The following is a 230686-nucleotide window of genomic DNA, read 5'->3' on the forward strand; positions in this document are numbered from 1 at the left end:
CGCTCGCCGGGCGTGTTTCAGGGCAAAACGCACGCTCTGATCGGTGAACAGGATGGTGGTGGTGTGGCTCAGGTCGTCGATCAGCTCGCCGATCTGCTGCACGATCACCGGTGCCAGTCCCTCGTTGGGCTCGTCCAGCAGGAGCAGCCTGGGCTGAGTCATCAGCGAGCGGGCCACTGCGAGCATCTGCTGCTGACCGCCGGACAGGGTGGCGCCGTCCTGGTCCGCCCGTTCCCCCAGCATCTCGTATTTCTGCAGGATGCCGTCTACGGTCCAGTGGGCAGCGGCACCGCTGCGTTGTCGAGACGCCACCTCCAGGTTTTCCCGAACCGTCAGCCCCGGGAAGATGCGCCGATCTTCCGGCACATAGCCAATCCCCGCCCGGGCAATCCGGTGGGTGGGCCAGCCTTGGATGGGCTGCCCTTCAAAGCGGATTTCGCCGGCACGGGGCGGGGTCAGCCCGATGATGCTCTTGAGCGTCGTGCTCTTGCCGGCGCCGTTGCGGCCCAGCAGGCACACCGTCTCGCCGGCGTCGAGGGTCAGGCTGACCCGCTGCAACGCCTGGCTCTCGCCGTAGAAGGTCTGGATGTTCGACACGTCCAGCATCATGCGCCGGCCTCCTGATGTTTGTCCTGGTCCTGGTCTTGTTCATCGTCGTCTTCGCCCAAGTAGGCCCGCCGGACATCCGGGTCCTGTTTCACCTCTTCCGGCGTGCCGGCGAAGAGCCGCTCGCCCCGGTGCATCACCAGAATGCGGTCGGCCAGGTTGAACACCACGTCCATGTCATGTTCGGTGATCAGGAAGGTGTAGTCGCCGCTGTCCGCCAGCTTGCGGATCAACGCGGTGGTCCGCCGGGTTTCTTCCGGCGTCATGCCGGCGGTGGGCTCGTCCAGCAGCACCAGCTTGGGCTCGGTGGCCAGCACCATGGCGATTTCCAGCAGGCGTTTGTCGCCGTAGCTGATCACTTCCGCCCGGTGGTGTTTCAGGGAATCGATGCCGAGGCGCTCCAGCAGCGCTTCCGCCTGTTCCTGCACGGGCCGGTTGCGGGACGCCAGGTTAAACAGCCGACGGCTGTGGCCGAGGAACGCCGAGCGCACCACTTCCACGTTCTCCTGCACCGTCATTTCCGGGAAAATGTTGTTGATCTGGAACGAACGGGAGACGCCGAGCCGGCTGATTTTATGGGGCGGAAGTCCGGTGATGTCCCGGCCATCCAGAGTAATCCGGCCGTCGCTCGGCTTCATGCGACCGGAGACCATGTTGTAGAAGGTGGTCTTGCCGGCGCCGTTGGGCCCGATGATGGCGATGGTCTCCCGGGGCTGAACCGAGAGGTCAATACCGTTGACGGCGGTGTTGCCGCCGAAGCGCTTGGTCAGGTTCTCGATCGTCAGAATCGGTTGGCTCATTGGTTTCTCTCCTGCCACCAGTCCAGCACGGTGCCCAGCAGGCCCTTGCGGAAGAAGATGACCATCAGCGCCAGGATGATGCCCAGCACCAGCATCCAGGATTCGGTAACGCTGGTGATGGCCGTTTCCAGCAACACAAAGACCGCCGCGCCGGCAAACGGCCCCAAGAAATAGCCGGTACCACCCAGGATGGACATCAGCACCGGCTCGGCGGACATGGACCAGTGCACCAGCTCCGGGCTGGCCACCCGCAGGAACGGGGCCATCAGCCCGCCCGCCAGGCCCGCGAAAGCACCGCCGATCACAAACGCCGCCAGCCGGTAGCTGCGCACGTTCAGCCCGGCAAAGGACACCCGCTCCGGGTTCTGCCGGATGGCCTTGAGGATCAGCCCGAACGAGCTGCGGCAAATCAGGTACAGCACCATCGCGGCCACGGCCACGATCGCCAGCACCACGTGGTAGTAGACCGACGGGTTGCCAAGGGTGAGCTTCAGCCCCAGGCCAAAGTCTCCCAGGGTGAAGCCGGCCAGGCCATCGCTGCCGTGAGTCACCGAGCGCCACTGGTAGGCAATGGCAAACACCATCATGCCGAAGGCCAGTGTGAGCATGGCGAAGTACACCTCGTTCAGCCGCACGCTCAGAAAGCCGATGCCCACCGCCAGCACCGCGCCGGCGGCGGTGGACACCAGCAGGCACGCCAGGAACGGCCACTGCAGGTGGATCAGCACCAGCGCGGTGGCGTAGGCGCCCACCCCGAAGAAGGCGGCGTGGCCAAAGCTCAGCATGCCGGTGTAGCCGAACACCAGGTTGAAGCTGGCGGCAAACAGGCCGAGGATCAGGATCTCGGTGAAGATAAAGATGTAGAAATACGACGCCAGCCAGGGCACGGCAATCAGCCCCGCCAGCACCAGCGCCATAATGATCAGCAGTACGCGGGATTTCATGCGCTTGCCCCCTTGCCCATCAGGCCGTGGGGTTTGAACAGCAGCACCAGGGCCATGCCCAGGAACGGCAGCAGCATGTTCACTTCCGGTACGTAGCGGCCGCCAAAGCTGTGGATCAGCCCGAGAATCAGGGCGCCCAGTAGCGCGCCGGGGAAACTGCCCAGGCCGCCAATCACCACCACAATGAACGACTCGATGATGATCTTGTCCCCCATGCCGGGGTCCAGCGCCCGCATGGGCGCGGCCACCGCGCCGCCGACCGCCGCCAGCCAGGCACCGAAGGCAAACACACCGGTCACCACCAGGCGGGTGTTGATGCCCACCGCCTCGGCCATGTCCCGGTCCAGTGCCGCGGCCCGCATGATCCGGCCGACCCGGGTGCGGTTGAACAGGTACCAGAGGCCAGCCAGCAACAGCAGGCCGACGGCGATAACGAACAGGCTGTAGGTGGGCAGTGGGCTGCCCAGAAGGTCCACGGAGCCGGCCAGCGGTTCCGGGGGTCTGACCACGTGAATGCCGCTGCCCCACACCAGCCGCACGCTCTCGTTGATGATCAGCAGCAGGGCGAAGGTCAGCAGCAGGCTGTCCGCCACGTCCCGCTGGTAGATAAATCTCAGCATCGCCCGATCCATGATCACGGCCAGCGCGGCCACCGCCAGCGGCGCCAGTAACAGGGCCGCCCAGAACGGCAGGCCGGCCAGGTTTACAAAGGTGTACGTCAGGTAGGCGCCGAGCATGTAGAGCGCGCCGTGGGCAAAATTGATGATATTGAGCACGCCGAACACGATGTTGAGCCCGACGGCGATAATGAACAGCAACAGGCCGATGTCCAGGCTGTTGAGCAGCGCCGATCCGATGCCAGACATGGATTACCTCGTTCAGTTGGGCCCGTGTGCCGCCACCGGAAACGGCCGGCGACACACGGGAAACGGTGGTGCTTCCAGCAAATCCAGCCTCAGAGCTGGCAGCCGGTTTCCTCAACCGACGGCGTCACGGCTTCGCCGTCGAATACCTGGAGGTTGGTCAGCGTGCGGATACCCAGCTTCGCGTCCATCGGGCCGGACACGCCCCAGTTCGGGCTCACCAGGGCCTGGTGGTCACCGGCACGGAAGGTCACCTTGCCGTTGGGGGCATCAAAGCTCATGCCGCTCAGGGCCTTGGCCACGGCCGGGCCGTCGGTGGTGCCGGCGGTTTCCACCGCCTTCTTGTAAGCGTAGATGGCCGCATAGGCGCCCTCGGCGTTGTAGCTCGGCGCATTGCCGTAGGCGTCCACGTAGGCTTTTACGAAGTGCTTGTTGACGTCGTTGTCGTAGGCATCGAACCAGTAGCGGGTGGACAGGTGCACGCCTTCGGGCATTTCCTCACCCAGGGCGGACAGCACCTCGGTGGCCGCGCCCACGGTGAACATCAGATCCAGGCCCTTGTCGAAGAAGCCACGGTCGTTGGCCTGGCGCACAAAGTTCACCAGATCGCCGCCCCAGACGGAAATCAGCACGCCGTCGGCGTCGGAGTTCATCACCCGGTCAATGAACGGGGTGAAGTCCTCGGCGCCAAAGCGCGGGAAGTTGGTTTCCGACATCAGGTTCACGTCCGGCTTCATGGCCTTCAGGTAGTTACCGAAGTACTCCCAGGACTGATGGCCAAAGGCGTAGTCCGGGCCGATGGTGGTCCAGTTCTTGGCATCGCTCTTGGACGCCACCATGGCCGCCGCCTTCATGTTCTGGGACACGTTGACGCTGACCCGGTAGGTAAAGGCGTTGCAGAGTTTGCCGGTGACATCGGGTGTAGCCGCGTGGGTGATGATCAGGGGCTTTTGCAGCTCGGTCATGGTGGGCACCATGCCCTGGGCCACGCCGGAACTGTCGAGGCCGACAATCGCATCGGCGCCGTCCGAGTACACCAACTTGCGGGCCGCCTGGATGGCGGTGGCGGCTTTGGCCTGGCTGTCTTCGTACATCATTTCAACCTGACGGCCGAGGATGCCGCCGCTGGCATTCACTTCTTTTACCGCCAGATCAAAGCCTTTCTGGGCAAATTCGCCGTAGGTGGCGGCGCTGCCGGAGCGAATGTTAATGGCACCGATCTTGATGGGATCGGCGGCATGGCTGAGGCTGGCCGTGCCGAGGGTGGCGGCGGCGGTCATGCCCACCAGGAGGTGCTTGATGAGACTTCTGTTCATGGTGTAGCTCCTGTGTCTTTGTCTTTGTTGTCACTGGAACGATCAGGCCTGCGATGGCCCGGTTGTCAGAACTGTCGGTGATGCTTTGGGTTGTTCAACCTCCCGCCGGTGACTACCGGCTATCGGGGGACAGGCGCCACGGCTCAGCGTGGCAGCGTGTCCCGAAGTACGTTTTTGCGGATCTTGCCGGTAGCGGTCTTGGGCAGTGCCCCCAGGATCACCTTTCGCGGCGCTTTGAAGTGCGCCATCTGCTCCCGGCAGAACGCGATCAGTTCCGCCTCCGTGGGCGGTTCGCCATCGGCAACCGGGTCCACGAAGGCGCATGGCACCTCGCCCCACTTTTCGTCGGCCAGTGCCACCACGGCGGCCTCGGACACTTTTGGATGCCGGTACAACACCTCTTCGACTTCCAGGCTGGAGATGTTCTCTCCGCCGGAGATAATCACGTCCTTGGCCCGGTCCCTGATTTCCAGGTAGCGGTCCGGGTGCATCACCGCCAGGTCGCCGGTGTGAAACCAGCCGTCCTTAAAGGCGCTGGCCGTGGCCTCGGGGTTTTTCAGGTAGCCCTTCATCACGGTGTTGCCACGCACGCAGATTTCACCCAGGGTCTTGCCATCCGTCGGCACCGGCTCGCCCGTGGCTATGTCGAGGATATCCACGTCCACCAGCCCGTGGGTGGGCACGCCCTGCCGGGCCATTTTCAGCGCCCGCTCGTCCACCGGGAGCGATTGCCACTCCGGCTGGGGCACACAGATGGTGGCCGGCCCATAGGTCTCCGTCAGGCCGTACAGGTGGGTGATGCGAAATCCGATGGCTTCGGCCTTGCGGATCACGCTGCTGGGGGGTGCGGCGCCACCCAGAGCAAACTGGGCGTGCTGGGACAGGGTGAGTCCGTCCCGGCCTAGCTCTTGCAGCAGCATGTTCATAACGACCGGTGCGCCGCACATATGGGTGACCCCGTGGGCTTCAATGCGCCGGTAAATCTCCCGGGCATCCACCTCCCGCAGGCAGACGTGGGTGCCGCCCACGGCGGTAATCGCCCAGGTATAGCCCCAGCCGTTGCAGTGGAACATGGGGAGGGTCCACAGGTAGACGGTACTGGCGTTCATGTCGAACACCCCGGCGTTGGTCATGGCCGCAAGATAGGCCCCCCGGTGGTGGTAGACCACGCCCTTGGGATTGCCGGTGGTGCCGGAGGTGTAGTTCAGGGAAATCGCGTCCCATTCATCCGGCGGCAGTGGCCAGCCGGCGTCCGGGTCGCCCTCGGCCAGCAGCCCCTCGTAGGACAGCGCCGCCAGACCGTCGGTGGCCCCGGCCTTGCGCTCGATGGCCACCAGCAGCGGCGGCGACTCCAGGCCGACCAGAGCAGCGCGTACGGTTTCTTCCCACTGGGTGTCGTACATCAGCACCCGGGCTTCCCCGTGACCGAGGATAAACTCGAGGGTGCGGGCATCCAGTCGGATGTTGATGGCATTCATCACGCCGCCGGCCATGGCCACGGAGTAATGGGATTCGAGCATTTCATGGCTGTTCGGGCACAGGATGGCGACGGTATCCCCACGCCCGATGCCGCGCCGGCGGAGCGCGTCGCCCATGCGCCGGCAGCGCTGTCCAAAGGCCTCGTAGGTCAGCGAGCCGTCGTCGTCGATCACTGCGGTTTTGGTGGGATACACCCGGGCGGCCCGTTGCAGCAGCGTCAGCGGCGTCAGGGGCGCGTGGTTGGCCGGGGTACGCTCCAGGGTATTGTTGTGGCTGCTCATGGTCACTCGCTCCGGGCGTCGGTCGGGTTGAGATCGCGGGGTGGCTGATCCCGATCATGCAGGTAGCCGGGGTTATTGATGTGCAGCCGGGCCACCGTCAGCGACCGCAAGGTGGCCCGGAGCGCGCGGTCATCAGGCGCCTTGCGGCGGCGAATGGCCTCGGCCAGGGCGGCTTCGTCGACGGGCTCCACGCCAGCCTCCGTTGGCGGCTGCGAGGCCTGTTGGAGTTCCCGGACCGCCATGCCCAGAGCGTTGGCAACCATCAGCGCCTGATAGCGCTCGGCACCACGGAGCGCCGGTAGCACCGAATCCACCAACACAGAGCGGGCCTCGGCGAGCAGATCATCGGTGGCCGGTGCGTGGTTGGCCACCGTGCGGCTTGACGGAGCGCCGGACTCCCGGGGCGTGCTCCCAGGGCGGCGCTGTTGATCCTGGTGATCGTGGGAGTGCGTCATACCAAAGCCTCCAGGGCGTCGATCTGGTTGAGCAGGTCGTACTCCATCTGCACCACCATGCGCCCGGTCAGGGCCAGTTCCAGGGAGCGCTGCTCGCCGGAACAATGGCGCCGGGCCTGCTGTAGAGCAATCACCGCCCAGCGCACCAGCGCCATGGCCTGCCAGTACGCCAGTTCCTGGGGGCTGACCGTCTGGCCGCTGGCGGCGAAGTAGGTGTCCAGCAGGTCGTTGATGTGGCCGATTCCCCCAACCTCATACTCGCTTGCGCCGAAGCGCCAGCTGGGCGAGCAGAGCCAGCCCAGGTCCTCTAAGGGATCGCTCCAGGCGGCGAATTCCCAGTCGAGCACGGCGGTCAGCTCGCCCTCATCCACAAGGTAATTGCCGGTGCGGAAATCCCCGTGGCAGAGCACCAACGGTCGGGGAGCCGGCGCGTGGTCTTCCAGCCAGTTCAGACCCCATTCGAGCACTGGATGAGGCTCATTAATGGCCGCCAGATATCGACGATACAGCGCCACCCTCGCCTGCGCCGCGTTGCCGTCCTCCGGTGCCGGCAGAAACCCGAGCACGCCGGACGACGGTTGCACCCGGTGCAGGGCCGCCAGCTCCGTCGCCAGCCGCGCTACCAAGGCCCGGCGCCGGACCTCGGACCAGCCGGCTTTCGCCAGTGCCCGCCCCGAGGCATTGCCCCGGGCCCGGGTCATCACGTAGAAGCGGCGGCCAGTGACGGCGGTGTCCTCGCACAGCCACAGGGGCTCCGGCACGGTCACGCCGGCATCGAAGGCCGCGCGCAGGACGGCAAACTCCTCCGGGCGCCCCAGGCTCTCGGCCACGCCGGAGGGCGCATCCTGGCGGACCACAAAGGCGCGCTCGCCGGGGTGGCTGCCGCCACTGAGGTCCAGCGTCAGCCCGAAGTTGTCCTGGATGGCGCCTCCGGAGAGCCGGTCAAAGGCCAGCACCTGGCCGTGCCAGGCGCCGGTCTTCTGCACCAGGTAATCACACAGGGCCTCGGCCAGCTCCGCCATGGCGTTACACTCCCCAGCGCCAGAAGTCGGTGCCCTCTTTGAGCAGCGTGCGGGAGAACACCATCTTGTGCACTTCCGAGGCGCCGTCCACCAGGCGGGCCTGGCGGGCGTAGCGGTAAATCCATTCCAGGGGCGTGTCCTTGGAGTAACCCCGGGCACCGCAGAGCTGAATGGCGGTGTCCACCGCCTTGTGCAGGGTGTCTGCCACCGCCACCTTGGCCATGGAGACTTCCTTGCGGGCAAAGTCCCCCTGGTCCAGTTTCCAGGCCGCGTGCATGGTCAGCAGCCGGCCGATCTGGATATCCATGGCGGCTTCGCCCAGAAGCCACTGAACCCCTTCCCGCTCGGACAGTGCCTGCCCGAAGGATTCCCGTTTGGCCACATAATCGGTGGCAATTTCCAGGGAACGGCGCGCCAGCCCGAGCCAGCGCATGCAGTGGGTCAGACGTGCCGTGCCCAGGCGAATCTGGGTCACCTTGAGGCCATCACCGATCTCCATCAGCCGGTTCTCGTCCGGGATTTCCAGGCCGTCAAAACGCAGCTCGCAGTGGCCGCCGTGCTCTTCCGGGCCCATGATCGGGATACGGCGCACCAGTTCCCAGCCCGGATCGTCCCGGTGGAACAGAAACGCGGTGAGGCCCTTGCGGGCGTCGTCCGAGGTGCGGGCAATCAAAATGAAGTGGGCGGCCTCACCGGCACCGGTGATGTAATGTTTGTGCCCGTGAATCACCCAACGGTCCCCTTTGCGGGTGGCGGTGGTCTGCATCATCCCGGGATCGGAACCGCAGCCGGGGGGCGGCTCGGTCATGGCGAAAGACGAACGCACCCGGCCATCAGCAATGGGCGCCAGCCAGCGGGCCTGCTGTTCCGGGGTGCCCACCTTGGCCAGCACCATCATGTTGCCGTCGTCGGGCGCGGCCGAGTTGAACACCACCGGCCCGAACAGGGAGCGGTTCATTTCCTCGTAGCAGGCGGCCATGCCGACAATATCCAGCCCCTGCCCACCGTGGGCTTCCGGCAGCTGCAGGCACCAGAGCCCTTCTTTGCGGGCTTTCTCCCGCATCCGTTCCAGCGGCTCCGGAGCGATATTCTCATGCGCATCGTAGGCGGAAGGGTCCTGCTCCAGGGGCAGCAGTTCCCGTTCGACAAACGCCCGGATGCGCTCTCGGAAGTCTTCGTTTCGGGCACTCAGGGTAAAGTCCACGGCACACTCCTTTCAGCGGCGTCAGAGTGAAGATTGAAGGTGGCCACCGTCCACCACCACGGTACTGCCGGTCATGTAACCGGACAGCCCGGACGCGAGCAGCAGCAAGGGGCCGCACAGCTCCTCGGCCTGGCCCAGGCGACGTTGGGGAATACGGCGGATCATCTGCCGGCCCGGCTCGGTCTGGAAAAAGTCCCGGTTCAGATCGGTCTCGATGTAGCCCGGCGCCAGGGCGTTCACGCGAATGCCATAGCGGGCCCACTCCAGCGCCAGCACCCGGGTCAGCTGTTCCACACCCGCCTTGGCGGCGGCGTAGGGCGCCACGTTGCCGGCCACCCGATGGCCAAGAATGGAGGAAATCATGATGATGCTGCCGCCCCGGCTGGCGGCGGAGAGCCGGCGCGCGGCTTCGTTGGCCACCAGCCAGCAGCCCTTGAGGTTGGTATCCAGCACCCGGTCCCAGTCGTCGGTGCGGGTATCGAGCGCCTTGTGGCTGGTGGCAATGCCGGCGTTGGACACGACGATGTCAGGCAGGCCCACGTTGTCGGCCATGGCGTCAAAAGCCGCGTTCACGCTGGCCTCGTAGGAGACGTCCATGGTGATGACGTGAACCCTTTTTCCGCCATCGGGCATGGCCGCTTTGAGAGTGTCGAGGGCCTCACGGCGGCGGCCACTGACGACCACCGTGGCGCCGGCCTCCAGCAGGCACCGGGTAAACGCGGCGCCCAGGCCTCCGGCAGCGCCGGTGACGAGAGCCACTTTGCCGTCCACCCGGAGGGACCAGGCAGACATTTCGGTTGGGTTCGGATGGTTTGTATTGTTCATGTTGTAACCTCCTGAACCCAAAAATAGAGCGAGCGCTCGAAATATTCAAGAGGTCAGACGTGCTTTTTTGCAACACGCCCGTGGAGGCCGGCCACTTTTGCAACACACACAATACGGCAACGCCTGCAAAGACTGGGCTGACGACAACAATCGGGGGATTCGTGCGGAACCGGAGAGGAAAACTGGAGCTGCAGGGCGGAATCGAACCGCCGACCTACTGATTACGAATCAGTTGCTCTACCGACTGAGCTACTGCAGCCAAGGCCCGCAATTAAACCGATTCAACGCGCAAGAATCAAGGGGCTGGAGACTGATCAACCACAATCAGCTCACCCAGGTCGAAGCCCTCAGCGCGGGCCTTGGCCTTGAAGCGCTCAAGGGCCTCAGGGCTGACGGTCGGCGTGCGGGACAGGAACCAGAGGTAGTCCCGGTTGAAGCCGGTGACGTAGGCCTGATCGTAGTCGGCCTGGTCGAGCCAGAACACCACGTAGGAGGCGTAAAACGGGCCGAAGAAGGAGACCTTCAGATGGGCGACGTCCGGGCTGCCGACAAAGACCGCACGGCCCTCGGCCTGCTCCCACTCGCCACTCTCCGGGTTGTAGCCCCGGTTGATCACCGAGAGGCTGCCGTCGTCGTTGCGGGAGTATTCGGCGGTCACCCGGGTCAAACCCTCCTCGAAAGAGTGGTCCAGGCGGGCGATCTCGTACCAGGTGCCCAGGTAGCGGTCGGTGTCGAATCCGGTGACCGGCTCAATGTTCTTGGGCAAGCCGGTGCAACCGGCGAGCAGCAGTGAGGATGTCAGCGCGGCAATCCAGCGAATCATGGTCCGTCTCCTTCGGGTATGCACGGGATTGTACGACGGAAACCGCCGACGGTTTGCCTTATAATGCGGCCCCTGCCGAACCCATCGCCCGGACCGTACCATGAGATTGACCGTCGACATCACCCCGGAACACACCCGGCTCGCCGTGGACGCGCTGAGCGAGGCCAGCGGCTTGCCCAAGCAACGCATCAAGGACGCCATGACCAAAGGCGCCTGCTGGTGGATCCGCAAGGGCAAACAGGTCCGGCTGCGGCGGGCCAAGCAGGAGGTAGCCCCGGGCACCCGGCTGATGCTGTATTACGACGATGCGGTGCTGGCCCGGACGGCGGAACCGGCGGTCATGCTGGCTAATACCGGGCGCTATTCGGTGTGGTTCAAACCCCACGGGCTGCTGTCCCAGGGGTCCCAGTGGGGTGATCACTGCAGCCTGCTGCGGCTGGCCGAACTGGCCCTGAAGAAACCGGTGTTTCTGGTACACCGGCTGGACGCCGACGCCGCCGGCCTGATGCTGATCGCCCACGACGGCAAAGCGGCCGCGGCCCTGTCAGAGTGCTTTGCCGGGCGAACCATGGAGAAGGTCTATCTGGCGACGGTGGTGGGGCCGCTTGAGACCACCGACCGGCAGATCACCGACCCGGTCGATGGCAAGTCGGCGACCAGCCGGGTCACCACGGTGCCTTCCGGCTCCGGCGCGCCGGGCGCCCATTCACCAGAGGGCGCGAACGAAACCCGGGTGCAGGTGGTGATCGAGACGGGGCGGAAACACCAGATCCGGCGCCATCTGGCGGGGATTGGCCATCCCATCGTCGGGGACCGGCTGTACGGCACGGCCGAACGGCGCCCTCTCCAGCTGTTGGCCTACTCGCTGCGGTTTGATTGCCCGCTGACCCGTCGCCCCCAGGCGTTCACACTCCCGGATGAGCGGATCACCCTGACGGCGCCAGGGCCGGCTCAGACGCCGTAGAAATCCCGATACCACTCGACAAAGCGGGCAACGCCCTCCTCCACCGAGGTTTCCGGGCGGTAGCCGGTATCGGCGGTGAGGTCGTCGATGTCCGCATAGGTGGCGGGCACATCCCCCGGCTGCATCGGCAGATAGTTGCGGATGGCCTCGCGGCCGGTAACCTGTTCGATGATTTCAATGAACCTGGCCAGTGCCACCGGGTTGTTGCTGCCGATGTTGTACAGCCGGTACGGGGCCCGGCTGGAACTCGGGTCCGGTGCTTCCCCGCGCCAGTCCGGGTTCGGTGCGGCTACCCGGTCGAGGGTTCGGACCACGCCTTCGACAATATCGTCGATGTAGGTGAAATCCCGCTTGTGGTGGCCGTGGTTGTAGACGTCAATCGGCTCGCCCGCAAGGATGTTGCGGGTGAACTTGAACATGGCCATGTCCGGACGGCCCCAGGGGCCGTAAACGGTGAAGAACCGCAATCCGGTGGTGGGCAGCTGGTAAAGATGGCTGTAGGTGTGGGCCATCAGCTCGTTGGCTTTCTTGGACGCCGCGTACAGGCTCAGCGGGTGGTCCACGTTATCGTGCACGGAGAAGGGCATGGACTCATTGGCGCCGTACACCGAACTGCTGGACGCGTAGACCAGATGCTGGACACGGTGATGCCGGCAGCCTTCGAGCACGTTCAGAAAGCCCACCAGGTTACTGTCCGCGTAGGCGTGGGGGTTCTCCAGGGAATACCGCACGCCGGCCTGCGCCGCCAGGTGCACCACCCGCTCGGGCTCGTACTGGCGAAACAGCGCCGCCATGGCGTCACGATTGGCGATGTCTTCGCGCACTTCAACAAAGCCCGGGTGGCGCCGGAGGCGATCCAGGCGGGCTTCCTTGAGGGCGACATCGTAGTAATCGTTGACGTTGTCCACGCCAATCACCCGGTCACCGCGGGCCAGCAGGCGCTCGGCAAGATGGTAGCCGATGAAGCCGGCGGTGCCGGTGACCAGGATGTTCATGGATACGTCTCCGAAAACAGGATCAGAACGCCACGCCGGCGCTGACGAAGGGGCCGTCGAGGGTCACGTCCAGGCGGTCGTCGCCGTCCTCGTAGTCAACGGCCATTTGCCGATAACCCGCGCGGAACTGGAGCGCTGACACCTCATATTGGCCGTATACGTTGAAATCCCGGAGGGAATCGCCGTCGTACGCAACGAAATTGCCCTCACCGCCGACGGAAACGCCGGTCAGAGGCAGATCGAAGCGAACAGCCAGGTACCCCATCGGAATCACCGCATCCACGCTGGACTGGGTCACGCTGTTGGCACCGCCAATCTGGCGCACCGTCAAATCCCCGTTGAGCTTGCGGGCGGTAAGACCCAGGTCGAGGTTGACCCAGTTGTCCAGCACTTCGTAATAGAGCGTCAGGTCCAGTTGCTCCAGATCCAGATCGGACCGGACCGAGGCGCCGGTATTGACAAAAATGTCGCCAAAATTGGCACCAAGCTGTCCGCGACCACTCTGTTGGACCAGGGTGTAATTCAACCGCACATTGGGCAGAACCGGGACCGGATGCTCGAAGTACAGGGAGGCGTTGGCCGTGGAGTCCGACTCCAGGTTCAAATCGTTGTCCACATCAACCACATCGGTTTTACGGGCCGCATCGCCGGACAGGCTTGAATCCCAGTAACTGACCGTGGCGCCGAGGCCAACCACATCGGCCTGCGCCGCCACGGGCAGCGCGATCATCAGAGTACTGCCGGCAAGAAGGACTGCGTTACGCATACATCACCTTTTGTTGGGTCGTTGTCGGTTTCAGTCGAAGTTGATACCCAGGCGGCGACCGACTTCCTCGTAGGTCTCGATAACCTCACCCAGCCCCTGACGGAAGCGGTCCTTGTCCATTTTCTTGCGGGTTTCCTTGTCCCAGATCCGGCAGCCGTCCGGGCTGAACTCGTCGCCCAGCACGATGGTACCGTGGCTTCGACCGAACTCCAGTTTGTAATCGACCAGCAGCATGCCCGCCTTATCAAACAGGGCCTTCAGGACACCGTTAACCTTGTAGGTCAACGCCTTCATCTGCGCGAGCTCATCGGCGGTGGCCCAACCGAAGCTTTCTGCCAGAGATTCGTTGACCATCGGATCGTGCAGCGCGTCGTTCTTCAGGAACAGCTCGAAGGTCGGCGGATTCAGAGTCAGCCCCTCCTCCACCCCAAGGCGACGGCACAGGCTGCCAGCGGACACGTTGCGAACCACACACTCGACGGGAATCATGTCCAGCTTCTTGACCAGGGATTCGGTGTCCGACAGCAGGCCCTCAAAGTGGGTGGGCACGCCGGCGGCCTCCAGCTTCTCCATGATGAAGGCGTTGAACTTGTTGTTCACCATGCCTTTGCGGTTCAGCTTTTCCACCTTCTGGCCGTCAAAGGCGGAGGTGTCGTCCCGAAACATCATCACGAACCGCTCGGGATCGTCGGTGCGGTAGACGGATTTGGCCTTGCCGGCGTAGAGCTCTTCGCGCTTTTCCATTGGGTTCTCCGAGGGGGCGGCTCCGCCCCATCAATACAGGGATTCAAACAGGGTGGTCAAAAGGTCTTCGGCCGAATGCGGGCCGGTGTACCGATCCTTTTGGGTGGCTTTGACCAGTATGGCATCGCCGTCGCGAGTGACGGTTACCGTGTGGGTGTGTACCGGCTTCTCGGCGTCCGAGAACCAGGAGAACCAGCCCGGGTCCCGCTCGTCTTCCGTGCGGAAGTCCACGTAGAACCAGCCCTCGGCCCGGTTCAGATCCACCACCTGCATACCGGCCTCACCCAGTGCCCTGTCCAGTTCAGCCCAGGCCCGGCCGTAGTCGAGGTCCATGCGAATCGCGATGGGGGTATCGTTTTCGGTCAGCAGGCGGACCTTCGGTTCGCTGGCGATACCGGAGGCCGCGCGGGAGACGGATTTGCTCTCTTCCCGGCCTTTCAGGTAATCGCCCAGGTCTGACAGGATTTTCTTCTGGAAGGCTTTGCGATCGTCGGACAGCGCGACTTTGCCGGGCCAGCTCTGCAGACCCTCCGGCGCGTCGTTTAGCTCGAGCTTGCGCACCTGGATTTCCGTGGTCTTGCGGCGGATGCCCGGCGCCATCTTCAGCTGCAGCACCACTTTCGGCTCGCTTACGGAGGGATCGTTGCCCAGACCCACCAGCGCCCGGGCCTGCTTGCTGAAGTTGGCCAGCTCGCTCTGCATGATGCCCAGTTGCGGATTATCCTCGGCCACGCCCAGGCCGCGATCGTTCATGTAGGCCAGGGCCTGCGGCCACAGACGGCCAGGCACGTCGTTCACCAGCAGCCAGATCTGCCCGTCCAGCTCCTGAATCACGTAGTTTTCGTCGAGGATTTCTGAGGTCATGTCCGGGGGGCTTGGGATGTCGGACGGGTAGAGTTTGCCGGAATCGGCGGTGTTGATGTCCCGGATCGGCATGGCCTGTTTCAGACGGGAGCCGTCAGCGCCGGCGGGCAGTTGAATCGGCTCGCCCTCTTTGGCGTTGACGTAACGTTCGGATCTGTCTTCAAGAAGGCTGCAGCCAGCCAGGGTGGCGAGCAGCAGCGCGCCGGTCGCCAGCGCCAGCGGCCGGTGAGCGCGGCGAAAACGGGTTCGTGGCAGAACCTGCATGAATGGTCTCCGGTTCAGTAACGGGCGGTGGCCCGGGCGCTCATCAGAGAACGCCCGAGGCCTTCAGGGCATCTTCCACTTCGGCGTGGAACTTCTCGCTCAACGGGGTCAGCGGCAGGCGGATGCCTTCGCTGATCAGGCCCATGCGGTGCAGGGCCCATTTGACCGGAATCGGGTTGGCTTCCAGGAACAGCTTGCGGTTCAGGGGCATCAGCAGCTCGTTTAGCCGCTCGGTTTCCTCGCGGTCGCCTGCTACGGCCGCCTCGCACAGCTGGGCCATGGCCTTGGGCGCCACGTTGGCAGTGACGGACACGTTGCCCTTGGCGCCAGCCAGCATCAGCTCGGCGGCGGTGGCGTCGTCACCCGAATACACGGCCAGCCGGCCATCCAGGGCTTCAATCAGTTCGGCGCCCCGGGGGATATTGCCGGTCGCGTCCTTGATGCCGATGATGTTTGGGATGTCTGCCAGGCGCAGGACCGTCTCGTTCAGCATGTCGCAGGCGGTCCGCCCCGGCACGTTGTACAGCATCTGTTTCATGCCGGGCACCGCCTCGGCAATGGCCTTGAAGTGACGGTAAAGGCCTTCCTGGGTCGGCTTGTTGTAGTAAGGCACCACCAACAGACAGGCATCAGCGCCGAGCTTCTCCGCCTCGCTGGTCAGCTCGATGGCTTCCCGGGTGCTGTTGCCGCCGGTGCCGGCGATCACCGGAATGCGGCCGTTCACGCGTTTTATGATGTGCCCGATGGTCCGGACATGCTCTTCCGGATCCAGGGTTGCGGACTCGCCGGTGGTGCCCACGGCCACGATGCCATGGGTGCCGTTTTCAATGTGAAAGTCCACCAGCCGGTCCAGCTCTTCCCAATGGATGTCTCCGTCGGGGTGCATGGGCGTGACCAGTGCGACAAGGCTACCCGTAATCATAAAAGCTCCGTCCGAATAAAACCGATATGGTAATGTTGGGTTTTCACTGACACAAGGGAATTAAAGGAGATGTCATGTCCTCCGTTGCGCTGAACCAACCCGTCCCCGAGTTCGAGGCACCGGCCACTGGCGACACCGTGATCCGGTTGAGCGAGCTGCGCGGGAAAAACGTGGTGCTGTACTTCTACCCGAAAGACAACACACCCGGCTGCACCACCGAAGGCCAGGACTTCCGCGACCGCATGGAGGCGTTCTCCGCCCTCGACACGGTGGTGCTCGGGGTATCCCGTGACGGCCTGAAGGCCCATGAAAACTTTCGGGCCAAGCACAGCTTCCCGTTTCACCTGATCTCGGACAAGGACGAAACCCTGTGCAAGCTGTTTGACGTGATCAAACTCAAGAAGCTGTATGGCAAGGAATACCTGGGCATTGACCGCAGCACGTTCCTGATCGACCAGGACGGTGTGCTCCGCCGGGAGTGGCGCACCGTGAAAGTGGCCGGCCACGCCGACGAGGTGCTGGAAGCGGTCAAGGCGCTGTAAGCGCCCTGCCCGTCAACCGATTCGGGCGTCGCTGACCGGCGGCGCCATGCCCTTGACAGGCCAGGCCCAGAACACGGCCTTCAGCAATGTGGCCAGCGGAATGGCAAAGAACACGCCCCACAATCCCCAGATACCCCCAAAGAACAGCACCGCCACGATAATGGCCACCGGGTGCAGGTTGTTGACCTCGGAGAACAGCAGCGGTACCAGCACGTTGCCGTCCAGCCCCTGGATGATGCCGTAGACCACCATGATCCAGATGAACTGTGGCCCCCAGCCGAAGGCGAATAAGCCAATCACCACCACAGGGATGGTCACCACCGCCGCGCCGATGTACGGAATCACCACGCTCAATCCCACCAGCAAGGACAGCAGCGCCGCATAAGGCATACCCATGACCTTGAAACCAATGTAGGTCGCACCGCCAACAATCAGGATTTCCAGAGCCTTGCCCCGCACATAATTGGCGCACTGCATGTTGACTTCGTGCCAGATCTTCACCATCAGCGGGCGCTGGGGCGGCAGCAGACGGGCAATCGAACCCAGCAGTACCGATTTGTCCTTGAGGAAAAAGAACACCATGATCGGTACCAGCACCAGGTAAATCAGCAGCGCTACCAGGTCAGGGATACTGGACAGGGAAAACGAGACCAGCCACTGGGTCATATTGCCCACTTCTGTGGAGAGCTGGCTGTAGAGCGTATCGACCGCCTCCTTGGAGACCAGCTGCGGGTATTGCTGGGGCAGCAGCTCCAGGTAGGACTGGAACTCCCGGATGATGCGAGGGGTTTCTCCGGCGAGGCGGGTCACCTGGGTCCAGACCAGCGGAAGCAGGCCAAACAGGAAGGCGAACAGAACGCCCAGAAACACCAGGAAAACGCCGTAAATGGCCGGGGTTTCCGGCACCCCCAGCTTCACCAGTTTGGTGACCAGGCCCTGGAGAATGAAGGCCACGATCAGGGCGGCAATGGCGGGCGCCAGCATTGCCCCGAACAGAACCACAAACAGTGTCCCGGCAACCAGGATCAGGAAAAGAATGACAGCTTCGTCATCTGAAAAGTATTTGTGGGCAAGTCCGCGTAGAATTCTGACCATCAACGTCTCCAGTGGATTAGCCGCCGCACTCTATCACAAACCGGAAAGCGCCATCGGATTCGTCCTGCGAGACCAGGCGGTGGGGGCTGAGGTCCAGCCAGGCGGGAATGTCCCGTCGGGAGCCGGCGTCGGTGGCGATCACCTCGAGCCGATCGCCTGCGGAGAGCTCGCTCAGCGCCAGCTTGGTTTTCAGAAGCGGCATCGGGCAGCGGAGCCCGGATGCGTCCAGCGTGCGGTCTGTCATGGGTAACAAATCCGTGAATGAGATGGCGGGTACAGCAGGTACAAACGCACCCGAATGCCACCGGCATTATGCCGTCCGGCCTGTTTTATTGCATCATGGCCTGGCCGGTTCCTACGAACTTTTCAGGTGTGGGACAGGTCTAAGCCACCGTTCGGGGAGTGCCCCGGCTATCGACAGAGAGGCCCGCTTCAGGCAATGACACAGGCAAACGTGCGCTCTTCACTGGCCCGCTGCTGGCAGCGGGGATTGGCCCTGGCCCTAACGGTCAGCCTCGCGCTGACGCCGTCACTCGCCGCCGCCCAGAGCAACGCCCTGCCCTCCATCGGCGGCGCTGGAGGCGGGCTGCTGTCGGCGCAGCAGGAAGACGACATCGGTCAGCAGGTACTGATGTCCATTCGCCGGTCAGTGCCGGAAATCGGCGACCCCCTGGTCTACGACTACCTCGATAGCATTACCCACAAGCTGGTGCCATCGGTTCCGCTACAGGACCGGCATCTCACCCTGACCGTCATTGACAGCCCTGAGATCAACGCGTTCGCCGTGCCGGGCGGCATCGTGGGCGTAAACGGCGGCCTGTTTCTCCACGCGGAAACGGAACAGGAGTTTGCCTCGGTGCTGGCACACGAACTGGCGCACCTGAGCCAGCGCCACTTTGCCCGCCGCATGGAGCAGCAGGAACGCAGCACGCCACTGACCATTGCCGGCATGCTTGCCGGCATCGTGCTCTCGGCGGTCACCCAGTCGGACCTCGGCATTGCCGCCATCGCCGGCACCCAGGCGCTGTCGGTACAGAACATGCTGGCGTACAGCCGGGCCAACGAGCAGGAAGCGGACCGGGTCGGCATGGATATTCTGGCGTCGTCCGGCATGGACCCGGAAGGCATGCCCAACATGTTTGAGAACATGCTCCGGGAGAGCCGTCTTCAGGGCAACAAGGTGCCGGAGTATCTCTCCACCCACCCGCTGACCCAGAACCGGGTGGCCGACAGCCGCAACCGGGCGGATCAGTATCCGCCCCGGTCGGTGGAGGACAGCTGGGAATATCACCTGATGCGCCGCTGGATGCAGGTGCACTACGCGCCCACTCCCGAAATGGCGGTCAAACGCTTTGAAGCGGAAACCGCCAGCGGCGAGCCTGACCCTTACCACGCCCGTCCCTACGGACTGGCCGTGGCCTATCTGGAAAACCACCAGCCGGACAAAGCCGAGACCCAGCTGCGGGCCATGCTTGCGGACCATCCGGGCCGCATCACCCTGGAGGTGACCCTGGCGCGGGCCCTGATAGACCAGAAAAAACTGGACCAGGCCCAGGCACTGCTCAAGGAAGCCCTCTATCGGAACCCGGGAAATTACCCGATCACGTTCACCCTGGCGAACGCCGAGATGGCCGATAACGACGGCGAGGCGGCCGCGGAACTGCTGAAATCACTGACCCGCACGATGCCCGAGCAGGCCTACCTGTGGCTGAAGCTGGCGGATGCGGAAGGTATGGCGAGAAACATTGTGGGCGTTCACCGGGCCCGGGGAGAATACCAGGCCCTGATGGGAGATCTGGAAGCGGCGGAGCGCCAGCTGCGCCAGGCCCAGGAAAAGCTGCCACAGGGCTCACCCCAGCGGCAGGCGGTGACCGAACGGTTGGCCGAGCTGGCCCGCCAGCGTCACCTCCAGCAACAGAGCTGAAGCGCGCCGGCTCGCTGGATCAGGCGTTGCCCGCGGCCTTGAGATTCATGCTCGCGGTGAACGCCAGCATCCGCTCCAGCGGCTGAAGCGCGCGCTCGCGGGTGGCGGGGTCCACAGTCACTTCCTGATGCCCCTGCTCCAACACCGCCAACAGGTTCTCCAGGCCGTTCATGGCCATCCACGGGCAATGGGCGCAGCTGCGACAGGTGGCACCGTTACCCGCCGTCGGCGCTTCGATCAGGGTCTTGTTCGGAGCCAGTTGCTGCATCTTGTAAAAAATGCCGTTATCCGTGGCGACAATAAACGCCTCGTTCGGCAGGGTCTGCACGGCATGAATCAGCTGCGAGGTGGAGCCCACCACGTCGGCCATCTCAACCACGGCATCCGGGGACTCGGGATGCACCAGCACCGCTGCGTCCGGATACACCGCCTTCAGATCCTCGAGCCCGCGGAACTTGAACTCCTCGTGGACGATGCACGAGCCGTTCCACAGCAGCATGTCCGCCCCCGTGGTTTTCTGGACGTAATGCCCCAGGTGCTGGTCCGGTGCCCACAGAATCTTCTCGCCCCGGGCGTCCAGATGCTCAACGATCGCCTGAGCGCAGCTGGAGGTCACCACCCAGTCCGCCCGCGCCTTCACCGCCGCGGAGGTATTGGCGTAGACCACCACGGTGCGGTCGGGGTGCTGGTCGCAAAAAGCGGCAAATTCGTCTGCCGGGCAGCCAATATCCAGGGAACAGGTCGCTTCCAGGGTCGGCATCAGCACCCGCTTTTCGGGATTCAGGATTTTCGCGGTTTCGCCCATGAAACGAACTCCCGCCACCACCACGGTGGACGCCGGGTGCTGGTGACCAAACCGGGCCATTTCCAGGGAATCCGCCACGCAGCCACCGGTCTCTTCAGCCAGCCGCTGGATGTCCGGATCGGTGTAGTAATGGGCCACCAGGACGGCATCCTTCGCCTTCAGCTCGGCTTTGATGCGGGCCTCAAGCGCCGCTTTTTCGTCGGCACTCAACGGTTTAGGCTCCGCCTCGTGAGCCAGGTGTTCCTGAACGAGAATGCGGTCTTCAGCTCGTGTCATTGCGATGTCTCTAGCGTGGAACGATGCGCGCAGTATACCACTTCATCCTGCGATTTCATGGATTTGCCATGGGAGTGTGATACGTGGCAGGGCGGGAATCGGCTCGCCCATGACGTTAAAAATGAGGGTTTGATGCGCAAAAAAAAAGAGCCCGAAGGCTCTTTTTTTGGACCCGATGCATGACGTCACCGTGTCCGGTTTGGTGGGTCGTGTAGGATTCGAACCTACGACCAATTGGTTAAAAGCCAACTGCTCTACCAACTGAGCTAACGACCCTGAACGGGTGTGGCCGTCTCCGGCCGGCGCAATGCCAGACGGGCAATGCACCTGAATAATGGTGGGTCGTGTAGGATTCGAACCTACGACCAATTGGTTAAAAGCCAACTGCTCTACCAACTGAGCTAACGACCCAAGCGAGGCGCATATAGTACTGAATTTTTTTTCCGGTTCAACCCTTTTCAAACGGTTTTACCGCTCTTTTTTACAGGCTGGTTACTCTTTACCCGACGCCAGAAACTGGCTGGCCAGCTCGGCTGCGTGGGTGTCCGGATAATTCCGGGTCACCTGCGTCATATACCGGCGAGCGTCCTCGGGTTTGCCCATCCGGCTCAGGGTCACCCCAAGCTTGTAAACGGCATCCGCGGCCTTGCGATGGTCAGGGTAACGGGTCGCCACAATGGTGAAAGCCTGGCGGGCCTGCTCGTAACCTTTCTGAGCCAGGTAAGTCTCACCCAACCAGTAATAGGCGTTCACCGTCAGGTCCCCTTCCGGGTACTTGTCGATGAAATCGTACAGCTTGCCGATTGCCTCGTCGTACTTCTTCTGGTTACGGATCAGGTCAATGATCGCGTTGTACGCCTTCTGCTCCTCGTCACCGGGCTTACGGTATTCCCGGGTCTTGATGGCCTCCCCGTCGGACGCGTCCTTGCCGCCGTCGGCCGCTACCGGGCCCTGGGCAGGCGCCGATGAGGCTGGCTGCTCTACTTTCTTCGTCAGCGCCAGGATCCGCTGGTCGAGGTCGACGTAGCGGTCCCGGCCCTGGTTCTGCAGACGGTCGATCAGGTGCTGCTGCTCCTCGACGCGGCCCCGCAGCTCACGAACTTCCTCCTGCAGCTGCTGGATCATGTAGAACAGCTCCGCCGTCCCCTGATTGGTGGACGCCTTGCGCTGCGCCTCCGAGGCGTTGGTTTGGAACGCCGGTGTCGACGATTGCGCCATCAGCGGCTGCGCCTGGCCCAGGGCCAGAGGCAGCAGCCAGGACGCCATGAGCCATTTTCTCATGGACACACCCGATCTCCCGATTGGCAAACGTTACTTGTAGATCAGTTCCACACGACGGTTCTGGGCCCAAGCACTCTCGTTGGAACCCATAACCGCCGGCTTCTCTTCACCGTAGCTTACGGTTTCAATCTGGCCACGGGAAGCACCGTTGACGATCAGGAACTGCTTGACCGCGTTGGCACGGCGCTCGCCCAGGGCGAGGTTGTATTCCTTGGTGCCGCGCTCATCGGAGTGGCCTTCCAGACGCACGTTCTGGTTCGGGTGATCGGCCAGGTAACGGGCGTGAGCGACCAGTACTTCACGGGCTTCCGGCTTGATTTCGGAGGTATCAAAATCAAAGTAGAAGGTGGTGACGTCGCGCAGCGCTGCCTGCTTGGCCTTCTCGGCGGCTGCCTGTTTCTCTTCGTCCGTCATTTCGGTGGCGGACACGCCGCCCTGGCTGTCGCCGCCGTAAACGGTGGAACCACCGTTCTGGTCAATCGCCTGGACGTCGGAGCCGCCGCCCATGCCATCGTCGGTGTTTTCACCGGTGGTGCTACAGCCGGCCACCAGGCCAACGCTCAGCATCAGGGCAAACGCTTTGGTATAAGAAGACAGGTTCATCATGATCATTCCTCTTTCAGTGCTGGACTCCGAAGAGTCGTTGAGTGAGTTCGGTTATCGTTCTTTTGGTGCCTGACCCCATCACTGGGTGATGGGCCCCCAGGCGGGTTCACGGACTTCGCCCTCGGACGCCGGCAGGCTGAAGGCCGCGCCGCCATCCACGGAAATCACGGTCAGCACACCCTTGCCATCCTGTTTGGTGGCGTAGATGAGCATCCGGCCGTTGGGCGAAAGACTGGGTGATTCGTCCGACCCGGTGCGGGTCAGAATGGTTTCCTGGCCGGACTTCAGGTCCGTCCGGGCAATGTGAAACGCGCCGTCCCGCTGATGCACGTAGTACACGTAGCGGCCGTCCGGGCCGGGCCGCGGGCGGGCGTTGTATCGGCTACCGAAGGTGATCCGGCGAGGTTCTGCGCCCAGGCTGTCCATCCGGTAGATCTGGGGCCCACCGGAACGGTCGGAAGTGAAAAAGAGCCCGTCGCCGGTGTTGTCGTACATGGCTTCGGTGTCGATGGCCCAGTGGTTGGTCACCCGGCGCAGATCTCCGGTCTGGAGGTCTTTGCGGTAAATTTCCGCATTGCCGTCACGGGACAGGGTCATCAGCAGGTAACGCCCATCCGGCGACCAGGCGGGAGCGGAGTTGAGACCGGGGTAATCCGCCACCTTGGTACGCTTGCCGGTCGCCAGTTCGTGCACGAAGATCACCGGCTTGCCGGTCTCAAACGACACGTAAGCCAGTTTCTTGCCATCCGGCGACCAGGCGGGTGACAGGATCGGTTCACCGCTTTCCAGGCGAATACTGGCCCGCTGGCCATCCACGTCGCTGACCTGTAACCGGTAGCGGGATTTGCCGTTGACCGTTTCCAGAGTAACGTAAGCCAGGCGAGTGGAAAACGCGCCCTTCACCCCGGTAATGGCTTCGTAGACTTTGTCACTGATGTGGTGGGCCAGGCTGCGAACGCTGTTGACCGAGGCACTGGCGGTCTCGCCAAGAATCCGCTCCTGGCGGTTAACGTCGAACAGCTCGTAACGGGCGACCACCCGGTCCGCGTTCTTTTTGAGTTCGCCCACCAGCACGTAACGCTGCCCGAGAATCTTCCAGTCCCGGAAATACACGTCCTCCCGCCGGGACGGCAGGCTGAGCATTTTCTCCGGCGCGAGGGTGCGGAACTCGCCGCTCATGGTGAGGTCGTCCCGGACAATCCGGCTGACGTTGTTGTCCGCCGGCAGGTTGCCCGTCTCGGCAAACGGCACCACCGCCACCGGGATGGCGGAATCCGCGCCCTCGGTGATCCGGATGAGCAGCTCTGCTTTCGCGGCGCTGGCGATGGTCATCAGCACCAGCAGCGCGGACCAGGCAAGGCGGCGATTTCCCGTTCGATTACGATCTGTCATGACCCTTTCGGACTCCTGTCTGTGCCCTCGCCTACTTCAGGCGGCGGGGGTTGAACTCGATGGTGAACTGCCGGAAATACCGGTCAAACGTCTGGCGGTCGTCAGGCACCGGGTAGCGCTCCAGCGATCGGACCGCGCTCAACGCGGAGTTGTCGAACGCTGAGTTGCCGCTGCTGCTGACCAGCTCGACGCTGGCCAGCTCTCCTGTTGGCAGCAGGGAAATGCGCAACCTTGCCGTCATTTCCTCGGTCGCCGAGGACGGCGGATACCACGCACGGCTCAGCCTCTCCCGAATCAATCCCTGGTACTTCTCGCTCTCCGACAGCATGCGCGCCTCCTGCGCCTTGGCCGCAGCCGCCTGCCGCTGCCGCTCGGCTTCCGCCTGCTCAGCGGCCCGGGCTTTCTCTGCCAAGGCCTGCAACTGCTGTTCCCGCAGCTTGCGCTCCTGCTCCTGTCGTTTGCGCTCGGCGGCCTCCTGGGCCTTTTTGGCTTCGGCCGCCTTACGCGCTGCTTCCTCGCGCTTTTGCTTTTCCAGTTCGGCCTGCTTCCGGGCCGCTTCTTCCCGCTTCTTGGCGGCTTCAGCAGCGGCTTTTGCCTTGGCTTCCGCCTCCGCCTTTTGTTTGGCCGCTTCTTCTGCCTTGGCCTTTGCCTTGGCTTCCTCGGCCTTGCGGGCCTGCTCCTGCTGGCGCTGCTGTTCCTGTTCCCGCTGCTTCTGCTGCTCCCGGGCCTTCTGTTCCGCCTCCGCCTTACGGGCTTTTTCCGCCGCGATCTCCCGGGCTTTTTCCTGGTTGCGCTGTTCTTCCTCGGCGGCCTGCTTGCGGGCTTCCTCGGCCTGGCGCTCACGATCCTGGTCGGGCTGGTCGGTCTCGCTCACCACCGGGCTCGGCTCCGGCTGCGGGGCGATCAGGCGGGCGGAAATGCTCCGGGGCGGCGCCTCAGGCGTATCGTCCATCCACGACCACCCGACCACGGCGATCACCACAATCACCAGGTGCAACACCACCGACATCGCCACCGGGGATGCCCAGGGCGGCTGGACGCCGGCGTCCTGTGTTCGTTCGGTCTGCCTCACCTACGCCTCGCCTTTCCGGTTCACGGCTTGTCCGAAGACGGTGTTTCGGTAATCAGGCCAATGCTGCTCGCGCCAGCATTCTGCAGCTCCGCCATCAGCTTGACGACCCGCCCATACTCCACGTTCTCATCGCCACGCACCAGCACCTCGGTGTTGCTCCGCTGAGCAAGCACCTTGGACACGCGCTGTCGCAAGTCCGACAGGGGCATCGGGTCACTGGTCTTGTCGCCGATGTCCAGGTAATAGGCGCCATTGCTGTCGATCGACACGACGATGGACTCCGCGTTCTTATCGGCCTGGATCGGGTGAGACACGGTCTCCGGCAAATCCACCTTGACCCCCTGGGTCATCATGGGTGCGGTCACCATAAAGATCACCAGGAGCACAAGCATCACGTCGATGTACGGTACGACGTTGATCTCCGACATTGGTTTTCGCCGCTGCTGCGGCATCATGCCCATGCCTTTCATCGCAATGGCCTCCCCTCAGTCCGTTCGCCGGCACGCACGCTCAGGCGTGCCCCTGGTCGCTGCTGTGCACCCGACGGTGCAAGATGCTGGAGAACTCCTCGGCAAAGGTCTCGTAGTTCTTCAGCTGCGCATCGGACTTGGTGGCAAACCGGTTGTAGGCGACCACCGCCGGAATCGCGGCAAAAAGGCCCATGGCGGTCGCGATTAGCGCTTCGGATATCCCAGGGGCGACGGTCGCCAGGGTGGCCTGCTGCACCTGGGCCAGCCCCATAAACGAATTCATGATGCCCCAGACGGTGCCAAACAGCCCCACGTAGGGGCTGATCGAACCCACCGTCGCCAGGAACGGCAGGTGCAGCTCCAGCCGCTCCTGCTCCCGGGAGAAGGCCACGCGCATGGCGCGCTGGGTGCCTTCCATGACCGCATCCGCGTCGCGGCTCTGCTGGCGCAGGCGTGAAAACTCCTTGAAGCCCGCCCGGAACAGCGACTCCAGGCCGGAGTTCGGCGTTGGCTCGGCGCTGACCTCCCGGTACAGCTGGCCCAGGTCCATACCGGACCAAAACCGTTCCTCAAACGACAGCTGCGCCTGACGGGCCTGACGGAACACTTTCAGGCGCTGGAAAATCAGGGCCCAGGACACCACCGAGGCCGCCAGCAACAGCAGCATTACCAGCTGCACCAGCGCGCCGGCATTGGCGACGAGACTCCAGACAGTCACTTCAGATTCCACCGTTCACTCCTGAGGGCTTGCTTGTTGGGTTTTCAGGGCCTGCACATGATGGTCCAGCAGGTCCCGCAAGTTGTCCGGCAGGCGCCGCGGCCGCCCGGAGTCCAGGGCCACGCAGGCGACACGGACGTCCGCTTCGCACAGGCGCTTGCGGTCAGACGCCCGATAAACCACTTGGCGAAAGTCCATCCACACGCGCCCGAAGGCCATCGGGTTCGCCGACACCCGCAATTCGTCGTCCAGCCGCGCCGGCGCTGCGTAGTGCAGGTTCATCCGCTGAACCACATAGCTGATGTTGTCCGCGAGGCCTGCCCGCAGGGCCACGCCGCACTGGCGAACCCACTCGGTGCGGGCCCGCTCCATGTAGTGCAGGTAGCGGGCATGGAACACGATGCCGCCGGCGTCGGTGTCCTCGATGTACACCCGTACCGGCCATTCGAATCCGTCGATAGCGGCGTTACTCAAACAGGTCTCCCTCTTTCGGCACCGGCGGTTCGTTCGCGGACGGTGCCGCCACGCCAAAATGCCGATAGGCGTGGGACGTCACCATACGGCCCCGTGGCGTCCGGATCATGAAGCCCTGCTGGATCAGGAAGGGTTCGAGCACATCCTCAATGGTGCCGCGCTCTTCGCTGATCGCAGCGGCCAGGCTCTCGACCCCCACCGGTCCGCCATCGAATTTTTCGATCATGGCCAATAGCAGGCGCCGGTCCATGTGGTCAAAGCCCTGGTGATCCACCTTCAGCATGTTCAGCGCCTGGTCCGCGACCTCAGCGCTGATATGACCGTCCGAGCGCACCTCCGCATAATCACGGACCCGCCGCAACAGTCGATTGGCAATGCGCGGTGTGCCCCGCGACCGCCGGGCGATTTCCAGGGCGCCGGCCTCGTCGATATGGACCGACGACAGCCTTGCCGAGCGGAGAATGATGTTGGTCAGGTCCGCCGTGTTATAGAACTCAAGGCGCTGGACAATACCAAACCGGTCTCGCAGCGGAGAAGTCAGAAGACCCGCCCGAGTGGTGGCGCCCACTAGGGTGAAGGGCGGCAGGTCCAGCTTGATGGAGCGGGCCGCCGGCCCCTCGCCAATCATGATGTCGAGCTGGTAATCCTCCATCGCCGGATACAGCACCTCTTCCACGGCGGCACTGAGACGGTGGATCTCGTCAATAAAGAGGACATCACCCTCTTCCAGATTCGTGAGCATGGCGGCCAGATCGCCCGCCTTTTCCAGCACCGGACCGGACGTGGTCTTGATAGCCACGCCCATCTCGTTGGCGATAATGTTGGCGAGGGTGGTTTTGCCGAGGCCGGGCGGGCCAAAGATCAGCACATGGTCCAGCGCTTCCTGGCGGCGGCGGGCGGCGGAAATGAAGATATCCATCTGCTCGCGCACCGCCGGCTGGCCGACGTATTCGGCCAGAAGGGTTGGCCGGATGGCCCGATCCTGCACCTCTTCGTATTCTCCGGCCCTGGCAGAAATCAGTCGGTCGGATTCAATCATGGTGTTACCCGCGCTCTGGGAATCAACATCCAGCTTTTACCCATGGCCCCGTTTGTACCCCGCGATCCCGGTTTGTTCAGAGATCCTTAAGGATTGGGGCCATTGTACAAACCGGGTATGGCGTGTCACGTTACGCTCTTTACAGGTTCGGCCGTCTGACCACCGGGAGAAACGGTCAACCAGCAGGAATCATGTTGCGCAGCGCAAGCCGGATGAGCGCCTCGCTGTTCATGCCTTCCTCGGCAACCCGACTGATGGCCCGGGCCGCTTCCTGGGGCTTGTAACCGAGGGCAATCAGCGCCGCTTCGGCCTCATCCCTCGGGTCCGGACCCGTCTCGGGCGCCGGCCCGGCTCCGGTCCCGGTCACCCCGTTTCCGGCGGCCAGTGGCGGGAACTGACCTTCAAGTTGCCCGATACGGTCAGCCATTTCAATAAGCAGCCGTTCTGCGGTCTTTTTGCCAACCCCTGGCAGCTTGACCAGGGCGTTGGCGTCCCGGTTTTCAACACAGCGGATGAACTGCGCCGCATCCAGCCCGGAAAGGATAGCCACCGCCAGCTTCGGCCCCACGCCGCTGACCCGGATCAGCAGGCGAAACAGGTCCCGATCCAGCCGCGAGGCGAAGCCATAGAGACTTTGGGCGTCTTCCCGCACCGCAAAGTGGGTGTGCAGGATCACTTCCTGGCCTTTTTCCGGAAGATGAAAAAACGTGGTGTAGGGAATGTCGATTTCGTAACCCAGCCCGTGGCACTCTACCAGCGCGTGGCCCGGGGTTTTCTCGATCAGGTTGCCTCGAATGCGGCCAATCACGGGAGTCTCCTGGAGGCTCGGACGAGCCAGTTAGGTGTGGCGAAGCCGACCGCTGCGAACCCGGCCGCCGGGACCGGCTACGCGCAGCACGCTCTGATTCATGTGGGCGTGGCACAGGGCAATGGCCAGGGCGTCGGCGGCATCCGCCTGGGGTTTGCGGGACAGGGACAGCAGCGCCTGCACCATGTGCTGGACCTGGGCTTTGTCGGCGCCGCCGGTACCGACCACCGCCTGCTTGACCTGCCGGGCGGAGTATTCATGGACCGCCAGGCCGCTGTTGGCGGCGCTGACGATGGCCGCACCCCGGGCCTGCCCCAGCTTGAGGGCGGAATCCGGGTTCCGGGCCATGAACACCTGCTCGATGGCGAACTCCTCGGGCCGGTATTCGCCGATCAGCGTGGCGATGGACTGGAAAATCGTCTGCAGCCGCTCCGCCAGGGGTTTGTCACCGAGCCGGACGCAGCCGCTGTCGAGATACTCCAGCGTCCGCCCCTCGGCCCGGATAACACCGTAGCCGGTGATTCGCGATCCGGGATCAACCCCCAGTATGATCGGCACCGTCTTTCCCGTTTTCTTTCCCGCCCTCGGCCGCGCGCGCGGACCGGCGCAGACGGATATGCAGCTCGCGCAGCTGCTTTTCGTCCACTTCGCCGGGCGCCTGGGTCATCAGGCAGGTGGCGCTCTGGGTTTTCGGGAACGCGATCACATCACGGATGGAGCTGGCGCCGGTCATCAGCATGACCAGACGGTCCAGACCGAAGGCCAGGCCGCCGTGGGGCGGGCAGCCAAACTTCAGCGCGTCCAGCAGGAAGCCGAATTTGGCCCGGGCTTCCTCTTCGCCAATGCCCAGAATGCGGAACACCGCCTGCTGCATCTGCTCGTTGTGGATACGGATGGACCCGCCCCCCAGCTCGGTGCCGTTCAGGACCATGTCATAGGCGCGGGACAGCGCGTTGGCCGGGTCTGCCGCCAGTTCTTCCGGGGAGCAGGAAGGCGCGGTGAACGGATGGTGAATGGCCGTCAGGTTGCCGTCCGGCAGTTCCTCGAACATCGGGAAATCCACCACCCACATCGGCGCCCACTCGCAGGTGAGCATATCCAGGTCATGGCCGATGCGGATACGCAAGGCACCCAAGGCCTCGCTGACCACGGTGGCTTTGTCTGCGCCAAAGAAGACGATGTCGCCGTCTTCGGCCGCCACGCGCTCCATGATGGCCATGGCCACCTCGTCGCCGAGGAACTTGACGATCGGAGACTGGAGGCCTTCGGCGCCCTTGGCCAGCTCGTTCACTTTGATGTAGGCCAGGCCCTTGGCGCCGTAGATGCCCACGTATTTGGTGTAGTCGTCGATCTGCTTGCGGGTCAGCTCGGCACCGCCGGGAACGCGCAGTGCCGCGACGCGGCCTTTCGGATCTTTCGCCGGGCCGGAGAACACCTTGAAGTCGACGGCCTCGACCAGATCGTTCACGTCCACCAGTTCCAGCGGGATCCGCAGGTCCGGCTTGTCGCTGCCGTAACGGCGCATGGCCTCGGAATACGGCATGCGGGGGAACTCAGGCAGATCCACCTCGAGCACGTCCTTGAACAGCGAACGAATCATCTGCTCGTTCCAGGACATCAGGTCCTCTTCGTCAACGAAGGACGCCTCGATGTCCACCTGGGTGAACTCCGGCTGGCGATCCGCCCGCAGGTCCTCATCCCGAAAGCACTTGGCGATCTGGTAGTAACGGTCCACCCCGGACACCATCAGCAACTGCTTGAACAGCTGCGGGGACTGGGGCAGCGCAAAGAACGAGCCTTCGTGGGTCCGGCTCGGCACCAGGTAGTCCCGCGCCCCTTCCGGTGTGGCCCGGGTCAGGATGGGGGTTTCCACATCCATGAAGCCCTTGGAATCCAGGAAGTTGCGGATGTAGCTGGTGACCCGCGAGCGGAACCGCAGCCGGTTCAGCATTTCCGGGCGACGCAGGTCCACAAACCGGTAGCGCAGGCGCACGTCCTCGCCCACGTCCACGTGCTCGTCCAGAGGGAACGGCGGGGTGGCGGCGGCGTTCAGGATCACCAGTTGCTTGCCCAACAGCTCCACCTGACCGGTGGGCATGTTGTTGTTCTCGGTACCGGCGGGACGGCGGCGTACGCGGCCGGTCACCTGAACCACGAATTCGCTCCGCACCTTCTCGGCCAGGGCAAAGCTGTCGGGGGTGTCCGGATCGACCACCACCTGGGACATGCCATCCCGGTCCCGCAGGTCCAGGAAGATAACCCCACCGTGGTCACGGCGGCGATGTACCCATCCGCAGAGTGTGACTTCCTGATCAATGTGGGATTCGTTGATCCCACCGCAATAATGGCTGCGCATACCGGTTCCCGTTATTTCCGAGTGTCTGAATGAGTTCGCGTTCTGTGCCAACGGACCGGCAAGCTGGTGGGGCGGGGTTTCCGAAACACGCTGTGAATACGTCCCTGTACGCTCGGCTCCGCCATCCATGGCTCCGCACGGTTTCGGAAACCCCGCCCCACCAGCTCGCCTGCCGCCAGTTAACGGCTGTCAAAAAAAGAGACGGCGACCATAGCCGAAAAGCCGCCCATTATAAACACACTTGCCCGGAAAATCAGGCGTGCCCGCGCACATTGAGCGACCACGGATGACTCAGGATAGGGGCGTCGTTAGAATGCGACGTTTAATCGGCAAAGGGAGGGGCGAGGTGTCGACCCGAGCGGAACAGAAACTGAAAACCCGGCGCGCGCTGATGGATGCCGCCCTGGCCCAGCTCAGCGCGGATCGGGGCTTTGGCAGCCTGAGCCTGAGGGAAGTGGCCCGGGAGGCCGGCATCGCCCCAACGTCCTTTTACCGCCATTTTGCCGAACTGGACGAACTGGGTCTGGCGCTGGTGGACGAAGGCGGCGTTGCCCTTCGCCAACTGATGCGCCAGGCCCGCAAACGCATCGCCCGGGACGGCAGCGCTATCTCCACCTCAGTGGACACGTTTATGGAGTACCTGGGCAACAACGCCAACCTGTTCCGGCTGATGTTGCGGGAACGGACCGGGGTATCCAAGACCTTTCGGACGGCGGTAAAAGCGGAGATTGATCACTTTGTGACCGAACTGGCGGACGACCTGCGCCGGTTTGCCGCTGAACAGGGCAAACCTCTGTCAGACGCCCGGCTGGTGGCCGAAGCCATGGTGACGCTGGTGTTCAATCAGGGCGCCGAAGCCCTCGATGCCACGCCAAAGGAGCGCGACGAGCTCAAGGTCAAACTGAAAACCGAACTGCGGATGATCCTGGTGGGTTCCCAGGCGCTGGCGAAAGCCGGAGCGCCCGGACGCTAACGCCGCGTCAGTCGGCCAGCGAGGCCACCAGGGGCGCCAGGGTGTCTCTGACCGCCGCCAGCGCCTCCGGACCATAGGGCACGGGCGGCTGAACGCCCCACACCGGGCCCGGCCAGGCCGGGTCGTCCTGGAAGCGGACGATGTGGTGCAGGTGAAGCTGCGGCACCATATTACCGAGCGCCGCCAGATTCAGCTTGTCGCCGCCGAAAAGGGCCATCATGCCCTCCCCCAGCCGGGACGACTCCAGCAGCAGCCGCTGCTGCTGCACCGGCGACAGCTCGTAGATTTCCCGAATGCCGGGCACGGACGGCACCAGCAACACCCACGGCCAGGTGCAGTCGTTCATCAACCGCACCTCGCACAGCTGGCTTCGCCCCAGCAGGTGGGTGTCCCGCGCCAACCGCTCGTGGATCACGAAGTCGCTCATGGCTTCAGCCCGCCGCGTGGAACTGGTTCCGGCCGCGGCCGATGGCGTAGTACACCAGTCCGTGACGCTCCACCATCTCCGGCTCGTACAGATTACGGCCGTCAAACACCGCCGGCTCCCGCAAGGACGCGCGAATACCCTCAAAATCCGGTGAGCGGAACTCTTTCCACTCGGTGCAGATGGCCAGCACGTCCGCGCCCTTCAGCGCCTGCTCCTTGGTGCCGCACAGGGTCAGCCCCGGCTGGTTCTCGTACAGGCGCTGGGCTTCTTCCATGGCTTCCGGGTCGAACGCCTGAACCGTGGCGCCGGCCTTCCAGAGGTCTTCCATCAGGGTACGGGCGGAGGCTTCGCGCATGTCGTCGGTATTGGGCTTGAACGCCAGGCCCCAGAGCGCCACCACCTTGCCCTGCAGGTTGCCGCCGAAGAAGTGGCTGATCTTGTCGAACAGCACGTGCTTCTGGGCGTAGTTGACGGCTTCCACCGCGTTCAGCAGCCGGGCCTCGTAGTCGCAGCCCCGGGCGGTGCGGGCCAGCGCCTGCACGTCCTTCGGGAAACACGAGCCACCATAGCCGCAGCCCGGGTAGATGAAGTGATAGCCAATGCGCGGGTCGGAACCGATACCCCGGCGGACCGCCTCGATGTCCGCGCCCAGGCGCTCCGCCAGGTTGGCGATTTCGTTCATGAAGCTGATCTTGGTGGCCAGCAGGGAGTTGGCGGCGTACTTGGTCAGCTCGGCGGACCGGATGTCCATGAAGATCATCCGGTCGTGGTTCCGGTTGAACGGGTAGTACACCTCCCGCAGAACCTCGGCCGCCCGCTCGCTGTCGGTGCCCACCACGATGCGGTCCGGCTTCATGAAGTCGTTGATGGCGGCGCCTTCCTTGAGGAATTCGGGGTTGGAGACCACATCAAATTCCAGGGACTCGCCGCGCTGGTCCAGCTGGGCCTGGACCATGGACCGAACCTTGTCGCCGGTGCCCACGGGAACGGTGGATTTGTCCACGATGACCTTGTAATCCGCCATGTGCTGGCCGATGGCCTTGGCCACCGCCAGCACGTACTGCAGGTCGGCGGAGCCGTCTTCGTCCGGCGGTGTGCCAACAGCGATGAATTGCAGTGTACCGTGGGCAACGGCTTCAGCGGTGTCCGTCGTGAAAGACAGGCGGCCGGCGTCCACCGTGTGCTTGACGATGCTGTCCAGGCCCGGCTCGTAGATGGGGATCTGGCCGTTGCGGAGCTTGTCGATTTTGGCCTGGTCCACGTCCATGCACAGCACGTGATGGCCGACGTCCGCCAGGCATGCGCCCGTGACCAGCCCCACATACCCTGTTCCAAAAATCGTGATTTTCATAGGTGCATCTTCCGTCCTGAGTCTGTCAATGAAAGTCGGTATCGGCGCTGGCTGGATCAGCCCTCGCCCTGCGCTTTACGCCGCTGCCAGGTCTTCTCCCAGGCCAGCGCCGTGCGCACAATCGTGGTCAGATCGTCGTAGTCCGGTGTCCAACCCAGCACCCGCTGGATCTTCCGGTTATCGGCCATCAGTGCCGCCGGATCGCCCGCACGGCGGCCGACTTCGGTGACGGACAACGGCTGGCCGGACACCTCGCGCACCACGTCAATTACCTCCCGCACCGTGAACCCGCGGCCGTAGCCGCAGTTCATCACCTGGGACTCGCCGCCCTGGGCCATGTAATCGAGAGCCATCACGTGGGCCTTGGCCAGGTCTTCCACGTGGATGTAATCCCGGATGCAGGTGCCGTCCCGGGTATCGTAGTCCGTGCCGAACAGGCTCATGCCCTCACGCTGGCCGGTGACGCATTCGCAGGCCACCTTGATCAGGTGGGTGGCCTCCGGCGTGGCCTGGCCCAGCCGCCCTTCCGGATTGGCGCCGGCGACGTTGAAATAGCGCAGAATCACGTGCCGCAGAGGTGAGGCGGCGCTCAGGTCCATGATCATCCGTTCGCTCATCATCTTGGACGCGCCGTAGGGATTGATCGGGGCCAGCGGCAGGTCCTCGGTCAGCACCTGCTGTTCGGGCATACCGTACACCGCCGCCGTGGACGAAAACACCAGGTAAGGAACGCCGTGACGCTCGATGGCACGCAAGAGGTTGAGGGTGTTGCGAGTGTTGTTACCGTAATATTTGAGCGGGTTGGTCACCGATTCGGGTACGACGATGTTGGCGGCAAAATGCAGCACCGCGTCGAACCGATGGGCCGCAAAAACCGCTTCCAGAGCGGCGTCGTCCGCCAGATCCCCAACCACAAGTTCGCCGGCGGTGACCGCCCAGCGATAGCCGGTGGACAGATTATCGAACACCACCACGGTGTGGCCGGCTTCGCCGAGCTGGCGTACCACATGGCTGCCGATGTAGCCGGCGCCGCCGGTGACAAGTACGTTCATCAGTGAGAGGACTCCTTCCCTGAAGCAGATTGACGTTGGCGGCGGATATCAGCCCGGCGCCGGCGAAAAAACGCACTCAACAGCTCGCTGCACGACGCCTCCAACACCCCACCCTCGGTCTCGACGGTCCAGTTGAAATGACGGGCGCCCAGCAGACCCAGATTGGACACGACGGCACCGGCTTTCGGCTCCGTCGCGCCATACACGAGCCGCCCTATCCGGCTGTGTACAATCGCGCCCACGCACATGGTGCAGGGCTCCAGGGTCACGTACAGGCGGGCCCCGGACAAACGGTAGTTACCCACGCGGGCGGCTGCGTCACGCAACGCGCGGATTTCCGCGTGGGCCGTCGGATCGCAGCCGGAGATGGGCGCGTTGTAACCGGCACCAATCTCCCGGCCATCAAGCACCACAACGGCCCCCACGGGTACTTCGTTCAGGCGTTCCGCCTGCCGGGCCAACTCAATGGCCCGGGCCATCCAGTATTCGTCGTCGGTCATTCCCACTCAATGGTCGCGGGCGGCTTGGAGGACACGTCGTAGGTCACCCGGGACACACCGCTGATCTCGTTGATGATCCGGTTGGAGACCTTCTCGAGCAGATCGTACGGCAGATGTGCCCAGCGGGCGGTCATGAAATCGATGGTCTCGACGGCGCGCAGCGCGATCACGTACTCATAGCGGCGGGCATCGCCCACCACGCCAACGGACTTCACCGGCAGGAACACGGCAAAGGCCTGGCTGGTCTTGTGGTACAGGTCCGCCCGGTGCAGCTCTTCCAGGAAGATGGCGTCCGCCCGACGCAGGATATCGGCGTATTCCTTCTTGACCTCACCGAGAATACGCACGCCCAGACCCGGTCCCGGGAACGGGTGACGGAACACCATGTCATACGGCAGACCCAGTTCCAGGCCAATGCGACGCACCTCATCCTTGAACAGCTCCCGCAGGGGCTCCACCAGCTTCAGCTTCATGGTTTCCGGCAGGCCACCCACGTTGTGGTGGGATTTGATGACGTGGGCCTTGCCGGTCTTGGACGCGGCGGATTCGATCACGTCCGGGTAGATGGTGCCCTGGGCCAGCCAGTTCACATCCCGAATGGTGGCCGCTTCGTCGTCAAACACTTCAATAAAGGTGTTGCCGATTATCTTCCGCTTCTGCTCCGGATCGCTGACGCCTTTGAGTCGGGACAGGAACTTGTCCTCCGCGTCCGACCGGATCACTTTTACGCCCATGTTCCGGGAGAACATGTCCATCACCTGGTCGCCTTCATGCAGGCGCAGCAGGCCGTTGTCCACGAACACGCAGGTGAGCTGGTCTCCGATGGCCTTGTGCAGCAGCGCAGCGGTCACGGAGGAATCGACACCGCCTGACAGGCCAAGCAGGACCTTATCGCCACCGACCTGGGCGCGAATCTGCTGGACCGCGTCGTCGACGATTTTCGCCGGGGTCCAGAGGGCCTCACAACCACAGATCGTCAGCACAAAATGCTCGAGGATGCGCTTGCCCTGAAGGGTGTGGGTGACTTCCGGATGGAACTGCACGCCGTACAGGTGGCGGCTGACATCCTGCATGGCGGCGATGGGCGCGCTCTCGGTGGACGCCAGCAGCTCGAAGCCCTCGGGCATGCTCACCACCTTGTCACCGTGACTCATCCAGACGTCCAGCAGGGAGTCGCCGGTGGCGGTCAGATGGTCGGTGATATCGCGAAGCAGAGGGCTGGGCGCCCGCACCTTGACCTGCGCGTAGCCGAATTCCCGCTTTTCGGAGCTGGCCACGCGGCCGCCGAGCTGCTCAGCCATGGTCTGCATTCCGTAGCAGATACCCAGAACCGGAATGCCCCGGTCAAACAGCCCGTCCGGCGCCCGAGGGCCGCCCAGCTGCGTCACGGATTCCGGACCACCGGCCAGAATGATGCCCTTCGGCGCGAACGCATCCAGCTCGTCGCTGGTGACGTCGAACGCGCGGATTTCGCAGTAGACCCCGATTTCCCGGACGCGGCGGGCAATAAGCTGGGTGTACTGGGAGCCGAAATCAAGAATCAGGATGCGGTGGTCGTGAATGTTCTGGGCCATGAAATCCTCGGTCGGAAATGAACAACGCGGCCCGGTGCGGGCCGCGTTCGGTCAGGTGCGTAGCTTAGCCGATTCGGTAGTTGGGCGCTTCCTTGGTGATGGTAACGTCGTGCACGTGGCTCTCCCGCATGCCCGCGTTGGTGATGCGGACAAACTCCGGCTTGGTCCGCATTTCATCCATGGTGGCGCTGCCGGTGTAGCCCATGGACGCCCGCAGGCCGCCAACGAGCTGATGGACAATGTTGCGCATCGGGCCCTTGCAGGCCACGCGGCCCTCAATGCCCTCCGGCACCAGCTTCTCAATGCCCTTGCTGGCATCCTGGAAATACCGGTCGCTGGAACCCTGGCCCATGGCGCCAATGGAGCCCATGCCACGGTACGCCTTGTAGCTCCGGCCCTGGTACAGCTCCACCTCACCCGGCGCTTCGTCGGTACCGGCCAGCAGGCTGCCGATCATGACGCTGTGGGCGCCGGCGGCAATGGCCTTCGCGATATCACCGGAGAACCGGATACCGCCGTCGGCAATCACCGGCACACCCCGGTCCCGCAGTGCGGCGGCGACGTTGGACACGGCAGAGATCTGCGGGACGCCAATGCCGGCAACAATCCGGGTGGTGCAAATAGACCCGGGACCAATGCCCACCTTGACCGCGTCTGCACCGGCATCTGCCAGGGCCAGCGCGGCGTGGGAGGTGGCAATGTTGCCGCCGATCACCTGCACTTCCGGGAAGTTCTGTTTCACCCAGCGCACGCGCTCGATCACGCCGCGGGAATGGCCGTGGGCGGTGTCCACCACGATCACGTCAACGCCGGCTTCCGCCAGGGCAGCAACCCGGGCTTCGGTATCACCGCCGGTGCTGACGGCGGCACCCACCCGCAGGCGGCCGAATTCATCCTTGCAGGCCAACGGGTAATCCTTGGCTTTCTGGATGTCCTTGACAGTGATCAGGCCGCGCAGCTGGAACTGGTCGTTCACCACCAGTACCTTCTCGATGCGATTACGGTGCAGCAGTTCTTTCACTTCGTCCAGGCTGGCACCTTCTTTCACGGTGACCAGCTTTTCCTTGGGCGTCATGATCTCACGCACCGGGGTGTCCATGCGGCTCTCAAAACGGATGTCCCGGCCGGTAACGATGCCCACCAGCTCGTTGCCATCCACCACCGGCAGGCCGGAGATGTTGTTGGCGGTGGTGATGTCCACCAGCTCGTGTACGGTGGTTTCCGGCGTGACGGTGATCGGATCCTTGACCACGCCGCTTTCGAATTTCTTGACCTTGCGAACGGCAGCCGCCTGCTTCTCCACGGACATGTTCTTGTGCATGATGCCGATGCCGCCTTCCTGGGCCATGGCGATGGCCAGCTCGGCTTCCGTCACCGTGTCCATGGCGGCGGACAGCAGCGGAATGTTCAGCGTGATACCCCGGGTCAGCTGGGTCCTGAGGTCCACCTGGTGCGGCAGGACTTCGGAGTAACCGGGGACCAGGAGAACATCGTCAAACGTGAGGGCCTCTTCGGCAATTCGCAGCATTGGGATCCGCCTTCTGAACGTGCTAAGTTTAGGTGTTGCCCGGGCGCCCCGACTGGCGCGCCGCCGCCGGGAACCCTGGCTGTGGCGCTCCCGACGCCTTAATCGGACTATTATAAAGGGCGGCCCCGGCCCAGTAAACCGCAGCGTTTTCAAGGGTCGCTTGCATGTTTTTGAAATTCCGGTAATTTTGCGGACTTGTTTTCGGCTATTGCGTACAGCAAACCGGATAAGTCCGGAACCGCGCTACGGCCCGTAACCGGAAACCGCCCGATCAGCCCATCACCCAAACGATCACCAGACACAGGAAGCCGGTTTTGCTCCCCAGGGCACTCAGCGTCAGCGAATTGAATCACCAGGCCCGCCACCTGCTGGAATCCAGCTTTATGCAGGTCTGGGTGGAGGGCGAACTGTCCGGGTTTTCGCGGCCATCCTCCGGCCACTGGTACTTCTCCCTCAAGGACGCCCGCTGCCAGGTGCGCTGCGCCATGTTTCGGGGTTTCAACCAGCGGGTTCGCGCCCTTCCCCGGGAGGGTGATCAGGTGCGCATCCGGGGCAAAGTCACCCTGTACGAGAATCGGGGTGATTTCCAGATTGTGGTGGAGCACCTGGAGCCCGCCGGCGAAGGCGCACTTCAGCAGGCGTTCGAGGCCCTGAAACAGCGCCTGCAGGCCGAGGGCCTGTTTGATCCGGCCCACAAGCGACCGCTGCCAACGCTGCCCCGACACATCGGCGTGGTGACCTCCCCTACCGGCGCCGCCATCCACGACATCCTGACCGTCCTAGCCCGGCGTTGCCCTGGCATTCCGGTCACACTGTATCCAACGGCGGTGCAGGGTAAGGCCGCCACCCAGGAGATTGTGGACGCCATCGGCCTGGCCCAGGCCCACGGCGTGGCAGACGTGCTGATCATCGGGCGCGGCGGCGGGTCCCTGGAAGACCTGTGGTGTTTTAACGAGGAAGCCGTGGCCCGTGCCATCGCCACCTGTACGATTCCCACGGTCAGCGCCGTCGGCCATGAAGTGGATGTGACCATCGCCGATTTCGTGGCCGATCTGCGAGCGCCCACACCGTCGGCCGCGGCCGAGAAAGTCTCGCCGGACGTGCGCCACTGGCTGAACCAGCTGGACGCTCAGGGCGCCCGGCTGGCGCGTTCCATGGCGGCGTCCGTGCAGCGCAGCCGGGTCCGGATGGAACATCTGCGAGCGCGCCTTAAAGACCCCCGTCGGAACCTTCAGGAGACCGCCCAACGCCTGGACGACCTGGACCTGCGCCTGAATCGCGCTCTGGCCGCCCGGATGGGCCAGGCCCGCACCCGGGCTGAACACCTATCCGCGCGGCTGGCCACCCAATCCCCCGGGCGCATCCTGCCCGCCCGCCGGGAACAGGTTGCCACTGCCCTGCAGCGACTGGAGCGATCCACCCGGCAGCACCTGCGGCGCCAGCACGAACGCTGGAACCATCTTGCGCAGAGCTTGCACCTGGTCAGCCCGCTGGCCACCCTGGGCCGGGGCTACGCCATCGTGCGTGGCCCTTCGGGCCAAATTGTCCGGGACGCGGCCAGCCTGGCTCCCGGCGACACCATCACCGCACGGGTTGCCCACGGCGATATCGAAGCCACCGTGGCCGGTGTAACCCCCACAGAAGCCGCCACTGGCAAGGCTGGCGACTAAGCCAATGGTCTACTAGTTCATACCCGCAAAGCGCCTACAGTGTCTGGCATACCGATCCAAAAATAACAACAGACACAACGAGGTGGCACCCATGAACTACGTTTCTGAATTCCGCCGCTCGATAGACCACCGGGACGATTTCTGGCGTGAGCAGGCGGCCAATATTGACTGGATTACGCCGCCCAAGACCATCTGGCGCGCCCGGGACAACGGCCATGGCGACTGGTTTCCAGACGGCACGCTGAATTCCTGCGACATCGCCCTGGACGCCAACATCCGCGCTGGCCGGGGCGACCAGGCCGCCCTCATTTACGATTCCCCCGTCACCGGCACACAGCGGCGTTACACCTTCAACCAACTGACCGACGAAGTGGCCCGGTTTGCTGGCGGCCTGTCTGCCCGGGGCGTCACCAAAGGCGACCGGGTGATTATCTACATGCCGATGATTCCCGAAGCCGTCATTGCCATGCTGGCCTGCGCGCGCCTCGGGGCCATTCACTCGGTGGTGTTCGGCGGCTTTGCCGCCAACGAACTGGCCGTGCGGATTGAAGACGCCACGCCCAAGGCGCTGATCACCGCCTCCTGCGGTATCGAAGTCAGTCGGGTCATTGAATACAAACCCCTGGTGGATAAGGCACTGGACCAGTGCAAGCACCAGCCGGACCTGTGCGTCGTGTTCCAGCGCCCACAGGTGGCTGCGTCTTTGAAAGCCGGACGTGACGAAGACTGGGTCTCCGTGATGGCCGATGCCCAGCCGGTTGATCCGGTTCCCGTCAATGCCACCGATCCGCTGTACATTCTTTACACCTCCGGCACCACCGGCAAACCCAAGGGCGTGGTCCGGGATAACGGCGGCCATGCCGTTGCCCTGCGCTACAGCATGAAGCTGGTGTACGACGCCAACCCGGGCGACGTTTACTGGGCCGCATCGGACGTCGGCTGGGTGGTGGGCCACAGCTACATCGTTTATGGCCCGCTGTTCGCCGGCTGCACTACCGTGCTGTACGAAGGCAAGCCGGTGAAAACGCCGGATGCCGGCGCGTTCTGGCGGGTGGTACAGGACCACAAGGTCAACCTTCTGTTTACCGCGCCCACGGCATTCCGGGCCGTGCGCAAGGAAGACCCGGAGGCAGACGAGTTGGCCAAATACGACATCCACTCCCTCAAACGCATTTTCCTGGCCGGAGAGCGCCTTGACCCGCCCACCTATGAATGGTTGCGGGAGCGTACCGGCCTGCCCATTCTCGATCACTGGTGGCAAACCGAGACCGGCTGGGCCATCTGCTGCAACCCGGTGGGCATCGAGATGATGGAAACCCGCCCGGGCTCGGCCACCGTTCCCTCTCCCGGCTATGATGTGCAGGTGCTCAGCCCCATGGGCCAGCCGCTGCCTGCCGGCGAACAGGGCGACATTGTGGTGCGCCTGCCACTGCCACCGGGCTGTATGGTGACGGTCTGGGGCGACGACGAGCGCTTTCGTCGCACCTATCTGGAGCCCGCGCCGGGCTATTACAGCTCCGGGGACGGTGGCTACATCGACGAAGACGGCTATGTGTTCATTATGGGGCGTACCGACGACGTGATTAACGTGGCGGGCCACCGGCTTTCCACCGGGGAAATGGAAGAGGTCGTTGCCTCCCACCCAGCGGTAGCGGAATGTTGCGTGGTGGGTGCCCAGGACGAGCTGCGGGGCCAGGTACCGATTGGCCTGGTACTGGTCAAAGACGGCGCCACCATCGACCACGACGAGTTGGAAGAAGAGCTGGTGGAGATGGTGCGGGAGAAAATCGGTGCGGTCGCCTGCTTCCGGCGGGCCATGGTGGTCGAGCGGCTGCCGAAAACCCGTTCCGGCAAGATTCTCCGCCGCATCATCCGGCAGATTGCCGATGGCGAGCAGTACGCCGTTCCCAGCACCATTGACGACCCGGCCATCCTTGAGGAAATCAGCGATCGATTCCGCCATTAATAGGCCGGCCAATCAGGCCACAGCCCTTGCGCCACAGGCCTTCAAGGGCATTGAGCGCAAGTGGCTGAAAAACCATTGACGGTCCGGAAAGTCGGTCTATACTGAATTTGCTGTGAAAATGCAGCGGTATTTGGTGAAAGAGTGTCAAACGTCCTGCCCCCGTGCGAATCGTTGCCCCTTCCTCCGTTACGCTCTGGATTTCTCAGCGGAATTCCCAAAAGGAATAGAAGGTCCCGTGAGGGCAAATTCTTGAAAGACAGGAAAGATCCATGTCCGATACAAAAACCGGCCACGTGAAGTGGTTTAACGAGTCCAAGGGTTTCGGCTTTATCGCCCAGGACGGTGGCAGTGACGTTTTCGTTCACTACAGCGCAATCAACGCCAGCGGTTTCCGTACCCTGACCGAAGGTCAGCAGGTGCAGTTCACCGTGACCCAGGGCCCGAAAGGTCCCCAAGCGGAAAACGTAACCCCGGTCTAAGGGCGTTACGCGGACCGCGCCCTTGCCCCTCACGGGCAGTGGTTGCTGTTCAGGCACAAACAAAGAGGCCGGCATTTGCCGGCCTCTTTGCGTCTGGGGGTAGCGTCCGGTCAGGCGTCGGCCGCTTCCGCCTCCGGCATGGTGACCCCCACGGCCTGGGCCACGGCCGAGAACAGCGCTTGCAGGGTGGCTGACGTGGTGTCTTCTGCCAGCGCGGCGGCGCTGCAGGGCTTACCGTTCACCGTCAGGCGGATGCACGCCAGCGCGTTGGCGTTGGTGCCTTCACTCAAGGCAAACTCATCGTAGGCCTCTACGGCCAGGGCGATGCCAAATCGCCGCTCCAGCGCATCGGACACTGCCTCGACGGCGCCCAATCCGCGGCCGGTCAGCGATACCGGATCTGCCGATTCGCCCACACTGACTTCCGCCTGAACCCCTTCTTCGTTGCGGTGCAGGTCATAGGCGCGCAGCGCCCAGTCCGGATGCACCTTCAGATAGCGCTCCTCGAACAGCCGATGAATGGTGTGGGAATCCACCTCACCGCCGTCGGTCTCGGCCTCCCGCTGCACCACCTTACTGAACTCAATCTGCAGCCAGCGCGGCAGGCTGATGTTGTAGTCCCGCTCCAGCACATAGGCCACGCCGCCCTTGCCGGACTGGCTGTTGATGCGCACCACTTCCTCGTAGCGGCGGCCCAGGTCGGACGGATCGATTGGCAGATAGGCCACGTGCCAGGCATCGCCTTCCCTGCGCTTGGACAGGCATTTGCGGATGGCGTCCTGATGGCTGCCGGAAAACGCGGTAAACACCAGCTCGCCGGCGTACGGGTGCCGGGGATGGGTGGAAATCTCGGTGCAGGCCTCTACCACTTCGGTGATTTCCGCCATGCCGGACAGGTCCAGCATGGGGTCAATGCCCTGGGAGTAGAGGTTCATGGCCATGGTGACCAGGTCCATGTTACCGGTGCGCTCGCCGTTGCCCATCAGGGTGCCTTCCACCCGGTCGGCACCGCCCATCACCGCCAGCTCGGCGGCCGCCACGGCACAGCCGCGGTCGTTGTGGGTGTGCACGCTGATGCTCAGGTGCTCACGGTAGCGGATGGTGTCGCAGATCCACTCGATCTGGTCCGCAAACACGTTCGGGGTGGCCATTTCCACCGTAGCCGGCAGGTTGATGATCACCGGCTGGCCCTGGTCGGGGCGCCAGACCTCGGTGACCGCATCAATCACTTCGGCCGCAAAATCCAGCTCCGTGCCGGTGAAGCTCTCGGGGGAATACTGGAACGTCCACTCGGTGTCCGGGAAGCCGGCCGCCAGCTCTTTTACCAGCCGGGCGCCGTTGACGGCGATGTCCCGGATGCCAGCCCGGTCCAGGCCGAATACCTGCTCCCGCTGCACCGTGGAGGTGGAGTTGTACACGTGCACAATCGCCCGGCGGGCGCCCTTGAGGGCCTCATAGGTGCGCTCGATCAGCTCCGGCCGCGCCTGGGTCAGCACCTGGATTTTCACGTCCTCCGGAATGCGTTTTTCTTCAATCAGTTTCCGGCAGAAATCGAAATCCGGCTGGCTGGCGGACGGGAAACCGATCTCGATTTCCTTGAAGCCCAGCTTCACCAGCAGATCAAACATCCGCTGCTTCTGGGCCACGGACATGGGTTTAACCAGCGCCTGATTCCCGTCCCGGAGGTCCACCGCACACCAGGTCGGTGCTTTCTCGATGACGCGGCTCGGCCAGCGGCGATCGGCTTTCGCGATGGGTTTGAACGGCACGTATTTGCGATGATCAAAAGCCATGGTGATGTTCCTTGTAACAGCCAGGGACAGACGTTGATTTACAACACATGATAACGCAGCCGCGCCGATATTTGATTGCGAATTTCTGACTAAACCGGTTATTTTGAACAGATAACACTCACATATTTCATTTGAGCGCAATTTCATGCCAATAAAAGACAAAGAGCTGGTAACGTTGGACCGCACCGACCGGCGCATTCTGGAGGAGCTGCAAAAAGACGGCGCCGCCTCCAACCAGGAACTGGCCGAGCGGGTGGGATTGTCTCCCTCCCCCTGCCTGCGCCGTGTACGCGCCCTGGAAGACGCCGGGGTGATCCTGCGCCGGGAGATCATCCTGGACCACAAGCGGCTCGGGCTTTCCCTGACCGCCATCATCCTGATCGGCATGGACCGGCACACCCCAGAGCGGTTTGCCGCGTTCGAGGACAAGGTCCGGGGTTATCCGGAGGTACAGGAGTGCTACCTGGTGACCGGCCAGGACGCGGACTACATGTTGAAAGTGGTGGTACCGGATATGGACCATTACCACCATTTCCTGCTCAACCACATCACCCGCATTCAGGGCGTCAGCGGAGTACATTCCAGCTTTGTGCTGCGCCGGGTCATCGACACCAACGCCCTGCCCCTGGGCTACCTGGCCTGAGCGGCCGCCGATCTGTACCTGAACCGGCGGGCTCCGTACAATAGCGCGCAAACCTGCGATAGCCAGCAACCACGAATCACGCCAGACGGAAGACACCATGCGAGCAAGCCGCTACCTGATTGCCACCCAGAAAGAGACGCCCGCCGACGCCGAGATCGTCAGCCACCAGATGATGCTGCGTGCCGGTATGATCCGCAAACTCGCGGCCGGCTTGTACACCTGGCTGCCGATGGGTCTGCGCACGCTGCGCAAGGTCGAGCGCATTGTCCGCGAGGAGATGGACAAAAGCGGCGCCCAGGAAGTACTGATGCCGGCGGTACAGCCGGCGGAGCTGTGGCAGGAATCCGGTCGCTGGACCAAATACGGCGGTGAGCTACTGCGCATGAACGACCGCCACGGCCGTGAATTTTGCTTCGGCCCGACCCACGAGGAAGTCATCACCGACCTGATCCGCAACGAGCTCAAGAGCTACAAGGAACTGCCGGCCAACTTCTACCAGGTCCAGACCAAGTTCCGGGACGAGCGCCGTCCGCGCTTCGGGGTGATGCGTGCCCGGGAATTCATCATGAAGGACGCCTACTCCTTCCACGTGAACGCCGAGTCCCTGGATGAGACCTACCAGGTAATGCACCGCACCTATTGCAGCATCTTCGACCGTCTCGGGCTGGACTACCGCCCGGTGCAGGCGGATTCCGGCGCCATCGGCGGCAGCGCGTCCCACGAATTCCATGTGCTGGCCTCGTCCGGCGAGGACGCCATCGTGTTCAGCAATGGCAGCGATTACGCCGCCAACATCGAGAAAGCGGAAGCGGTCGCCCCCGCGGGTGAGCGCCCGGCCCCCTCCGAAACCATGGCCGAAGTGGCCACGCCGGGCCAGCGCACCATTGACGACATCTGCATGTTCCTGAAGGTGGACGCCAGCCGCACCGTGAAAACCCTGCTGGTGCACGGCGAAGCGGTCGACGATGGCGAAGCCGGCCTGGTGGCCCTGGTGCTGCGGGGCGATCACACCCTGAACGATATCAAGGCCGAGAACCTGCCCGGTGTCGCCGAACCGCTGACCCTGGCCAGCGACGAAGAAATCCAGAAAGCTACGGGCTGCGAGCCCGGCTCCCTCGGCCCGGTCAACCTGTCGATTCCGGTGATCGTGGACCGAGCGGCCGCTCACCTGGCGGACTTTGTCTGTGGCGCCAACCGCGCCGGCCACCACCTGACCGGTGTGAACTGGGAGCGGGATCTGCCCCTGGGCCGGGTGGAGGACATCCGCAACGTGGTGGAGGGCGACCCCAGCCCAGACGGCCAGGGCACCCTGGAGATCCGCCGCGGCATCGAGGTGGGCCACATTTTCAAGCTCGGCAACAAATACAGCCAGGCCATGAACGCCACCGTGCTGGACGAGAACGGCAAGCAGGTGATTCTGGAGATGGGGTGCTACGGCATTGGCGTGTCGCGGATTGTGGCGGCGTCCATCGAGCAGAACCACGATGATCGCGGCATCATCTGGCCGGATGCCATCGCCCCGTTTGATGTGGCCATCGTCACCCTGAACGCCCACAAATCACCGGCGGTGGCCGAGGCGGGCGACGCGCTCTACGAGCAGCTCCGCCAGGCCGGATTCGACGTGCTGCTGGACGACCGCAACGAGCGGCCGGGCGTTAAGTTTGCGGACATGGAACTGATCGGCATTCCCCACCGGATCGTGGTGTCCGAGCGGGGCCTGACGGCCGGCACGCTGGAATACAAAGGCCGGCGCGACGCCGACAAGCAGGACATTCCCGTCGCGGACGCGCTCAGTTTCCTGATCAACGCCTCACCGCGTGGGGGGCTCTGAGCCCCCGACCACCCCGGGCTCCATCTCCAGCGCCACGCCGAACCGCTCTTCAACCGACGCACGGATGCGTCGGGCCAGGTCCAGCAAGTCGGCGCCGGAGCCACCGGCATGGTTGATCAGCACCAGCGCCTGCCGGCTGTGCACGCCAACACGGGCGTCCCGATGGCCTTTCCAGCCGCACTGGTCAATTAGCCAGCCCGCCGCCAGCTTCACGCCCTCACCCTGATCGTATGAAGGCATGTCCGGGTAGCGGGCCTTCAAACCCTCAAACACGGCGCGATCCACCACCGGATTCTTGAAGAAACTGCCGGCGTTGGGCAGGGTCGAGGGATCCGGCAGCTTGTCACGACGAATCGCCATGACCGTCTCTGCCACCGCCCGGGGCGTTAGCCGGCCACCCCCATCCGACGACCCCAGCCGCTGTTCCAGGCAGTGACGAAGGTCGCCATAGTCCAGGCTGAAGGGCCGGCTTCGGGACAGGCGGAGCCGGATGCCGGTGATGATGTAGCGGCCCGGTTCGTGCTTGAACACGCTGTCCCGATAGCCAAACCGGCACTCCTCGGCACTCAGGTGGCACTCAGCGCCAAGCGCGGTATCCCAGGCGCTCACCGACACCAGGGTGTCACGCAGCTCAACCCCGTAGGCGCCAATGTTCTGAACCGGCGCCGCACCGGCGGTGCCGGGAATCAGCGCCAGGTTTTCAATGCCCCGATAACCCGCGCCGGCGGCGTAAAGTACCGCCTCATGCCAGGGCTCACCAGCCCCCAGCGCCAGAATGGCGGTGTCGTCCTCAACCTGCTCCCAGCGACGGCCACGGATGGCCATGTGGATCACCAGGGCGTCGACATCACCAGCGAACAACAGGTTGCTGCCGCCCCCAAGGATCAGCGCCGGCAGCCCCAGGTCATCGGCTCGGGCCAGCAGGCCGGGCAGTTCCCTGGATTGGCCCAGGGCCGCAAAGTATCGGGCCCGGGCGTCGAGACCCAAGGTATTGAACGGCCGGAGGCTCACGCCTTCCCGCAACGCCGGTGCGGTCATGGCCGCCCTACCGTCGGCAACGATGGACGCAGTTCGTCCAGCAGCGCTCGGCCCGCGTCCTCGATCAGATCCAGAACCTGTTCAAAGCCCGCCTCACCGCCGAAATACGGGTCCGGCACCTCCGCGAGCCCGCTGCTGCCATGGTTCAGGAACAGCCTGGGGCGGGTTCCACCGTGGCTCTGCCACAGACGCTCGACGTCCTGCAGGTTCTGGCGATCCATGACCAACACGTGGTCGAAACGCTGCAAATCACCGGCATTGATCTGTCTGGCCCGCAGCCCGCTGATATCAATACCCCGACGGAGCGCCGCCGCAATGGCACGGGTGTCCGGCGCCTTGCCGATGTGCCAGTCGCCGGTGCCGCAGGAATCAATATGGACCTGTTCTGCCAGCCCCTCGTTCTCGACCAGAGCCCGGAAGACGCCTTCGGCGCTCGGGGAGCGGCAGATGTTACCCAGGCAGACAAACAGGATTCGGGTGGGTTCAGCCATGCTCGCCCTCCTGCCCCTGCCGGCCCGCGCGCGCTTCCAACCAGGCCCGGACCCGGACCAGGTCCGCCTCGGTATCAACCCCCCCCGGCGGGCTCTCCAAAGCCACGTCCACATGAATGCGGGCGCCGTGGTAAAGCGCCCTCAACTGCTCAAGGCTCTCGGTGCGCTCCGTCGGTGCCGGCGGCCACTGGACGAACTCCCCCAGCACCCTCGCCCGATAGCCGTAAATTCCGATATGCCGGAAATACCCGATGGTCTCGGGCAGCGACGCGGTCTCCGGTGTCGGCCGGTTGCCCCAGAGGTCCCGGGCCCAGGGAATGGGGGCACGGCTGAAGTAGTGGGCCATGCCCTCGGCGTCGAACACCACCTTGACGACGTTCGGGTTAAACACCGACGCCATGTCGTGGATGCGCTCGCACAGGGTGGCAATGGCCGCGTCCGGATAGCGCTCCAGGTTGTCGGCAACCTGGTTGATCAAGGTGGCCGGCAGCAGGGGCTCATCTCCCTGCACGTTGACGATACGGTGCTCACCCTCAAGGCCGAGCCGCCGGGCAACCTCTTCCAGCCGGTCGGTGCCGCTGGGGTGGGTTGGCTCGGTCAGGACCACCTCGGCACCGAACCCTTCGCAGGCCTCCCGAATCCGGTCGTCGTCGGTGGCGATCACCACACGGTCCGCGTCGCTCTCCCACGCCCGCTCCCAGACGTGCCGCACCATCGGCTTACCGGCAATGTCCGCCAGCGGCTTGCCGGGCAGACGGGTGGAGGCGTAACGGGCTGGGATCACAACGGTAAAGGACATGGCTGGTTCCGTTCAGACTCAATGGGTGGACTCGGTGCTGGACTCAATGGCGGACCCGGTAAACTGATCCGCGCGACTCAGCGCTCAAGTGCGTAAGGCGTTACGGCCCGGCCGTTCAGTGCTTGTCCAGGCGCTCATCGGTGGACAGGGTCCGGGCCTCACCGGCCAGCATCACCGGGATGCCCTCGCGAATCGGAAACGCCATGGCGTCCGGATAGCAGATCAGCTCGGTCTTCTCCGGATTAAGGGTCAGTTCTCCTTTGCACACCGGGCAGGCCAGCAGGGCAATGAGCTTTTTATCCATGGTCAATCTCCGGGAACGGGCGTAATAGCATCAATAGACTGACGACCGGCAGTGGGCCAGCCGATCCAGAAAGGCATTCAAGGCAGCCGCGGGCAACTGAGCCTCAACCGCCAGGTACCAGGCATTGTCGGGCGCGATATCCCGGCATTTTACGGCGTCTTTGGCGGTCATCACCAGCCACTCCTCAGGCTCTGTCGTGAGCTCGCTGGCCCGGAAGGCATGGTGATCGGCAAACGGCGTGGCCCGCACGTTGGCACCCAGGGCGTCCAGGGTGGCGAAAAACCGGGCGGGGTTGCCAATACCGGCAATGGCGTGCACCGACTGCCCGTCCAGGTCTGACAGCGGCCGCCGCTGACCGGAACGAACGTGAATCAGGGCTGACGGCGTGAGGGTCATCGGATACATGTCCGGGTGCTCAATGTCGCCAAAGCCGGTCAGCCGACCACCCTCGCCAAGCGGCTGGGCCGCGGCTGCACCGTTGACCACCACAAAGTCCACACCGGAAAGGCGTGATATCGGCTCCCTGAGCGGCCCCACCGGAATAAGCGCGCCGTTGCCAACGCCGCGGGCACCATCAAACACCGCCAGCTCAATGTCTCTGGGCAACGGGTAATGCTGCAGGCCGTCGTCGCAGATCAGCACATCACCCAGCTGCCGCGCCACCACCCATTCGGCGGCCCGCCGGCGCTTGGGGTCTACCACCACCGGAACGCCGGTTTCCCGGGCCAGCATCACGGGCTCGTCGCCGGCGTCGGTCGCCGGCGTATCGGCGGTGACCAGCAGCGGGTAATGACCCGCCTTACCACCGTAGCCGCGGCTGAGGATGACCGGCTGCCAGCCCCTGTCCGCCATGGCTTTGACCAAACGTGCGGTCAGCGGGGATTTTCCGGTGCCACCGGCGGTAAGGTTACCGACCACCACCACTGGCAGCGGCAGGGGCTCGTTACGGGCTCGCCAGGCGGCACGGCGACGGCGCTCACTGACGGCACGGTAAAGCCAGGCCAGCGGCGCCAGAAACCCGAGCGGCCGGCCTCGGCCATACCACAGGCGATCGACCAGGCCGCTCATGCTGGTTCGGTGAACTGCATCCGGTGGAGCTGAGCGTAGGCGCCACCGGCAGCCAGAAGCTCGTCGTGACGGCCGGATTCCACGATTCTGCCCTGCTCCATCACCAGGATACGGTCGGCGTTTTCGATGGTGGACAGCCGGTGCGCGATGACCAGAGTCGTGCGGCCCTTCATCACCGTCTCCAGAGCTTCCTGGATGTGACGCTCCGATTCGGTGTCCAGGGCCGAGGTGGCCTCGTCCAGAATCAGGATGGGGGCGTCCTTCAGCAGCGCCCGGGCAATGGCCAGCCGCTGGCGCTGGCCGCCGGACAGCATGACGCCGTTGTCTCCGATCATCGTGTCGAGACCTTCGGGCATGCGGTCAATGAACTCCAGGGCATGGGCCTTGGCGGCAGCTTCCCGGATCTGCTCCCGGGTAGCGTTACGCAGGGCACCGTAAGCGATATTCGCCGCGACGGTATCATTGAACAGCACCACGTTCTGGGTCACCAGGGCGATCTGGCCCCGAAGCGCCTTGAGCGCGTACTCCGGTAGCGGGTGGCCGTCCAGCCGGATGTCACCGCCCGTGTAATCGTAAAACCGGGGCAGCAGGCTGACCAGGGTGGACTTGCCGCTGCCGGATCGGCCCACCAGCGCCACGCTCTGTCCCGCGGGAATCTGCATGGTGATGTCTTCCAGCACGTTTGGAAGTTCGCGGCGGTAGCGGAACGACACGTGATCGAACTCCAGATCTCCCCGCACCCGCGTTGGCGCGTGCTCACCGCGGTCTTCTTCCGGCGGTTCGTCGATGGCCGCAAACACGTCGCCGGCGGCAGCCACGCCTCTCTGGATTTTGGAATGAATGCTGGTGATCTGGCGAATCGGCTTGGCCATGGTGGTAGCGGCGGTCAGGAAGGCCACCAACTGGCCGGTGGTCATTGCCCCCCGAATCTCCGGAGACAGCATCATCCATACGAGGGCGGCAATGGCCAACGCCACCAGCACCTGAATGACCGGCACACTGGTGGCCTGGGTGGCGGCCATCTTCATGCTCTGTTTCATGTTGCGGTCGTTGACCTGACGAAACCGCTGACGCTCGAAATCCTCACCGCCGAACGTTCGAACCACCCGGTAACCGCTGATGCTTTCGGAGGCAACGTGGGTCAGATCGCCCATGGAGCCCTGAATGCGACGGCTGATACGACGGAAGCGACGGCTCGCGTAGGTCACCACGGCGCCAATGATCGGCCCCACCGTCAGGAAAAGCAGTGTCAGCTTCCAGTTGGTGTAAATCATGAAGCCCAGCAGACCCACCACCGTCAGCCCTTCCCGCAGGGAGGTGGTGACCGCGTTGGTGGTGGCCTCGGAGACCTGTTCGACGTTGTAGGTGAGCTTGGAGACCAGGCGCCCGGAGGCGTTATCGTCAAAATAGCGGGACGGCAGGTCCATCATCCGGTCGAACAGCTGCTCCCGTAGGGCGTTGATCACGTGGCGGCCAACGTAGCTGATGAAATACCCGCTCAGAAAGGTGCCCAGCCCCCGGGACGCAAAGACACCGACGATCAGCAAGGTCAGTACCAGACGGTTTTGGTCCGTCGGATTCTCGATCGCCTTGATCACGTATTCCATCGCCGCCGCCATGCCGGTCGAGGCACTGGCGTAGATGATGTTGCCAATCACCGCGAGAGAGAACGGCAGCCACAGGGGGCGGACATAGCTCAGGAGGCGACGGTAGGTCTCCCAGTTGCCCGGTTCGTTGGCGTCGGATGCTGCGTGGTCACTCACCGTCGCCGGCCTCCCGCTGGGTGGTGATACTGAGCTTGGTGAAGCCCAGGCGACCGGCGACGTCCATGGCGCGCACCACGTATTCATGGGGGGTGCGGGCATCGGCGGTGATCACAAACGGCAGGCTCTGGTTGCCGTTGGCCAGCTCGCGAACACCCCGCTCGAGAGTTTCACGGCGGTTGTTCACCAGCTCCTTGTCGTTCAGCCGGTACTGGCCCTCGGCGTTGATCACCACGTCAATCTGCCGGGCTTTCTCGGTAACCGGCGCATCGGCACTGGCCTCAGGCAGTTGCACCTCTAGGTGACTTTCCCGCGTAAAGGTGGTGGAGACCATGAAAAAAATCAGGAGGAGGAACACCACGTCAATCAGCGGCGTCAGGTCGACGCCCACTTCCTGGCTCCTCTGGCGCTTGAACTTCACGGCGTTCAGGCTCCTTCCACGTCAATTTCCCGGTCGCCGTGGACCACTTCCACCAGCTTGACCGCTTCCTGTTCCATGTTCACCACCAGCTCATCCACCCGTCGGATGAAATAGCGGTGACAGATCAGGGCCGGAATGGCGATGCTCAGGCCCGCAGCGGTGGTGATGAGGGCCTGGGAAATGCCGCCGGCCAGGTTGCCCGCCTTACCGACGCCGGCGGTCTGAATGTCCGCGAACACTTCGATCATCCCGATCACAGTGCCCAGCAGGCCCAGCAGCGGAGAAATGGTGGCCACCGTGCCCAGAGGATTCAGGAATCGCTCCAGCTCGTGGATGACCTGGCTGGCCTCATGCTCGATGCTTTCTTTCATGATGTCGCGGCCGTGCTTGGCGTTCAGCAGGCCACTGGCCAGTACCCGCCCCATCGGCGAGGACGCCTGCAGCGCCTTGAGCTTGCGGCCATTCAGATCCTTGTTCTTGATCCAGCGCCAGAGTTCGTTGATGGTCTGGGGCGGCGCCACGCGGGACACCCGCAGGGACCAGAAGCGTTCCAGAACGATGGCAAGGGCCAGAATGGAACAGGCCACAATGGGCACCATCATGATACCGCCGGCTTTGAGCAACTCGAACACGCGTGGGTCTCCCTGATCAGTTTCAAGCCGCGCTACTTTAGCATAGCTGCCCCCGGTGACCACAGCGGCAAACGCCGCTTGCCCGGCCAACGACCGCCGGAACTCAGGGCGTGTGACATCGCCGCCGTGCCAGACCCTTGCCGCCGATCCAGAACGGAGCCCGGTCAACGGACCGGGCGATGCGCAACCGGCCCGCGGGCGCTGACAGCACCAGGCCGCCGGTGCAGGCGGTATTGAGGGCCCGGGCACCCGCGGCCCTGTACCGGTCCGCCACCGCGGGGCTGGGATGGCCAAACCGGTGTCGATAACCGGCGCTGTAGATCACCCATTCCGGTGCGAGTTCCTTCACCCAGGCGGAAGATGACGACGTGTTGCTGCCGTGGTGGGGCGCAATCACAACTCGGTGCCAGGCCCTGCGGCCGCCTCTGCCAGACACCGCCATAGGGGTGTCACGGAGAAACGCCGCCTCGCCCGTCGCAGTCAGATCCCCCGGAAGCAGCCACTGGACGCGGCTTTGCGGCTCCTCCAGAACCAAAACGCAGGACGCATCGTTGCCCTCGGGCACCGTGCCGGGTGCCCCTGCCCATTGCCAGTAACGCGCCGAGAGGGCGCCCAGGTGCGTCTGCTGCGAACGACAGGGCCGGATCGCCGGGTGTGGCAGTCCGGCCAGTCGCTTGCCAATGGGGCCGGGCTCGCCGGTGATGACCTGGCCCACGGGAACCGCCGCCAGCAACTCGGCCAGCCCGCCGGAGTGATCCCGGTCGGCGTGGCTCAGCACCAGGGTATCAATCCGTTGAACCCCCAGCGTCTTCAATTCTGGCAACACGGTGGATTCCACCGCCGAAAAAACGCCCGGCACACCGGGGCCGGTATCGTACAAGAGCACCTGCCGCCCGCTCCGCACAAGTACCGACAGCCCCTGCCCCACATCCAACACAAGGACCTCCGGTGTCATAACCGGTGGGTTGCGCGGCGGATTCGCAGGTACGTTGCCAGCGCCCGGCATCGACGTCAGCCCGACCGCCATCAGCAGCATGCCCACCAGCCCACGCCCCGGCGCCACCGGCAGACGCAGCGCCAGCAAACCGGTGGCGGCGGCCGGCCAGAGCACGCCCGCGGACACCGCCAGAATCGGCCACTCCTGCCCGGCCAGCCACTCCAGCGTCCGCCACAGCGGCGCAATGACAACATCCATGGCCCACCCGGCCGTGTCCGCGACGCCCGGCAACACCGCCGCAAGCAGACCGCCAAGAATGACCACCGGCATCACCACAAACGACACCCAGGGAATAGCCACCAGATTGGCAAACGCACCGGCGAGCGGTTGACCAAGACCAAACGCCATGAGCACCGGCCAGAGTCCCAGGAAGATGCCCGCCTGAGCGAGAAACAGGCTGCCCAGGCCGCCGGCGCTGCGCCATCGTCCGGCAAACACCCACATCAGCACCGCAACCGCCGCGAACGACAGCCAGAATCCCTGGTCCAGAGGTGCAAACGGATCGAGCAACAGCACGATGGCCAGGGCGTAGCCGTAGCCGTGCCACGCCGGGCGCTGCCTGGCGGCAATCCAGGTGGCCCCGGCGACCAGCACCATCACCAGCGCTCGCCGGGTGGGCACGGTGAAACCGGCGGCCAGGGCATAGACCACGCAAACCATCGCCACCACGGCAAAGACGCCCCGTCGACGCCCAACCTCTGTCAAGCCGACGGGGGCCAGCCAGAGCATCGCCCACCGGGCCAGAGCACCGGCGGCTATCGCCACCAGTCCCAGGTGAAGGCCGGAGATGGCCACCAGGTGCACGGTGCCGGTTTGTCGCAGCACCTTCCACTGGGCGTCCGTCACCGCGCGTCGATCGCCCAGCATCAGGGAGGCAATCAGGGCAGTGTATCGAGTGCTGCCAAAGCGCTCGGTGGCCCAATCGGTGAGCGCGCGGTGCCAGCGGGCATACCGGCAGACGATGGGGCACGGAAGCCCGGGTGCCGCCTCCGCTGACTTCACCGAGCCGGTGGCCCGGTACCCATGCCGGAACAGCCAGGTTTCATAGCGAAAGCCGGCCTCGTTGAGGGTGCCGTGGGGGCGTTTGAGCACCACCATCAACCGCAGCCGGTGACCGGCGAGCACCTGTGGGTCGCCCCCATACCAACTGAGGCGGAGTTTGCTCGGAAGGCCACTGGCCATTTGGCCGGGCCAGCGGATGACGCACAGGCCGAACCGCAGGCTGTCGAAACTGCCGGGGGTGACCGCGTCACAGACGTAGCCCTCGACCGGGACGCGGGCTCCCTCCAGCGCCTCGGGCAGACGCTCATCAAGCCGGCTACCGGCAATGACCGCGGCCCATAACATCCCGGTGAGAAAAGCGCACAGAGCGATCACGACCAAAGGAGGGGTAGTCCGGCGCGTCCAGCCAACGTAAAACAGCGAAAGAATCGCAGAGGCAATCAGCCACGGTGGTGGCACGATCGGCAGCGGGTACAGTAAAATAACGCCCAGCGAGAACGCCAGTGCGCCAATGGGCAGAGCGGACATTCCCTGTCCTCCTGTCACGTCCTTGAGTTGGGCGCGCTCCCTGCACCCGGTTTAGCTGGCCGCCCCAGGGCAGCCTTCAGGCAGAATCCTCAATGCCAAAGAAGTTCATAAAACGCTACCTGCCAACGCCCGAGAAAATGCAGTCCATCGAGTCGCTGCAATTTCTGGGCGATGTGCTGCACGAGCCCAACCTGTGGCACATCAACCGGCACTGCGTGGCACGGGCCTTCCTGATTGGCGTCTGGTTCTGTTTTATTCCGATGCCCTTCCAGATGGTGGCGGCCGCGTTCTTCGCCATCTGGTTCAACGCCAACCTGCCGTTATCCGTGGTGCTGGTGTGGATCAGCAACCCGATCACCATGCCGCCGCTATTCTATTTCAACTACAAGGTGGGCGCCTGGGTACTGCATCGACCGGTGTTGCCGTTTGACTTCGAGCTGTCCTGGAGCTGGATCAGCGAGCGCCTGGTGGAGATCGGTATCCCGCTGTACGTAGGCTCGGTGATCGTTGCCACGTTTTTTGCGGGACTGTCCTACGTGATCATCCAGTATCTCTGGCGCCGAAAAATCCGGGCCGACTGGCGCGAACGCCGGCAGCGTAACGCCGCCAGCCGTCACTCATCCTGAACCAGGCGACCGTGCTCCAGCCTCAGGACGCGCCCCAGGCTCCTGGCCATGGACATATCGTGAGTCACCATCACGAACGCAATCCCGAACTCATCCCGCAGTTGCTCGATCAGGGCGCGCACGCCCTCCCCGGTCTGCTCGTCCAGGTTACCCGTCGGCTCATCCATTAACACACACTGGGGCGCGTTCACCAACGCCCGGGCAATGGCCACCCGCTGGCGCTCACCGCCGGACAGCTCACCGGGTTTGTGGCCCAGGCGCTCGCTCAGGCCCACCTTTTCAAGCATGGCGGTGGCCCGCGACTTTGCCTCCGGTACCTTCTGACGGCCCAGCACACCGGGCATCATCACGTTTTCCAATGCGGTGAACTCGGGTAGCAAGTGGTGAAACTGGTAGACAAAACCCAGGTGGCCGTTGCGGAACCGGGCCCGTGCCCGCTCGGACAGCTTCTTCAGATCCTGGCCACAGATGCGGACCTCACCGGTCGTCGGCCGGTCGAGGCCGCCGAGCAAGTTCAGCAGCGTGGTTTTACCGGCGCCGCTGCTGCCCACGATGGCAACCGTCTCCCCGGCCTGAACGGTGAGAGAGATGCCGCTGAAGATGGTCAGTTTGCCCGGACCCTCGCTGTAGGTGCGGGTGATGTCCCGGCAGTCAATGACCGGCGTGGTGTCGTTCATGGGCGTATTGTCCTTACTCATAACGCAGCGCCTCCGCCGGGTCGATCCGCGAGGCCCGCCAGGCCGGGTAGATAGTGGCCAGCAGGCTCATGGCCAGGCCGGCGCCACTGATGATCGCCACGTCTTCCCACTGAAGCTGAGACGGCAGATAGCTGATAAAGTACACATCCGCGCTGAGGAAGTGGTGCCCGGTGACCTGCTCCAGCCAAGCAATGGCGGCGCTCACGTTGAGCGCACCGAGAATCCCCAGGGTGGTGCCCACCACCGTGCCCACCAGGCCGATAACCGCTCCCTGCACAATGAAGATCCGCAGGATACGGCCCGGCGTCGCCCCCATGGTACGAAGAATGGCAATGTCGGCGGTCTTGTCCGTCACCACCATCACCAGGGTGGACACGATGTTAAACGCGGCAACGGCCACGATGAACATCAACAGCAGGCCAATCATGGTCTTCTCCATGCGGATCGCCTGGAACAGGTTGCCGTGGGTGCGGGTCCAGTCGGAAATGTAATAACGGCCCTTGAGCATTTGCGCCGCTTCCCGGGCCACTTTGGGCGCGGCAAACAGATCATCCACCAGCAGCCGCACGCCCTGGGCCTTACCGTTGGTTCGCATCAGCTTGGATGCGTCGTCCATGTGTACCAGGGTGTAGTTGCCGTCGAGCTCCGCCCCAACGCTGAAAATCCCTTTGACGGTGAACCGCTTGAGACGCGGCAGTACGCCGGCCGGAGTTAACGACGCCTCTGGCAGCACCACCGTGATGCGGTCGCCAAGTTCCAGCCCCAGGCTGTTGGCGGCAATGCGGCCGATGATAATGCCGAACTCGCCGGATTTCAGATCGTCCAGGGAGCCTTCCACCATGTGGTCTTCGATGATGGACACGGTCCGCTCCTGATCGGGCAGGATGCCGTTGAGCAGAATGCCTCGAACGTTGCCGCCCTTGGCGATCATGCCCTGGGCCTGAATGAACGGCGCTGCGGCCTTCACATGGGGGTTGGTCTCGACAATGCGGTCGACCTCCTGCCAATCGTCCAGGGGGCCGTCACCTTCGATGACCGCGTGGGGTACCATGCCCAGGATGCGCTGCTTGAGCTCACGGTCAAACCCGTTCATGACGGAGAGCACAATGATCAGCACCGCCACACCCAGCATCAGCCCGATCATGGACGTCAGCGAAATGAACGAAATAAAGTGGTTCCGGCGTTTGGCCGCGGTGTACCGCAAACCGACGTACAACGAAAGGGGCTTGAACATGAACGGGATGCCTGTTGAGGGTGCCTATAAAGGATGCCTGTGAAAGGTGCCTGTTAAGGATGCCTGTCTCGGGGTATCTGCCAGGATGCCGCTGGCGGCGACCCGGTTGTGAGCCTCACCGCTGACCGGCGCCGTTCCCCGAAGTAGCTGCTAAACTGTTCTGTAAACACTGTTTTTGCTGACCGGCCCGAGCGCCGGAACGCCATCGGAGCCACCATGTCCAACCCATCAGCAGACCCGCACGGCGAGCAATCCGGCGCACCTCTGGCGGACGACCGGCGCGAGTACTTCCGGATTGACGACCGCATTGGCCTGGAGATCCGACCGCTGCCGACGGGGCAGGTTCCCGAGAACCCGACCTTCGACAGCGACATCGGGGCAACCCTGAAAGCGGAACTGCGACGCCATGACCTCGAATTCCGGCAGCACCTTGCGGTGCTGGCCGAGCGGGACCGAACGCTGACCGCGCTGCTCAAGGCTCTGGACAGCAAGCTCGACGCGTTGGCGCGCATTATGGCCCTTGAGCAAAATCCGTTGCAACCGGAGGACTGGCGAGAGGTCACCCTCAGTGAGGGCGGCCTGTCCTTCGAGTGCCTTACCGGCCAGCATGGGATTGGCGACTGCCTGGCCGTCCGGCTGACCCTGCCGCCGGACTTCCTGCAGGCTGAGGGCGTCGTCAGGGTGGTGTCCACCGAACCCGGAGACGCCGCCGGCACAGCCGGTTTCGAACGCCTTCACACCGAGTTCGTCCGCCTGGCCGACGCCGATCGCCAGTCCATCGCCCGGCATGTGATGCGCTGGCAGATTCGCCAACGGCAAACGCGGTAATCTTGCCGATGTCGTGACTTTTCTCAGCAAATTTCAGATATTACGATTTAGACACCCGCGTCATCTGGCGCATTTTGACCCGGATCCAAACGGAGATTTTCCGATGCCCGCACCCAAGACCCTCACCTCGCTGACCCGCGCAGCGCTCCTGGTCCTGTTGTCCACCGCCCCTGTGGCCATGGCTCAGGCCGAAGACCTGGCGCTACCGGTTGGCAGCCAGGCGGAACGGTCCGCCACCAACATGCCCGAGCACGGCCTCAGCCAGGCCTCCGTCCGGGCCCGTTGGGGTGAGCCGCAGGCGGTCCGGGGCCCGGTCGGCCAACCGCCGATCACCCGCTGGGTATACGCCACCTTTACCGTCTATTTCGAGGGCGACCGGGTCATTCATTCGGTACTGAATCCCAAATAAACAGGCCGGTGGCCCTAACCGCCGGGCCACCGGATGTTTTCGCCTGACGTTGCCGATATCGTCCGTTAGAATGGCGCCTTTGCAACTCAAGATGGTTGGTGATTGTGACCTCTACCCGCACCCTGCCCGCCGAATGGGCGCCCCAAAGCGCCGTCATGCTGACCTGGCCGCACCCCGGCACTGACTGGGCCTCCCGCCTGGACGAGGTTGACCCGGTTTTCGACGCCATCGCCCGGGCCGTGCTCCGCCACGAGCACCTGGTGATCAGCTGCGAACACGTCTTTCGGGCCCAGGCCCTGGGGGATGACCTCAACCGGTACGCTCAGGAACACGGCCTTCCGGGACGGGTGATTTCCGTGCCGGCACCGGCCAACGACACTTGGGCCCGGGACCACGGCCCGATCACCGTGATCACGCCGGACGGCCCCGAGCTGCTCGATTTCCGCTTTAACGCCTGGGGCGGCAAGTTCCCTTGGGAAAAGGACGACGCCCTGAACCGTCATCTGGCCAACGCCGGCGCCTTTGGCAAGACCCCGCTGCGGCCGGTCGACCTGGTGCTTGAAGGTGGTTCCATCGAATCCGACGGCCAGGGCACGGTGCTGGCCACCAGCGAATGCCTGCTGACCCCGACCCGCAACCCGGATCTGGACCGGGCGGGCATTGAGGCGGCGCTGTCCGAGCTCCTCGGCGCCAAACGGGTGCTGTGGCTTAACCACGGCTACCTGGCCGGCGATGACACCGACAGCCACATCGACACCCTGGCCCGTTTCTGCGCCCCGGACCACCTCTGCTACGTGCGCTGCACGGACACCAATGACGAGCACTACCAGGCCCTGGCGGCCATGGAAGAAGAACTGCGGGAGTTCCGCCAGGCCAACGGTGAGCCTTACCGGCTGACCGCCCTGCCCTGGCCCGACGCCATCCACGACGAGGACGGCGAGCGGCTGCCCGCCACTTACGCCAATTTCCTGATCATCAACGGGGCAGTTCTGGTGCCAGTTTACGACGTGCCGCAGGACGCCGACGCGCTGACGGTGTTCCGGGAAATCTTTGCCGACCGGGAAATCGTGCCGGTGCCCTGCCGCCCCCTGATCGCCCAGCATGGCAGCCTGCACTGCGTGACCATGCAAATTCCGGAAGGAGTCGTCCAGCCGTGAGCCGATCCCTACGCATTGCCGCCGTCCAGCAGACCTGCAGCCCCAACAAGGCCGACAGCCTCGCCATCACTGAACGCCTGGTCCGCGACGCCGCCGCTGGTGGCGCCGAACTGGTGGTACTGCAGGAATTGCACGCCACCCTGTATTTCTGCCAGACCGAAGATACCGACGTGTTTGATCTGGCGGAGCCGATTCCCGGGCCCACCAGCGGGCGCCTGTCTGCCCTGGCCAGAGAGCTGGACATTGTGCTGGTCGGCTCCATCTTCGAGCGGCGCATGAACGGGGTCTACCACAACACCGCCGTGGTGTTCGAACGGGACGGTTCGCTCGCCGGGCTGTATCGGAAAATGCACATTCCGGACGATCCGGGGTTCTACGAGAAGTTCTATTTCACCCCGGGGGACGCCACGTTCAACGACGGCCGCAGCGGCTTCACCCCCATCGACACCTCCGTGGGTCGGCTGGGCGTGCTGGTCTGCTGGGACCAATGGTACCCGGAGGCGGCCCGGCTGATGGCCCTGGCAGGCGCGGACCTGCTGATCTACCCGACCGCGATTGGCTGGGACGTAACCGACGATCCGGACGAACAGGCCCGCCAGCTGGACGCCTGGGTGACGGTTCAGCGGGGCCACGCGGTGGCCAATAATCTGCCGGTTGTCGCACCCAACCGGGTCGGCGTGGAGCCGGACCCATCCGGCCAGAGCGACGGCATCCGCTTCTGGGGCAACAGCTTTATCTGCGGCCCCCAGGGCGAATTCCTGGCTCGGGCGGACGAACACCAGGAAACCTTGCTGTTTGCCACGCTGGACCGTGATCGAACGGAATCGGTTCGCCGCATCTGGCCGTATCTGAGAGACCGGCGTATCGACGCCTACGGCGACATTCTCAAACGGGTCCGGGACTGATCCGGCCCGACCCCACGCACTGGAGCGGGCATGACGGCATTCTCGGACGATCTGGTTGACGCCCTTAACGGCATTCTTCTTGGCAAGGATCGGCAGGTCCGGCTGGCGCTGTGTGGCCTGCTGGCCCGGGGCCATCTGTTGATTGAAGACATTCCCGGCATGGGCAAAACCACCCTGGCCCATGCCCTGGCCCGCATTCTGGGGCTCAGCTACCGGCGCATCCAGTTTACCAATGACATGCTTCCGGCGGACGTGCTGGGGTATTCCCTGTTCGATCGACAGGCCGGGGGCCTGGTATTCCACCCCGGCCCCATCTTTGCCCAGGTGGTTCTGGCGGACGAAATCAACCGGGCTTCTCCCCGCACGCAGAGTGCGCTGCTGGAGGCCATGGAAGAACGTCAGGTGTCCATCGAGGGCGAAACCCGCCCCCTGCCCAGGCCGTTTTTCGTGATCGCCACCCAGAACCCGGTGGAACAGGGCGGCACATTTCCCCTGCCGGAATCCCAGCTGGACCGGTTCCTGATGCGCATCAGCCTGGGCTACCCGGACCCGGCCGCCGAGCGGGCCCTGCTGGAGGGTGAGGACCGCCGGGCCATGAGCGACCGGCTTGGTCCGATGATGGATGCGGATCGCCTGGCGGCCCTTCAGGAACAGGTAGACGCAGTGACCGCGAGCCCCGCGTTGCTCGACTACCTGCAACGGCTGCTGACCCAGAGCCGGCAGATGCCCGGCGTGCTCTACGGCCTGTCGCCCCGGGCGGGGCTGGGGCTGCTGCGGGCCGCTCGGGCCTGGGCGTTGATGGCGGGGCGCCAGCACGTTCTGCCCGACGACGTCCAGGCGGTGTTCCCGTCCATTGCCGGCCATCGCCTGGAACAGGGCGAATCCGGCAAGAGCGAGGTTCGGGTCCGCGAGCTGCTGACCCGGGTGCCGGTTTTGCCTTAGGGCCTGCCCTGGCCGCCCGGGCTGAAACGCCTAAGGACATAGCAAGGTTTTATAACCGGAATTGGCTGAAACGAATGGTTCAGGCCCGGTTTCATGGTAGCCTTGCGGCATTCGAATTCGCGCGCCCGGCCCCGGGGCAGGCACCCGTTCATGCCATCGGTGGGCACGCCTAACCCTATCAGTGAGAGACGTTCATGAGCGACACCCAGCATTCCCGACTGATCATTCTCGGCTCCGGCCCTGCTGGCTACACCGCGGCCGTTTACGCGGCCCGAGCCAACCTGAACCCGACCCTGATCACCGGCATTGAAGTGGGTGGCCAGTTGACCACCACCACGGATGTCGATAACTGGCCGGGGGACAACGACGGCGTGCAGGGCCCGGAGTTGATGCAGCGCATGCAGAAGCACGCCGAGCGCTTTGATACGAAGATCGTCTACGACACCATCAACGAGGCTGACCTGCGCAATCGTCCGTTCCGCCTGAAAGGCGACAGCGGCGAGTACACCTGCGACGCACTGATCATCGCCACCGGCGCTTCCGCGATGTACCTGGGGCTGGAATCCGAAGAGAAATTCAAGGGCCAGGGCGTCTCCGCCTGTGCTACCTGCGACGGTTTCTTCTATCGCAAGAAGAAAGTCGCGGTGATCGGCGGCGGCAACACCGCCGTGGAAGAAGCCCTGTACCTGTCCAACCTGGCCGAAGAGGTCATCCTGGTGCACCGCCGGGACAGCCTGCGGGCCGAGAAAATCCTGCAGGACAAGCTGTTCGAGAAAGCCCGCAACGGCAACGTCACCCTGGTGTGGGACCACACCCTCGATGAAGTCCTGGGCGACAACACCGGCGTCACCGGCATGCGCATCCGCAGTACCAAAGATGACAGCACCCGGGACATCGACCTGGCCGGCGTGTTCATTGCCATCGGCCATAAGCCGAACACCTCGCTGTTCGAGGGCCAGTTGGAGATGACCAACGGCTACCTGAACATCCGCTCTGGCCTCGACGGCATGGCAACGGAAACCAGCGTGCCGGGTGTGTTTGCCGCTGGCGACGTGGCAGACCACGTCTACCGCCAGGCGATCACCTCCGCCGGCTTCGGCTGCATGGCGGCCTTGGACGCGGAAAAGTTTCTGGACCAGCCGGCGTAACGCCGGCCACCCTGAAGGCATCGGATGGCCTCACTGCCCTGGCTTGACCCGGAGTATCTCTGGTTTCCGCCCGCCGACGAGGCGTTGGACGACCCCGACGGACTGCTGGCCCTCGGGGGCGACCTGAGCCCGGAACGTCTGATACTGGCGTACCGAAGCGGGATTTTCCCCTGGTACAGCGACGACCAGCCCATCCTCTGGTGGTCTCCAGACCCCCGGTGCGTGCTGTTTCCCGATGAGATCCACGTGTCCCGCAGCCTGAGGCGCACGCTGAACCAACGCCGCTTCCGGGTCACCTTTGATCGCCAGTTCGGCCGAATCATCCGCCTGTGTGGCAGTACCCGCCCGGAGGGCACCTGGATTACCGACGAGATGGTTGCCGCCTACACCGAACTGCACCGGCGCGGCGTCGCCCACTCCATTGAAGTCTGGACGCCCCGGGGCGAACTGGCCGGCGGCATGTACGGTGTGGCCATTGGCCGCTGCTTTTTCGGCGAATCCATGTTCTCGCTGCAGACCAACGCCTCCAAGGTGCTGATGGTACACCTGGCGAATCAGCTCCGGCTCTGGGGTTACCGGGTGATGGACTGCCAGGTGGAGAGCAGTCACCTGCTCACCATGGGCGCCCGCAGCATCCCAAGAACCGAGTTTTTATCTATACTCAGCGCAGGCGTGGACGAGGTACCGGCACAGACCGACTGGCGTCTGCGCTGGACATGGACCGGGACGGAGGTGTGAATGAGCAGCCTCAGAACGCTGGTGTTCTTCGCAACGCCACCGCACCACTGCAGCTACCTGCCCGACCGCCAGGCCACCACCATGTTTGTGGACCCGCGGGCGACCATCGACAAACGACTTTATAGCCAGCTCACCGCGCTGGGCTTTCGTCGCAGCGGCTCCCACTATTACCGGCCGCACTGCGAAAACTGCAACGCCTGTATCCCCGTGCGCCTGAAGGTGGAGCCGTTCGAGCCGGACAGAGGCCAGCGTCGCGTCATGGTCCGTAACGAGGATCTGACCTGCACGCTGACCCCGGCGGCGTTCACCGAGGACGGCTACCGGCTTTACGCCCGGTACATTGAGCAGCGGCACCGGGACGGCGATATGTATCCGCCCTCCCGGGAACAGTTCCTGTCGTTCCTGGTGGAAGGCGCAACCGACTCCTGGTTTCTGGAAATGCGCCTGGACGATCGCCTTGTCGGCCTGGCGGCGGTGGACGTGCTCGACGACGGCCTGTCCGCCATCTACACCGTGTTCGATCCGGACCTGGAAAAACGCAGCCTCGGCACCTTCGCCGTGCTCTGGCAGATTGAGGAAGCCCGTCGTCGTGGATTGCCCCACCTATACCTCGGTTACTGGATTCGCGAGTGCCGGAAAATGAACTACAAAACCCGCTTCCGCCCCATCGAAGCGCTCAAGGATGGCCACTGGCGGCCGTTGAAAGAGGCGTGATTTTTGCCATATGGCGATAATTCAGGCAGAATTGCGCCATTTAAAATCACCAGAAAGCTTAGTCAAAACGAGGTTCCTACTGAATGGCGAAATCAGATGTCATTGAAATGGAAGGCGTCATCATCGACACCCTTCCCAACACCATGTTCCGGGTAGAGCTCAGCAATGGCCACGTGGTCACCGCCCACATTTCCGGCAAGATGCGCAAGAACTACATCCGCATCCTGACCGGCGACAAGGTCAAGGTGGAGCTGACCCCGTACGACCTGAGCAAGGGCCGCATCGTGTACCGCGCCCGCTGACCCAGCGCCAGTGACATCTGAAAAACCCCGCCGAAGCGGGGTTTTTTGGTTTTGGAGGATGGGCGCGCCGGCGGTCGTCAGACCGCTTCCGCCGGCTCATCCTCGTAATCGAACTCCAGTTCGTCGCCTTTGAGGTGCACGTACACGTCGCCGCCGTGGTCGGAAAGCCGGCCAAACAGGATCTGCTCGGCCAGAGGCCGCTTGATCTTGTCCTGGATCAGGCGGGACATGGGCCGGGCGCCCATGGTCACGTCGTAACCTTTCTCCGCCAGCCAGGCTTTGGCCTCGTCGTCCACGTGCAACACCACATGCTTCTCGTCCAGCTGGGCCTGCAGTTCGGTGAGGAACTTGTCCACCACGTGGGTAATGGTGGTCTTCTGCAGATCCGCGAACTGGATGATCGCATCCAGGCGGTTGCGGAACTCCGGCGTAAAGGTCTTGGTGATCACCTCCATGCCGTCCGTGCTGTGGTCCTGTTCGCTGAAGCCGATGGAACGACGGGCCATACTCTCAGCACCGGCGTTGGTGGTCATCACCAGGATCACGTGACGGAAATCCGCCTTGCGGCCGTTGTTATCGGTGAGCGTGCCGTGGTCCATGACCTGCAGCAGCAGGTTGAACACCTCCGGGTGCGCCTTCTCGATTTCATCCAGCAGCAGCACGCAGTGCGGGTGCTTGTTGACCGCCTCGGTCAGCAGGCCGCCCTGGTCATAGCCGACGTAGCCCGGGGGCGCACCGATCAGCCGTGACACGGTGTGCCGCTCCATGTACTCGGACATGTCAAAGCGTACCAGCTCAATGCCCAGCACTTTCGCCAGCTGACGGGTCACCTCCGTTTTACCAACCCCGGTGGGGCCGGCAAACAGGAAGGCCCCTTCCGGTTTCTCAGGCGCCTTGAGCCCGGCCCTGGCCAGCTTGATGGCCGTGGACAGGGATTCGATGGCCGGGTCCTGGCCGAACACCACCATCTTCAGGTCCCGCTCGATGTTGCGCAGCAGTTCCTTGTCGCTGGTGGAGACGTTTTTCGGCGGAATCCGCGCGATGTTGGCCACCACGTCTTCGATTTCCGGCACGTCCACGGTCAGGGTGCGCTTGTCTTCCGGCAGCATGCGCTGGCGGGCGCCGGCCTCGTCGATCACATCAATCGCTTTGTCCGGCAGGTGCCGGTCGGTGATGTACCGGTCCGCCAGTTCGGCGGCGACCCGCAAGGCCCGATCCGTGTACTTCAGCTCGTGGTGTTTCTCGAAGTTCGGCTTCAGACCCTTGAGAATCTGGTAAGTATCCTCAACGCTCGGCTCGTTCACATCAATCTTCTGGAAGCGACGGGCCAGGGCGTTGTCCTTCTCGAAAATACCCCGGAATTCCTGGAACGTGGTGGAGCCAATGCAGCGGATCTCACCGGAACCGAGCATGGGCTTGAGCAGGTTGGACGCGTCCATCACCCCACCGGACGCCGATCCGGCACCGATAATGGTGTGAATCTCGTCGATGAACAGGATGGCGTGCTTCTGTTTCTTCAGGTCGCTCAGCAGGCCCTTAAGCCGCTTTTCGAAGTCACCACGGTATTTGGTGCCCGCCAGCAACGCGCCCATGTCCAGGGAGTAGACCACTGCGTCAGAAATAATGTCCGGCACCTGGCCGTCCACGATGCGCTTGGCCAGGCCCTCGGCAATGGCGGTCTTGCCGACGCCGGCTTCCCCCACCAGTAGCGGGTTGTTCTTGCGGCGCCGAGCGAGGATCTGAACGACCCGCTCAACCTCGTGCTCACGACCAATCAGCGGATCGATACGGCCTTTACGGGCCTGCTCGTTCAGGTTGGTGGCGTAGGTTTCCAGCGGCTTGGACTGACCGCCCTCCTCGCCCATTTCCTCCTGGGCCGCCTGTTCGTTGCCCTCATCGTCCTCGGCCCCTTGCACGCGGGAAATGCCGTGGGAGACAAAGTTGACCACGTCAATGCGGGCGATGCTCTGCTTCTTCAGCACGTACACCGCCTGGCTTTCCTGCTCGCTGAAAATGGCCACCAGCACGTTGGCGCCGGTCACCTCCTTCTTGCCGGAAGACTGCACGTGAAATACCGCGCGCTGCAGCACGCGCTGGAAGCCCAGGGTCGGCTGGGTTTCACGCTCGCTGTCGTTGCTGGGGATCAGTGGTGTGGTGGAATCGACGAACTCGATCAGTTCCTCTTCAAGGCGCCGCAGGTCCGCGCCACAGGCTTTGAGTACGCCCACCGCCGATTCGTTGTCGAGAAGGGCCAGCAGCAAATGCTCCACCGTCATGAACTCATGACGCTTGTCCCGGGCATTTTTGAAGGCCGTATTCAGCGTAATTTCAAGATCTTTGCTCAGCATGGGCCACCCCGCCGTCTGTCAGTCCGCACGTTCAATCTCGCAAAGGAGCGGATGTTCGCATTCCGAGGAATACTGGTTCACCTGTGCTGCCTTTGTTTCCGCGATGTCCCGGGTATATACCCCGCATACGGCTTTTCCCTGCGTATGGACGAGCAGCATCACCTGCGTCGCCTTCTCTTCGTTCATGCCGAAGAACGTCATCAATACGTCCACCACGAAATCCATGGGGGTGTAATCGTCATTCAGAAGCACCACCCGGTAGCGGGCTGGCCGCTTGAGCGCAGGCTTCTCCGGAGCGACGCTGACGTCGCCTTGACGACCCGGCTGACCGTCCTCCCCTTGATTCAATATTAGTCCAGATTGTTCGATCGTCCGCATGTCCTGTTACCGGTTACTCGGTTTCCACCGTTAAATGTGGTTGTCCGGCGGCCCGTTTTCAAGCACGGCGGGCGCCGGGGCGTGAGATATTTATCATTCCCGGCATGATACCGTTTCCAGACCGCGTGAAACCACACATCCACCCTATCGAAACTATTGACTGGCAGCCACGATTGGTCGAAAGTGACCGTGTATTGTTAAATAATGTAAACGTAAGCGCTCTTTTCGTAACGGAAGGCAGCGGGTCCAGGTCCGGAACCTGGCGCGTTGCCGGTGCCAGCCGGCACCCGGAGCGGCAAACGTGGACAGGACGTGCGCGTTAAGGCCAGCGTTCACGGCCACCGGGCGGACAGGCCGCCGGATAATAACAACTGACAGCGAAGGAACAGGGGAGTTCATCATGCCTACAGGCAAAGTGAAGTGGTTCAATAATGCCAAGGGTTACGGCTTTATCATTGAGGATGGCTGCAGCGACGATCTGTTTGCCCACTTCTCGTCCGTCCAGATGGACGGCTACAAAACGCTGAAAGCCGGCCAAGCCGTCACCTTCGACAAGAAGCCCAGCGACAAGGGCGTTCATGCCGTCAACATTGTTCCCGCCGAGGCGCCGGTCTCTGGCAGCAATACCGGCCGTGATGCCGACGCCCAGCACCAGAACTCCGACGGGTACGAGTCGCGGGCCGTGAACGCCTGACTCGTACGCCCTGCCACACACCGGGCCTTGGCGCCCCGGCCCGGTTATCGTAGGCTGTCGCCCCATGGATGGCAGCCATTACGGCTTTTTTTTTGCTCCACCCTGTCACCGCGGCATCGCACCCTGAGCCGCTCCTATCGTATGATCTCGCGACCGATTCACCGCAAACCAGGGTCCGATGCGTGTCCGAACTCCTGCTGTTCAATAAGCCGTTCCACGTGCTCAGTCAGTTCACCGATGACCGTTCAACCGGCACGCCACGGCGTACCCTGTCTGATTTTGTCACCCGCCCCGGCGTATACCCTGCCGGTCGGTTGGACTACGATTCTGAGGGCCTGCTCCTGCTGACCGCCGACGGCGCTCTCCAGCACCGCATTGCCGCCCCCGACAACAAAATGCCGAAGACCTACTGGGTGCAGGTTGAGGGCGCCATCACCGATGACGCCCTACGCCAGTTGGCTCACGGTGTGAACCTGAAAGACGGCCCGACGCGGCCGGCCCAGGCCGAGGCCCTGTCTGAACCGGACCTGTGGCCCAGGGTGCCACCGGTCCGCTACCGGGCCTCGGTGCCCACCAGCTGGCTGGCCCTTACCCTGACCGAGGGCCGTAACCGCCAAGTCCGCCGGATGACCGCAGCGGTCGGCTTTCCGACCCTGCGCCTGGTGCGCTTCCGCATTGGCCCCTGGGCACTCGACGGACTTCAGCCCGGCCAGTGGCGAGCCGAAACTGTGCATCTTCCGGGTCCATCAACGGCGCCCCGGCCACGGCGCTCGGGTGGCACCCCCCCAACCCACTCGCGACGGAGGCGAACGACACACCGATGACCGGGACACCTGAAGTCTGGACACCCCATGCCACCGTGGCCGTTATTGTGGAAGACCCCGACGGCCGGTTCCTGATGGTGGAGGAACACAGCGACGGCCGGATCGTTTTTAACCAACCCGCCGGCCACATTGAGGAAAACGAAGCGGTCCTGGATGCCGTCCGACGGGAAACCCTGGAAGAGACCGGCTGGGCGGTCGAGCCGAGGCACTTCCTGGGCCTGTACACCTATGTCGCACCCGCCAACGGCGTCACCTACTACCGTTTCTGCTACGCCGCCGACGCCCTCGAACGGGTCACGGAACAACTGGACGACGGCATTATCGCCGCCCACTGGCTTACCCTGGACGAACTGCGCGCGCAGCCCGACCGGTTGCGCAGCCCCCTCGTGCTGCGCTGCATAGAGGATTACCGCAACGGGCGCCGGTATCCCCTGGACGTGGTGGTGGACGAAAAGACGTAACCGGCGGCGAATGGTATGATGCGCCTTTTGTCCATCGCAGGGCTGATATGACGTCTGAACCCCCCATCAAAGCCCCGGAAGAGACCCGGGTAATCGTCGGCATGTCCGGCGGCGTTGACTCGTCGGTGGCCGCCTGGCTCCTGAAGGATCAGGGCTACCAGGTGGAAGGCCTGTTCATGAAGAACTGGGACGAGGACGACGGCACCGAATACTGCACCGCCATGACCGACCTTGCGGACGCCCGGGCGGTCGCCGATGCCATGGGCATTCACCTGCACACCGCCAGCTTTGCCGCCGAATACTGGGACCGGGTGTTCGAGCACTTCCTCACCGAGTACCGGGCCGGACGTACGCCCAACCCGGACATTCTGTGCAATAAAGAAGTGAAATTCCGCGCGTTTCTGGACTACGCCATTACCCTGGGCGCTGATTTCATCGCCACCGGCCATTACGCGCGCCAGCAACCCCTCGCGGACGGCACTGGCAAGGCCCAGTTGCTCAAGGGCCTGGACCCGAATAAGGACCAGAGCTACTTCCTGCACGCCGTCGCCGGCGACCGCATCGCCCGCACCCTGTTCCCCGTGGGCGAACTGGAAAAGCCAGAGGTTCGCCGCATCGCCGAACAGCAGGGGTTTGTCACCCACGACAAAAAAGACTCCACCGGCATCTGCTTCATCGGCGAACGCAAATTCCGGGATTTTCTCAAGCAGTACCTGCCGGCACAGCCCGGCCGTATTGAAACCCCGGACGGCCAGGACATCGGCGAGCATCAGGGCCTGATGTACCACACCATCGGCCAGCGCCAAGGCCTCGGCATTGGTGGCCTGTCCGAGTTCGGGGACGAGCCCTGGTATGTGGCGGGCAAGGACCTGGCGCGAAACGTCCTGATCGCCGTCCAGGGCAAGAACCACCCGATGCTGTTTTCCGGCGGACTGGTATCCGGCCCGGTGGACTGGATTCTGGGGGAAGCGCCGGCAACACGCTTCCGTTGCCGCGCCAAGACCCGCTATCGCCAGCCCGACCAGGACTGCGAAGTCACCGTCACCCAGACCGGGACACGGGTGGTCTTTGACCAGCCGCAGCGGGCGGTTACCCCGGGTCAGTCGGTGGTCTTCTATGACGGGGAGATCTGCCTGGGCGGCGCGGTCATCGAGGAAACCCTGTCATGAGCCAGACCCTTGAAGACCAGGCCCTGGCGCTGGCGGGGTTATTCCAGGCCGCGGCTCTTGTACGACAGATAGCCCACGAAGGCCAGTGCGACGACGCCAGCTTCGAGACCAGCATTCGCTCGCTGTTCGAAACCGACCCAGACACCACCCTCGATGTGTTCGGCGGCCAGCTCGGCAATCTGCAACTGGGGCTCGACACCCTCTCGGCCATCATGGCCCAGCGGAATCGCCCGGAAGACGCGGAGATCCTGCGGTACACCCTCGGGCTGGTCCAGCTGGAAGGCCAGCTTCGCAAGCGCACGGACATGCTTGAGGTCATCGGCAGCCGCATCGATCAGGCCCGCCACACCGCCAACCACTTTGGCTACCACCACGGCAACCTGATGGCGAATCTGGCGTCGGTCTACAGCGACACCCTGAGCACCTTCCGCCAGCGCATTCAGGTCACCGGCAACCCGGCCGTTCTGCAGCGGGAGGAGAACGCCGCCCGAATCCGCGCCCTGCTTCTGGCCGGCATCCGCTCTGCTGTGCTCTGGCGACAGTGTGGCGGCCGCCGCTGGCGCTTGCTATTCCAGCGCCGCAAGCTGATAGACCTGGCCAGCAACCTGGCCAAACAGGCCCGGTAATCCCGCCATCCGCCCGGTGCCGGAATCACCGCCCGGGCGCTGATTCACGGGGCCTGCTGGTGTATCATGTGCGCCCCACGCCCGTTTGATCCGATTCTTTGATGATTTGAGAGGTTTTCGATGGAACTCACCGCCCTGACCGCCGTTTCTCCGGTGGATGGCCGATACGGCAACAAGGTAGACGTCTTCCGCGGCATATTCAGCGAGTACGGCCTGATCCGCAATCGGGTGACCGTCGAAATCCGCTGGCTCCAGCAGCTGTCCCGGCACGCCGGCGTGCCGGAAGTACCCGCGTTCTCCGACGAGGCCAACCGTTTCCTCGACGCCATGGTCAGCGAGTTCAGCCTGGCGGACGCCGAGCGCATCAAGGGCATCGAGCGGACCACCAACCACGACGTCAAAGCCGTGGAGTACTTTATCAAGGAAAAAATCGCCGGCGTGCCCGAGCTGCACGCCGTCACCGAGTTCGTGCATTTTGCCTGCACCTCCGAGGACATCAACAACCTGTCACACGCCCTGATGCTGCGGGAAGGCCTGGACGAGGGCCTGCTGCCGGCCATGGAGCGGGTGGTGGCCCTGGTGGCCGATCTGGCCCACGCCCACGCTGACCAGCCAATGCTGTCCCGGACCCACGGCCAGACGGCTTCCCCCACCACCGTCGGCAAGGAACTGGCCAACGTGGTGTACCGGCTGCGCCGCCAGCTCGGCCAGATCCGGCAGGTGGAGCTGCTGGGCAAGATCAACGGCGCGGTGGGCAACTACAACGCGCACCTCTCGGCGTATCCGTCCGTGGACTGGGCCGCCAACGCCCGGGACTTCATCGAAGGCCTGGGCCTCGCCTGGAACCCTTACACCACCCAGATCGAGCCCCACGATTACATCGCCGAGCTGTTCGACGCCGTCGCCCGATTCAACACCATCCTGATCGACCTGGACCGGGACATCTGGGGCTACATTTCCCTGGGTTATTTCAAGCAGAAAACCGTGGAAGGCGAAGTGGGTTCCTCCACCATGCCTCACAAGGTCAACCCCATTGATTTCGAGAACTCCGAGGGCAACCTTGGCATCGCCAACGCGCTGTTTGACCACCTGGCGGCCAAGCTGCCCATCTCCCGCTGGCAGCGTGACCTGACCGACTCCACCGTGCTGCGCAATCTGGGCGTCGGTTTTGCCCACAGCCTGATCGCGTACGAAGCCACGCTCAAAGGCCTGGGCAAGCTGGAAATCAACCCGGCCCGGCTGAACGAGGACCTGGACCACGCCTGGGAAGTGCTGGCGGAGCCGATCCAGACCGTTATGCGCCGCTACAACGTCGAAAAGCCCTATGAAAAGCTCAAGGCGTTGACGCGGGGCAAGGCCATGACCCCGGAACTGATCCAGAATTTCGTCAATGGCCTGGACATTCCGGAGGCCGGAAAGGCCGAGCTGCTGGCGCTGACCCCGGCCCTGTACGTCGGCAACGCGGCCGCACAGGCCAAGGCGATCTGACCCAAGCCATTTGACCCAAGCCATCTGACCGGAGACGAGCCCATGAACCTGTTGGGCGGGCTGACCCCCGAGGCGTTCCTCAGGGACTACTGGCAAAAGAAACCGCTGGTGATTGAACAGGCGTTTCCGGGCTTCGAGTGCCCGGTCAGCCCGGACGAGCTGGCCGGGCTTGCCTGCGAAGAGGCGGTGGAATCCCGCATCGTGATCGAGAACGATGCGGGTAAGCCCTGGCAACTGCACAATGGTCCCTTCGACCCGGAGCGGTTCGAGCGCCTGCCGGAACAGGACTGGACCCTGCTGATCCAGGGGCTGGACCACTGGGTGCCGGAGATCGCCGACCTGCTGGACGCCTTCCGGTTCATTCCCAACTGGCGGCTGGACGACATCATGGCCAGCTACGCGCCCCGTGGCGGCAGCGTCGGCCCCCACTACGACCAATACGATGTGTTCCTGCTGCAGGCCCAGGGCCACCGGCGCTGGCATTTCGGCGGCCAGTGCGACCACACCTCAGGGCGGGTGCAGGGCACACCCCTGCGCATCCTGAGCGACTGGCGGCCGGAGCAGACCGACGTGGTGCTCGCCCCCGGAGACATGCTCTATCTGCCTCCCGGCGTTGGCCACCACGGCGTGGCAGAGGACGACTGCATCACCCTGTCCATTGGCTTCCGGGCGCCCACGGTGGACGACGTGCTCACCGGCTTTACCGATTTCCTGTGCAGCCGCAACGACGTGTCCCGACACCTGGCCGACCCGGACCTGACCGTTCAGGCCAACCCCGGGCTGATCGCTCCGCCGGTGATTGAGCGCCTTGACGGCCTGATCCGAGAGCAGCTGTCGGACCCGCGCCAACTGGCCCTGTGGTTCGGCCAGTACGCCACCGCTCCGAAAAACGCGGATATCGTGGTGCCCGCGGAGACCCCGGCCGCCGACGCCGACCTGGCCGAAGCCATCCGCGCCGGTGAGGCCCTGCGCTGGAACGAAGGCTCCCGGTTTGCGTACCATGACTTTGCGGACCAGACCGCCCTGTTCGTGGACGGCGAGCAGTACCTGCTCAACGGCGACGCCCGGGCGCTGGCGCCCCTGCTGTGCGCCGGTGCCCGGATCGACATGGCCGCCCTGGCGCCGCTGATGGACGACCCCGCCCTGGTGGGGCTGATGACCCGCCTCTACAATCAGGGCTCCGTGTACATCGATTCGCCGTAACGCTTCCGCATTGCGCTTCAAACGCCCCGAGGTGACATGACCCTTCGAATCCGACGCTACAGCTGGCAACTGGCCCCCGCCGCGGTCCGCGAGATTCGCCAGCGGGTGTTCATTGACGAACAGCGGGTACCGCCGGAACTGGAATGGGACAATACCGACGACATCGCCGATCACTATCTGGCGGTGCTACCGGACAACACCCCCGTCGCCGTCGCCCGGGTGTTCCCCGCGCTGGACGAAACCGGTCACATCGGCCGGATGGCCGTATTGCCAGAACATCGGGGACGGGGCGCGGGACTGGCCATGCTGCAGCACCTGATCCGGGAAACCGCGCCGCATTACGGCGAGCTGCGCCTGTCCGCCCAGGAGCACGCCATCCGCTTCTACCAAAGCTGCGGTTTTCACGTCTGCTCCGACGTCTACGACGACGCCGGCATTCCCCACGTGGACATGCGCTGCCTGGCTCCAGCAAGGATCAGCGAGGCGCTGGACACCCGCACCCGCCCGGCCCTGCTTGGGGAAGACGATGCGCCCTGGCTGTTCGATGCCGAGGACGACGGCCTGGCCCTGCTGGACAACCTGGTCGGCCAGGCTCGCCAACGGCTCTGGCTGTATGATCGCTGGCTGGGCCATGAAGCCTACGACCGGGGACGCTTCCGGGATTTGCTGTCCACCCTCGCCCGGCGCCATCGGCAGAGCGAGGTGCGGCTGTTGATCCACGATGACAAACCGCTGGTCAAGCGGCGGCACCAGCTGGTGGAGCTGATGCGGCGTCTGCCCAGCCACATCAGCCTGCGTCTGGTGAACACGGATTTGCCCTCGGAGGACCAGCCTTTCGCCCTGGTGGATCGCGACGGACTGTATTATCGCCATGGCTTTGACCGGCCGGACGGCTTTGCCAACTTCCATCACCCGGGCCGGGTCAAAGTGCTGGCCGAGAGCTTTCAGAGAATGTGGGATTCGGCGCGCCCGTCGGTGGAGCTTCGGGAGCTGCCCATCTGAACGACACGGCGGGCAATCAGCGCTCCGACTGATGCGCAGGCGGCCGTTCGGCAGCCTCGAACAGAGCGCCGAACGGCGCAAACTCCTGGTCCACTTCTTCCGCCACTTCCACAATCAGCCGCCGCAGCCACTGGTGATCGGTGTTGTGCTGCAGCAGCGGGCTCCAGGCCATCTTCAGCTCAAACGGCGGGATGTCGAACGGTGGCACCTTGACCAGCAGGTTTGAATTGTCCCGCTGAAGCCAGGCCGCCCGGGCCGGCAGGGTGGCAATCAGATCGTGCTGCTCCGCCAGCAGCATGGCCACCTGGTAGTGGCGCGTGAACACGGAGATCCGCCGCTTGCGCCCCATCCGGGCCAGCGCCTCGTCCACCCAGCCCAGGCGCTGCACGTCTTTCGGGTTAACCCCCACACCCACACCGAAGCCCGTTTTGCTCACCCAGATATGACTGGCGTCCAGGTAGGAGTCCAGCGTGAATGGCTCCCGCAGGATCGGGTTGCGCACGTTCATGAGGCAGGCGAAGGTTTCGGTCCACAGGGTTTTCTGGTGGAACGACTGGGGAATCTTGTCGAACCGGTTAATGGCCATGTCCAGCCGCCCCTGCTCCACGTCCAGAAAACTCACGTCGGACGGGGTCAGCACGTCCAGGGTGACGTTGGGCGCCTCCTGTCGGATGCGCCGAAGCACCCGGGGCATCAGGCAGGATTCGGCGTAGTCACTGGCCATGATGCGAAACACCCGCTGGCTCTCCAGGGCGGAGAACGGGGTTTTCTCCTGCACCGCCTGTTCGATGTCCGCGAGAATGGCCCGCACCAGGGGCTGCAGTTCCCGCGCACGCTCGGTGGCCGTCATGCCCTCACTGGTGCGCACCAGCAGAGGGTCGGCGAACAGATCCCGCAAGCGGCGCAGGCCATTGCTCATGGCGGGCTGGGTGATGCCCAAATGGTTGGCGGCCTTGGTGACGTTCCGCTCCCGCAGCAGAACATCCAGGTAAACAAGCAGGTTAAGATCCACACGGGACAGGTCCACAGGCGCCTCCGGGTTGCGGAATATGCATTCATCCTCGCAATATAGCGCAACCGATCAATTCATGAAATGAATGGAGCACCCGTTCACATTTCATCACGGACTCAATCCTGGCTTTCTGCTACGCTTATACGCACTTAATGAACAATATCGGCGGGTTGTGGCGTTTTTTTCACACGGCCCCGCAACCATTCCCTCCGGCGGAGTGTGAACCGAACCCATGGAAACCACATCGATCGTCCTGATTCTGGCGGTACTGGTCGCGATATCGATTGCGGTCATTGTCCTCAGCCAGATGCGCGAGAAAGCCCGAATTGCCCGGGCACGGAAGATCACGGCACTGGAAGACGCCTATAACCGGGCCAACCGCCTGTTGTCCGAAATTCCCGGCCAGTACCTGACCGCCGACATCAAACTGATCATACTCAAACGAATGGAAGATGCCTGCCAGCAACTGGCCGGCCTGAAGTCGGACCTGCCCATCCAGCAGTGGCGTGACAGCGCGCTCCAAACCAAGAAGGCGGTCCTTGAGAACCGGGACATCCGTCAACCTGTCAAGATCGATTCCCCCGACAAGTCCAACTACGTCAAAGAGCTACTGCAAACCCTGTTCCGCATGATCGAAGGCATGCATAAGGCCGGGGAACTCAGCACGGACACCGCCCGTAAGAACCTCAAGTACGTGCTGTTCCTGGTGCACAAAACCCACGCCGACCTGCACGTATTCCAGGCCCGGGATTACGTACGCCAGAACCAGATTCGCAAGGCCATTCACGCCTATCACCTGGCCAGTACCGAGATGGGCAAGTCCCGGGATAATCCCCTGGCGGTCAAGGCCGTCAAGAGCTTCCGGACCCGCATCAAGGAACTGGAAGCCATGAGCGCAGACGGCGTCGACAGCAGCACCGCCTCTCCATCCCGTCTGGACAAGGAATGGGACAGTTTCCTCCACGACGCCGAGTGGAAGAAAAAGGCGGACTACGACGACTGACCCTGTTACGCGCCCCGCCGGCGCAGGGAACCCGCCCGTTCGGCAACAAGGACCGTAACACCCCGTGCAAAACTGGTTTCGCAAGCGACTGTCGTACCGACTGACCCGGGACACCATCCTGGTGGCGATGGCCGTGGGCCTGGTGCTGAACCTGGTGCAGATTACCCTGGACTACTTCAGCGCCCGGGACGCCATGACGTCTGAGGTCCGGGCGCTGATGGACATCAGCCGGAGCCCGGCGGCGCAGATCGCCTATAACATCGACGTCCGGCTGGCCAACGAACTGCTCAGCGGCCTGCTACAGCATCCGGCCACCATAGACGCCCGCATCATCGACAATGACGGGCAGGTGATGGCCTCGGCGGCACGGCCAGCCAGTGACGCCGGTTACCGCTGGATCAGTGACGCCCTGTTCGGCGAGCGCCTGACGTTCAGCACGCCACTCAAGGTCCGACAGCTCAAGGACCTGCCCCTGGGCCAGTTGCGCATTACCATCGACACGTTCCACTACGGCCTGCAATTCCTGCAGCGAGCCCTGTACACCCTCGCCGGCGGGCTGCTCAAAAGCCTGGCGCTCGGCGGCGCCCTGCTCGCCATTTTCTATGTGGTGTTGACCCGGCCGATGCTGAACGTGATCCACGGCCTGAGCCAGGTCTCGCCCCGATCACCGGAATCGGTACGCCTGCCGGTGCCCCGTCAACACGAAGCCGACGAAATTGGCACCCTGGTGGGCATCGTCAATCATCACCTGGAAACCATTGAGTCCACCCTCGCCCAGCTCCGGAGCGCCGAAAGCGCCCTGAAAAACTACTCCACCCAGCTGGAACAGGAAGTGGCCGACCGGACCCGGGAAATCTCAGAGAAGAACGACGCGCTGCAGCGAGGCAACCGGGCCCTGGTTCGGGCCAAGGAGGACGCAGTCCGGCGGGCCCGGGCCCGGGCCAACTTCCTGGCCAGCATGAGCCACGAAATCCGCACCCCGCTGAACGGTCTGCTGGGCATGCTCGGGCTGGCCCTGGATGACGAGCTGGATGCAGCCCAGCGTAACCGCGTGGAGATTGCGCTGAAAGCCGGCGAGAGCCTGCTGGCGCTGCTGAACGACATTCTCGATATTTCCAAGGTGGAAGCCGGCAAGCTGGGGCTGGAAAACATCCCCTTCAGCATGCGCCAACTGATTGAAGAGTGCGCCACGCTCCACGCCCAGCAGGCCCGCCGCAAAGGCATTGAGCTGGTCACGGAAATCGACCCCGAGCTACCGGACCTGTTCCTGGGCGACCCCACCCGCAACCGACAGATTCTCAACAACCTGATCAGCAACGCGATCAAGTTTACCGAGCGGGGCCTGGTCCGGCTTCGGGCCGCTTACTCCGGGGGAAGCCTGCGCCTGGAAGTCATCGACACGGGCATTGGCATGTCCAGGGAGGGCCTGCACCGAATTTTCTCACCCTTCAGCCAGGCCGACGCCGACACCACTCGCCGATACGGCGGCACCGGGCTGGGGCTGACCCTCTGCCGCCAGTTGGTCGAACGCATGCACGGGCAGATTCTGGTGGACTCCCAGGAAGGCGCCGGTACCCACTTTACCGTGACGCTGCCCCTGCCGATTCATCAGGCCCGGGCGACCGTGTACAACGCCGCACACCTGGAGCACCTGCGGGAGACCGGCGTGGCCATGGCTATGCCGGAACAGCATCCCCACCGGATGGCCATTGAAACGCAACTGAGGGCCTGGCGCATTCCGGTCAGGGGCGCCAGCCGACACCCGGACGGGCTGTTGCTGATTGCTGCCGACGCTTCGGAGGAAACCGGAGCGTTCATCGGACAGTGGCGCGGCCGGGGCGTGGTGGTGGCGCAAGGCCTGACGGACCGGTCTACGGACGGCAGAGCGAACCCTGTGCTGAGCCTGCCGCTGCGCCGGGATGATCTGTTCCAGCGCCTGTGCGCCGGTGCCGGGCTGATGGCCCCGACACTGGCCGGGTCCCGGGCACTGCCACGCCCTGACGCGGCGTTGGCCAGCAGCAAACCGGGGTTGTCGATCCTGCTGGTGGAAGACAATCAGGTGAACCAGTTGGTGGCCAGCAGCCTGCTAAAAAAGCTGGGGCATCGGGTCGGCCACGCTGAGAATGGCGCCCGGGCTCTCGAAGTGCTCAGGCACCGTGCCTACGACCTGGTACTGATGGACTGCCAGATGCCGGTGATGGACGGCTACGAGGCGACCCGACAGATTCGCCGGACCCCCGGCCTCGAGCGGCTGCCCGTCATTGCGGTCACCGCCAACGTCATGCAGGGCGACCGGGAGAACTGCCTGGCCGCCGGCATGAACGATTATGTGACGAAACCCTACAATCGCGACGCCCTCGCCTCGGTGATCCGGCGTTGGGCGCCGGCCGAGCCATCAGGCACCCAGTAGTGCTTCGATATCCTTGCGGATGGCGGACGGCTTGGTGGTGGGGGGATAGCGCTTGGTAACCCGACCCTGACGGTCCACCAGAAACTTGGTGAAGTTCCACTTCACCTGCTCCGAGCCCATCAGGCCCCGCGCCTCTTTCTTGAGAAACCGGTACAGTGGGTGGGCCCCGTCGCCGTTGACCTCAATCTTGCCAAACATCGGGAAGCTGACCCCGTAATTAAGGCTGCAGAACTGGCTGATGGCGTCGTCGGTGCCCGGGTCCTGGTTCATGAACTGGTTGCAGGGAAAGCCCAGCACCTCAAGGCCCTGGCCGTGCAGCTCGTCGTAGAGCGCCTGCAGGCCTTCAAACTGGGGCGTGAAGCCACACTTGCTGGCGGTGTTTACAATCAGCAGCACCTTGCCGCGATAGTCCGCCATGCTGTGCTCCTGGCCCTTGATGTCCCTGACCGAAAAGTCGTAGATGGTCGCGTCTGCCACGTCCTGTTCTCCTGTATCGTCCGCTGGTACGGGGGGTGTTTGGGGAAAGCGCGTTCGCACGGGATTATTGTCCGGGATTGGCGAGGCAAATGCACCGCAGCGCGGGACAAAACAGGCCATTGGATGACAACCTCAACAAAATACGTGAACGGCACCCCCTAACACCGCCGTTTTTCGCCACAATTGATCATCTTTCCCCTGTTGAAGGGCCCGGCCGCTCCGCTAGAATAGGAAGTCATTGCCCCCGTGTCCGGGGCCAGTCAATCACACCATGCCGCCGGTCGCGGCGGACCCAAACGCACCCAAGGATCATCAGGCCCCATGCAGAACTACACCAAGTCCGCCAAGCTCGATAACGTCTGTTACGAAATCCGGGGCGTGGTGCTGCGGGAGGCCCGTCGCCTGGAGGAAGAAGGCCACAGGGTGCTGAAGCTGAACATCGGCAATCCGGCCGCCTTCGAGCTGGACGTCCCGGAAGAAATCCAGCAGGACGTTATCTACAACATGCACCAGGCCCAGGGTTACGTGGAGTCCAAGGGCCTGTTTTCCGCCCGGAAGGCGGTGATGCATTACTGCCAGCAGCGTGGCATCGACAAGGTCGATATCGATGACATCTATCTGGGCAACGGCGTCAGCGAGCTGATCGTGATGTCCATGCAGGCGCTGCTGAACACTGGGGACGAGGTGCTGATTCCGGCTCCCGACTACCCGCTGTGGACGGCCGCGGTGACCCTGTCCAGCGGCAAGCCGGTGCATTATCGCTGTGACGAGGCCCAGGACTGGTTTCCGGACGTCGATGACATCCGCAAGAAGATCACCCGCCGCACCAAGGCGATCGTGCTGATCAACCCGAACAATCCGACGGGCGCGGTCTACTCGCCGGACCTGCTTGAGCAGATTCTGCAGTTGGCCCGCGAGCATAACCTGATTGTGCTGTCGGACGAGATCTACGACAAGATCCTGTACGACGGCACCGAACACGTGTCCATTGCCTCCATGGCGGACGACCTGCTGTTCCTGACCTACAACGGCCTGTCGAAGAACTACCGCGCCGCCGGCTACCGCTCCGGGTGGATGATCATCAGCGGCGCCAAGCACCGGGCCACGGACTTTATCGAGGGCATCGAGATGCTCTCCAACATGCGCTTGTGCGCGAACGTGCCGGCCCAGCTCGCGATCCAGACGGCGCTGGGCGGTTACCAGTCCATCGACGACCTGGTGGCTCCGGGCGGACGGCTCTATGAACAGCGGGAAACCGCCTGGCGCATGCTCAATGACATCCCCGGCGTCAGCTGCGTGAAGCCCAAGGGGGCGCTTTACCTGTTCCCGAAACTGGACCCCAAGAAGTTCCCCATCGTCAACGATGAGAAGCTGGTGCTGGACCTGCTGCTGCAGGAGAAAATCCTGCTGGTTCAGGGCTCGGCCTTCAACATCGACGACAAGCAGCACTTGCGGGTGGTCTTCCTGCCCCGCTCGGACACCCTGGGCGATGCCATGGGCCGCCTGGGGCGGTTCCTCGGCAAATACCAGCAGTAACCGGGCCACCGTCGGACACAGGCGTGCCTGGCGGTATCCGGTTGGAAAAGGACATCGGGTTTATGGCAGACCTGCACATCGAAGAATTCTACCGGGACGCGGCCATCGGCCTGGCCCAGCTTTACAGCGCCTTTCCCCGGCCGGTTAACCTGTTCATCGAGGACATCGCCGGCCCGGACCAACCCGATGAATTTGGCCTGCACAGCAAGCGCCACATGGCCTGCTTTGGCGCCCTGCTTTGGCTGGCCGACGAAGGCCTGCTGCGGTATGTCGATACCATCCGACAGGACGCCCTCGACCAGGCGGTCCTGACCCGAACCGCGTTCATCCGCCTGAGCACACCCGCCTCGCCGGCGCTGGCCGCGGAAGCCGGGGTGCCGGCGCCGGACAGCGCCCTGCCCGTGTCCGTTCAGCAGGACCGTTGCACCTACATCCACCTGATCCGGGAGGCTCTGCGCAGCGGTCACTCCGAGCGTATCAGCCGCGTGGTTCAGGCCGCCTTTTTCAGCGATACGCGCCAACATTAAATCCCTGTAATATTATTGAACCGGCGAACCCCGGACGCATTATCCGGTCATAGGATCGCTGTGTTCCATTACTGGGAAATCAAGGAATTACCATGCGCATACTGCTCTTCCTGGCCACCAACCTGGCGGTCATTCTGGTGGCGAGTTTCACCCTGAGATTACTGGGTGTCGACTCTTACCTGGCGCAAAACGGTATCGATTACAGCTCCCTGCTGATCTTCGCCGCCGTGTTCGGCTTTGCCGGCGCACTCATCTCCCTGTTCCTGTCCAAGCCGATGGCCAAATGGAGCACCCGGGCTCAAGTCATCGAGTCGCCGCGCACCCCTGCCGAGCGCTGGCTGATGGAAACCGTGGCCGAGCTGGCTCGTAACGCCGGCATCAAGATGCCCGAAGTGGCGATTTTCCCGGCCACCCAGTCCAACGCGTTCGCCACCGGCTGGAACAAGAACGACGCGCTGGTGGCGGTCAGTGAAGGGCTGCTGCATCGATTCAACAAAGATGAGATCAAGGCCGTGCTTGGCCATGAGATCGGCCATGTGGCCAACGGCGACATGGTGACCCTGGCGCTGATCCAGGGGGTGGTCAACACCTTCGTGATCTTCGCCTCGCGGGTGATCGGTTCGTTTGTGGATCGGGTGGTGTTCCGCAACGAGGAAGGTCACGGCATTGGGTTCTTTGTGGTGAGCATGGTGGCCGAACTGGTCTTGGGTATCCTGGCCAGCACCATCGTGTTCTGGTTCTCCCGCCGACGGGAATTCCGGGCCGATATTGCCGGCGCCCGGCTGGCAGGCCGAGGTGCCATGATCAGCGCCCTGGCCCGCCTCAAGCAGGAGAGCGAAGCGCCGGACCAAATGCCGGACACTCTGCAGGCGTTTGCCATCAGCCGTGGCGCTCGCGGCGGTCTGAGCGCCCTGTTCATGACGCATCCCCCGCTGGAAGCGCGCATTCAGGCGTTGCAGAACGCCCAGCTCTGACGCCAGCTCATCCGCAGGTGCCGGGCTTCGCAAGGACGGCACCTGCGCTCAGGCCAGATCAACGTCGCCCGGCACCGCCCGGGCGACCTTCGTTCGGGCTATCAGGTTTTCAGCTTGAATCCAAGGGCCCGAAAATCGTCCTGAAGGGCGCGGCTGCTGCCTTTCAGCTGGATCTTCACACTCGACCATTCCCGACGAACCGGGTAATGCTTGCGCAGCCGGTCAAAGGCCAGGCCACGGGCATCCGGCGTATCGCCGGCCATGGCCCGGCGCAGACGGGCATCGTCCTGGCGCGGATCGTAGCAGGCCCGGAGGGCCGTCCAGAGCGCGCCCGGCGCGTCTGCCGAGCCGGTGAAACACAGCTTGCTCAGGGCGGGTTCCGGCAGGAACTGTCCGGCCTGCTTGCGCACGGGCAGCCCCAGGAAACGGCAAGCCGCCTGGTAGATCATCTCCGTGCCCTGCACTTTGCCTTCCAGGCTGTACCCCGCGATGTGAGGCGTTGCCTGCCACACCTGCTCCACCAGCGCCGGGCAGATTCGGGGTTCCTGTTCCCACACATCGAGCGCCACAAGGGGCGGGTTAGGCGCCGCCAGTCGCTGGCCAAGGGCCTCGCCGTCAATGACTTCGCCCCGGCCCGCGTTGATCAGCAACTGACCACCGTGCAGTCCGTCCAGCGCCTTGGCATCGAGCAGCTTCAGGGTGGGATGATCGCCGTCGCGGACCAGTGGCGTATGCAGGGTGACCACATCACAGGCGAGCACGTCCTCGAGGGCCACAAACGACGCCGCGCGGTCCGGTTCCCGGGCGGCCCGGGGCGGATCACACAGGCGCACCGTGAAGCCCAGCCGGGTCAGGGTATCGCCCAGACGGCCGCCCACGTTACCGGCGCCGACAATGCCCACCGAGAGGTCGGTCCAGTCTGTCAGGCCCCGCCGTTCCGCATAGAGCGACAGCGTTGAGACAACGTATTCCACCACGCTGTTGGCGTTGCAGCCGGGGGCCGCCGAAAACCGGATGCCAGCGCCGTCCAGCCAGACGCGGTCAATGTGATCGGTGCCAATGGTGGCGGTGCCAACAAACCGGACCCGGCTGCCAGCCAGCAGCGCCTCGTTCACCGGCGTCACCGAGCGGACCAGCAGCAGGTCCGCGTCCCGCACGTCGTCTGCGGTCATCTGACGGCCGTTGACCCGCCGGATCTCGCCGATGTCGGCAAAGAACGGCTCCAGCAACGGAATGTTTTCGTCGGCAACAATACGCATGGCAGCTCCGTTACCGGCCGATCAATGGCGCCGCGGGCGACCGCCGCCCCGGTTTCCCTGGGGCCGGCCGCCACCGCCACTGCTGCGGCGGCGCCCACGCTTGCGGGTGATGGGCGGGTTGTCCATGGTGGTCCGCAGGTCTTCCCCGGGGACTTCGGTTTTCAGCTTCTGCTGGATGTAGGATTCGATCGCCGGCAGCGCGAAAGCATCGTCCTCGTCCGCCAGGCTGATGGCCACCCCGGTGCTGCCGGCGCGGCCGGTGCGGCCGATACGGTGCACGTAGTCCTCGGCGTTCTCCGGGAGGTTGTAGTTGAACACGTGGGTCACACCGGTCACATGGATGCCCCGGCCGGCGACGTCCGTCGCCACCAGCACCTGGATGCTGCCCTTCTTGAATTGGTCGAGGGTTTTCAAGCGTTTGTTCTGGGCGATCTCACCCGACATCAACGCCACTTTCACACCCTGGTTCTTCAAATCCTCTTCCAGGTCACGGCACTGGTCCCGGCGGTTGGCGAACACGATGGCCTTCTCCACCTCCGGCCGCTTCAGGTAATTCACCAGGGCCGGCAGTTTCTCTTCCTCGCCCACAAGATAAACGGTCTGCTGGACTCGCTCCGCGGTCTTCTGCTCGGGCTCAATTTCCACGAACTCGGCGTTCTGGGTCCACATGGACGCGAGGTTGAGCACGTCCTGGTTAAAGGTGGCGCTGAACAGCAGGGTCTGGCGATGCTCTTTGGGCGTGCACTTGCGGATGATCCGCTTGACGTCGGGAATGAAGCCCATGTCCAGCATCCGGTCCGCTTCATCCAGAATCAGGATGTCGAGCTGGTCCAGGAACACGTCCTGGGAGCCGAGGAAATCAATCAACCGGCCGGGGGTGGCCACCAGGATATCCACGACGCCGTTCTGCAACTGGTCCCGCTGCTTGTCGTAGTTCATACCGCCGACCACGCTGACCACCGTGTGGCCGGTGTGCTGGCACAGCTGCTCGGCGTCCTTGGCAATCTGCAGCGCCAGTTCGCGGGTGGGGGCCAGGGCCAGTACCCGAGGCTCAGACGCGAACCGATCCTCGGCCGGTATCGGCGCTTCCAGCAGGGCCTGAATGGCGGTAATCAGGAACGCGGCGGTTTTACCGGTACCGGTCTGGGCCTGGCCAATGAGGTCTTCGCAGGCCAGGGTCCAGGGCAGGCTCTCGGCCTGAATGGGCGTGCAGTATTCAAAGCCGATGGCGGAAATCGCGTCCAGCAGACGCTTGTCCAGGTTCAGATCGCTGAACCGCAGATCACTGGTGTGTTTTGGGTCAGAGCTCATACCGCGTTGCAGGTCCTTGTTCGGTCAGACATCACATGGAACGGCCGCAGGCGGTTTACGTCGTCTTGCCAGGCACTGGCGAACGCCCGCCCGGTCCCGTAAAACGCCTGGAGCGTCTCGAAAAATTGTTGCCCGCGCTCGGGCAGGCCCTCGGCCAGGTAGGTCTCTGCCTGGCGTATCACGTTTCGCAGAAACCCGTCGGCGTCGGCGGCCCCCTGGCCGGACAGGTTATCCACGCTCAGGTGAAACCGGATACCGGCGGCCACGGAAAACAGCCACTCCTGGGCCTGGGGCTTGATTTCCGCCTGTTCGAAGGCCTGCTGCTGGGCCGGCGTGCGGCCGTCCGGGCAGTACCAGTAACCATAGTCCGGGAGCTGCCGGCGCCGGTGGCCGGCGATGCACCAGTGGCTGATTTCATGCAGCGCGCTGGTGAAATAACCGTGGGCAAAGACCACCTTCGCCAGCCCGTCAGGGCCGTCCGCAGGCAGGTATTCCGGTTCGCTGCCGCCTCTGACCAGAATGGTCCGGTGGGATTCCCGGAACAGGTCATTGAACAGCATGATAAGATCGTTTGGACTGTGGCTCATTGGTTGGCTATTGTGCGACTTTACCCGACGCAATACCAGACCAAGCCAAAGACTGGAGCCCATGACCGCACGACCCGCTAATGCCCGCCGCCTCTGGCCGGCGCTTGCCCTGACGCTTGTCGGCGTTTTCACGGCCCTGCCCGCGTACGCGCTCTCCCTGGGATCCTCATCGCCCTTTGGCGGCGCAGGTAATTTCCTGCCGGTGGATGAGGCCCTGGCGTTCAGCGATGCCAGCGACGGCAACCGGTTGACCCTCACCTGGACAGTGGCAGACGGCTACTACCTCTACAAAGACCGGATCCGCGTGACCCCGGCCACCGACGGCGTGACCTTGGGCACACCAACCTTCTCTGCGCCGGGCGAAGTCACCGAAGACGACTATTTCGGCACCGTGACCGTGTTTCGCCAGCCAGTGACCGCTTCGGTGCCGGTGACCCTGCCCGAGGGCGCGTCCGAGGCCACCGTGCGCGTGACCTATCAAGGCTGCGCGGAAGCCGGCCTGTGCTACCCGCCCCAGACCCGGGAGGTGTTGTTCTACCCCGGTGACGGCGCGGCCACCGCGGCCGCCGAAACCGCCTCCGGGAGCGGCTCGGGCTCGGCGCTGCCGGAGAACACCGAGAGCGCCACCGGCCTGGCCGGCCTGCTCAGCCGTCAGTCCCTGTGGGTGGTGGCGGGCCTGTTCTTTCTACTTGGGCTTGGACTGACCTTCACCCCCTGCGTGCTGCCCATGGTGCCGATCATCGCCTCCCTGGTGTCGGGCCATAACACCCGCAGTACCGCCCACGCCCTCGCCCTGGCCCTGGCCTATGTGTTCGGCATGTCGTTGACCTACGCGGCGGCCGGGGTGATCACCGGACTCCTCGGCGCCAGCTTCAACCTGCAGGCCCAGCTTCAGTCCCCCTGGGTACTGATTACCTTTGCCGTGGCGTTCGTCGCGTTTGCCCTGGCGATGTTTGACGTCTATGAGCTGCAGTTGCCGCGCTGGCTGCAGGACCCGCTGAACGCCGCCAGCCATCGACTGAGCGCCTCACGCCTGGCCGGGTTGTTCGGCATTGGCGCGCTCTCGGCGCTGGTGGTTTCCCCTTGCGTATCGGCGCCCCTGGCCGGCGCCCTGCTGTACATCTCGACCAGCCAGGATGCGCTGGGCGGCGGCCTGGCCCTGCTGGCCCTGGGCCTCGGCATGGGGGTTCCGCTGATTCTGGTGGCGGTTGGCGGGCGCCGGTTCCTGCCGTCCACGGGCCACTGGATGGCGGCGGTCAAACGGTTTTATGGCGTGCTGTTGATGGCCGTGGCGATCTGGCTGCTGGAACGCCTGATACCGGCCTGGGCGACGCTCGCCCTGTGGGCACTGCTGGCGACGGTGACCGGGGTCCAATTGGGCGCCTTTGAGGCCGCCCATCCTGGCTGGCCTCGCACCCGCAAAGCCCTGGGCCTGGTGCTGTTTGCGTACGGCCTGGCGCTGCTCGCCGGTGCGGTGACCGGCGCCCGCGATCCGCTGCGACCACTGGCACCGTTTACCAGCGCTGCTGCCGTGGCTCTACCGGCCGGGTCCACGAAGGCGGCCGGCCGTTCAGAATCCGGTTTCGAGCGATTCCAGTCGGTGGCGTCACTGGATCAGCGCCTGGCACAAGCCCGGGAGGAAGGCCAACCGGTGATGCTCGATTTCTACGCCGACTGGTGCATTTCCTGCAAGGTCATGGAGCGGACCGTGTTCCAGACGCCGGAGGTGCGCCAAGCCTTGGCGCCCTTTGCCACCCTGCAGATCGACATCACCGATAACACCCCCGAGCAGCAGGCGCTGCTGAACCGATTTTCGCTGTTCGGGCCGCCGGCGATCCTGTTCTACAACGGTGACGGCGACGAGTTGCCAGCCCAGCGGGTGCTGGGGGAAATGGACCAGCCGGCCTTCCTGGCCCACCTCAGGCAGGTATCCGCCGCGCTGTGACCCGGCCCGATTCGCCGGGCGCTTGCCTGCGGCTTACTCGCCCCGGCGAATGCGGAACACAAATCGCTCCCGTCCGTTGTCGTCCTCGACAGTCTGGCTCAGCAGCTCGTGGCCAAGAAACTGGCAGAAGCGGGGAATATCCCGGTTGGTGGACGGGTCCGTGGCCAGTACCCGCAGCACGGCACCGGGCGCCAGATCCGCGATGCGGTTGTGCAGCAGCATCACGGGCTCCGGGCAAAACAGCCCCTGGGCATCCAGCTCCTGCTCGTTCGTCGGATGGTTGTTCTCAGTCACTCGCGTGCTCCTCTGGGCAGCGGAATGGAGAGGCAGCGCCCGTCAGCGCTACGAATCCCGTCGCTCAATAAAACAGGTAATTTCTTCTCTGTCGTGGTAGAGGTGGCGTGCCTGCAGACGGAACGGGATGCCGGCGTCCAGCAGGCCCTGCTCCAACCGCTCCCGGCAAACCAGCCATTCCTCGTAGCGCTTTTTCATGGGCAGTTTCAGGTTGAACACGCAGTACCGGCATAGCCCGGCGGCGAACCACTCAGTCACCAGGCTGACGGTCCGACGGGGCTGGTCCACGATGTCACACACCATCCAGTCAATGGCACGGCGCGGCCGCCAGGTGTAGCCATCCGCCCGAACATGCTCCACCTGCCCGCTGGCCATCAGCGCTTCGTTCATCGGGCCATTGTCCACCGCATACACGGTCATGCCCTGGCGCACCAACTGCCACGTCCAGCCGCCTGGTGCCGCACCAAGGTCCGCCGCGTGCTTGCCCCCGCCCAGGTAATCCAGGGACTGCTCCGGTGGCAGGAAGACCTTCCACGCCTCCTCCAGTTTCATGGCTGACCGGCTCGGGGCGGACGATGATAGCCGAAGCCGGGGAATCCCGTTCACGTCCCGGGACCGGTTTGCGGCCAGACTGTATCCCAGCCAGCCGCCCTCAAAGCCGGTCAGGACAACCTCAAGGCGGCCGTCGGCATCCGCGTCCACCGGCGCCAGCAGGCCGTTATCCCGCAACGCCCGGGACAGGGGCGCCACCCACTTGCGGGCGAAATTGCCCAGGTCCCGATCGGTGTTGTTTTCCGGCAGGCGCACCTCCACCCGGGCGCAGCGGGGAAGCGCCGCTGACACGTCTCGCACGGTGGCCATCGCCGCCCCCACCCGATCCTGCGCCGGCAACGCCAGGGGTGCGACAACCACCAGCCAGTCCCGGACAAACACCAGTTGATGGACAGACACACGGGCCAGCAGCACCGACGCCGTCTCTGGCCCCGGCAAGCTGAACATCACCAGCCCCCGATCCCTCACTGGCTCAAAATACCCGAACACGCCCGCCTCGCCGGCGACGTCCATCAGTTCGCGCCCGGCCTCGGTTTCAAACCCCGGGCGGCAGAACGCCAGTAGCTGCTCCAATCCACCGTCGCTCATACCTGGCGTTCCACGATCATGCTTGTACCTTCCATCGTCGATTCGGTCCTCACCGGGCCGGTGTTAACGGCACCGCAAATTTCAAACTGTTTAACAGCCGGGCCTGGCACCTTGCGCTACACTCGGGGCTCCTGTCATCAACGGATGCCCCGCATGTTGCCACTGCCCCGGCTGTTCTGCGCGCTCGTGCTGCTGTTGCTTGCCGGTCAGGCGCTGGGCGCCGTGGCTCCCTGCCCCGAGCTGAACGTGGCCAGTGCTTCGGGCCGCAGCGAGCTGATGTACTATGTCTGCTACGGCATCGCCGATCCGGGCCAGCCTGGCTATCAAGCCAGGACCCCGGCGCAGTTGCCGGCGCAGTTCGGCTGGACGCCGGCCCGCGGCCACGAGCTGGTGTTCAGCCATACCGAGTCCGTTTACTGGCTCCGGCTGCATCTGGACAACCCAACCAGCCGGGATGGCCTGTGGTTCCTGAAACTGGAGTATCCGCTGCTGGATCAGGTGACCTTCTGGCAGAGTGAACCCGATGGCACTGTCCGGAGCATTGATACCGGCGACCGTTCCCCCTTCCTGTCGCGGGGCATAGATTATCGGCATTTCCTGTTCCCCGTCACCCTGAGGGCGGGTGAAACGTCCGAAATCACCATCCGGGTCCACAGCAGCGGGGCGTTGAACATTCCCCTCAGCCTGGAAACGCCCCAGAGCGTGATTGAGTCCAGCAACCACCTGAGCCTGAGCCACGGGATCTTCTATGGCGCCGTCGCCATTTTTGCGGCGTTCAACCTGTTGCTGTTTTTCAGTTCTGGCACGTTCTATTATTTTTACAACGCCTTCTACATGGCCAGCATGGGGCTGTTCCTGTTCGCCATGGGCGGCTTTGCCAACCAGTATTTCTGGCCCGGCTCACCGGACTTTGCCAACACCGCCATTCCCCTGCTGCTGGGCTGTTGCGCGCTGGCAATGACCCTGTTCGGCCGGGCGTTCCTGGAAGTGGCGCCCGGCACGGTGGCGGACCGCACCCTGAAAGCCCAGGCCTGGGCCTGCGCCGGCTTTTTGCTGCTCACCCTGGTGCTGCCCTACGACCGTACCATTGTGCTCAATACCGTGCTGGCGCTGGCGGTCATTGCCAGCCTGCTGGTGTGTGCCGCCGTGCGCTGGCGCCAGGGGTATCAGCCGGCAATCTGGTACCTGCTGGCCTGGATGGTCATGCTCACCGGCGCGCTGATCTACGCGGTCGCGGCCTTTGGCTACATGCCCGATTTCGTGGCCACCGAAACCCTGATGCAGATGACCATTGGTGGCCAGGTCATTCTGCTCAACTACGCCATGGTCCAGCGCTGGCGCCTGCTGAACCAGAAACTGCTGGACGTGGAGCACAACGCCCGCACCGAGCTGGAATACCAGGTGCATGAACGCACCGCCCAGTTGCGTACCGCCATGCTGGACCTGGAGCGAGCCAACCGGACCCTGGCCCGGCTCTCGGTCAACGACGCCCTGACCGGACTGTACAATCGGCGGCACATGGACAACTGCCTGCCGGAACTGTGCGCCGAAGCCCGACGCAGCGGCAGCCCGCTGACACTGGCGTTGATTGATGCGGACCGGTTCAAGACCATCAACGATACCTGGGGCCACGGCTTCGGGGATGTCTGCCTGCAGCGGATTGCCGACGTGCTGGCCCGCCATGCCCGCCGGCCACGGGACATTGCGATCCGTTTTGGCGGGGAGGAATTCGCGCTGCTGCTTCCGGTCACCGACCAGGCCGGTGCCGCCCGGGTCTGTAACGCCATTCTGGACGACATGCGCCGGATTCGCCTGGAGGCACCGGACGGCGCTGAGGTCATGGTCACCCTGAGCGCCGGCGTGGCCGAACTGATTCCGGACGAGGAACCCCAGGCGCTGTTCCAGCGTGCCGACGACGCGCTCTACCGCGCCAAGGCCGAAGGCCGGGACCGGGTGGTGATCACGGATACCGCCCTGATCGAGTGACGATCGCCCCGGGAAGGGGTTTGCCGGCCTCCGGTCCTTTCGCTAACCGGCCATAAAACGGGCGGCTACGCCGGCCGCCGTCTCAATCAGTGTTTGCTGGTTCCGGTTGCTGCGGGCCAGGGGTTTGAAATCGTGGTTGCCGCCCTCCAGCCAGAACAGGTCGAGACGGCCCAGATCCGGCGCCGCCGCCTGCAGCTCGTCGGGTTTGCCGAACGGGTCCCGGGTGCCCTGGACGATCAGCCCCGGGCACGTAACCGCCGGAAAATGATCCACCCGCCAGCGATCCAGTCGGCCCGGGGGATGAAACGGGTACCCAAAACACACCAGGCCGTCGACCCCGGGCTCAGCCTCGCTCGCCAGCAGGCTGGCCATCCGCCCGCCCATGGATTTCCCGCCAACCCAGATCCGGGCACGGGGCCCGCACTCGGCCCGGACGGCCTCGATCATTGCCCGGAAATGGGCCAGCAATACGGGCGCCCGGTCCGGCGGCCGCTTACGGCCGTCCTCCCGGCGTTTTTGCATGTAGGGGAATTCAAAGCGGGCGGTGTCTACGCCCTGGGCGGCCAGCGCGGCGGCCAGGGACGCCATGAACGGGGAGTCCGCCGGGGCACCGGCCCCGTGGGCCAGCAGCAGTATCTGGCCGGCGTTGTTTGCCGCCGGGGCGGCCGGGTTCCAGAGCAGATTCGTCATGGTCATTCAGAGGTTGAGCACATCCAGGCGGCCATACTGTTCCGGTGCCGCGTCGGCCGGCTCGGCCGTGGTGACGGCCTCAGGCTCGCCGCCTCGCCGGCGCCCTTCCCTGAAATCGTACAGGGAGGGATCCGCCAGATGGGACGGCTCCACGTTGCACAGGGCCCGGAACATGGTTTCAAGGCGGCCCGGGTGCTGTTTGTCCCAGCCCTGGAACATCTCCTTGATCACCTGCCGCTGAAGGTTTTCCTGCGAGCCGCACAGGTTGCAGGGAATGATCGGAAAGGCCCGCAACTCGGCGTAGCGGGCGATGTCCTTTTCCCGGCTGTAGGCCAGCGGCCGAATCACGGTGTTGCGGCCGTCGTCGCTGTGCAGCACCGGCGGCATGGACTTGAGTTTGCCGCCATAGAACATGTTCAGGAACAGCGTTTCGAGCAGGTCGTCACGGTGATGACCCAGGGCAATCTTGGTAACGCCGTGAGCCTCGGCAAAGTTGTACAGAATGCCCCGCCGCAGCCGGGAGCACAGGCCGCAGGTGGTCTTGCCTTCAGGCACTTTGTCCTTGACGATGCTGTAGGTGTCCTTCTCGACAATGTGATATTCGATGCCCAGCTGCCCCAGGTACTCCGGCAACACATGCTCCGGAAAACCCGGCTGCTTCTGATCCAGGTTGACGGCGATCAGCTCAAACCGGACCGGCGCGCTCTTCTGCAGGGCCATCAGGATGTCCAGCATGGCGTAGGAGTCCTTGCCGCCGGACAGACAGCACATCACCTTGTCCCCCGCCTCAATCATCGAGAAATCGGCAATCGCCTGGCCCATTTCCCGACGCAGACGTTTCTGGAGCTTGGCCAGCTCCTGCGACGCCGAAGGCGCCTGTGGCTCGTGTTCCTGGAAGGTAGCGATGCTCTGGGACATGATTATCCGGTTGTCGACTGCGTTGAGCCGGGCATTATACGCGGGGTACTCCGCCCTGCACAGACCGCCCCCAGATTGGCCCGCTCCATCGGGCATGGCAGGACGGTGATGATGGAAACCGGCGGCGTGGTTACCTACTATAGGGCGATGAACCAACCTCTGAACCCAACTCCTGACGCCGTTCCACCGGAGCCGACAACAGCGGCCGACCGTTCCGGAGCGCTGGAAGAACAGATCCGTCACCTGATGGTCGCCGCCGAGCATGAGCTGTCACTGGCGCCGGAGGGCCTGGATGAACTGGGTCTGATCCGGGCGCTTCAGCGGCCACCCTGGGAGTTGCTGGGGGAAGTCAGGTTTGATTCCCCGGAAGCCCTCTACCCCGTCCATTTCCTGCTGTTTCACGCGCTCTACCGGCTGCGGGACGAGCTGGCCCGGGATGGCCGACTGATGCACATCTCACCGCTGCGCATTACCTTGAAGGCGTCCACGGTGATCGCCGGCGAGGGCGTACCGGACCGGGCCGATGCCCTGCGAGCATTTTACCTGGATCTCAGCCACTACCGCTTGCCGGACGACGCCATTCACCGGATGATGGACGACTTCTGGGCCGGACGGCAGCGACCAGCCCAGCCGGCACCGGAGGCGCTGACGGAAGCGGCTGGCGAGCTCGGCTTTGATGCGGTTCCGGCGCACTTTGAGACCGTAAGGCACCGATTCCGCCGGGCGGTGATGCAGGCCCACCCGGACCGGGGCGGCACCACCGAGCAGGTGCAGCGGCTGAACCACGCGTTCTCGATTCTCAAAACCCATTATCTGGCCAATGCCTGAGGCACCCTGCCTTCGCACCTGGCCCCTGAACCCTGACCCTGGAAAGCGGACCATGCCCAGACTTGCCCACATGCCCCCCGTGACGGCCCTGGCCCTCGGAGCCACCCTGGCCGCGGCCAGCCTCCCTGCCCAGGCGGACCTGGTGATTCTCCAGTATCACCACATCAGCGACCGCACGCCGCCGTCCACCAGCACCAGCGTCTCCCTGTTCAAGGCCCAGCTGGCCATGATTGATCGCCAGGGCCTGCCGGTTGTGCCTCTTGAGTCGGGAACCCGCCAGGCCCTCGGCCAGACCGACGGCAAAGACCCGGAGCGCCAGGCGGTTGCCATCACGTTCGACGACGCCTACGACTCCATCGTTACCACCGCGGCTCCGCTGCTGGCCGACCGGGGGTACCCGTTCACCGTGTTCGTCAACCCGGAGATGGTGGGGCACCACGGTTTCATGACCTGGGAGCAGTTGGGCCGTCTGGCGGACACGCCGGGGGTGACCATTGCTAACCACAGCGCGGACCATGGCCATCTTGCGCGGGGGCTGGATGAGACAGAAACGCACTGGCGGGAACGGGTAGCCCAAAGCCTGGACCAGGCGCAGCACGAACTGACCGAGCGGCTTGGCAGCGCGCCGCCGCTGTTTGCCTATCCCTACGGGGAGTTTGATGAGGGCCTTGAGGCACTGATCCGGGAGCGGGGCTGGCTGGCGTATGGCCAGCAGTCCGGACCCGTCGGCCGCCAGACCGACCCGAACCGCCTGCCCCGCTTCCCCATGGCCAACGCCTATGGGCAACTGGACAGCCTGCGGGACAAGCTCAACACGCTGGCGTTTCCGGTGGACACTGGCGCCCTGCCCGACGGCATTGTCTCGGACAATCCGCCGTCCCTGAACCTGACGCTGCCTGAGGGCTGGTCCACGGACCGGCTCACCTGTTTCGGCTCCGGGGTCGGTCGCATCCCCGTGGAGCCCGGCGCGAACGGCTCGGTCACCGTGTCGGCAACCGAGCCGTTCAAAAGCCGGCGCTTCCGGTATAACTGCACGTACCCGGCCGGTGGCGGCCAGTTCTACTGGCTGTCCCAGCCCTGGCTGGACCTGAGCCGCCCGGAAGACTGACGTAAACGACGGATCAGGGGGCAATCACCCGCTCCAGCCCGAGGTTGCCGGTGCCGACGTAGGGAATGGCCACCGGGCCGCGCCGGGTTTCGGTGACGGTCTGCCCCTGCCGATCGGCGTCGCGGGTGAACAGCACCAGATAGCGTTCACCGCGGGCCGGGAACACCGGCACCCAGGCCTCCAGGTAGGCTTCGGTCCGCCAGGTTTCCGGCGAGAACCCGAACGCAATGTCGGTCACCAGGCGCACCGGATGGAACCGGCTGTCAAGGAACACCAGAGACGGCACGAACAGCCCGCCGGATCCGCTGCCGGCAAACGAGCGCAGGTGCAGGACAAAGTCCGGGCGTTGGTTGGCCGGCGGCAGGGAGACCACCCGGAAGTGGCTCGACCCGGTGGAGAAATCGTGCCGGGGCGCATCTTCGGTGATCGCCACCTCAAACTCCCGGTCGTCGGTCCAGTCTTCACGATCCGCCGCAGACAGCGATTCGCAGCAGCGTTTGGTGAAAGCGCCAAAGACATCCCCGGTGTTCTCCGCCCCCAGAATGGCCAGCGCCTGCGGGTCATACCCTTCCACTGGTTGCGGCGGGGCCCCGCCCTCCCCGGGACGGTGAACGATGGCCGGGCTCAGGGTGATCGGAGGTGCCTTGCGCCCTTTTTCGACCTCTGACCGGGTATCCGGTGTGTAGGTCTGAACCCGCACCTGGCCCTGGGCGTCAATCCAGGTGAAGTACGGTTTTCGGGTCTCTCCCTTGCGCACATAGCCGTCTCGGGCAAGCTGCTCGGCATCCGGGTAGTTTTCAAGGGTGTATTCGTCGTTGGGCTCGCCGCTTTGGGCGGCCGCAGGGGCGGTTCCGGGAGCGTTTTCGATGGCAGTTACCGGAGCAGGCGCTTTTTCCGCCAGCGGACGGGATGGCTTGGGGTTGATCAGCGGCTCGGCGTCCGGCTTCCTGGGAATCCGGCTGGTATGCACCTGGCCTTTCTCATCCACCCAGGTGTAGTAGCCATCGTCCCGCTCCACCGCAGAGCCGCCTACCTGGCAGCCGGCCAGCAGCGTCGCCGCCAAAAGCGCTATCGTTGGCAGGGCCATCCCTGCCGACGGGCCGGACCGGCGGGGCCATCGGGGTAACAAGGGGCGAGGCATCAACATCAGCACACAGTCCTGTTGGGTTGGCCGGTGATCAGAACTTGGTCCGGAAACTCAGGCCTGCCATCACCACCCGCAGGGACGTTTTCACATCCAGGCCCGCGTACGGATTGTAGATGATGTTGGTGATGTTATCGCAGTTCAGGTTACAGCTGCCGTTGGCCGGAATGGATTCGATGGACTGCAGGTAGCTCAGGTTCATGTCGATCTGTGTGTCCTTGTCCCACTGGTAGCCCATGCCCACGCTGTACAGGTTGGCGCCGCCAAACGGCGCCATGACCTGGCGCTGATTGTCCGGAATCACCGAGTCCCGGATTTCCACCCCGGCCCGAAGATCCAGACGTGACGACGCGTGGAACTCCGCGCCAAACGCCCAGTTCCACTGGCTCTTGAAGCCCAGGGGCAGGCGTAGCGTGTTGGGTGTCGCGTTGTCCGGGGACAGAATGCGGGCGGCGTTCAGGAATTCCAGATTCCGATCAAACCGGAAAAGGAAAGCATCCCACTGGGCGTAATCGGTCCAGCCGATGTCCGCGTTCAGGGTCAGCTTGGGGTGGACGTCCACGCTGATGCCCGTCTGGAAGTGCTGCGGGTAGGTCAGGTCCATGCTGACATTGCCCGCTTCCCGGGGCGCGCCAGAGGGGAGGCTCAGGATGGCCGAGGTGATAGCGCCGAGCACCGAGCTGTTCACGCTTTGCCAGAAGCCGGACCAGTCGTCGGTGTACTGGATCTCGAACTTGCCCTTCATGTTCATGTCGGCGGCGGACGTGTAGCTCGCGCCCCAGGTAAACCAATCCGTGGGCTCCCACATCACACCCAGGCTGTAGGTGGGTGAGAGGCTTTCCTCCACCTGGATGCTCAGGGCGCCGATGTCGTCCCAGGGGCCGACGTTACCCCCACACAGGGCCAACCAGGGTTGGAGCGGCTCGTCCCCGCTTTCACAGTTGAAGGCATCCTGAAGGATTTCCGCCACCCCCAGCAGCAGGTTGGGCGCCCGCATGTACTGGTCGGCAGCAATGCCCATGTGGGACAGCTGGATGCCGGCCCCCACAGACCACTCGTCATTGATCTTGTACCCGACGGTGGGGGACAGATAGGTGGTACGCTGGAGCGCCGCCGCTTGCGGCTGGTAGCGGCCAGGGTCGTCTTCCTTCCGATAGAAGCCCGCCGCCATGGGCAGGTAGAACGCGTTGGCGAACGTCAGCTTGGACCCGGGCGGGTTGATTGAAACCCCCGCGGAGGGGGCGATGGCCGGCCCCGGCGGCATCCGCAGTATGCCGTAGCCGGGCACGTACAGGGCGACGTTGTTGGTATGGCTGTGCTTGTTGGCGACCGGGTCTTTCTGCTTGCCGGTCAACGGGTCCGTAGCCAGGCCGTCAATGCCGAAAATTTCATAGCCTTCCGGTGCATTGAAGTTGGCGTCGCTGTCCAGATAGACGCTGAGCAGGTTCACTTCCACTTGCCGCCCTTCAAGCCTGGTCAGGCCCGCCGGGTTATAGTGTATGGCCATGATCCCGGGCGGGTCCGCCGTTACCGCGTTGCCCAGTGCCAGCGCTTTCGGGTGAATGGTCAGGTTCTGGGTCAGCTGCGCGTGGGCCCCGCCGGACAGGAGCGAGCCCATCAGTCCCGCCAGCCCCGCCAGGACCATGCGCTGTGTTCTGGTGGTATGTGCCATGCCGTGCCTTCCTTGCCGAACGTTCCGGGCGCCTCCGATCACTCTTTCAGACCGGAGAAATTGATGGGGAAGGACACCCCGAGGGAGAAGTCCGGTGCGTCTTCGGTCAGGCCAATACCCAGGCTGGTGTTGACGATGGTGGTATCACTGACCCGGGTGCCCAGAGACAGGCTCAGAAAGCCGGTCATCTGGTCCTGTGCGACCGCCTTGTCGCCGTTGGAGAAGGTCAGGATGGTCTGGTCGCTGTAGCTGAACTGGCTGGAAATGCTCAGGGACACGTCGTAGGAAAGCGAGTAAGCAAAACCGGCGGAACCGGACAGGGCGACACCCGGGTCCACTTCTTCCAGAAGCCGGGCACCCCGGACCTGCTGCAGGCCGGTGGCCGGCATGTTGTAGGTGGCGCTGACGGAGCCAAACACCACCACCGGGTCCAGCACCTTGGAGACGCTGACACCACCACCGAGGGAGTAGTACCCGCTGCCCGTGGAGAGCTGCTCCTTGATGTCAATTTCGTAGGGGCTGACGCCGGTCTTGGTGCTCAGGGTGCCAAACAGGGTGGTGGACATCTTGCCGGGCACGTAGGGAAACGGCTGCCAACGGCCGGTGAACGAAATGTCGCCCACGTCATAGACGTTCAGCTCATCCTCGGTGTCGTACTTGACCACCAAGGGCAGGCGGGCGCCGAGGGTCAGGTTATCGAGCAGACCGTAGTCATAGGAAAAGGCGTTGGTGAATTCGTGGGTGGCCGAGGGCACCACGTCAATGTTGCGCACCGAGCCGTTGGTGATAGCCAGGTCCAGGCGCTGGTCACCGGTGTAGGTGTAGTCGAACGAATAGGTCAGCGCGTGGGTGCCCTTCTTCTGAAGGGAATAGTTCTTCTCCGCCGCCTGGAACACTTCTTCGAGTTGCTTGGAGGAGTCTTCGTCCCCCTCTTTTTTAGCCAGCGCTTCCCGCGCCTTGTCTACGTTTGTGTCCTGGGCCAGGGCATGCCCCGGCACCAGCGCAGCGGTGGCCACAAGGAGAAAACCTCGCACAAACCAACGATTCATCCTGACTCCCCAGTTTTGTCATTGTCGCGTCCGCACCGGGTGGGTTCCCGGACCTCAGATCAGTTGCGACGGTAGTAAAGTTGTTTTCGGGTGTTTTCCACACTGCCGTCCGGATTGTTCTTTTGCCGTTCCAGCAGGTTTTGTATGCGCCGTTCCGTGGCCTCATGGAATTCGGGAATCTTGTCCAGGGCGAGCAGGGTCATCGTCTGGTCGTCGACGTAGCGCAGGTCTTCCTCCTTCAGCTCCAGGTTATCGAGCGGCTTGTCGCTGCCCGGGAAGATGATAAACAGGACGTTGCCGTCCCATTTCTCGGCAAACTGCGCCAGAGTGAACGAAATGTTGCCCACGGAGGGGTCGGCGATGAAGATCCGGTTGTCCCGGATGGTCCGCAGCACGACGAAGTGCTTGAAGCCGGCGTGGTGGATCGGAACGATGGCCGGATGGTCCAGGTCCTTGAGATCGTCGATGGTGGCCCGGAAACCGCCAGAGGGATAGCCCAGCGCCGTCACCAGCCGCTTCATATCGAGCATGGAGAACGCCCGGCGCTGCACAATGCGTTCGCTCTCGCCATACTGCAGCAGCCCTTCCATCACCTGCCGCTCGTTCAGGTTGCGCCCCAGGTAGAAATTCAGCAGCGTGGTCAGCGCCGCGCTGCCGCAGCTGTAGTCGTAGGCCTGGTGCACGATGTTCCGGTACTTCTGCGCCACCAGCGGCTCCACCTTGATGCTGGTACGCAGGTTGACCGGGCTGGCGTCCACGTTCTGGTCGACAATGATCTCGTTGCGGTCAAATGGCTCAACCTTGGTCGCTTCCTGCACCATGGCGAATGTTAGGATGGATCCGGCGAGCACCAGCAGCATGTCAGACGAAGTCCCTGTTCCTGTTGAGCACGAATTCCGGTTGACTGACCACGAATTCCTGTTGACCCCGACCGGCGCCGGGTTACATGTTGTTACGGTAAGATACCGAAATACCGGTACCCTGAAAGATAACTGTGCCTCAAATCTGTCCCGGCAGAAGAGGCCCCCCGAAAACGTTTTGAGAACTGGTTCATGCCAACAACAACACTGAACCCCGGAACCACCGCGTTTATTGAGGCCAAGACCCACAGCCCCCTGGCCCCGGCGGATCTGCTGCCCCGCGACCGGTTCACGGACCTGCTCGCCGGTGCCGGCGCCGTCGGGCTCCTGCTGATTCACGCGCCGGCCGGTTATGGCAAGACCACCACCACCGCCGAGCGTCTCGCCAACCTGGGCGTGCGCCAGGCCTGGTATCGGCTTGAGGAATCGGACAATGATCCGGGCCGCTTTGCCCGTTACCTGGCCCGCACCCTGGACCAGGCCACCGACGGCGGCGCCAGAGACACCCTGGAACGGGTTCTGGACGGCGTGTTTGACGACCTCGACAGTTTCCTGACCGACCTGCTGGCCAGTCTCGCCGGGCAAGAAGAGCCGCTCTACCTGGTGCTGGACGACGTGCACCTGATCACCGATCCGGGCATCCACCAGGCCCTGCGCTTCCTGATTCGGCATCGCCCGCCGTTTTTGGTGCTGGTGCTGATTACCCGCACCCTGCCGCCCCTGGGCATTGCCCAGCTGCGCATGAAGGGCCTGATGCGGGAGATCACCAGCCGGGAACTCGCGTTTGATGCGGACGAAGCCCAGCGTTACCTGGAGCAGCGCCTGCCGTTCGAGGTGTCCCGTGAGCACATCGAGAGGGCCGTTCGGCGGGTCGAGGGCTGGGTATCCGCCCTGCAACTGATGTCCGCCTCGGCCCAGACCAGCGTTGAGTTCACCGAATTTGTCGATCAGTTGGATCAGGGCAGCCAGCACATTTTCGACTACTTCGATGAACTGCTGGACCAGGCGGTGACCGACGAGCAGCGCCAGTTCCTGCTGCGCACCAGTATCCTCGACCGGTTCAATGCCGGCATGGTGATGCGGGTGATGGACGATACCGACGGCCAGGCATTGCTGGGCAGTTTGCTGGGCATGGGGCTGTTCATCGAACCGGTGGACAACAGCGCCCTGTGGTTCCGCTACCACCCGCTGTTCTCGGTTTACCTGCGCCACCTGCTCGGCTCCACCCGCCAGGAAAATCAGCGCACCCTGCACCAGCGGGCGGCGGACGCCTGGCTGGACCTCGGCCACGCCGAGGAAGCGGCCCGCCACGCCATCGCCGCGGACGACCCGGACCGCATCATGACGGTTCTGACCGAGCACGGCCGCAAGTTCTTTACCGAGGGCCAGTTCAGCCTGCTGCAACGCTGCCTCGATGCCTTGCCCCAGGCTGCCATTGCAGAGGCGCCAACGCTCACACTGCTACGGGCCTGGGTGGCCCAGGGCCTGTACCGGTTTGACGAGGTGGAAAACTGGCTGTCCGCGGCGGAGACCCGGCTGAGCACCTTGATGAATGAGGAATCCCAGCGGGCGGTGCACGGCGAATTCAGCGCCATACGCGCCCAGGTCGCGATGAACTACGGTGACAGCGAAAAAGCCCTGGTGCTGGCCCGGGAAGCGGTGGAGCAGGAAGCACGCTACCTGCCCACCTCCCGGGTGGCGGCCGCCTCGGTGCTCGGCGAGGCCCTGTTCGTGCGGGGCGAGCTGACCGAGGCGTTGTCCCGGATGCAGGATACCGAGCACATGGCCCGGGCCCATCAGGCCCACCAGAACGTGATCTGGGCTTTGTGCCAGCAGAGCGAAATCAGCGTGGCCATGGGGCTACTGCAAAAGGCCTACAACATTCAGGAACGGGCGTTCCAGTACGCCGAAGAAAACCACCTGACGCACCTGCCGATCCTGGAGTTCCTGTACCGCATCCGCAGCCAGATCATGTGGGAGTGGCACCATCTGGAGAGCGCCGAGCGTTGCGCCCTTCAAGGCATCGAAATCCTCGAAGCCCAGGGCGAGCGCTGGTACGTGCAGAGTTACACGACGCTGGCGAAAATTGCCCACGCCCGAGGGCGCCAGAGCCTGTGTGCGGATTACATCGCCAAGGTCCAGAAGATGCTGGCCGCCGGCGACTACCACCTGGACTGGGCCGCCAACGCCCACGCCACCATGCTCAGTTACTGGGACGCGGTTCGGGACCGGGAGGCCATCCAGCGCTGGCTCACCATCGCCCCACCCTGCGACCCACAGCAGGCCACCAACCACTTCCACCAGTGCAATGGCCGTAACCACGCCCGCGCCCTGGTCAGCCTGGGCCAGTGTGAGCAAGCCCTGCCGCTGCTGAATACCCTGTCCGAGGTCGCTGGCCGCCTGGGCCTGAACACGGATCTGAACCGCAACGCCATTGCCCTGGCCAACCTGCACTGGCAGTCCGAGCAGCGGGACCTGGCCCTGGAGCAATTACGCCATGCCCTGGAACTGGCCAGCACCACGGGGGCCGTCGGCAGTTTCCTGCGCCTGGGCAAGGTGCTGATTGTCATGCTCAAGGCGCTGATCAACGATGAGCGCATCAGCGGCATGGAGCTGCAGCGGGCCGAACGGCTGATCCAGCTGGCCCAGCAGCAGCGGGACTTCAGCCGCGCCATCCGGATTTCGCTGGACGAGGCGATTATTCAGGATATTATCGACCGGCCCGACGTACCCGAGCTGATCCGCACCTCCCCGCTCACCCGGCGGGAGTGGCAGATTCTCAGCCTGATCCACGCCGGATTATCGAATGACCAGATTGCAGAGCACCTGAAAGTGGCCTCCACCACGGTGAAGACCCACATTCGGAGCCTGTACCAGAAACAGAACATCAGCCATCGGTCCGAAGCCATCGAACTGGCGCGGGATCTGCTGAGTAAAATCCAGGGGGAGTGATGCTCTACACAACGCTGGCCGCGGTTGTCGCCGCCATGATTCTGTTTGCCTGGCTGGGGCTGCGTGCCCGGCTTGCCGACGGTGGCCTTGATGACTACGTCACCGCCCGCAATAGCCAGGGCGCCCGGGCCCTCGGGCTATCGTTTCTGGCCTCCGGCATGGGCGGCTGGATTCTGTTCGCGCCCCCGGAGGTCGGTGCCACGGTCGGGCCGCTGGCGCTGGCCGGCTACGCCGTGGGCGCGGCGCTGCCGTTTCTCGTGTTCGCCTTCTGTGGCCCGGCCATTCGCCGGTTCCTGCCGGAAGGAAGGAGCATCGGCGAGTTCGCCAGCGCCTGCTACGGCAACGGCGTGCGCCGCTACGTCGCGCTCATCTCCGTGCTTTACATGCTGTGCTTCCTCACCGCCGAACTGACGGCCATCGGCGGCATTACCGCGCTGCTTTCAGACCTGAACGGTGGGCTGGTGATACTGGGCGTCGCCATCACCACGCTGGTCTACACCGCGGTCGGTGGCCTGCGAGCCAGCATCATCACCGACCAGTGGCAGGCGCTGCTGTTGATTGGCCTGCTGGCGATCGTCGGCCTGGTGGCCGTGGGCAAACTGCCCGATGCCCAGCCGGCCGCGCTGCCGGACATTCCGACCTCCGTGGCCCTGAGCGTGGCGCTGACGCTGGTCATTGCGGTGACCGCCGCCAATCTGTTCCACCAGGGCTACTGGCAGCGCCTGTGGTCCGCCCGGGACACCAGCGCCCTGAGCCGCGGTGCCGTGCTTGGCGGTGTCGTGACGATCCTGGTGGTGCTGGTGGTCGGCGGCCTCGGTATTCTCGCCGCCATGAACGGCACCGATCTGGGCAACCCGCCCATCCCGTTCTTCGCCCTACTGGCGGATGCGCCGGCCTGGCTGGCCCTGCCGGCGCTGATTCTGGCCATCACCCTGGTGGCGTCGTCAGTGGATACCCTTCAGAACGCTCTGGCGTCGCTGGCGGTCACGGAAAAGGCCGGCTTGTCGATTGCCAGTGCCCGCTGGTTCACGGTGCTGATGATGATTCCCGTGGTGCTGGTGGCACTGCAGGGCATTTCCGTTCTGCGGCTGTTCCTGATTGCCGACCTGCTGTGCGCCACCGCCGTTCTGCCGGTGCTGATGGGGCTTTGGCGCCGGATGAGCAACCGGGCCGCTATTCTCGGTTGTCTCGCCGGGCTGATCGGCGCCGTGCTGCCTGGCTGGACCAGCGGCGGCACCGTGATGGCGGGCCTGCAGGCCGCCAGCTTCCCCGGCGGCATTCCTACGCTGATGCCCTTTGTCGGGGCCCTGGCCGGCTCCGGACTGGTCAGCCTGCTGGTCGCGCTGCTTCGACCACGCCGCTGACCGCGCCCCATCCTCCTCCTACGCCCCCTCTCATCCCCCCGGGTACGCCAACAAATAGTTGCCCGGGAGGATGAAGCGGGGTATCGCCCGCCGCACTATGGGAAGGTCTGAATACAATAACCTTCACCACCTGAGTGTAAGCGAGGCAAGATGAACAGGAATCCGGACTGGTGGCGTGGCGCCGTCATCTATCAGGTGTATCCACGCAGTTTCTTTGACTCCAACGGCGATGGCATTGGTGACCTGCCCGGAGTCACGGCCAAGCTGGATTACATCGCCGGCCTGAATGTGGATGCCGTCTGGCTGTCTCCGTTCTTCACGTCGCCCATGAAAGATTTCGGCTACGACGTCTCCGACTACCGCAACGTCGACCCCATCTTCGGCACCCTGTCCGACTTTGACGAGCTGATCCGCCAGGCCCACAAGCGTGGCCTGAAGATCATGATCGACCAGGTGCTCAGCCACTCGTCGGACCAGCACCCCTGGTTTGCCGAAAGCCGCCAGTCCCGGGATAACCCGAAAGCCGACTGGTACGTCTGGGCCGACGCCCGGGACGACGGCACGCCCCCCAACAACTGGCTGTCCGTGTTCGGCGGCTCCGCCTGGGCCTGGGACAGCCGCCGGCGCCAGTACTACCTGCACAACTTCCTGACCAGCCAGCCGGACCTGAACTTCCACAACCCGGCGGTTCAGGAACAGGTACTGTCAGACGTGAAATTCTGGCTTGACCGGGGCGTGGACGGCTTCCGGCTGGACGCCATCAACTTCTGCTTCCACGATCCGAAGCTGCGCAATAACCCGCCGAGCGCCGCCATCCAGGAAGGCTCCATCGGGGTGCGCAAGGAAAACCCCTACGCCTACCAGCACCACAAGTACGACAAGACACGGCCGGAGAACCTGGCGTTCCTGAAGCGGCTGCGGGCACTGCTGGACCAGTATCCGGGCACCACCACGGTCGGCGAGATTGGCGACGACGACGCCCTGCAGACCATGGCCGATTACACCGGCGGCGGCGACAAACTGCACATGGCCTACTCCTTCGACCTGCTCACCGAGCAGCACGGCGCGGCGTTTTTCCGCAAGACCGTCAGCACCATCGAGAAAAAGATGACGGACGGCTGGCCCTGCTGGGCCATTGGTAACCACGACGTGGCCCGGGTGGCCACCCGCTGGAAGGCCCGCACACCTGAAGCCCTGCGCGCCTATATGATGATGCTGCTGACGCTCCGCGGCAGCGCCTGCATCTACCAGGGCGAGGAGCTGGGCCTGACCGAAGCCGAACTGCGCTTTGAGGATCTGGTGGACCCCTATGGCATCACCTTCTGGCCGGAGTTCAAGGGCCGGGACGGTTGCCGTACGCCGATGGTATGGCACCATGAGAAGACCCACGCCGGCTTTTCCGACGCACGCCCGTGGCTACCGGTGCATCAGGACCACTACGGCGCTGCCGTGGCGGTGCAACAGGCCGAGGACACCTCCCTGCTGAGCGCCTACCGGACATTCCTGGGCTGGCGGCGGCAGCAGCCGGTGCTACTCAAGGGCGACATCGCCTTTCACAAGAGCCCGGCGAACACCCTGGTGTTCACCCGCAGCCTGGACGGCGAACGGCTGACCGTGGCCCTGAACCTGAGCGACAAGCCCGTGAGCATCACCATGCCGGGCATCGGCCAGCCCCTGGCGGACACCCCCGCTTTCGCGATCGGCCACTGGCAGGACAAAACGCTGAAACTGGAGCCCTGGGGCGCGGACATCGCCCGGCTCTGAGCACGGACAAACCAACAAGAAGACAATCGTTATGGCCAGCGTCACCTTACGCAACATCTGCAAACGCTACGACGACACCCCGGTCACCCGGAACGTGAACCTCGACATCCAGGACGGCGAATTCGTGGTGTTCGTCGGGCCCTCCGGCTGCGGCAAATCCACCCTGCTGCGGATGATCGCCGGGCTGGAGGACATCACCTCCGGGGACCTGTACATCGGCAACGACCGGGTCAACGACCTGCCCCCCAAGGCCCGGGAAGTGGGCATGGTGTTCCAGTCCTACGCCCTCTACCCGCACATGAACGTGGCCGAGAATATGGCCTTCGGCCTGAAGCTCGCCCACACGCCCAAGCCGGAGATTGAGCGCCGGGTCAAGGATGCTGCGCACCTGCTGCAACTGGACAGCCTGCTGGAGCGAAAGCCCAAGGACCTCTCGGGCGGCCAGCGCCAGCGGGTCGCCATTGGCCGTACCATCGTGCGGGAGCCGGCGGTCTTCCTGTTTGACGAGCCGCTGTCCAACCTCGACGCGTCCCTGCGGGTGCAGATGCGTATCGAGATCTCCAAGCTGCACAAGCGCCTGGACGCCACCATGATCTACGTGACCCACGATCAGGTGGAAGCCATGACCATGGCCGACAAGATCGTCGCCCTGGACAACGGCGCCATCGCCCAGGTCGGCAAGCCCCTGGAGCTGTACCACTACCCCGCGACGCGTTTTGTGGCCGGCTTTATCGGCTCACCGAAGATGAACTTCATCGACTGCACGGTCACCGCCGCGAGCAGCCAGTCGGTGTCGGTTCGGCTGCCGGGGGATCTCAACCTCACGCTGCCGGTGAACGGCGGCGCCCTCACCGACGGCGAGACCGTTACCCTGGGTATCCGCCCGGAGCATCTCACGGAGAACGAAGAATCCGACCTGTACCTGCAGGGGGAAGTGACCGTGGTCGAACGCCTGGGCTACCAGACCCTGGTGCACCTGGACGTAGCGAACGTCGACGGCGTGCTCACCATGCGCACGGACGGTGGCAATCCGGTCCAGGAAGGCGGCCAGATGACCCTGGGACTGAGCGCCACCCGCTGCCACCTGTTCCAGCAGGACGGCACCGCCTGTCCGCGTTTGCATCTGGAGCCGTGCGTGGATCTGTAACAGAGGTTCGGCGCCGGCCGGAGATGACCGGTCGGCGCGGATCATGGTGACGCGATTCAATCGCCCCGATCGGCGATGTAATCGGTGATGGCAGCGTAGAATTCCATTTCATCAAAGGTGTCAGGGCCAACGCCAACAACGTCGAGGTGGTCCTGATTAATGACGTAGCTCGATGACGTCATCTGGGTGGCGTTCGGGTGGTTCAGATCGCTGACAAACCCGAGTTCTGGCCGCTCCCATACGTAGTCGAGACAGCCCCAGCATTCGTAATATTCAAGGCGATAGCCCTGCTGCTGGCTGTTAATGCCCACCAGACCGTCGTCGTCCCGGTCACTGGCATTGCCATCGCCCTGTCCGGCCGCGCCATCGCCGTTGCAGTCATCCAGGCAGTAGCCATCGCCGTCAATGTTGTAGATAAATTCGGACAACAACCAAAGCGCCGGATTCACATCGCCGCCCTGTTGTGCCGTCATGAGGGACACCGGATTGGCAACATCGTTCGGCCCTGATGGGTACTTTTGATTGAACGCCTTCATACCCGTAACCACACCGTCGTTCGGGTCATAATCGTTGTACACCAACTGCTTGGCACCGGCGATGGCATCGTTACCACTCCCGTAAACCACGTTGCCGTAATAGTTAGCGAGGGTTTCGGTCACCGAATTGGCGTAATGATCAAGAATGTACTTGGCGACTGGGGATCCGCGGTGCGGCGTGGATATACTGACGTGCGTCTTGACCACCCGGTAGCCCATGCGTTCCCTGAGCAGCCGGGCGGCTTTACGGGCATCAATGCCACCCTGGGAATGGGAGACAATGTTGACGTAGGAAACGCCAGACGTCGCCATGTAACTCTCAATGTTATTGGCCAGCTCGTAACCGCGAACCTCCGAGCTCTGGAACGGGGTCACCGACGACACAAAACTGCGCTGGCCGTTGTTGATGTCCCCGTTGCAGGCAGACTCGAAGAGCTTGTCACAGGGGTCAAGAACGAACGTGCCGTAGTCGTCGCCCCAGTAGTCGTAACCGAGGATGTCATCAAAACCGGCCATGCCGTGTGCGAAGACAATCGGGTATTGCGTCCGGCCGGCGTCCCGCGCCAGCGCCGACATGCTGAGGGTGGCGCCTGCCAGCAGCGCAGCCGCCGCAGCCACCCGGAAACCGGGAGATCGGTGTGTCATGGTATTCTGCCTCTTGTTGTTTTTGTCACAGCGCCACCGCCGGTACGGCCGTTGTTGACCGTAGCCAGACGTATAGATACCAACGCTTCTCACGTTCTAGACCATCCTCCCAGGTCGGGGTGAGACACCGCTCACAAAGCCGATAAAAACCTCACGTTTGCCGCCGGGATTCGGTTCTGTGCCGCGCCGGACGCTGCTAGCGTAAGACCAACAACAACAAACAGCGGACCCTGCCCGTGAACATTCGTCTCCGTCTCACTTCTGTGGGCGTCGTCGCCGTCACACTGGCCGCATGGTACGGCCTGGCGAACACCCGCGCCTCAACCGATCAACCCGTCGACGTCCCCATGACTGTCGCAACGCCGGATTCCGCGCACCGTTCCGAGCCGCCTGCGGCGGGGCAAACGCCCCCCTCGCCCCAGGCGTCAACCGACCTGGATCAACTTCGGGATCAATTAGTGGCTCGCTACGAATCCCGTCTAAACACACCCCGTGGCCAGGTGCGCTTCCTGGAAGAGCTTATGCGTTACCTCGCCGAGATCGACCCGGATCATTGGCAGGATAACCTCCTTGCCTTGCTTACCGACTGGTTCCCGGGCGACCCGAATGGTTTACAGGAGCGGGCGCAGGCAATGATTGACTACCAGGCCTTTGTAAAGGGAGAGCAATACAGCCTTCGGGAAATGGCCCCTCAAGAACGCCGGGACTTTTTATGGGCAAAACGGCGGGAACTGTTCGGGGACGACGCCGAGCAAATCTGGCAGTCCGAACTGCGCCACGAGGCGCTCGCAACATCGCTGGCAGCTCTGGACCACAAGAGCGGGAGCGCCCGACAGAAGGCGACAGACTTCATTGAGGCAGTGCGGGTCACCTATGGCAATGAGGCGGAGCAACTGCTGGAAACGCGCCGCCAGGAATTGACGGACCGGCTGTTGAGCCTGCCGTCCGTCCAGGCAACACTTCACGACCAGGACCCCGGTGAGCGCCGGTCCACGCTCCGGGACGTTCGCAAGACATTAGGTATGCCGGCAGACGCGCTGGCGCGCTGGGACCGCCTGGACAGCCTCCGCGACCAGCGTTGGGCCACAGGACAACACTACGAGGCGCGCCGCCGTGAGATCGTCGCTCAGCTCCCGGACGCCGACGCTCGGGCTAAAGCACTGTCAGACCTGAGGCAGGATCTCTTCGACAGTGACCAGGCCAGCATCATCGCTGGCGAAGAGGCAGCGGGCTACTATCGGTACCAGCAACAGCGGGTCTACGGTCAGAACTGAAACGCCAAAAAAATCCCGGCCAGTGGGGGGAATGCTCTGGCCGGGTCGCGAAGGGTACGCTGGAAGACGCAGGACTCGCGCAAGGGCCGGGGGACAGACGACCCCGGCCAGGTTAGGAGAACGATCAGACCACCATGAGGCCTCAGCCTTTGACACCGCCGGCGGTCAGGCCGCCGACGATCCATTTCTGGCAGTACAGGAACACCAGGGTGATGGGCAGGCCGGACAGCACCGCGGCGGCGGCGAAATCGCCCCACAGGTAATTCTGTTCGTACAGGTATTGCTGGGCGCCCACCGCCAGGGTGAGCTTGTCCGTGTCCACCAGCAGCACCGAGGCCATCGGGTATTCCATGATGGTCATGATGAACGCCAGGATGAACACCACCACCAGGATCGGCACCGACAGCGGCAGCAGGATGTGCCGGAACGCCTGCCAGGTGCTGGCACCGTCCACAATGGCGGCTTCCTCCAGGGAGCGGTCCACGGAATCGAAGTAGCCCTTGATAGTCCAGATGTGCAGGGCCATGCCACCCAATGACGCCACAATCACCGCCCCGTGGGTATTCAGGCCCAGCCAGCTCACCTGCTTGCCGATCTGGTCAAACAACGCGTACAGCGCCACCAATGACAGCACCGGCGGGAACATCTGGAAGATCAACATGCCCTTCAGGATCGTGCTCTTGCCCGCAAAACGCATGCGGGCGAAGGCGTAGGCACTGGTGGTGGACAGCGCCAGGATCAGCACCGAGGAGATCACCGCGATCTTGACCGAGTTCCACAGCCACAGCAGCACCGGGAACGGCGGCTGGGTGGTCACGCCGGCGGCGTCGGTGTAGGGAATGCCGAACGCCAGGAACCAGTGCTCCAGGGAGGGGTTCTCCGGCAGCAGGCTGCCGGCGGCGAAGTTGCCGCTGCGGAAGGAGATGGACACCACCATCAGCAGCGGAAACAGGATCAGCGCGATGAACGCCAGCAGGCCGGCGTGGGACGCCAGTACCCGGTAGCGGGTTGAACGGGGTTGAACCATGGCCATGGGACGCTCCTTACACCTTGACCTTGGACAGCTTCAGGTTCACCAGCGACAGCGCACCCACCACCAGGAAGATCACGGTGGCGATGGCGGCGGCAAGCCCGAAGTTCTGCCCGGAATCCTGGAACGCGATGCGGTAGGTGTAGCTCACCAACAGATCGGTGGTGCCCGCCGGCGTGCTCGCGCCGATGATGTCGGGTGCCCCACCGGTCAGCAACGCAATCAGGACGAAGTTGTTGAAGTTGAACGCAAAGCTGGCAATCAACAGCGGCATCAGCGGCTTGATGATCAGCGGCAGCGTAATGCGAAACAGATTGTGGAACGGGCCGGCTCCGTCCATGGCGGAGGCCTCATACAGATCCCGGGGGATGGCCTGCAGCAGGCCCATGCACAGCAGCATCATGTAGGGGTAGCCGAGCCAGGTGTTGACGATCAGGATCATGGTGCGGGCCAGGGCCGGATCGCTGAACCAGTCCGGCCGCAGGCCGAACAGCCCTTCCAGCACCAGGTTGATCTCCCCGAAGTTCTGATTGAACAGGCCCTTGAACACCAGGATGGAAATAAATGCCGGCACCGCGTACGGCAGGATCAGCATGGTCCGGTAGAAGCCCTTGGCGCGGATCTGGTCCCACTGCAGCAGGTTGGCCAGCAGCAGGCCCAGCCCCAGGGTCAGGACGACCGTAGCCAGGGCAAAACACAGGGTCCAGACAAAAATCTGCAGGAACGGCCCGCGGATGCTGGGGTCGCTGACCACTTTCACGTAGTTGTCCCAGCCGGCGTTCACGGTCCAGCCCGGAGCCAGCTTTTCGCCCTGGCCGTCCACGTAAAAGCCGGTGTCCTGGTTCGGGAAATAGGTCTCGCCGGTCTGGTTGTTGGTCAGGGTGCCATTCTCGTGGAGGGTAAACTGGGGCTGGATGGCCGCAAACGACCGCAGGGAGGCCTGACTCAGTTCCCGGTTGTCATCGGTCACCAGGGTGAGCGCCGCGAGCTTGTCCCGCAGCTTGATGATGTCCCGGATGCCCAGCGGCTCGCCCGTGGGCGGCGTCTCGGCAATGAACACCGGTGCCCGGGTCTCACCGCCGTCCAGGTCCACCGGCGCGGTCACCAGATTCTGGTGTTGGCCCTTGAGGTAGAACACGACGCCCTGGTCGGTCCGGTAGGCGTCAAAATCGTAGCGTACCGCGTCGGACTGGTAGGTCCGGGACAGCAGATTGTCCTGCACCTGGGCAAAGCTCAGCAGGTTGCTGGCGCTGTAGTTGGTGAAGCCGATGCCAATGGTGTACATCAGCGGGAAAATCACAAACAGCCCCATGCCCGCCAGCGCGGGGAAGATGTAGCGATGGGCGTACAGGCGCTTGCTGACAAACACCGCCACCGCGGAGGCCGTGAGAACCAGGAACAGCAGCGCGAACACAAACGCCTGCTGCACGTACAGGGCCAGGATCAGATAGAGCGCCGACGCCACCAAAGCCGCCAGGGCACCCCATTTGAGAAAGGATCGAATCATGGGAGGTCTGCTTTCGATGCCGGGGGAGGACAGGGATTCCGTTATCATTGTAGTCAGCCCGATCGGTACCGTCGCCCGCAGGCGACGGCAGGTTTTCAGGAACACCGGGCACCCGGCCGCCGCCCTGCGGCCACCGGGTGCGGCACCACCGGCTTAGCGGGTGATGCGCTGGGCCGCGGAGTTCAGGGCATCTTCGACGGACTGGCGTCCGGACGTGATGTTCTGAAGCGCCGGTGCCATGGAGGACCAGAACGCGCCCATGGCGGGCACGTTCGGCATCGGCTCACCCAGTTGGGCGTTGTCGAAGGTGGCCTTGATCAGCGGATCGGAGGACAGCTCATCCATATACGCCTTGTTGGCGACCGCGCCCAGGGGCACGTCAGCGTTAACCATTTTCAGGCCTTTCACGGAGAGCGCGTAGTTCTCCAGGAACTCCACCGCCAGGTCCTTGTTCGGGCTGGCCGAGTTCAGCGTTGCCGCCATCACGCCCACCATCGGCTTGCTGGCGTGGCCATCCACCGTCGGCAGCGTGGTCACGCCGAAGTTGATGCCGCTCTTGCGGGCGTTGGCCCAGGCCCACGGGCCGTTGATCATCATCGCCGTTTCGCCCTTGTTGAAGCTGGACTCCATGGCGCCGTAGTCTGCCCCGCGGGGCATCACGCCCTTGTCGATCAACATGGACAGGGCTTTGGCACCCTTGATGGCGCCCTCGTTGTTCACGCCGGTGTCCTTCACGTTGACGGTGCCATCGGCGTTCTCACCGAAGATGTAGCCACCGGCGGCGGCCAGCATCGGCCAGGTGAAGTAGGTGTTGTTGTAGTCCCACAGGATGGCCCGCTTGCCATCTTTGGCCAGGGTCTCGTTGAGGGCGGGAATGTCCTCGAACGCCTTGGGCGGGTTAGGCACCAGATCCTTGTTGTAGATCAGGCCGATGGATTCCACCGCCATGGGGTAGCCGTATTTCTTGCCGTCGACGGTCACGGCGTCCCAGGTGAAATCGTAGTTGGCATCAATGACTTTTTGGGACGGCTTGACCTCAGAGATGATGCCGCTCTGCGCCCACTCCCCGAAGCGGTCGTGTGCCCAGATGAAGATATCCGGACCGTTGCCGGTGGCCGCGGATTGCTGGAACTTGTCAGTGGCGTTGTCCGGGTGTGCCACTTCCACCGGAATGCCGGTTTCCTTGGTGAACCAGTCACCCACTTCCTGAAGGCCGTTGTAGCCCTTGTCACCATTGATCCAGACCACCAGCTTGCCTTCTGCGATGTCCGCGTGGGCAGGAGCGGCCAGGCCGGCGGTGGCTGCGATGATGGAGGCGGCCAGGGTGCTACGGATAAACGTACGACGATTCATCAGGTCAATCCTCTTTTGGTTCTTCCCTTATTCTTGTTTTCCGGCCGGTAGCAGGCGCTCCGTCGCCGGGCGAGTCGCAAAGGTTCTTTTGCGGGTACGAAAACTGTGTGACAAAACGAGGGGCGAAGCATCCCCCCCGATTTCATTCCCCGAGGCGTAGCGCGGGGGAGTAGACCGGCGTAGAAAATTCCGTCTACCCTCCCCCCGGCAAACCTGCTTTGATGGCCGGCACAATAAAACGAACCCGTTCGGAGTGCACGCCATGACCGACCGATTTGCGCCCTATACCTTGTCTGCCCCCACGGCCTGGCCCGTGCTGATGGCTACCGCCCTGCTGGCCGGCTGCGCCAGCGGCCCGGCGCCGGAATCGCCGGTTGGCCTGCTACCTGCCGGCCCGCCCCAGGCCGGGGCCGCGGCAAACGCCTGCGCGGTCGCCAGCGGACCCCTCACCGTTTCCGTGGGGGACACCTTTGCCGACGGCGACACCGTACGGGACTTTCTCACCGGCCAGACCGCCACGGTACGCCACAGCCAGATCACCCTGACCCCGGGGCCTAACGCCGAGGGCCTGATGCTTTTGGAAGCCGCCGACGCCCAACCGGGCCAGTTTCGCTGGGGCAACGCGACCGTCTACTTTGCCCTCACCGACCGCTTTGCCAACGGACGCACCGACAACGATCATGCCTATGGCCGCATGCCCGACGAGCCGGACAACATTGGCACCTTCCACGGTGGCGATTTCGCCGGGCTGACGGACAAACTCGATTACCTGAGCCGACTGGGGGTCAACGCCCTGTGGGTATCGCCGCCGTTTGAGCAGATGCACGGCTGGGTGGGCGGCGGTGACCAGGGTGACTTCCGCCATTATGGCTACCACGGCTATTACGCCCTCGACTTTACCGTACCGGACGCCAACTTCGGCACCCGGGCGGAATTTCGGACCCTGGTGCAGGAAGCCCACAAGCGGTGCATCCGGGTGCTGATGGACGTGGTCATGAACCACCCCGGCTACAGCACGCTGCAGGACATGCAGACCTTTGACTTTGGCGCCCTGCGCCCGGGCTTCGAAAAGTACCTGCCGGCCCGCTGGGGCGACTGGCAGCCCGAGTCCTGGGAGAACCTGCACGCCTACCATGCGCTGATCGACTACGACGCGCCGGCCTGGGATCGCTGGTGGGGCAAAGACTGGGTTCGGGCCGGCATCGCCGACTACGACACGCCCCCAAGCGTGACCCTGGACGAAAAACGCGGCTCGCTGTCGTTCCTGCCGGACTTCAAGACCGAGGCCACCCAGACCGTCACCCTGCCGACGTTCCTGGCCAACAAGCCCGATACCCGCGCCACCGAGCTTCCCAACGCCACCGTGCGGGACTACCTGATCACCTGGCTGACCCAGTGGGTGCGGGACTTTGGCGTAGACGGCTTCCGGGTGGACACCGCAAAGCACGTCGAACTGGACGCCTGGGCGGAGCTCAAGCAGCGGGCGCAGCAGGCGCTGGATGACTACCGGGCCGACCACCCGAAGGCCGCGCTGCCCGGCGACCGGTTCTGGATGGTGGGCGAGGTGTTCCCGCACTCGGTCACCAGCTCGGCCTATTTTGACAACGGTTTTGACGCCGTGATCAACTTCGACCTGCAGGAGCAGGCCCTGGACGGCGCCCGATGCCTGCCCGCCATGGAGCCAGTCTACGAGGCCTACGCGGGCGCCCTGCGCGGGGAGCAGCCGTTCAACGTGCTGAGTTATCTCTCGTCCCACGACACCAACCTGTTCAGCCGAATGGCCAACGGAGACCCGGTTCTGGAAAAACGGGCCGCCGCGGCCCTGATGCTCACCCCCGGCGCGGTTCAGGTGTTCTACGGCGACGAGACCGGCCGCCACTTCGGGCCGACCGGCTCCGACCCGCTGCAGGGCACCCGGTCGGACATGAACTGGCCCGACATCGCCTCCGGCAAGGCCCAACCCGTGCTCAGCTACTGGCAGGCCCTCGGGCGGTTCCGGGAACGCCATCCAGCCATTGGCGCCGGCCAGCACACCCTGATCAGCCGGTCGCCTTACGTGTTCGCCCGTACCACCAGCCGCGACCGCGCCCTGATCGTTTTTGGGAGACAACAGCCATGACCACCCAACCGCTTGCTGACCCGTTTGCGGACGTCTCGCTCATTCCCGGGCTGATGCGCCTGTTGGACTATCCTGAACTGCAGCGGCCCAAGGCCCTGGCCCGTTGGATCGAGCGCCGGCTTGAGCAGGGCCTGAGCCTGTTCGATCACGCCGACATTTATGGCAACGGTGAGTGCGAGCGGTTGTTTGGCGCCGCGCTCGCGGCAGCACCGGCGCTGCGCGACCGGGTACGGCTGATCACCAAGGCCGACATTGTGCCCGCCGGCCAGGACGACTCCCTATGGGGCGTGAAGCACTACCGGGCCTGCGCCCGATACCTGACCGACGCCCTTGAACGCTCTCTGGACCGCCTGCAGGTCAGCCAGGTGGACACCTTCCTGATCCACCGCCCCGACCCCCTGATGGAAGCGGACGACGTCGCCAGGGCCCTGGAACGGCTGGTCCGGGACGGCAAGGTGCGCCATATTGGCGTGTCCAACTTCCTGCCCGAACAGTGGCGCTGGCTGCAGCGTCACACGTCACTGCCGCTGGTGTGCAACCAGGCGGAACTGTCCCTCGCCCACACGGCGCCGCTGCTGGACGGTCGGCACGAGGCCATGCAGCAGGACGGCCTGCGCTGGCTGGCCTGGTCGCCCCTCGGCGGGGGCCAACTGGCTGATCGGCTTCCGAAGGATCTGCTGGCCCGGGCCCGGGAGGAAACCGGGCTATGCCTGACCGGCCTGGCCACCGCCTGGATCCGGCGGCTTCCGGGCGCTCCGGTGCCGGTACTCGGGAGCCTTCGGGACGAGCGCATCGACGCGGCCCTGGCCGGCTGTCACGTCCGGCTGTCCCGAACTCTGTGGTTCCGGCTGCTGGAAGCGTCCCGGGGCCAGCCCGTCGCCTGAAGGGCGCGCAGCCCCGGCACCGTCGGCTCCATCAAAAAGGCCCCCTGGATCACAGGACTACATTCGGTTACCGAAACTTCGACTTTCGTCCCATTGGCGGGTGCAAACACCGACAAGACACTGGCAGGCGATCCATAACAACCATAAGCCCGCACGCCGACCCGACGGCGCTGTGTCAGGAGACCCACGACAATGACGTTGAGAACCACCCTGCTGTGCGCAGCCTTCGCGCTGTTTGCCAGTTTGCCGGCCTATGCCCAACCCCTGAAAATTGGCCTCAATTATCCCCAGACCGGTCGCTACAAGGACCAGGGCCTGCAACAGCGCCTCGGCGCCTACCTGGCGGTGGATGAAATCAACCAGGCCGGGGGCGTCAACGGCCGCCCCCTGGAACTGGTGATCCGAAACACCCGGGGCGAGCCCGAGCGGGGTGCCCGCAACACCGCCGAGTTGATCGATAAGGAAGGTGTCGGCATGGTGTTCGGCGGCGTCTCCAGTGCGGTGGCCATTGCCTCCGGCAACGCCGCCCGGGACCGAAACACCCTGTATTTCGGCACCCTCACCTACTCCAACGCCACTACCGGCGAGGCCGGTCACCGGTACATGTTCCGCGAGCCCTACAACGCCTGGATGACGGCCAAGGCACTGAGCAAATACCTCACCGCCAACCACGCCAACCAGAAGTACTTCTACATCACCTCGGATTACACCTGGGGTTGGTCCGTCGAGGCGTCCGTCCGCAAGTTTTCCGGCACCGAGGACACCGACGCCAACCCGGGCGTGAAGACGCCCTTCCCCCGGGCGCTGATCAGCGATTTCCGCAAAGCCCTGGAGCAGGCCGCCGCCAGCGATGCCAAGGTGCTGATGCTGGTGCTGTTCGGCGACGACATGGTGCGGGCGATGAACATCGCGTATGAGATGGGGCTCACCAAGAAAATGCAGATTGTGGTACCGAACCTGACGCTGGGCATGGTCCGGCAGGTTGGCCCAACCATGATGTCCGGTATCGTTGGCGGGGCTCCCTGGGTGTGGAACCTGCCCTACGAGCAAAACTACGCCCGGGGCAAGAAGTTCGTGGATGCCTTTTCCAAGCGCTACGAGATGCGCCCCTCATCATCCGCTGCATCGGCCTACAGCATCGTCTACCAGTACAAGGACGCCGTGGAACGGGCCGGCACCACCAACACCGACGCCCTGATCAAGGCGCTGGAAGGCTATCACTACAGCTTCCTGAAGGACGAGCAGTACTGGCGGGCGTTTGATCACCAGAACGTACAGACGGTTTACGTGGTGAAGATCAAGGACCGCAACACGGTGGTGGCGGACCCGTACAGCTCCGACTACTTCGAGATCATCGATTCCCTGGCCGGGGACGAGGCGGTTCAGACCCGGGACGAGTGGAACGCCCGCCGCAAGGCCGCCGGAAAACCCACCACGCTCTGACGGCTCCGGCGCCACTCCCACCGTTCGGGGGCGGCCGCCTGCAACTGGCCGGCGTCAATCGCCGGCCAGTACCTCCGCTACCCGGGACCGAAGCCTTGGTACCACGGTGTCCTCAAACCAGGGATGGCGCTTGATCCAGAGCTGGTTGCGGGGGCTGGGGTGCGGCAGCGGCACCTGATCCGGCCAGTAGGCCTCCCAACCCTCGACCGTTTGCGTTACAGATCGGTGGCGCTCGCCCAGGTGCCAGGCGTGGGCGTACTGGCCAATCAGCAGGGTCAGACGCACGTTGGTCAGTCGGGCAAGCAGCGCCTGGCGCCAGGCCGGCGCGCATTCGGGCCGGGGCGGCAGGTCTCCGGAACGCCCTTTGCCCGGGTAGCAAAAGCCCATGGGCAGGATGGCCAGGGCCTGGTCGTCGTAGAAGGTGTCCCGGTCAATGCCCATCCAGGATCGCAGCCGGTCGCCGCTGGGGTCGTTGAACGGCAGACCGGTTTCGTGCACTTTCCGGCCGGGCGCCTGCCCCACCACCAGGATGCGGGACTCCGCGCTCATCTGCACCACCGGCCGGGGCTCGTGGGGCAAGGCGGACGCGCACAGGCTACAGGCTCGCACCCGGGCCAGCAGATCCGGCAATGGCAGGGCCGCCAGCCCGTTGTCGCGAGTCACGGGCCGGCCCCTCACACTTCCGGGTTGCTCAGCGCCTCGGCGGCGCCCAGCAGGCCGGTGTAGGGATCGGTCACCACGTGCACCGGGGTGTATTCCAGCAGTGGCCGCATGCGCCCCTTGTCCTCGAAGCCGTTGCGGAACGGGCTTTCCAGGAAAAACGGCAGAATGCGCGGCAGAATGCCCCCGCACAAGTACACCCCGCCCAGGCTGCCCAGGGTGAGCACCCCGTTGCCGGCGGTGCGGCCGAGCAACTCGCAGAAATGCCGCAGGCTGTCCCGGGCCAGGGCATCGTCGCCGTCCACGGCGGCCGCCGTGATTTTCTCCGGGGCGTCCAGTGGCGCGGACACGCCGCGGATCTCCGCGTGCGCCTGATACAGGTTCACCAGCCCCTGGCCACACAGGACCCGCTCCACGGAGACCCGGCCAAACCGAGCCTTGAGAATGCGCAGCACCTGCATTTCCAGATCGTCCGTGGGGGCGAAATCCACGTGCCCGCCCTCGGTCATCAGTGGCACCCAGCCGCTGCGGGTGGGCACCAGGCCAGACACGCCAAGACCGGTGCCCGGGCCGATCACCAGCCGGGGCCGGCGCGGATCGCCCGGGCCACCGCAGACGTGCACCAGGTGCGCCTCGTCCACGTGGGGCACGCCCAGGGCCATGGCGGTGAAGTCGTTGATCACCTTGAAGGCGGACCAGCCGAACTGCTGGCGTACATCCTCGGTGTCGAACCGCCAATGGTTGTTGGTCATGCGCACCTGGGTGCCGCGCACCGGTGACGCCACCGCCAGGCAGGCCTGACCCACCGAGCCGGCGCCGGCGCGCTGGAGGTAGTCCACCACGGCCTGGTCCAGGTTGTCGTAGTCGCCACAGGCCAGGACCTCGATGTGGCGGGGCCGGACATCGCCGGGATCGACCAGCGCAAAACGCGCGTTGGTGCCGCCGATGTCGCCGACCAGGGAAAGGTTCTTTGCCGTCATGCCTCGTGATTCCAGAAAGCGCTGGCGCCCTGCTCGGGGTTGCTGGCCGACTGCCGCATCCAGCCGAACAGTTCGCGGCCAAAGCCGTGATGATACGCGCTCAAATCCGGTTTTGCAGGAGTGCGGGCGGCAAACTCGGCCTCGCCCACATGAACGGACAAGGTGCCGTTTACCGCGTCCAGCAGCACGCGATCACCGTCCTGAACACGAGCCAGCGGGCCGCCATCGAGGGCTTCCGGGTACACGTGAATCGCTGCCGGCACCTTGCCAGAGGCGCCAGACATGCGCCCATCCGTCACCAGTCCGACCCGATAGCCCCGGTCCTGCAACACGCCCAGGTATGGGGTGAGCTTATGCAGTTCCGGCATGCCGTTGGCTTTTGGGCCCTGGAAGCGCACCACCACGATGCAGTCCCGGTTCAGTTCACCGGCCTCGAATGCGGCCTTCAACTCGTTCTGATCGTCGAACACCACGGCCGGGGCATCAATGGTGTGGTACTCCGGCGCGACCGCGGACACCTTGATCACACCACGCCCGAGATTGCCGTCCAGCACTTTTAGCCCGCCATTCGGGGCAAACGGCTCGGAGGCGCTGCTAAGCACGTCTGCCGCGCCACTTTGGGCAACGGCCGGCTCCCAGGTCAGCGCATCGCCGTCCAGCGTCGGCATCTGTGCGTATCGCTCGAGCCCGAAGCCCACCACGGTCTGCACGTCGTTGTGCAGGTAACCGGCCGCCAGCAGCTCCCGGATCAGGAAAGGCGTACCGCCCGCCTCATGGAAGGCGTTCACGTCTTCGGTGCCGTTCGGGTAGATGCGGGTCATGGAGGGCACGACGGAGGACAGCTCGGCGTAATCGTTCCAGTCGATCAGGATGCCCGCGGCCCGTGCAATGGCGATCCAGTGGATGGTGTGGTTGGTGGAGCCGCCGGTGACCAGCAGGGCCACCAGGGCGTTGACGATGGATTTTTCATCCACCATGTCCCCCAGCCCCAGCTCGCCGCCGTGGGGTTTGGACAACTTGATGACCTGTTCGGTGGCAGCCCGTGTCAGCGCGTCCCGGAGCGGTGTGTTGGGGTGCACAAACGCGGCCCCTGGCAGATGCAGGCCCATCACCTCCACCAGCAACTGGTTGCTGTTGGCGGTGCCGTAAAAGGTGCAGGTGCCCGGGCTGTGGTAGGACTTGCTCTCGGCTTCCAGCAGCTCGTCCCGGCCAATCTTGCCTTCCGCGTAGAGCTGGCGAATGCGCTGCTTTTCCTTGTTGGGGAGCCCCGAGGGCATGGGCCCGGCCGGAACCAGAATCGTGGGCAGGTGTCCAAAGCTCAGCGCGCCGATCAGCAGGCCGGGCACGATTTTGTCGCAGATACCCAGCAGCAGGGTGGCGTCGAACATGTTGTGGCTGAGGGCCACCGCGGTGCTCATGGCGATGGTGTCCCGGGAAAACAGGCTCAGCTCCATGCCAGGCTGGCCCTGGGTGACGCCGTCGCACATCGCGGGCGTACCGCCGGCCACCTGGGCCACCGACCCCATCCCGTGGGCGGCTTCCCGGATCACGTCCGGGAAGCCCTCGTAAGGCTGGTGCGCCGAGAGCATGTCGTTGTAGGCGGTCACGATGGCCACGTTGGCCTTGTTCATGAACTTGAGGGTGTCTTTATCGGCCTGGCTGCAGGCGGCGAAACCGTGGGCCAGATTACCGCAGGACAGGGTGCTCCGGTGGGGAGACTGGGCTTTCAGCGCCTGCATGCGGGCGAGGTAGTCAGCGCGGGTCGCGCGGCTGCGATCGATGATGCGTTGGGTGACCCGATCAACGGTCGGATTCAGGGTGTCATTGCCGGTGGGGTGCATGGCGAACTCCGTTGCTTCGCTTATGGTTGTGTCGTTTTATGAACGTAATTTTACCAACTTAACCTGAGAAATGAAGCGACGAGGCGTTCATTTCTGGGTTTTTTGTTGATATATTTACTACATTATTCGCGGTTATCGAACAAAAAATCGGCAAAAACAGGAGTCGCAGCATGACCATTCGTATCGCAATCAATGGCTTTGGCCGCATTGGCCGCAACGTCCTTCGGGCCCTTTACGAAAATAACTACCGCAAGCAGCTCCAGGTGGTCGCTATCAACGACCTGGGCGACGCGGAAACCAATGCCCACCTGCTGAAGTATGACAGCGTGCACGGGCGCTTTGACGGCATCGTCAGCCACGATGCCGAATCCCTGACCGTCAACGGCGACCGCATCGCCATCACCGCCCTGCGCAACCCCGAAGAGCTTCCCTGGAAGGACTACCACGTGGATGTGGTATTCGAATGCACCGGCCTGTTCACCAAGCGCGAAAAAGCCGCCGCGCACCTGAAAGCCGGCGCCCGCAAGGTCATCATCTCCGCGCCGTCCCCGGACGCTGACGCCATGGTGGTCTACGGCGTGAACCACGACACCCTGACCGCCGACCACCAGATCATTTCCAACGCCTCCTGCACCACCAACTGCCTGGCGCCGGTGGTAGAGGCGCTGCACAACGCCGTGGGCATCGAAAGCGGCCTGATGACCACCATACACTCGTACACTAACGACCAGAAACTGAGCGACGTGTACCACAGCGACCTTTACCGGGCCCGCTCCGCGACCCAGTCCATGATTCCCACCAAGACCGGTGCCGCCGCCGCCATCGGCAAGGTAATTCCGGCGCTCAACGGCAAGCTCGACGGCCTGGCGGTGCGGGTGCCCACCATCAACGTGTCCCTGGTGGACTTTGGCTTCATCGCCGGCAAGGACACCACGGTGGAGGAGATCAACGCAGCGGTGCATGCCGCGGCTGAAACGAATCCGGTTCTGGGTTATAACACGGAGAAACTGGTCAGCGTGGATTTCAACCACAACGCCCTGTCCAGCGTGTTCGACGCCAACCACACCCGGGTGATTGGCCGGCACGTAAAAGTCATGGCCTGGTACGATAACGAGTGGGGCTTCTCCAACCGGATGCTCGACAACGCCATCGCCCTGATGAAAGCCAGCCAGTAAACCGACCGAAGGACACAACAGCATGCTCAGGCGTACCAAGATTGTCGCCACCCTCGGGCCCGCCACCGACTCGCCCGAGTCCCTCGCCGCCATCATCAAAGCCGGGGTCGATGTGACCCGGCTGAACTTCTCCCACGGCAGCGCCGAGGAACACATTGCCCGGGCCAAACGGGTGCGGGAAGCCGCCGCCGCACAGGGGCGGTTCGTGGCACTGCTGGCTGACCTGCAGGGCCCAAAACTGCGCATTGCGCGGTTTGCCGAGAACAAGGTCACCCTGGAGGCCGGCCAGACCTTTGTGCTGGACGCGGCCATGGATAAGGAAGCCGGCAACAGCGAGCGGGTGGGCATCGACTACGAACAGCTCATCGCCGACGTAGAGCCAGGGGATATCCTCGTGCTGGACGATGGCCGCATCGAGATGCGGGTGGATTCGGTGAACGAGCACAGCATCACCTCCACCGTGCTGATCGGCGGCCCCCTGTCCAACAACAAGGGTCTGAACAAGCGCGGCGGCGGCTTGTCCGCCGAGGCGCTGACGGAAAAGGACAAGGAAGACATCGTGACGGCGGCCAAGCTGGGCGCCGACTACGTCGCGGTCTCTTTCGTGCGCACCGCCGAGGACATGCACGTTGCTCGCCGCCTGCTGGCGGAAGCCGGCTCCGATGCCGGCCTGGTGGCGAAGATCGAGCGGGCCGAACTGGCCCACGATGAAGCCGCCCTGGACGCGGTGATCGAAGCGTCCGACGCGGTCATGGTGGCAAGGGGTGACCTGGCGGTGGAGATCGGTGACGCCGAGCTGGTGGGCGTGCAGAAGCACATCATTGCCCGCGCGCGGGTACTGAACCGTGCGGTGATAACCGCCACCCAGATGATGGAATCGATGATCACCAACCCGATGCCCACCCGGGCCGAAGTGTCGGACGTGGCTAACGCCGTGATGGATTACACCGACGCGGTCATGCTGTCGGCGGAAACCGCGGTCGGCGACTACCCGTGCGAGGCGGTGGAGGCGATGGTCCGCATCTGCCTGGGCGCCGAACGCCACCCGTCCATGCACCAGTCCAAGCACCGCATCCACGAGCGCATGGAAAAGGTGGACGAGGCCATTGCCCTCTCGGCCATGTACGCGGCCAACCATCTGACCGGCGTATCCGCGATCATCTGCATGACCGAGACCGGTGCCACCCCCCGGTTGATGTCACGCATCAAATCGGGCCTGCCGATCTTCGCCCTCTCCCGGCACCACTCCACCCAGCACCGGGTGGTCCTGTTCCGGGGTGTTCAGACGATACCGTTCGATTCCATCAAGGTGCCGAACGAACAGACCAACGCCGAGGCCGTGGCAGAGCTGGAGCGCCGGGGCGTGGTCAGCGACGGCGACCTGGTGGTGATTACCAAGGGCGACTACGTGAACGCCCAGGGCGGCACCAACACCATGAAGATCGTCCGGGTGGGCGCCGACATCCGCTGATTCGCCCGTTTTCCAGCCGCCTGACAGCCAAAAGCCCACCGATTGGTGGGCTTTTTTTTGGCGTCACGGGTCCGGCGCCCGCCGGCGCGCTACAGCGCGGCCAAGCTGCTACGGGCGATCTCGGTAATCCGGGACCAGTCACGGGCCGCCACCGCGTCCGCCGGCGTCAGCCAGGAACCGCCAACGGCGCGCACATTGCTCAGCCCCAGATACTGGCCGGCGTTGGCGGGATTGATGCCGCCCGTCGGGCAGAAAGTCACATCCGGGAAGGGGCCGTTGAACGCCTTGAGTGCCGGCACGCCACCGGAGACTTCCGCCGGAAAGAACTTGAACTCCCGGTAGCCGAAGGCGTAGCCCATCATCAGCTCCGACACGGTGGCAATGCCCGGCAGCAGCGGGGCTTCGGAGGTCACCCCAAAATCCAGAATCGCCTCCGTCACGCCCGGCGTGATGACAAACTGAGCACCTGCGGATTCAACCTGTCGGTACTGGGCGATGCTGGTCACCGTGCCGGCGCCAACCCAGGCGTCCGGAATGGCTTTGCGCACCTGCTCGATGGCACGAACGCCGTGTTCGGTCCGCAGGGTAATCTCCAGCACCCGGATGCCGCCGTCCACCAGCGCCTGACACAGGGGCACGGCGTCCTCGGCGTTCTGAATGGCAATCACCGGCACCAGCGGGCAGGCCTGAAGGACCGCCTGAACGCGGCTGCGATGAAAATCGGACAGTTGGGTCATGGCTTATTCACTCCAGTAAATCGTTAGCCCGGGCCGGAGAAAGGCCCGGATCGGCATATCGCTTTCGTCTGCCGGCGCCGCCAGGGCCCGGCCCAGGGTCTCAAGCTTGTCTCGCCCCTTCAGGTGCAGAGCGGTGAAACCCGCTGCCGCCAGTACCGGGCGGGTGAGGGTTATGCGCGCCTCGGCCTGGGATCGCGGGTTCATGGCCGCCACCCGTTCCGCGCCCTTCGGATCTAGAGCCGGCGCCAGCTCGGGCGCGTCCGGGAACAGGGACGCGGTGTGGCCGTCGTTGCCCATGCCCAGCACCAGCACATCCAGCGGCCAGCTCGCCTGCGACAGCTCGGCGTTGACCGCGGCCAGGCCTTCGGCCGGCGTCTGGCCCGGCTGTTTGAGGTTGAGGTATCGGGCGGCTGAGGCTGGCCCCTGCAACAGATGGCGCCGCACCAGCGCGGTGTTGCTGGCCGGATTGTCCTCCGGCACCCAGCGTTCATCCGCCAGCATTACGTCGACTCTCGACCAGTCCAGGCCAGCCCGGGCCAGCGTTTCAAAAAACGGTAACGGCGTTGAGCCGCCGGACACCGCCAGGGAGGCCCGGCCCGGCCGCTCAAGCCGAGCCCTCAGTACACCGGCCACCGTATCCGCCAGGTCGTGGGCCACCGCTTGCGGGGATTCGCCGGTGTGCCAACGGACGCCTTCGGGCAGGGCCAGATCAGGCATCTTCATACCAGCTCCTTCCGTCCCGGGTGATCATGGCGATGGACGCCACCGGGCCCCAGCTGCCGGCCGCATAGCGCTTGGGCGGGTTGCCCGCGTCCTGCCAGTTGCCAATCACCTGATCGACCCAGCGCCAGGCGTATTCCACCTCGTCCCGGCGCACGAACAGATACTGGTTGCCTTTCATCACCTCCCACAGCAGACGCTCGTAGGCGTCCGGGATGCGCTCCGCTTCGAAGGTTTCGGAGAACGTCAGCTCCAGAGGGCCCTGGCGCAGGCGCATGCCTTTATCCAGGCCCTGGTCCTTGGTGAGGATGTTCAGGGACATGCCCTCGTCCGGCTGAAGCCGGATGATGAGTTTGTTGTTGGCCAGGTGCTTCTGATCCGGATCGAAAATGTAATGCGGCGCTGGCTTGAAGTGAATGATGATCTGGGAGAGTTTCTCCGGCAGGCGCTTGCCGGTGCGGATGTAGAACGGCACGCCGGACCAGCGCCAGTTTTCGATTTCCGCCTTCAGGGCCACGAAGGTTTCCGTGCGGCTGCTTCGGTTGGCGTCCTCTTCTTCCAGGTAGCCAGGAACCGGCTTGCCCTGGATGGTGCCCGCCGTGTACTGGCCGCGCACCACATGGGTTTCCATCAGCTCCGGGGTGATCTTGCGGAGGGCTTTGAGCACCTTCACCTTCTCGTCCCGGATGCTGTCGGCGGAGAGATCCGCCGGGGGGTCCATGGCAATCAGGCAGAGCAACTGCAATAGGTGGTTCTGCACCATGTCGCGAATCTGACCGGCCTTGTCGAAATAGCCCCAGCGCCCTTCAATGCCCACGCTTTCCGCCACGGTAATCTCCACGTGGGAGATGTGGTCCTGATTCCACTGGGAGGCAAAGAGGTTATTGGCAAAGCGCAGGGCGATCAGGTTCTGGACCGTCTCTTTACCCAGGTAATGGTCGATGCGGAACAGCTGGTTCTCGTTGTAGACCTCGCCCAGTTCGTCGTTGATCACCTTGGAGGTGTCCAGGTCGTGGCCGATCGGCTTCTCCACCACCACACGGGTCTGCTCGTCGCAGCAACTGGCCGCTTTCAGGTTGCGGGCAATCACGCCATACAGGGACGGCGGCGTGGCCATGTAGACGATCAGCTGGCTCCGGGCGCGATCGTGCCATTCCCGCAGGGCGTCGTAGCCGGCCGGATCACCGAAATCCAGGCAGTAGTAGTCCACCCGCTCCAGAAACCGGGTGGCGGCGGATTCGTCAAACTCGTGGGGCTTTACATGCTCCCGTAGCTTGCCCAGCAGTTGGTCCCGCACCGCCGGCGCGTCCATCGGGTTGCGGGCCACCGCCAGAATGCGGCTGTCCGCATCCAGCAGACCGGCCTGGTCCAACTGATACAGGGCCGGAAACAGTTTGCGCTGGGCCAGGTCGCCGAGGGCGCCAAACAGCATCAGGTCACAGCGGGTGTGGGTGTTGTTGACCATCGGTTCCTTCTCTCTCCATTCCACCAGGGCCCGTCATGTCGGCGGGACTGTCACCGGGACATGGGCCAATGTAGTAATTTTAAACAAATAATGACAGGCAATCTCAAATATTCCAAGGGCGCTTTCGCAAAATTGACATTTTTACTACGCCAAAACGGGGCGAAACGCGGTATAATCGCCCCGCGTCTGCGTTCGCAACGGTAACGGCAGGCGCGGATCCATCCATAAAACGCTGTATAACGATGGCACCAGACGCAGGGAGACACCATTCATGGCCTCAAACCAGGCGCATCGTGACGACAATCTGCTGGAAGACATCCAGCTCCGGCTCGACACGCTGAACAAATCCGAGCGCAAGGTGGCTGAAGCCATCCTTCGGGACCCCACCGCGGCCACCCGCTACAGCATCGCCGCCCTGGCCCGGGCCGCCGATGTGAGCGAACCGACCGTCAACCGGTTCTGCCGGGGTTTCTCCGCGACCGGCTTCCCGGACTTCAAGATTCGCCTGGCCCAGAGCATCGCGACCGGCACCCCCTACGTCGGCCAGAACGTCGAGGCGGACGACACCGTGGCCGAGTTCGCCGACAAGATCATGCTGAGCACCATTGCCAGCCTCGACAAGGCCCGCCAGTCCCTGGACCCCAAAGCGCTGGCCACCGCCATCGATTACCTGATCCAGGCCAAGCAGATCAATTTCTTCGGCATGGGCGGCTCCGCCTCCGTGGCCCTGGACGCCCAGCACAAGTTTTTCCGCTTCAACATTCCGGTGATGTCCTACGACGACGCGCTGATGCAGCGCATGGTGGCCGCCGGCGCCCAGGTGGGCGACGTCATCGTGCTGATTTCCTACACCGGCCGCACCAAGGAAACCGTCGACATCGCCCGGATTGCCCGCCAGAACGGCGCCACGGTCATCGGCATCACCAACCCGGAGTCGCCGCTGGCTGAATGCTGCACCACGGTACTGGGCGTCACCGCCCCGGAGGACACCGAGGTGTACATGCCGATGTCGTCCCGCATCATTCACCTGACGGTGATCGACATTCTCGCCACCGGCGTGACGCTGAAGCGAGGCGTGGACTTCCTCGGCCACCTGAAGAAAATCAAAGAGAGCCTCAAGGCCACCCGCCTGCCCAAGGCCGGCCACTGACCGCCGGGCGGGCCGTGCGATCGGATCAGAGTGTGGCACAGGGGCCCGGCGTTGTGCCCCTCCTGCCCTATCCGATCTTCTACGCCCCTCCTCCCCCCTGAATCTACCCCCCCATTTTCTTCCCGACGGAGGATGTGTTTGACGGGCCGCTGCCGGACGATGAAAGCCGGTTTCCCAATGTCGATTGGCAGAAGCTGCAATCCCGGGAATCGGACGCCTGGCAAGACCTGAATGGGATAGACGTCCGGTTTCCCTGACATTTCAAGAACGACAAAAAGCACAGGATAATAGACGATGCAAAACAACAAGCGCTTCTTGGCAAACAAGCTCCCGCTGGCCGCCGCCATTGCTGCCGCGGTCATGGCCACTCCGGCCCTGGCGGTCGATTTCCACGGCTACGCCCGCGCCGGCTCCTCCACCAACCTGGGCAGCGGCGGTGAGCAAACCTGCCTGGGTAATGGCGCCAGCGGTCACTTCGTCGGTCGCCTTGCCGACGAGTGCGACACCTACGCGGAGATTGGTCTGGGTGACGAGCTCTATAACAAAGACGGTAAGACCTTCCGTTTTGATTCCATGGTCGCCTACAGCGCCAACAACCAGGGCAATGACTACCAGGCCCTGAACGGCGGCAACAACATCAACGGGGTGGATTTCGCCAACGACTCCGTCAGCCGCAACAGCTCCGACCCGTACGGCGGCGGCGACATCGCCCTGCGTCAGCTTTACGTTTCTGCCAACAACGTCATCGAATCACTCCCCGGCGCGACGCTCTGGGCCGGCAAGCGCTACTACCAGCGCCTCGATGTCCATCACCTGGACTTCTACTACCTGAACGATTCCGGTTACGGCACCGGCGTGGAGAATATCAGCGCGGGCCCCGGCAAGCTGTCCGTTGCGTTCATCAACCACGATAACCCGGTTGGCGACAACGTCGTCCAGAACAACAAGCTGGACCTCCGCTACGCTTTCCCCGTTGGCAGCAGCACCCTGACCCTGGCCGGCATCTACGGCATGGCCGATCTCACCGACCAACAGAAAGACGCCGGTATTGAAGACAAGAACGGCTATCACCTGATGGCGGAACTCGCCACTGGCTTCATGGGCGGCTTCAACAAGCTGGTGCTCCAGTACGGCGCCGACTCCATGGGCTTCTCCGCGTTTGAAGCCGGCGGTGGCGGCCGGGTGGACAACAATAACGTCGCCGGTTACCTTGAAAGCAGCTATCGCGTACTCGACCACGGGGTGGTGAATCTGGCCGGCAACTGGGACCTGGGCTACTCGGCGCTGTATCAGGTGGGCAAACCCCACAACAGCGCGGCCGATGATTCCGAGCGCTTCAGCGTGGTGGTCCGCCCGGTTTACAACTGGACACCGGTGTCCAGCACCGCCATCGAAATCGGCTACGACGATGTGACCTACTCCGCCGTCAACGCCGAATCCAACGATCTGCAAAAGGTCGCCATTGCCCAGCAATGGCAGGCCGGCGATGGTTACTGGGCCCGCCCGGTGATCCGCCTGTACGCGGCCTCGTTCTTCGGCGATCAGGCCGAGGCAGCCCGTTCCGGCGAAGGCATCGACGGTGATATCCAGGTCGGCGCGCAGTTCGAAGCCTGGTGGTAAGTCTGTAACACACTCTCTCGTTGGACCTCTTGGGCCGGCCTTTGCCGGCCCTTTTTTTTGGGCCGGGGATCCTCCCCATTCGCCCCACCCCGCTCCTGCCACGAACGCCCGGGCCGCTTCGCTACCACCCTCGCTTATGGCGTCATACGCCCCGCTCCAGACACTGACTACGCCCAAAAAAACCTCACCAGGAAGGATGTTCGCGGCCGCCGCCACGGGGACCATGAACCTGCCCCCGAGGCACAAACAACAACAACCCGAGGAAAGAAAGGATGTTTCCCATGCCTGAACGACATCGCGTTCCGGGCGGCTGGGCCCTGGCCCTCCCGCTCGCCCTGACCATCTCGCTCACCCTGGCCGGCTGCAATTCCGGCGGCGGCACTGCGACCACGGACACCCGCGCCAGCCCACCAGATACCCCCCAGGCCGAATCCCTGCTGGAACCCGGCCCGGACGAAGCCCTGCTTTACTACAAACGCCCTGACGGCCAATACGACGGCTGGGGACTGCACCTTTGGAACGATACCGCCGGTGGCTGCGACGGCCTGGCCGACAATGTCCCCACTGACTGGGGCGCACCCCGGCAACCGGACGGCATCAGCGCCACCTACGGCGCCTACTACCGCATTCCCATGCGCGAGGCTGGCGACTGCTTGAACTTCATCGTCCACCAGGGCGACACCAAGGACATCGGTGGTACCGATCACCGCTGGTCGTTCGATGCCCTCGGCCAGCGGCTGTTCACCCTGAGCGGCAGCGCCGACCTGTCCACGACCCCACTGCAGGCGGAGGCCGTCACCATTACCGGTGCCAGCGCCCACTGGCTGGACGCCACCACGCTGGTATTCAAGGACACCGGCAACCTCAGCCGTGTGGAGCTGCGCTATGACCCGGGTGCCAATATCCGCATCGACGTTACAGGCCAGGTGTCCGGCGGCCAGACGCTCGCCCTGAGCCGGACCACGCTGCCCACAGAGCTGGCCAGCCGATTCCCCCACCTGGCCGGCTGGGACGCCTACACCGTGGAGGCGGATACGGCCACCATAAAACAGGCGCTGAAGGGCCAGCTGGTGGCCCTGGCGTTTAATGGCGCCGGCGAACTGGTCACCGCCACCCAGGTTCAGATTCCCGGCGTACTGGACGACCTCTACGCCTACAGCGGCGATCTCGGCGCCACCGTCGACGGCGCCGACGTGCGTTTTGCGGTCTGGGCGCCTACCGCCCAGCGGGTGCGGCTGCACGCGTTTGACCAGGCCACCCACGCGCCCCTGCCCGGCTTCCCGGTCACCATGACCCAGGATCAGGGCGTCTGGCGCTACACCGGCAGCCGCGCGGAGCTTGACCGCCAGTACTATCAGTACGAGGTTACCGCCTATCACCCGGAAACCGGCCGGGTGGAAACCGCCATGGCGTCGGACCCGTATGCCCTCAGCCTGTCCACCAACGGCCAGTATGTTCAGGTGGTCAACCTGGACGACAACGACCTGAAGCCGTCTGGCTGGGACACCCTGACGCCCCCAAGCGTTGCGGCGTCGGAAGACGTGGTGGTGTATGAAACCCACATCCGGGATTTCAGCGCCGGCGACACGACGGTGCCGGCAGAACAGCGAGGCAAGTACGAAGCCTTCACACTGCCCGCCGACGGCTCGGTGAACAGCGTTGCCCACTTGAAGGCCCTGGCCGACGCCGGCGTTACCCACCTGCACCTGCTACCCGCCTTTGACATAGCCACTATCAATGAAGATCCGGCCCAGCGGGTGGACCTGGACGACCCGTTCTCAAGGCTGTGCGCCCTGTCGGACGCCGCCGCCGAAGCCTATGCGGACCAGTGCAGCAGCAGTGACACGATACGCAGCGTACTGACCAGCTACGATCCCCTGAGCGGCGATGCCCAGGCCCTGTACAGCACCTTCCGAAGCCTGGACAGCTTCAACTGGGGCTACGACCCGGTGCACTACACCGTGCCCGAAGGCAGCTACGCCAGTGACGCGGACGGCGCCGCCCGCATCCTGGAATTCCGGGACATGGTCAAAGGCCTGACCGGGCTCGGCCTGAACGTCGTGATGGACGTGGTCTACAACCACACCAACGCGTCCGGGCTGGCGGACCGGTCCGTGCTCGACAAGATCGTGCCGGGCTACTACCACCGTCTGAATCCGGAAACCGGGGCGGTGGAGCAATCCACCTGCTGCGAGAACACCGCCTCGGAGCACGCCATGATGGAAAAGCTGATGATCGATTCCCTGGTGACCTGGGCCCGCGCCTACAAGATCTCCGGATTCCGCTTTGACCTGATGGGCCACCACATGCTGGGCAACATGGAGAAGGCCCTGGCCGCTGTACAGGCGATTGACCCGGACACGTATTTCTATGGGGAGGGCTGGAACTTCGGCGAAGTCGCAGACAATGCTCGGGGCGTGAACGCCGTCCAGGCCAACCTGGCAGGGACCGGCATCGGCTCGTTCAACGACCGACTCCGGGACGCTGTCCGCGGGGGCAGCCCCTTCGACAGTGAAGACACCATCCGCCGCACCCAGGGTTTTGCCAGCGGCCTTTACACCGCGCCGAACGATCTGAACAGCGGCTCCGCCGACGAACTCAACACCCTGCTGACCCAGGCCGACTGGATTCGCGTGGGTATCGCCGGCGGTCTGAAAGACTACACGTTCACCACGGCCGACGGCACGGTGACGCGGGCGTCCGATATTGATTACAACGGCCAGGCGGCTGGCTACACGGCGGATCCCCAGGAACTGATCAATTACGTGTCCAAGCACGACAACCAGACCCTGTGGGACAACAACCAGTACAAGGCGCCCTACACGGATACGGTCATGGTGCGTGCCCAGCGGCAGGTGGTCGCGCTGGCCATTCCGCTGCTGAGTCAAGGTGTGCCGTTCCTGCAGATGGGATCCGAACTCCTGCGCTCCAAATCCATGGAGCGGGACAGCTACGATTCCGGAGACTGGTTCAACGCCGTTGATTTCAGCGCCCAGGGCAGCGCCTGGAACCGCGGCCTGCCCCGGCAGGATAAGGACGGCGCCAACTGGCCGCTGATCGAATCGGTGATTACGTCCAGTGCCGGCAGCGCCGATCCGACGCCGGCTGCCATTGCCTACACCGTTGACCAGGTCTCCGCCCTTCTCGCGTTGCGCCACGAAAGCCCGCTGTTCCGGCTACAGACCGCCCAGGCGGTGGAAGATCGCCTGACGTTCCTGAACACCGGGCCCGGGCAGATTCCCGGCGTAATCGCCTTCCACCTCCAGGACGGTGACGGCGTATCGCTCGCGGATCTGGATGGCGCCCGAAGCGATCTGGTGGTGGTCATCAATGGCTCGCCTGCGCCCCAGACACTGTCCCACGGTCTGGCCGGCACACCCACCGTCGCCCTGGACACCTCACCGGGCTCAAGCGCCGGGGCAACCGGTACCGAGGTGACGGTACCGGGCCTATCCGTCGCCGTATTCAGCCTCTGAGGCGCACCACAGGGACCCGACGTCATAAAACCCGACGTCAAAAAAAAGGAGCCATCACTGGCTCCCTTTCTTCTCCTGCGCGGTGTGCCCCGTTTGGGCAGCGCCCTCTCAGTTCCGCTCGACCTGGGCCTGGTCACGGAGGTACTGCTGGTACGCGGTATACTCCCGCTGGCCTTCCAGGCGCGCCAGGAAATCATACAGCCGCTTGTAATCCTCGCTGTCCTTGTCGACCTTGCCCGGGGTGACCTTGGTCAGCTCGACCACACGGGCCTCGTCATCGGCAACGGCCTTGCCATACACCGGCTGACCCGCCTCCGGGCGGCCGAGGGAAAACACGGTCTGGACCACCGGTGTCGGGATGTCCGCGCCATTGCGGCCTTGATCGCTGTAGCTGGCCCAGTCTCCCTCGACAGATTTTCCATCTTTCAGGGAGGCAATAACGCTATCTGCCCGGCTGGCCAGGGCCTCACGGGTCTTCTCGAGGGTCAGGCGGTCACGGATGTCGGCGCTGACTTCATCCAGAGAGCGCTGACGCTCTTCCCGGTGATCCCGCACCCGGGCGACCACCGCGAGGTTGTCACCCACGTCCACCAGCTCAGTGTTGTAGCCGCCATTGAGCACGTCGTCGGAGAACAGCTGGCGCACCAGCCCCGGATGATCAAACGGCGCGGGGCCGCCGTCCCGAGTGATGTTCTTGACCTCTCGAACTTCCAGGCCCATCTCCTTGGCTGGCGTGGCGAGATCGTCCGCCGCGTAGGCGGAATCCGCGAGCTTGGAGCGGACTTCGGCAAACTTCTCGGCCGCTTTTTTGCCGGCAATCTCGGCCCGCAGCTGGTCCTTCATTTCGTCAAGGGACGGCGCATCTTTGCGGCGAATGTCTTCCAGCTTGATCAGGTGCACACCAAACTGGGTTTTGACCGGCCCGGACACCTCGCCTTCCTTCAGCCCGAACAGGGCGTTCTCGAAGTCCTGGTCGTACACGCCGCGGCCAGCGTAACCCAGCTCCCCGCCCTTGTCGGCGGTGGCGGTATCAATGGAGTATTCCTTCGCCAGATCGCCAAAGGACTCGCCGTCCGCAAGGCGCTTCTGAATGGTCTTTATGGTGTCCTCAGCGTCCGGGCCATCGTTGATCAGGATGTGAGCGGCGCGACGCTCCTCCTGGACCAGGCTGCTTTTCTTCTGCTCATAGGCGGCTTTCACCTCGTCGTCCGATACGTCCACCGTGTCCGCCAGAGCGCCGACAGAGAGGGCAATGTAAGCGGCATCCACCTGCTCGGGCTGCATGAACTGATCGGTGTGGTCCTGGTAGTACGCCTTGATGTCCTCGTCCGTCACCGACACGTTATCCACCACCGCAGACGCCGGGATAGTCAGCACCCGGAAGTCCCGGGTCTGGTTCTGGATCTGCAACAGCTCGGTGGCGTTAGCCTCGGTGGCCATGCCACTCTGGCCGATGCCGGCCCGAATCTGGTTGACGACGTACTGCTTGCGCAGCATGCCTCGAAATTCGCCCACGCCCATGCCCATGTTGCGGACCGTGGCGACAAACCGGTCGGCGTTAAACTTGCCGTCGTCCTGGAACTGGGGCATCTGGGTGATCAGGGCGTCGATATCGGCATCGGACAGTTGCAGGCCCTGGGCCTCGGCGTCCTGCTTCAGGGTGGCCTCTCGGACCATCTGCTCCAGCACGTCCTTGCGGATCTGGTCTTCGTTCAGCATGGAGGGATCCGCGTTCTCCATCTGGGCGAGGCGCCGCTGTTTCTCCAGCTGAACCGCCCGGAGGTAGTCCTGCTCGGTAATGGGCTGGTCGTTGACGGTAGCCACTTCCGGCTCACTGGAAAAGCCGCCGATGATCGCGTCGATTCCCCAGACGGCAAAGACAATAACCAGCAGGCCGATGATGATCTTGCCGATGGTCCCCTGGGCGTTTTCCCGAATATCTTGAAGCATGGTTCGTCCGAATCCCTGTCAAGGTCGTGCGGTGTTGCGTGGACTGGTAATGGTGCTGGAGCGAAGGTGCTTTACGTCACCGGCGCCGTGCGCCCCGCGTAACGTAAAAAGGCGCACCCTGCCGGAATGCGCCTTCAATTCTTCTCGGCGGCCTGCGTTCGGGCAGTCCGCCTCAGAAAGAACCGTTACTTGACGGCGTCTTTCAGGGCCTTGCCTGCTTTGAAACCAGGCACTTTGGAGGCCGGAATCTTGATTTCCGCGCCAGTCTGCGGGTTACGGCCGGTGCGGGCGGCACGCTCTTTGACCGCGAAAGTGCCAAAGCCGATCAGGGTGACTTGATCGCCTTTTTTCAGGGCGCCGGTAATGGAGTTCGTCATGGCATCCAGAGCGCGGCCAGCGGCGGCTTTGGAGATATCAGCAGACTCTGCAATTGCATCGATAAGTTCGGACTTGTTCACACTAAACCCCTTCGATTTCAGGTTGAAGATGTTATAGGTTGGTTTTTCGCGGACGTTCTCGACTATCGCATAAGCGTTCCGAGAATTCCATTCTTCTGTCTTCTTATTCCTTTCCGCTGTTAACGGGTGATCCAGCGGCTGTTAACCGGCGATCGGAATAGGTTCGTACGGCGCGGGAGCCCTTGGTACAGGCTGCTTCACGGCGAAACAGTTATACCAACGGGCTCTCCGGCGTGTCAACAACTCAACGGGTCATTAGTGGGTATTTATGCGTTCTGCCCCATCGGCGTCCTCATCCCGGGTCTTCCCCGGTCCGGGTTCGCCGGAGGACACATCGGCCAGGGGCTCCGGCTGATACGCCAGGGCCAGGTCCAGAACCTCATCAATCCACTTGACCGGGCGGATCTCCAGTGATGCCTTGATGTTCTCCGGTATCTCTTTGAGATCACGGACGTTTTCATCAGGAATCAGCACGGTTTTGATGCCCCCACGGTGGGCCGCCAGCAGCTTCTCCTTGAGACCACCAATGGCGAGCACCCGGCCCCGAAGGGTGATTTCCCCGGTCATGGCAACGTCCGCCCGGACCGGAACCCGGGTCAGCGCCGACACCAGCGCCGTGCACATACCAATGCCCGCGCTCGGGCCATCCTTGGGGGTGGCCCCTTCCGGCACGTGGATGTGCAGGTCGTGCTTTTCGTGGAAATCGTTGGGAATGCCCAGCCCCGCTGCGCGGCTGCGAACCACCGTCAGCGCCGTCTGGATGGACTCCTGCATGACATCGCCGAGGGAGCCGGTCTTGACGACGCGGCCCTTGCCCGGGGTCAGCGCGCACTCGATGGTCAGCAGCTCGCCCCCCACCTGGGTCCACGCCAGCCCGGTCACCTGGCCGATCTGGTCGCTCTCCTCCGCCAGGCCGTATTTGAACTTCTTGACCCCGGAGTAGTCCTCGAGCATGTCCGGGGTCAGGGTAACGGACGCCTTCTCACCCGCCTCAACGTGCTCGCGGACCACCTTACGGCAGATCTTGGCAATTTCCCGCTCGAGACCACGCACGCCCGCTTCCCGGGTATAGTAGCGGATCAGATCGCGAACCGTTTCTTCGGGGATCTTCAGCTCGCCCTTGCGCAGGCCGTTGGCCTTGAGCTGCTTCGGCAGCAGGTAGCGCAGGGCGATGTTGACCTTCTCCTCCTCGGTGTAGCCCGGAATGCGGATGATTTCCATCCGGTCCAGCAGCGCCTGGGGAATGTCCATGGAGTTGGACGTGCACACGAACATCACATCGGACAGGTCGTAGTCGACCTCCAGGTAATGGTCGTTGAAGGTGTGGTTCTGTTCTGGATCCAACACCTCCAGCAAGGCCGACGCCGGATCACCGCGATGGTCCATGCCCATCTTGTCGATTTCGTCGAACAGGAACAGCGGGTTCTTAACCCCCACCTTTGACAGCTTCTGCAGAAGCTTGCCCGGCAGCGCGCCAATGTAGGTCTTGCGATGACCGCGAATCTCCGCTTCGTCCCGTACGCCGCCGAGGGCCATGCGGGTGTACTTGCGGTTGGTGGCCTTGGCGATGGACTGCCCCAGGGACGTCTTGCCCACACCCGGCGGTCCTACCAGACACAGCACCGGGCCTTTCACCTTCTTGACCCGGCTCTGGACCGCGAGGTATTCCAGAATGCGCTTTTTTACCTCGTCCAGCCCGTAGTGGTCCTGGTCCAGGATTTCCCGGGCTTTCTCGATGTCGTGGCGGACACGGCTGCGCTTCTTCCAGGGCACCGCCAGCATCCAGTCGATGTAGCCACGGACCACGGTGGCTTCCGCAGACATCGGCGACATCATCTTCAGTTTGTTCAGCTCCGCCTCGGTCTTCTTGCGGGCTTCTTCCGGCAGGCCGGCTTCCTCAAGCTTTTTCTCGAGCTCTTCGAAATCACCGCCGCCCTCCCCGAGCTGGCCCATTTCCTTCTGGATGGCCTTCATCTGCTCGTTGAGGTAGTACTCGCGCTGGCTGCGCTCCATCTGCTTCTTGACCCGGCCGCGGATGCGCTTTTCCACCTCGATCAGATCAATCTCACTGTCCAGCTTGCCCAGCAACAGCTCCACGCGCTGGCGAACGTCCAGCGCTTCCAGCAGTTCCTGCTTCTCCGGCACCTGCATGTCGAGATGGGCGGCCATGGTGTCCGCCAGCCGGTCCAGCTGTTCGATGCCGGTCAGCGCATTGGAGACTTCCGACGGCACTTTCTTGGACAGCTTGACGAACTTCTCGAATTCGTCCATCAGCGTCTTCACCAGAACGGTCTCTTCACGTTCTGGCAGCGCATCCTCGTCAAGAACCACCGCGTGACCGGACAGGTAATCCCCCTCCGCCATACCGGTGATGGACGCTCGCGCATTGCCCTCCACCAGCACCTTCACGGTGCCGTCCGGAAGGCGGAGCATCTGCAGAACGGTGGCCAGGGTGCCCATGTCGAACAGGTCGTCGGGCTGGGGCTCGTCGGTGGAGGCATCCCGTTGCGCCACCAGGAGGATTTCCTTGCTGCCCTCCATGGCGGCCTCGAGTGCCTGGATCGACTTCTCACGGCCAACGAACAGCGGAACCACCATGTGCGGAAACACCACGACATCCCGCAGCGGGAGCATCGGGTATTCGTGCGTGGTTTCTTCGGGTTTAAGGGTCATAGGAATTCCTCTGACGATGTTTCTTTGAGCATAACACCCTTCATTGGGGCGCCCAGCATAATTGCAATTGCCCAGCGGCGAATGACCCGCCCGGCCCTGGAAAAACATCCGGGCAAGAAAAAGGGGCGTTGCCGCCCCTCGTTCACCTTCACGCTCCGGGCTGGCCGGCACCGGGGACGGTCAGTCCTCGGGCACCGCCTTGGCGTGGTCGGAACTGGCGTAGATCTTGAACGGCTCGGAGTCGCCCTTGATCACGCTTTCATCAATAACCACCTTGGAGATGTCGTGCTCGGACGGGATCTGATACATGGTGTCGAGCAGGGTCGCCTCCATGATCGACCGCAGCCCCCGGGCACCGGTCTTCCGCTCCATCGCCTTGCGCGCAACCGCTCGCAGAGCGTCTTCCCGGAAGTCCAGCTCGACGCCTTCCATATCAAACAGCTTCTGGTACTGCTTGGTCAGGGCGTTCTTGGGCTGGGTCAGGATCTGGATCAGCGCTTCCTCGTCCAGCTCGGTGAGGGTCGCGATCACGGGCAGCCGGCCGACGAACTCGGGAATCAGGCCAAACTTGACCAGATCCTCGGTTTCCACGTCCTTGATGATGTCGCCGGTACGCTTGCTGTCGTCCTGGCTCTTGACCGTCGCCGAGAAGCCAATGGAACTGCGCTCGGACCGGTGTTGAATCACCTTCTCCAGACCGGCAAAAGCGCCACCACAGATAAACAGCATGTTGGTGGTGTCCACCTGCAGGAATTCCTGCTGCGGGTGTTTACGACCACCCTGGGGCGGAACCGACGCCACCGTGCCTTCAATCAGTTTGAGCAGCGCCTGCTGCACGCCCTCGCCCGACACGTCCCGGGTGATGGAGGGGTTGTCCGACTTTCGGGAGATCTTATCGATCTCGTCGATGTAAACAATGCCGCGCTGGGCCTTGTCGACGTCGTAGTCGCACTTCTGCAGCAGTTTCTGGATGATGTTCTCAACGTCCTCACCCACGTAACCGGCTTCGGTCAGGGTGGTGGCATCGGCGATGGTGAATGGCACGTTCAGCATCCGCGCCAGGGTCTCGGCCAGCAGCGTCTTGCCGCTGCCGGTGGGACCAATCAGCAGGATGTTGCTCTTGCCCAGCTCCACGTCGCTCTTGCCTTCGCCGTAGCGAAGACGCTTGTAATGGTTGTAGACCGCCACCGACAGCACCACTTTGGCACGATCCTGGCCGATGACGTACTCGTCCAAGGTATGGCGAATCTCGGCAGGGGTCGGCAGGCGGTCACCAGCATCTTCCTGTGCGCTTTCCTGAATCTCTTCCCGGATGATGTCGTTGCACAGGTCCACGCACTCGTCGCAGATGAACACCGAGGGCCCTGCAATGAGCTTACGGACTTCATGCTGGCTCTTTCCACAAAACGAGCAGTAGAGCAACTTGCCGTTATCGTCGCTCCTGCCGTTTCTTTCATCTGCCATTGAATTACCTCTGTTCGATAGCCGCCGACGTTACTGCCAGTCATACGTCGGCAAAGAATGATGCGATGACTTCAGTATTATGTATTCGCCGCGCGCTTATCAAGTACGGTATCGATCAGGCCATAGGCCTTGGCCTGCTCCGGATCCATGAAATTGTCGCGATCGGTATCCCGGGCGATGGTTTCGATATCCTGGCCGGTATGATGGGCCAGCAGCGAGTTCAGGGTGTTCCGGATCTTCAGAATCTCACGGGTATGAATTTCGATATCCGCAGCCTGGCCCTGGTAGCCACCCAGCGGTTGGTGAATCATCACCCGCGAGTGCGGCAGGCAGGCCCGCTTGCCCTCGGCGCCGCCGGCCAGCAGGAACGCGCCCATGCTTGCCGCCTGGCCCACGCACAGAGTCGCCACATCGGGCTTGATGAACTGCATGGTGTCGTAGATGGACATACCCGCGGACACGGAGCCACCCGGACTGTTGATGTACAGGTGGATGTCCTTGTCCGGGTTCTCGGACTCGAGGAACAGAAGCTGGGCCACAATCAGGTTTGCCATGTGGTCCTCAACCGGACCCACCATGAAAATCACCCGCTCTTTCAGCAGACGGGAATAGATATCAAAGGAACGCTCACCACGAGCGGTCTGCTCGATCACCATCGGCACCAGGCCGGAATTGGTTACCATCGCGGGGCCATCAATGGGTTTGTGCGTCATCGGCGCCTGAACTCCTTATGGACAATGGGTGTGGCGTGTGCGGCCACGGTTATCGGGCATTTACGCCTTCGTATGCTGCCCATACTGTGCCACCAGTCTGCCCAGATGAAAACAGCCGGACGTGCCGGCTGTTGTTCAGGCCGGCCCTGGGGGCCGGCGTACCGGGCGAGCTACCGGACTCAGCGCTGGGGCTGGCCGGCGGCTACCGCCTCTTCGTACTTCATTTTCTTCTCGGTGACCTTGGCCTGGGCCAGCACGTGGTCAACCACGGCGTCTTCCAGGACCGAGGACTCCACCTGGGCCTTCTGGTCCGGGTTGCTGCTGAAGTGGGCAATGACCTCATCCGGTTGCTCGTAGGTAGACGCGATCTCCTGGATCTTCTCATCCACCTTGGCAGGCTCGGCCTTCAGATCGTTCTGCTTGACCACTTCCTGGAACAGCAGGCCGGTCTTCACACGGCGGCTGGCCTGCTCTTCGAAGATTTCCTTGGGCAGCTGCTTGAAGTCGACCTGGCCACCAAAGCGCTGAACGGCGTCCTGACGGAGACGATCAATCTCCTGGTCCACCAGGGAGGCCGGAACGTCCAGCTCGGTGTTGGCCAGCAGGCCATCAACCACGTCGTTCTTGAGCTTGTTGGACACCGCCTGCTTGAGCTCACGCTCCATGTTCTTCTTCACTTCCTCGCGGAAGCCGGCTTCGTCTTCGGCCTCAATGCCAAACTTCTGGAAGAACTCGGCGTCGAGCTCCGGCAGCTGGGGCTCTTCCACTTTGTGGATGGTGATCTTGAAGGTGGCGGGTTTACCGGCCAGCTCTTCGTTGTGGTAGTCCTCGGGGAACGTGACCTCGATCTCCAGCTCTTCACCGGCCTTGCCGCCAACAATGCCCTTCTCGAAGCCCGGGATCATCTGCCCGGAACCCAGGGTCAGGCGCTGCTCTTTGGCAGAACCGCCCTCGAACGCTTCGCCGTCGACAAAGCCGTCGAAATCGATGGTGACGACGTCCTTGTTCTTGGACTTGCGCTTGACTTCCTTCATGGTCGCCTGCTGGCGGCGAAGGTTGTCAATCATGGTGTCGATGTCTTTGTCGGTGACGTCGGACACCGGCTTTTCAATGGTGATCTTGCTCAGGTCGCCCAGCTCGATCTCCGGCAGCACTTCGAAGGTGGCCACGAACTCCAGGTCCTTGCCCTCTTCCATGGTCTTCGGCTCAAAGCTCGGCCAGCCGGCCGGATTGATGTCCTGCTCCTGCAATGCCTTGATGTAGTGGTCACGCATGACCTCACCCACGATTTCCTGACGGATGCTGTCACCGAAACGACGCTTGACCACGCTCAGCGGCACCTTGCCAGGACGGAAGCCGTTCAGCCGGATGGTCCGGGCGGTTTCCTGCAGGCGTTTCTGGACCGCCTGGTCGATTTCCTGGGCGGGCACACCAATCGTCATGCGACGCTCGATGTTGGAGGTCGTTTCAACGGACACTTGCATGGATGATCCTCAAATTACAGGTTCGGTATGTGGATGAAATCGTTACCAGTCTCCGGCCCGCTCGGCCACGCGAGGCGAGGGCGGAAAATTAAAAGCCGGTAGTTTATCACGCTTTGTGGGGTCGAGAGAATCATCTTCAGGACTGGCGAGGGAGGAAATGGTGCGAGAGGAGAGACTCGAACTCTCACGGGTTGCCCCACTGGAACCTAAATCCAGCGCGTCTACCAGTTCCGCCACTCTCGCGGGCAATCAGATAACGTTCTGCAGCACCTGATGAACAGGCCGGCCAACGCTGGAAGGGAAAAATGGGGTGGACGAAGGGGTTCGAACCCTCGACCGCAGGAGTCACAATCCTGAGCTCTACCAACTGAGCTACGTCCACCATATCTGGCTCGCACCGGTCGGTGCGCGGCCTCGTACCGCCGCGATGCGACGACTGGCCGGTACTGCGTTCACTTTGCCAAGAGCGGTGGCCCGACATGCCCTGACCGGCGATTTGGCGCGCCCGGCAGGACTCGAACCTGCGACCCACGGCTTAGAAGGCCGTTGCTCTATCCAGCTGAGCTACGGGCGCCCGACAGATCGCCCAGCTGCTATCCAGAGAGATGGTCGGGGTAGAGAGATTCGAACTCCCGACATCCTGCTCCCAAAGCAGGCGCGCTACCAGACTGCGCTATACCCCGCTCACTGAACAACAAGTGCCTCAGCAAAGTTGGCGCGCATATTACCGGCGCCGGCCGTGCCCGTCAACACGGATTTGGAAAAACCGGCCGGCCGCCCAATTGGCGCCACGGCCCAACCATGAGACAATCCGTGCCCTTCATTTTCTACCCCGAACCGACAAGACACAACTATGAGTGCCAAACTGATCAACGGAAAAGAGATTGCCGCCCAGGTCAAGCAACAGGTCGCCGCCGGTGTCGAGGCCCGTCGGCAAAACGGCCTGCGGGCGCCGGGCTTGGCCGTGGTCCTGGTGGGCAACGACCCCGCCTCTCAGGTGTACGTGGGCAACAAGATCAAGGCCTGCGAACAGGCCGGCATCCTGTCCCTGTCCTATGACCTGCCGGCGGACACCTCCCAGGACGCCCTCGAGGCGCTGGTCGAAGAGTTGAACAACAATCCCGCCGTTGACGGCATTCTGGTGCAGCTTCCCCTGCCCGATCCTCTGGATGCCGATCCGATCCTGCTGAAGATCCGCCCCGACAAGGACGTGGATGGCTTTCATCCCTACAACATTGGCCGCCTGATGCAGCGCATGCCGACCCTTCGCCCGTGCACCCCGGCCGGGGTGATCACCCTGCTGGACAGCATCGGCACCGATTACAAAGGGGCTCACGCCGTCATTGTCGGCGCCTCCAACATTGTCGGCCGCCCCATGGCCATGGAACTGCTGCTCAAGGGCGCAACCACCACCGTGTGCCACCGATTCACCCACGACCTCGCCCGTTTCGTCGGTGACGCCGACATTCTCATTGCCGCCGCGGGCAAACCAGGGCTGATCAAGGGCGAGTGGGTCAAGCCCGGCGCCACGGTGATTGATGTGGGCATCAACCGCACCGAGGACGGCAAGCTCAAGGGTGACGTGGCGTTCGACGCGGCCGCCGAGCGCGCCGCCTACATCACGCCTGTGCCCGGCGGGGTTGGCCCGATGACCATCGCCACGCTGCTGCAGAACACGCTGTATGCGGCGGACGTGTTGCACGCGGACGAGTGAGGTAGCGGGCCTGCATCTGGCCCCGGCTTGACCGGGGACCAGGTGGAGCCCGGGAGCCAGATAAAAAAACGGGGTCAGATGAAAAAGCTCATCTGACCCCGTTTTTTTTATCCGATCCCTCACCCCCAGGTGACCGGGAGTGAGGTTCAGGCTGACGCCTTACTGGCCGTACTTGGCTTTCGCCTTCTGACGGTAGGCGTGCAGGAGCGGCTCGGTGTAGCCATTCGGCTGCTCGCGGCCCTTCAGCACCAGATCACAGGCGGCCTGGAAGGCAACGCTGTCATCAAAGTTGGGCGCCATGTTGCGGTAATCGGCGTCGCCAGCGTTCTGCTGATCCACGATGGCCGCCATGCGCTTCATGGTCTCCATGATCTGCGCCTCGGAGCAGATGCCGTGGTGCAGCCAGTTGGTCAGCAGTTGGGAGGAAATCCGCAGGGTGGCGCGGTCTTCCATCAGGCCGACGTTGTTGATATCCGGAACCTTGGAGCAGCCCACACCCTGGTCGACCCAGCGCACCACGTAACCGAGGATACCCTGGGCATTGTTATCCAGCTCCTGCTGGATGTCGTCGGCGCTCAGGGCGGACGGGTCTGCCATCACCGGCACGGTCAGGATGTCGTCCAGGGACGCCCGCTGGCGGCTGGCCAGTTGCTTCTGCACGTCAAACACGTTGACCTGATGGTAATGGGTGGCGTGCAGGGTGGCGGCGGTCGGGGACGGAACCCACGCGGTGTTGGCGCCGGACTTCGGATGGCCAATCTTGGCCTCGAGCATGGCGGCCATCAGATCCGGCATGGCCCACATGCCTTTGCCGATCTGGGCAACGCCGGAGAACCCTACTTCCAGGCCGATGTCCACGTTCCACTGCTCGTAGGCGTTGATCCACGCGGCCTGCTTCATTTCGCCCTTGCGGATGAACGGGCCCATTTCCATGGAGGTGTGCATTTCGTCGCCGGTGCGGTCGAGGAAGCCGGTGTTGATGAACACCGCGCGCTCTTTGGCGGCGTGGATACAGGCCTTCAGGTTGACGGTGGTGCGACGTTCCTCGTCCATGATGCCCACCTTCAGGGTGTAGCGCGGCAGGCCCAGGGCGTCTTCAACCCGACCAAAGAACTCGTTGGTGAACGCCACTTCCTCCGGGCCGTGCTGCTTGGGCTTCACGATGTACACGGAGCCGCGGGTGCTGTTCTGGAACGGACCGTCGCCTTTCAGATCGTGAATCGCGATCAGTGAGGACACCAGTCCGTCCAGCAGCCCTTCGGGCACTTCGCTGCCGTCCTTGAGCAGGATGGCCGGGTTGGTCATCAGGTGGCCAACGTTACGGATGAACATCAGGCTGCGGCCCTTCAGGCTAAGTTCGCCGCCGTCCGGTGCGGTGTACTGGCGATCCCCGTGCATTTTACGGGTCATCGGCTTGCCGCCCTTCTCGAAGGTTTCCTGCAGGTCGCCTTTCATCAGGCCCAGCCAGTTGCGGTAGGCCAGGGTCTTGTCGTCCGCGTCCACGGCGGCGACGGAGTCTTCGCAGTCCATGATGGTGGTCAGGGCGGATTCCAGCAGCACGTCCTTGACGTGGGCGCCGTCGTCCTTGCCAATCGGATGGGACGCATCGATCTGGATTTCAAAGTGCATGCCGTTCTTGACCAGCAGCACGCCATTGGGGGCATCGGCGGCGCCGGTGTAACCAACAAAGCCGCTCGGATCCTTCAGGCCGGTGACGTCGCCGTTCTGCAGCCTCACCGCCAGCTTGCCGTTATCCACGTAGTACAGGGCGGCATCTTTGTGGCTGCCGCTGGCCAGGGGCGCAGAGCGGTCCAGCAGGTTGCGGGCCCACTCGATGACCTTGGCGCCGCGCACAGGATTGTAGCCCGGCCCCTTATCTGCGCCGTCCGCTTCGGAGATCGCGTCGGTGCCGTACAGGGCGTCGTACAGGCTGCCCCAGCGGGCATTAACAGCGTTCAGGGCGAAGCGGGCGTTCATGATCGGCACCACCAGCTGGGGGCCGGCCATGGTGGCCACTTCCGGGTCCACATTGGCGGTGGAGATTTTGAAGTCCGCCGGCTCGTCGACCAGGTAGCCGATGTCCTTCAGGAACGCCTTGTATTCGGCCATGTCCAGCTTCTGGCCCTTATGGTCACGGTACCAGCCGTCCAGTTTTTCCTGGATGGCATCACGCTTGGCCAGCAGTTCCCGGTTGCGGGGGGCCAGCTCGTTCACGATCTTGTCGAACTCTGCCCAGAAAGCCTGCGGGTCGACGCCGGTGCCCGGAATCGCCTCGTTGTTGATGAAATCGTAGAGGTTCTTCGCGACCTGAATGCCGCCAATGTGTACGCGTTCTGTCATCGTTGTCTGCCTCAAGTGGGTTGTACCCGGTTCTAATTTTGAGCGCTGCAGTATACGGGAATTTACCTATCAGGTCATTCCCACAAGCCGCAAGTCGCGGTTGGTCGGAGTCTCCGCCCCGTTACGCCCGGCGCCAGGTTGTGCCGTCCCGGGTATCGTCCAATACGATGCCCTGGTCCAGCAGCGCGTCCCGAATCCGGTCCGCCTCCGCAAAGTCCCGGGCCTTGCGGGCATCGGCCCGCGCCTGAATCTGTTGTTCAATGTCATCGGCGGTCAGTTCACCGCCGGTGTCCGCCTGGAAATAGGCTTCCGGGTCCTGCTGCAGCAGGCCCAAAACGCCGCCGAGGCGGATCAGGACGGCGGCGGTCTGCCGGGCCGCCCGATCATCGCCGTCCCGGCGCTGCTGGTTGATCTCGTTGGCCACCGCGTGCAGCACGGCTATGGCCCCGGCGGTGTTGAAATCGTCGTCCATCCGCTCCTGAAACAGGCGATCAAAGTCCGTTTCGGCCACGTCACTGCTGGCCGCGGCCTCCACCCCCCTCAGTGCCTGATAAAGCCGGTTCAGGGTGCGGCCCGCTTCGGCCAGGTTTTCCTCTGAGTAATCCACCTGACTGCGGTAGTGGCTGGACACCAGGAAATAGCGAACGACTTCGGCCGGATAGCGTTCCAGGATCTCCCGGATGGTAAAGAAATTGCCCAGGGACTTGGACATTTTCTCCTTGTTGACGCGAATGGCACCCGCGTGCATCCAGGTGTTCACAAACCGGTGACCGGTGGCACACTCGGACTGAGCAATTTCGTTCTCGTGATGGGGAAACAGCAGGTCCGGGCCGCCGCCGTGGATGTCGAAGGTGTCGCCCAGGCAGCGGGTGGCCATGGCCGAACATTCGATGTGCCAGCCGGGCCGACCGTCACCCCAGGGCGACGGCCAGCTGACCTCACCGGGCTTGGCCGCTTTCCACAGGGCGAAATCCGCCGGGCTCTGCTTGGCTTCCTGGACATCCACCCGGGCACCCGCCAGCAGATCCTCCAGCTTCTTATTGCTGAGTTTGCCGTAATCGGCGAACGAGGACACGGAAAAGTACACATCGCCGTTGTCCGCCGCGTAGGCGTGGCCACCCTCGATCAGCGTACTGATCATCTCGAGGATCTCGGCGATGTAGCCGGTGGCCCTCGGCTCTTCGGTGGGTGATGCCACCCCCAGGCGGGCCTCGTCCTCGTGCATGGCATCGATCATGCGATCCGTCAGCGCCGTGTACACTTCGCCGTTTTCGTCGGCCCGCCGCAGGATCTTGTCGTCGATGTCGGTGATGTTGCGCACGTAGTGCACGTCGTAACCCCGGTGGCGAAGGTAGCGGGATACCACATCAAACGCCACCAGCACCCGGGCGTGGCCCAGGTGGCAGTAGTCGTACACCGTCATGCCGCACACGTACATCCGGACCTTGCCCGGCTCGATGGGCCGGAAGTCCTCCTTCTGTCGGGTCAGCGAGTTGTGGATGCGGATCATTTGCCCCCCTTGCCGCCGTTACCCCAGGAGTCCCGGAGCGTCACAGTGCGGTTGAACACCGGCCGTCCGGCGGCCTCGGTGCGCGCCGGGTCGCAGAAGAAATAGCCTTCCCGCTCGAACTGGTAGGGCAAGTCCTGCCGCGGCTTGGCGAGGCTGGGTTCCACGCGGGCGCCGGACAGCACGACCAGGGAATCCGGGTTCAGGTGGTCCACAAAATCCCCGTCTTTGTCGCTGTCCGGAGATTCGTGGTTGAACAGGCGGTCGTACAGGTGAATGTCGGCCTCCACGCTGTCGCTGGCGGAAACCCAGTGGATCACGCCGTTGGGCTTGTAGCCTTCCGGGTTCACACCCAGGGTGGCCGGATCGTATTCGCAGCGCAGCTCGACCACCCCGCCCGCGGCATCGCGGATTACCTCGCGGCAGGTCATCACGTAACCGCCCCGCAGGCGTACCGCCTGATCCGGCGCCAGCCGCTTCCACTTCTTCGGCGGCTCGTCCGCAAAGTCTTCCCGGTCAATGTACAGCTCCCGGCTCCAGGTGACCTGCCGTTCGCCCATGGACGGGTCCTGCGGGTGCACCGGCAGGGTCAGGGTCTCGCTCTCGCCCTCGGGGTAGTTCACCAGGGTGACCTTGATGGGCCGCATCACGCACATCGCCCGGGGCGCCCGGGTGTTCAGGTCTTCCCGGATGGCGTGCTCCAGCATGCCCACGTCCACGGTGCCGCCGGCCTTGTTGACGCCGATCATGTCGCAGAACTGGCGAATGGATTCCGGCGTGTAGCCCCGGCGGCGCATGCCGGAGATGGTGGGCATGCGCGGGTCGTCCCAGCCGTCAACGTGGCCTTCATCCACCAGGCGCTTGAGCTTGCGCTTTGAGGTAATCGTATAGTTCAGGTTCAGCCGGGCAAACTCGATCTGCCGCGGGTGGCAGGGCACCGAGAGGTTGTCCAGCACCCAGTCGTACAACGGGCGGTGGTCCTCAAATTCCAGGGTGCACAGGGAGTGGGTGATGCCCTCAAGCGCGTCCGAGACCGGATGGGTAAAATCGTACATCGGGTAGATGCACCACTTGTTGCCGGTCTGGTGGTGCTCGGCGTATCGGATGCGGTAGAGAATCGGGTCCCGCAGGTTGATGTTGGGCGAGGCCATGTCAATCTTGGCCCGCAGCACCAGTTCACCGTTCTGGTACTTGCCCGCCCGCATGTCCCGGAACAGTTGCAGGTTCTCCTCCACCGGGCGGTCCCGGTAGGGGCTGTTCCGGCCCGGATCCTTCAGGGAGCCCCGGTACTCGGCCATCTGCTCGGCGTTCAGCGCACACACATAGGCCTTGCCCTTCTGGATCAGCTCCTCGGCGAAGGCGTACAGCTGGTCGAAGTAATCCGAGGCGTAGCGTACCTCACCGGCCCACTCGCCCCCGAGCCAGCGCACATCGGCCTGAATGGCGTCGATGTACTCCTGATTCTCTTTCTCGGGATTGGTGTCGTCGAAGCGCAGGTTGCACTCGCCGCCGAAGGTTTGCGCAATGCCGAAGTTCAGGCAGATCGACTTGGCGTGGCCGATGTGCAGGTACCCGTTCGGCTCCGGCGGAAAGCGGGTCACCACCTTGCCGGTGTGCTCACCCTTGGCGATGGCGTCTTCAATCAGGCTCTGGATAAAATTGTGGGCTTTCTTGGACTCGGCGCTCATACGTTCTCTGTTGGACAGGGGGTGGCTCAGAAACCGCGTATTATACTCACAAATCCCGGCCGGGCTCATGCACCCGGGAAAACTCTTGAGTACAATAACGGCCAGCAAACCGAACTCTCAATCTTACGACACAGGAAGCCTCGATGATTCTGCTGCAGACCAACTTCGGTGACATCAAACTGGAACTGGACCATGACAAGGCGCCGGAGACCGCCCGCAACTTTGAACAGTACGTGCGCGACGGCTTCTACGACGGCCTGATCTTTCACCGGGTAATCAGCAACTTCATGATTCAGGGCGGCGGCTTCGAGCCGGGCATGACGCCCCGCAAGACCCGCGAGGCGATCCAGAACGAAGCCGATAACGGCCTGAGCAACATGACCGGCACCATCGCCATGGCCCGCACCATGGACCCGCACTCCGCTACCGCCCAGTTCTTTATCAATGTGCAGGACAACGGCTTCCTGGACCACACCGCCAAGAACGCGGAAGGCTGGGGCTACTGCGTGTTCGGCAAGGTGGTTGATGGCATGGAGACGGTCAACAAGATCCGTGCCGTGCGCACCACCCTGCGCGCCGGCCATCAGGACGTGCCCGCCGAGGACGTGGTGATCGAGAAGGCCGAGGTTCTGGAGGACGCGTGACCACGCTGTTTATCTCCGATCTGCACCTGGAGGAATCCCGGCCGGACATCACCGCCGCGTTTTTCCGGTTTCTTGATCAGACCGCGCCGGGCGCTGAACGCCTGTACATCCTCGGGGATTTCTTCGAGGCCTGGATTGGTGATGACGAACGCACCCCGCTGCAGGAGCGGGTGGCCGAGGCCCTCCGCCGCCTGAACGCCGCGGGTACGGACATTGTGCTGATGCACGGCAACCGGGATTTCCTGATCGGCGAGGATTTCTGCCAGCGGGCCGGCGCCCGGCTGATGGACGATCCCACCGTGGTCGACCTGTACGGCACCCCTACCCTACTGATGCACGGCGATAGCCTGTGCACGGCGGACGTGGAGTATCAGAAGTTCCGGGCCAACATGCGCAACCCCCAGTGGCAGCAGATGATCCTGGCCCGGCCCTTGAAAGACCGGCAGCAGATGGCCCGCCAGCTTCGGGACCTGTCCATGGCGAAAAACCAGGGCAAGGCGGAGGCGATTATGGACGTGACTCCGGAGGAAGTGGTTCGGGTGATGGAAGCCCACGGCGTCCAGCGGTTGATCCACGGCCACACCCACCGGCCAGCGGTTCATGCGCTTACCGCCAACGGGGAAAGCGCCCGCCGCATTGTGCTGGGTGACTGGGACCAGAACCTGTGGTGGCTGGTGGTTCGCCCGGGTGAAACGCCGGATCTCCGGCACGCCCCGCTGGCGCCAGCCGAAAGCTGACGCGTCAGCCCGGCGTCGGCGGCTCCCGGTAGGTGTCTATTCGGTGCAGCCAGCCGGGCAGCCAGCGCTCCCGCTCAATGGCCCGCTCGGCGTTCTGCGCCCGGCGGGTCAGCACTGTCTCGGCGGCTTGCCGGAAGGCCGCAAGCGCGCTTCCCTCCTCTGCCACCCCGCTTTCTCCAGCATTTTCAGGCATGGCCAGCAACACCTGCAGCAGGCCCCAGCCTTCCCCCTGATAACGCTCTGACTCAGCCAGCCCCTCGCCCTTGAAATTCACGTAATCGAGCAACGCGTAGGCGCCGCCGGGAGTCGCTGCCAGCGCGCTCAGGTGTCGACGCATCTGGTCCCGACGGTCCGCCGGCGCCGCCGCCAGCACCCGTGCCAAGGCCTCCCGGGTGCGTTGGAAGATGTACGCCACCTGCAGCCCTCGGGTCTCGGACAGGAACGCCCGTAACGCCTCGGTGCGGGGTGACGGGTCCTCCGCCAGAAACGCGGCCCGGTCGGGCCAGGGGGCATCGAACGGCGACAGCCCGTTGAGCCAGGCCGGCGGCGTAACGTTGCGCTGCCGGAGAAAGTGCATCAGCGGCGGAAAGCTCTCGACGAACCGCCCCTCCACCCCCGCCGGATACCAGATAAAATGGCCAATACCGAGGGACGGAAACGCCTCACCGACGTTCCAGTGCACCAGGCAAGAGCGCTGTCCTGCGCACTCGTTCTGGAAGATGCGATCGCCAATCCAGGCCAACTCAGCGGCGTCCAGATCAAGTTTTGGAGCGGCGGCGGCCGAACTGGCGGTGTCGTCGCCGCCCTCACAGCCGGTGAGGAGGAGCGTCAGCACCATAAGCACAGCGGCCAGATGCGGGCGAACGAGGGCACGCAACGGCCCCGCAACGCCGCAGGCGATGGGCACCGGGGGGAGTCTGCTCAGCGGAAAAGCATCATTCATGTCGCAGGGCATCAATCGGGTTTAATCGGGCCGCCTTTCGGGCGGGCACAAACCCGAACACGATACCGATGGCCACGGAAAAACCAAACCCCAGCGCCATGATGGCCGGAGAAAGCACCAGCGGCATATCCAGCTTCCAGGTGGCGCCGACCGTGGCCAGGAGCCCCACCAACAGCCCCACCAATCCACCCAGGGTGGACAGCACCACCGCTTCCACCAGGAACTGCATCAGCACATCCCGGGCCCGGGCGCCGATGGCCAGCCGTATGCCAATTTCCCGGGTACGCTCGGTGACCGACACCAGCATGATGTTCACGATGCCGATGCCACCCACCAGCAGGCTGACGGTGGCAATGGCCCCCAGCAGCAGGGTCAGGGTCCGGGTGGTACCTTCCAGGGCGTCGGCGATGTCCTGGGTGTCCCGGACATAGAAATCATCCGGCGCCCCGGCTGAGATGTGCCGCCGCTGTCGAAGCAGCGACTCAATCTGCCCCTGCACCTGCCCGGTGGTGCCATCCACCAGCGCCGAGACGTAGATAGCGTCGACATCCAGCTGGCCCACCAGACGCCGCTGTACCGCCTTGATTGGCATCAGGACGATTTTGTCCCGGTCCTGCCCCATGGACTCGCCTTTTTCAGACAGCACGCCGATCACCTGGCACGCCGACGGCCGGACCCGCAGGGTGGCTCCCAAGGGCTCCCGACCGCTGAACAGGTCCTCCACCAGGGTCTGGCCGATCACGCACACCGCCGCCCCCGAGGCCAGCTCGCCGGGCTGAAATTCCCGGCCGTAGGCCAACGGGTGGTTACGTACCGGAAAGTAGCCGTTGGTGGTGCCCACCACCGGCACGCTGTCGTTGACGTTGCCGGCCACCACCGTGACCGTGGTGTTCAGCGCCGGCGCCACCCGGACGTCGGCGATGTCACGGGCCAGGGCCTGGGCATCGGCCAGATCAAACGGTTCGGCGGTGGCGCGCACGTTGCCCGGCCCTCGCTGGGCGGTGCCGGGAATCACGAACAGAAGGTTCGAGCCGATGCTGGCAATGCGCTCGGTCACGCTCTGGGTAGCGGACTGCCCCAGTTGAACCATGGTCACCACACTGGCCACGCCAATCACAATCCCAAGGGTGGTCAGGAACGACCGGAGAGTGTTGCGCCGGATCGCCTGGCCAGCCAGCGTCAAAACATCGGCCGCCCTCATCCCATCACCTGATCAGGAGGGCCGTCGCCCACCAGCCGGCCATCCCGGAACAGCAGCACCCGGTCCGCGTAACGGGCGATGTCCGGCTCGTGGGTCACCATGATGATGGTCAATTGCCGCTCCGTGCGCAGCTGCACGAGGCGATTCATGATGTCCGTGGACATCACCGTGTCCAGGTTGCCGGTAGGCTCGTCGGCCAACAGCACCGGAGGTTCCGAGACCAGAGCACGGGCAATGGCCACCCGCTGCTGCTGGCCGCCAGAAAGCTCCGAGGGCGCCGCGCCGGCGCGGCCCTCCAGGCCGACGGTGGCCAGTGCCGCCAGCGCCCGCCGGCGCCGCTCGGCCGGCGCCACTCCCTGATACACCAGCGGCAGTTCCACGTTCTGAAGCGCGCTCACCCGGGGCAACAGGTTAAAGCTCTGGAACACAAACCCGAGAAAATGGCGGCGCAGCAGTGCCAATTCATCGGCGGTCAGTTGCCCGACGTCCACGTCCCGGAACCAGTACTGGCCGTCCGTTGGCGTGTCCAGGCACCCCAACAGGTTCATACAGGTGGATTTGCCGGAGCCGGACGGCCCCATAATGGCCACGAACTCCCCTTCATCAATGCCAAGGCTGACATCATCCAGAGCCCGAACCAGCGTATCGCCCCGGCCGTAACGGCGGGCAATGCCCTGCAACCGGATCAGCGCCGTCATTTGGCGGCCGACCCCATCACGCCGGTAATCACGGCATCGCCTTCCTTGAGCGCTCCGCCGGTCACCTCCGTGTACTCGCCATCGGTGGCTCCGGTGATGACAGCAGCCCGTCCGTGTTGTCCACGGACAGCACCGTGTTGTAGGTCACCACGTTGTTCTCCACCGTGGGATACAGGTGCACTTTCAATACCTTGGCGGGAAAGGCCCGGCCGGGCCAGGCGTCCACCGTAAAGCTCGCACTCTGATCCGGATGCACGAGCCCCACATCGGCCTCGTCCATGGACACGTGCAGCTCCATGGCCGAGAGATCTTCCGCCAGCAGGAACAGCTCCGGGGTCTGGAAACTGGCGGCCACGGTGGTGCCCGGCCCAATGGCGCGCTTCAGAACCACGCCGTTGATAGGCGAGGTAATGACCGCTTTCTCCAGGCGCGTCCGGGCCTGGGATACCGTCGCCCGGGCCTGGCGGACGGACGCCCGGGACAGCGCCAGTTGCGCCTGCGCCCGTTTGCGGGCCGCCACCGCCGCGTCCAGGTCCGCCTGGGCCGCTGTGCCCCGCTGCCGCAGGAGGGTCTGGCGCCGCTCGTCCGCCGCGGCCTCGTCCACCGTGGCCGCCGCTTCATCCACCGACGCCTCGGCCACCGCCAGCTGGGCCTCCGCCTGCTCCAGCGCTACCTCAAGCTCATCCGTATCAAAGCGGGCCAGCACCTGCCCGATGGAGACCGGGTCGTTTTCGTCCACCAGCACCTGCTGGACCAGCCCGGAAATCTCCGCGCCCACGGACACCTCGCTTTTGGGCTCCAGGCTGCCGGTGGCGGTTGCCGTCAGTTGCATGTCGCCCCGACCCACCGTCTCCGTCCGCCATCGGGTGGGCGCGGATTCCGGCCAGACCATCCAGCCGATGATGGCGGCCACCAGCAGAACCAGACCAGCAGCCAGGGCCCGCCTGGCACCCCGACCCCGTGCCTGCTGGGCCCGAATGGTGGCCATCACGCTTTCGCTGTCGGCGCGGCGGGACCCGGCGTTGTCGGCATGGGAAGGCTCGGAGGAAGAAGTCGGCATCGGCGCGTCCTGAATGCGTTGGTGAGGGTTCCATGAAACCGCCACAAAAAAACCCGCGGACAGGCCGCGGGTTTTTTGGGTGGCCGGTTCGGTTCCCCGGCCAGGCTAGGCCCGGACTACTGCTCCACAAAAGCGCGCTCGATCACGTAGTGGCCCATGTCGCCACCGCGGGCTTCGCGGAATCCCATGTTGTCCAGTATGGCACAGGTGTCCTTGAGCATACTCGGGCTGCCGCAGATCATGAACCGGTCCTGATCCACGTCAAACCGAGGCAGACCCAGGTCTTTGTTGATTTTGCCGGTTTCCATGGCGTCGGTCAGCCGGCCCTGGTTGCGGAACGGCTCGCGGGTCACGGTCGGGTAGTACATCAGCTTGCCCTGGACCATCTCCCCGAAGAACTCGTTCTCCGGCAGGGACTCAATGTCCTGCTGGTAGGCCAGTTCGGACACGTAGCGGACGCCGTGGGTCAGGATCACCCGGTCGAACGCTTCGTACACTTCCGGATCCTTGATAATACTCATGAACGGCGCCAGGCCGGTGCCGGTGCTGATCAGCCACAGGTTGCGACCCGGCAGCAGGTTATCCAGAACCAGGGTCCCCGTGGGCTTTTTGCTGAGCAGGATCTGATCGCCTGGCTGGATTTTCTGTAGGCGGGAAGTCAGAGGGCCGTCGGGCACCTTGATGGAGAAGAACTCGAGCTCTTCCTCATAGTTGGCGCTGGCAATGCTGTAGGCCCGCATCAGCGGCTTGCCTTCGGTCTCCAGTCCGATCATCACGAAGTGACCGTTCTTAAAGCGGAAACCCGGATCACGGCTGGTCTTGAAGCTGAACAGGGTGTCGTTCCAGTGGTGGACACTGGTGACGGTTTCCTTCATCAGGTTGCTCATGGACTACGGTCTCCTGCAAGACGGAAAAACGAATCGGAAGTCTAATTGCGTAAAGTGTATCCCATCACTAACCTATCGATGAAATGGGATATTCTCATAACCTTATTCGGAACAATCGATTTAAGACGGCCCGTTATGAAATACAGTTTCCGACAGCTCGAAGTGTTCCTTGCCGCCGCCCACTTCCAGAACATCACCCGGGCGGCGGAATCTTTGGCCATGTCCCAGTCCGCCGCCAGCAGCGCACTCAAGGAACTGGAAAGCCAGTTCGATATCCAGTTGTTCGATCGGGTCGGCAAGCGGCTGCAACTGAACGAACTCGGGCGGCTATACCGGCCCAAGGCCGAATCGCTGCTGGCCCAGGCGAAGGAACTTGAACAGGCCTTCAGCCGGCACACGGAAGTGGGCGCCCTGAAGGTGGGTGCCACCCTGACCATCGGCAACTATCTGGCCGTGGGTGTGATGGCCCAATACATGGATACCCCTACCCGGCCCCGGGTGTCCCTCGAAGTCGCCAACACCCAGACCATTGCCGAGCGGGTCCGGGAATTTGAACTCGACATCGGCCTGATCGAGGGCGAATTGCAGTCGACGGACCTGGAAGTCATCCCCTGGCGCGAGGACCGGCTCCAGGTGTTCTGCGCACCCCATCACCCGCTTGCCGCGAAAGGCAGCCTGACCGACGACGACCTCCGGGCCGCCACCTGGATCATGCGGGAGCCGGGTTCAGGCACGCGGCAGAGCTTCGAACGGGGCATGCACGGGCTGCTGCCGGACCTGAACGTCCTGCTCGAGCTGGAGCACACCGAAGCCATCAAACGGGCCGTGGAAGCTGGCCTCGGCATCGGCTGCCTGTCCCAGGTGGTGCTCGCGGACGCGTTCCGCCGGGGCAGCCTGGTGCCTCTGGCCGCCCCGTCCCACCGATCGTTCGACCGGCAGTTCTACTTTATTCTCCACAAACAGAAATACCGGAGCGCCGGTATCGACCGCTGGATGGCCCTATGCCAGGCGCTGTAGGTCCTCGGGCGGGCCACTGTGAAAGCGGAACTCGGCGTCAGGCTGCTCGATCAGTGCACGCTCGGCCGCGAGAAAGGCGTCCAGCCGATCCGTCACCGGGCCACCGTTGGCCTGCTCGGCCAGGGTCACGTAGTCCTTGTAGTGGCGGGCCTCGGATTTCAGCAGACCGTTGTAAAAGCCAGACAGCTCATCGTCCAGATGGGGCGCCAGGGCGGCGAACCGCTCGCAGGAGCGGGCCTCGATGATGGCGCCAACAACCAGCACATCCACCAGCCTACCCGGGTCTTCGGGCCGCACCAGGGCCCGCAGGCCGGCGGCATAACGGGACGGTGAGAGGTGCCCGTAGCGCACCCCACGCCGGGCCATAATCGCCAGCACCTGCTCGAAATGCCTCAGCTCTTCCCGGGCCAGGCGGGACATCCGATTCAGCAGATCGGGGTTGTCCACGTACCGGTACATCAGGCTCAGGGCCGTGGAGGCCGCTTTCTTCTCGCAGTGGGCATGATCGATCAACATCAGCGCCGGGTTTGCCAGCGCTGCGTCAATCCACGCCTGAGGCGTTGCGCACGGCAAAAAGGCCTGAATGTCACGGACGGCACTGGCGATGGCGGGCGGCAGTGCCGGGTCCTGATCACTCACGGTCTTTTGCACAGTCACTCCCATACGAATTTCCGGGGCTGTCGGTTCGGGGGCGCAGTATACCCAAGCCAGACGCGCCCTAACAGATGACGAGCGCCACTGTCCAACTTAACTTTATAAGGGCTTTCCTATAGAATGCAGCGCCAGTTCAAGGAGTCTCTGAATAAATCCTGAAACCTCGTCAGTGATTTGAGGCGTTATTCAGAGGCTCCTTCGGCCTTTTCGCCAAAAAAGCTCCCGCCGGGCCAGCGCCCAATCCGCGGGGCATTCCAACTGATGAGGGTCCATACCGTGTTAGAAGCCTACCGTGAGCACGTTGCCGAACGTGAAGCCCTGGGTATTCCCCCCAAGCCCCTGACCGCCGAACAGACCGCCGAACTGGTCGAACTGCTGAAGAACCCGCCGGCGGGTGAAGAAGAAACGCTGGTGTACCTGCTGGAAAATCGCATTCCGCCGGGCGTGGACGAAGCCGCCTACGTAAAGGCCGCGTTCCTGAGCGCCGTTGTCAAAGGCGAAGCAGCGTCCCCGCTGGTCAGCAAGGAGCGGGCGGTGAAGCTGCTGGGCATGATGCAGGGCGGCTATAACATCGAGACCCTGGTGTCCCTGCTGGACGACAGCAACCTGGCCGAGCTGGCCGGTGAACAGCTGAAGAAAACCCTGCTGATGTTTGACGCCTTCAACGACGTCAAGGAAAAGATGGACGCGGGCAATGCCGTGGCCAAGTCCGTGGTGGAATCCTGGGCCAACGGTGAGTGGTTCACCAGCCGCAAGAAAGTGCCTGAGAGCACCAAGATGGTGGTGTTCAAGGTCACCGGTGAAACCAACACCGACGACCTGTCCCCGGCCCCGGACGCCTGGTCCCGCCCGGACATCCCCCTGCACGCCCGCGCCGCCTATAAAATGGAGCGTGACGGCCTGAAGCCAGAAGAGCCCGGCGTGACTGGCCCGATGAGCCAGATCGACGAGATCAAGAGCAAGGGTCTTCCTGTTGCCTTCGTGGGCGACGTTGTGGGTACCGGCTCTTCCCGGAAATCCGCCACCAACTCCGTGCTGTGGTTCTTCGGTGAAGACATCCCGGGCGTGCCCAACAAGCGCGCCGGCGGTGTGTGCATCGGCAACAAAGTGGCCCCGATCTTCTTCAACACCATGGAAGACGCTGGTGCCCTGGTGTTCGAAGCCCCGGTCGACAACATGAACATGGGCGACGTGATCGAGATCCGTCCCTACGAGGGCAAGATCCTCAACGAAGCCGGCGACGTGATCTCCGAGTTCAAGTTCAAGTCCGACGTGATCCTGGACGAAGTGCAGGCCGGCGGCCGCATTCCGCTGATCATCGGCCGCGGCCTCACCAACAAGGCCCGCAAGGCCCTGGGCCTGGGCGCCACCGACCTGTTCCGTCTGCCCAAGGATCCGGAAGCCGGCACCAAGGGCTTCTCCCTGGCCCAGAAGATGGTGGGCAAGGCGTGTGGCCTGGACGAAGGCAAAGGCGTTCGCCCGGGCACCTACTGCGAGCCGCACATGACCACCGTGGGTTCCCAGGACACCACCGGCCCGATGACCCGGGACGAGCTGAAAGACCTGGCGTGTCTGGGCTTCCAGGCCGACCTGGTGATGCAGTCCTTCTGCCACACCGCGGCGTATCCCAAGCCGGTTGACGTGGAAATGCAGCACACCCTGCCGGACTTCATCCGTACCCGTGGCGGTGTCTCCCTGCGCCCGGGCGACGGCATCATTCACTCCTGGCTGAACCGCATGCTGCTTCCGGACACCGTGGGTACCGGTGGTGACTCCCACACCCGTTTCCCCATGGGCATCTCCTTCCCGGCCGGTTCCGGCCTGGTTGCGTTTGCCGCCGCCACCGGCGTAATGCCGCTGGACATGCCGGAATCCGTGCTGGTTCGCTTCAAAGGCGACATGCAGCCGGGCATCACCCTGCGCGATCTGGTCCACGCGATCCCGCTGTACGGCATCAAGCAAGGCATGCTGACCGTTGAGAAGAAAGGCAAGATCAATGAATTCTCCGGCCGCATCCTGGAAATCGAAGGCCTCGAGCACCTGACCGTCGAGCAGGCGTTTGAGCTGTCTGACGCTTCCGCTGAGCGGTCCGCCGCCGGTTGCACCATCAACCTGTCTGAAGAGTCCGTGGCCGAGTACCTGCGCTCCAACATCGTGATGCTGCGCTGGATGATCGCCGAGGGTTACGGCGACGCCCGTACCCTGGAGCGTCGTGCCCAGCAGATGGAAGCCTGGCTGAAGGATCCGAAGCTGATGCGCGCCGACAAGGACGCCGAGTACGCCCACGTGATCGAGATCGATCTGGCGGACATCAAGGAGCCGATCGTCTGCTGCCCGAACGATCCGGACGACGCCAAGTTCCTGTCCGAAGTGGCCGGCGACAAGGTGGACGAAGTGTTCATCGGCTCCTGCATGACCAACATCGGCCATTTCCGCGCCGCCGGCAAACTGCTGGAGCAACACAAGGGCGCCCTGAGCACCCGTCTGTGGATGTCCCCGCCCACCAAGATGGACCAGGCGCAGCTGATGGAGGAAGGCTACTTCAACACCTACGGCACCGCCGGTGTGCGCACCGAGATGCCGGGCTGCTCCCTGTGCATGGGTAACCAGGCGCGGGTCGCTCCGAAGAGCACGGTGCTGTCCACCTCAACCCGTAACTTCCCGAACCGTCTGGGCGACGGCGCCAACGTGTACCTGACCTCAGCCGAACTCGCAGCGGTGGGTGCGGTGCTCGGTAAGCTGCCGACCCCGGCCGAGTACATGGAGTACGCCAAGGACCTCAACAGCATGTCGAAAGAGATCTACAAGTATCTCAACTTCGATCAAATGGAGGAGTACACCAAGAAGGCCGCAGAGGCGAGCGTCGCCTGACGCCGCCCTGCCCTTTCGGGTGCCCCCGGCCTTTGGGCCGGGGAAACAAAAACGCCGGCCCCAGGGCCGGCGTTTTTGTTTGGGTGAGCGATACCCTCAGTGAAGCACCAGCCGCAACAGGATGGCGGCCACCATGGTCAGCGTCAGCCACTTCACCCACTGGGCGCCCCGGGGGCTCAGGTTCACCCGCACCGCCAGGAATGCCCCGGTGATGTTGCCCAGGGCCAGCGTTAACCCCATGCCCCAACGCACCTGATCGTTCAGGGCAAACACCAGCAGCGCCGGCAGGGTATACAGCAGCACGATAGCCACCTTGAACACGTTCACCTGGGGCAGATCAATCTTCAGGATCCGGTACAGCACCACAATGAACAGGGCGCCCACCCCCACCTGGATGAACCCGCCGTACAGGCCGATCAGAAACATGGCGAAATAGACCACCGGGCCCAGTCGTTCCGGCGTCAGTGGCCGGGTGTCCAGCCTTGGCTGAGGCAGAAGCATGAACACCGAGGCGCCCACCATCGCCAGCACCAGCACCACCTCGAACACCGCGTCCGGCACATCGGTGGCCAGCCAGGCGCCCAGCAGGGAGCCCAGAATCGCCGGTACCGCCAACAGCAAGCTGACCTTGAGGTTGCCGTGCCCCATGCGGCGGAAGCCGCCCACCGCGGTAACGCTCTGCAGGGTAATGGCCACCCGGTTGGTACCGTTGGCCACCTGGGGCGGCAACCCGAGGAACATCAGCAGCGGCAGGGTCAGCATGGAACCGCCGGCGGACAGCACGTTGATGAAACCCGCTACGCCCCCCAGGGCCAGCAGCGCCAGAACATCCGTCAACGACATGCTCAGGTCCATCAGGCCGCCGCTCCGCCCACGGTGGGCGACTGCCGCCCCTGCCGGCTGCTCCAGAGGAACAGGAGGATAAACAGCACCAGGCCAGCGGAATCAAACAGCACCTGGCCGTGGGGCCACAGCATCAGCAGGCCCACGGCCAGGGACAGCAGCCGGAACAGCGGATTGAGCGGGTGCTCCAGATAGCCTTCCAGCCCAGCGACGATGGCGTAGATGCCGAACAAGGCAAAGAAAAACACCCTGAGCATCTCAGGAATATCGCCGGTGATCAGCGGCGAGTAGGCAAACAGCAATGGCACGATGTACAGCCCCTTGGCCAGCTTCCAGGCAGTAAAGCCCGTGCGCATCTGCGGCGTGCCGGCAATGGCGGCGGCGGCGAAGGCGGTCAGGCAGACCGGTGGCGTTACGTTGGAGTCCTGGGACAGCCAGAAGATGATCATGTGAGCCGCCACCAGCGCCATGGACAGGGTTGCCGGAGACAGCGCCTGCTCCAGGAGCTGGTTGCTGAAGGTATCCGGGACCGCCGCCAGCATGGCCACCGCCGTGGCATGGTCCACCGGGCCGTTGAGCAGGCCCACCTTGTCGGGCGTGGCCAGCATGAAGATGGCCTTGGCCTGTTCCGGAAGGTTGCCGGACATGATCAGATCCACCAGTTGGCCGTGGGCAATCAATTGATAGATCGCCGGGGCCGACAGGGTCGCCAGCACGATGTAGGCCGCGGTCACCGGCAGGCCCATGCCCAGAATCAGGGACGCCAGTGCCACCAATACAATGGTGACCAGCAGGCTGCCGCCGGCCCAGTTGGTAATCATGATGGAGAAGGTATTACCAATGCCTGTCGTGGACACCACCATGACGATCAGGCCAACGGTAATCAGCAGGATCGCCGTGGTCACGATGTTCCGGGCGCCCATGGCGAGGGCGTCCAGAATGTCCCGCAGGCCCATCGGGTTGCCGGACAGCCAGGAGGCAACAATCACCGACGCAATGGCGATGCCCGCCGCGTAGGTGGGCGTGTAGCCGTAGATCAGCGCCGCCACCAGCACCACCAGCGGCAGCAGGAAATGCCATCCGCCCTTGAGCACCTCCGCCAGCTTGGGCGTCGCCTCTTCGTTGAGGGACACCGCGTTGCTGCGCTTGGCCTCCACCCGCACGAACATAGCCACCGAAAGGAAGTACAGCAGAGCCGGCAGCGTTGCCACGCCGATAATGGTGACGTAGGACACCTGTGTGTAGGACGCCATGATGAACGCCCCGGCGCCCATCACCGGCGGCATCAGCTGCCCCCCGGTGGAGGCGGCGGCTTCCACGCCGGCCGCGAACCGGGCCGGAAAGCCGGACTTGCGCATCAGCGGGATCGTAATCACCCCGGTCGATACGGTGTTGGCCACGCTGGAACCGGATACGGAGCCCATAAGGCCGGAGGCAAACACGGCCACCAGGCCGGGCCCGCCAACAAAGCGCCCCGCCGCACAGCGGGCCAGCTCGATGATGAATTCCCCGGCCCCGGACTTGACCAGAAAGGCGCCGAAGAGAATGAACATGAACACGTAGGTCCAGGAAATCCGGGCGATGGAGCCAAGCATCCCCTGCCCGCCGATGTAGGCGCGATAAAGAACCGTTTCCCAGCTCAGGCCCGGGAAATTGAAGATGCCGTCCACGTACTGGCCCCACCAGGCCACGTAGGTCAGTGCAATGACACACAGCACCGGGATAAACCAGCCCACGGTCCGGCGGGCGAACTCCAGCACCAGCACCACCGCCAGGATGGAGACAATCCAGTCGGGCGTGTTGAACGTGTACCCGCGCTGGTAGAGCGCGTCTTCAAACAGCATCAGATAGAACGCACACCCCAGGGCCAGCAGGCCGAGCACCACATCCACACCAAGCACCCATCGCTGGGCGCCGGGGGACGCGGTTTTGACCATCGGCGTCGTGAGGGTGCAGATCAGGCCGAACAGGCCGACGTGCAGCGCGGACGTCCACAGCTCCGACAGGGTCGATAAGGTGTTGAAGTAGAGATGGACCAGCGAGGTGGCCACCGCCAGCCAGAAGATCACCGGCCCCAGGAGCCGGTGATCCAGGCGCTCGCTCGCCTCGCTGTTGCTTTCGTCACGAATCTTGTCCAGGGATTCGCTGTGGGTTCCGGATTCCGCCACGGTTACTTCGCAATCAACCGGTCAGGAATGCTGATGCCCTGTTCCTTGTAGAACCGCGCTGCGCCCGGATGCAACGGCATCGGCAGGCCGGCGATGGCCTTTTCCAGCGCCATGGCCTTGGTGGCCGGGTGGATGTTGTTCAGGAACGGCAGGTTTTCGTAAATGGTCTTGGTGATCTGGTAGACGTCCTCTTCGGACACATCGTCCCGCACCGCCAGGATGTTGGGCTGGGCAATGGTGTGGATGACCTTGTCCTGGCTCGGGTAGGTGCCCGCCGGAATGTCGTACGGCGTCCACAGCTCGAAATCGCTATTGACCTTGGCCAGTTGCTCCGGGGTGAAATCCAGCGTGGTGATGTCATCACCCATGTTGGCGTAGGCCCGGGTCACCGCTGACGCTGGTACGCCCGCCGGAATGTTCATGCCCACAATGTTGCCGTTCTGCAGGGCGTCGGCGCTGGGGCCATAGCCGAGGTAGGCCATGTCAAGCTTGTCCAGATCAATGCCCGCGTGGCTCAGGATAAACCGCCCGGAGCCCTCGGTGCCGGAGTTACGGGCGCCGATGGAGAAGCTCTTACCGTAAAGATCGGTCATGTCGCTGATGGTGCCGGTCTTGGCCAGGTCCTTGCGGATCACGAAGTGCTCCACGTTCTGCCACAGCATGGACACCGAACGCAGGTTCTTGTACGCCTTCGGAACCGGGCCGGTACCGTTCCAGGCGTAAGCGCCGTAGAGCCCCTGGAGAATACCGAACTGGATCTGCCCCTCATCCATCAGTTTGAGGTTCTCACCGGACCCGGCGGAACTGATGGCAGAGAGGGAAATGTTCTGGGTCGGCTCCAGCTTCACTTTGATCAGTGTGGAAATCGCCACGCCGACCGGATAGTAGGTGCCGCCGGTGGTGGCGGTGCCCATCACGTACTTGCCTTCCGCCTGGGCCGTCATCGGCGCCAATGAGACCGCTGCGGCAGCGGCCAGCCCCAGGGCCGCGCGAGAAAACCGATTCTTGTTCATGATCCGTTGTCTCCTGATTTTATTGTCTGTTCTTGAAGGGATTTTAACCTTGAAACCTTAGCGTGCGAACGGCCCCGCCGCCAGCCCGCAGGCCGGCCAACTAGACCATGGTCGAACACCGGGCGCCTCAGGCCCGACACAAAAAAGGGGTGCCCGAAGGCACCCCCTGATCCGGTCGTTGTCCGGAGACAACAGCGAGGATCACTCCACCGGCTGATACTCGCCCTGGGTCTCGGTCATCATGCTCACCACGTAGATGGCGATGGCTGAGACAATGAAGCCCGGGATGATCTCGTAGATGCCTTCGCCACCCATGAAGCTGCTGCCCCAGCCCATGGAGATCCAGACAATGACGGTGACAGCGCCGGCCACCAGGCCCGCGACCGCACCGGAGCCGGTCATCCGAGGCCAGGTCAGGCTCAGGATGATCAGCGGGCCAAACGCGGCACCAAAGCCCGCCCAGGCGTTACTGACCAGGCCGAGCACCTGGGACGTCGGATCCCGTGCGATGAACGCCGCGATGATCCCTACCAGCAGCACGCAGATACGGCCGACGGTCACCAGCTCCTTGCCGGTCGCTTCCTTGCGCAGGAACAGCCGGTAGAAGTCTTCCGTCAGGGAGGACGAGGACACCAGCAACTGGCTGGAGATGGTGCTCATGACCGCCGCCAGCAGCGCCGCGTACAGGAAGCCGGTGATCAGCGGGTGGAACAGCATATCGGCCAGAACGATGAAGATGGTCTCGGGATCGGAGATGTCCAGGCCGTTACGGACCGCGTACGCACGGCCGAACACGCCCACACAGATAGCACCAATCAGAGAGATGGCCATCCAGGACATGCCGATGTTACGGGCCGCCCCCACTTCCTTGACGGAACGCACCGCCATAAACCGCACGATGATGTGGGGCTGGCCGAAGTAACCCAGGCCCCAGGTGACCGCCGACAGGAAGCCAAGGAAGGTGACCCCCTGGGTCCAGGACAGCAGGTTCGGATCCACTTGGTTAAGGGTCTCAGACGCCTGGGCGAAACCACCGCCACCCGGGCCCCAGAGGACCACGGCCGGCATGATGACCAGAGCCAGCATCATGATCACACCCTGGCAGAAGTCGGTCAGACTGACCGCCAGGAAGCCACCCACCACGGTGTAAGCCAGAACCACGATGAGGGTCAGCCAGATGCCTACGGAATAGTCGCTCAGGCCGCCAAAGTTGAAGATACCGGCGAAGGCGCTCTCGAACAGCTTGCCGCCCGCCACCAGGCCGGAGGCGGTGTACACCGCAAAGAACACCACGATAATGATCGCCGATACCATGCGCAGGGCCATGGCCTTACTGGGGAATCGGTTCGCGAGGAACGCGGGGATGGTGAGACTGTTGCCATAGCGTTCGGTCTGCTCGCGCAGGCGCGGGGCCACGACAATCCAGTTCACAAACGCGCCCACAAACAGGCCGATACCAATCCAGGCCGACGCCAGGCCGGTCACAAACAGCGCGCCGGGCAGACCCAGCAGCAGCCAACCACTCATGTCGGAGGCACCGGCAGACAGTGCCGCTACCTTCGGGCTCAGGTTACGCCCGCCAAGAACATAGTCTTCCGAGGAAGACGTGGACTTGCGCATCGCGTAAATCCCGATGCCAATCATGAGTGCAAAGTAGAGAAATAGACTGATCCAAACACCTATAGCCATGAGGCTCCTCCGGTTAGTTGAGTCGGGATAGATTCCGCTCTTCTTGTTCAGGCTCTGCCGTCCAGGCCTGTCGCACGCGCGTGCCAGTCATCAGCACTTCTGCGTTGTTGGTCTTCGTCGTCCCGTTGTTGTTATCTCGTTCTCCTGTTTTCCGGTGAGGTCAGACGCCGTGAAAGGCGGCATCGCTCTGGATGCGTTCAACCCCCAGCGACAGCAGGGAGGCGTTGCCGCCCATCGCCGTGGTGTTGACGGTTCTGGCCCGTTCCTGAACAAAACCCTGCAGGTAGTGGGGCCCGCCACTCTTGGCGCCCGCGCCGCAGCCAAATGGCTGAACGCCGGCGACCGCACCAATCTGGTGCCGGTTGATATAGCAGTTCCCGACCCGAACGCTCTGTTCAATATAGCTGGCGGTCGCCTCACTGCGAGTATGAATGCTCAGCGTCTGCACTCGCGGCGCCTGGTGAATGCGCTCAATGAGCTGCTCCAGCCGGTTGCCCGGGTAGCGAACCACCTGCAGGATCGGGCCGGGGCCCGCATCCACCAGGGGCATGCCGTCGGCAACCGCGTAGGCCGCCGGCGCCACAAAATACCCGCTCTGCTGGCCGCTATGCAGGGGCGCCCGGGCAATGCAGCGGGCGTTATGGTCCAGGCGGTCGACCGCCGCCCGGACCTGGGCACAGCGGCGGCCGTCCACCAACGGGCCCACATCGGTGGCCGGGGCGAGCGGGTCACCCACCGTCAGTTCGCGGATGGCGCCGGCGAGCATCGTTTCCACCCGGTCCGCCACGTCCGCCTGAACGTAGAGCACCCGCAGCGACGACTGGCGCTGCCCGGCGCTGGTAAACGCCCCGGCCACCGCATCCCGAACCACCTGCTCCGGCAGCGCGCTGCTGTCGGCCACCATGGCGTTCCAGCCGCCCGTACGGGCCAGCAGCGGGATGATCGGGCCCTGCCGCTGGGCGAGCGCCAGGTTGATCGCCTGGGCCTCGTCGTTAAAACCGGTGAAGGCAATGCCGGCAAGCCTGGGGTCCAAAAACAGATTGCCGTCAATCGAGTCGCCCTCACCGGGTAACAGATGAACCACCTCGCCCGGCACGCCGGCGTCCCGCATCAACTCGCACGCGCGAAAGGCCGTCAGGGACGCCTGCAGCGCCGGCCGCACCAGTACGGTGTTGCCCGCCACCAGCGCGGCGGTGATCTGGCCGATCAGCACCGATAACGGCGGATGGGCCGGGCTGAAGCAGGCAAACACGCCGCGCCCGGACAAGGTCAGTTCGTTGGTTTCTCCGGTTGGCCCGGGCAGCGCAATCGGGCTGCTCAGGCGCGCCCGGCCCTGGGCCGCGTAATATCGGCAGTAGTCCACGGCCTTGCGCACCTCTTCCACCGACTCCGGCAGGGCCTTACCGGCCTCGAGGCCGCACAGGGCGACCAGCTCATCGCGATGGGCTTCCAGCCGATCCGCCAGCGCTTCAACGTAGGCCGCCCGTTCGGCCACGGGCCGGCGGCTCCATGCGGGGAAGGCATCGGACGCGGCGTGCAACGCCGCCATCACATCCCCGGGCTCGGCCAGGTTAACGGTGCCGACGATGCGCTTTTCATCCTGGGGCGCATGCAGCGCCCGCTGGCCACCTCCGGCCCGGGGTCTGCCCTCGATAACCGGGCTGGCCTGCCAGCTGGCCTCCCGCCAGGCGTGCTGCGCCCGCAACAGAGCCGACCGCTGCACGTCCACACGGAGGTTCAAACCCGCCGCGTTCCGGCGCTCAGCGCCGTACAAATCGACCGGCCGCGGAATACGGTCGTTACGCAGGCTGGGGTATTTTTGCAGCTCCCAGACCGGGTGGCGCACCAGCGCCTCCACCGGTGTCGCCGCATCCACCAGGCGGTGCACGAACGATGAATTGGCGCCGTTCTCGAGGAGCCGCCGCATCAGATAAGGCAGCAGCTCCTTGTGAGCCCCCACCGGCGCGTAGATCCGAACCGGCACGTCTTCGCCGTCCCGCACCTGCTCGTACAGGGGCTCACCCATGCCGTGCAGGCGCTGCAGCTCAAAGGGCCGACGCCGATCCCGGGCCAGAACCAGCACCGACGCCACGGTCTGGGCATTATGACTGGCCAGTTGGGGGTACAGACGGCCCCGGGTGTGATCGCTGAACAGGTAGCGGAGGCACGCCTGGAACGACGTGTCGGTGCCCTCCTTGCGGGTAAACACCGGGTACTCTTCCAGACCCAACTGCTGGCTGCGCTTGATTTCGCTGTCCCAGTAGGCACCTTTGACCAGGCGGACCGGAATCTCATCGCCCTGGTCCCGGGCCAGCCGGTTTAACCAGCACAGGGCCGGCAACGCCCGCTTGGAATAGGCCTGAACCGCCAGCCCAAAACCGCTCCAGCCCCGGCAGATATCGTCATCGTAGACCTGCTCAAACAACTTCAGGGCCAGCTCCAGGCTGTCCATGTCCTCCGCATCCAGGGTGATGGCCACGTTGCGCTCTCGGCCCCGGGCCACCAGCCGTCGTAAGGTCTCCCCGAGTTCCTCCAGAACCCGCGACTCCTGGGTGCTGTCAAACCGGGGATGCAGGGCCGACAGCTTTACCGACACGGACGGGCGAGGCACCGTGCGGCCACAGTGTGGGTCCGCGCCCACGATATCGATGGCGTTCAGGTACTGGTGGAAGTAGCCTTCGGCGTCGTCCCGCGTCAGCGCCGCTTCGCCGAGCATGTCAAAGGAATAGGTGAATCCGCGGCGGCAGAGGCTACGCCCGTTCTCGATTGCCTCGCCGATGGTGGGCCCGAGCACGAACTGCTCACCAAGAATGCCCATGGCCCGGTACAGGGCGCTCCGGATCACCGGCTCGCCGCTGCGTTTGATCAGCCGTTTCCAAATGCCGGACGGGGAGCCATCCAGTCGCCGGTCCATGCGGATAACCCGGCCGGTGAGCAGCAACCCCCAGGTCGAGGCATTCACCAGCGTGGACTCGCTACGGCCAACGTAGCGCTGCCAGTCCGCCATGGACAGCTTGTCTTCGATGAACGCGTCGGCAGTGGCTTTGTCCGGGATGCGCATCAGCGCCTCCGCCAGACACATCAGCAGGACGCCTTCTTCGGTGTCCAGGCTGTATTGTTGCAGCAGGGCGTCGATGGTGTGAACGGTATCGGTGCGGGCCCGCACACGGGAAATCAGGCCGGTGGCCCTTTCGGTAATGGCTCGCTGCTCGGCGGTGTCACTGTCCGCCAGGGCAATCAGCTCTTTCAGGTAGGCCGCTTCGTCAACGACATAGTTGGACGTCAGGGCATCCCAGAACCAGGTTCTGGACTGCTCCTGAAATACGGGCTCGAGTGCCCGGCTGGCCTGAAACATGACGCCCCCTCGACGGCTCCGATACCCGGCAGCCAGTGTTGTCCTTTTTATCCGAGTTGCGCCGCATCCGGGGCGCAGTCTTGCTTGGCGTATAACTTAGTATTACTACGCATGTCCGGCTTGCGAATTTCTACGATTCTTTTTCAAAATCCTACGGACCTGCCCGTAAGAGCCGAGCATCAGGCGCCTGTGGCCGCCTGGCGAAGCCGGGAGGGAGTGGTACCCCGGTGTTGGCGGAGCGCGTTGGTGAGGGCACTCTGGGAGGAAAAGCCGGTCCGATAGCTGACTTCGGACACCGATAGCGGGGTGGAGCACAGCAACTGGACCGCCTGGTCGATGCGGATGCCAATCACAAACTGGTGCGGCGTCACGCCGGTGACTTCACGGAACATTTCGTGGAACCGGCTGACGCTCAGGCAAGCAATGCCGGCGAGATCCTCCACGCGAATCCGCCGGTGCAGGTTTTCCATCACGTAGCGACGGATCATGTCCGGGTTGATCACACTCCGGCCGGCCACCGCCGGCACATCCCGCAAGTGGCCGGCCAGGCAGTGCAGCAGGCCAGCCGCCAAGTGACGCTGCAGATGAGGGTTGTCCGGCGACCGATCGAACTCCTGGGCGGTAAACTGCACCATCGCCTGCAGACGGCTGTCGAGGGCGACCACCCGGGGCCGTTCAAACATCGGCGCCAAGCGCTCGTATTCCGAGTGCATCGGGCTGTTCAGTGGCGGCGCGTAAGGGTCCAGGTTGATCACCAGAACATGGTTTTCCGGATCGCCACAGAAATCGTGGCGAGCTTCGGTAGGCACCAGGCAGGCTTTCCAGGTATCCAGGTGGGCGTTGGTGCCGTCAACGCTGAGGTCGGCCTCGCCCCGAACGCCCACCACAATCTGGTGGTGTTCGTGGCGGTGCTGGTGGGACGCCAGAGGCAACTTCAGCAGTCGTGCGTCAAGCATGTCGACGGGCATCGTGTAGGCGAATGTCCGTTAAGTTAAGCAGAATTGGGCAAAAAATGCACGAAGTCGCCCAATCAGGTCGATCGGGACTCGGCCACCAGGGACGTCAGCAGGCTGGTCACATCTCGGGTGACGTCCGCCAAGGTCCGGGACGCATCAACCCGGTGATAGCGTTCCGGTGCGGCGGCGGCGCGGGCGTGGTAGGCCTCTCGCACTCGCTGGAAGAACTCGGCCCGTTCCTGCTCAAACCGGTCCAGCGCGCCCCGGTGGCGGGCCCGGGCCATGCCCACATCCACCGGCGCATCGAGCAGCACCACATGGTCTGGCCGAACATCGCCCTGAACCAGTTGTTCCAGTTGGGCGATGCGGTCGGCGGACAAGCCACGGCCACCGCCCTGGTAGGCAAAGGTGGCATCGGTAAAGCGATCACAGAGCACCCAGCGGCCGGACTCGATCGCCGGCAGAATACGGCCGTACAGGTGTTGGGCCCGGGCGGCAAACACCAGGAGCAGCTCGGTGAGGTCGTTCATGGCTTCGTCACGGGGTGTCAGCAGCAGGGCCCGGATATCTTCGGCCAGCGGGGTTCCACCCGGCTCCCGGGTGACCAGCACATCCACCCCCAGATCGGTCAACGTGCGCTCGGCCTGGGCCAGCTGGGTGGACTTCCCCACCCCTTCGGTGCCCTCAAAGGTGATAAAGCGTCCCCTACTCACGGCGCAGCCTCTCCGGTGTTGGTGGTGTCAGGCGGTGGCGCCGACCGGTAGTCGTCCCGACGGTTCAGTTGAAACTGACGAACCGCTTGCTGATGCGCTTTCAAGGTGGCGGAAAACTGGTGCGTGCCGTCCCCCCGGGCGACAAAGTACAGGGCGTTGCCATCATCCGGATGCAGAGCTGCGTGAATCGCCCCCTTACCGGGTAACGCAATGGGTGTGGGTGGCAGGCCGTTTATCCGATAGGTGTTATAGGGGGTATAGGTTTTCAGATCCCGCAGGGTAATGCCGCCCTGATAGTCATCGCCCATGCCGTAAATGACGGTCGGATCGGTCTGCAGGCGCATGCCCTTTTGCAGGCGTCGCACAAACACCCCGGCGACCTCGTTGCGCTCTTCCGGAACACCGGTCTCCCGCTCAACGATGGACGCCATGATCAGGGCCTCATAAGGCGTCTCGTAGGGCAGCCCATCGGCGCGGTTCTGCCACTGCTCGGCCAGCACTGTCGACATTCGCTGGTACGCCCGCTTCAGCACGTCCAGGTCGGTGTCACCGCCGGTGTACAGGTAGGTATCCGGGAAAAAGCGGCCCTCCGGATGCTCGCCCTCGGCGCCCACCGCCTTCATGATGTCGTCGTCGGTCCAGTCGCGGGTCTTATGGGCCAGGTGCTCGCTCCGGGCCAGCGCCTCGCGCATGTCGTGGAAGGTCCAGCCTTCGATAATCCGCACTTGCCATTGTTTGACGTCACCCCGGACCATCGAGGCCACCATGTCCAGTGCCGACATACCTGGCTGGAACTCGTACTCCCCCGCCCGGATCCGCGACTGCTCCGGAACGGCGCGGCCATACAGGCGCAACCACAGGCTGTCGGCCACCAGGCCTTCGTCTTCCATGCGCCGGGCGGTGGCGGAGAAGGACGCGCCGTGGGGCACCTTGAACAGCAGGGGTTCGGTCAGCGCCACCGGCGCCTTCAGGGTTTGCAGGCCCTGCCAGGCCCACAGGCCCGTACCGGCAGCCACCAGCACCGCAACACAGACGAGGAGTATCAGTAACTTCTTGAGCAAACGCGTTATTCCAAAGTGTCCAGCGGGTCGCAGATTGTCGCAAGTCCGGCATCGACAGGCAAATGATGCCCGGCCACGCTGGCCACCGGAACCACGCCCAGAACGCTGTTAAGTAGATAAAAACACCGGCAGTCGCCGTCCATCAGGTCTGCCAGCTCCAGAGGCACCTCCGCCACCGGCTCGCCCCGCGCCCTCAAACGTTCCAGTACCCATTGGCGCATCACGCCGGCCACCGCCAGGCTGGCCACAGGCGGGGTTTTCCAGCCGTCGGCGCGTCGGATCAGCAGATTGGTCCGGGTGCCTTCCACCAACTGACCCTGGGCGTTGGACTGAATCAGTTCAAACAGCTCCGGGGTTAGATCCCGGGCGGCCATCACCTGCTCAAGGCGATTGAGGGATTTGATGCCGGCGAGCATCGGATTGACGGCAAGGGGTACCGGTGAAAAATCCACGCTGACCCCGCCCGGCGCCGGCAGCGGCGGCATCGGCGATGCGCTGACCAGCAGGTGCGGCCGCATCCCGGCGTCCGGGCGATAGCCCCGGCCGCCGGCGCCCCGAGTGAGGGTCAGTTTCAATACCCAGTCCCCGGGCTCCGGCCGGTCACCGTAGCGTCGCACCGCCTCCGCCACCACCGGGCGCAGCGACCGGTCGTCCACAGGAATTCCCAGTCGCCCGGCATCCCGCGCCAGCCTCGCCAGGTGCCGTCCCAGAAGGGTTCCCTGTCGGCCCCGCATGCGGATGGTTTCGAACAGGCCATCGCCGTAGGCCAGCCCCCGGTCCGCCGGTGGCAGGCCACCTTCTTCGGCCCAGAATACGGTCAGCGGCCGCATTCAACCCTCGAAGCGGCGGAAAATCAGGGTGCCGTTGGTACCGCCGAACCCGAAGGAGTTCGACAACGCCACCCGAACATCGGCGGCCCGGCTCTGGTGCGGCACAAAATCCAGATCGCACCCCTCATCCGGGTGGTCCAGATTGATCGTGGGAGGCAGGACACCGTCCCGCAGCGCCAGCACCGAGAAGATCGCCTCCACGGCCCCGGCCGCCCCCAACAGGTGGCCAGTCATGGACTTGGTGCTGCTGATGGCCAGGGCTTCCGCGTGGCGGCCGAACACCGATTTCACCGCCCGCACTTCGGCAACGTCACCCACCTGGGTGGATGTACCATGGGCGTTGATGTAATCGATATCCCCGGGGGTGAGCCCGGCATCCCGGATGGCATTGACCATGGACCGGGCGGCACCCTCCCCGCTTTCCGGGGGCGCGGTGATGTGGTGAGCGTCGTCGCTCATGCCAAAGCCGACGACTTCACCGTAAATGGTGGCGCCCCGGGCCTGGGCATGTTCCAGGGATTCCAGCACCAGCACCCCGGCGCCGTCGCTCAGTACGAACCCGTCCCGGTCACGATCCCAGGGCCGGCTGGCCTGTTCGGGCGCGTCGTTACGGGTGGACAGCGCCCGGGCGGCGGAAAAGGCCGCGACGCCGGTGCGGGTGGTCGCCATTTCCGAACCGCCGGCCAGCATGACGTCCGCATCGCCGTAGGCGATGGTGCGGGCGGCGTAACCGATATTGTGGGTGCCGGTGGTGCAGGCGGTCACGATGGAAATGTTGGGGCCGCGAAAGCCAAAGCGGATCGCGGTGTTGCCGGCCACCATGTTAACCACCGAGGCGGGCACGAAGAACGGCGACACCTTGCGGGGGCCGGACTGCTCCATGAGGATGACGTTCTTCTCGATGTACTCAAGCCCGCCGATGCCGGAGCCAATGGCCACCCCGACACGGTCATGGTCCAGCGACGCACAGTCACTCAGCCCGCTGTCGGTCACCGCCTGCTGGGCGGCAACCAGCCCGTAATGGATAAAGGCGTCCAGTTTGCGGGCGTCCTTCGTCGAGAGGTACTGGTCCAGATCCAGGTCCCGGACGGCTCCGCCAATCCGAGTGTTGTAGCCGGAGGCATCAAACCGATCGATCATACCGATCCCGCTGCGCCCGTCCCGAATGGCCTGCCAGGCGGTCGGCACATCGTTACCTACCGGGGACACCATGCCCATGCCCGTGATCACAACCCGTCGCTTCGTCATATCCTCGCCTGCCTGATGCTGTCGTTCCTTGCGTGTTGGGTAGTCGTCCACGACCGATTCACAGGCAATAAAAAAGCCGTCCTTCGAGCATTCGCAAGGACGGCTTTTCTTACTGCCTGGCTTACAGAATCAGTCGCCGAGTATCAGGTGTGCGCGACGATGTAGTCGATCGCGTCCTGAACAGTGCCCAGCTTCTCGGCCTCTTCGTCGGGAATCTCGGTTTCAAATTCCTCTTCCAGTGCCATAACCAGCTCAACAGTGTCCAGTGAGTCAGCGCCGAGATCCTCTACGAAGGAAGAAGAGTTCTGAACTTCGGACTCTTTAACGCCCAACTGTTCACAAACGATCTTCTTCACGCGCTCTTCAACTGTACTCATAATGTCCTCACTTTGTGTGTCAACCAAGCAACTCAAGTGCTGCCAGTTTAGTGTAAACCCTACCTGCAAACAAGCAGGGACTCATTCCAACATGTTGCGCCACAAGGCGTTGCGCAAAAGCCCCCCAGGGGCCTATCCCATGTACATGCCACCGTTTACGTGAATGGTCTCACCCGTCACGTAGCCCGCCGCCTCAGACGCCAGGAAGGCGACCACCGCCGCCACTTCCTCAGGCTCACCCAGGCGACCGGCGGGTATGATGTCCAGCATAGACTGCCGCTGACGGTCGTCCAGCTTTTTGGTCATATCCGTGTCGATAAAACCCGGCGCCACGCAGTTCGCGGTAATGCCCCGATTCGACATCTCCTTGGCCAGACTGCGGGTGAAGCCCTCTACACCGGCCTTGGCCGCGCAGTAGTTGCCCTGGCCCGCGTTGCCCATGCCAGCGACGACGGAGCTGATGTTAATAATACGACCCCACTTGGCCTTGGCCATGCCCCGCAAAACGGCTTTGCTGGTGCGGTAGACGCTGGAGAGGTTGGTCTCAATGACCGCAGACCAGTCGTCGTCTTTCAAGCGCATCAGCAGGTTGTCACGGGTGATGCCTGCGTTGTTGACCAGAATCAGGGGCGCGCCGGAACGCTCGGTGACCGCCTTCAGGCCCGCGTCGATGCTGTCCGGGTCGGATACGTTCATCACCAGGCCGTAACCTTTCAGACCGGCTTCGTCGAACGCCCGGCTGATGGCCTCGGCGCCCGCGTCGCTGGTGGCCGTACCGGCCACCTCAACGCCCTGGCTTGCCAGCGCCATGGCGATGGCTTTACCGATACCCCGGGTCGCGCCAGTCACCAGCGCCACTTTTCCTTCAAGAGACATGCTCAAACTCCTGTGATCAGCCCTGGCCCAGGGCGTCTTTGGCCGCGGCGAGGGCTTCCGGTTCATCCATACCGTATACCGTCAGGCTACGGTCAATGCGCTTGATCAGGCCCGCCAGCACTTTGCCGGGGCCGCACTCCACCGCCGAAGACACGCCCTCATTCACCAGCAGACGGACCGAATCGGTCCAAAGCACCGGCGAATACAGCTGTTTGAGCAGGTTCGCCTTCAAGGTATCCGCCACGGTCTCGGCCTTGGCGTGCACATTCTGGACCACCGGGATGACGGCATCGTTAAACCGTACGTCGTTGAGGGCCTCGGCCAGCTCTTCCGCCGCACCCTTCATCAGCGCGCAGTGGGACGGAACGCTGACCGCCAGCGGCATGGCCTTGCGGGCGCCTTTTTCCTTGCAGGCTTCGATGGCGCGATCCACTGCGGCGGCAGAACCGGCAATGACGACCTGGCCGGGGGCATTGAAATTGACGGCGGACACCACGTCACCCTGGGCGGCAGTCTCGCAGGCAGCGATCACGTCGCTATCATCCAGGCCCAGGATGGCGGCCATTTTCCCTTCACCCACCGGCACGGCCTGCTGCATCAGCTCACCGCGCAGGCGAACGAGCTTGACCGCCTCGATGAAGTCCAGACTCTCGGCCGCGACCAAGGCGCTGTATTCGCCCAGACTGTGCCCCGCGACGAACGCCGGGGACACACCGCCGGAGACTTTCCACTGCCGCCAGAGCGCAACGCTCGCGGTCAGCAGGGCCGGCTGGGTGACCATGGTCTGGTTAAGCTCCTCGGCCGGCCCGTTCTGGCACAGATGCCAGAGATCGTAACCAAGGACGTTGGACGCTTCTTCGAAGGTCTTGGCGATGATAGGCCAGTGCTCGCCGGCGCCCTGGAGCATGCCGACCGCCTGGGACCCTTGTCCTGGAAAAATAAAGGCTGATTTCATAACGCGAATCTTATCGTCGATGAGGGGTTCGGGAAGATTAGCCAATAGTACAAGTCTGGCCCATTATCCGCGACCCGCGCCGCGGGGACCGACAGACTTTAGTCTCACACCGGGCCGAACCCGGGTTCAGGCTTTGGCCGGGGTCACTGAAAGGCACGCCTCAGAGCATCAGATCGTCCAGGCGCTCGTTGATACGGCGGGGCACTTCGAGACTGACCTCGGTGACCGCCTGGCGGATCGCCGCCAGCATCGCCCGCTCGTTGGCGTTGCCGTGGCTTTTAATCACCACGCCCTGCAACCCCAACAGACTGGCGCCGTTGTGACGGGACGGGTCCATCAACTGCAGCAAGCGCCCAATAATGGGGCGAGCCAGCATACCCACCAGCCGGCCATAGAGGGTGCGAGTGAACGCCTGCTCCATCAGTTCGATCAGCAGACCGGCCACGCCCTCGCCGGTTTTCAGAGCGATGTTCCCCACGAAACCGTCACAGACCACCACGTCGGCCACGTCCCGGAACAGATCGCTGCCTTCCACGTAACCGATGTAGTTCAGGGTCTCGCACTGGGCCAGCATGTGGGACGCCAGACGAACCTGCTCGTTGCCCTTGATCTCCTCTTCCCCGACGTTCAGCAGTGCCACCCGTGGTTCGGTCTGGTTGCAGATGGCCGAGGCCATCAGAGAGCCCATGAGCGCGTACTGATACAGGTTCTCCGCTGTGGAATCGACGTTGGCACCGAGGTCCAACACATGACACCGGCCCCGGAGAGAGGGAATGAGTTTGGCGATGGCCGGACGCTCAATGCCCGGATACATCCGGATAATGCTGCGGCCGAAGGCCATCAGTGCACCGGTGTTGCCGGCGCTGACGCAGCCCTGGGCCTCCCCGTCGCGCACCAGGGACAGGGCGACGGCCATGGAGGAGCTTTTCTTGTGCCGGAGAGCGTGGGACGGGCGCTCGTTCATCCGGACCACATCCGCCGCCTCAACCACCCGGATTCGGGCGTGGCCCTCACGCAACAAAGCCTCGAGCTCACTCCGGATACCCACCAGAATCAGACTCAAGGCTTCGTTTTCGCGAACCGCGCGCAGCGCCGCTGGCACCACGATCTCCGGGCCGCGGTCACCGCTCATCGCGTCAATGGCAATGGTGATTGGGTTCACCGGAGTTCCATTGGCCACGGGCAGCGGTCAGTCACAGCGGAACTTACTCGTCCCGGGATTCGACAACCTGCTTGCCACGGTAGAAACCGTCCGGAGACACGTGGTGACGACGATGCACTTCGCCGGTGGTTGCGTCGGTGGACAAAGTTGCCGCGCCCAGGGCGTCGTGTGAACGACGCATGCCGCGCTTGGAACGGGTCTTGCGATTTTGCTGTACAGCCATGGTTTTGCTCCTGACCTGTTAAACGTCATCAAAAACGTGTGTTCGTAACTGGCACCCGCGCTCGAAGGCCGCGCGCACCGCTCAATGTTTCGTCTTTTTCAGTTCCGCCAGCACGCTGAACGGATTTTCCGCCGGGGGTGTCTCGTCGGCACTGGCCGCCTCGGCCTCCAGCGCCTCCACATCCGCGCCAGCAGGACACTCGGACCTCTCGTGCAGGGGAAACGGCGGAAGAATCAACAACAACTCGTCTTCCACCAGCGTCCACAGATCGGCCGCGTCTTCGTCCGTCAGGAACGGTTCAAGGTCCCGGGGCAACTGTTGCGCCTGCTCATCGCTGATCACCAGCCCTAGACGGAACTCGGATGTCAACGGATGCGGCATTGGCCCCATACAGCGCTGGCACTCGACCGTGACCCGGGCATCAAGCGTACCTTCCACCTGATAACGCCGCTCGCGGTCCCGGCCAAACGTCAGCCGGACCTGGCAAACCTCGCCGCCGTCCAGCGCAAATACCGCGTCGCGGAAGCGAGACAACGCCGCCAGGGGAACTTCTCCCTCCAGTGTCACGTTCTGCTCCGCAAGCCGGTAAGGATTCACCGACTTGGGCAATTCGGCATTCGACGGAACCGTCGGGTGTGTCGGGTTTGACATAGGCGCGCAATTTTAGGGGCGCAGCCCTGCGCTGTCAAAGACTTCGTTGCCTCCGGCGGCCGGAATGCGCTAGAAATAGGGGTTTATTCCCATACACCCTACTCCAACCGGTGCTCCATGACCCAACGCCTGGTCCTCGCCTCGTCGTCCCCTTACCGAAAAGCGCTGCTTGAGCGCCTGGGCCTGCCGTTTGACTGCGCCAGCCCGGACATTGATGAAACGCCCCTCCCCGGCGAACGCCCTGACATCCTGGCGACCCGGCTGGCGTGCACCAAAGCCGCTGCCCTGGCCGATCGCTATCCAGACGCATGGATCATTGGGTCAGACCAGGTGGCGGCGCTGCCGGACGGCACGCTTCTGGGCAAACCCGGCAGCCATGAGCGGGCGCGGGCGCAACTGGCCGCCAGTCAGGGCGGCCAGGTCACGTTTCATACCGGGCTCTGCCTGCTGGAGGCGCGCCCGGACGGTCGCCGGCTGACCCACTGTGAACCGTTCACCGCTCACTTCCGCACCCTGACGGACCAGGAGATTGATCGGTACCTGCGCCGGGAGCAGCCCTACGACTGCGCCGGCAGCTTTAAAATGGAGGGGCTGGGCATCGCCCTGTTCGAGCGACTGGAAGGCCGCGATCCCAACAGCCTGATCGGGCTACCGGTGATCGCGCTGATCGACATGCTCCGTCAGTGGGACTGCAACCCACTGGACTGATCAGGGGATCACGACCGTTACTGGAGGCTCAAGCGGGATTCCAGCAGATGGCCGGCAAAGCCCTCACCAAACGACACCCCAAGCCGATCGATCCAGCCTTCGAGCGCGGACTTCCGGTGGCTGTAATCCACCAGCTCTTTGGCGCCAATCACGTCCCGGGCCACACTGGAGGCGCTGCCAAGGCCGTCAATCAGCCCCAGCGTCTGGGCCTGATCCCCGCTCCACACCAGGCCACTGAACAGCTTCGGATCGTCCGCCAGGCGATCACCTCGGCCGGCTTTCACGGCATCAATGAACTGCTTGTGGGTGTTCTTGAGGACCGACTGCCAGAACTGCACCTCCTCAGGCTTCTCCGGCGAGAAGGCGTCCAGGAAGGCCTTGTTCTCACCCGCGGTGTACAGCCGGCGGTCCACGCCCAGCTTGTCCATCAGCCCGGTAAAGCCGAAGCCGCTGGCGATCACCCCGATGGACCCCACCAGGCTGGCGCGGTTGGCGTAGATCTGGTCGGCGGCGGAGGCAATGTAGTAAGCACCGGACGCGCCGATGTCGGAAATCACCGCGTAGACCTTCTTGTCCGGGTGCAACGCCCGGAGACGACGGATTTCATCGTACACGTAACCGGCCTGCACCGGGCTTCCCCCCGGGCTATTGATGCGCAGGATGACGCCCCTCGCCTGCTCATCGTCAAACGCCTTACGCAGCGAATCGATCAGGTTGTCCGCGCTGGCCAGTTCGTCCGCCGCAATTGGGCCGTTGACGTCAATGACGGCGGTGTGCGGCCCGGCGGACGCCTGCTCCAGGCCCGTTTCCAGGGGCGTGCGAATCAGGAACAGCAGGGCAAACAGGTAGCCGAAGGTCAGCACTTTGAAAAAGATGCCCCAACGGCGGCTGCGGCGCTGCTCGGCCTGCAGCGACATCACCAGCTTCTCAATCAGCTTCCATTCCCGCCCGGTGCCCGGCGGCCTGGAGGCCTCGCCCTGCGGCTTATTCGGGCGGGCTGCCGGTTCGTCATCCCAGGCGGCCGGCTTGTCCGAATCCCAATCGCTCATGCCCTGCGCTCCTTTTCTTTATCCCTGTGTCGCTGTGTCCGTGATCTTACGTTCGGGCCCGGCGATCAGACGCCCAGTACTTCCCTCAGCTCCGGCACCGTCGAGACGACGGCCGCCGGCTCGTAGGCCGACAGCACGTCACGCTTGTGTACGCCCCATTCCACGCCAATGGACGGCATGCCGATACGGCGGGCCATGTCCAGATCGTATCGGGTATCGCCGATCATCACCGCCTCAGACGGATCAATCCGGTAGAAATCGAGGATTTCCTCCAGCATCAGCGGGTCCGGCTTGGAGCGGGTCTCATCGGCGCAACGGGTAATATCGAAATGAACCCCGAGCCCGCTGGTGTCAAGCGCCTTCGCCAGCCCCCGCCGGCTCTTCCCGGTGGCCACCGAACAACGGCGGCCGCTGCTGCGCAGATCTGCCAGCACCCGGGCCATGCCATCAAACACGTTCTGGGGCGTGGTGACCTTGCTGAAAAAATAGCGGGCGTAGCCTTCGCGGATGGCGTTCATACGGTCCCTGGAGATGCCCGGATACAGCTTCTCCAGCGCTTCCACCATCCCCAACCCGATGATGTCCCGGTAGGCTTCGCGCTCGAGTTCGGGAAACCCGAGGTCGGTGGCCGCCTGGTGCAGGCTGTCGGCAATATGTTCGACGGAATCCACGAGGGTGCCGTCCCAGTCAAAGATGACTACCTTTACATTCATTCACTCTGCTCCAGCTGTCGTGCCTCAAGTAACCGGAGGACACGTTGGTACGCTTCATCATACGGGGCTTCAAGGGTCATGGGCGTCTCGCTTCCGGGCAGCCGGAACGTCAGCGCCCGGGCGTGAAGCATCAGGCGCTGGCCACCCAGGGCCCGGAACGCCTTCTGCCCGGCGTCGTCCAGGTATTTGTCGTCGCCGGCAATCGGATGGCCGGCAAAGGCGGCGTGCACCCGGATCTGATGGGTGCGACCGGTTACCGGCGACGCCTCCATCAGCGTGTAGCCCTGATAGGCCTGCAGCACCCGGAACCGAGTCAGCGAGGCCTTACCGGCGGCATCCACCCGCACCCGGCGCTCGCCGTTCGGCATGTCGTAACGCAACAGGGGCTCGTCCACCTGGGCAACCCCGGCGGGCCAGCCCCCCACGACCAGCGTGTGGTAGACCTTGGTGATGCGCTTCTGGCGTAGCTCATCCTGGAGAAACCTCAGTGCCGAGCGCTTCTTGGCGATCATGACCAGGCCGGAGGTATCCCGATCCAGCCGATGCACCAACTCCAGGAAGCGCGTCGCCGGCCGGGCCGCCCGCAACACCTCGATCAGGCCAAAGCTCAGACCGCTGCCGCCGTGCACGGCAATGCCGGAGGGCTTGTTCACCACCAACAGCTCGTCGTTCTCGAACACCACGGCGTCTTCCATAACGCTCTGAACGCGGCTGCCGGGTCGCACCTCTGGCTTCTGCTCCTTGCGCACCACGGGCGGAATGCGCACCTGATCGCCGGCGCGCAAGCGGGTATCCGGACGTGCCCGCCCTTTATTGATGCGCACCTCACCCTTGCGGACGATGCGGTAGATAATGCTGCGGGGCACGTCACGAAGCTGGGCCATCAGGAAATTGTCGAGCCGCTGGCCATCGTTATCGGCGTCGACCGACACCAGGCGAACCCCCTGGCGAACGGACGGACGTGAGGAAGAAGGGGACGGTGATCTGCGCGCAGGCCTTGATGTCATGAACCTTCCTGAGGGGCGGCGCCCAGGGTGATTGAACGCCTGCCACATTGCTGTTATATTCCGGCATGCTTTGCCGTTTGTCTACGGCCTGGCCCACTCTAGCCAGAAGCCGGAGCGGCAGAAGTATACCGACACTATCAGAGAGTTTGAACGCCGACGCCCCGGATTACCGCGGCCATCGGCGCAACGCCAGCTTCCGGCCCGCGCCGGGCGAGTCCCTGAGCGACCGCCCAGAGCCCCGGAAGACGGCACAAGAAGCAAGGTAAAACCGACCGGAAAACCGTCGGGCGACATCGCGAAGAATCCATCGCACGCAAGGCCGGGCCGTCAGCTAACCAATACGACGTGAGACCCAGGACCTGTGTGAACCAGAATTTGGACAACATGCGTCAACAGACATCTACCCTAATCGACTCTTCCCTGCCCTGTGGCAGTCGAACCGTCGGCGGTGGTACAGAACCCACGACATCACACCCCATAAGGGTCTGATTCGGTCTGGCCGCCGGTCGCCCTGATCCTATCGGGCCCGCGGCACGCACGTTCCGCTTCGCAGATGCGAACGCCCTGAGGTTTTCTGTCAACATCAAACGACAGGAACCCATTCCTTCCATGAAAAGAATGCTGATCAATGCAACTCACCCTGAAGAGTTGCGCGTCGCCCTGGTCGATGGCCAGCGCCTGTTCGACCTCGATATCGAATCCAGCTCCCGCGAGCAGAAAAAAGCCAACATCTACAAAGGCCGTATCACCCGGGTAGAACCCAGCCTTGAGGCCGCCTTTGTGGACTTTGGCGCCGAGCGCCACGGCTTCCTGCCCCTGAAGGAAGTCGCCCGGGAGTACTTCCGTAAATCCCCCGGCCAGATCGAAGGCAAGATCAACATCAAGGATGTGCTCGCCGAAGGCCAGGAAGTGATTGTCCAGGTCGACAAGGAAGAACGCGGCAACAAGGGCGCCGCCCTCACCACGTTTATCTCCCTGGCTGGCCGTTACCTGGTGCTGATGCCGAACAATCCGAGAGCCGGCGGCATCTCCCGCCGAATCGAGGGTGACGAGCGCGCCCAGCTCAAGGACGCCATGAACGATGTCCAGGTGCCGAAGTCCATGGGCATCATTGTTCGCACCGCCGGTATTGGCCGGACTTCCGAAGAACTCCAGTGGGACCTCGATTACCTCGTGCAGTTCTGGGAAGCCATCACCCAGGCCGCCGGTGAGCGCAAAGCGCCGTTCCTGATCCACCAGGAAAGCAACGTCATCATCCGGGCGGTCCGCGATTACCTCCGCCAGGACATCGGCGAGGTGCTGATCGACGCTGAAAACGTCTACGAGGACGTCTTGAGCTTCGTTCGCGCCGTCATGCCGTCCTTCGAGAACAAGATCAAGCTGTACAAGGACGAGATCCCCCTGTTCAGCCGGTACCAGATCGAAGGCCAGATCGAGACCGCGTTCCAGCGGGAAGTGAAGCTGCCCTCTGGCGGCTCCATTGTGATTGACCCGACCGAGGCCCTGGTGTCCATCGACATCAACTCCTCCCGGGCCACCAAGGGCCATGACATCGAAGAAACCGCCCTGCAGACCAACCTGGAAGCGGCCGAAGAAATCGCCCGCCAGCTGCGCCTGCGGGACATGGGCGGCCTGATCGTCATCGACTTCATCGACATGACCCCGGCCAAGCACCAGCGGGAAGTGGAACAGAAGATGCGCGAAGCGCTGGAACTGGACCGCGCCCGGGTACAGGTTGGCAAGATCTCCCGTTTTGGCCTGCTGGAAATGTCCCGTCAGCGCCTGCGCCCGTCCCTCGGCGAAACCCGCAGCGAAGTCTGCCCCCGCTGTGAAGGCCAGGGCACCATCCGGGGCATCGAGTCCCTGGCGCTGAGCATCATGCGCCTGATCTACGAAGAATCCTCCAAGGAAAAGACCGCCGAAGTCCGTGCCATTGTGCCGGTCTCCGTCGCAACCTTCCTGTTGAACGAGAAGCGCAAGCAGCTGGCGGACATCGAGGCCGACCAGGAAGTCGCCGTGGTGGTGGTCCCGGTTCCGCACATGGAAACCCCGCACTTCGAAGTGATCCGGATGCGCCAGGACGAAACGGCGGCCGAACACATTTCCAGTCATCAGGTGGCTGAAGAGTACAACCGCGAAGAAGAAACCTTTGAGATGCCCGCGGCGGAGAAGCCGGTGCGTCAGGAGGCCGCTGTGAAGGCCATTCGTCCGGCCGCGCCAGCACCGACGCCGGCCACCTCACCGGTCCAGGCCTCGCAGACCGAAAGCCAGGCTGCCCAGGAAGACGGTCTGCTGCGACGCATTGGCCGCAAGATCGCCTGTTTCTTTAATGGCGACGACGACGGCAACGCGGCGGCTGAATCCACACAGCGCCCCACCCGCGACGACCGTCGCAACCAGGGCCGCCAGGATCGCCGCAAGACCCGCGTCGCCCGTGATGACCAGAAGGCCGACGGCGACAAGCGCACCGGCAACGACCGTCGCCAGGGCAGTGGCCAGAACCGCAGCGACGACGGTCGCAACCGGGGCCGGGGCCGCAACCAGAGCCAGGAGCGGGGCAACGCCCGTGGCGGCGACCGCAACGCGGACAATCGGAGCCGGGATAACCGCAACGCCGACCAGAGCGGCGACCGCTCCGACAAAGGCGCTGATACCCGTGGCAACGACAACCGGAGCGGCGACAATCGCGGCAACGACGCTCGCAGCGGCGACAACCGCGGCGGTGAGAACCGTCGTGGCCGTGGCCGCAACCGCTCGTCCAACCGAGACCCGTCCGACAACCGGGATAACCGGGAACGCAAGGACAGCGCGAACGAAGAACAGGCGACGTCTCAACCGGCGCCCCAGGCGAAGGCCGGTGGTGAGGATAGGCCGCGCAAGCCCCGTCGTTCCCGCAACCGGGATGGCTCACCGTCGGAGACCCCGGCCTCAACACCGGAAGACCGCAAAGCGTCCCGCAATGAAAAGCATCAGAAGGACACTCAGCCGGAGTCCGTAAACGGCGACAAAGCGGACAAGCCGGCGAAGGCCGAGACGGCGCAGACCACCAAGCCGGAAGCCACCGCCAACTCAGAGGCCGCTGAGAAGCCCCAGGCGCCCGCCAAGCAGGACACCGCTGGCAAGCCAGACTCTGAGGCCAAGCCGGCGTCTCTGGAGAAAGCGGCGGACACCGCCAAGCCACAGCCTGCCGCCAAGTCCGAGCCGAAAGGCCAGCCTGAGGCGGCTGAGAAGCCCGACGCCGAGCCGAAGCCGACTGCGGCTGAAAGCGCCGAAAAAGGTGAAAAAGCTGACAAGCCTGAGGCGGAAACCAAACCCGCCGCTGGCAACACTGGCGCGGTAGCCGCGGCCGGCACCAGCGCCAAGCCAGGCGCAGCGGCCGAGTCCGAGGCGGTCGCCAGAACCGAGGCGGCGCCAAAGCCAGCCACCGCCGACAAGCCCGCAAAGGCGCCCAAGGCAGACGCTGACGCCAAGCCGGTATCCGAGCCCAAGCCGGATGCGGCGGCCAAGCCCGCCGACAAGCCCGAGCCACTCGAGACCCAGGCCAAGGCCAGCAAAGAGCCAGCCGCAAAGCCGGCGGCTCCGGAGAAGCCCACGGCCGCGCAAAAGCCGGCGGGCGACGCCAAGGCAACCGCGGAGCCGTCTCAGGACGCGCCCAAACCGGAAGCCCAGAAGCCGGCCGAGCCGGCACCAAAGGCCCCGGAACCGAAAGCGCCGGAGGCCCCCAAGGTCTTCATTGGTGAAAGCGGCAAGCCAGAGCTGGACCTGCCGGTAACGCCGGGCCGGGCCTACAACGATCCCCGTGAAGTGCGTCGTCGCCAGCGTGCGGCCGAAGACGCCGGAAAGGCCGGAGGCCACTAATCCATGCTGACCAATCAAGAGATTGAAGCGCTGGAAGACATCCTGTTTGCCGAGCCCTGGGGCGATGACGCCCTGGACTTCTTTGGCTTGCACGGTGTCGTATGTGCCAGCGTCGTAGGGCCGGTCAGCCTGGACGTCGAGGCGGTTTTCCGCCTCGCGACCGGCACCGACGACTTGCCCTCAGGGGGCGTGCCCGAGGTGTTCAGCCGCTGCGTTGAGAAGCTGGCGTCCGACATGACCCACGCGCTGGACATGGGTCAGTCGCTGGAACTGCCGGAGCCGGAAGACGGCGACCCGATGAACGCGCTGGAGAACTGGTGCGCCGGGTTCGTCGATACTTTCCTGGAGCACGAAAACGAATGGCTGGAAGCGGCCAGCGAAGAAGACACCGCTGACCTGCTACTGCCGATGCTGACGCTGTCCGGCCTGTTCGACGATGAGGACTTCCAGAAGGTGCGCAACAGCGAGAAGCTGTCCCGGCAGATGGCCGATGCCATTCCGGACACCGTGACAGACCTCTACCTGTTGTTCCACGCGCCCGAGTGATCCCGGGCGTTAGTAGCTCGACGGCTCAGCCACCCGGTTGAACCACAGGCGCGCGAAAGTGCCGCCAGACCGGCTCCAGCCGGTCTGGCAGTCTCAGGGCCTGGCCCATACCCTGCCCCAGCTCACACCAGGGCGCACCCGGGAAATGAAAATCACTGCCCTGGGACGCCCACAAGCCCCGTTTTTCACACAGGTCCGCCAGGAACGACAGGTCCGCCGGCGATTGACCAGAGGTCATCACCTCCAGGCCCTGACCACCGGCCTCCTGAAAGTCTCGGACCAGATCCCTCAGCCGGGTAGCGGTCATCTTGTATTTCCTCGGATGGGCCAGCACCGGCACGCCACCGGCCTCCAGAATCCAGGCCACCACGTCCTCCAACGGCGGCCAGAACGCCCTCACATCGCCGGGCTTGCCGGCGCCAAGGTGGCGTTTGAACGCCTGGGCCGGGCTTTTCACCGCACCGGCCTCCACCAGCGCCGCCGCAAAATGGGGACGCCCGGGCACGGAACCACCGGCCTGCGCCGTGGCCCGGTCCACCAGGTCCGGCACCTTCAGGCGCTCCAGCCGGTCGGCAATCAGCCGGGCCCTGGCCCAGCGGTTTTCGGTTTGCTGCGTTACCCGTGCGAGAAATGGCGCATCGTCATCCCGGACGTCCAGCCCGACCACGTGGATGGTGTGCTGACGCCACTGGCAGGACAGCTCAATACCGTTGATCAGATGCACCCCGCAGTCCTGGGCGGCTTGCCGGGCCTCCGCCAAACCCGCCAGGGTATCGTGATCGGTCAACGCCAGGTGGGTCACGCCCCGTTCGGCCGCTCGAGCCAACAGCTCGGCAGGAGACAGCACACCGTCCGAGGCGGTGCTGTGGCAGTGAAGGTCAACGCAAAGATCCGGTTTATGCACAACAAATCGCCTTGGGTTATAGTCACACATCAATCACTGAGGAGACTTTTCATGTATTACGCCATCATCAGCGAGGACGTCGACAATAGCCTGCCGCACCGCAAAAGCGCTCGGCCCGCACACCTGGAACGACTGGAGGCCCTGAAGTCCGAAGGCCGCCTGCTGCTGGCCGGCCCGCACCCGGCCATCGACTCCCCCGACCCGGGCGAAGCCGGATTTACCGGCAGCCTCGTGGTGGCCGAATTTGATTCCCTCGAGGCCGCGCAGAACTGGGCGGATGCCGATCCCTACGTGGATGCAGGCGTTTACGCAAAGGTCACCGTAAAGCCCTTCAAGGTGGTGCTGCCCTGAGCGGGCCGGCGCGGAATCCATGAGCTTATTGTAATGGTGGCCAGCTTGATTGGCCGGTCATCTATGACAGAATTGCGGCGTTGCAACGATCCAGCCAACGTCCAACCAGGGAACGACATCCGTGACGCCATTTCGACTGCTCATCGCCCTTCTCCTGATCGTCTCGGGCATCGAGGCCGCCCAGGCCCGTACCGTCTGGGTCGATGACAAACTCTACTTACCGGTGCGCTCCGGCGCGGGTACACAGTATCGCATCATTGAAAACGCCCTGCCCAGTGGCACCGCGCTGCAAGTACTGGATACCGGCGAGAATTACACCAAGGTGCGTACGCCGAAAGGCACCGAGGGCTGGGTCGCATCCCAGTACCTGTCTGACCAGCCCATTGCCGCTGACCGGCTGAAGCGGGTAAGCTCGGAGCTGGAAGACACCAAGAAAGCGCTGGACGAGGCACGCAGTCAGTTGGCCAAGGTCACCGACGAGCGGGACCAACTGCAATCCTCGGAGTCCAGCCTGTCGGATCGCACGGCCGATCTGCAGCAGGAGCTCCGGCACATCAAGGACGTTGCCTCCAACTCGCTGAACCTGGAAAGGCGGAACCAGGAACTGAGCCAGGAAAACCAGAAGCTCAAGAACGACCTGGAAGTGCTGACGGCCGAGAAAGAACGGCTGGAGGCGAGCAAGGAGTCTGACTTCATGCTGCTGGGTGCCGGCCTGGTGTTCGGTGGCGTGCTGCTGGCGCTGGTGATTCCGATGTTGAAGCCGACCCGAAAAGCCGACAACTGGGCGTGACACAATGAAGGATTATTCGGAAAAGCGCGATTTTCACCGCATGCAGGTCAACAGTCCGATCGACGTGACCGATGGCTCAGGCCGGACATTCTCCGCCATTTGCCGGGATCTGAGCGCCGCAGGGATGCAGCTGTATGTCACCGAGGCTTTGTCGGTAGGCGAGGAACTCCGGACCCGCCTGAAACCCGCCAGCGACCAGTTCCCGCCGTTGGAGGCCGTTTGCGAGGTGGTTCGCTGCGAACCGGAGGGCGACGGCTTTCTGGTGGGCACCAACATCCAGGAAGTCCTCCAGTAAGGCCTGTCCGGGCCCAGGACGACGTTCTCGAGCTCTTGAACAAAAAACGGGCGGCCCGAAAGGGGCGCCCGTTTTTTGTGTATCAGCAGCCGTTCAGACCAGGGGTTTCTCGGACACGATGATGCCGTTGTTGTCCGCGTAAACGTAGTGCCCTGGCTGAAAGGTCACGCCGTGGAAGGTCACCGGAACGTTCAGATCGCCAATGCCCCGCTTCTCGGTTTTCCGGGGCACGGTGGCCAGGGCCTGCACGCCGAGCTGGGTCTGGCCGATCTCGTCAACGTCGCGGATGCAACCGTAGATGATCAGGCCGGCCCAGCCGCTTTCGGCGGCCTTTTCCGCCAGCATGTCGCCCAGCAACGCGTTGCGCTTGGAGCCGCCGCCGTCCACAACCATGACCCGGCCGTTACCCGGCTGCGCTACCTGCTCCTTCACCACGGAGTTGTCCTCAAAGCACTTCACGGTGACGATCTCACCGCCGAACTGCCGGATACCGCCGTAGTTGTTGAAGCCCGGCTCCACGACTTTCACCTCCGGAAAATCGTCGCACAGGTCCGGTGTCACAATCTTGCTCACTTTGTGTCTCCTATCATCCAGTGAGTTCGCATCCCGCTGCGGCGCTTTGGCGCCGCCTCAGTCGATTTTCTCGTCCGCCAGGAAGAACCAGGTATCCAGTACGGAATCCGGGTTCAGGGACACGGAATCGATGCCCTGATCCATCAGCCACTTGGCCAGGTCCGGATGATCCGACGGCCCCTGGCCACAAATACCGATGTACTTGTTGGCCTTCTTGCACGCCTGGATGGCGTTGGACAGCAGCGCCTTGACCGCGTCATTCCGTTCGTCAAACAGGTGGGCAATGATGCCGGAATCCCGGTCCAGCCCCAGGGTCAGCTGGGTCAGATCGTTGGAGCCGATGGAGAAGCCGTCGAAGTGCTCGAGGAACTGGTCGGCAAGAATCGCGTTGGCCGGCAGCTCGCACATCATGATCACCCGCAGGCCGTTTTCGCCCCGCTTCAGACCGTTCTCCGCCAGCAGGTTCACCACCTGCTCCGCTTCACCCACGGTGCGCACGAACGGCACCATGACTTCCACGTTGGTCAGGCCCATCTCGTTGCGCACCCGTTTGAGCGCACGGCACTCCAGCTCGAAGCAGTCCCGGAAGGTCTCGGAGATGTAACGGGAAGCGCCCCGGAAGCCGAGCATCGGGTTTTCCTCGTCCGGCTCGTACAGGGTACCGCCGATCAGGTTGGCGTACTCATTGGACTTGAAGTCCGACAGGCGAACGATGACCTTCTTGGGCGCAAACGCGGCGGCCAGGGTGGAGATGCCCTCCACCAGTTTGTCCACGTAGAAATCCACCGGTGAGGCGTAGCCGGAGCAGCGCTTCTCCACCGTCTGGCGCACGTCCCGCGGCAGGTTCTCGAAGTTCAGCAGTGCCTTGGGGTGCACGCCGATCATCCGGTTGATGATGAACTCGAGGCGAGCCAGGCCAACACCTTCGTTGGGCAGGGACTGGAAATCGAACGCCCGGTCCGGGTTGCCCACGTTCATCATGATCTTGAACGGGATGTTGGGCATGGAATCGACGGTGTTCTCCCGCAGCTCAAAGTCCAGGGCACCCTCGTAGATCATGCCGGTGTCGCCCTCGGCGCAGGAGACCGTCACTTCCTGGCCGTCCTTGAGCAGCTCGGTGGCGTCGCCACAGCCGACCACCGCCGGGATGCCGAGCTCACGGGCGATGATGGCCGCGTGGCAGGTCCGGCCGCCCCGATCGGTGACAATGGCAGAGGCCCGCTTCATGATCGGCTCCCAGTCCGGGTCGGTCATGTCGGTCACCAGCACGTCACCGGGCTGAACCCGGTCCATCTCATTGATGCTGGTGATGATCTTCACCGGGCCGCTGCCGATCTTGTGGCCGATGCTGCGGCCTTCCACCAGCACGTTGCCGGTTTCTTTCAGCAGGTAGCGTTCCATCACGTTGGCGGACGCGCGGCTCTTCACCGTTTCCGGGCGTGCCTGAACGATGTAGATGCGGCCGTCGTCGCCGTCTTTGGCCCACTCGATGTCCATCGGACGATCGTAGTGTTTTTCGATGATCATGGCCTGGCGGGCCAGTTCCTCGACTTCCGCATCGGTGATGGAGAAACGGTCACGGTCCTCGTGGGGTACCTTGACGGTTTCAACGAACTCGTCGGCGTCCGGGTTGGTGTTGTACACCATCTTGATGGCCTTGCTGCCCAAGTTACGGCGCAGCACCGCCGGCCGGTCGGCCTGCAGGGTCGGCTTGTGCACGTAGAACTCGTCGGGGTTGACCGCACCCTGCACGACCGTTTCGCCCAGGCCATAGGAGGCGGTGATGAACACCACGTCCCGGAAGCCGGATTCGGTGTCCAGGGTGAACATCACGCCGCTGGCGGCGGTTTCGCTGCGCACCATTTTCTGGATACCGGCGGACAGGGCCACATGCTTGTGATCAAAGCCGTGGTGAACGCGGTACGAGATGGCCCGGTCATTGAACAGGGAGGCAAACACCTCTTTCACCGAGCGGCGAACCTGCTCCAGGCCCACCACGTTCAGGAAGGTTTCCTGCTGGCCGGCAAAGGAGGCGTCCGGCAGGTCTTCGGCGGTGGCGGAAGAACGCACGGCCACGGCCATGGATTCGTTGCCGTTCTGCAGGGCGGCAAACGCCTCCCGCAGGGCTTTGTCGAGCACTTCCGGGAACGGGGTATCGATGATCGACTGGCGAATGTGGGCGCCCACGCGGGCCAGCTCGTTGACGTCGTTCACGTCCAGCGCATCCAGCGCCTGATCAATGCGATCCTTCAGGCCATCGGTTGCGAGAAACTCACGGTAGGCGTGAGCCGTCGTGGCAAAACCACCCGGAACCGTGACGCCGGCGTTGGCGAGGTTGCTGATCATTTCCCCCAGGGAGGCGTTTTTCCCGCCTACCCGGTCGACATCAGACATTCCGAGATGGTCAAACCAGAGGATGTAATCTTGCAAAACGCGTCTCCCTTGAGTCGGTGCGGCTGGCAGTGGAAGCGGCTTATCGGTACGGGTCGACACAACCGGGGAATATCCACTGCGGAGTCTGAAACTTGGCGTGTATGATACTTTAACCCGTGGAAATTACCTAGGGAGCCTTGCACTCAAACGGGCAGCCCTTGAGGCCACACACTCCGGAGCGGATTTTACACGCATGAGACGTACTGCTTTCTTCATTTCCGACGGCACCGGCCTGACCGCCGAGGCCCTCGGCCACGCCCTGCTGGCCCAGTTCGAGAAGATCGATTTCGAGCGGGTAACCGTGCCCTACATCGACGACGAGGACAAAGCCCGGGACCTGGTGGCCCGCATCAACAAAGCGGCGGAGATCGACGGGGGGCGGCCGCTGGTGTTCGACACCATCGTCAACAACGATGTTCGGGCCATCGTCTCCGAGGCGGACGGCTTCATGATCGACATTTTCGGCACTTTCCTGAGCCCGCTGGAGCAGGAACTGCAGTCGTCGTCGTCCTACTCGGTGGGTAAGAGCCACGCCATCAGCAACGCCGGTAGCTACGAGCGGCGGATCAACGCCGTCAATTTTGCCCTGGATAACGACGACGGCGCCCGCACCCGCTACTACGACGAAGCCGATTTGATCCTGATTGGCGCGTCCCGCAGCGGCAAAACGCCCACCTGCCTGTACCTGGCCTTGCAATACGGCATCAAGGCCGCCAACTACCCGATCACCGAGGAAGACCTGGCCGACCAGCAGATGCCGGCGGCTCTGCGCCCTCACCGGGAGAAGCTGTTCGGGCTGACCATCGAGCCGGAGCGCCTGGCCACCATACGTAATGAGCGGCGGCCCAACTCCCGCTATTCCTCCATCCAGCAGTGCATGCATGAGATCGAGGAAATCGAGTTGATGTACCGACGAGAGCGCATTCCCTACCTGAACACCACCGCCTACTCGGTGGAGGAAATTTCCACCCGGATCATGGTAGCCACGGGCCTCAAGCGCCACCGCTGAGGCCCCTGTTCCCGGGGCCGGTTAAAGCTCCTGGATGGCCAGACCGAGACCGTCGACCAGCGCCCGGTTCTCCGGGTTGGTGACCACGGCGGTGCTGGCCAGTTCGGGCTTCAGCCAGGTGGCCGCCACCCGCTTGAGATCGTCCACCGTTACCTTCAGCACCCGCTCCCGGAACCGGCCCTGCTGTTCTGGCGAGCGCCCGAACAGGCGGTTGTGGAAGGCATGGCGCGCGGCACCCGCGGGAGAGCGCGGCCGATCCATCTGGCCCACCACGCCCAGAATGGCTTCTTCCAGCTCCTGATACTCGTGATCGGTTTCCTGGAGCCAGTCCAGGGCGTTGTCAAAGTCCTCGAGCGTCTCCGCAAGCCGCGGATCGCGGTAAGAGAAGAAACGGAACACGCCGTTGACGCTGTCCTGCCCAGCCCCGCCGCCGTACGCACCGCCCTTCTCCCGAATCGCCCGGTGCAGGTAGCCGTTGCGTAGGAAGCCGCCCAAGACGGTCAGGGCCGCCGCGTCCGGATGATCCACCGGCACGGTGGGATAAGCGCGGCCGCAGAAGTTCACCTGGGTGGAGGTCAGCCAGGCTTCCCGGGTGCGGTATTCCACCGGCGCCATCCGCCAGGTGTCCGCGGTGTCCGCCGGCACGTCCCGCCAGTGGTCGGCCAGATCGCCCACCATGGCCGGCAGGTGCTCCTGCTCGCCAATCACCAGGAATTCCCGCTGCTGCCGGCGAATGCGGTCGTGCAGGGCCGCCAGTCGTTCGCAGAACGCCGACAGCGCCGCCGGATCCGCCAGCGCTTCATCGAGCGCCTTGGTCTCGCGAATGCCCGCCAGGCCGCCAAGGCGGAAGGTGAGCCAGGCGCCGGCACTCAGGCCCTGAGCCGCCGCACCCATGGCCAGGGCGTGGCCGTTGCCGGTGACCGACTGCACGCGACGGGCCCGGATCTGGGCGATGATTTCCCGAATGCGTCCTGTTTCGTCAAACCGGATGCCGTTCACCACATCCTTGAGCAGGCGGGTCAATTTGTTCCGATTCCGGGCCAGGGCCTTGCCATTGAAGATCAGATAACCGGACACGTCCTGAACGTCATCGATCCGGCCCTTGGCGCTGAAGCCGGCGCCGATACCACCGGTCTCGGCGGAAATGCGGTCCTGCATCTGCAGGTAGTCCAGTTCACCACAGCCGACCTCGGAGATCAGTGCGGTGTAGTAAGGCAGGAGCGTCAGCTCATCCTCCGTGAGGGTCGGTACCGGCATCACCACCTGCTCATACACCAGGCCGTTGGTGCCACGGGCATAGGCCGTGGTGGCGATCGCCTCGTGCACCTGAGCCTCCGGTTCTGGTCGCTGCAGGGGCACGTCGGACAGGTCTACCTTGGGCAGAATGCTGTCGTCGTCCTTGCGCATCTGGCGCTCTTCCAGCGCCTGGGCCCGCTCCACAATCTGGCGGATTTCGTCGTCGCTGAGGGTGGCCTTGCGACGAGCCAATGCGTCCTTGATGGCCTTCTGGCGGCGGGATTCGAGCTTTTCATCCGGGCGCAGGGTCAGCGTCACCCGATGGGGGTTGTCCAGCAACTTGCGGCGGATCAGCTCCGGCACGTATCGGGGATCCTGGATTTTCTCCCGGAGCGTGGCCAGTACGGGCTCCAGATCCAGCAGCTCCACCGGATCGCCACCGTGCACCATCGGGGCAATGGCGCTCATGATCAGTTGCAGGCCGTAGGGGAACTGGTCACCGGCAATTTCCCGCTGGTGCAGCTCGAGCTGGTGCAGGATGGCTTCCAGCCGGTCCTGGCTGACGCCGTCATCCACCACCTGCTGCAGCGTATGCTCGATCAGCGTCTCGAGGGCCTGCTCATGTTCCGGCTCGCTGCCCTCAATACCGCAGACAAAGGTCATCTCCCGGTTGGAATCCTCCAGCCCGCACATGGGCGACGGCGCGTGGCCGAGGTCGGTGGTTTCCAACGCCCGCATCAGGGGCGAGGCGCTGTTTTCCAGCAGCACCGCCGAGAGCAGTTGGCCTTCCATGTTTTCAAGCAGGTCAAAGCTGTGGCCCAGAAGCCAGCCCATCACGATGTGGGTTTTGCGCTCGGTGCCCTCGCCCTCGTTCACACCGTAGCCCTGCTCCACCCGGATCGGCGAGAACAGGCGTTTTTCATCCCGCACCGGCAGGTCGACCGTCAGCGCGTCAAAGCGGTTGAGCACCCTGGATTCAAACTGCCCGTGGTGTTCCCGGACCGGAATGTTGCCGTAGGTGGCAAAGATGGCGTTGCTCGGGTGATAGTGATGGCGGTAGAACTTCAGCAGATCGTCGTAGCTCAGGTCCACAATGTGGTCCGGCTCGCCGCCGCTGTTATAGTGGTAGGTCGTCGTCGGGAACAGATGGCTGCTCAGGTTCTGCCACAGCTGCGAGGTGGGCGAGCTCATGGCGCCCTTCATCTCGTTGTACACCACGCCGCGATAGACCAGATCGGTGGACGGGTCGTCCGGCTTGTCGAACTCCAGGCGGTGGCCTTCCTGGGCAAAATCCAGCGGGTCCAGGCGGGAGAAAAAGACCGAATCGAGGTACACCGACAGCAGGTTGTCAAAGTCCTTGCGGTTGGTGCTGGCAAACGGATAAGCCGTCCAGTCGCTGCTGGTGAAGGCATTCATGAAGGTGTTGAGGGAACGCCGGATCATCATGAAGAACGGATCCCGCACCGGGTAACGCTCGCTGCCGCACAAGGCAGTGTGCTCAAGAATGTGGGCCACGCCGGTGGAATCCATCGGGAAGGTGCGCAGGGCCACAAAAAACACGTTTTCGTCGTTGTCGGCGGCCAGGTGAAGGTGTCGGGCGCCGGTCTTGCGGTGCCGGTATTCTTCAACCTCCAGGTTCAGCGTGCCGATCCGATGACTGCGAAGTTTCTCAAAAGCCGGATGGGTAACGTTCTCGCTCGCTGCGGCCATTCAATCTATCCTGTCGTTTAGCTCAATGGAGAGTTGTAGGGTAACACGTCGTTTCGATTATCATGCACCGTCCCGCAGTTATAAGGTAGCGCCCAGGACATGGCCAACGAACACCCGACACCACCGGAATTACCCGCCGATGCTCCCGACGTTGCCGCCTACTGGGCCGAGCGCCGTCGCTACCTGGAGACACTGCGCAAGCGCCCCGACATCCGGCAGAAGTTCTGGCGGGAAGTGGGCCTTTACCTGCTTCGCCGGGTGCTCTGGTCGTTCGGGTTTTTCCCGGTGGCCATCGCTGTCTGGCTACCCTTCGTGATGTCCAGCTTCAACCCGGTGGTGATGGCCTCGGATCTCATTCCCCTGCTGCAGTCCTTTGTCAACGCCAACCCTGAAGTGCAGGCCACCAAAATGAGCACGCTGGCTATTGCCTGGGCGTCCATCGGCCTGTTCTTCCTGGTGTTCGATTTTGTCCTGACCCCGTTCCGCTCCCCCTACGAATACGAAGCCGATGTGTACATGCGCGCCTGGGAACAGCGCAACCATGACAGGCTTCCGGACAAACTGTGATTTGACCGGCATTCCTGCAAAGTCCGGTGACTTTCTGTTACATACGGTTGCACGCACTGGTTAAGATGAAAAGGTACCCACGCCGTCGGAATTAAGGATTAAGGGGTTCCTTCATGGTCGATTTCAGGCCGCTTCTGTTCATCAACGCGCTGGCACTGATGCTGCTGGTCACGGCCGGTTTCGCGTCCATCACACCGGATGGGCAAGCGCCCCGGCTAGCCCTGGCCACTGAGGCGCCGGCCTCGCCGCCCTCGCCGGAGGCTCCGAAAGCCGCGCCCCAGACCCGGGCTGAAGACCCTGTCGGCGTGGCACCGACCGGCTCCGCCAACCCGGCTTCCGAGGGCACTCCCGGCGAGCAGGTCAGCGCCGCAGCGCCAAAGATGACAAAGCCGGACGCCTCAGCATCGGCGGATCGCTTGAGCAACACGGCGGACACCCCCATCGCCACGCCGTTTACGCTGCCCGCACCGGCACCGTCTGACGTGGCGGCCAAGGCCCAGGCCGGGGTAACGGATACCCGCTCCCCCGCTCCGGCTCCCAAACCAGCGCCCCCCACCACCGGCGAACTCGTGCTCCGGTCGAACGTCTACGACGACAGTGTGACCATCAACGGCAAGGATTACGGCCCAACCCGGTTGGATCTCACCCTGAAGCCGGGCACCTATCAGGTCACCATCGCAAAAGACGGCTACCGGCCCTGGGAGCAGACCATCACCCTGGCCGCCGGCGACCGGCGGGCAGTCACCGGCGAACTGGTGGAGTACACCAGCGTCAACTACCGGAACGGCACCTGGGTGGGTGGCGTGCGCACCGGTGATGGCACCTACGAGGACGACAGCGGCCTGCGTTACAAAGGCCATTTTGTCGATGGCCAGTTCCAGGGCGAAGGCACCGCCTGGTACGGCGACGGCAGCCGTTACGACGGCCACTGGGCGCAGGGCAAGCAACAGGGTGAAGGGGTCTGGCGGGGGCCAGACGGCCAGATGTACGTCGGCAGCTTCCGCAACGGCCGCTTCCACGGCAAAGGCACCCTGACCTACCCGGACGGGCGCACCTACGAGGGCGAATTTGCCGACGGCCAGTTCAACGGCGACGGTGTGGAAGTGTTCGCCGACGGCAAGCGCTACGAGGGGCAGTTCATCGAGGGCGCCTTCCACGGCAAGGGCATCCTCCAGAACCCGAACGGCAGCAGCATCGAGGCCACTTTCCGCAACGGCAAGCCGTTCGGACAGGTCACGCTGACCACCCCCGCCGGGGAAATTTTCACCGCACGGACCACGGAACCCGGGGTGTGTTACCGGGACAAGAGCTATCGGGCCACCCAATGTCCCGAGCTGGAAGGCTGGTAATCACCGCCGACCAGCCGCCGGAGGCGGGATCTGGACACCGCACACAGCATTCAGGATGAGGTAGTGACATGACAATCAAGAAAGCACTTCTGGTGGACGACTCCAAGGTGGCCCGGTTCGCGCTCAGCAAGCTGCTCGAAGGCCGGGACATGACGGTGAACATGGCGGGATCGGCGGAAGAAGCCCTCGACTTCCTGAGCCAGAACCAGCGGCCGGACGTGATTTTCATGGATCACCTGATGCCTGGCATGAACGGCGTGGAGGCCACCAAGGCCATCAAGCGCAACCCCGACACGGCCGCCATTCCCATCATCATGTGCACCTCCCGGAAGTCCTCCAGCTTTGTCGAGGAGGCCCGGAACTTCGGGGTGTACAACATACTTACCAAGCCGGCCCACACCGAGGGCCTGGCCATGGTGCTGGAACAGCTGGCCAGCGACGTGGAGCACGGCCAACTGCCGGTGGCGCCCCTGGAGCTGAACGACGGGGACACGTGGGACGACGACGGCGACCTGCCGTTCAGCCACGAGGGCGCCGTGCACCTCTCGCCAAAGCATGGGCACGAAGACGGTGGGGAACCCTCGGATGCCGCCCACGAGCCCCATGGCCAAACGGCCGCACCGGCGGCGGGCCCGTCCCCCAGTGTGGTTCCGCTCACCTCCGATCTGATCGAGCAGATTGCGCGCTCTGCGGTCAAAACCCACATCAACAATCGGCTGCACGAACTGCTCAGCGATCTGTTTGATGAACAGTTCGATCATCTAAAACGCGCCCTGGACGAGAGCCGCAGCCGACAGGAAGTCGTGATTGAGGAGCGCCTGGCCGCTCTCACCGAGACCGTGGAATCCCGCACCCGTAATCTTCGGGACGAGGTGGCCGCCGAGGTCAACTTGAGCCTCAGCCGGGAACTGGCTAACGTCACTCGGGAACTGAAAAAGAACTCCGGCTTCACCGCCGATCACATGGCGGAACTGAAAGACCACATCACCAGCGTTCAGACCATCGACACCGAGTTCTGGCAGACGCTTCAGTCCGAAGCCATCCAGCAGGCCCACGAGATCTCCCGGGAAACCGCCGAAGACATCGCCCAGCGCACCATCGACCAGTTTGTCGCCCGTCAGAGCAGCGCCAACGCCCGCACCTACACCATCGCGCTGGCCGTCAGCCTTGGTGTTTTCAGCGTAGGTATAGCCTGGCTGTCCGGGCTCTTCGGATAACCCCTACCCGGCTCCCGGACCGCTGCCGTTGGGGCGGATTTTTGCTAGAATCCGCCCCAACATTCAGCCTACCCGCCCGGAACCTCCATGGACCACCTGTTCGTCGACAACCTGACTGTGATCGATTTTGCCTACCTGGACCCGGCCCGGGGTCTGGTGGGCGAAAGCTGGATTGTGGACGTGGTGCTCTCTGGTGAGTTGGACGAACAGGGCATGGTGTTCGATTTCAGCAACGTCAAACGCACCATCAAGCGCGTCATCGACGAGCGGGTTGACCACCGACTGGTGATTCCCCGGGGCTACGAAGGGCTGCACTGGCACGACGACCGCCCGGACACCTTTACCTGGGCGCTGACCGACGGCGGCCGCATTGTGCACCGCTCGCCGGACGAGGCGGTGGTCTGGCTGTCCGCACCCGCGGTCGAACCGGCCGCCGTCGCCGCCCTGCTCCAGCAGGAACTCAAAACGGTGCTGCCCGCGAACGTCACCGGCATTGCCATTGAGCTGCGCGCGGAACACATCGACGGCCCGTACTACCACTACGTGCACGGCCTGAAAAAGCACCTTGGCAACTGCCAGCGCATTGCCCACGGCCACCGTTCCCCCATCCGCATTGACCGGAACGGTCTGCGGGACAGCGCCGAAGAGCAACGCTGGGCCGAGCGGTGGAAGGATATCTACGTGGGGTCCGAAGAGGACGTGGTGCGCCGCGAAACCGGCGCCGATGGCCGCACGCACGTGACCTTCGAGTACGAGGCCAACCAGGGCGAGTTTACCCTCACACTGCCGGAGAGCCGGGTGTACCTGATGAACACCGACACCACCGTGGAGCTGATCGCCGCCCACATCGCGGACGAACTGAAGCGCGCCTACCCGGACGACCGTATCCGCGTGAAGGCGTATGAGGGCGTGGGCAAGGGGGCGATTGCGGAGCGGTGACGTTGGGCAGACGTTAAAACCGGGGTCAGATGAAAATTCATCTGACCCCTTTTTCATCTGACCCCTTTCTTGCAGACACAAAAAAACCGCCCGAAGGCGGTTTCTTTGCTGATACCCCGGTGGACTAGACCGTGGCATCAAATTGGCGTCCCCTAGGGGGTTCGAACCCCTGTTGCCGCCGTGAAAGGGCGGAGTCCTAGGCCACTAGACGAAGGGGACTAGAAATTGGTGGAGCCAAGCGGGATCGAACCGCTGACCTCAACACTGCCAGTGTTGCGCTCTCCCAGCTGAGCTATGGCCCCTCAACGGCTGCGTATATTAAGGATCGGCCCCGGGGGCGTCAACAGGTAAAACGCATTTTTTTCCGTTTTCTGAACCTCCCTGTCCAGATCGTTTACTTCGCCACCAAACTGTTTATTCAGCGACCAGTTCGGCGAAGGCTTTCTCGACTTTCTTGGTCTCTTTCTTGGAAAAGCCGCCCATAACGGTCAGCGCATGGCGCAGGCGCGCCCGGGTCATGTCCGGGCCCAGCAGCGCCATGGAGTCCATCACCGACCAGGAATTGGGGGTGCCGGCAATGGCCACGAAAATGGCGAACATGAAATCCCCCATTTTGAGCCCCATGGCCTTGGCCAGGCCTTTCACATCGGCAAACACGTTGTCCTTGGTCCAGTGCCGCTGGGCTTCCAGCTTCCATAGGGTGAACTGCAGAACCCGCTTGACGGTGTCCTCATCCAGCTTGTTGTGCCGGAAGTCTTCCGGCGTCAGGTTGAGCATGCCGGAGAACATGAACTGGGCCATGGGCGCAACGTCCGAGAACACCTCAGCGCGCCCCTGGACGTGGGGCACCAGCGCTTTGAGGGCGTCCTCGTTGAACCACCACTGCCGCAGCCGCTCCATGAACTGCGCTTCCGACAGATCTTCCCGGAGCCACTGGCCGTTCAGCCAGCGCAGCTTTTCCACGTCAAACACCGGTCCGCCCAGGGACACCCGCTGGATGTCGAACTGGCCGATCATCTCGTCAAGGGTAAACTTCTCCCGCTCGTCGGGCATCGACCAGCCCATCCGGCCCAGGTAGTTGGTCACCGCCTCGGGCAGGAAACCCATGCGCTCGTAGAAGGTGATGCTGGTGGGGTTCTTGCGCTTGGACAGCTTGCTCTTGTCCGGGTTACGCAACAGCGGCAGGTGGCAAAGCTGCGGCATGTCCCAGCCGAAGTACTGATACAGCAGCTTGTGCTTGGGCGCCGAGTTGATCCACTCCTCGCCCCGCAGCACATGGGTAATCCCCATGAGGTGGTCGTCCACCACGTTGGCCAGGTGGTAGGTGGGCATGCCGTCGGACTTGAGCAGGATCTGACAGTCGACCTGGGCCCAGTCAATTTCAATGATGCCCCGGAGCATGTCATCAATCTCGCACACACCGTCTTCCGGCACTTTCATGCGGATCACGTAGGGTTCGCCCGCGTCCAGCCGGCGGGCCACCTCCTCCGCGGGCAGTTCCAGATCGCCTTTGATGCCGGGGTTCAGGCCGGCGGCCTTACGCTCCTCGCGAATGGCGTCCAGTTCTTCCGGCGTGCGGAAACAGTAGAAGGCGTGGCCAGCCGTCACCAGGTCTTCCGCGTACTGGCGGTACATGCCCTTACGCTCGGACTGCCGATACGGCCCGTGGGGGCCACCCACGTCCGGGCCTTCGTCCCAGTCCAGGCCCAGCCAGCGCAGCGCCCGGAGGATATCCTGCTCAGACTCGGCCGTACTCCGGGCCTGGTCGGTGTCCTCGATGCGCAGAATGAACTGGCCGCCGTGCTGGCGGGCAAAACACAGGTTGAACAGGGCAACGTAGGCGGTGCCAACGTGGGGATCACCGGTCGGTGACGGCGCGATGCGAGTACGTACGGTCATAACGCTTTCCTGAAATTGGAGGACGTAAAACGGCGGCCGGGCATCATCGTCCCGGAAAAGGCCGCCATTATAACGGGGTCGCCGGCAATTCGCATAAGGGACAGCCGGGGCATTAGCCCTGGCCAAGGCACGGAACCTCGCCCCGACGTGGAGCAATCGGCGTAGAGATCGCACGGCCGCCCCCGGACGCTCTTGCGCTCCCCTATTTTTGTTATATTATAACGTTCCAGTTTTCAGACGGTGATCCCCATGTTCAAACGCTCCACCCTGCGTGCCGGTCTCGTCGCGCTCGCTTTGATGACCACGGCCGTTGCTCCCGGCGTGTCCGCAGCTCCACCGTTGGAGGTGGTTACCTCGATCAAACCGCTGGCCCTGCTGGTTCGCGCAGTTGCCCCTGAGGGAACCCGGATCACCACGCTGGTGCCGCCTGGCCAAAGCCCCCACACCTACGCCCTCAAACCGTCACAGCGCCAGGCACTCGCGGGCGCGGATCTGGTGGTCTGGGTGGGGCCTGGGTTGGAGGCATTTCTGCGCCCGGTGCTGGACCAGGGGGCGCTGTCCGCCCGGGTGCTGACCCTGGCGCCGGACCTGGAGGACCACGCTCACGACGGCCATGACGAGAAAGAGGCCACGGAAGACGGCGAAGAGGACGGCACGGACCCGCATCTCTGGGTCGATCCGACCCGGGCACTGTCGATGGCGGGCGACATCCGCCGGACGCTGGCCGCCCTGCCCGATCAGGACCCCGCCGTGCTTGAACAGCGTTTTTCCGCCTTTTCTGAAGCGCTGAAGCAACAGGACGACGCCCTCCGCCAAGCCCTTCGCCCGGTGAATGACGTATCGCTGTTTGCCTACCACACCGCGTTTGTCGGCTTTGCCCGGCACTACCAGCTGAGCCTGGCCGGCGTGCTCACCCTCAACCCCGAACTGTCCCCCGGCGCCCGACACGTCGCCGAGATTCGATCGCAGCTGGCCAGCACCCGGCATCCATGCCTGCTCACCGAGCCCCAGTTTAATCCCCGCTGGTGGCACGCGGTCACCGACGGACTGCCGGTGATCCAGAGTCACTGGGATCCACTGGCCACGGAGGCGCCGGACACGGCGAACGGCTACCTGGTCTTCCAGAAATCCATTGCCGACGCGGTTCTGGCCTGCCTACCAGAGCAGGCTGAGCATTAACGGAATGGTCAGCATGGCGAGCAGGGTCTGGCCGCTGATAATGCCCGCCATCAGGGGCGCATCCCCCCCCAGCTGGCGGGCCAGAATGTAGGCGGAGGTGGCGGTCGGCAGCGCCGCCAGAAGCACCACCACCTGCACCAGCAGCCCCTCCACTCCCAGCAGAGCGGCGAGGCCGGCGGCGATCAGCGGGAAGCCGATGAGCTTGAGCGCCGACGCCACCAGAAACGGCGCGGTGGCGCCCCGAAGCGCCGCCAGTTCCAGCCCGGCGCCGACCGTCATCAGACCCATCGGGAGGGCCAGGTTGCTCAGCGGTTGCAGAATGCCCGCCAGAAGCGGGTGGAAACCAATCTGGAAATAGCTCCAGACAACGCCGAGCAGCGACCCCACAATCAGCGGATTGGTGACGATGGCCCAAAGCACCCGGGACAATTGTATCCGGTCCCGCCCGGCCGTCAGGCTGAACATAAGGATGCACAGGAGGTTCAGCAGGGGCACCATCACCGCGACGGCAATGGCGGTGAGGGACAGGCCGTCGTCCCCCAGCAGCATCCCTCCGGCGGCAAGCCCGACGTACGAATTGAAGCGTATCGCCCCTTGGTAGACCGACGAAAACACCGGCCCGGACCAGCGCCAGACACACTGGGCGGCCACCAGCGCCACGGTCATGGCCAGCAGCATGACGCCGATCAGCAGGGCAATGTCGGCGTAGGCGGACGGCGGCAGGCGCGCCTGGCCGAGCTTGAACACCAGCATGGCCGGAAACAGCACGTAATAGGTAAACCGTTCGGCCCGCGGCCAGAAATCACCGCCGGGAAATCCCCACCGCCGAAACAGGTGACCCAGTAGGATCAATACAAACACAGGCACCAGCGCCTGAACCATCACTGCCATGGCATCCGCTCCCAAGATAGGCGGCTAAGCTTACCCCTCCCGCCGACGGTGGCCAACCCGTCCCGGACCTGTCGTCATTCACAGCATAAGAACAGTTGCTCAAATCCGGTGGCCCGGCTATCGTCTTGAGAAAGGACACGCAGCGGGACACCCTCGGCAACATGAGCACACATGGACAGGGGCTATGGGCCTAAGCCCTGAACTGAAACTCCAGGCCATCCTTTATGGCACTGGAGCAGGCACCTGGGAATGGAACCCGGACACGGGGGACGTCATTCTCGATGAGCGCTGGGCCCAGCAGCTTGGCTACACCCTGGAAGACCTTCAGCCCGTCACCTCAAGGACCTGGCACGACCTCTGCCATCCGGACGACCGGGACATCGCCCGGACCGGCCTGGTGAGCTGCCTCAAGGGCCAGGCGGATCGGTTCGAGTGCGTGGTTCGGATGCGCCACAAGGACGGCAGTTGGCGTTACGTTCACTCCCGGGCCCGGCTGATGGGCAGCGCCGACAGCCCGGAGGGCCGGTGGATGTTCGGCACCCACCTGGACGTCACCGACGCCAAGGAAACCGAACACCAGTTGATCCAGCTGTCTGCGTCCCTGCCAGGGATTATCTACTCGTTCATCATGGAACCCGACGGCCGGTATTATTTTGGCTACGTCAGCCAGAAGACGGTCGAGTTCTACGGCTTCCCCCCGAGCGCCGTCCAGGCTGATCCGGACCTGGTGTTCAATACCATCCACCGGGACGATCTGGCCCGGGTACAGGCCTCCATCGAGACCTCACGGGTCGACCTGACCGAGTGGAGCTGTGACTACCGGGTGGTGACGGCCGATGGCATGCACTGGATGCGGGGCATTGCCAAGCCCGAGCGCAGCCCCGAGGGCACCGTTACCTGGCACGGCATGGTCATCAACATCGACGAACAGAAACGCCTGGAACAGCGTTTGGAGCACCTGTCCGTCACCGATGAACTGACCGGGCTGTACAATCGACGCCATATGCTCGCCCGGCTGGATGAGATGACATCCGAAAGCGCGCGGTACGGCGGCAACTACGCGCTCGCCTCCATCGATATCGACTTCTTCAAATCCATCAACGACAGCCACGGCCATCCCACCGGGGACCGGGTGCTGCGCCAGATTGCCGATCTGCTCAAGTCGCGCATCCGGCGGACCGACCTACTCGCCCGAACCGGGGGCGAAGAGTTTTTCATCCTGATGCCCCACACCCTTACAGAAGATGCCGTGCAAGTCGTGAACGATCTGAGGGAACGGATGGAAAAGGAAACCTTCAGGAGCGACACCGGAGACGTCTTCGATGTCACCCTCAGCGCCGGCGTGATCGGCTGGCAGGGGCTAGCACCAACCACCCGTCGTTTACTCGCCGCCGCGGACAAGACCCTCTACCGGGCAAAGCGCGAAGGCCGTAACCGGGTGCTGTTGGCCGATCAGAGCGCCCTGTTTCCGGAAAAGAAGTAACCCCGGGGCTTGCCCCGAGCGTCCGGCCTGTCTCTCAGTGGCTTCTGCGCACCATGGCATCGGCCAGATGCCGGGTAAGCGCTCCGGGCAAAAGTTTGTTCAGGCCCCAGAGCAATCGGGCGCGGACGCCTGGAATGATGAGAAACCGCCGCCGGTCGATACCGGCACGGATGCGGGATACCGCGTAGTCAACCGGCAAAGTCCCAGCCATCAGCTTCAGGGTGGCGGTCTGGGCCGGGCGGCTCTGGCGCTCGGCCACCACCATCGGCGTCTCTACTTCCGGCGGGCACACCACGGACACAGCAATTCCCCGGGGCGCCCACTCGATCCGAAGCACCTCCGCCAGGCCAACCACGCCGTATTTCGAGGCGCAGTACCCGGTGTAGCCATAGCAACCCACCAGCCCCGCCATGGACGCCACCAGCACGAATTGGCCGCCTTGCGATAGATGCGCCGACGCCGCCAGCGCCACGTTTCGGGAGCCCAGCAGATTGACGGTAATCATCCGGGTGTAGGCCGCATCGGTAATGTCTTCGAACGCGGCGGCCTGGCAAATGCCCGCACAGTGAACCACCAGGTCCGGCCGCGCTGTCAGCGCCGCTTCATCAAACGTCGCCCGCACAGTCTCCGCTTGCGTCACATCCATGGCGAAGGCGCGCACGGCCGCATCCGGGACCACCGACCTGAGGGTCGCCAACGCGGGTTCCGCCGGCTGTATATCCAGCAGCGTAACGCCCCACCCGTCCTGCAGGTACGTCCTCGCCAGCTCAAAGCCAATACCACTGGCGCCGCCGGTGATGAACACCTGTGGCCGGCCAGACGCCCCCTTCGTGGGCTGTGCCATACACCTATCTCCCATAACGATAAGCGCCAGCGTAGCGCGAACCCTCTACCCCGGCGTTGACCTTCAGGACATCCCCAGGGGTTTCTTCCGCCAATCCGGGCAGACAGTTCCGGTTTATGGCGGTACCCTACGAAAGACCCGGACGAAAGGCCCCGGAGAGGAGACTTCCGCGTTCATGATCCCCATTATTCTGCTGACGCTGCTCATGGTCACCGGCGCACCCCAGGTGCAAGCCGCCGACGGTGTTGAAACGCCAGCGCCCGAGGTGCCCGCCGCGGTTCGTATTGCCGTGATTGACGACATTCCGGTGACACGGGCCGCTGTCGCTATTATGACCACCGCGTATCAGCAGCTTGGCATAACCATGAGCACCTACACAGCGCCCTCCAACCGGGCCTTGCGGCTGGCGAACTCCGGCGAGCTCGATGGCGATCTGTTCCGGGTGGAGTCGGTGGCGGCGGACTACCCCAACCTGATCCCGGTGGGCTATCCCTTGCTCGCCGGCTTTCTATACGCCGTTGTCCTGGAAACCGGCGCCGATACGTTGCCCAAGCCAGAGGGTCGTCCGCTCCGGGTCGGCATTCGCCGGGGCGTCATCCTGGCCGAGCAGGCCGCTGCATCACTGAACATGGAACCGTTGTTGGCCGACGATTTCCGCCAACTCAGGAGGTTACTTGAGTGGGGGCGGGTGGATCTGATCCTCGTGGCCGATGTCGAGGGTATTTCACCGCTTCACAATCCCCAGTGGCAGGGTCTTCATCGCATTTCCGAGCCGGTAACCGCTTTCTCCCTGTACCATTACGTCAATCGACGCCACGCCAATCTGGCCCCGGCGCTGGCCGAGGTCCTGCGCGCCATGCACGACAGGGGTAACACCGCGCGTATTCTGCAGCAGGCCAGAGCTGCCCAGTGACGCCAGCCCCCTGCTGTCCCCGACAACCAGGAGCCCGATTCATGCCCCCCTTTCGCTATCGCTTCCGAGTACGCTACGGCGAATGCGACGCCCAGGGCGTGGCCTTCAACGCCCGCTACGCCGATTTCGTGGACATTGCCACCAACGAATACATCCGGGCGGTGTTCGGCAGCTACCAGAATCTGCTGGCCCAGGGCCTGGATTTCCAGGTCGTTGGCCTGAACCTGAACTGGAAGGCGCCAGCGCGCTTTGACGACGTGGTTGAGGCCCGCATTGAGCCGGGGCACCTCGGCAACAGCTCGTTCGCCTTCCACCTCGCGTTCCATCGACACCCCGACGGCCAGTTTCTGGCGGATGCCACCATCACCTATGTGATGGTCCAGGCCGCCACGCTTGAAAAAACGCCGCTGCCGCCCGCCATCCGCCAGCGTCTGCAGGACGGCGCGCCGGGGAAAACGGTGAGCCACGCAGGGGAATAGCGGAGCGTGGGAAGCAGGTACCATTGCTTATACGAAAGTGCTGGGCAAAACCCGGGGAAAAAGGTACAGTCAGGTCCGTTGGAAAGATTTAACCAGTCTTCATTAATACGACGCGTGGCTGTTCCTTTCAGTAGTGCAACGTCCTGTTATTGATTACGTGCGTTTTTTGTTTCTCTCATCCCGCGGGCAGAACGCTGGCTAGCTGACGCACCGCACATATCGATCAATACAGGAAGCATTCCATGTCTACCGTAACCGGCACCGTAAAATTCTTTAACGAATCCAAAGGCTTCGGCTTCATTACCCGCGAAAGCGGCCCGGACGTCTTCGTTCACTACAGCGCCATCACCGGCAGCGGTTTCAAGACCCTGGCAGAAGGCCAGCAGGTCGAGTTCACCGTGACCCAGGGCCAGAAAGGTCCCCAGGCGGAGAACGTTGTCGGCCTGTAACCACAGCCCGATTCGTTAAAAAAGGCAGCTTCGGCTGCCTTTTTTTATGGCCGGTCATCTTCTAGGATGGCAACACGCACCCTGCCGGCCAGGTCGCCCATTGGCGACGTCCCCGCCGGCCAAGATCACGCGGAGGACCGGCAACGCCCATGAACGTCTCGCAGACCGACCGACTAAACACGCTTCTGGGTATCGACAGGCCCATCATTCAGGCGCCCATGGCCGGCGTGCAGGACCATCAGTTGGCGGCTGCCGTCTGCAACGCTGGAGGTCTCGGCTCGCTGCCCTGCGCCATGCTCGGCCCCGATGCGCTGATCAGGGAACTCGAAGCGCTCACCGCAAAGACCACCGCCCCCTATAACCTCAATTTCTTCGCCCACACCCCGCCGGCTCACGATGGCCAGCGTGAGACCGCATGGCGCACGGCGCTGACTCCGTACTATCAGGAATTTGGCATCGACCCGAGCCGCATTCCGGATGGACCCGGCCGAATGCCCTTTAACGAAGAAACTGCTGACATTGTCGAAGCGTTTCGGCCGGCCGTCGTCAGCTTCCACTTTGGCCTGCCCGAGCCGGCCCTGCTGGATCGGGTAAAGCGAGCAGGCGCCACTGTACTATCCACCGCAACCACCGTGGAGGAGGCCCGCTGGCTGGAACAGAACGGCGCCGACGCCATCATCGCCCAGGGTCTTGAAGCGGGCGGCCACCGGGGCATTTTCCTGACCCGGGACATGACCACCCAGCTCGGCACCTTCGCCCTGCTGCCACAGATCGCCAATGCCGTGACAACACCAGTTATCGCCGCTGGCGGCATTGCTGACGCACAGGGCATCAAAGCCGCTCTGGCCCTTGGCGCCGTTGCCGCACAAATCGGAACCGCGTTTCTGCTGTGCCCGGAGGCGACCACACGCCCCCTGCACCGGGCCGCCCTGAAGAGCTCTCGTGCAAACCACACCGTTCTAACCAACCTGTTCTCCGGCGGCCCGGCCCGCGGCATCATGAACCGCCTGCTGCGGGAGATGGGGCCTATGAGCGACCTCGCACCCGCATTTCCCCTGGCGACCAACGCGATCGGTCCACTGCGCGCCGCTGCCGAAGCCTGTGACACGGACGACTTTTCCCCACTGTGGTGCGGACAGAATGCCAGCGGCTGTCGGGAGATCGGTGCGGGAGAGCTGGTGGCGGAGTGGCTTAACGATCTGGGCGGGTAAGACAGACCGCGCATCTGGCTGCGCGATTTGGCGACGTTATTGACTAAACGCCTAACTTACATCGAAATTCCCGGTTTGCCGCGCCCTGCCACCCCGACTATCATCGCGCGCCCTTTTCCACACCCTTCTGCGCGGTAACCGGCCCATGGGACAACGGAACGAACAGCTTCGCTGGCAACTGGCCAGGGGCCTTACCCGAGCCCTTCACATTGAGCGCCTCGCCAGCCGGTACAGCCGAAATACGGTGATGGCGGCGTTCAATTTTGTGAACGGCACCATCAGCATTGCCCTGGTATCGTTGGTCGCGCTGGCTACCCAGGAAGCGTTCATTTTCCCGTCGCTGGGCGCCACCGCGTTTATCCTCTTCTACGTGCCCCTTGCCGAGCCTGCGTCGCCGCGCAACACGCTCTGCGGGCATCTGATAGGCGCCATTATCGGTTTGCTGAGCCTGTACGCCTTTGGCCTGGCAGACCACCCCTCTGCTTTCTCGACAGGAGTAGATATGGCGCGCGTCGGGGCGGCAGGATTGTCCCTGGGGCTGACCAGCAGCCTGATGGTGATTTTGCGGGTGGCCCACCCGCCGGCCGGCGCAACGGCACTGATCGTATCGCTGGGTCTCATGCCGAATCCGGCCCAGTTGCCGGTGCTAATGGCGGGCGTGTTACTGCTGCTGGCTCAGGCGTTTGTGATCAACCGGCTGGCGGGGATTCCGTATCCGCTGTGGTCGAAAAACAGGACAGAAATCCAAGAGGGCCAGCCTTCGACCCCAAAACGTCCGTAACAGAAATTCCTCCTCAGCAAGCCTCATGTCTTTGCACCAAACTCTGGAATCCTGTGCACACTTGTCACTGCTATTATCGGCTACACTTTTCGAAAATCAGAAGCAGCGGCCGGTACCATGTCCTCGACGAGTGTAACCACCACCTCCCAACCAGTCCTAACCGATGTCGACAAGCTCGTCCTTAAACGACAGATTCTTGATTGGCGGGACACATGGCTAATCAAGATTCCGATTGAGCTGAGAGATCGCACACCGGCAATCACGGCTGTCATCAATGCGCGCATTGAGACAATTTCGTTTACCGAGACATTCAAAGCGAAAGCATTTGCGGAGCAGCAATTGGGGCCGGTTTTTGATCGTTGGAGAAACGCACAGGCCCATGAAATCATCGCTTCTGCGAAAAAGGAGCTGCGTACACTTGATCACCCTGAACTCTGCTTTGAGGGTGAATTCTCAGACTGGTCGGGCGAAGATACTTCGGCAATGAACTCCGTCGAACTAGGATTTGCGACCGGAACGGCTGGTGCTGCGCTATTCGGAATACCTGCTGTGGCATCAATGTCCGTGCAGTCAGCCGGATGGGGACTGGGTCTGTTAGGAGCGACCGTTATAAGCTGGCCGATCGCCCTTAGTGGCGCGGCGGTATTGGGTACGATGGCCGTTTTTGGTGGTTCCCGGATTTCAAAATACAAAGAGAAAGCCGTGAAAAAATCCAAAGATGCGGCCAGCGTGTTCATCCGAATGGCCGTCTTCGCGCCATCGTCCAACCCGCCGTCTTTATGCTCAGCATTACAAGGGCACATTCGAGCGATGTCACTGTTGTTACTGGAAGACCTTAAGCATGCTTGAGAAATATATTTTTGAGGTCCCTCTGCGTCTACAACCTCTTGTCGATGCCGGAGTACTTCAGCGCGTCGGCGCGATCATAAAAGACACCAGTTCGGGTAGAATCGTGGCCCATATGCAGCAAACAGGAATGGGACAACAACTCGTAGGCTCGCTGATCGGTTCGCCGTTTAACGTACTGAACACCGCATCTTCCCTCGTCGCAAACGCGCAACTCGCCGGCTTGAAGCGAATGGTGGAAGGTTTGCAGATACTTCAATACGCAAACCTGGGCGTGGGGCTCGTCGGAATGGGTGTCACTGTTGCTGGATTTGCAATAGTGAACAAAAAGCTCACTCGTATCGAGAAGACGGTCGAGGAGCTTTCACAAACGATGGACAGAAACTTTGCGCAGTTGTACCTAAACCAACTCTACCGAGACTTGAATGGAATCCGCGGCGTTCTTGAAGGTATTGAGGCGAGTAAACGCCTATCCGACCCCAAAGGCGTTCTGATCAACGCGGCGTCAAGGCTCAGTGAGCTAAGGAGCGGCGTCCGAGGGCACATCGAATACCAACTCCAGCAGAATACCTTCGATGAGCAGCTATTCACGCAATTAACCAGCGCGCTTCTGCTCTGTGATAATGCCAGGCTGGAATCCTACATACTCGCCAACGAATACGACTCAGCTCATTTTAGTGCGACCGCTGTTGCAGGATCTTACGCAGAGTTGTTCGATGACGTAACACCATACGATCTCGGACAAAAGCGGCGAATATCCCACCGACAACCTGGCGGCAACATCGCCGCTACCCCGATGGGAAAGCCAGTTGGTGACCAGAATATCGTCACCGCCCTTCGAGATATTACGGACGCTGCCGCTACGCAGCCCTTTTTGATTGAAGCATTAGATCGAAAGCGCATTTCCGGGCCCGAATACATGGCATCACTGAGAGACGAGTCAACAGAACCCCTGGTTTTAGTCAGGTTTGACGAATAGCGCGCTCCCCAGTCTAGAAGAAGACCCTATACCCCATTTTTTGGTATCCTGTTATCAGCTTCGAGCCTCCATAGATAAGCAACTCCATTGCTCTTTCGTTTTCTGCCTTAAACGAGAGTTAACCTGGGCGGCACACTTAAAGAAATGTAAACGCTGGTACCCATGCCTTCACCGGAAACCCAAACCGCACACTCCAAGGATTTCGGAATCTCGGAGCCGATCTCCAACAGCCCTTCCCGCCGCTTCTGCGTCGCTCCCATGATGGACTGGACGACTCCGCACTTCCGGTACCTTGCGCGTATTCTCAGCAAGCGGGCGCTGCTGTACACCGAGATGGTTACCTCGGGCGCTTTGATTCACGGGGATACCGAGCGGTTTCTGCGGCACGATGCGTTCGAATACCCGCTGGCGTTGCAGCTGGGTGGCAGCGATGCCGGGGAGCTGGCTCATTGTGCGCGCTTGGCGGAGCAGTTCGGGTTTGATGAAGTCAACCTGAATGTGGGCTGCCCCAGTGACCGGGTTCAGAACAACCTGATCGGCGCCTGCCTGATGGGGCACCCCCAGAAGGTGGCCGAGGGCGTGGCGGCGATGAAGGAAGCAACGTCCCTGCCGGTGACGGTAAAACACCGCATCGGCATTGACGGCCGGGAATCCTGGGACGAGCTGTGCGAGTTTATTGAAACCGTGGCGGCGGCTGGCTGCACCACGTTCATCGTGCACGCGCGCATTGCCATTCTGGACGGCCTGAGCCCGAAGGAAAACCGGGAGATTCCACCGCTCAAGTACGACTGGGTCTACGCGCTCAAGGCGCGTTATCCCCACCTGGAAATCATTATCAACGGTGGCATCAAGACCTTTGATGAGTGCCGTGAGCATCTGGCCCATACGGACGGCGTGATGCTGGGCCGGGAGGCCTACCACAACCCCTGGCTGCTGGCCGGTGTGGATGCGGCGTTTTTCGGCGAGCCGGCGCCGGCGCTCAGTCGCCATGATGCATTGAGGGCGCTGCTTCCGTTCATTCAATCCGAGCTGGACCGCGGGATTTACCTCACCCACATGTCACGCCATGTGATGGGGCTGTTTCACGGTCAGCCCGGCGGCCGTCAGTTCCGCCGGCACATCAGCGAGAACGCGCACAAGCCGGGGGCCGGGGTGGAAGTACTGGAGCAGGCGCTGGCCAAGGTGCCGGAACTGGATTCAGACGGCGCCGATGCGTCGGCCGCGCCGGAGCGTCTGGCCATCTGACGTTGCGTTCTCAGGTCTCCCGCGATCGTCCCTCTGTCGCGCGCCTTTCGTGGCCGTCGCTGCCCTACGTACGTGGCCCAGCCGAACCTGTCCAAAGGTTGTCTTGTTCCTGTCAGAACGGCCCGCTATTGTAGGCAAAACACCGGCTGCCGGGATCAGGCGGCCCAGGCACATCACAACAACCGGGACGACAGGACGAATGACCAGCAAGCTCGACCAACTCAAAGCGATGACCACCGTGGTGGCAGACACCGGCGACCTGGACGCCATTGCCCGCTGGCGGCCGGAAGACGCCACCACCAACCCGTCTTTGCTGCTTAAAGCCGCCGCCTCAGAGGCGTACCGGCCGATGCTGGATAAGGCCGTGGCCTTCGCCCACGCCGCCGGCGGCTCCAGCGACGAGCAGCTGGGCCTGGCCACGGACCGGCTTGCGGTGCTGGCCGGCCAGGAAATCCTGAACCGCATCCCCGGGCTGGTGTCCACCGAGGTGGACGCCCGCCTGTCGTTCGATACCGCCGCCACCATCGCCCGAGCCCGCCGGATGGTCGAGTTTTACGACGACCTCGGCGTGGATACCGGCCGGGTGCTGATCAAAGTGGCGTCCACCTGGGAAGGCATCCGCGCGGCGGAGCAGTTGGAGAAAGAAGGCATCCGCTGCAACCTTACCCTGCTGTTTTCTTTCGCGCAGGCCGTTGCGTGCGCCCAGGCCGGCGCTTTCCTGATTTCGCCGTTTGTGGGCCGCATCCTCGACTGGCATCTGGCCAACAGCGGCCGGGATCGGTTTGAGCCAGCGGAGGATCCGGGTGTACAGTCAGTATCCCGCATCTACAATTACTACAAGGCCAACGGGTACAACACCGTGGTCATGGGCGCCAGCTTCCGCAACCGGGGCGAGATTGAAATGCTCGCCGGGTGCGACAAGCTGACCATCAGCCCGGCGCTGCTGCAGGAGCTTGAGGACAACCACGGCGAGCTTGCCCGCCGGCTGGCACCGGAGACCGCCAGCACCCAGGACCGCTTTGGCCCGATGGACGAAGCCCGGTTCCGCTGGGAATCCAACGAAGACGCCATGGCCACTGAGAAGCTGGCCGACGGCATCCGCCGATTCGCGGCGGATCAGATCACGCTGGAAAACCAGGTACGGGCACTGGCCAGGGCGGCGTAACCTTAACGCCACAGGATCACGCCCAACATGATCGACTTCCTGAAACAACTGCTGTCCGGCCCCACGGACGAGCGCCAGCCCCCAGGCCCCGACGACCTCGCCGTGGCCAGCACGGCCCTGATGGTCCAGCTCTCACGGATCGACCGGGATCAGGACGAACGGGAACTGGACACCATCGTTCGCTATGCCGTCAGTACTCTCGGTGTGCCGGAACCGGATGCCCGGCGCATTCTTGACGAAGCCCTGGCTCAAGCGGACGACGCAACCTCCCTCTACGAGTTCACCGGTCTGATCAACGACCGGTTCGATCAGGACGCCAAGCAGGTGCTGCTGGAGAACATCTGGCGGGTGGCCTTCGCCGACGGCCGCATCGACAAGTACGAGGAACACCTTATTCGCCGCATGGCCGACCTGCTGCATCTTAATCACAGGGAGTACATGCAGGCTCGGCTCCGGGCAGACGCCGCGCGCTGATTCAAGGAGATACCATGCTCGCCATTCTTCACCCGAACACGCCCCTGGACAGCGAGGCGTATCGCATCACCCTGGATTATCTTGAGAACCTGCCGGGCGTCACGGTACGGGTTCACGAGGTTCAGGGCACCAGCCAGCGGCTGACCGAAATCTACCTGCTGGGGGACACAAAGTCCCTGGACAAGGAAGAGATCGAAGCCCTGCCCGCGGTCGAGCGTGCGGTTCGCATTTCCGAGGACTACCGGATTCTGGGCCGCCACCGGGACGACCGACGCCAGAACGGGTTTACCTATAACGGCGTGACCTTCGATCAGCAGAATCTGAACATCTTTGCCGGCCTGTGCGCGGTGGACGTGCCCGAGCACGTCGAGATGATGATGAAAGCGCTGGAGGACAACGGCGAGGTGTGCACCCGTATGGGCGCCTACAAGCCTCGCACCAACCCCTACTCGTTCCAGGGCCACGGCAAGGGCTGCCTGCCCTGGGTGTTCGAAAAGGCCGGCAAGCACGGCATCCGGGTGATCGCCATGGAGATCACCCACGAGAGCCACATCGAGGAGATCGATACCTGCCTGGAGCGCCTTGGCCGGCCCACCGGCGTGATGCTGCAGGTGGGCACCCGCAACACCCAGAACTTTGAGCTGCTCAAGGCCATTGGCCGGCAAAGCACCTACCCGGTGCTGCTGAAACGGGGCTTCGGGATCACCCTGAACGAGTCTTTGAATGCCGCTGAATATCTGGCCAGCGAGGGCAATGCCAACGTGATTTTCTGCCTGCGCGGGATGAAAACCGAAGCGGGCCAGCCCCATCGGAACATGGTGGACTTCGCCCATGTGCCCACCGTCAAGCGGCTGACCCGCATGCCGGTGTGCGTGGACCCGTCCCACTCGGTGGGCAGCCGGGACCGGGCACCGGACGGCATGCTGGACGTGGTTCATGCCACCGCCCAGGGCGTCATCGCCGGCGCCAACATGGTACTGGTGGATTTCCATCCGAAGCCGGAAAAAGCCCTGGTGGATGGCCCACAGGCCCTTCTGATGGACGAACTACCGGCGTTTCTTGAAGACGTCCGCCTGTGCCACGACACCTGGAAAAAGCGCCAGGCCCTGTATCAACGTGCCAAGGAAGCTAACAAGGAATGATCGTCTACGGACATCGGGGCGCCAAGGGCGAAGCCCCGGAAAACACCCTGCCGGGCTTTATCCACGCCTACCGGCACGGCATTCGTCACTTTGAGCTGGATCTGGTGCTGTCCAAAGACGGCATACCGGTGCTGGTCCACGACCTGACGGTGGATCGGACCACCGGCCTCAAGGGCGGCGTCTGCAACTACACTGCGGCCGAACTGGCGGCCATGGATGCGCGCCGGAACACCTCTTCCTGGCCGCGGCCGGTGGGCATCCCCACGCTGGAACAACTGCTCGATCAATTCGACGATCTGGAGCACCTGCAGCTGGAAGTGAAAAAGGACGATCGGCAGCGGCTCAACGTGCTCTGCAACCGACTGACTGAGATTATCCAGCGGCGAGCGCTCTACCAGCGCGTTGCAGTAACCTCTTCGGACACTTGGTTCCTCAAGGAAATACGCCGACGGGACAAGCGTATCCGGCTGGGCCTGGTTGCCGAGCGCCGGTTCCCGTCACCGGTAAACCTGGCGACCCGGCTGGGCTGCGAGTATTTCTGCGTTAACTGGAAGATTCTGAAACCGGAGATGGTTGCGGCCGCGCACCGCAAGGACATGCACGTGTCCACGTGGACCGTTAACCGTATTCAGGACATGTTGCAACTGGCGGCGATGGGTGTTGACAGCGTGATCACCGATTACCCCACCAGCGCCCGGATATTCTTCGATAACCGGGCCAGAGCCGGCCTGGCCCTGCCCAGCAGAGAACCCGAGCCCTCCGAGCAGGCGCCGGAAGAACTGCAGCGGCTTGAGCCAGGCACGGACTCCGGGCACGCCTGACCCATCCGACCGGTCAGAAAATGCGGTTAAGGCCGTTCAACGCCGCTACGCGGTAGGCCTCAGCCATGGTGGGGTAGTTGAACGTGGTGTTGATGAAGTAGTTCAGCGAGTTCGCCTCGCCGGGCTGGTTCATGATGGCCTGCCCAATGTGCACGATCTCCGCTGCCTGGTCACCGAAGCAGTGAATGCCCAGAATCTCACGGGTTTCCCGGTGGAACAGGATTTTCAGCATGCCTACCGCTTCACCGGTGATCTGCGCCCGGGCCAGGTCCTTGAAGAAGGCCTGGCCCACTTCGTAGGGCACCTTGGCTTCGGTGAGTTCCCGCTCTGTCTTGCCCACCGAACTGATCTCCGGAATCGTATAGATGCCGGTCGGCACGTCGGAGACAAACCGGAAGTAGTCGTCGTGAACGATGTCGGACGAGGCGGACCGGCCCTGGTCATAGGCGGCACTGGCCAGGCTCGGCCAGCCGATGACATCACCAACGGCGTAGAGGTTCTCAACCTCGGTGCGGTAATGCTCATCCACCGCCAGCTGGCCGCGACCGTTCGGCACCAGGCCGACGTTCTCCAGACCCAGATTGTCGGTGTTGCCGCTGCGGCCGTTGCACCAGAGGAAGGCGTCCGCCCGGATCTTCTTGCCGGACTGAAGCGACAGCACGACGCCATGGTCATCCCCCACCACGGACTCGTACTCTTCATTGTGGCGCACCAGCACCCCGTTGTTGCGCAGGTGGTAACTCAGGGCGTCCGAGATTTCATCGTCCAGGAACGTCAGCAGACGGCTGCCGGGGTTGATCAGGTCCACCTTGACCCCGAGCCCGGCAAAGATGGATGCGTACTCGGAGCCGATGACGCCCGCGCCGTAAATGATCAGCGTTCGCGGCGTATGGGACAGTCCCAGGATGGTGTCCGAGTTGTAGATACGGTGATGGCGAAAATCTACGTCCGGCGGCAGGTAAGGCCGGGAACCGGTGGCGATGATCGCCTGCTTGAACCGCAGGGTTTCAACGGCCTTGTTACCCCGGACTTCCAGGCGGTTACGGTCCAGGAACGCGGCCCGGCCGCTGATCAGGTCCACCCGGTTGCGGGCGTAGAACTGGGTGCGCAGCTTGACCTGCTTGCCAATGACCTTCTGGGCATTCTGAAGCACCCGGGGAAACGAGAACCAGCGGGGCTCCCCAATGTCCCGGAACATCTGGTTCGTGTTGAACGTGATGATCTGTTTGACGGAGTGGCGCAGCGCCTTGGAGGGAATGGTCCCCCAGTGGGTGCAGTTGCCGCCGACCGTGGGCTTGTCTTCAATGATCGCGACCCGCTTGCCGTGCTTGGTCGCGTTCATGGCCGCGCCCTCACCTGCCGGGCCGGCGCCGATGACTACCACGTCGTAATGATGCTCCGCCATGCTTACCGTTACTCCTTGATTCGGTCTGTAAAAACGCTGTCAGCCGTCAGGGACCGCCCTCCGGCAGCCCTCCAACGGCAATCACTCCTGACGGGGCCGGGTCGCGTCGTAGGCCAGGTTTTCGCCAGCCGCGCCGGTCTCGTTGGCCTCTTCGCATTTCTGGCGGTTGCCGCCGCAGATTTCACAGGCGGTGCCCAGCCCCAGCGCGCCGATGCCGCCGCACGTGCCGCTGATCGGCTTGCGCCCAAAAATCACCCCCACGGACATCGCCGCCACCAGGAACACGACGATACCCAGAGCAAGCAGAAACGTACCCATAATGCCCTCCTTTCCGGAGTCTATTGAATAACGAAGGACGAGAACGCCGGCGTTTCGTGCGTTTCAAACCCGTCCTGTTCACGAACAATAAAATAGGCCGGAATGTTGTTCCGGGTGGCCAATTCGCTGGCCTTCTCCCACCCCATGACGTTAAAACCCGTCGCGAGTGCATCAGCCGTCATGCAATCGTCCGCCACCACGCTGACCGACGCCAGATTGTGGGTGATCGGACGGCCGGTCTCAGGGTTGATGGTATGGGAATAGCGCTGCCCATTCGATTCGTAATAGTTACGATAGTCGCCGGACGTCGCCATGGCGTGGTCCGTCAGCGCCACCACGCGATTGACCTGGCGGGCACCCTCCACCGGCTGCTCTACCGCCAGATGCCAGGCGTCGCCACCGGGCTTATTGCCGTGAACCCTGACCTCGCCCCCGATCTCCACCAGATAATCCTGAATGCCTTCTTTCTCCAGATAGCGCGCCACCGTGTCCACACCAAAGCCCTTGGCAATGGCGGATAGGTCCAGGTACAGCTTGGAGTCGGCACGCACCGCCGGCGGGTCAGCCCTCAGGTGGAGCTTTTCATAACCCACCTCGGCGAGGCGCTGCGCCAGTTCATTCGGGTCCGGCACCTGCTCTGGCCGCGCTTCCGGGCCGAACCCCCACAGGTTGACCAAAGGACCCACGGTGATGTCAAAGGCCCCGTTGGTCAGGCGTGACACTTCCAGGGACTTGTCCAGCACCGTATACAGGGCGTCGGAAACGGGCACCCACTGGGTCTGATCGGCGAGACTGTTGAAACGGGAGAGCTCGGAATCCGGCTTGTAGGTCGACATGGCCATATCAACGTCGTGCATGGCCTTTTCAATACCCTCGGAAAGCGCTTTCAGGCGATCCTGATCATCCGCCATCACCACGCTGATGTGGTAGGTGGTACCAAAAATACCGCCGGAAATCTCCCAGATTTCTTTCTCGGGCTTAAACGAGCAGCCCGCCAGGGCCGCAAGGACCAGCGCGAACAGTGCGCTGGCCAGTGCTGCCCTGGCGGGCCGTATCATGCGCGATGACATGGGGTCTGATTATCCTCCGAAGTCGTCCAGCATGATGTTCTCGTCTTCCACACCAAGGTCTTTGAGCATCTTGATCACGGACGCGTTCATGATGGGCGGCCCGCACATGTAGAACTCGCAGTCCTCGGGCGCCGGATGATCCTTGAGGTAGTTTTCATACAGCACGTTGTGGATGAACCCGGTGGGGCCACTCCAATCGTCGTCCGGCTGCGGGTCGGACAGGGCCACGTGCCACTCGAAGTTGTCGTTCTCCTTGGCCAGCTGATCGAAATCCTCCACGTAGAACATTTCCCGGACGGAACGGGCGCCGTACCAGAAGCTGATCTTGCGCTTGGAGTTGAGCCGCTTGAGCTGGTCAAAGATGTGTGAGCGCATGGGCGCCATGCCGGCACCACCGCCAATGAAGACCATTTCAGCGTCGGTCTTCTTGGCGAAGAACTCACCAAACGGCCCCATCACGGTCACCTTGTCGCCCGGCTTCAGATTGAACACGTAGCTGGACATGATCCCCGGCGGGTAGTCGGTGCCCGGGGGCGGCGTCGCAATCCGGATGTTAAACTTGAGCACGCCCTTCTCTTCCGGGTAATTCGCCATGGAATAGGCCCGGATGGTCTCTTCCTTGTTGATCGCCTTGTAGCGCCAGATGTCGTGCTTGTCCCAGTCTTCGTGGAACTTGTCTTCGATGTTGAAGTCCTTGAACGCGATGTCGTACGGCGGGCATTCCAGCTGGACGTAACCGCCCGCCCGGAACGCCACTTCCTCGCCTTCCGGCAGCTTCAGCACCAGTTCCTTGATGAAGGTGGCCACGTTATGGTTGGACACCACTTCGCATTCCCACTTCTTAACGCCGAAGAACTCCTCGGGCACTTCGATTTTCATGTCCTGCTTCACCGGAACCTGGCAGGACAGGCGCCAGCCTTCCTTCTCTTCCCGGTTGGTGAAGTGGGCTTTCTCCGTCGGCAGCATGGAGCCACCGCCCTCGAACACCTTGCACTTGCACTGGGCGCAGCTGCCACCGCCACCGCAAGCGGAGGACAGGTAGATACCACTGTTGGCCAGGGTGCCGAGCAGTTTGCCGCCGGCACTGGTCTTGACGGTGTGCTCAGGGTCGTCATTGATTTCGATGGTCACGTCACCGGTGCTGACCAGCCTGGAACGGGCCGCGAGGATAATCGCGACCAGCGCCAGAACGATCACGGTGAACATGATCACGCCGAGTATGATTTGTGTACTCATGATCTCGCCTTATCGTTGTTCCGAATCACCGGGTGCGTTAGAGGGAAATGCCCGAAAAGGACATGAAGCCCAGGGACATCAGCCCGACCGTGATAAACGTGATGCCCAGACCGCGAAGCCCCGGGGGCACGTCGCTGTACTTGAGCTTCTCGCGGATGCCGGCCAGCGCCACAATCGCCAGGGCCCAGCCAAGGCCGGAACCAAAACCGAACACCACGCTCTCACCGAAATCGTAGTCGCGCTCCACCATGAACAGGGCCGCGCCCATAATCGCGCAGTTCACCGTGATCAGCGGCAGGAACACCCCGAGCGCGGCGTAGAGCGCCGGAATGTACTTGTCGAGAATCATCTCCATGATCTGGACGATCGCCGCGATAACGCCGATGTAAGTGATCAGGCCCAGGAAGCTCAGATCCACGTCCGGCAGCCCGGCCCACGCCAGCGCGCCTTCACGCAGCACGTGGTTGTAGATCAGGTTGTTGATGGGCACGGTGATGGTCAGTACGGCGACCACCGCAATGCCCAGGCCAATCGCCGCTTCCATCTTTTTGGAGATGGCGATGAAGGTACACATGCCCAGGAAGAAGGCCAGCGCCATGTTCTCGATGAACACGGCTTTGACGAGCAGGCTCAGATAATGTTCCATCAGAACGCCTCCGACACTTTATGGGCAGAGAGTTTGTAGTCCGCTTCTTCAACCTGCTCCGGCTTCCAGGTGCGCAGCGCCCAGATGGTCAGACCAATGATAAAGAACGCACTCGGCGGCAGCAGCAGCAGGCCGTTGGGCACGTACCAGCCGCCGTTGTTGACGGTGGTCAGGATGTCGATGCCGAACAGGGAGCCGGAGCCGAACAGCTCGCGCCAGAAGCCCACGAACAGCAGCAGCACGGAATAGCCCAGACCGTTACCAATGCCGTCGAGGAAGCTCAGCACCGGGCCGTTCTGCATGGCGAAGCCCTCGGCGCGCCCCATCACGATGCAGTTGGTGATGATCAGGCCAACGAACACAGACAGCTGCTTGCTGATTTCGTAGGCGTAGGCCCGCAGCAACTGGTCCACCACGATAACGAGGGACGCAATGATGGTCATCTGGACGATGATCCGGATGCTGCCGGGAATCTGGTTCCGGATCAGGGAAACCGCCATGCTCGAGAACGCCGTCACCAGCGTCACCGAGATACACATGACGATGGTCACGCTCAGACTCGACGTTACCGCCAGAGCGGAGCAGATGCCCAGAATCTGAAGGGCGATCGGGTTGTTGCTGAAAATCGGTTCGAAGAGAACCTGTTTGGCAGATGCACCGGCCATGATCAGACCTCCCCTTGACGCAGGTGTTTGAGATAGGTGGCAAACCCACGGTCACCCAGCCAGTAGTTGACCAGGTTTTCGACGCCGCGGCTGGTGAGCGTCGCCCCGGACAGCGCATCCACCTTGTGTTCCTTACCTTTGGCATCGGCGCTGACACCACCCTTGACCAGACGGATTTCCGGCTCGGTCATGTCCTCACCGTACACCACTTTGCCTTGCCATTGGGCTTTCCAGCGGGGATTGTCCACCTCGCCGCCCAGGCCCGGGGTTTCCCCCTGCTGGTAAAAGCCGAGACCTTCAATCGTATTCGCGTCGCCGCGCAGGGACACGAAGCCGTAAAGGGTGGACCACAGGCCATAACCGCTGATCGGCAGCACCACCTTCTTCAGCTCACCGCTGTCATCACGCAGGACAAACACCTTAGCGACGTTCGGCCGACGGCCGATACCCGCCTTGTCCTGATCCTGAGGAATGTCGATGGACAGCTTCGGGTTGGAGGCGGCCTTGTACATGTCGTACTTCATCGGATCATTCACGCCAACGGCATCCGGCTGGACATACTCACCGCTGTCCAGATCCACCAGCTTGACCTCGAATTTCGAGAACAGGTCCTCGATCTGCTGGGAGCTGGCACCCGCCGGCAGCATGTCGGCCGCCGCCAGGATATTGGTCTTGATGTTCAGGTTCTGGTTCTTGATCTGGGCCGGGCGCAGTGCGACGGCGGCGGTCGACACCACCACGGAGAACACCACGCTCAGCACCAGCGCAACCACAACCGTTCTGAAAACGGATTCCTTTGCTTTAGCCACGGGCGAGCCTCCGTTTGATGTTGGCCTGCACCACAAAATGATCGATCAACGGCGCAAACAGGTTACCGAACAGAATCGCCAGCATGATGCCTTCGGGGAACGCCGGGTTCACCACTCGGATCAGCACCGTCATAACGCCGACCAGGATACCGAAGCACCAGCGACCAGTGTTGGTCATGGAGGCGGACACCGGGTCGGTCGCCATAAACATCATGCCAAAGGCAAATCCACCCATCACCAGATGCCAGTAGGCCGGCACGGCAAACATCGGGTTGGTGTCAGAACCAATCACGTTGAACATCAGGGAGGTGGCAATCATGCCGATCAACACGCCACCGACGATGCGGTAGGAGGCGATCTTCATCACCAGCAGGATGATGCCGCCGATCAGGACCGCAAGGGTGGATGTCTCACCCATGGAGCCCTGGATGGAGCCCAGGAACGCGTGCATCCAGCCAATGTGATCCTGCAGCGCCTGAACGCCGCCGGAGGCCGCCCAGCTCAGGGACGTGGCGCCGCTGAAGCCGTCAACGGCGGTCCAGACGGTATCGCCGGACATCTGCGCCGGGTAGGCGAAATACAGGAAGGCGCGGCCGGTCAGTGCCGGGTTCAGGAAGTTCTTGCCGGTACCACCGAACACTTCCTTACCGATCACCACACCGAAGGTGATGCCCAAAGCCACTTGCCAAAGCGGCACGGTCGGCGGGCAGATCAGCGCAAACAGCACGGACGTGACGAAGAAGCCCTCGTTGACCTCGTGCTTGCGCACGGTGGCAAACAGCACCTCCCAGAAGCCGCCGACCACAAAGGTGACGAAGTACACCGGCACGAAGTAGGACAGGCCGTAAATGAAATTGTCCCACACACCCGCGCCGGAGCCGGTCACTGCCAGCGCCTGGATAAACGCCGCCCGGAGACCGCCGTCGGCAATCATCGCATTCGGGTTGGCCGCAAGGAAGCTGTTGGCCTGGTAGCCGATGTTCCACATACCGAAGAACATCGCCGGGAACGTACACAACCACACGGTGATCATGATGCGTTTGAGGTCCACACCGTCCCGCACGTGCGCCGTGCCGGTGGTGACCTTGCCCGGGGTGTAGAAAATGGTGTCTACGGCCTCGTACAGCGCGTACCAGCGCTCGTACTTACCGCCCTTGTCGAAGTGATGCTCGATTCCGTCGAGAAACTGTCTGATAGCCATCGCGTTAGCCCTCGATCTCGATTCGGGTCAGGTTCTCGCGGAGAATCGGACCGTATTCGTATTTGCCCGGGCACACAAACGTGCACAGCGCCAGATCTTCTTCATCCAGCTCCAGCGCACCCAGCTTCTGTGCCATTTCGGTGTCGCCCACAATCAGCGACCGCAGCAACTGGGTCGGCAGGATGTCCAGGGGCATCACCTGTTCATACGCACCGACCGGCACCATGGCCCGCTCACTGCCGTTGGTGGTGGTGGTAAAGTTGAACCGCTTGCCACCGGCCAGCTTGGACAGATAGATATTGAGCACGGAGAACTTGTTGGCGCCCGGCGACAGCCAGCCCATGAACTCGCGCTTCGTGCCTTCCTCCAGCAGTGACACCTGGTTAGCAAAGCGCCCCAGGTAGGCACAGGGCCCTTCCGCCCGACGCCCACCGAACACCGAGCCCGAAATGATTCGGACATCCGAATCTGTGGCAACCTCGCCGTCCAGAAGTTCCGTCAGGCTCGCGCCGATCCGGGTCCGCACCAGGCGGGGGTTGGACGCTTTGGGACCGCCGACGGCAATCACCCGCTCAACCGGCAGCTCACCGGTCTCGAACAGGCGGGCCATATCGACGACGTCCTGGTAACCAACCGACCAGACGGTCTTGCTGGCCGACACCGGGTCCAGGTGATGGATGTGGGTGCCGACGTTGCCAGCCGGGTGAACGCCGTCAAACTGGGCCACCTCGATGCGATCCGACGCGGGCACCGGCAGGTTGGAGCCCGGCTTGCCGGCCACGAACACCTTGCCCTCGGTCAGGCGGGAGAGAATCTGCAGGCCCCGCTCGAAGGCTTCGCCGTTTTCCCGGAGAATGACCACCGGGTCCGCCGCCAAGGGGTTGGTATCCATCACGGAGACGAATATGGAATGGGGTGCCGAATCGATGGCAGGCACCTTGCTGAACGGGCGGGTGCGCAGCGCCGTCCACAAACCGGATTCGACCAGGTTGTCGACCACCTGCTGACGTTCCAGATTCGGGAAGTCGTCTGCCCCGTAACGGGCAAAGGTTTCGGCCTCATCACCGTCAATTTCAATCACGATGGATTGAAACACGCGACGCTCGCCCCGGTTGATTTCCTTCACCACACCGGCTGCCGGTGAGGTATAACGCACGCCTTCGGTCTTCTTATCCGTGAACAGCAGCGACCCGCGCTTGACACGGTCCCCTTCCTTGACAGCCATCGTCGGCTTCATGCCGTTGTAATCAAAACCGATGAGCGCCACGTGGCGTACCGGCTTGCCGTCGGAGATGGTCTGTTCGGGAGCGCCGCTGATGGGAAGATCCAGGCCTTTTTTGATTTTGATCATTAGCCTCGTCCAGTCATCAGAAACTCGTTCAAGAATTCGTAACGCCCGACACCCGTGGCCCAGGTTTCCTGATGGCTCGCGCCAGCTCGGCAAAAACCTTGATAATCAGACGGTTGCGCAGTTGCTGAACACCCACGTCTGATGCAGGAAAGTGGTGAGAAACGGCATGCCAGACATACCCAAAATCGCGCCAATTATAGAGACTACGTAATGGTATTTCCACCAGATTGGGACCGACGTTGGTGGTAGTGCGTGACCTGCGTCGCGCCGGATGCGTCAATAAGTTGCCACAACGAGAGAGGAAACCGCCAGGCGGAACGGAGAGGGCCGAGCAACGGTACGCCGCCAAACGGATGACCGGCGAGAGTGCCGGCGAGGGTGCCGGCCAGAAACGCGCAGGCCCGGCGACAGGATCGCCGGGCCTGCAGACCAAAGCCGCCGGATCAGTCCCGGGCGCGCTTCGGGAAGATCGGGTAAGTCACACCCGCCATCTGGTTAACGCAGCGGATCACCTGCGCGCTGTAGCCGAACTCGTTGTCGTACCACACGTACAGGATCAGCCGCTTGCCGTTGGCGATGGTCGCCTGGGCATCGACGATGCCGGCGTGACGGGAGCCCACGAAGTCGGTGGACACCACCTCCGGGGAGTTGACGAAGTCGATCTGCTTCTGCAGTTCGGAGTGCAGCGCCATGTCCCGCAGGTAGTCGTTGACCGACTCGGCGGTCACTTCCTTGTTCAGGTTCAGGTTCAGGATTGCCATGGAGACGTTCGGCGTCGGCACCCGGATGGCGTTGCCGGTGAGCTTGCCTTTCAGCTCCGGCAGCGCCTTGGCCACGGCCTTGGCCGCGCCGGTCTCGGTGATCACCATGTTCAGGGGCGCGCTGCGTCCACGGCGACTGCCCTTGTGGTAGTTGTCGATCAGGTTCTGGTCGTTGGTGTACGAATGCACCGTCTCGACGTGGCCGTCTTCAATGCCGTACTCATCGTAGATCGCCTTCAACACCGGCGTGATGGCGTTGGTGGTACAGGAAGCCGCGGACAGGATCCGGTCGTCCTCGGTGATGTCACCGTTGTTGATGCCATACACGATGTTCTTGATGTTGCCCTTGCCCGGCGCGGTGAGGATCACGCGGCTGACGCCCTTGGACTTGAGGTGCAGGCCCAGGCCCTCTTCGTCGCGCCATTTACCGGTGTTGTCAATCACGATGGCGTTGTTGATGCCGTACTGGGTGTAATCCACCTTGTCCGGGCCATCGGAGTAAATCACTTTGATAAAGTTGCCGTTGGCCACCAGCGCCGACTTTTCCTGATCCACCGTGATGGTGCCGTCGAACGGGCCGTGCACCGAATCCCGGCGCAGCAGGCTGGCCCGCTTCTCCAGATCGTTTTCGGCGCCGCCCTGGCGCACCACGATGGCCCGCAGACGGAGGTTGTTACCGCCGCCGGCCTTCTCAATCAGGATACGGGCCAGCAGCCGGCCGATCCGGCCAAAGCCGTAGAGCACCACGTCCTTGGTGTCGCAACGGGCGTACTCTTCGGACTGGGCCGCGTACTGGCCGACGATCGGGCCAATCTCGCGCTTGAGGAACTCAACCAGGTCGCCACCTTCGGATTTGAACTTCACCGCCAGCTTGCCAATGTCCACATGGGCGCGGCCCAGCTCCAACTGATCCATCGCCTCCAGAATCGGCAGGGTGTCGTGCACGGACAGCTCGCTGTCCTCGATCTGGCGCACGAAACGATGCGCCCGGATGATGTCGATCACCGAGCGGTTGATGATCGCACGGCCGTATACGGACGTAACCACGTTGTTCTTGCGGTACAGACGACCGATGACGGGGATCATCGCCTCGGCGGTGGACTCGCGGTCTGTCCACTTGGACAGGTGCTGGTTGATCTGTTCCTGACTCACGGTTGGGACCTCGGTAGACACAGTAGTAATAATTTGGGCGCACATTATCCAACTTATGCGGGCGGTCGGCAAATGGGTGTAGAATACCGCGCTTTCCGCCGCCAGAACCGGCCGCACCGCGCCTGACAGACCGTCCATCAGGAGGATCCGACCGACCATGAGCCACGCACCCCTGCCCTCCGGCCCCCTGCTTGCCGCCGACTTGCCGTCGCGCGCCGCCGATCATCGAACCTGGGGAGGCCTCCACGGCAGCAGCGACGCGCTCGCCATTTGCGAGAGCGCCCGCCGTCTCGGCGGCCTGACCCTGGTGGTCACCCGCAGCACCACCGACGCCATTCGGCTGGAACAGGCCATGCGGTTTTACCTGGGGCTGCCCCAGGACGACGACGGCGCCGCCGTCACCGATGATGGGCTGGAACTGCTGACCCTGCCGGATTGGGAAACCCTGCCCTACGATCTGTTCTCGCCCCATCAGGACATTATCTCCGGTCGAATCCGCACACTGCACCGGCTGCCCAGCGTCCGCCACGGCCTGCTGGTGGTGCCGGCGAGAACACTGATGCATCGGCTGCCGCCGGTCGACTACCTGCAGGGCAATACCCTGCTGCTGGAAGTCGGCCAGCGCCTGGACCTGGACACCTGGCGGCTGCAGCTGGAAGCGGCCGGCTATCGTTACGCCGATACAGTCTACGAGCACGGCGAGTTCGCTGTCCGAGGCGCCATCCTCGACCTGTTCCCCATGGGGGCCAGCCAGCCCTACCGGATTGACCTGTTCGACAACGAGATCGAAACCCTTCGCACCTTCGATCCGGACACCCAGCGCTCCATCGACCGCATCGAACGCATCGAACTGCTGCCGGCGTACGAGTTTCCCTGGCACAAGGAGGCCCGCTCCGGCTTCCGCAACCGCTGGTTCGAGCAATTCCCGAATGCCGACCGGGACGCCCCCATCTACCGGGACGTCAGCAGCGGCATTACACCCCCGGGCATTGAGTACTACCTGCCGTTGTTTTTCGACGCCACGGCGACCCTGTTTGACTACCTGCCGGGCGACACCCTGGTATTCACGGCGGACGGGCTGAGCGACTCGGTAGACCATTTCAGTGCGGACACCCGGGCTCGCTATGAAGACCGTCGGCACGACCGCTTCAGGCCCATTCTCCCGCCAACGGCCCTGTTCCTGCAGCCTGAAGAGCTGTTCAGCCAGCTCAAGGCGTTTCCCCGGATTACCGTCACGGATCAGGCCGCCAGCGGTGCCGGTGCCATCACCTGCGACACTGAAGCCCTGCCCGACATCGCCATGGATGGCCGGGCCGCGGACCCGGCCGGCCGGCTCAAGCGGTTCCTCGACGGCTTTGACGGGCGCGTGCTGATCGGTGCCGAATCCTCCGGCCGCCGGGAAGCTCTGCTGGACAGCCTGGCGGAGCATGGCCTGAAACCCGGACCGCAGAAGGGCTGGCACAGCTTCCTGAGCGACACGGACTGCAAGCTGGGCATGACCATCGCGCCCATGGAGCAAGGTCTGGTGCTGCCCGGCCAGGGCATCGCGCTGATCACCGAAACCGCGCTCTTCGGTGAACGGGTGCTTCAACGCCGTCGCCGGGGCAAAGCCACCGAGACCGACGACGCCGGCTTCCGCGATCTGGCGGAACTTCGCATTGGCGCGCCGGTGGTCCACATCGACCACGGTGTTGGTCGCTACCTCGGCCTGGAAACCCTCAGCGCCGGTGGCGAGTCCAACGAGTTCCTGACCCTGGAATACGCCGGCGGCGCCAAACTCTACGTGCCGGTATCCAGCCTGCACCTGATTTCCCGCTACGCTGGCACCGATCCGGAACACGCGCCACTGCACAAACTGGGCAACGAGCGCTGGAGTCAGGCCAAGCAAAAGGCCCTGGAGAAAATCCGCGATACCGCCGCCGAGCTGCTGGACATTTATGCCCGCCGGGAGGCCCGCAAGGGTTTCCAGTTTGACGATCCCAAAGAGGCCTATCGGGCCTTCGCCGCCGGCTTCCCGTTTGAGGAGACCCCCGACCAGGAAGTGGCCATACAGGCGGTGTTCGAAGACATGACCAGCGAGCGCCCAATGGACCGCCTGGTGTGCGGCGACGTCGGTTTCGGCAAGACCGAAGTGGCCATGCGAGCGGCGTTTCTGGCGACCTGGTCCGGCAAGCAGGTGGCAGTGCTGGTGCCCACCACCCTGCTGGCCCAGCAGCACTTTGAATCCTTCCGGGACCGGTTTTCCGAAACGCCGGTTCAGGTTGAGCTGCTCAGCCGGTTCCGCAGCGCCGGGCAGACCAGCAAAGCCATGGACGCCATTGAAGCCGGCAGGGCCGATATCGTGATTGGCACCCATAAGCTTTTACAGGGAGACCTGCGCTTCAAGAACCTGGGCCTGGTGATCATTGATGAGGAGCACCGGTTCGGCGTGCAGCAGAAGGAAAAGCTCAAGGCCCTTCGGGCGGAAGTGGACATGCTGACGCTGACCGCCACGCCCATTCCCAGGACCCTCAACATGGCCATGGGCCATCTTCGGGACCTGTCCATCATTGCGACCCCGCCGGCTCGACGCCTGTCGGTGAAAACCTTTGTGCGACAGCGGGACGAGCCCATGGTGAAGGAGGCCATCCTGCGGGAAATCCTGCGGGGCGGTCAGGTGTACTTCCTGCACAACGACGTCGCCACCATCGAGAAAACCGCCGAAGACCTGCGCCGCCTGATCCCGGAGGCCCGCGTTGGCGTCGCCCACGGCCAGATGCGCGAGCGCGAGCTTGAGCAGATCATGTCGGATTTCTACCACAAACGGTTCAACGTGCTGGTGTGCACCACCATCGTGGAAACCGGCATCGACATCCCGAGCGCCAATACGATCATTATCGAGCGCGCCGACAAATTCGGCCTGGCCCAGTTGCACCAGCTCCGGGGCCGGGTTGGCCGGTCGCACCACCAGGCTTACGCCTATCTGCTGACCCCGCCTCCCAAGTCGATGACCGCCGACGCCAAAAAACGCCTGGAGGCCATTGCCGAAGCCCAGGACCTGGGGGCCGGCTTCATGCTGGCCACCCACGATCTGGAAATCCGGGGCGCCGGTGAGCTGCTCGGGGAGGAACAGAGCGGGCAGATCGAGACCATCGGTTTCACGCTTTACATGCAACTGTTGGACGAGGCGGTCAAGGCCATCCGCGAAGGCCGGACGCCGAACGCCGACCTGCCCCTGAGTCACGGCACCGAGATGAACCTGCGGATTCCGGCGCTGATTCCGGACGATTACCTGCCGGATGTCCACAACCGGCTTATGCTGTACAAGCGAATCTCCAGCGTCGACAACAAGGACGCATTAAAAGAACTTCAGGTGGAAATGATCGATCGCTTCGGATTGTTACCGCAGCCGGCGAAAAACCTCATGCGCCAGGCCGAACTGCGCCTGCGGGC

Annotated in this window: 204 protein-coding genes and 9 tRNA genes (2 of these 213 only partly in view); 80 read left to right on the plus strand and 133 right to left on the minus strand. The window is 63.4% G+C overall.

Features of this window, described 5'->3' with window-relative positions:
- From V3388_RS06365 to V3388_RS06420, 12 genes are all read right to left on the minus strand, one after another.
- Window positions 1-609, minus strand: partial view of an ABC transporter ATP-binding protein gene (locus tag V3388_RS06365; protein WP_336366702.1) — the 5' portion only. It extends 96 nt beyond the left edge of the window; the window shows 609 of its 705 coding nt (coding positions 1-609); it begins with the start codon at window positions 607-609; its stop codon lies off the left edge, out of view.
- The gene (locus tag V3388_RS06370; protein WP_336366703.1) at window positions 606-1406 is read right to left on the minus strand and encodes an ABC transporter ATP-binding protein; all 801 of its coding nucleotides are present in this window, start codon (window positions 1404-1406) and stop codon (window positions 606-608) included. The genes V3388_RS06365 and V3388_RS06370 overlap by 4 nt, the downstream gene beginning before the upstream one ends.
- Window positions 1403-2350, minus strand: coding sequence for a branched-chain amino acid ABC transporter permease (locus V3388_RS06375; protein WP_336366704.1), 948 nt, complete (start codon window positions 2348-2350; stop codon window positions 1403-1405). The genes V3388_RS06370 and V3388_RS06375 overlap by 4 nt, the downstream gene beginning before the upstream one ends.
- Complete coding sequence (locus V3388_RS06380) at window positions 2347-3216, minus strand: branched-chain amino acid ABC transporter permease (protein ID WP_336366705.1); 870 nt, start codon at window positions 3214-3216, stop codon at window positions 2347-2349. The genes V3388_RS06375 and V3388_RS06380 overlap by 4 nt, the downstream gene beginning before the upstream one ends.
- Window positions 3217-3305: 89 nt before the next feature.
- The gene (locus V3388_RS06385) at window positions 3306-4529 is read right to left on the minus strand and encodes an ABC transporter substrate-binding protein (RefSeq protein ID WP_336366706.1); all 1224 of its coding nucleotides are present in this window, start codon (window positions 4527-4529) and stop codon (window positions 3306-3308) included.
- 143 nt (window positions 4530-4672) lie between these two features.
- The gene (locus tag V3388_RS06390) at window positions 4673-6289 is read right to left on the minus strand and encodes a long-chain-fatty-acid--CoA ligase (protein WP_336366707.1); all 1617 of its coding nucleotides are present in this window, start codon (window positions 6287-6289) and stop codon (window positions 4673-4675) included.
- 2 nt (window positions 6290-6291) lie between these two features.
- The gene (locus V3388_RS06395) at window positions 6292-6744 is read right to left on the minus strand and encodes a DUF6285 domain-containing protein (RefSeq protein WP_336366708.1); all 453 of its coding nucleotides are present in this window, start codon (window positions 6742-6744) and stop codon (window positions 6292-6294) included.
- Window positions 6741-7766 (minus strand): phosphotransferase family protein, encoded by a 1026-nt coding sequence (locus V3388_RS06400; protein WP_336366709.1) that lies wholly within the window; start codon window positions 7764-7766, stop codon window positions 6741-6743. Before V3388_RS06400 ends, V3388_RS06395 begins: the two co-directional genes overlap by 4 nt.
- 4 nt (window positions 7767-7770) lie before the next feature.
- Window positions 7771-8970, minus strand: coding sequence for an acyl-CoA dehydrogenase family protein (locus V3388_RS06405; RefSeq protein WP_336366710.1), 1200 nt, complete (start codon window positions 8968-8970; stop codon window positions 7771-7773).
- 21 nt (window positions 8971-8991) lie between these two features.
- Window positions 8992-9795, minus strand: a complete 804-nt coding sequence (locus V3388_RS06410; protein WP_336366711.1) for an SDR family NAD(P)-dependent oxidoreductase — start codon at window positions 9793-9795, stop codon at window positions 8992-8994.
- A 183-nt stretch (window positions 9796-9978) separates the two neighbouring features.
- Window positions 9979-10054: transfer RNA gene (locus V3388_RS06415), tRNA-Thr, on the minus strand.
- A 36-nt stretch (window positions 10055-10090) separates the two neighbouring features.
- Window positions 10091-10618 (minus strand): lipocalin family protein, encoded by a 528-nt coding sequence (locus V3388_RS06420; RefSeq protein WP_336366712.1) that lies wholly within the window; start codon window positions 10616-10618, stop codon window positions 10091-10093.
- 100 nt (window positions 10619-10718) lie between these two features.
- Here V3388_RS06420 and V3388_RS06425 point away from each other — a divergent pair, with 100 nt between their 5' ends.
- Window positions 10719-11582: an RluA family pseudouridine synthase gene (locus tag V3388_RS06425; RefSeq protein ID WP_336366713.1), complete on the plus strand. Its 864-nt coding sequence runs from the start codon at window positions 10719-10721 to the stop codon at window positions 11580-11582.
- On the opposite strand, the gene V3388_RS06430 is transcribed toward V3388_RS06425, so the two are convergent.
- From V3388_RS06430 to dapA, 5 genes are read right to left on the minus strand one after another with little or no spacing between them, the layout of a single operon-like run.
- Entirely contained in the window at window positions 11570-12577 is a 1008-nt protein-coding gene (locus tag V3388_RS06430) for an NAD-dependent epimerase (RefSeq protein ID WP_336366714.1), read from the minus strand. The genes V3388_RS06425 and V3388_RS06430 overlap by 13 nt on opposite strands.
- Before the next feature lie 22 nt (window positions 12578-12599).
- Window positions 12600-13343 carry a TIGR04219 family outer membrane beta-barrel protein gene (locus tag V3388_RS06435; RefSeq protein WP_336366715.1) on the minus strand — a complete coding sequence of 248 codons (744 nt, stop codon included), beginning with the start codon at window positions 13341-13343 and terminating at the stop codon, window positions 12600-12602.
- Window positions 13344-13373: 30 nt separating this feature from the next.
- Window positions 13374-14087, minus strand: a complete 714-nt coding sequence (gene purC, locus V3388_RS06440; protein ID WP_336366716.1) for a phosphoribosylaminoimidazolesuccinocarboxamide synthase — start codon at window positions 14085-14087, stop codon at window positions 13374-13376.
- Between the two features lie 30 nt (window positions 14088-14117).
- Window positions 14118-15215 (minus strand): outer membrane protein assembly factor BamC, encoded by a 1098-nt coding sequence (bamC, locus tag V3388_RS06445; protein WP_336366717.1) that lies wholly within the window; start codon window positions 15213-15215, stop codon window positions 14118-14120.
- A gap of 43 nt (window positions 15216-15258) precedes the next feature.
- Window positions 15259-16137 (minus strand): 4-hydroxy-tetrahydrodipicolinate synthase, encoded by an 879-nt coding sequence (gene dapA / locus V3388_RS06450; RefSeq protein WP_336366718.1) that lies wholly within the window; start codon window positions 16135-16137, stop codon window positions 15259-15261.
- A gap of 74 nt (window positions 16138-16211) precedes the next feature.
- Between dapA and V3388_RS06455 the strand changes: the two genes are divergently transcribed.
- Entirely contained in the window at window positions 16212-16679 is a 468-nt protein-coding gene (locus V3388_RS06455) for a peroxiredoxin (RefSeq protein WP_336366719.1), read from the plus strand.
- 12 nt (window positions 16680-16691) lie between these two features.
- Here V3388_RS06455 and V3388_RS06460 read toward each other — a convergent pair whose 3' ends face one another.
- Both V3388_RS06460 and V3388_RS06465 read right to left on the minus strand, forming a co-directional pair.
- Window positions 16692-17774: an AI-2E family transporter gene (locus V3388_RS06460; RefSeq protein ID WP_336366720.1), complete on the minus strand. Its 1083-nt coding sequence runs from the start codon at window positions 17772-17774 to the stop codon at window positions 16692-16694.
- 16 nt (window positions 17775-17790) lie between these two features.
- Window positions 17791-18018, minus strand: coding sequence for a sulfurtransferase TusA family protein (locus V3388_RS06465; protein WP_336366721.1), 228 nt, complete (start codon window positions 18016-18018; stop codon window positions 17791-17793).
- A 195-nt stretch (window positions 18019-18213) separates the two neighbouring features.
- Here V3388_RS06465 and V3388_RS06470 point away from each other — a divergent pair, with 195 nt between their 5' ends.
- Entirely contained in the window at window positions 18214-19698 is a 1485-nt protein-coding gene (locus V3388_RS06470; protein WP_336366722.1) for a M48 family metalloprotease, read from the plus strand.
- A 19-nt stretch (window positions 19699-19717) separates the two neighbouring features.
- Here V3388_RS06470 and nadA read toward each other — a convergent pair whose 3' ends face one another.
- The 14 genes from nadA to aspS all read right to left on the minus strand — a co-directional run bounded on the left by nadA (window position 19718) and on the right by aspS (window position 30995).
- Window positions 19718-20779: a quinolinate synthase NadA gene (gene nadA / locus V3388_RS06475; protein ID WP_336366723.1), complete on the minus strand. Its 1062-nt coding sequence runs from the start codon at window positions 20777-20779 to the stop codon at window positions 19718-19720.
- 200 nt (window positions 20780-20979) lie between these two features.
- A tRNA-Lys gene (locus V3388_RS06480) sits at window positions 20980-21055 on the minus strand.
- A 59-nt stretch (window positions 21056-21114) separates the two neighbouring features.
- Window positions 21115-21190 (minus strand) — tRNA-Lys (locus V3388_RS06485).
- 81 nt (window positions 21191-21271) lie between these two features.
- Complete coding sequence (gene ybgF / locus V3388_RS06490) at window positions 21272-22060, minus strand: tol-pal system protein YbgF (protein ID WP_336366724.1); 789 nt, start codon at window positions 22058-22060, stop codon at window positions 21272-21274.
- Between the two features lie 30 nt (window positions 22061-22090).
- Window positions 22091-22663, minus strand: a complete 573-nt coding sequence (gene pal / locus V3388_RS06495) for a peptidoglycan-associated lipoprotein Pal (RefSeq protein ID WP_336367288.1) — start codon at window positions 22661-22663, stop codon at window positions 22091-22093.
- Window positions 22664-22744: 81 nt separating this feature from the next.
- On the minus strand, window positions 22745-24058 hold the full coding sequence (gene tolB / locus V3388_RS06500) for a Tol-Pal system beta propeller repeat protein TolB (RefSeq protein ID WP_336366725.1): 1314 nt from the start codon (window positions 24056-24058) through the stop codon (window positions 22745-22747).
- Window positions 24059-24089: 31 nt separating this feature from the next.
- Window positions 24090-25073: a cell envelope integrity protein TolA gene (gene tolA / locus V3388_RS06505; protein ID WP_336367289.1), complete on the minus strand. Its 984-nt coding sequence runs from the start codon at window positions 25071-25073 to the stop codon at window positions 24090-24092.
- Window positions 25074-25150: 77 nt separating this feature from the next.
- Complete coding sequence (tolR, locus tag V3388_RS06510; protein WP_336366726.1) at window positions 25151-25600, minus strand: protein TolR; 450 nt, start codon at window positions 25598-25600, stop codon at window positions 25151-25153.
- Between the two features lie 40 nt (window positions 25601-25640).
- Window positions 25641-26330, minus strand: a complete 690-nt coding sequence (gene tolQ / locus V3388_RS06515) for a protein TolQ (RefSeq protein ID WP_336366727.1) — start codon at window positions 26328-26330, stop codon at window positions 25641-25643.
- Between the two features lie 3 nt (window positions 26331-26333).
- Entirely contained in the window at window positions 26334-26792 is a 459-nt protein-coding gene (gene ybgC, locus V3388_RS06520) for a tol-pal system-associated acyl-CoA thioesterase (RefSeq protein WP_336366728.1), read from the minus strand.
- On the minus strand, window positions 26785-27831 hold the full coding sequence (ruvB, locus tag V3388_RS06525) for a Holliday junction branch migration DNA helicase RuvB (protein ID WP_336366729.1): 1047 nt from the start codon (window positions 27829-27831) through the stop codon (window positions 26785-26787). Before ruvB ends, ybgC begins: the two co-directional genes overlap by 8 nt.
- Window positions 27832-28006: 175 nt before the next feature.
- Complete coding sequence (gene ruvA / locus V3388_RS06530; protein ID WP_336366730.1) at window positions 28007-28639, minus strand: Holliday junction branch migration protein RuvA; 633 nt, start codon at window positions 28637-28639, stop codon at window positions 28007-28009.
- Between the two features lie 30 nt (window positions 28640-28669).
- Window positions 28670-29197: a crossover junction endodeoxyribonuclease RuvC gene (gene ruvC / locus V3388_RS06535; protein ID WP_336366731.1), complete on the minus strand. Its 528-nt coding sequence runs from the start codon at window positions 29195-29197 to the stop codon at window positions 28670-28672.
- Window positions 29175-30995, minus strand: a complete 1821-nt coding sequence (gene aspS / locus V3388_RS06540; RefSeq protein WP_336366732.1) for an aspartate--tRNA ligase — start codon at window positions 30993-30995, stop codon at window positions 29175-29177. Before aspS ends, ruvC begins: the two co-directional genes overlap by 23 nt.
- 346 nt (window positions 30996-31341) lie before the next feature.
- Here aspS and fabR point away from each other — a divergent pair, with 346 nt between their 5' ends.
- On the plus strand, window positions 31342-31968 hold the full coding sequence (fabR, locus tag V3388_RS06545) for an HTH-type transcriptional repressor FabR (protein WP_442915614.1): 627 nt from the start codon (window positions 31342-31344) through the stop codon (window positions 31966-31968).
- 7 nt (window positions 31969-31975) lie between these two features.
- Here the strand turns inward: fabR and V3388_RS06550 are convergent, their stop codons facing one another.
- The 6 genes from V3388_RS06550 to guaB form a co-directional block, all read right to left on the minus strand.
- Window positions 31976-32395, minus strand: a complete 420-nt coding sequence (locus tag V3388_RS06550) for an HIT family protein (protein WP_336366734.1) — start codon at window positions 32393-32395, stop codon at window positions 31976-31978.
- A 4-nt stretch (window positions 32396-32399) separates the two neighbouring features.
- The gene (locus tag V3388_RS06555; protein ID WP_336366735.1) at window positions 32400-33746 is read right to left on the minus strand and encodes a UDP-glucose dehydrogenase family protein; all 1347 of its coding nucleotides are present in this window, start codon (window positions 33744-33746) and stop codon (window positions 32400-32402) included.
- A 56-nt stretch (window positions 33747-33802) separates the two neighbouring features.
- Entirely contained in the window at window positions 33803-34798 is a 996-nt protein-coding gene (gene galE / locus V3388_RS06560; protein WP_336366736.1) for a UDP-glucose 4-epimerase GalE, read from the minus strand.
- Window positions 34798-35298 (minus strand): tRNA adenosine(34) deaminase TadA, encoded by a 501-nt coding sequence (gene tadA, locus V3388_RS06565; protein ID WP_336366737.1) that lies wholly within the window; start codon window positions 35296-35298, stop codon window positions 34798-34800. The genes galE and tadA overlap by 1 nt, the downstream gene beginning before the upstream one ends.
- Complete coding sequence (gene guaA / locus V3388_RS06570; protein ID WP_336366738.1) at window positions 35295-36872, minus strand: glutamine-hydrolyzing GMP synthase; 1578 nt, start codon at window positions 36870-36872, stop codon at window positions 35295-35297. Before guaA ends, tadA begins: the two co-directional genes overlap by 4 nt.
- A gap of 64 nt (window positions 36873-36936) precedes the next feature.
- Window positions 36937-38400: an IMP dehydrogenase gene (gene guaB / locus V3388_RS06575; protein ID WP_336366739.1), complete on the minus strand. Its 1464-nt coding sequence runs from the start codon at window positions 38398-38400 to the stop codon at window positions 36937-36939.
- A gap of 314 nt (window positions 38401-38714) precedes the next feature.
- On the opposite strand from guaB, the gene xseA reads away from it, so the two are divergent.
- The 3 genes from xseA (at window position 38715) to V3388_RS06590 (ending at window position 42515) form a co-directional block, all read left to right on the plus strand.
- Window positions 38715-40070, plus strand: a complete 1356-nt coding sequence (gene xseA / locus V3388_RS06580; protein WP_336366740.1) for an exodeoxyribonuclease VII large subunit — start codon at window positions 38715-38717, stop codon at window positions 40068-40070.
- Window positions 40071-40113: 43 nt separating this feature from the next.
- Window positions 40114-42036, plus strand: coding sequence for a propionyl-CoA synthetase (locus V3388_RS06585; RefSeq protein ID WP_336367290.1), 1923 nt, complete (start codon window positions 40114-40116; stop codon window positions 42034-42036).
- A 269-nt stretch (window positions 42037-42305) separates the two neighbouring features.
- Window positions 42306-42515 carry a cold-shock protein gene (locus tag V3388_RS06590; protein ID WP_008169155.1) on the plus strand — a complete coding sequence of 70 codons (210 nt, stop codon included), beginning with the start codon at window positions 42306-42308 and terminating at the stop codon, window positions 42513-42515.
- Between the two features lie 110 nt (window positions 42516-42625).
- On the opposite strand, the gene leuA is transcribed toward V3388_RS06590, so the two are convergent.
- On the minus strand, window positions 42626-44308 hold the full coding sequence (leuA, locus tag V3388_RS06595) for a 2-isopropylmalate synthase (protein WP_336366741.1): 1683 nt from the start codon (window positions 44306-44308) through the stop codon (window positions 42626-42628).
- 145 nt (window positions 44309-44453) lie between these two features.
- Between leuA and V3388_RS06600 the strand changes: the two genes are divergently transcribed.
- Window positions 44454-44951, plus strand: coding sequence for an Lrp/AsnC family transcriptional regulator (locus V3388_RS06600; RefSeq protein ID WP_336366742.1), 498 nt, complete (start codon window positions 44454-44456; stop codon window positions 44949-44951).
- 97 nt (window positions 44952-45048) lie between these two features.
- Window positions 45049-46782, plus strand: coding sequence for a proline--tRNA ligase (locus V3388_RS06605; RefSeq protein WP_336366743.1), 1734 nt, complete (start codon window positions 45049-45051; stop codon window positions 46780-46782).
- Here V3388_RS06605 and murB read toward each other — a convergent pair.
- The 9 genes from murB to V3388_RS06650 form a co-directional block, all read right to left on the minus strand.
- The gene (murB, locus tag V3388_RS06610) at window positions 46762-47820 is read right to left on the minus strand and encodes a UDP-N-acetylmuramate dehydrogenase (RefSeq protein WP_336366744.1); all 1059 of its coding nucleotides are present in this window, start codon (window positions 47818-47820) and stop codon (window positions 46762-46764) included. The genes V3388_RS06605 and murB overlap by 21 nt on opposite strands.
- Entirely contained in the window at window positions 47817-48311 is a 495-nt protein-coding gene (locus tag V3388_RS06615) for a low molecular weight protein-tyrosine-phosphatase (RefSeq protein WP_336366745.1), read from the minus strand. The genes murB and V3388_RS06615 overlap by 4 nt, the downstream gene beginning before the upstream one ends.
- The gene (gene kdsB / locus V3388_RS06620) at window positions 48304-49110 is read right to left on the minus strand and encodes a 3-deoxy-manno-octulosonate cytidylyltransferase (RefSeq protein WP_336366746.1); all 807 of its coding nucleotides are present in this window, start codon (window positions 49108-49110) and stop codon (window positions 48304-48306) included. The genes V3388_RS06615 and kdsB overlap by 8 nt, the downstream gene beginning before the upstream one ends.
- A 115-nt stretch (window positions 49111-49225) precedes the next feature.
- Entirely contained in the window at window positions 49226-49414 is a 189-nt protein-coding gene (locus V3388_RS06625; protein ID WP_336366747.1) for a Trm112 family protein, read from the minus strand.
- Between the two features lie 30 nt (window positions 49415-49444).
- The gene (lpxK, locus tag V3388_RS06630) at window positions 49445-50482 is read right to left on the minus strand and encodes a tetraacyldisaccharide 4'-kinase (RefSeq protein ID WP_336366748.1); all 1038 of its coding nucleotides are present in this window, start codon (window positions 50480-50482) and stop codon (window positions 49445-49447) included.
- Window positions 50479-52245 carry a lipid A export permease/ATP-binding protein MsbA gene (msbA, locus tag V3388_RS06635; protein WP_336366749.1) on the minus strand — a complete coding sequence of 589 codons (1767 nt, stop codon included), beginning with the start codon at window positions 52243-52245 and terminating at the stop codon, window positions 50479-50481. The genes lpxK and msbA overlap by 4 nt, the downstream gene beginning before the upstream one ends.
- Entirely contained in the window at window positions 52238-52666 is a 429-nt protein-coding gene (locus V3388_RS06640) for an ExbD/TolR family protein (protein WP_336366750.1), read from the minus strand. Before V3388_RS06640 ends, msbA begins: the two co-directional genes overlap by 8 nt.
- A gap of 5 nt (window positions 52667-52671) precedes the next feature.
- Complete coding sequence (locus V3388_RS06645; RefSeq protein ID WP_336366751.1) at window positions 52672-53298, minus strand: MotA/TolQ/ExbB proton channel family protein; 627 nt, start codon at window positions 53296-53298, stop codon at window positions 52672-52674.
- A 103-nt stretch (window positions 53299-53401) separates the two neighbouring features.
- Complete coding sequence (locus tag V3388_RS06650; protein ID WP_336366752.1) at window positions 53402-55825, minus strand: DNA internalization-related competence protein ComEC/Rec2; 2424 nt, start codon at window positions 55823-55825, stop codon at window positions 53402-53404.
- A 92-nt stretch (window positions 55826-55917) separates the two neighbouring features.
- Here V3388_RS06650 and V3388_RS06655 point away from each other — a divergent pair, with 92 nt between their 5' ends.
- Window positions 55918-56451: a DUF2062 domain-containing protein gene (locus V3388_RS06655; protein WP_336366753.1), complete on the plus strand. Its 534-nt coding sequence runs from the start codon at window positions 55918-55920 to the stop codon at window positions 56449-56451.
- Here V3388_RS06655 and lolD read toward each other — a convergent pair.
- Both lolD and V3388_RS06665 read right to left on the minus strand, forming a co-directional pair.
- The gene (lolD, locus tag V3388_RS06660; RefSeq protein ID WP_336366754.1) at window positions 56439-57149 is read right to left on the minus strand and encodes a lipoprotein-releasing ABC transporter ATP-binding protein LolD; all 711 of its coding nucleotides are present in this window, start codon (window positions 57147-57149) and stop codon (window positions 56439-56441) included. The genes V3388_RS06655 and lolD overlap by 13 nt on opposite strands.
- Complete coding sequence (locus V3388_RS06665) at window positions 57142-58383, minus strand: lipoprotein-releasing ABC transporter permease subunit (protein ID WP_336366755.1); 1242 nt, start codon at window positions 58381-58383, stop codon at window positions 57142-57144. The genes lolD and V3388_RS06665 overlap by 8 nt, the downstream gene beginning before the upstream one ends.
- A gap of 216 nt (window positions 58384-58599) precedes the next feature.
- Here V3388_RS06665 and V3388_RS06670 point away from each other — a divergent pair, with 216 nt between their 5' ends.
- From V3388_RS06670 to infA, 9 genes are all read left to right on the plus strand, one after another.
- A complete protein-coding gene (locus tag V3388_RS06670) occupies window positions 58600-59211 on the plus strand; it encodes a PilZ domain-containing protein (protein WP_336366756.1) in 612 nt (203 codons plus the stop codon).
- A 103-nt stretch (window positions 59212-59314) separates the two neighbouring features.
- Complete coding sequence (locus V3388_RS06675; RefSeq protein WP_336366757.1) at window positions 59315-59620, plus strand: hypothetical protein; 306 nt, start codon at window positions 59315-59317, stop codon at window positions 59618-59620.
- A 104-nt stretch (window positions 59621-59724) separates the two neighbouring features.
- On the plus strand, window positions 59725-60777 hold the full coding sequence (locus tag V3388_RS06680; RefSeq protein WP_336367291.1) for an agmatine deiminase family protein: 1053 nt from the start codon (window positions 59725-59727) through the stop codon (window positions 60775-60777).
- Window positions 60774-61682 (plus strand): carbon-nitrogen hydrolase, encoded by a 909-nt coding sequence (locus V3388_RS06685; RefSeq protein WP_336366758.1) that lies wholly within the window; start codon window positions 60774-60776, stop codon window positions 61680-61682. The genes V3388_RS06680 and V3388_RS06685 overlap by 4 nt, the downstream gene beginning before the upstream one ends.
- A 30-nt stretch (window positions 61683-61712) precedes the next feature.
- Entirely contained in the window at window positions 61713-62624 is a 912-nt protein-coding gene (locus V3388_RS06690) for an AAA family ATPase (RefSeq protein ID WP_336366759.1), read from the plus strand.
- Window positions 62625-62818: 194 nt separating this feature from the next.
- Window positions 62819-63772: a thioredoxin-disulfide reductase gene (trxB, locus tag V3388_RS06695; RefSeq protein ID WP_336366760.1), complete on the plus strand. Its 954-nt coding sequence runs from the start codon at window positions 62819-62821 to the stop codon at window positions 63770-63772.
- Between the two features lie 24 nt (window positions 63773-63796).
- Window positions 63797-64510 (plus strand): leucyl/phenylalanyl-tRNA--protein transferase, encoded by a 714-nt coding sequence (gene aat, locus V3388_RS06700; RefSeq protein WP_336366761.1) that lies wholly within the window; start codon window positions 63797-63799, stop codon window positions 64508-64510.
- On the plus strand, window positions 64511-65224 hold the full coding sequence (locus V3388_RS06705) for an arginyltransferase (protein ID WP_336366762.1): 714 nt from the start codon (window positions 64511-64513) through the stop codon (window positions 65222-65224).
- Window positions 65225-65307: 83 nt separating this feature from the next.
- The gene (gene infA / locus V3388_RS06710) at window positions 65308-65526 is read left to right on the plus strand and encodes a translation initiation factor IF-1 (RefSeq protein WP_014421226.1); all 219 of its coding nucleotides are present in this window, start codon (window positions 65308-65310) and stop codon (window positions 65524-65526) included.
- Between the two features lie 77 nt (window positions 65527-65603).
- On the opposite strand, the gene clpA is transcribed toward infA, so the two are convergent.
- The gene (clpA, locus tag V3388_RS06715; protein WP_336366763.1) at window positions 65604-67874 is read right to left on the minus strand and encodes an ATP-dependent Clp protease ATP-binding subunit ClpA; all 2271 of its coding nucleotides are present in this window, start codon (window positions 67872-67874) and stop codon (window positions 65604-65606) included.
- Between the two features lie 18 nt (window positions 67875-67892).
- Window positions 67893-68252, minus strand: a complete 360-nt coding sequence (gene clpS / locus V3388_RS06720) for an ATP-dependent Clp protease adapter ClpS (RefSeq protein ID WP_336366764.1) — start codon at window positions 68250-68252, stop codon at window positions 67893-67895.
- 400 nt (window positions 68253-68652) lie between these two features.
- Here clpS and cspD point away from each other — a divergent pair, with 400 nt between their 5' ends.
- The 8 genes from cspD (at window position 68653) to V3388_RS06760 (ending at window position 75719) form a co-directional block, all read left to right on the plus strand.
- Window positions 68653-68946, plus strand: coding sequence for a cold shock domain-containing protein CspD (gene cspD / locus V3388_RS06725; RefSeq protein ID WP_336366765.1), 294 nt, complete (start codon window positions 68653-68655; stop codon window positions 68944-68946).
- A 182-nt stretch (window positions 68947-69128) separates the two neighbouring features.
- Entirely contained in the window at window positions 69129-69770 is a 642-nt protein-coding gene (locus tag V3388_RS06730; protein WP_336366766.1) for a pseudouridine synthase, read from the plus strand.
- Window positions 69767-70231, plus strand: a complete 465-nt coding sequence (locus tag V3388_RS06735; protein WP_336366767.1) for an NUDIX hydrolase — start codon at window positions 69767-69769, stop codon at window positions 70229-70231. The genes V3388_RS06730 and V3388_RS06735 overlap by 4 nt, the downstream gene beginning before the upstream one ends.
- Window positions 70232-70278: 47 nt before the next feature.
- On the plus strand, window positions 70279-71400 hold the full coding sequence (gene mnmA, locus V3388_RS06740) for a tRNA 2-thiouridine(34) synthase MnmA (RefSeq protein ID WP_336366768.1): 1122 nt from the start codon (window positions 70279-70281) through the stop codon (window positions 71398-71400).
- A complete protein-coding gene (gene hflD, locus V3388_RS06745) occupies window positions 71397-72026 on the plus strand; it encodes a high frequency lysogenization protein HflD (RefSeq protein ID WP_336366769.1) in 630 nt (209 codons plus the stop codon). The genes mnmA and hflD overlap by 4 nt, the downstream gene beginning before the upstream one ends.
- A 120-nt stretch (window positions 72027-72146) precedes the next feature.
- Window positions 72147-73514, plus strand: coding sequence for an adenylosuccinate lyase (gene purB, locus V3388_RS06750; protein WP_336366770.1), 1368 nt, complete (start codon window positions 72147-72149; stop codon window positions 73512-73514).
- Between the two features lie 42 nt (window positions 73515-73556).
- The gene (locus V3388_RS06755) at window positions 73557-74717 is read left to right on the plus strand and encodes a cupin domain-containing protein (protein ID WP_336366771.1); all 1161 of its coding nucleotides are present in this window, start codon (window positions 73557-73559) and stop codon (window positions 74715-74717) included.
- A gap of 36 nt (window positions 74718-74753) precedes the next feature.
- On the plus strand, window positions 74754-75719 hold the full coding sequence (locus V3388_RS06760) for a GNAT family N-acetyltransferase (protein ID WP_336366772.1): 966 nt from the start codon (window positions 74754-74756) through the stop codon (window positions 75717-75719).
- 16 nt (window positions 75720-75735) lie between these two features.
- Here V3388_RS06760 and V3388_RS06765 read toward each other — a convergent pair whose 3' ends face one another.
- Window positions 75736-76746, minus strand: coding sequence for a LysR family transcriptional regulator (locus V3388_RS06765; RefSeq protein WP_336366773.1), 1011 nt, complete (start codon window positions 76744-76746; stop codon window positions 75736-75738).
- A gap of 217 nt (window positions 76747-76963) precedes the next feature.
- On the opposite strand from V3388_RS06765, the gene V3388_RS06770 reads away from it, so the two are divergent.
- Both V3388_RS06770 and V3388_RS06775 read left to right on the plus strand, forming a co-directional pair.
- Complete coding sequence (locus V3388_RS06770) at window positions 76964-77734, plus strand: hypothetical protein (protein WP_336366774.1); 771 nt, start codon at window positions 76964-76966, stop codon at window positions 77732-77734.
- Between the two features lie 64 nt (window positions 77735-77798).
- Window positions 77799-80144, plus strand: coding sequence for a hybrid sensor histidine kinase/response regulator (locus tag V3388_RS06775; RefSeq protein WP_336366775.1), 2346 nt, complete (start codon window positions 77799-77801; stop codon window positions 80142-80144).
- Here V3388_RS06775 and V3388_RS06780 read toward each other — a convergent pair.
- Window positions 80130-80621: a glutathione peroxidase gene (locus tag V3388_RS06780; protein ID WP_336366776.1), complete on the minus strand. Its 492-nt coding sequence runs from the start codon at window positions 80619-80621 to the stop codon at window positions 80130-80132. The genes V3388_RS06775 and V3388_RS06780 overlap by 15 nt on opposite strands.
- A 321-nt stretch (window positions 80622-80942) precedes the next feature.
- On the opposite strand from V3388_RS06780, the gene V3388_RS06785 reads away from it, so the two are divergent.
- From V3388_RS06785 to htpX, 3 genes are all read left to right on the plus strand, one after another.
- Window positions 80943-82157: a pyridoxal phosphate-dependent aminotransferase gene (locus V3388_RS06785; RefSeq protein ID WP_336366777.1), complete on the plus strand. Its 1215-nt coding sequence runs from the start codon at window positions 80943-80945 to the stop codon at window positions 82155-82157.
- 62 nt (window positions 82158-82219) lie between these two features.
- A complete protein-coding gene (locus V3388_RS06790) occupies window positions 82220-82684 on the plus strand; it encodes a hypothetical protein (protein WP_336366778.1) in 465 nt (154 codons plus the stop codon).
- Window positions 82685-82776: 92 nt separating this feature from the next.
- Window positions 82777-83658 carry a protease HtpX gene (gene htpX, locus V3388_RS06795; protein ID WP_336366779.1) on the plus strand — a complete coding sequence of 294 codons (882 nt, stop codon included), beginning with the start codon at window positions 82777-82779 and terminating at the stop codon, window positions 83656-83658.
- Between the two features lie 101 nt (window positions 83659-83759).
- Here the strand turns inward: htpX and pdxB are convergent, their stop codons facing one another.
- The 3 genes from pdxB to V3388_RS06810 are packed head-to-tail and all read right to left on the minus strand — an operon-like array spanning window position 83760 to window position 86815.
- Window positions 83760-84917 (minus strand): 4-phosphoerythronate dehydrogenase PdxB, encoded by a 1158-nt coding sequence (gene pdxB, locus V3388_RS06800; RefSeq protein WP_336366780.1) that lies wholly within the window; start codon window positions 84915-84917, stop codon window positions 83760-83762.
- Between the two features lie 21 nt (window positions 84918-84938).
- A complete protein-coding gene (locus V3388_RS06805; protein WP_336366781.1) occupies window positions 84939-86228 on the minus strand; it encodes a DEAD/DEAH box helicase in 1290 nt (429 codons plus the stop codon).
- Complete coding sequence (locus V3388_RS06810; RefSeq protein ID WP_336366782.1) at window positions 86225-86815, minus strand: elongation factor P hydroxylase; 591 nt, start codon at window positions 86813-86815, stop codon at window positions 86225-86227. Before V3388_RS06810 ends, V3388_RS06805 begins: the two co-directional genes overlap by 4 nt.
- Before the next feature lie 61 nt (window positions 86816-86876).
- Here V3388_RS06810 and dsbD point away from each other — a divergent pair, with 61 nt between their 5' ends.
- Window positions 86877-88760 (plus strand): protein-disulfide reductase DsbD, encoded by a 1884-nt coding sequence (gene dsbD / locus V3388_RS06815; RefSeq protein WP_336366783.1) that lies wholly within the window; start codon window positions 86877-86879, stop codon window positions 88758-88760.
- Window positions 88761-88793: 33 nt separating this feature from the next.
- On the opposite strand, the gene tusA is transcribed toward dsbD, so the two are convergent.
- Complete coding sequence (tusA, locus tag V3388_RS06820; RefSeq protein WP_336366784.1) at window positions 88794-89054, minus strand: sulfurtransferase TusA; 261 nt, start codon at window positions 89052-89054, stop codon at window positions 88794-88796.
- Window positions 89055-89102: 48 nt separating this feature from the next.
- The gene (gene rlmM, locus V3388_RS06825) at window positions 89103-90179 is read right to left on the minus strand and encodes a 23S rRNA (cytidine(2498)-2'-O)-methyltransferase RlmM (RefSeq protein WP_336367292.1); all 1077 of its coding nucleotides are present in this window, start codon (window positions 90177-90179) and stop codon (window positions 89103-89105) included.
- A gap of 168 nt (window positions 90180-90347) precedes the next feature.
- Here rlmM and V3388_RS06830 point away from each other — a divergent pair, with 168 nt between their 5' ends.
- The gene (locus tag V3388_RS06830) at window positions 90348-92180 is read left to right on the plus strand and encodes a sensor domain-containing diguanylate cyclase (protein WP_336366785.1); all 1833 of its coding nucleotides are present in this window, start codon (window positions 90348-90350) and stop codon (window positions 92178-92180) included.
- 42 nt (window positions 92181-92222) lie between these two features.
- Here V3388_RS06830 and V3388_RS06835 read toward each other — a convergent pair whose 3' ends face one another.
- Both V3388_RS06835 and ttcA read right to left on the minus strand, forming a co-directional pair.
- The gene (locus V3388_RS06835) at window positions 92223-92870 is read right to left on the minus strand and encodes an alpha/beta family hydrolase (RefSeq protein ID WP_336366786.1); all 648 of its coding nucleotides are present in this window, start codon (window positions 92868-92870) and stop codon (window positions 92223-92225) included.
- Window positions 92871-92876: 6 nt separating this feature from the next.
- On the minus strand, window positions 92877-93692 hold the full coding sequence (gene ttcA, locus V3388_RS06840) for a tRNA 2-thiocytidine(32) synthetase TtcA (RefSeq protein WP_442915629.1): 816 nt from the start codon (window positions 93690-93692) through the stop codon (window positions 92877-92879).
- Window positions 93693-93896: 204 nt separating this feature from the next.
- Here ttcA and V3388_RS06845 point away from each other — a divergent pair, with 204 nt between their 5' ends.
- Complete coding sequence (locus V3388_RS06845; RefSeq protein ID WP_336366788.1) at window positions 93897-94616, plus strand: DNA-J related domain-containing protein; 720 nt, start codon at window positions 93897-93899, stop codon at window positions 94614-94616.
- Between the two features lie 52 nt (window positions 94617-94668).
- Entirely contained in the window at window positions 94669-95724 is a 1056-nt protein-coding gene (locus tag V3388_RS06850; protein WP_442915615.1) for a polysaccharide deacetylase family protein, read from the plus strand.
- 13 nt (window positions 95725-95737) lie between these two features.
- Here V3388_RS06850 and V3388_RS06855 read toward each other — a convergent pair whose 3' ends face one another.
- From V3388_RS06855 to V3388_RS06870, 4 genes are all read right to left on the minus strand, one after another.
- Window positions 95738-96787 carry a MalM family protein gene (locus tag V3388_RS06855; RefSeq protein WP_336366789.1) on the minus strand — a complete coding sequence of 350 codons (1050 nt, stop codon included), beginning with the start codon at window positions 96785-96787 and terminating at the stop codon, window positions 95738-95740.
- Window positions 96788-96902: 115 nt separating this feature from the next.
- On the minus strand, window positions 96903-98486 hold the full coding sequence (locus V3388_RS06860) for an OmpP1/FadL family transporter (protein ID WP_442915630.1): 1584 nt from the start codon (window positions 98484-98486) through the stop codon (window positions 96903-96905).
- A 92-nt stretch (window positions 98487-98578) separates the two neighbouring features.
- Window positions 98579-99589 (minus strand): transporter, encoded by a 1011-nt coding sequence (locus V3388_RS06865; protein ID WP_336366791.1) that lies wholly within the window; start codon window positions 99587-99589, stop codon window positions 98579-98581.
- Window positions 99590-99648: 59 nt separating this feature from the next.
- Window positions 99649-100449, minus strand: coding sequence for a C39 family peptidase (locus V3388_RS06870; protein ID WP_336366792.1), 801 nt, complete (start codon window positions 100447-100449; stop codon window positions 99649-99651).
- 192 nt (window positions 100450-100641) lie between these two features.
- Here V3388_RS06870 and malT point away from each other — a divergent pair, with 192 nt between their 5' ends.
- From malT to malK, 4 genes are all read left to right on the plus strand, one after another.
- On the plus strand, window positions 100642-103401 hold the full coding sequence (gene malT, locus V3388_RS06875) for an HTH-type transcriptional regulator MalT (RefSeq protein ID WP_336366793.1): 2760 nt from the start codon (window positions 100642-100644) through the stop codon (window positions 103399-103401).
- Window positions 103401-104765, plus strand: a complete 1365-nt coding sequence (locus V3388_RS06880; protein WP_336366794.1) for a sodium:solute symporter — start codon at window positions 103401-103403, stop codon at window positions 104763-104765. Before malT ends, V3388_RS06880 begins: the two co-directional genes overlap by 1 nt.
- Window positions 104766-104915: 150 nt before the next feature.
- Complete coding sequence (locus V3388_RS06885; protein WP_336366795.1) at window positions 104916-106529, plus strand: alpha-glucosidase; 1614 nt, start codon at window positions 104916-104918, stop codon at window positions 106527-106529.
- A gap of 31 nt (window positions 106530-106560) precedes the next feature.
- Window positions 106561-107676 (plus strand): maltose/maltodextrin ABC transporter ATP-binding protein MalK, encoded by a 1116-nt coding sequence (gene malK, locus V3388_RS06890; protein ID WP_336366796.1) that lies wholly within the window; start codon window positions 106561-106563, stop codon window positions 107674-107676.
- Between the two features lie 56 nt (window positions 107677-107732).
- On the opposite strand, the gene V3388_RS06895 is transcribed toward malK, so the two are convergent.
- Window positions 107733-108857 carry an esterase/lipase family protein gene (locus V3388_RS06895; protein ID WP_336366797.1) on the minus strand — a complete coding sequence of 375 codons (1125 nt, stop codon included), beginning with the start codon at window positions 108855-108857 and terminating at the stop codon, window positions 107733-107735.
- 236 nt (window positions 108858-109093) lie between these two features.
- Between V3388_RS06895 and V3388_RS06900 the strand changes: the two genes are divergently transcribed.
- Window positions 109094-110131, plus strand: a complete 1038-nt coding sequence (locus tag V3388_RS06900) for a hypothetical protein (RefSeq protein ID WP_336366798.1) — start codon at window positions 109094-109096, stop codon at window positions 110129-110131.
- A 142-nt stretch (window positions 110132-110273) separates the two neighbouring features.
- Here the strand turns inward: V3388_RS06900 and malG are convergent, their stop codons facing one another.
- From malG to malE, 3 genes are all read right to left on the minus strand, one after another.
- Window positions 110274-111164, minus strand: coding sequence for a maltose ABC transporter permease MalG (gene malG, locus V3388_RS06905; RefSeq protein WP_336366799.1), 891 nt, complete (start codon window positions 111162-111164; stop codon window positions 110274-110276).
- Window positions 111165-111174: 10 nt separating this feature from the next.
- Window positions 111175-112668, minus strand: a complete 1494-nt coding sequence (gene malF, locus V3388_RS06910; protein ID WP_336366800.1) for a maltose ABC transporter permease MalF — start codon at window positions 112666-112668, stop codon at window positions 111175-111177.
- Window positions 112669-112821: 153 nt separating this feature from the next.
- The gene (malE, locus tag V3388_RS06915; protein WP_336366801.1) at window positions 112822-114021 is read right to left on the minus strand and encodes a maltose/maltodextrin ABC transporter substrate-binding protein MalE; all 1200 of its coding nucleotides are present in this window, start codon (window positions 114019-114021) and stop codon (window positions 112822-112824) included.
- A gap of 262 nt (window positions 114022-114283) precedes the next feature.
- Here malE and V3388_RS06920 point away from each other — a divergent pair, with 262 nt between their 5' ends.
- The 3 genes from V3388_RS06920 (at window position 114284) to V3388_RS06930 (ending at window position 118467) form a co-directional block, all read left to right on the plus strand.
- Window positions 114284-116140 carry an alpha-amylase gene (locus V3388_RS06920; protein WP_336366802.1) on the plus strand — a complete coding sequence of 619 codons (1857 nt, stop codon included), beginning with the start codon at window positions 114284-114286 and terminating at the stop codon, window positions 116138-116140.
- Complete coding sequence (locus tag V3388_RS06925) at window positions 116137-117024, plus strand: aldo/keto reductase (protein WP_336366803.1); 888 nt, start codon at window positions 116137-116139, stop codon at window positions 117022-117024. Before V3388_RS06920 ends, V3388_RS06925 begins: the two co-directional genes overlap by 4 nt.
- Window positions 117025-117216: 192 nt before the next feature.
- On the plus strand, window positions 117217-118467 hold the full coding sequence (locus V3388_RS06930) for an ABC transporter substrate-binding protein (RefSeq protein WP_336366804.1): 1251 nt from the start codon (window positions 117217-117219) through the stop codon (window positions 118465-118467).
- Between the two features lie 54 nt (window positions 118468-118521).
- On the opposite strand, the gene V3388_RS06935 is transcribed toward V3388_RS06930, so the two are convergent.
- Genes V3388_RS06935 through edd form a run of 3 tightly spaced genes read right to left on the minus strand, consistent with a single transcriptional unit; the run spans window position 118522 to window position 121924 of the window.
- Window positions 118522-119130: a uracil-DNA glycosylase family protein gene (locus tag V3388_RS06935; protein WP_336366805.1), complete on the minus strand. Its 609-nt coding sequence runs from the start codon at window positions 119128-119130 to the stop codon at window positions 118522-118524.
- Between the two features lie 11 nt (window positions 119131-119141).
- On the minus strand, window positions 119142-120107 hold the full coding sequence (locus tag V3388_RS06940) for a glucokinase (RefSeq protein ID WP_336366806.1): 966 nt from the start codon (window positions 120105-120107) through the stop codon (window positions 119142-119144).
- Window positions 120104-121924, minus strand: a complete 1821-nt coding sequence (gene edd, locus V3388_RS06945) for a phosphogluconate dehydratase (RefSeq protein ID WP_336367294.1) — start codon at window positions 121922-121924, stop codon at window positions 120104-120106. Before edd ends, V3388_RS06940 begins: the two co-directional genes overlap by 4 nt.
- A 194-nt stretch (window positions 121925-122118) precedes the next feature.
- Here edd and gap point away from each other — a divergent pair, with 194 nt between their 5' ends.
- Both gap and pyk read left to right on the plus strand, forming a co-directional pair.
- Window positions 122119-123123 (plus strand): type I glyceraldehyde-3-phosphate dehydrogenase, encoded by a 1005-nt coding sequence (gap, locus tag V3388_RS06950; RefSeq protein ID WP_336366807.1) that lies wholly within the window; start codon window positions 122119-122121, stop codon window positions 123121-123123.
- Window positions 123124-123145: 22 nt separating this feature from the next.
- Window positions 123146-124594, plus strand: coding sequence for a pyruvate kinase (gene pyk, locus V3388_RS06955; RefSeq protein WP_336366808.1), 1449 nt, complete (start codon window positions 123146-123148; stop codon window positions 124592-124594).
- 89 nt (window positions 124595-124683) lie between these two features.
- Here the strand turns inward: pyk and V3388_RS06960 are convergent, their stop codons facing one another.
- From V3388_RS06960 to zwf, 3 genes are read right to left on the minus strand one after another with little or no spacing between them, the layout of a single operon-like run.
- A complete protein-coding gene (locus V3388_RS06960; protein ID WP_336366809.1) occupies window positions 124684-125331 on the minus strand; it encodes a bifunctional 4-hydroxy-2-oxoglutarate aldolase/2-dehydro-3-deoxy-phosphogluconate aldolase in 648 nt (215 codons plus the stop codon).
- A 3-nt stretch (window positions 125332-125334) separates the two neighbouring features.
- Window positions 125335-126048: a 6-phosphogluconolactonase gene (gene pgl, locus V3388_RS06965; RefSeq protein WP_336367295.1), complete on the minus strand. Its 714-nt coding sequence runs from the start codon at window positions 126046-126048 to the stop codon at window positions 125335-125337.
- Window positions 126041-127516, minus strand: coding sequence for a glucose-6-phosphate dehydrogenase (gene zwf, locus V3388_RS06970; RefSeq protein ID WP_336366810.1), 1476 nt, complete (start codon window positions 127514-127516; stop codon window positions 126041-126043). Before zwf ends, pgl begins: the two co-directional genes overlap by 8 nt.
- A gap of 271 nt (window positions 127517-127787) precedes the next feature.
- Here zwf and V3388_RS06975 point away from each other — a divergent pair, with 271 nt between their 5' ends.
- From V3388_RS06975 to pulA, 3 genes are all read left to right on the plus strand, one after another.
- Complete coding sequence (locus tag V3388_RS06975) at window positions 127788-128666, plus strand: MurR/RpiR family transcriptional regulator (protein ID WP_336366811.1); 879 nt, start codon at window positions 127788-127790, stop codon at window positions 128664-128666.
- A 294-nt stretch (window positions 128667-128960) separates the two neighbouring features.
- Window positions 128961-130286 carry a maltoporin LamB gene (gene lamB, locus V3388_RS06980; RefSeq protein ID WP_336366812.1) on the plus strand — a complete coding sequence of 442 codons (1326 nt, stop codon included), beginning with the start codon at window positions 128961-128963 and terminating at the stop codon, window positions 130284-130286.
- Between the two features lie 281 nt (window positions 130287-130567).
- The gene (gene pulA, locus V3388_RS06985; RefSeq protein WP_336366813.1) at window positions 130568-133762 is read left to right on the plus strand and encodes a pullulanase-type alpha-1,6-glucosidase; all 3195 of its coding nucleotides are present in this window, start codon (window positions 130568-130570) and stop codon (window positions 133760-133762) included.
- Window positions 133763-133870: 108 nt separating this feature from the next.
- On the opposite strand, the gene V3388_RS06990 is transcribed toward pulA, so the two are convergent.
- The 10 genes from V3388_RS06990 to V3388_RS07035 form a co-directional block, all read right to left on the minus strand.
- Complete coding sequence (locus tag V3388_RS06990) at window positions 133871-135712, minus strand: SurA N-terminal domain-containing protein (RefSeq protein WP_336366814.1); 1842 nt, start codon at window positions 135710-135712, stop codon at window positions 133871-133873.
- A gap of 185 nt (window positions 135713-135897) precedes the next feature.
- Complete coding sequence (locus V3388_RS06995; RefSeq protein ID WP_336366815.1) at window positions 135898-136170, minus strand: HU family DNA-binding protein; 273 nt, start codon at window positions 136168-136170, stop codon at window positions 135898-135900.
- A gap of 255 nt (window positions 136171-136425) precedes the next feature.
- Window positions 136426-138843, minus strand: coding sequence for an endopeptidase La (gene lon, locus V3388_RS07000; RefSeq protein ID WP_336366816.1), 2418 nt, complete (start codon window positions 138841-138843; stop codon window positions 136426-136428).
- A gap of 180 nt (window positions 138844-139023) precedes the next feature.
- Window positions 139024-140307 (minus strand): ATP-dependent Clp protease ATP-binding subunit ClpX, encoded by a 1284-nt coding sequence (gene clpX / locus V3388_RS07005; RefSeq protein ID WP_336366817.1) that lies wholly within the window; start codon window positions 140305-140307, stop codon window positions 139024-139026.
- A 77-nt stretch (window positions 140308-140384) separates the two neighbouring features.
- The gene (gene clpP, locus V3388_RS07010; protein ID WP_336366818.1) at window positions 140385-141020 is read right to left on the minus strand and encodes an ATP-dependent Clp endopeptidase proteolytic subunit ClpP; all 636 of its coding nucleotides are present in this window, start codon (window positions 141018-141020) and stop codon (window positions 140385-140387) included.
- Window positions 141021-141199: 179 nt separating this feature from the next.
- A complete protein-coding gene (gene tig, locus V3388_RS07015; protein ID WP_336366819.1) occupies window positions 141200-142504 on the minus strand; it encodes a trigger factor in 1305 nt (434 codons plus the stop codon).
- Between the two features lie 158 nt (window positions 142505-142662).
- Window positions 142663-142747, minus strand: a tRNA-Leu gene (locus V3388_RS07020).
- Window positions 142748-142810: 63 nt separating this feature from the next.
- Window positions 142811-142886 (minus strand) — tRNA-His (locus V3388_RS07025).
- A 115-nt stretch (window positions 142887-143001) separates the two neighbouring features.
- Window positions 143002-143078 (minus strand) — tRNA-Arg (locus V3388_RS07030).
- 32 nt (window positions 143079-143110) lie between these two features.
- Window positions 143111-143187: transfer RNA gene (locus V3388_RS07035), tRNA-Pro, on the minus strand.
- Window positions 143188-143357: 170 nt separating this feature from the next.
- On the opposite strand from V3388_RS07035, the gene folD reads away from it, so the two are divergent.
- The gene (gene folD / locus V3388_RS07040) at window positions 143358-144218 is read left to right on the plus strand and encodes a bifunctional methylenetetrahydrofolate dehydrogenase/methenyltetrahydrofolate cyclohydrolase FolD (RefSeq protein WP_336366820.1); all 861 of its coding nucleotides are present in this window, start codon (window positions 143358-143360) and stop codon (window positions 144216-144218) included.
- Between the two features lie 159 nt (window positions 144219-144377).
- Here folD and V3388_RS07045 read toward each other — a convergent pair whose 3' ends face one another.
- The 3 genes from V3388_RS07045 to V3388_RS07055 all read right to left on the minus strand — a co-directional run bounded on the left by V3388_RS07045 (window position 144378) and on the right by V3388_RS07055 (window position 149753).
- Window positions 144378-146558, minus strand: coding sequence for a malate synthase G (locus V3388_RS07045; protein ID WP_336366821.1), 2181 nt, complete (start codon window positions 146556-146558; stop codon window positions 144378-144380).
- A 121-nt stretch (window positions 146559-146679) separates the two neighbouring features.
- Window positions 146680-148068 (minus strand): cysteine--tRNA ligase, encoded by a 1389-nt coding sequence (cysS, locus tag V3388_RS07050; RefSeq protein WP_336366822.1) that lies wholly within the window; start codon window positions 148066-148068, stop codon window positions 146680-146682.
- A complete protein-coding gene (locus V3388_RS07055; protein WP_336366823.1) occupies window positions 148065-149753 on the minus strand; it encodes a glutamine--tRNA ligase/YqeY domain fusion protein in 1689 nt (562 codons plus the stop codon). Before V3388_RS07055 ends, cysS begins: the two co-directional genes overlap by 4 nt.
- A 143-nt stretch (window positions 149754-149896) precedes the next feature.
- Between V3388_RS07055 and V3388_RS07060 the strand changes: the two genes are divergently transcribed.
- Window positions 149897-150397 (plus strand): peptidylprolyl isomerase, encoded by a 501-nt coding sequence (locus V3388_RS07060; protein WP_336366824.1) that lies wholly within the window; start codon window positions 149897-149899, stop codon window positions 150395-150397.
- Entirely contained in the window at window positions 150394-151134 is a 741-nt protein-coding gene (lpxH, locus tag V3388_RS07065; RefSeq protein ID WP_336366825.1) for a UDP-2,3-diacylglucosamine diphosphatase, read from the plus strand. Before V3388_RS07060 ends, lpxH begins: the two co-directional genes overlap by 4 nt.
- Before the next feature lie 4 nt (window positions 151135-151138).
- On the opposite strand, the gene V3388_RS07070 is transcribed toward lpxH, so the two are convergent.
- The 5 genes from V3388_RS07070 to V3388_RS07090 all read right to left on the minus strand — a co-directional run bounded on the left by V3388_RS07070 (window position 151139) and on the right by V3388_RS07090 (window position 155923).
- Window positions 151139-151972: a hypothetical protein gene (locus V3388_RS07070; RefSeq protein WP_336366826.1), complete on the minus strand. Its 834-nt coding sequence runs from the start codon at window positions 151970-151972 to the stop codon at window positions 151139-151141.
- Window positions 151973-152069: 97 nt separating this feature from the next.
- Window positions 152070-153278, minus strand: a complete 1209-nt coding sequence (locus V3388_RS07075; RefSeq protein WP_336366827.1) for an ABC transporter permease — start codon at window positions 153276-153278, stop codon at window positions 152070-152072.
- On the minus strand, window positions 153275-153976 hold the full coding sequence (locus V3388_RS07080; protein ID WP_336366828.1) for an ABC transporter ATP-binding protein: 702 nt from the start codon (window positions 153974-153976) through the stop codon (window positions 153275-153277). Before V3388_RS07080 ends, V3388_RS07075 begins: the two co-directional genes overlap by 4 nt.
- Window positions 153977-154037: 61 nt before the next feature.
- The gene (locus tag V3388_RS07085; RefSeq protein ID WP_336366829.1) at window positions 154038-155036 is read right to left on the minus strand and encodes an efflux RND transporter periplasmic adaptor subunit; all 999 of its coding nucleotides are present in this window, start codon (window positions 155034-155036) and stop codon (window positions 154038-154040) included.
- 116 nt (window positions 155037-155152) lie between these two features.
- The gene (locus V3388_RS07090; protein ID WP_336366830.1) at window positions 155153-155923 is read right to left on the minus strand and encodes a ferredoxin--NADP reductase; all 771 of its coding nucleotides are present in this window, start codon (window positions 155921-155923) and stop codon (window positions 155153-155155) included.
- Window positions 155924-156058: 135 nt separating this feature from the next.
- Here V3388_RS07090 and V3388_RS07095 point away from each other — a divergent pair, with 135 nt between their 5' ends.
- On the plus strand, window positions 156059-156940 hold the full coding sequence (locus V3388_RS07095; RefSeq protein WP_336366831.1) for a LysR family transcriptional regulator: 882 nt from the start codon (window positions 156059-156061) through the stop codon (window positions 156938-156940).
- On the opposite strand, the gene V3388_RS07100 is transcribed toward V3388_RS07095, so the two are convergent.
- Complete coding sequence (locus tag V3388_RS07100; protein ID WP_442915616.1) at window positions 156923-157603, minus strand: tRNA-(ms[2]io[6]A)-hydroxylase; 681 nt, start codon at window positions 157601-157603, stop codon at window positions 156923-156925. The two genes, V3388_RS07095 and V3388_RS07100, sit on opposite strands and share 18 nt — an antisense overlap.
- A gap of 267 nt (window positions 157604-157870) precedes the next feature.
- Here V3388_RS07100 and V3388_RS07105 point away from each other — a divergent pair, with 267 nt between their 5' ends.
- A complete protein-coding gene (locus tag V3388_RS07105) occupies window positions 157871-160465 on the plus strand; it encodes a bifunctional aconitate hydratase 2/2-methylisocitrate dehydratase (protein WP_336366832.1) in 2595 nt (864 codons plus the stop codon).
- Between the two features lie 96 nt (window positions 160466-160561).
- Here V3388_RS07105 and V3388_RS07110 read toward each other — a convergent pair whose 3' ends face one another.
- The 16 genes from V3388_RS07110 to V3388_RS07185 all read right to left on the minus strand — a co-directional run bounded on the left by V3388_RS07110 (window position 160562) and on the right by V3388_RS07185 (window position 178585).
- Window positions 160562-161320, minus strand: coding sequence for a sulfite exporter TauE/SafE family protein (locus V3388_RS07110; protein ID WP_336366833.1), 759 nt, complete (start codon window positions 161318-161320; stop codon window positions 160562-160564).
- Window positions 161320-163476: a TRAP transporter permease gene (locus tag V3388_RS07115; RefSeq protein WP_336366834.1), complete on the minus strand. Its 2157-nt coding sequence runs from the start codon at window positions 163474-163476 to the stop codon at window positions 161320-161322. Before V3388_RS07115 ends, V3388_RS07110 begins: the two co-directional genes overlap by 1 nt.
- Window positions 163477-163478: 2 nt before the next feature.
- Window positions 163479-164489, minus strand: coding sequence for a TAXI family TRAP transporter solute-binding subunit (locus V3388_RS07120; RefSeq protein WP_336366835.1), 1011 nt, complete (start codon window positions 164487-164489; stop codon window positions 163479-163481).
- 201 nt (window positions 164490-164690) lie between these two features.
- Window positions 164691-166178 (minus strand): sodium/proline symporter PutP, encoded by a 1488-nt coding sequence (gene putP, locus V3388_RS07125; RefSeq protein WP_336366836.1) that lies wholly within the window; start codon window positions 166176-166178, stop codon window positions 164691-164693.
- A gap of 160 nt (window positions 166179-166338) precedes the next feature.
- Complete coding sequence (putA, locus tag V3388_RS07130; RefSeq protein WP_336366837.1) at window positions 166339-169533, minus strand: bifunctional proline dehydrogenase/L-glutamate gamma-semialdehyde dehydrogenase PutA; 3195 nt, start codon at window positions 169531-169533, stop codon at window positions 166339-166341.
- Between the two features lie 179 nt (window positions 169534-169712).
- Complete coding sequence (locus V3388_RS07135; protein ID WP_336366838.1) at window positions 169713-170489, minus strand: helix-turn-helix transcriptional regulator; 777 nt, start codon at window positions 170487-170489, stop codon at window positions 169713-169715.
- Window positions 170490-170563: 74 nt separating this feature from the next.
- Complete coding sequence (gene tmk / locus V3388_RS07140) at window positions 170564-171202, minus strand: dTMP kinase (RefSeq protein ID WP_336366839.1); 639 nt, start codon at window positions 171200-171202, stop codon at window positions 170564-170566.
- Complete coding sequence (mltG, locus tag V3388_RS07145) at window positions 171199-172263, minus strand: endolytic transglycosylase MltG (RefSeq protein WP_336366840.1); 1065 nt, start codon at window positions 172261-172263, stop codon at window positions 171199-171201. The genes tmk and mltG overlap by 4 nt, the downstream gene beginning before the upstream one ends.
- A 5-nt stretch (window positions 172264-172268) precedes the next feature.
- A complete protein-coding gene (gene pabC, locus V3388_RS07150) occupies window positions 172269-173093 on the minus strand; it encodes an aminodeoxychorismate lyase (RefSeq protein ID WP_336366841.1) in 825 nt (274 codons plus the stop codon).
- Window positions 173094-174341, minus strand: coding sequence for a beta-ketoacyl-ACP synthase II (fabF, locus tag V3388_RS07155; RefSeq protein WP_336366842.1), 1248 nt, complete (start codon window positions 174339-174341; stop codon window positions 173094-173096).
- A gap of 143 nt (window positions 174342-174484) precedes the next feature.
- Window positions 174485-174718, minus strand: a complete 234-nt coding sequence (acpP, locus tag V3388_RS07160; RefSeq protein WP_336366843.1) for an acyl carrier protein — start codon at window positions 174716-174718, stop codon at window positions 174485-174487.
- Window positions 174719-174850: 132 nt separating this feature from the next.
- Window positions 174851-175594, minus strand: coding sequence for a 3-oxoacyl-ACP reductase FabG (gene fabG, locus V3388_RS07165; protein WP_336366844.1), 744 nt, complete (start codon window positions 175592-175594; stop codon window positions 174851-174853).
- Window positions 175595-175610: 16 nt separating this feature from the next.
- Complete coding sequence (fabD, locus tag V3388_RS07170) at window positions 175611-176549, minus strand: ACP S-malonyltransferase (RefSeq protein ID WP_336366845.1); 939 nt, start codon at window positions 176547-176549, stop codon at window positions 175611-175613.
- Window positions 176550-176709: 160 nt separating this feature from the next.
- Window positions 176710-177711, minus strand: coding sequence for a phosphate acyltransferase PlsX (plsX, locus tag V3388_RS07175; RefSeq protein ID WP_336366846.1), 1002 nt, complete (start codon window positions 177709-177711; stop codon window positions 176710-176712).
- A 43-nt stretch (window positions 177712-177754) separates the two neighbouring features.
- Complete coding sequence (rpmF, locus tag V3388_RS07180; protein ID WP_336366847.1) at window positions 177755-177934, minus strand: 50S ribosomal protein L32; 180 nt, start codon at window positions 177932-177934, stop codon at window positions 177755-177757.
- 81 nt (window positions 177935-178015) lie between these two features.
- The gene (locus V3388_RS07185) at window positions 178016-178585 is read right to left on the minus strand and encodes a YceD family protein (RefSeq protein ID WP_336366848.1); all 570 of its coding nucleotides are present in this window, start codon (window positions 178583-178585) and stop codon (window positions 178016-178018) included.
- A 117-nt stretch (window positions 178586-178702) separates the two neighbouring features.
- Between V3388_RS07185 and V3388_RS07190 the strand changes: the two genes are divergently transcribed.
- Window positions 178703-179293 carry a Maf family protein gene (locus V3388_RS07190; RefSeq protein WP_336366849.1) on the plus strand — a complete coding sequence of 197 codons (591 nt, stop codon included), beginning with the start codon at window positions 178703-178705 and terminating at the stop codon, window positions 179291-179293.
- A gap of 17 nt (window positions 179294-179310) precedes the next feature.
- Here the strand turns inward: V3388_RS07190 and V3388_RS07195 are convergent, their stop codons facing one another.
- The 3 genes from V3388_RS07195 to rluC all read right to left on the minus strand — a co-directional run bounded on the left by V3388_RS07195 (window position 179311) and on the right by rluC (window position 182062).
- The gene (locus V3388_RS07195) at window positions 179311-180342 is read right to left on the minus strand and encodes a S49 family peptidase (protein WP_336366850.1); all 1032 of its coding nucleotides are present in this window, start codon (window positions 180340-180342) and stop codon (window positions 179311-179313) included.
- Between the two features lie 65 nt (window positions 180343-180407).
- Entirely contained in the window at window positions 180408-181055 is a 648-nt protein-coding gene (locus V3388_RS07200) for an HAD family hydrolase (protein ID WP_336366851.1), read from the minus strand.
- On the minus strand, window positions 181052-182062 hold the full coding sequence (rluC, locus tag V3388_RS07205; RefSeq protein ID WP_336366852.1) for a 23S rRNA pseudouridine(955/2504/2580) synthase RluC: 1011 nt from the start codon (window positions 182060-182062) through the stop codon (window positions 181052-181054). The genes V3388_RS07200 and rluC overlap by 4 nt, the downstream gene beginning before the upstream one ends.
- A 609-nt stretch (window positions 182063-182671) precedes the next feature.
- Between rluC and rne the strand changes: the two genes are divergently transcribed.
- Together rne and V3388_RS07215 are read left to right on the plus strand one after the other, a co-directional pair.
- Window positions 182672-185920, plus strand: coding sequence for a ribonuclease E (gene rne / locus V3388_RS07210; RefSeq protein ID WP_336366853.1), 3249 nt, complete (start codon window positions 182672-182674; stop codon window positions 185918-185920).
- 3 nt (window positions 185921-185923) lie between these two features.
- On the plus strand, window positions 185924-186466 hold the full coding sequence (locus tag V3388_RS07215) for a YecA/YgfB family protein (protein WP_336366854.1): 543 nt from the start codon (window positions 185924-185926) through the stop codon (window positions 186464-186466).
- A gap of 25 nt (window positions 186467-186491) precedes the next feature.
- On the opposite strand, the gene V3388_RS07220 is transcribed toward V3388_RS07215, so the two are convergent.
- A complete protein-coding gene (locus V3388_RS07220) occupies window positions 186492-187400 on the minus strand; it encodes a PHP domain-containing protein (RefSeq protein WP_442915617.1) in 909 nt (302 codons plus the stop codon).
- Between the two features lie 21 nt (window positions 187401-187421).
- On the opposite strand from V3388_RS07220, the gene V3388_RS07225 reads away from it, so the two are divergent.
- The 3 genes from V3388_RS07225 to V3388_RS07235 all read left to right on the plus strand — a co-directional run bounded on the left by V3388_RS07225 (window position 187422) and on the right by V3388_RS07235 (window position 188806).
- Window positions 187422-187721, plus strand: coding sequence for a YciI family protein (locus V3388_RS07225; RefSeq protein ID WP_336366856.1), 300 nt, complete (start codon window positions 187422-187424; stop codon window positions 187719-187721).
- Window positions 187722-187842: 121 nt separating this feature from the next.
- Window positions 187843-188511 (plus strand): TIGR04211 family SH3 domain-containing protein, encoded by a 669-nt coding sequence (locus V3388_RS07230; protein WP_336366857.1) that lies wholly within the window; start codon window positions 187843-187845, stop codon window positions 188509-188511.
- A 4-nt stretch (window positions 188512-188515) separates the two neighbouring features.
- Entirely contained in the window at window positions 188516-188806 is a 291-nt protein-coding gene (locus V3388_RS07235) for a PilZ domain-containing protein (RefSeq protein ID WP_336366858.1), read from the plus strand.
- A gap of 93 nt (window positions 188807-188899) precedes the next feature.
- Here V3388_RS07235 and rraA read toward each other — a convergent pair whose 3' ends face one another.
- Both rraA and ppsA read right to left on the minus strand, forming a co-directional pair.
- Entirely contained in the window at window positions 188900-189379 is a 480-nt protein-coding gene (gene rraA, locus V3388_RS07240; protein ID WP_336366859.1) for a ribonuclease E activity regulator RraA, read from the minus strand.
- 57 nt (window positions 189380-189436) lie between these two features.
- A complete protein-coding gene (ppsA, locus tag V3388_RS07245; protein WP_336366860.1) occupies window positions 189437-191809 on the minus strand; it encodes a phosphoenolpyruvate synthase in 2373 nt (790 codons plus the stop codon).
- 196 nt (window positions 191810-192005) lie between these two features.
- Between ppsA and ppsR the strand changes: the two genes are divergently transcribed.
- Complete coding sequence (gene ppsR / locus V3388_RS07250; RefSeq protein ID WP_336366861.1) at window positions 192006-192821, plus strand: posphoenolpyruvate synthetase regulatory kinase/phosphorylase PpsR; 816 nt, start codon at window positions 192006-192008, stop codon at window positions 192819-192821.
- Window positions 192822-192842: 21 nt separating this feature from the next.
- On the opposite strand, the gene V3388_RS07255 is transcribed toward ppsR, so the two are convergent.
- A complete protein-coding gene (locus V3388_RS07255) occupies window positions 192843-195767 on the minus strand; it encodes an insulinase family protein (protein ID WP_336366862.1) in 2925 nt (974 codons plus the stop codon).
- A gap of 99 nt (window positions 195768-195866) precedes the next feature.
- Here V3388_RS07255 and V3388_RS07260 point away from each other — a divergent pair, with 99 nt between their 5' ends.
- From V3388_RS07260 to V3388_RS07275, 4 genes are all read left to right on the plus strand, one after another.
- Entirely contained in the window at window positions 195867-196334 is a 468-nt protein-coding gene (locus V3388_RS07260; RefSeq protein WP_336366863.1) for a hypothetical protein, read from the plus strand.
- Between the two features lie 113 nt (window positions 196335-196447).
- A complete protein-coding gene (locus tag V3388_RS07265) occupies window positions 196448-197683 on the plus strand; it encodes an MORN repeat-containing protein (RefSeq protein WP_336366864.1) in 1236 nt (411 codons plus the stop codon).
- Window positions 197684-197751: 68 nt separating this feature from the next.
- The gene (locus V3388_RS07270) at window positions 197752-198900 is read left to right on the plus strand and encodes a response regulator (RefSeq protein ID WP_336366865.1); all 1149 of its coding nucleotides are present in this window, start codon (window positions 197752-197754) and stop codon (window positions 198898-198900) included.
- Window positions 198901-198987: 87 nt separating this feature from the next.
- Window positions 198988-199839 carry a 6-carboxytetrahydropterin synthase gene (locus V3388_RS07275; protein ID WP_336366866.1) on the plus strand — a complete coding sequence of 284 codons (852 nt, stop codon included), beginning with the start codon at window positions 198988-198990 and terminating at the stop codon, window positions 199837-199839.
- Window positions 199840-199982: 143 nt separating this feature from the next.
- On the opposite strand, the gene V3388_RS07280 is transcribed toward V3388_RS07275, so the two are convergent.
- The 3 genes from V3388_RS07280 to gltX all read right to left on the minus strand — a co-directional run bounded on the left by V3388_RS07280 (window position 199983) and on the right by gltX (window position 201738).
- Window positions 199983-200058 (minus strand) — tRNA-Glu (locus V3388_RS07280).
- A 7-nt stretch (window positions 200059-200065) separates the two neighbouring features.
- Window positions 200066-200141, minus strand: a tRNA-Ala gene (locus tag V3388_RS07285).
- Between the two features lie 112 nt (window positions 200142-200253).
- Window positions 200254-201738: a glutamate--tRNA ligase gene (gltX, locus tag V3388_RS07290; protein ID WP_336366867.1), complete on the minus strand. Its 1485-nt coding sequence runs from the start codon at window positions 201736-201738 to the stop codon at window positions 200254-200256.
- Window positions 201739-201987: 249 nt separating this feature from the next.
- Here gltX and V3388_RS07295 point away from each other — a divergent pair, with 249 nt between their 5' ends.
- On the plus strand, window positions 201988-202917 hold the full coding sequence (locus V3388_RS07295; RefSeq protein WP_336366868.1) for a zinc ABC transporter substrate-binding protein: 930 nt from the start codon (window positions 201988-201990) through the stop codon (window positions 202915-202917).
- Here the strand turns inward: V3388_RS07295 and V3388_RS07300 are convergent.
- Window positions 202894-203808: an AEC family transporter gene (locus tag V3388_RS07300; protein WP_336366869.1), complete on the minus strand. Its 915-nt coding sequence runs from the start codon at window positions 203806-203808 to the stop codon at window positions 202894-202896. The genes V3388_RS07295 and V3388_RS07300 overlap by 24 nt on opposite strands.
- Window positions 203809-203992: 184 nt before the next feature.
- Here V3388_RS07300 and V3388_RS07305 point away from each other — a divergent pair, with 184 nt between their 5' ends.
- On the plus strand, window positions 203993-205291 hold the full coding sequence (locus V3388_RS07305) for a sensor domain-containing diguanylate cyclase (protein ID WP_336366870.1): 1299 nt from the start codon (window positions 203993-203995) through the stop codon (window positions 205289-205291).
- Window positions 205292-205325: 34 nt separating this feature from the next.
- Here the strand turns inward: V3388_RS07305 and V3388_RS07310 are convergent, their stop codons facing one another.
- Window positions 205326-206135 carry an SDR family NAD(P)-dependent oxidoreductase gene (locus V3388_RS07310; RefSeq protein WP_336366871.1) on the minus strand — a complete coding sequence of 270 codons (810 nt, stop codon included), beginning with the start codon at window positions 206133-206135 and terminating at the stop codon, window positions 205326-205328.
- A 175-nt stretch (window positions 206136-206310) separates the two neighbouring features.
- On the opposite strand from V3388_RS07310, the gene V3388_RS07315 reads away from it, so the two are divergent.
- From V3388_RS07315 to V3388_RS07370, 12 genes are all read left to right on the plus strand, one after another.
- Window positions 206311-207048, plus strand: a complete 738-nt coding sequence (locus V3388_RS07315) for a hypothetical protein (RefSeq protein WP_336366872.1) — start codon at window positions 206311-206313, stop codon at window positions 207046-207048.
- 41 nt (window positions 207049-207089) lie between these two features.
- On the plus strand, window positions 207090-207527 hold the full coding sequence (locus tag V3388_RS07320) for an acyl-CoA thioesterase (protein WP_336366873.1): 438 nt from the start codon (window positions 207090-207092) through the stop codon (window positions 207525-207527).
- A gap of 242 nt (window positions 207528-207769) precedes the next feature.
- On the plus strand, window positions 207770-207976 hold the full coding sequence (locus V3388_RS07325) for a cold-shock protein (RefSeq protein ID WP_336366874.1): 207 nt from the start codon (window positions 207770-207772) through the stop codon (window positions 207974-207976).
- A 149-nt stretch (window positions 207977-208125) separates the two neighbouring features.
- Complete coding sequence (locus tag V3388_RS07330; RefSeq protein WP_336366875.1) at window positions 208126-209187, plus strand: NAD(P)H-dependent flavin oxidoreductase; 1062 nt, start codon at window positions 208126-208128, stop codon at window positions 209185-209187.
- Window positions 209188-209434: 247 nt separating this feature from the next.
- Window positions 209435-209968 (plus strand): HPP family protein, encoded by a 534-nt coding sequence (locus V3388_RS07335; RefSeq protein WP_336366876.1) that lies wholly within the window; start codon window positions 209435-209437, stop codon window positions 209966-209968.
- 117 nt (window positions 209969-210085) lie between these two features.
- Window positions 210086-210817: a hypothetical protein gene (locus V3388_RS07340; RefSeq protein WP_336366877.1), complete on the plus strand. Its 732-nt coding sequence runs from the start codon at window positions 210086-210088 to the stop codon at window positions 210815-210817.
- Window positions 210810-211793 carry a hypothetical protein gene (locus V3388_RS07345; protein WP_336366878.1) on the plus strand — a complete coding sequence of 328 codons (984 nt, stop codon included), beginning with the start codon at window positions 210810-210812 and terminating at the stop codon, window positions 211791-211793. Before V3388_RS07340 ends, V3388_RS07345 begins: the two co-directional genes overlap by 8 nt.
- 162 nt (window positions 211794-211955) lie before the next feature.
- Window positions 211956-213038 (plus strand): tRNA dihydrouridine(20/20a) synthase DusA, encoded by a 1083-nt coding sequence (dusA, locus tag V3388_RS07350; RefSeq protein ID WP_336366879.1) that lies wholly within the window; start codon window positions 211956-211958, stop codon window positions 213036-213038.
- Window positions 213039-213237: 199 nt separating this feature from the next.
- Window positions 213238-214203: a transaldolase gene (tal, locus tag V3388_RS07355; protein WP_336366880.1), complete on the plus strand. Its 966-nt coding sequence runs from the start codon at window positions 213238-213240 to the stop codon at window positions 214201-214203.
- 27 nt (window positions 214204-214230) lie between these two features.
- Entirely contained in the window at window positions 214231-214677 is a 447-nt protein-coding gene (locus V3388_RS07360) for a tellurite resistance TerB family protein (RefSeq protein WP_336366881.1), read from the plus strand.
- Window positions 214678-214691: 14 nt separating this feature from the next.
- Window positions 214692-215819 (plus strand): 3-deoxy-7-phosphoheptulonate synthase, encoded by a 1128-nt coding sequence (locus V3388_RS07365; RefSeq protein WP_336366882.1) that lies wholly within the window; start codon window positions 214692-214694, stop codon window positions 215817-215819.
- A complete protein-coding gene (locus V3388_RS07370) occupies window positions 215816-216640 on the plus strand; it encodes a glycerophosphodiester phosphodiesterase (RefSeq protein ID WP_336366883.1) in 825 nt (274 codons plus the stop codon). The genes V3388_RS07365 and V3388_RS07370 overlap by 4 nt, the downstream gene beginning before the upstream one ends.
- Window positions 216641-216653: 13 nt before the next feature.
- Here the strand turns inward: V3388_RS07370 and sthA are convergent, their stop codons facing one another.
- From sthA to V3388_RS07420, 10 genes are all read right to left on the minus strand, one after another.
- Window positions 216654-218045, minus strand: coding sequence for a Si-specific NAD(P)(+) transhydrogenase (gene sthA / locus V3388_RS07375; protein ID WP_336366884.1), 1392 nt, complete (start codon window positions 218043-218045; stop codon window positions 216654-216656).
- Window positions 218046-218126: 81 nt separating this feature from the next.
- The gene (nqrM, locus tag V3388_RS07380; protein ID WP_336366885.1) at window positions 218127-218363 is read right to left on the minus strand and encodes a (Na+)-NQR maturation NqrM; all 237 of its coding nucleotides are present in this window, start codon (window positions 218361-218363) and stop codon (window positions 218127-218129) included.
- A gap of 20 nt (window positions 218364-218383) precedes the next feature.
- Entirely contained in the window at window positions 218384-219433 is a 1050-nt protein-coding gene (locus tag V3388_RS07385; RefSeq protein WP_336366886.1) for an FAD:protein FMN transferase, read from the minus strand.
- Between the two features lie 9 nt (window positions 219434-219442).
- On the minus strand, window positions 219443-220669 hold the full coding sequence (nqrF, locus tag V3388_RS07390; protein WP_336366887.1) for an NADH:ubiquinone reductase (Na(+)-transporting) subunit F: 1227 nt from the start codon (window positions 220667-220669) through the stop codon (window positions 219443-219445).
- A 37-nt stretch (window positions 220670-220706) separates the two neighbouring features.
- Window positions 220707-221315, minus strand: coding sequence for an NADH:ubiquinone reductase (Na(+)-transporting) subunit E (gene nqrE / locus V3388_RS07395; protein WP_336366888.1), 609 nt, complete (start codon window positions 221313-221315; stop codon window positions 220707-220709).
- Window positions 221315-221980: an NADH:ubiquinone reductase (Na(+)-transporting) subunit D gene (locus V3388_RS07400; protein WP_336366889.1), complete on the minus strand. Its 666-nt coding sequence runs from the start codon at window positions 221978-221980 to the stop codon at window positions 221315-221317. Before V3388_RS07400 ends, nqrE begins: the two co-directional genes overlap by 1 nt.
- 2 nt (window positions 221981-221982) lie before the next feature.
- On the minus strand, window positions 221983-222789 hold the full coding sequence (locus V3388_RS07405; protein ID WP_336366890.1) for a Na(+)-translocating NADH-quinone reductase subunit C: 807 nt from the start codon (window positions 222787-222789) through the stop codon (window positions 221983-221985).
- Window positions 222782-223990: an NADH:ubiquinone reductase (Na(+)-transporting) subunit B gene (locus tag V3388_RS07410; protein WP_336366891.1), complete on the minus strand. Its 1209-nt coding sequence runs from the start codon at window positions 223988-223990 to the stop codon at window positions 222782-222784. Before V3388_RS07410 ends, V3388_RS07405 begins: the two co-directional genes overlap by 8 nt.
- 4 nt (window positions 223991-223994) lie before the next feature.
- A complete protein-coding gene (locus V3388_RS07415; protein WP_336366892.1) occupies window positions 223995-225341 on the minus strand; it encodes a Na(+)-translocating NADH-quinone reductase subunit A in 1347 nt (448 codons plus the stop codon).
- A gap of 443 nt (window positions 225342-225784) precedes the next feature.
- The gene (locus tag V3388_RS07420) at window positions 225785-227188 is read right to left on the minus strand and encodes a glyceraldehyde-3-phosphate dehydrogenase (protein ID WP_442915631.1); all 1404 of its coding nucleotides are present in this window, start codon (window positions 227186-227188) and stop codon (window positions 225785-225787) included.
- Between the two features lie 223 nt (window positions 227189-227411).
- Here V3388_RS07420 and mfd point away from each other — a divergent pair, with 223 nt between their 5' ends.
- Window positions 227412-230686, plus strand: the 5' portion of a protein-coding gene (gene mfd / locus V3388_RS07425; RefSeq protein ID WP_336366893.1) for a transcription-repair coupling factor. It continues 247 nt past the right edge of the window; the window shows 3275 of its 3522 coding nt (coding positions 1-3275); its start codon is at window positions 227412-227414; its stop codon lies beyond the right edge, outside the window.

Origin of the sequence: Marinobacter sp. C2H3, assembly GCF_037080155.1 — a bacterium.
GTDB lineage: Bacteria > Pseudomonadota > Gammaproteobacteria > Pseudomonadales > Oleiphilaceae > Marinobacter.

Excerpts from the sequence above, each read along its gene's own strand:
- V3388_RS06370 (WP_336366703.1), bottom strand. The coding sequence starts at position 1,406 with ATGAGCCAACCGATTCTGACGATCGAGAACCTGACCAAGCGCTTCGGC.
- V3388_RS06375 (WP_336366704.1), bottom strand. The coding sequence starts at position 2,350 with ATGAAATCCCGCGTACTGCTGATCATTATGGCGCTGGTGCTGGCGGGG.
- V3388_RS06380 (WP_336366705.1), bottom strand. The coding sequence starts at position 3,216 with ATGTCTGGCATCGGATCGGCGCTGCTCAACAGCCTGGACATCGGCCTG.
- V3388_RS06385 (WP_336366706.1), bottom strand. The coding sequence starts at position 4,529 with ATGAACAGAAGTCTCATCAAGCACCTCCTGGTGGGCATGACCGCCGCC.
- V3388_RS06390 (WP_336366707.1), bottom strand. The coding sequence starts at position 6,289 with ATGAGCAGCCACAACAATACCCTGGAGCGTACCCCGGCCAACCACGCG.
- V3388_RS06395 (WP_336366708.1), bottom strand. The coding sequence starts at position 6,744 with ATGACGCACTCCCACGATCACCAGGATCAACAGCGCCGCCCTGGGAGC.
- V3388_RS06400 (WP_336366709.1), bottom strand. The coding sequence starts at position 7,766 with ATGGCGGAGCTGGCCGAGGCCCTGTGTGATTACCTGGTGCAGAAGACC.
- V3388_RS06410 (WP_336366711.1), bottom strand. The coding sequence starts at position 9,795 with ATGAACAATACAAACCATCCGAACCCAACCGAAATGTCTGCCTGGTCC.
- V3388_RS06420 (WP_336366712.1), bottom strand. The coding sequence starts at position 10,618 with ATGATTCGCTGGATTGCCGCGCTGACATCCTCACTGCTGCTCGCCGGT.
- V3388_RS06425 (WP_336366713.1), top strand. The coding sequence starts at position 10,719 with ATGAGATTGACCGTCGACATCACCCCGGAACACACCCGGCTCGCCGTG.
- V3388_RS06430 (WP_336366714.1), bottom strand. The coding sequence starts at position 12,577 with ATGAACATCCTGGTCACCGGCACCGCCGGCTTCATCGGCTACCATCTT.
- V3388_RS06435 (WP_336366715.1), bottom strand. The coding sequence starts at position 13,343 with ATGCGTAACGCAGTCCTTCTTGCCGGCAGTACTCTGATGATCGCGCTG.
- purC (WP_336366716.1), bottom strand. The coding sequence starts at position 14,087 with ATGGAAAAGCGCGAAGAGCTCTACGCCGGCAAGGCCAAATCCGTCTAC.
- bamC (WP_336366717.1), bottom strand. The coding sequence starts at position 15,215 with ATGCAGGTTCTGCCACGAACCCGTTTTCGCCGCGCTCACCGGCCGCTG.
- dapA (WP_336366718.1), bottom strand. The coding sequence starts at position 16,137 with ATGATTACGGGTAGCCTTGTCGCACTGGTCACGCCCATGCACCCCGAC.
- V3388_RS06455 (WP_336366719.1), top strand. The coding sequence starts at position 16,212 with ATGTCCTCCGTTGCGCTGAACCAACCCGTCCCCGAGTTCGAGGCACCG.
- V3388_RS06460 (WP_336366720.1), bottom strand. The coding sequence starts at position 17,774 with ATGGTCAGAATTCTACGCGGACTTGCCCACAAATACTTTTCAGATGAC.
- V3388_RS06465 (WP_336366721.1), bottom strand. The coding sequence starts at position 18,018 with ATGACAGACCGCACGCTGGACGCATCCGGGCTCCGCTGCCCGATGCCG.
- V3388_RS06470 (WP_336366722.1), top strand. The coding sequence starts at position 18,214 with ATGACACAGGCAAACGTGCGCTCTTCACTGGCCCGCTGCTGGCAGCGG.
- nadA (WP_336366723.1), bottom strand. The coding sequence starts at position 20,779 with ATGACACGAGCTGAAGACCGCATTCTCGTTCAGGAACACCTGGCTCAC.
- ybgF (WP_336366724.1), bottom strand. The coding sequence starts at position 22,060 with ATGAGAAAATGGCTCATGGCGTCCTGGCTGCTGCCTCTGGCCCTGGGC.
- pal (WP_336367288.1), bottom strand. The coding sequence starts at position 22,663 with ATGAACCTGTCTTCTTATACCAAAGCGTTTGCCCTGATGCTGAGCGTT.
- tolB (WP_336366725.1), bottom strand. The coding sequence starts at position 24,058 with ATGACAGATCGTAATCGAACGGGAAATCGCCGCCTTGCCTGGTCCGCG.
- tolR (WP_336366726.1), bottom strand. The coding sequence starts at position 25,600 with ATGAAAGGCATGGGCATGATGCCGCAGCAGCGGCGAAAACCAATGTCG.
- ruvB (WP_336366729.1), bottom strand. The coding sequence starts at position 27,831 with ATGATTGAATCCGACCGACTGATTTCTGCCAGGGCCGGAGAATACGAA.
- aspS (WP_336366732.1), bottom strand. The coding sequence starts at position 30,995 with ATGCGCAGCCATTATTGCGGTGGGATCAACGAATCCCACATTGATCAG.
- V3388_RS06550 (WP_336366734.1), bottom strand. The coding sequence starts at position 32,395 with ATGAGCGACTTCGTGATCCACGAGCGGTTGGCGCGGGACACCCACCTG.
- V3388_RS06555 (WP_336366735.1), bottom strand. The coding sequence starts at position 33,746 with ATGAAAATCACGATTTTTGGAACAGGGTATGTGGGGCTGGTCACGGGC.
- galE (WP_336366736.1), bottom strand. The coding sequence starts at position 34,798 with ATGAACGTACTTGTCACCGGCGGCGCCGGCTACATCGGCAGCCATGTG.
- tadA (WP_336366737.1), bottom strand. The coding sequence starts at position 35,298 with ATGACCGACGACGAATACTGGATGGCCCGGGCCATTGAGTTGGCCCGG.
- guaA (WP_336366738.1), bottom strand. The coding sequence starts at position 36,872 with ATGGCCCAGAACATTCACGACCACCGCATCCTGATTCTTGATTTCGGC.
- guaB (WP_336366739.1), bottom strand. The coding sequence starts at position 38,400 with ATGCTGCGAATTGCCGAAGAGGCCCTCACGTTTGACGATGTTCTCCTG.
- V3388_RS06590 (WP_008169155.1), top strand. The coding sequence starts at position 42,306 with ATGTCCGATACAAAAACCGGCCACGTGAAGTGGTTTAACGAGTCCAAG.
- leuA (WP_336366741.1), bottom strand. The coding sequence starts at position 44,308 with ATGGCTTTTGATCATCGCAAATACGTGCCGTTCAAACCCATCGCGAAA.
- V3388_RS06600 (WP_336366742.1), top strand. The coding sequence starts at position 44,454 with ATGCCAATAAAAGACAAAGAGCTGGTAACGTTGGACCGCACCGACCGG.
- V3388_RS06605 (WP_336366743.1), top strand. The coding sequence starts at position 45,049 with ATGCGAGCAAGCCGCTACCTGATTGCCACCCAGAAAGAGACGCCCGCC.
- murB (WP_336366744.1), bottom strand. The coding sequence starts at position 47,820 with ATGACCGCACCGGCGTTGCGGGAAGGCGTGAGCCTCCGGCCGTTCAAT.
- V3388_RS06615 (WP_336366745.1), bottom strand. The coding sequence starts at position 48,311 with ATGGCTGAACCCACCCGAATCCTGTTTGTCTGCCTGGGTAACATCTGC.
- kdsB (WP_336366746.1), bottom strand. The coding sequence starts at position 49,110 with ATGTCCTTTACCGTTGTGATCCCAGCCCGTTACGCCTCCACCCGTCTG.
- V3388_RS06625 (WP_336366747.1), bottom strand. The coding sequence starts at position 49,414 with ATGGATAAAAAGCTCATTGCCCTGCTGGCCTGCCCGGTGTGCAAAGGA.
- lpxK (WP_336366748.1), bottom strand. The coding sequence starts at position 50,482 with ATGAGCGGCCTGGTCGATCGCCTGTGGTATGGCCGAGGCCGGCCGCTC.
- V3388_RS06650 (WP_336366752.1), bottom strand. The coding sequence starts at position 55,825 with ATGTCCGCTCTGCCCATTGGCGCACTGGCGTTCTCGCTGGGCGTTATT.
- V3388_RS06655 (WP_336366753.1), top strand. The coding sequence starts at position 55,918 with ATGCCAAAGAAGTTCATAAAACGCTACCTGCCAACGCCCGAGAAAATG.
- lolD (WP_336366754.1), bottom strand. The coding sequence starts at position 57,149 with ATGAGTAAGGACAATACGCCCATGAACGACACCACGCCGGTCATTGAC.
- V3388_RS06665 (WP_336366755.1), bottom strand. The coding sequence starts at position 58,383 with ATGTTCAAGCCCCTTTCGTTGTACGTCGGTTTGCGGTACACCGCGGCC.
- V3388_RS06670 (WP_336366756.1), top strand. The coding sequence starts at position 58,600 with ATGTCCAACCCATCAGCAGACCCGCACGGCGAGCAATCCGGCGCACCT.
- V3388_RS06675 (WP_336366757.1), top strand. The coding sequence starts at position 59,315 with ATGCCCGCACCCAAGACCCTCACCTCGCTGACCCGCGCAGCGCTCCTG.
- V3388_RS06690 (WP_336366759.1), top strand. The coding sequence starts at position 61,713 with ATGACGGCATTCTCGGACGATCTGGTTGACGCCCTTAACGGCATTCTT.
- trxB (WP_336366760.1), top strand. The coding sequence starts at position 62,819 with ATGAGCGACACCCAGCATTCCCGACTGATCATTCTCGGCTCCGGCCCT.
- aat (WP_336366761.1), top strand. The coding sequence starts at position 63,797 with ATGGCCTCACTGCCCTGGCTTGACCCGGAGTATCTCTGGTTTCCGCCC.
- V3388_RS06705 (WP_336366762.1), top strand. The coding sequence starts at position 64,511 with ATGAGCAGCCTCAGAACGCTGGTGTTCTTCGCAACGCCACCGCACCAC.
- infA (WP_014421226.1), top strand. The coding sequence starts at position 65,308 with ATGGCGAAATCAGATGTCATTGAAATGGAAGGCGTCATCATCGACACC.
- clpA (WP_336366763.1), bottom strand. The coding sequence starts at position 67,874 with ATGCTGAGCAAAGATCTTGAAATTACGCTGAATACGGCCTTCAAAAAT.
- clpS (WP_336366764.1), bottom strand. The coding sequence starts at position 68,252 with ATGCGGACGATCGAACAATCTGGACTAATATTGAATCAAGGGGAGGAC.
- cspD (WP_336366765.1), top strand. The coding sequence starts at position 68,653 with ATGCCTACAGGCAAAGTGAAGTGGTTCAATAATGCCAAGGGTTACGGC.
- V3388_RS06735 (WP_336366767.1), top strand. The coding sequence starts at position 69,767 with ATGACCGGGACACCTGAAGTCTGGACACCCCATGCCACCGTGGCCGTT.
- mnmA (WP_336366768.1), top strand. The coding sequence starts at position 70,279 with ATGACGTCTGAACCCCCCATCAAAGCCCCGGAAGAGACCCGGGTAATC.
- hflD (WP_336366769.1), top strand. The coding sequence starts at position 71,397 with ATGAGCCAGACCCTTGAAGACCAGGCCCTGGCGCTGGCGGGGTTATTC.
- purB (WP_336366770.1), top strand. The coding sequence starts at position 72,147 with ATGGAACTCACCGCCCTGACCGCCGTTTCTCCGGTGGATGGCCGATAC.
- V3388_RS06755 (WP_336366771.1), top strand. The coding sequence starts at position 73,557 with ATGAACCTGTTGGGCGGGCTGACCCCCGAGGCGTTCCTCAGGGACTAC.
- V3388_RS06760 (WP_336366772.1), top strand. The coding sequence starts at position 74,754 with ATGACCCTTCGAATCCGACGCTACAGCTGGCAACTGGCCCCCGCCGCG.
- V3388_RS06770 (WP_336366774.1), top strand. The coding sequence starts at position 76,964 with ATGGAAACCACATCGATCGTCCTGATTCTGGCGGTACTGGTCGCGATA.
- V3388_RS06785 (WP_336366777.1), top strand. The coding sequence starts at position 80,943 with ATGCAGAACTACACCAAGTCCGCCAAGCTCGATAACGTCTGTTACGAA.
- V3388_RS06790 (WP_336366778.1), top strand. The coding sequence starts at position 82,220 with ATGGCAGACCTGCACATCGAAGAATTCTACCGGGACGCGGCCATCGGC.
- htpX (WP_336366779.1), top strand. The coding sequence starts at position 82,777 with ATGCGCATACTGCTCTTCCTGGCCACCAACCTGGCGGTCATTCTGGTG.
- pdxB (WP_336366780.1), bottom strand. The coding sequence starts at position 84,917 with ATGCGTATTGTTGCCGACGAAAACATTCCGTTGCTGGAGCCGTTCTTT.
- V3388_RS06805 (WP_336366781.1), bottom strand. The coding sequence starts at position 86,228 with ATGAGCTCTGACCCAAAACACACCAGTGATCTGCGGTTCAGCGATCTG.
- V3388_RS06810 (WP_336366782.1), bottom strand. The coding sequence starts at position 86,815 with ATGAGCCACAGTCCAAACGATCTTATCATGCTGTTCAATGACCTGTTC.
- dsbD (WP_336366783.1), top strand. The coding sequence starts at position 86,877 with ATGACCGCACGACCCGCTAATGCCCGCCGCCTCTGGCCGGCGCTTGCC.
- V3388_RS06830 (WP_336366785.1), top strand. The coding sequence starts at position 90,348 with ATGTTGCCACTGCCCCGGCTGTTCTGCGCGCTCGTGCTGCTGTTGCTT.
- V3388_RS06835 (WP_336366786.1), bottom strand. The coding sequence starts at position 92,870 with ATGACGAATCTGCTCTGGAACCCGGCCGCCCCGGCGGCAAACAACGCC.
- ttcA (WP_442915629.1), bottom strand. The coding sequence starts at position 93,692 with ATGGGCCAGGCGATTGCCGATTTCTCGATGATTGAGGCGGGGGACAAG.
- V3388_RS06845 (WP_336366788.1), top strand. The coding sequence starts at position 93,897 with ATGATGGAAACCGGCGGCGTGGTTACCTACTATAGGGCGATGAACCAA.
- V3388_RS06850 (WP_442915615.1), top strand. The coding sequence starts at position 94,669 with ATGCCCAGACTTGCCCACATGCCCCCCGTGACGGCCCTGGCCCTCGGA.
- V3388_RS06860 (WP_442915630.1), bottom strand. The coding sequence starts at position 98,486 with ATGGGCTCGCTCCTGTCCGGCGGGGCCCACGCGCAGCTGACCCAGAAC.
- V3388_RS06865 (WP_336366791.1), bottom strand. The coding sequence starts at position 99,589 with ATGAATCGTTGGTTTGTGCGAGGTTTTCTCCTTGTGGCCACCGCTGCG.
- V3388_RS06870 (WP_336366792.1), bottom strand. The coding sequence starts at position 100,449 with ATGCTGCTGGTGCTCGCCGGATCCATCCTAACATTCGCCATGGTGCAG.
- malT (WP_336366793.1), top strand. The coding sequence starts at position 100,642 with ATGCCAACAACAACACTGAACCCCGGAACCACCGCGTTTATTGAGGCC.
- V3388_RS06880 (WP_336366794.1), top strand. The coding sequence starts at position 103,401 with ATGCTCTACACAACGCTGGCCGCGGTTGTCGCCGCCATGATTCTGTTT.
- V3388_RS06885 (WP_336366795.1), top strand. The coding sequence starts at position 104,916 with ATGAACAGGAATCCGGACTGGTGGCGTGGCGCCGTCATCTATCAGGTG.
- malK (WP_336366796.1), top strand. The coding sequence starts at position 106,561 with ATGGCCAGCGTCACCTTACGCAACATCTGCAAACGCTACGACGACACC.
- V3388_RS06895 (WP_336366797.1), bottom strand. The coding sequence starts at position 108,857 with ATGACACACCGATCTCCCGGTTTCCGGGTGGCTGCGGCGGCTGCGCTG.
- malG (WP_336366799.1), bottom strand. The coding sequence starts at position 111,164 with ATGGCCATGGTTCAACCCCGTTCAACCCGCTACCGGGTACTGGCGTCC.
- malF (WP_336366800.1), bottom strand. The coding sequence starts at position 112,668 with ATGATTCGATCCTTTCTCAAATGGGGTGCCCTGGCGGCTTTGGTGGCG.
- malE (WP_336366801.1), bottom strand. The coding sequence starts at position 114,021 with ATGAATCGTCGTACGTTTATCCGTAGCACCCTGGCCGCCTCCATCATC.
- V3388_RS06920 (WP_336366802.1), top strand. The coding sequence starts at position 114,284 with ATGACCGACCGATTTGCGCCCTATACCTTGTCTGCCCCCACGGCCTGG.
- V3388_RS06925 (WP_336366803.1), top strand. The coding sequence starts at position 116,137 with ATGACCACCCAACCGCTTGCTGACCCGTTTGCGGACGTCTCGCTCATT.
- V3388_RS06930 (WP_336366804.1), top strand. The coding sequence starts at position 117,217 with ATGACGTTGAGAACCACCCTGCTGTGCGCAGCCTTCGCGCTGTTTGCC.
- V3388_RS06940 (WP_336366806.1), bottom strand. The coding sequence starts at position 120,107 with ATGACGGCAAAGAACCTTTCCCTGGTCGGCGACATCGGCGGCACCAAC.
- gap (WP_336366807.1), top strand. The coding sequence starts at position 122,119 with ATGACCATTCGTATCGCAATCAATGGCTTTGGCCGCATTGGCCGCAAC.
- pyk (WP_336366808.1), top strand. The coding sequence starts at position 123,146 with ATGCTCAGGCGTACCAAGATTGTCGCCACCCTCGGGCCCGCCACCGAC.
- V3388_RS06960 (WP_336366809.1), bottom strand. The coding sequence starts at position 125,331 with ATGACCCAACTGTCCGATTTTCATCGCAGCCGCGTTCAGGCGGTCCTT.
- pgl (WP_336367295.1), bottom strand. The coding sequence starts at position 126,048 with ATGCCTGATCTGGCCCTGCCCGAAGGCGTCCGTTGGCACACCGGCGAA.
- zwf (WP_336366810.1), bottom strand. The coding sequence starts at position 127,516 with ATGGTCAACAACACCCACACCCGCTGTGACCTGATGCTGTTTGGCGCC.
- V3388_RS06975 (WP_336366811.1), top strand. The coding sequence starts at position 127,788 with ATGGCCTCAAACCAGGCGCATCGTGACGACAATCTGCTGGAAGACATC.
- lamB (WP_336366812.1), top strand. The coding sequence starts at position 128,961 with ATGCAAAACAACAAGCGCTTCTTGGCAAACAAGCTCCCGCTGGCCGCC.
- pulA (WP_336366813.1), top strand. The coding sequence starts at position 130,568 with ATGCCTGAACGACATCGCGTTCCGGGCGGCTGGGCCCTGGCCCTCCCG.
- V3388_RS06990 (WP_336366814.1), bottom strand. The coding sequence starts at position 135,712 with ATGCTTCAAGATATTCGGGAAAACGCCCAGGGGACCATCGGCAAGATC.
- lon (WP_336366816.1), bottom strand. The coding sequence starts at position 138,843 with ATGACCCTTAAACCCGAAGAAACCACGCACGAATACCCGATGCTCCCG.
- clpX (WP_336366817.1), bottom strand. The coding sequence starts at position 140,307 with ATGGCAGATGAAAGAAACGGCAGGAGCGACGATAACGGCAAGTTGCTC.
- clpP (WP_336366818.1), bottom strand. The coding sequence starts at position 141,020 with ATGACGCACAAACCCATTGATGGCCCCGCGATGGTAACCAATTCCGGC.
- tig (WP_336366819.1), bottom strand. The coding sequence starts at position 142,504 with ATGCAAGTGTCCGTTGAAACGACCTCCAACATCGAGCGTCGCATGACG.
- folD (WP_336366820.1), top strand. The coding sequence starts at position 143,358 with ATGAGTGCCAAACTGATCAACGGAAAAGAGATTGCCGCCCAGGTCAAG.
- V3388_RS07045 (WP_336366821.1), bottom strand. The coding sequence starts at position 146,558 with ATGACAGAACGCGTACACATTGGCGGCATTCAGGTCGCGAAGAACCTC.
- cysS (WP_336366822.1), bottom strand. The coding sequence starts at position 148,068 with ATGATCCGCATCCACAACTCGCTGACCCGACAGAAGGAGGACTTCCGG.
- V3388_RS07055 (WP_336366823.1), bottom strand. The coding sequence starts at position 149,753 with ATGAGCGCCGAGTCCAAGAAAGCCCACAATTTTATCCAGAGCCTGATT.
- V3388_RS07060 (WP_336366824.1), top strand. The coding sequence starts at position 149,897 with ATGATTCTGCTGCAGACCAACTTCGGTGACATCAAACTGGAACTGGAC.
- V3388_RS07070 (WP_336366826.1), bottom strand. The coding sequence starts at position 151,972 with ATGGTGCTGACGCTCCTCCTCACCGGCTGTGAGGGCGGCGACGACACC.
- V3388_RS07075 (WP_336366827.1), bottom strand. The coding sequence starts at position 153,278 with ATGAGGGCGGCCGATGTTTTGACGCTGGCTGGCCAGGCGATCCGGCGC.
- V3388_RS07080 (WP_336366828.1), bottom strand. The coding sequence starts at position 153,976 with ATGACGGCGCTGATCCGGTTGCAGGGCATTGCCCGCCGTTACGGCCGG.
- V3388_RS07085 (WP_336366829.1), bottom strand. The coding sequence starts at position 155,036 with ATGCCGACTTCTTCCTCCGAGCCTTCCCATGCCGACAACGCCGGGTCC.
- V3388_RS07090 (WP_336366830.1), bottom strand. The coding sequence starts at position 155,923 with ATGAGCAACCTGATGAAGGAAACCGTCACCAGTGTCCACCACTGGAAC.
- V3388_RS07095 (WP_336366831.1), top strand. The coding sequence starts at position 156,059 with ATGAAATACAGTTTCCGACAGCTCGAAGTGTTCCTTGCCGCCGCCCAC.
- V3388_RS07100 (WP_442915616.1), bottom strand. The coding sequence starts at position 157,603 with ATGGGAGTGACTGTGCAAAAGACCGTGAGTGATCAGGACCCGGCACTG.
- V3388_RS07110 (WP_336366833.1), bottom strand. The coding sequence starts at position 161,320 with ATGGACCTGAGCATGTCGTTGACGGATGTTCTGGCGCTGCTGGCCCTG.
- V3388_RS07120 (WP_336366835.1), bottom strand. The coding sequence starts at position 164,489 with ATGAACAAGAATCGGTTTTCTCGCGCGGCCCTGGGGCTGGCCGCTGCC.
- putP (WP_336366836.1), bottom strand. The coding sequence starts at position 166,178 with ATGGCTATAGGTGTTTGGATCAGTCTATTTCTCTACTTTGCACTCATG.
- putA (WP_336366837.1), bottom strand. The coding sequence starts at position 169,533 with ATGTTTCAGGCCAGCCGGGCACTCGAGCCCGTATTTCAGGAGCAGTCC.
- V3388_RS07135 (WP_336366838.1), bottom strand. The coding sequence starts at position 170,489 with ATGCTTGACGCACGACTGCTGAAGTTGCCTCTGGCGTCCCACCAGCAC.
- pabC (WP_336366841.1), bottom strand. The coding sequence starts at position 173,093 with ATGCGGCCGCTGACCGTATTCTGGGCCGAAGAAGGTGGCCTGCCACCG.
- fabF (WP_336366842.1), bottom strand. The coding sequence starts at position 174,341 with ATGACGAAGCGACGGGTTGTGATCACGGGCATGGGCATGGTGTCCCCG.
- acpP (WP_336366843.1), bottom strand. The coding sequence starts at position 174,718 with ATGAGTACAGTTGAAGAGCGCGTGAAGAAGATCGTTTGTGAACAGTTG.
- fabG (WP_336366844.1), bottom strand. The coding sequence starts at position 175,594 with ATGTCTCTTGAAGGAAAAGTGGCGCTGGTGACTGGCGCGACCCGGGGT.
- fabD (WP_336366845.1), bottom strand. The coding sequence starts at position 176,549 with ATGAAATCAGCCTTTATTTTTCCAGGACAAGGGTCCCAGGCGGTCGGC.
- rpmF (WP_336366847.1), bottom strand. The coding sequence starts at position 177,934 with ATGGCTGTACAGCAAAATCGCAAGACCCGTTCCAAGCGCGGCATGCGT.
- V3388_RS07185 (WP_336366848.1), bottom strand. The coding sequence starts at position 178,585 with ATGTCAAACCCGACACACCCGACGGTTCCGTCGAATGCCGAATTGCCC.
- V3388_RS07190 (WP_336366849.1), top strand. The coding sequence starts at position 178,703 with ATGACCCAACGCCTGGTCCTCGCCTCGTCGTCCCCTTACCGAAAAGCG.
- V3388_RS07195 (WP_336366850.1), bottom strand. The coding sequence starts at position 180,342 with ATGAGCGATTGGGATTCGGACAAGCCGGCCGCCTGGGATGACGAACCG.
- V3388_RS07200 (WP_336366851.1), bottom strand. The coding sequence starts at position 181,055 with ATGAATGTAAAGGTAGTCATCTTTGACTGGGACGGCACCCTCGTGGAT.
- rluC (WP_336366852.1), bottom strand. The coding sequence starts at position 182,062 with ATGACATCAAGGCCTGCGCGCAGATCACCGTCCCCTTCTTCCTCACGT.
- rne (WP_336366853.1), top strand. The coding sequence starts at position 182,672 with ATGAAAAGAATGCTGATCAATGCAACTCACCCTGAAGAGTTGCGCGTC.
- V3388_RS07215 (WP_336366854.1), top strand. The coding sequence starts at position 185,924 with ATGCTGACCAATCAAGAGATTGAAGCGCTGGAAGACATCCTGTTTGCC.
- V3388_RS07220 (WP_442915617.1), bottom strand. The coding sequence starts at position 187,400 with ATGTGTGACTATAACCCAAGGCGATTTGTTGTGCATAAACCGGATCTT.
- V3388_RS07225 (WP_336366856.1), top strand. The coding sequence starts at position 187,422 with ATGTATTACGCCATCATCAGCGAGGACGTCGACAATAGCCTGCCGCAC.
- V3388_RS07235 (WP_336366858.1), top strand. The coding sequence starts at position 188,516 with ATGAAGGATTATTCGGAAAAGCGCGATTTTCACCGCATGCAGGTCAAC.
- ppsR (WP_336366861.1), top strand. The coding sequence starts at position 192,006 with ATGAGACGTACTGCTTTCTTCATTTCCGACGGCACCGGCCTGACCGCC.
- V3388_RS07255 (WP_336366862.1), bottom strand. The coding sequence starts at position 195,767 with ATGGCCGCAGCGAGCGAGAACGTTACCCATCCGGCTTTTGAGAAACTT.
- V3388_RS07260 (WP_336366863.1), top strand. The coding sequence starts at position 195,867 with ATGGCCAACGAACACCCGACACCACCGGAATTACCCGCCGATGCTCCC.
- V3388_RS07265 (WP_336366864.1), top strand. The coding sequence starts at position 196,448 with ATGGTCGATTTCAGGCCGCTTCTGTTCATCAACGCGCTGGCACTGATG.
- V3388_RS07270 (WP_336366865.1), top strand. The coding sequence starts at position 197,752 with ATGACAATCAAGAAAGCACTTCTGGTGGACGACTCCAAGGTGGCCCGG.
- V3388_RS07275 (WP_336366866.1), top strand. The coding sequence starts at position 198,988 with ATGGACCACCTGTTCGTCGACAACCTGACTGTGATCGATTTTGCCTAC.
- gltX (WP_336366867.1), bottom strand. The coding sequence starts at position 201,738 with ATGACCGTACGTACTCGCATCGCGCCGTCACCGACCGGTGATCCCCAC.
- V3388_RS07295 (WP_336366868.1), top strand. The coding sequence starts at position 201,988 with ATGTTCAAACGCTCCACCCTGCGTGCCGGTCTCGTCGCGCTCGCTTTG.
- V3388_RS07300 (WP_336366869.1), bottom strand. The coding sequence starts at position 203,808 with ATGGCAGTGATGGTTCAGGCGCTGGTGCCTGTGTTTGTATTGATCCTA.
- V3388_RS07305 (WP_336366870.1), top strand. The coding sequence starts at position 203,993 with ATGGGCCTAAGCCCTGAACTGAAACTCCAGGCCATCCTTTATGGCACT.
- V3388_RS07310 (WP_336366871.1), bottom strand. The coding sequence starts at position 206,135 with ATGGCACAGCCCACGAAGGGGGCGTCTGGCCGGCCACAGGTGTTCATC.
- V3388_RS07315 (WP_336366872.1), top strand. The coding sequence starts at position 206,311 with ATGATCCCCATTATTCTGCTGACGCTGCTCATGGTCACCGGCGCACCC.
- V3388_RS07320 (WP_336366873.1), top strand. The coding sequence starts at position 207,090 with ATGCCCCCCTTTCGCTATCGCTTCCGAGTACGCTACGGCGAATGCGAC.
- V3388_RS07325 (WP_336366874.1), top strand. The coding sequence starts at position 207,770 with ATGTCTACCGTAACCGGCACCGTAAAATTCTTTAACGAATCCAAAGGC.
- V3388_RS07330 (WP_336366875.1), top strand. The coding sequence starts at position 208,126 with ATGAACGTCTCGCAGACCGACCGACTAAACACGCTTCTGGGTATCGAC.
- V3388_RS07335 (WP_336366876.1), top strand. The coding sequence starts at position 209,435 with ATGGCGGCGTTCAATTTTGTGAACGGCACCATCAGCATTGCCCTGGTA.
- V3388_RS07340 (WP_336366877.1), top strand. The coding sequence starts at position 210,086 with ATGTCCTCGACGAGTGTAACCACCACCTCCCAACCAGTCCTAACCGAT.
- V3388_RS07345 (WP_336366878.1), top strand. The coding sequence starts at position 210,810 with ATGCTTGAGAAATATATTTTTGAGGTCCCTCTGCGTCTACAACCTCTT.
- dusA (WP_336366879.1), top strand. The coding sequence starts at position 211,956 with ATGCCTTCACCGGAAACCCAAACCGCACACTCCAAGGATTTCGGAATC.
- tal (WP_336366880.1), top strand. The coding sequence starts at position 213,238 with ATGACCAGCAAGCTCGACCAACTCAAAGCGATGACCACCGTGGTGGCA.
- V3388_RS07360 (WP_336366881.1), top strand. The coding sequence starts at position 214,231 with ATGATCGACTTCCTGAAACAACTGCTGTCCGGCCCCACGGACGAGCGC.
- V3388_RS07365 (WP_336366882.1), top strand. The coding sequence starts at position 214,692 with ATGCTCGCCATTCTTCACCCGAACACGCCCCTGGACAGCGAGGCGTAT.
- V3388_RS07370 (WP_336366883.1), top strand. The coding sequence starts at position 215,816 with ATGATCGTCTACGGACATCGGGGCGCCAAGGGCGAAGCCCCGGAAAAC.
- sthA (WP_336366884.1), bottom strand. The coding sequence starts at position 218,045 with ATGGCGGAGCATCATTACGACGTGGTAGTCATCGGCGCCGGCCCGGCA.
- nqrM (WP_336366885.1), bottom strand. The coding sequence starts at position 218,363 with ATGGGTACGTTTCTGCTTGCTCTGGGTATCGTCGTGTTCCTGGTGGCG.
- V3388_RS07385 (WP_336366886.1), bottom strand. The coding sequence starts at position 219,433 with ATGTCATCGCGCATGATACGGCCCGCCAGGGCAGCACTGGCCAGCGCA.
- nqrF (WP_336366887.1), bottom strand. The coding sequence starts at position 220,669 with ATGAGTACACAAATCATACTCGGCGTGATCATGTTCACCGTGATCGTT.
- nqrE (WP_336366888.1), bottom strand. The coding sequence starts at position 221,315 with ATGGAACATTATCTGAGCCTGCTCGTCAAAGCCGTGTTCATCGAGAAC.
- V3388_RS07400 (WP_336366889.1), bottom strand. The coding sequence starts at position 221,980 with ATGGCCGGTGCATCTGCCAAACAGGTTCTCTTCGAACCGATTTTCAGC.
- V3388_RS07410 (WP_336366891.1), bottom strand. The coding sequence starts at position 223,990 with ATGGCTATCAGACAGTTTCTCGACGGAATCGAGCATCACTTCGACAAG.
- V3388_RS07415 (WP_336366892.1), bottom strand. The coding sequence starts at position 225,341 with ATGATCAAAATCAAAAAAGGCCTGGATCTTCCCATCAGCGGCGCTCCC.
- V3388_RS07420 (WP_442915631.1), bottom strand. The coding sequence starts at position 227,188 with ATGATCCCCGTCATCGGTCGTCTGTACCGCAAGAACAACGTGGTTACG.